The following is a 230,686-nucleotide window of genomic DNA, read 5'->3' as shown; positions in this document are numbered from 1 at the left end:
GCTCCAATAAGTAGGAATCCATATAGAAAATATTTTTTCTTATCTAAAAGATATGGGATAAGGACAAAATGATTTATCCATATAACTGTCATAATACTTATAGTATAACCAAGTCCCCATAAATAAAAGGAATAAAGCGAGTCATATTTATCTATGTGCATCCATCCACCCAATAGTTCAAGGGTGAGCACCAATACAAAGGCACCCAGGTTAATGAGGATGGTATTCTTCAAAGACTTTTGCAGCATAAACTCTTACGGTTAAGGACAAAAGTACCACGTTCAAACACAAACCATCATAATTTCTTGCAAAACGCTTATATCAATGATGAAGTGATTTCATCATTTAATCGCTAGGCTTGTCCTGTTTCCAATTTCCGACAAGGTTTATACGGTAGTTTTATCGTTCAGAAATAACAAATAAAACAATGAAAAGCATAACCAAAGGGCTACTTGCACTTCTTCTTTTACTAACAAACAATGCGCATACACAGGGAAATAGCGCAAAAGAAATCACACCCACCCTAACAGGGTCTTCGTTAGAATTACCCCAAGTTCGGGTAGTCCCCATAACAGACACAAAAACAGAACGAAACTATGAACTTTATATAGAGGTGCCAGAAGATTATGCTGAGAACCCTGGTAAAAAATATCCTGTCCTGTATTATACAGATGCCGTGTGGCATCTCGAGATGTTGTCCGGTGCCACAGAATACATGTTGGAAGATATTATCCTGGTTGGAATTTCCTGGCAACTGGATATCAATGAAGACCTGAAAAACGAAAGGGGAGCTCATGTGAGTAGGTTTCGTGATTACTCCATGAGCAAACACAGCGACCCTGAAATTCAAAACAAATATCAATTTGGCCAAGCCAATGAGCATCTGGAATTTATTCGCAAGGATGTCATTTCCTACGTTGATAAAACCTACCGCACTGACCCAAACAGTCGCACCTATTTTGGATACTCACTGAGCGGTGAATTTGGGGCCTATATACTACTAAGTCAACCTGACACCTTCAACAATTACATTATTGGTAGTCCAACGGTGAGAGGTGAACTGGATTACCTAAAGGAACTCAACACCAAATTTGGACCTTATGAGTCATCAAATAAAAACTCAAGTCTAAATGCCAATGTTTTTATTGCATACGGCTCCTTAGAAGAAGAGTCGGTGGTGGAACCTATTGATGCGTTCGTTACACTATTAAATGAAAGAAGGGATAGCGGGTTGTCCGTATATAAAGAAGTAATAGATGGTGACCATGGTACGGCCTTCCCTATGACGGCGGTTCGCAGTGTTGCCTGGTTGTCATCTGCAATGAACCATATTTCAAGGGATAGCAAGGAGATTTCATTCTGGTCCATTCCGCACCTAAATAATCCCTATATCACCCAAACTCCGGAGGATAGGGAAGATGGTATAGCGGTAGGGAAGTTGGACATTGCTGAAGCTGATAAAAATGCAATCCTAAAAGTATCTCAGGAGATTTTTAAGGGTACCTATGGGAATTACGATGCACTGCTTATTTCACATAAGAACAAACTGGTCTATGAATCCTATTACAAAAAGGGGCGGGTCAATTTGCCGCACGGGCAGGCTTCTGCGGTAAAAGGGTACACCAGTTTAGTGTTGGGAAGGGCCATTGAAATGGGATATTTAAGCATGGACGATATGGACAAACCCTTGATCCATTTCTTGAAAGACCTGGACCCAACAAAATTCACAGCAGGAGCTGACAAAATCACCCTTCATAAAGCGTTGACCATGCAGGGGGGACTCACCATTGAGGACGAGAAATGGAAAGAGGTAGAAAACGATTCCGTTCGTTTGAAAGGGCAGGGGCTGGTGCAGACACTTCTGGAACGTAGCGCGCCCATTACCAAGGAGACCCAGACCTATTTATATGGCAATTTTAACCCCATGATGGTCATGACCGTCATTGACGCCGTGGTGCCTGGAACAGCGGAGAACTTTATAAAGGAAGAATTTCTCGACAAACTCGGTATTACCGATTACCAATGGTCCAATCATGCCAGTGGTTTTCCACAAGCGGGATGGCAGGCCCGTATTATGCCCCGTGACATGCTCAAGTTTGGGCAATTGGTGCAAAACGGGGGTAAGTTGAATGGGGAGCAGTTCATATCTGCAGCCTATCTAGAAAAAGCTACCAGTGGAATTGTAAGGCCGGCCATAGATTGGATGCCCAAGAATTATCGTTATGGGTATTTTTGGTACTATACCCCAGTACAGGTGGGGAACAAAAGCTATGATATGACCTTGGCTTGGGGAGGCGGTGGCCAGCGTGTTATCGTTGTGGAAGAATTGGATTTGACCATGGTCATCTCAGGTTTTGACAGGGATGATGACAAAATTATGAAGCCTATTTTTGAAACTATTGTACCGGCATTTACCAAAAATTAAATTGTTTTTCTGTACATAAAGCATTGAAAGATTTTGACGACCCCAGACCTGTTCTGGGGTTGTTTTTTATTGGAGTTGTGCAACCAAAAGCAATTTACGCTCCCTGATTACCCTTTTCGGAAGTTAAATACACCTTTGTTACCGCTTCTTTAAGCTCCATAAGCACATGGCAAACGTTTTGCCGCTCCAAATCTGAAAAAGTATCCATAGGAACAAAGTGCAGCATAAAAATGGTCTTGCTCAAACTTTGGATCAGCGAAAGCAGATTACCCTCATGGCAATCTACAAGGTAGGCGAGTAGGGGGGATAGGTCAGTTGTTTTTAAGCTCATTTTGGGACGATTCTATTTGATTTTTACATAAAAATATTGGTAAAACCAGTATAAATATAGCTTTTAATTATAAAAATGAGAAAAATATTTATGTGTTTGTACGATGTTTATATCGTTTTAAACAATATTTATCATGTTTTTACCGATAGTTGTAAAAATGCTGTATTGCCAAAAGGCCTGATTATATCTAGCTTTAGGCTATGCCAGACCGAATAAATAGAATCAAGGAAGTACTTGTTATAAAAGGGATAAGCCAAAAGGAATTAGCGGTCAAAATAGACCGAAATCCAAACACGATTACTTCTATCTGCAATAACAAATCCCAACCACATCTTAAAGATCTTAAAAGAATTGCCCTGATTCTGGATGTGGATATCAGGGAGCTTTTGGTGTCTACGAAAGGGTAACGCCATTTTCATCGACCTCAACGGAAAAGATAACACTTAAAGGGCAATCATCGTGGAAATTATACACAACCTCAGAAAACACATTCCTTATTGGATTCTGGTGATGTCCAGCTATGGCATTTTCAGGTATTATGGTTTTGCTGACAGTCTTCAAATGCCAAAACCCGATATATCAGGGGAGACCCTTCCTTTTGTCCAAATATTGGGGATTTTTGCACTGCTTGGACTTGGATTGGGCGTTTTTTATGCCTGTGTCGATTTTTTCTTTGAAAAATATGTATCAAAAAGGTTGGGAATTGGAACTAGGCAGTTTTTAAGGGTTTTATCCTATTTCTTATCCACGGTGTTCATCATCTCCATGATAACTTTTGTGGCTTCCAATATATTAGACCTAGGAATTGATATTTACTTTGGATGGTGGGTTCGGGAAAAGCAATTCTGGGCCATAATGTACTACATTGTTTTGTGCTCCTTCGTCCTATATTTTATTAGCTCCACCACTGAACGATTCGGAAAGGGAAAGTATTTAAAAATGCTCTTTGGCAGGTATCGGTTTCCTAAGGAGGAAAGGGTGGTTTTCATGTTTTTGGATTTAAAGGATTCCACGACAATTGCAGAAAGCTTGGGTCATTACAAATACAGTGAACTATTGCAGGAATGTTTCTTTGATTTGAATGAGTTGGTTCCCCAGTACAATGCGCAGATCTGTCAATATGTAGGTGACGAAGCGGTGGTGTATTGGTCCTATGAAAAGGGTTTGGAGAACAATAATTGTGTAAGCCTATTTTTTGCTTTTGAAAATTTGAGAAAAGAAAAAAAAGAAAGCTACCTGAAAAAATATGGAATTCACCCCGCATTTAAGGCGGGAATCCACGGGGGCAAATTGATAGCTGTAGAAGTTGGACACGTTAAGAGAGAACTTGCCTACCATGGTGATGTGATCAATACAACCGCACGGATTCAGGCGGAATGCAATAAACAAAATGAATCCCTGCTCATTTCTGAGGAGCTGCTAATGGCTATGCATAAGGAATTTAGACCCGAATCCAAGTTTGTTGGGAATATTCTTTTGAAAGGCAAGAAACAAGGAGTCAATATACACTCAATTGATGGTTAGTATTGATTGGAAAATCTGGTGTTAGCTACAGAAACTAATTCAAGTTGTAATGCTTTTTACTCCAAGTAAAATGGGCCATGTATTTGACATTTCTGTTTCCAAATAATCAAGCTACAGAGCTGACGCACGGACAATTTTGATGTAAACCGGAAAAGAGAATATCATGGTAGAAGTTTTACTGCCAATATCAAAAAAAGCCACTTAATCAGGTGGCTTTTTTGTTGATTAATCCATCAATTATCTAAAGAAATAGTTTCTTAACTAGGCTTAATCCCTTTTCGTCTTAGTCCCGTAAAATCAACCTTTTATAAAACTAGGATCAAATTGTACTTTTTAAATTATCAACCTCATTTTTGATTGTTGTGTGTACTTTTTAAAATATCGTTGAATTCTCCATAACTTTTTGAATTTAATGTGGTTAAAAAGAAAAGTGATTTTCTAGGATTGTACATTTTAAATTACCACTTACACCCGTTTTACGGGGGCTTATAAACTGGCATTTGTACTATAATTAGTATTAATGTAAAATTGAAATGCCTGTTTATTAGTTTGTTAGGTTGATTTTGTTGGTATTTTCCTAAAAAATTGAAATGTTAATTTTTTGGAGGCCTTGGAATCACTATTTGTACTATAATTGACAGTATGTAAAAACTTAACAAACTAAAAATCAATACTTTATAGAAAATTTGGTGAGCTTTTCCTAAAATATGGATTTAATATACACGATGTATATGATATCCATGAAAAGTACGTTATTTAACCATTAAACATCAAAAATCACCAATGGACAAGTTAAGGTTTGAAATTAATTTCCATCGAAAAAGGTACAGCATCTACATTGACCGGACGGCGCACCATCGTTTCAAAAACAAGACACAGGCACAGAATTTTATAAAGAAGTTCCGGGAGGTCATACACGATAATGTTTTGGTACTTGGTAACATCTACGGACAACTACAGGTAATCAAACAACAGCATTACCAATTCTTTGATTCAAGGATGAAGGACAAGGTAAAGGGTACGTGCGATAGTTTTGAAAAAAGTTATCACTGGATTTACCGAAATTGGGCCGGGTCTGATGTACAGTTTACCCAAATCAACGTATCGTTTATGCATGTTCATGATTTTATCATGAGTTTGAAACGTTATGCGCAACGCAACAAACAACGTGTGTTGCTCGCAAATCTGTATGCGATTGAAAAGACCTATACGATTATATCAAGGTCTTACGATAGGGATATTCAAGGATTGACGGACGGGGTTTCATATAGAACGGAGGAAATTAAAATCAATCCGTTTAAAAATGGCACCACCGATAAAGAAAGTTTACGCAAATCCAGAGCATCATGACCTAAATAGGGCGTTTGTCCTTATAAAGCCGAGCAGACCACACTATGTACAGGGCGAGGATTACCAGATTAGGCAACCTTTCAAAGAAAAGATTCTTTCAAATGCCAAACTGGTGAAAAAGGAAACTTATGAAATCAAGGATATCCCGGAGGTTTACGCCTATATATGCCGGGATTTGAATATTGATACCTTGCGCCAAGTTCTAAGAAATCACCATACCGAAATCAAGTACGATGTACTTGTTTTTTCTTCCAATGCCTTTTACAATAAGTTCTATACTGATGAAACGGAAAAGGCCAAGCAGCAACAAAAAAAGATTTCTTATAACCCTGATTTATTTAGTTGATGGAATCAAAACTTGTAAAGGAAAATGCATGGCGCAACATGCATTTGGTGCTCCATGGAAATGGGGCAATCTTCAAAAGTATCGATAGTACCAAAAATGTTATCAAGAACGCTTGGCAAAGGGTTCAGGACGGTTTTTTGGATTTGGAGGGGGAGCCGCTGAGCAAAGGTCTTATCGATTGTATAAACTTCTACGGCGAATATAAAAGGCTGCTGGATGATTGATACTTTGAAGCTCCGCATTCACGGTATCAACGACCTAAAAAAAGACACTCTTAGCCAAATCCAAAGCAGCAACGGACTGACCACTATTTTTGCTGTTCCGGAGCATAACGACCTTTATAAGGCCATGTTGGCACATAAGGGGAAGGATTGGGCTATGACCACGGTAAAGTCAAAGGAGGTCTTTGAGCGTTCAGACCGGGAGCATGATGAATTTTTGGGTACGCAGACGGGGGTAAAGCTCAATGAGTTTTTCCAAACCCGTAACGTAATTCGCTTTGTAGAGGAAAACAAAGTAAAGGAGGTCAATATGAGCATACACGGTACCTACCGTGTGCCATCCTCTTTTAACGGGATTAGCTACCGTATCAATGAGAGTGCCGGGTATATCGACTTTGAATTTTCGGTACCGAAATACCTATACGGCCATTCATTGGCCGAGTTCATACCGCAAATAAACAGTACCAGATACATGAAAGCCTTTGTTGCGGCAAGGCAGTGGAGGTATCAACAAAAGGAGCTTTTTGAGAGGCTGCACGAGTTCATAGATATTTTCATAGATGATATCTGTAACCACTTTGGCCTAGAAGCTCTTTTGAACAAGCGTTATATTGAGATAGTACGCTTGGATTTGTGTTTTAACCAATGGTTTGGCAGCAAACACGATGCACTAAGGTATTTGGAGCATTTGCGCAAAATAAACTATAAGCGTTACCGGGACAACCAGAAAGCCCCGGTCGAGTACAACACCTCGATAACCTTCCAAAGCTCACAAGGGGCGTATTTCAAGGTTTACCACAAGGGCAGTGAGTACACTATGAGCCAACACGGTGATTATAAAAAGCACCTTGCGGAGAACAAAAAGCGCATGAACAAGGTTCTTAAAAGGATGTTGGAGAAGTCCAACGCAAAAAGCATAGAGCGTTTGCAAAGGACGTTGGAGAAAATGCGGGGCGGGGAACATGTAAAAGACCCCTTGCATGGGGCGAAGCTCATTAAATCAGAAATGATTGAGATCATGCAGGAAATGTCAAAGGGTACCTTTTGCAAGGACAATTACCCGCCCGAAGTGCTGCGCTTTGCAAAAAAGCTCTACGGCGCAATGCCCTATAAAATCGATTTTTTCAAAAATCAAATGGACAAGGTTCTCCGCTATGAACTTTCATTGCGGGGTTCATGGTTCACATATTGTTACAAAAACAGGATTTTCAGGGCCGAGGACGAAATACATTTGAACGCATACCACAAATTCAAAAAGACCAAGCAGGCACTAGAGAGAAAGGGCAATACAGAATTTCCCACGGGCAGGGAGTTGGCAAACTACAAGGCCATTAGTGCATATTTGGGGCGCAAGGCTCATTTGATGTTGGAGACCAATTTTTTTAACCAACGTCACGAATCCCACAGTATGGGGGATTTTAATAGTGCAAAACAATCTTACAGGGTTTCGGCCTTTGGGCTAAAGCACACCATTTTGCACGATAGGGACGTGGGTACTTTTTCCAATACTTTGCTAAAGTATGCGGTATACCACTTTAAGGGTCTTGTGGATGAGTATCAGGTAAAGGCCATTTCACCTGATGATGATTTGGAGCATAGGATAGTGACCTATAACAGCGAGGTCGAGGAAAATGTAAAACAGTACAATGAAAGGTACTACCATAAGATTTACGCTTCTAACGGAAAGCCCAGGATTAAGAACGGGCGCAAGGTCACGGAGGCGGTACAGCTTTTGACACAGGCACAAAAATCCAAGCTGAACCTAAAAAAAGTTCGCCCGGTGATTCTGTTGGCCATCAATGAGCAGATGAAAAAGGGCCGTTCCCTGCGTGAAATAAGAAAGGGCATGAAGGTTTCGAATTCGCAATGGTCACGCTACAAAAAGGATTTGGACAAATTCAATATTGATGAGCGGAGCCGTATAGACCCAAATCCGATAGCCACCAAGACCGATTGGTCTACTTTCTATGACCATGTGGGCAATCTTGATTTTTACCAAAAATTCTACGTAAGAAAAGCACATTCATATTATGAGTAGGGATTTGAAGCGGGTAAGCATTTCCGACACGGAAACTTTGGAGGCGTTTTTGCAAATCAAAGATTTGCTCGGTGAAAACACCGATTCGGGGGTGTTGCGTGTTATTGTTTCGGAATACAGGGGGTTAAAGGCGGTGAGCAAGAGGTACGAAGCTTTGGAGGCCATCCACAAGACCGCATTTCGTACGGAATCCCGAAACGCCTGAGCCGTGGCCTTTCTTTGCTGTCATACTTAGTGAAAAAATAATTTTTCAGATATGACTAAAGGAAAGAAAAAATCCATCTGGGGATGGGTATTGATGGGGGTTATTGCCCTTGTGGCCGCAATTTTTCGTGATGCATGGATTCCCCATGTTAAAAAGGTTCCCGGCCTTAAAGATGTGGTTGAAACCTTGGAGGAAAAGGCTGAGGCATAACATTAACTCACTTAATTATTAGAGATGAACAAGAAATTTGATTTTAACGTACTTGATTCAATGACCGTCAAAAGTGAAACTTTGAAAGGTCTTGCCGTCGAGTTCAATCCATTGCAGGCCGATGGCGTTACGCTGGCTGTGCTTTCCGACCTTAACAAGGTCTCAATTGATGTTTATTTGAAGCGTAACGGCGGTGATACCGAGTACATTTTTAACGGCTATTTGGAGGACTATCTTTTGGGTCTGTACAGCCAAACGCCCCTTTTGGAGCTTTATAAGACGGCCCGTGGCCTTACTTATAAAATGTTCTTGGATTTTGGCGGTATTCTTGCCTTGCGTGGCAATGACCAACTGGTTGTAAAAATGAGGGCGCAAAACACTGCATTTACCTCTTTGAGTACGGCGCAATCCTCGTTTAACGTGGAAACGGTTCCGGCCCTAGGGCCGGATACACCGCTAACTGTGGTAGAGGGTATGGGAATCCCGGCGGGAGAGACCAACGTCAATATGATTTTGGGCGATAACGTTTTTAGGGCCGTGGCGGTCACCGACCGTTCAAACGATTACTTTGCCTCCAATGCCGCCAAGTTTGACGGTGTGGAGATTAGCGGCGAGGATTTTGTGAAGAATGTTAGCAAATCCCTTTTGGAGATTGAGAACATTAGCTATTTGCGAAACAACCCTGAGACGGTAATCGAGGACTTGGTGCTTTATTGGGAAGATGAGCCATTAATGGGCGGAAGGCTTCAGGGCAAGCTTACCCAATCTGCCGACCCTGATTCAAAGGTGATGGTGGTAAGACGCCAATGGATGTAAGATAACCTTAAACCTGACAAATGACTTTATTTAGGATTCTTTTAAAGATACTGGGCCATTTTGGCCTAATCGATACGTCTGAAAAGCAGCAGATGGCTGCTGATATAGAGGCGTTTGAGAACAAGGCCACGCCTGATAGCAGTAATAAGATAATGGCAATATATGGCAGGGTTCACCAAGAACTTTTGGTGAAACTGCTATTGCCTTTCCTTTATTTCTTTGGCATCCGGTATTTGAACCAAATGATTAAGGAGGACGTTACAGACCCCTTTGACGATTAATAAAAATAGGTAAATGGCTTTATTACCCTACAAAGGGGGTTACAAACCTCCTTCATATATGGGGCCTACCTCGGTAGGTACCAAGGCCCCCACAAAACCGGGCGGCGGCTTCCTTGGTCTGGTTTCCCAAGTTTCCGGTGTTGCTAATATCCTAGGTAGTATTGTTGGTGCAAAGGTCATCAGCAAAACGATAGGGCAGGCTTTAAAGGATGGTTTTGATTGTTGGGGTTCCACTTGGACACCTACACGGGCCAAAAAAGAGCTTCCGGCGTGGATTTCCCACATAGGGGCCAAGTACAAAAAGTCCTTGGAGGTCTATCCAGACCAAATGGAGAGTTCCGTAAACCGATTCTTCCAGACCTTTTGGTCTTTGAACTCGGTGACGGGTACCAAATTGGAGGATTGGATAGGCTGGCGCTACACTTCTGCAAAGGATTGTACCAAACGTGGACTGATTGCCCTTGAAAAGGGTATAGTTGGCTATATGGACGAACTGGCGGCTAATGCTGTGGAGATTGGCCCAAAAATAGATAGAAAGGTAACGGTCTACAAGAAGACCATTACCCTTTATCGCAGGCAGCATGGAAAGGTGCAGCCCTATAAGATGTCGGTTCCGCAAATTAGGGTTGCAAAGGTCAAAGCGGCCCCTGCGCCCGTGACCAAGCCTAAAAGCGGCGACCCTGTTTTTGAAGATATTAAGACCAAGCAGCCACAGCAAGCGGGTGGCACCTTGATTGGGTTAGTTGCCCTTGGGCTGCTTTTGGGTAAAAAATTCATTAAATAAGAAACTATGTTTTACGATTTAGGTAGGCAATTCGCAGATACACTGGGCGTTAGTGGTTCCAAGAAAACAGGAAGAAAAAGAAGTTATAGGTATCGTGTTGTGGTCAGTACCCGTAACGGCCGTGGCCGTTACACCCAAAGAACCATTTCTAAGCACTATACCCTTAAGAACGCGAATAAAAAGGCTAGGGGGATACGTGGCGCACGTGTTGTCCCGATTGGGAAGCAAAGAAAATAAGTTGTTTTGTTTGGTTAATAAATGGTGATTTTGGACCCTCTCGTAAGAGGGGGTTTTTTTTAAAGTAAATGTTATGCAAAGTAATGGTAAATCCTTCACGTCCAAGCAAAAAACCGGCTTGTTGGTCTTATTGGCCTTTATACTCTTTTCCTTCAAAAAGAAGCCAAAAGGCGATGTAGAGGTAGGGGAGGGCGATTTTGGCGCACCGGGAACCGACGGGGAATTGCCCGCAGACACGGAAGCCGGGACGGAAGGGCCAAAGAAACCTGATCTAAAGACACCGGGCTACGTTCCGGCAAAATCAAAGATTCCATCGATGGGCAAGAATTATAATGACCATAACCTAAAGCATGGTGAACACATCACCAAGGGCGTAAAGCAAAAAAAATGGGGGCTGTGCATAAGTTCATAACCAAATATTGGATGGTCATTTTGGCCGGGGTGCTGCTTTCGACCTCGGGGCTTTTGGCTTTGTTGTGGCCGAAAAAAAAGGCTTCGGACAAGGTGCTTGACGATGTGGACGAAAACGACAGCGATTTGGAGAGCGTTGACGCAAGGGTCATAGCCGATGCGCTCTGGTTGGAATTTGACGGCCTAGGGGGGTCTAGCGGAAGCAAGATAAACAAGCTGTTGAAAGGGCTATCATTGGCCGATTTTAAAAAGGTGTCCGAGCAGTTTGGAACAAAGTACAGGGATGACATTTTGGGCGGTGAAGGCGGTTGGCTTTTTGGAAACAAAAAACGTGACCTTATTTACTGGCTTGGTGCCGAATTGAGCGATAGCGAAAAAATGGAGCTGCGCAAAATCAATCCCAATATTCCAATTTAAACACCAAAAAAAATGACTGACAATGCAACCAAAAAAACTGATTTTACTAGCGTGGGCGCTGCCCTTCGTTACTGTGATTATTGCGGTACTGCTGTTTTGTACTGCTCTTGCAAGTCCGGTAATCGGGGCCGTTCTTATCTATCGAAATTACACGGGGTTCCGAATGGAAAGAAAAAGGCTGTCGGAGAAAGTAAAAGCATTTAAAGAGGGGTACAAATGGTAACAAGTGATAACGGTATTTCGCTTATAAAAAAGCATGAGGGGCTAGAGCTTCAAGCGTATAAAGACCCTATTGGCATTTGGACAATCGGCTATGGCCATACCAAGGATGTTGCGCAGGGCCAAGCGGTCACCAAAGAGGAGGCTGAAAAATTCTTACGGGAAGATTTGGGCGTTGCCGAAGGTGCCGTTAAAAAATATGTTCTGGATAAGGGCATTCCGTTGCAGCAACACCAGTTTGATGCGCTTGTCTCGCTTGTTTTCAATGTTGGGCAGCATAACATCTTTACGAAAAAGTACAACAACGGTTTTGTTTCGGGCAGTACACTTTACAATAGGCTGCTGGTTTTTGATTTTGACGGTGCCGCAGATAGGTTTTTGGATTTCGTAAGGGCAGGCGGCAAAATATTTAACGGCCTAAAAAGAAGGAGAGCGGACGAAAAGTCGCTTTTCTTAAAAAAAAACTCCGCTTTGATTGATGCCGTTTTCGGCGCAATCTCCGGTACTCTGATTATGTGGGTTTTAGGAAAGGCGGCAAATGTTATTTAACCGATTGGAATATATAAAAGTCTATGGCGGTGCCTGTGTGGCGTCCGTTGTTAATTTGTTTGATTTTGGTGTGGACGAGCTTAACGTGTTTTTGCGTGTACTGGTGCAATTGTGCCAAGTGGTGCTAACGCTTTCCCTTATCTGGTTCACCGTAGTAAGAATTAAAAACCACCCTAGGAATGGCAAGGAAAAGGAAAAAGAGGTTGATTAAAAACCGATGGGTCAAGTTCACCCGTAACAAGGGGGAGTTCAAGAACTCCAACCCATTGGCCCGTTATAAGTACAAAACGGTTTTTGGCGGTAGGGTGAAGTATTACCTCAGTTATCGGGATTGGTCTTTGGACAAACCCCATAAAACCTATAAAGCGTAATGGACAAGGTTTTTAAGGTCATCAATAATGTTTTTGGCAAATCCGAGGTATCGGGCAAGCTGCTGGAACTGTTCAAGGGCCAGCGACAAAAGCAACGGGAATTTGAATTGGAGCTAAAGAAGCTTTTGCATGCTGAAATGACCAAGGAGTTTCAAGACCTTGCGGATGCAAGGGACATGCAAAAAGCGGCCTTGGCCCAAAATGATTTGTTTAGTAAGAGGTTCGTTTATTATTTGGCTGCCGGGCTTTTGCTGGCCACCACCTTGATAAGCCTACTTCCTTTTTTTGTGAATATCCCACAGGATAGCATGAACTTGGTAAATCGGGGCACCGATTTCTTTTACACCGTAAGCGGTGGTAGTATCATAGCTTTCTTTTTTGGGGCAAAAGTCGATAAATAATGCAGACATATAAACCGCCGGGAGGTGGTGATACATCCAATTTGGTCACCATAGATACGCCTCAGGTGATAACATCCGAAAAAACCTTTAGCGTTGCGCCCGATGTGGAGGATTCGGCCACCGATTACACGGCGTACGTACCTCAGAACGTGGCGCACGTTACGGGCGATATGTACACTAGTGGGATACTATCGGCCACAATGGCATATCGTGAAATAATGGGCGAGCTTCATTTTCATGGTATTTTTTCATGGATGAACGTTGCTGTAACCAATGGGGATGTTCTTCAAAGTACTTTTTTCATTGATTGGCCCGCTCAATTTACCAGAAAGGAAGGAGGGGCAATTTATACGGCTCCCTATATGTACCAGGGTACCGCTTGGATGAATTCCTGCGGCAATATTTATGGTCTGAATGGGGTTCGTATTCATATACAGTACAATGCCCAAGAAGATAGGGCGGCGGGAGGAAGGAGCCTTTATTATAGAGGTAGTGCGGTGTTGGACAAGAGTTAAAACCGTGTGGGCCTTGGCCCGCACTTAACATATACGCAATGCAGACATATAGGCAATCGGGAGGGGCCGAGCCGATAGGGCCGTACAACCAATTGGTCGATACTTTTAGTAGCGAGTCCGGGAACTTGGCGTCTGTTCCTCCACAATTCACTATGTACTGGAAGGAGCATTTGGGGCTGTTTTATGTTCATGTAGGTTTTACAATTGGTGTTTTCAATGCCAAAACTGGTGACCAATTTGCGCTTTTGACGTATTTAGGTCTTCCGTTTATAGCTGACTATGATGTTTCATCGGTACCTGTACTTCTTCCTGCTTACGTTTCAAATGCAAACGGTGGCCAAGGGGTCTTTTTACCTGAAACTTGTAAAATAGGCTCTGACGGTTCAATGGTTTTCAGGGTTTGCGGCGTTGATTTGGTCACTACAAACAACATGGACATAGAAGTCCATTCAACATTTGTTTTTAGGGGAAGTTTACAAAACTAAATTTTAGATAATTATGTGTACTAAGAATATTGAGGATTTAAACCAAGTGGTTTGCGCACTGGAGAGGCGTTACAAGGGGGAGAAAATTGAGGTTGAGCCGATAATGCTTGTTTCCGAAGAACTGTTGACGATGACCGAGGCTGTTCCGGGAACTTTCTTTTACGGCATTTTGACCGTTGGGGCGGACACGGTTTGCGATATTGAACTTGCGGACGGCAACCAAATGAATATTGCGGCCAACAGCCAGATCATTGAATTTATTGCAACTTTCCAAATTGATGGCAATAGTGAGGGCGCCGCATTTTTCAGGGGTTGGGAAATCAAAGTGCCTAACCAATCCACGGGTTATATGACCGTTTGATATAATAGGGTTTAAAGGCCCGGTTTTCTAAAGGTTGGTATCTAGGTATTGCCAACAATAAAAAAGCCCCGTAAGGGGCTTTATTTGTTTTTACACGTTGGGTAAATGTTTCACTGCATAAGTGGTGAGTATGTCCTGAATGAAATTTTTATAGTCCCGGTCGTGGTACGCTGCCAATATCTGTAGCCGTTTCTTTGTGCTGGATGATATATCGATGTTTTTTTTGTGCTGCTGCTCGTGCTTGAACTTGTCGCAACTTATCAGTTCATCGTTGTGGGTAATTTGAATCTTGTGTTTTGAATTTGTCATTTCTGAACGGAAATTTAATGGTTAATGTAAGTTTTGATTTTAGTTTTGTTAGGTTGTTCAGTTGTGGTATAAAATTATGCAAACATAATATAATGTTGCTAATATACACACTATCAAGTATATACAAAATATATTTCGTGCATACGCTGCTATTTGTCGGTAAAAAGACGCAACCGTTACACCTTCCGGCCGTCTTTTAAGATTTTTTATTTTTTTTTTCTTTAGCCGTTTTTATTGTCGGCGCACGTAGCGAAAACCGCAAGTTGAGCGTTTAACGGGCGTTGATAATCGGCGTTTGCAGGGTAGGATGTCGCACGATTTTCGGCCCAAGTACCAAACCGGCCGGCCCCCATATCTGCAAAACTTGCTTTTGCTTATGGGGGAGGTTTGGAAACTTTGCCGGAATAATCCGGGCGACAAATCCGCCGTTTTATATTCCCTCAACAATTTTTTTTTATCTGGACGCCACGCCCGAAGTAACACGTGGCATCTGGTTGCATTTGTGCAACCTTTTTTTTTCTAGTTGACTGATAATCAACCAAAAGACCCTAAATGTTAAAGGAACTGTTTTTTACGGTCTGGAAATCTCTGGGAACTCCAATGTTTACAGGGTATACGGGAGTTTTAGGGGCTAAGTTGTGATTTCCCAGATAGTTACGTGTAACTCATTGATTTTCAGAATATTTCCTAAAATGCTGATAATGAAGGTGTTAACATGTGTTGAAAAATATTTCTAGGATATGTAATATACATTCATTATGGAGGTAATATTTAACATATTATATTTTGGAAATAAATGTATACAAAGTATACTTGTTCCATAAAACAACACTTCTACGTTCTTTGAAATCCTGTCTAGTCCATTGGTGGAATTATTAATCCAAAAATTTCACTAATGAAAAATACATTAACCAAAATAGAAGAATACATTGAGATAAACCTTAAGGGTTTTGACAATAAAAATGCGGCAAGCTCTGGCTATCGTTGTGCCTTGCTCAATATCAAATCGATTATCGAGAACGATAAATTTGATAAAGAAGGATACATTGAGAAAAACCTTAGCGGTTTTGACAATGAGAATGAGCAAGGGAAAAGGCCAAAAGGCCCGGTGAACGCTCATATGTTCCCAATTCTGGATATGCTTTGCGAGGCTGCCGAGATAGCCCATGACATCAGGGACTTTGAAGTTGTTTTTGAAGAGGTTAAGGGTTGCGATAGGCCTTGTGGGCCAAGTGACTTTGAACCGGGCGGCAAATGTGATAAAAATGGCTTCTATCCCAATGATGTAAATGCCTATGGCTTTACCGATATCGAACATGAGGCCGTTTTGAAGTTGTTAAAACAGATGGAGAAGGCCGTTTGTGTCACTTATACGCTGGCCGATGGATTGGAGGGCATGCCCGACATCCAAATCGATAAGGTGCTATTTCTTGTAATAATGTCCGCTTTTGCCAAAAAGTGGGATAGAATCCATAGCAATGTCAAAGCAAGCTGAGAGCGGCGGCCTAATCAAGGTCATCGAGGGTAATTTGGTTTGGCTGCACTGGGGTTTTGACCCGTTCAACTGTTCGTTTCGAATTGCCTACCATGTACGGTGTACGAACATGTACACGGGCGTAACGACTTACGCCCGTAGTAGAAAGTACAAGACAAAGGCGGTGCGGGAGGCAATACAATCAAATTACATGGAATGTGCGATAAGGGGCTACAACAAGTGGTAGATGGTGAGTCTTACAGAAAGGCGAAAATTGCCGAGACCGAGAGATTGCTAACTACTTGTACAAGTGATAAAAAGTACTGGGCGTTGCTCGGGCAGCTTGAATTTTTGACCAAAGGGCAAGAATGATTATATTGTCCTTCAAAGTTCCTAAATTTTCGAAATGTTAAAATTCCCGTTTTACGGGGGCTTATAAACTGGCATTTGTACTATAATTTATATTATGTCAAATAAAATATTTAAGAATACATTTCAACCGCTATTATCCTACTTCAAATACCTCCCAAACCAAGCATACAATTCTTCAAAATATTCATCCCGCACTTCCTTTAATGAATGTGTACCGTTAACGTACTTGACCAATTTGTAGGGCACTTTATGCTTACTAAGCTTTTTAGCAAAATCCAAAGTATATTCTGGCGGTATCGATGCGTCATTTTCACCTTGCAAAATTAGAATGGGAACAGTTTTGGGCAGTTCATGCACCCAATATATGGGTGATCTTCTTTCCAGGACTGCCTTCTTGTTTACATTGTAATTGGGAATGAATTCGGACCACCATTCATCCAATTCTGGATCATCAATGGCCGTTCTTAAAATATCAGTTGAAGGACCACCAATGGCCATAGCTTTGAATTTGTCCGTTCGTTTTAAGGTCAAAAACGAAGTCATGCTTCCTCTGCTCCATCCAAACATCCCCAACCGGGAAACGTCTGCCTTAGGCTCAGCTGCCAATACGGGTATCAGGTTTAAAACATCATTAATATCACGGCCTCCATATTCCTCTTGCCCTTCGCTTCCACCATTACCTCTGTATTGACTTGCGGCGATAACATACCCTTCGTGGGCCAATCGAGCCAACTCTCCCAATCCTATGGACGAAACATAATGGGTAAGCGACCCAAATTCAAGACTTCCTCCCCGATTGTAAATAATTGCTGGATATTTTCCAGGCTTCTTGGGCTGCAACAAGAACCCCTTAACTCTTAAACTATCACTCCAATAGGTAATCCCTTGAACATCTACTTTGTCAAAATGCGCAAACCGACTTGTATCCAACTTTATACTGTCCCTTGCCCTTTCTTCCGTATTTTGGATATAGGTTAAAAGCTCCTCAAAATTCTTTAACTCGACCCGTTCAACAATACTTCCATCCGTTTGTGAAAATGCCCAAATGGATAGCAGCTGACAAGCAAGGATTTTTAAATTCCTCAACATATGAAACTGATTTTGCGGGGGGATTTACAATTTGAAAGCTTTAAATGTATCCCGATCAAGCATAACATACTTCCCAATTTGTGCCACTGGTAGCTATGGATGTATGAAAGGTAACTGGAAATAAACGGAAAGATTCTTCTCCGAACCTAAGGTTTCTCACTAATAGCGTGTTCTTCTATATACTCCTGTAACATTGAAGGCTCAGGGCCAATATAATGGAAGCGCTCTGCCCACTCCAGTTCATAGGGTTTGCCAATTTCCTTGTCCGAAGGTACACCCCGCATACGCTGCGAATCCTTGTCCAAAACAAAGTGCTTGATGTAATTCCGGTTGGCCGTTGCATCATCATTGCCCAAAATGGGCAGGGATTTTCCTTTTTCGGATAAACTTTTTTTAAGTCTTGCCCCTGCTTCGCCACCCGGGCCCTGGGTCACAATTACGGCATTGGCCTCTACTTTACGGTCTATAGTTTCGGTGATTTCCACAATCCTATTGACCAACTGCGGTCCTCTGGCAAAATAATAGCGCTCTGCGGCAACATGCGGTTTCAAGCCCGCTTCAAAATGCTCGGGATAATCAAGGCGTCCGCCAGACATCCACCGTGCCGATTCTACCGCCATTGCCGTGATATAGTGATCAGGGTTTTCTTCGTAGTGCCCCCAAGGATCATAAGTGATTATGGTATCCACTTTCAATAAGCGAAACAAAAAAATAAGTCTCCCTCGCAACTCTTGTATGCTGATATTGTCCATACGATGATTGCGGTATCCCAAATCATAAACTTTGGATATTCCAAGAGCCTTGGCCACACGTTCATTGTCTTTTTCATTGTTATAGATCACCTCTCCCACCGTAGCTCCCCTACCGGCATGGTCATCATTGCTGGTCCGAATCAAATAGCCAGTGTACCCCTCTTGAATGAGCTTGGCCACCGTTCCTCCCGCAAATAGGGAAATATCATCATTGTGGGGTTGAATGGCCGCCAAGACCTTGCCCTTATGTGGTTTTCCCGACACATGTTTTTCTATGACTACCTTGTCCGTATTGTTCAACTTTTGGGTGTATTCAAAAGATTTTGGGAAGGTGGGCAGCAATCCCATGGCAACACTTTTGCCTATAAATGATCTTCTTTCCATAATTGCTGATTTGTGGTTCTTTCAAATATACGTGATATAGTTTCCAGGATTATCTCTTGAGTTTAAAATAATCGACCTATCCTGCTGTAAAACAGGACTTTTCCGGATGGTTTGAACTATCTGGAAAGTGACAATGCCTAATTCGGAAAAAGTAAAAAGGATATAAATATCCTAAATCTGATAATTGTCATATTATTTGGAACCACCCCCCTCTAATTTTGTGCGCATGAAAAGCTGTGTGATTCTTTTCGTTGCTTTATCCATGCTGGTGAGACCGCTTTGGCCCATTGTGGAATATGTTGTCAACTACAACTATATCGCGACAGTGCTTTGTGAAAACAAGGAAAAACCACAGCTTCAATGCAATGGGAAATGTTACTTGGCCAAACAATTGGAAAAAAGCTCGGGTCAGGATGAACAAAATCCATTTGGGGAACATAACCCAAATACCGAGATTCAGCATCCCGTCTTTTTCCAGTCCTTATTAGAGACTGGACTAGCAATCCAATTTACCAGTAAATCAGATGAAAATTTTAATCATACTTCCCTCCTATTTCCCATGCTTTTTGCAGAGGATATAAGCCAGCCTCCTGAGATTTCCTAATGTTGCCCATTGTAGTTGTTTGTCCAAATAGGCCATGTCTTATGGATAGCTGCTACCCTTTCTTTTCGAAAATTTATAAACAATAATCAGGATGAAAATCAATAGTAATCTTGGGCGTTTTTCTTTAGGTGAAATTGCCCCTGGAAATAAAGTCTTGGTCCTCGCTTACCTCTGTCTTTTTCCATTATTTGGGCAGTTGTATGGACAAGAGTTCCAAATGGACTCCCTTACCCAAACCATTTTGCCGGTTAGTTTGGAGGAGGTCATTCTTATTTCTTCATATAAAAAATCCTTGGAGCACAATTCGCATCACAAACCGCTTTCCACTCTGGATGAATATTTGGAGTCTTCCAAAAAAGTAAACTTGATAAAACGTGGAGCCTATGCCTGGGAGCCCATATTAAATGACATGGGCACCGAACGTTTGGCAGTTACCATTGATGGGATGCGCATTTTTGGAGCCTGCACGGACCGTATGGATCCGATAACCTCCTACGTGGATGTTTCCAATCTGTCCGATGTTCATGTGACCGGCGGACAGCAGGGAGCCAAACAGGGTGCAACCATTGGGGGCGCCATAGACCTACGTTTGGAGAAGAGCAATTTTAGACCTCTGGATTGGACCGCATCCATTGAAACAGGGTTCGAAAGCAACAATATGGCCCAAATTGTGGGTGGGGAACTCAACTATTCCAATGAACAGTTTTATCTGGATACGGATATTATTTATCGCAAGGCAGATAATTATGTGGATGGTAATGGTGAGGAAATCGCCTATTCCCAATTTGAAAAGTATAATCTCTCTGCCAATGCCGGATATAAGGTTGCCGAAGGAAAACAGTTTTTGGCCAGTTTTATTTTTGATGAGGCCCGTGATGTTGGGTATCCGGCCTTGCCCATGGATGTTTCTTTGGCAAGGGCTTTAATCGGTTCGGTTAGCTGGGAGCAATCCAATTTTATCGGAGAGTTTGAGCAATGGGAAACCAAACTGTATGCCAATTCCATTACACATGTGATGGATGATAGCCAGCGTCCGGATGTTCCTATTCGAATGGATATGCCGGGATGGAGCGATACTTACGGATATTTTTCCCAGGCCCAATTAAAATTGGATGATCATACATTGCTACTCAAGCTGGATGGATTTTACAATCGCTCTTTAGCGGAGATGACCATGTATCCCAATGACCCCAATCAGCAAGAAATGTTTATGCTGACCTGGCCCGATGTTCGAACCCTGAATACCGGCTTTTATGGAGAGGACACTATTGGGCTGCAAGGAGGCACCTTAAAATTGTCCACTAGAGCTACATTTCAAGGGTTTAATGTTGCCGATTCTTTTGGGCTTAACAGTCTGCGCATCTTTTATCCAGAAATGGAACAACGTCAAACCCGATTTTTAAAAAGTGTGGCCGCGCAGTTTCACAAGAAGTTCAAGACCGTTCACTTTACGGGTGGCGTGTCCTACGGCGACAGGGCTCCCACGGTGTCTGAAGGCTTTGGATTTTATCTGTTCAACAGTTTTGACAATCATGACTACATTGGGAATCCAGACTTAAAGAACGAGAAAGCTCTTGAGGCCAAATTGAAACTTTCCGTGCCTTTGGAAAAACTCAGTCTTGGATTGGATGCCAATTATTTCCATACCATGGATTATATCATTGGAGAGATAAGCCCTAATCTAGATGTTATGACCATTGGTGCTGAAGGTGTCAAGGTCTATAATAACCTGGATTATGCAGCGCTATACAATCTTGGTTTAGATGCCGGCTATAAGTTTAGTCCTGCCCTTGACCTCAGTGGTACCGTTACCTACCATCGGGGTAAGGATCAAGATGATAGAAACCTCCCTTTTATAAGCCCGCTTTCGTATGCAGCACAATTGCAATACGGAAATGGAAGTTTTTCAGGTTCCTTTAGCATGCGTGGTGCAGCTGATCAGGTGAACTTCAATCCGGAGTTTGGAGAAGACCGAACAGCCGCATATACGGTATTCTCGGCGTCTTTGGGAAAGACCTTTTCCATTCAGAAAGACAAAATGCTTGTAAAAGCTGGAGTTGAGAATATGTTTGACACCTTCTACTCCACCTATACCGATTGGAACAATATTCCAAGAATGGGGCGGAATTTTTATATGACCGTTTCCTACGCCATTAATTAAATCATTAAAAACAGAAATACATCAACTATGAAAACAATAAGACCTTTTTTAATAGCACTAACACTGATATTGGGATTTTCGTCCTGTTCTGACAGTGAAGACGACCCTATAATAATTGATGATAACCCCCTATCGGATTATGTAATGCTGACCGCTATTGTATCCAATACCCATAGCGTGGAGATTTATTCAGAAGCCCAGCAAGCATTTACTGTTGGTTACAATGAACTCTTTCTTCGAATTAAAGATGAGTCAAGCGATACGTATATCTCCAATGCGGATATTTCCTGGAAGCCGATGATGCACATGACAGAAATGATGCATTCCTGCCCAACATCCAGCATATCAGTGACTGAGAATGCCTCGGTCTATAAAGGTTACGCGGTATTTCAAATGCCGGGCAACTCAGAGGAATATTGGGAAATGGAAGTGGAATTTACCATAGACGGGCAATCGTATTACGTATCCGAGCATATTGAAGTGACGGCACCTACTGACGGAAATCAACGGGTTTCCGTGTTTATGGGATCAGATGAAACACGTTATGTCCTGGCCATGATGCCTTTGGAGCCCGAAGTTGCGGTAAATGACATAGCAGCAATGCTGTTTAAAATGGAGAACATGATATCCTTCCCCATAGTGGAAAATTATAGGGTAAATATTGATCCCCGGATGCCGGGTATGGGCAACCATAGTTCACCCAACAATGAACCCCTTGTTTACGACGCCGAATCCAAAAGCTATCAAGGAAAGCTGTCCTTGACTATGACGGGATACTGGAAAATCAATATGATATTGAAAAATGAAAGTAGTGAAGTAATTAAGGGAGAGGAAGTTACAGACGATAACGAAAGTAGTAGTTTATATTTTGAATTGGAGTTTTAAGCGAATTCTTTAAGAATGAAAAAGACCACCTTTTACAGGTGGTCTTTTTCATGATGTAAATATCTTGTTTTAAAGTTTGATATCTTGGACGGTGCCGTCGGGATATGTTAAGGTTGCATCATCGTCGCATTCTCCATCGCCAAAATCAACTAAGATGGTCAAACCATTTTTGGCAACGTTCATACTTCCGCTGGTCAAGTATTCGCAACCCAAGGCACCCTGAAGGTCATTTACGGTGGTCACCGAATAGGTGTCGCCATCGGCCTCAACTTGCCAGGTTCCTGATAAACTAAATGTGCTGTTTTCCAAGGAATCACCAAAGGTAAAGCTAAAAGTTTTGGTTCCATTTTCAGAAACAATGCTTCCATCCTCCATCTCAATGGTCATATCACTCTCTACAGTAAATGAAATTGTATTCTGCTCTGAGTTGGCAGACAGCGCATAGATTCGTGTACCATTGATTTTGATGTCACCTACATAAAAGTCTTCATATACTGCTGTAAAGGCGGCAGTTTCATTTCCAACTTCATAGGTAACGGTCAATGTGCCATTAACGTTATCTGTACCATTCAGGACACAGTTATTAAAAGTGGCCACAAATCCAGTATCCGTGTACTCCGCAGAATAACAGTCGTTACTTCCCTTGGCCGATTTAGCCGTTGCGCTATTGGCAAACAATTCTGCCAAGGCGTTATCCGCAGTTCCGGCAATATCATCAGTGCTTAAAATAGTTTGAAGGTTTGCTTCCGTTAGTATTTGGTCACCCGTGGAGGTAGCATCCTCACTACAAGATTGAAAACCAGCTATTATCAACGAAAATAAGGCCAAGGCTTTCCAGGTTCTGTTCAGTCTGTCCATGTTACTATAGTTTATGTGTTGTTTGCACTAACGTAACAAGAAAGGGCTTTAGTGTCGCCAAAGGGGACAAATCGATAAAATGCGCTCTTCATTCCGAATATCAGTAAAAATCCAAGGATTTGTCTTATTTTACGGTATGCAATTATCCGTTTACAAAGAAATTTGTGCATTACATACGTTGAAAAAGGTGTTAACCCTGGTGCTTTGTTTTATAGTATCTCACCTAACAGCACAAGTAGGACCAGTTAAGGTAACAGAAACCAAAAGCAAGAACCGAATTGCCTTTTTTGCCGAGAACAGGACGTTTACTGACTATGACGTTTTGTTCGAAGTAAAGGGAACCAATTTTAGGCAGAGTGCTGCAAAGCCTAGATGGGTAAGGGTTCCTGCTGCTTCCAGGGTACATCTGAAGACCATTATCTTGTTACGGGACAAGCAACCGGTTTACACCAAAACGTTAAAGACCAACGACAGTTTGTCCAAGCGGGCATTGAAAAAGGAATTTGAGGTCCTGGACATTCCCCCTCCCAAAATCAAACCCAAAAAGCAAATTACCATTTACACTTCCTCTGGTTGTGCCAGCTGTGATAGCATTGTAAATCAATTAAATTCCAAAAATTACATTTTTAGAAGTGTTTCGTTGGATGAAAAACCGGAAGTAAAGGAACAATTGGGCAAGTTTTTGGCCAAATCCACCCAAGAAATGGATTCCTTGTCTAACCCTATAATCAGTCTAGGAGGAAAACTGTATAGCTGGATTACTTCTTTTGATCAAATGATAGAGGAAGTGGAGCGGGATTAAGGCTATTTTTGGGCAATGATTATCCACATTTGTTTGCTGTCATCACGTTCCCAGTCACCATGATCCCCGATTTCAGAAATTACGGTAAAGCCGGCTTGACGCAATTCCCTTCGAACATATTTAGGTCCCAAGGAATGGGCATTGACCTGATCTCTTCTGGATTTTCCCCGGACCCTGTCCTTCAATTTTTCCAACAGTATCACCTTGCCTCCCACTTTTAAAGCATCCTTGACATGTCTCAGGATTTTCTCATGGGAATCCATTTCATGATAGGTGTCTATTATGAATATGGCATCGAGTTCATCCTCTGGAAGTTTTGGGTCGTCATAATCCCCTCTAATGGTAATGATGTTTTTAAGGTTGCGGTCAGCCGCATTTTCCCTCAAAGTTTCCAGTCGGTCTGAGCGTACATCTACGGCATATACCCTACCCTCATCCTTAACCAGGCGTGCCAACCGAATGGACAAATAACCTTCGTGGCATCCTATATCCGCAACCTTATCACCACTTTCAATTCCAGAAAGTTGTAAGAGATACTCGGTCTTCATCCATAAATCACGCTCAGGCCAATCTTCCTCGGTGTATTGTGCCTCACAGACAACTAAACCCAGAAAGAAAAGCCAAAGCGTGGAATGGTATTTTTTCATCTTTGGAATCAATCCTCAATTAGGCCTTGCCCTTCTATCCAAGGTGCGCCAGCCGCTTTCAGTTCTGCCTCAATGGACGGAATGGTATTCTGTATTAGCGCGTTAAGTTCCTTTTTAACATCGCTCAATTGCTTGCTGGCCCTTTGAAGAGCTGCTTTGTGGTTACCCGTAGGCCCGTAGGTATTGCCCAATGCCACCTGCCCAATAAATGCTCCATCTGCCGGTGAAGGTGGGTTCTTCTCCCCTACCTCATTTCTGGATGGGCTACCACTCATTGTCTTTTTGATGGCCTGCAGTTGGGACCTAAGCTCATAAAGTTTGGTAGACAAGGCTGCAGTTGGATTTGAAGCTTGAGCAAAGGCACGCTTCATAGCATCAACCTTGGCTATGCTTCTATCCAAATTGGTATTGGTCGCGGTCATATTCTGCTGAAAAGCTTGGAACTGTTCCCTAAAGGCATCAATCTCGCTAGTAGGTTTCGCAGGTAACGCACCTTTTCTCAGCGGTTTCACTTCAAAATTTTGAGCTCCGGAAAGTTCTTTCAGTTCTCCATTAACCCGCTGGTAAAGGGTTACTGAATATTTGCCAGGTGTAGCTGTATATGGCGACCCTAAAAAGTCATCATCATCCCCTTTGGGTTTTTCAAGTTTGATACCGGTTCTGTCAGCATATTTTAGATTCCAGGACACTCTGTTGAATCCTTTTTTATTGGTTCCCATTACGGAATTGACCACATTTCCTCGAGCATCCCTAACCAAAAGTACCAACTCTGGTTTTTCCTGATTGTTTTCTTTATCCAAGGCCTCCCAACCTGGGAAAGCAATACTGGAGTTCTGCTTGTTCAATGTTTTCTCACGCTTGACCCTTGCTTCTTTCAGTGTTTTTAATTTCTCTGGAAGGAAATAGGTGAACACCGCTCCGTAAGATGGATTTTTTGCGGCATATTGCGTATTACCTTGACCGTAAACCTCATCTTTTTCGATGTACCAATAGGCTGGTTTTACTTTGTAAAGGGTAGCTTCTCCCATTTTGGAGGCATCAAAATCCCTCAAAGCCGAAATATCATCCAATACATAGAATCCACGTCCAAAGGAAGCACCGACCAAGTCATCTTCCCTTCTTTGAATGGTAATGTCACGGAAGGAGATTGTAGGTAATCCACCCTCCAACTGCATCCAAGTGGCCCCACCATTACTGGTGAAATATATGCCGAACTCAGTGGCAGCAAACAAAAGACCTTTTTTCTTATGGTCTTGAACAATCCTCCATGTAATCAATCGCTTTGGAAGGTTTCCATTGATGAAGGTCCAGCTGTTTCCCTTGTCCGAACTTTTTAAGATATAAGGTTTGAAGTCACCCTCCTTGTGATTGTCCAACACCAAATACACCGTATTGGCATCATAAAGATCAGCCCTTACATCGTTTACAAAAGCTCTGGAAGGAACTCCCTTAATAGTTCCCAAGTTGATTTTTCTCCAACTGCTACCTCCATTCTCAGTCACTTGAAGAATTCCATCATCCGTACCCGCATAGATCAATCCCTCTTGGATGGGTGATTCTGCCAATGACGTAATGGTATTGTAATTGGACATAGCCAGTACATCCCATGAGTTGTCCCAGCTTTGCTGACGACCCATGATTGGCAAGTTCAAGCGTTCTTCATTTCTTGTCAAATCACCCGAAATGGCTGTCCACTCATCTCCCCTATTCTCGGATTTCCAAACCCGGTAGGAAGCAAAGTACAATCGCGTAGGATTGTGCGGGCTAACCAAAATGGGAGCATCCCAATTAAATCTCTCATGGGGCTCTCCCGCTGCAGGCTGGGGTTGAATAAATACCGTTTCACCTGTAGTTTGATCTATTCGCCATAGCCAACCCTGCTGGAACTCACCATAAGTGATATCTGGGTTTCCAGGTTCGGTGGCAGATTGATGTCCGTCAGCCCCCAACGTAATCCACCAATCGGAATTTAAGATTCCTGCACTACTAGCCGTTCTGGATGGCCCACCATGGGAACCGTTGTCCTGTGTTCCCCCATAGATATTGTAAAATGGAGCAGAATCATCTACGGCAACCTTATAGTATTGGGTCAAGGGTAGATTTCCAAAATATCTCCAAGTCTTTGTCAAGTCGTATGATTCATATAGTCCACCGTCCGTTCCAAAAAGGACATAATTTGGGTCCGACTTCTTAAAAGCCATGGCATGACTGTCCACATGCTTTTTCTCTTCGTTCATGCTTGTAAAGGTCTTTCCATGATCATCTGACACTTGTACCACATTGTTCATGAGAAATAATTTCCCTTCATGATGGGGAGATGCGTATAATTCTTGATAGTAATGAGGACCTGTGGCTCCACCTACGGCATCTGATTGCTTTTTCCAGGAAGCCCCTCCATTTTTGGAAATGTAAACCCCACCTTTTCTTCTATCCAGCTCAATGGCAGCATACAGGGTTTCGTTATTAAAAGGTGATAGTGCAAAACCAATTTTCCCCATATTGGATTTGGGAAGGCCATTGCTCAATTTGGTCCAGGTATCGCCTCCATCTGTACTTTTATGTAGTCCGGAACCAGGGCCACCGCCCATAAGCGCAGCAACCGTTCTGTGTCTGTCCCAAGTGGCAGCATAGATCACATCCGGATTGGTTGGGTCCATGGCAATATCTGTAACACCGGTCCACTCATTGTTCCCCAATGTTTTACGCCAGGTCTTGCCACCATCTGTGGACTTATAGAATCCGCGTTGTCCGCCTTTGCTCCAAAGTGGACCTTGGGATGCTACCATAATAACATTGGAGTTATCTGGATGCACAATAATTTCTGAAAGATGCTCGGAAGATTTCAAGCCCATGTTTTTCCATGTCTTTCCTTCATCATGGCTTACATAGATTCCGTCTCCAAAACCAACGTGCCTACCTCCAACATTTTCACCGGTTCCCACCCAAATGGTGCTCGGGTTATTGGGGTCAATGGTAACACAGCCAATGGAATAGCTGGACTGTTTGTCAAAAATTGGTTTCCACGTAGTACCATTGTTAACGGTTTTCCATACGCCGCCAGAACCTACGGCCACATACCAAACACTTTCATTTTTTGGATGGATGGCAATGTCTGCAATTCGACCCGAAGTAAGGGCCGGACCTAGACTTCTAAACTCGAGTCCTTTGAAAGTTGTTGAATCTGTTTTTTGGGCGGTTAAGTGAAGGGAAAAAACAAAAAGAAATAGGATTGCTGAATAAATTCTCAAGCGGTGTTTCATTTTAAAAAATTAGATTGAATTAGTCGCTGAAAGATAAGTAAATACATCAGCCTTAAATCTAAAAAAAATGTGAAAAAATGAGTTTATCTATCTTTTAATCGATAAACAAATTTTAAGCCGCTCCAGTCCTCGTTCACAGCGGCTACTTTGGTGTCCACCAAACCAATAGCCAATAGATATTCCCTTATCGGGTCACGTTTTAGTTCTGTTGCTATTTTGGAACTTCCTTTAGGCCAACTTACCCATAACATGCCAGTTTTTTTTAAAGCAGGTTTATTGCTCTCAACAGCTGCTTCAAGTTCTGACCAGATTGTACAGAAAATATGAATGAAATCGATTGATTCCGGACGAGCCTCCTCGACAAATGAAATCTCAGATGGCAAATCAGAAAACAAATTCAGGTAATACTCAGGTTCATTGACCAGCAGGATGGCAAAACCTTCCTTTATCCCCAATTTCTTGGCCAGAGGAGTTCCTGAATATCCTGTGATTGTATTCAAAATACTGTTTTAGGGCTAAAATAAGTTATGATTCCTAGTTTTGGGTCTTTATAAATTGTAACAAGTTGTCAATAGCGCCACTGGCACTTTTCTGAACCGCCTTTTTTCCAATTAAGAACCCGAGAATCTTTTTAAGAAGGGATTTGGACTCCCAATAGAACTCAACTTTTAAGTGGCTGGTTCCATCCGATTTTGGTGAAAAAATATAGAATTGGTAAAAGTCGTCAAACAAAGGGTGGTTATGGGTCAATTCCCCATAAATTAAATTTCCTGGATTGGTCTCCTTGGAAATGGTGATAAAATCCAGATGCTTGCCATTGATCACACAGGTATGTTCACTTCCCAATCTGGTAACCTCATGTTCGTTGTATTCCAATTTGTCCACTCCCTGCTGCCAATTGTGTCTAAGCGCATAGTTGGTTATGTTTTCCATAACCTCCTCTGCCGGAACCGGAAAATCCTGTTGCACTACAACTTTGGGAGGTATATCAAATCTTAGCAACTTGGGTTGAACAAAACTTCGTAGTTTTAACTCATTGGGGTCTATGACGGAATAGATGTATTCCACTTCATTTTCATCATAAATGTCTGAGCCTTGCCTAAACCTAAACATCTTGCTGGAATAATATGGGGACAACATGATGTCCAGCGCCAATTTCCGACTTATCAGCGCATAGTTATCGCTGTCCACAGAATTCTTCAATAGTCTGTGGGCTTCTATCACTTGTTCCCCAAAAGGTTTTCGGGTGCCCTGCACCTCTATATGCTGCAGATGTCCGCTATGAGCAATGATCTTGAGCTGTAGATTGGGAGCTGTGGCACATGCATTGCATGGACAAACCCTATTTTTCTCCAACATCTTTAGGTGGCTGTAAAAAGCCGTGAACATAGATTCAATCTGCGCCAAGAGATTTTCTTGGGAGGGTACTTCATTCTCCTTATAAAAGAAAAGGGCATCACCTTCAATTTCTGCCAGTTTTAAATCTTGGGTGTTGGCATTAACCAGCACTTCCAATAATTCCGATATTACATGTTGGCTATGTTCTATTTCCGTTGTTTGAATAAACTTGGTATATCCAGAGATATCTGGAATGAACAAAAGGGATTTGGACATGTTTTTGATTGAGCGTTACACTAAATAGTCTGGTCTGGAAAAAGAAACTTACGTCACTTAAACCGTTTCGTTTACTCTTCCAACTCGGTCAACATTTGTTTGAATCCAAGGGCCGCTCCATTGGTCCAGCCAAAACCATCCTGGGTTTCATACTCCCCGCCTCCTGATAACAGGCTTAAATCCTCCACATTATACTTCTCCATCATTTTGCCGGTATTCTTATACACCTTTTCGTTGAGGGCCAACCACCGGTGCATAATTTCGATAGCTTCCTCTTTAAAACCATAGTTCAAGAGGCCTTTAACGGCAATCCACTGTAGCGGTGCCCAGCCATTTGGAGCGTCCCACTGCTGTCCGGAATGCTCCAAGGTAGTAAGCAAACCACCATCCTTCAAAAATTGGGTCATGATAACTTCCTTTACCAAGTTTGCCTGTTCTTGGGTAGCTATTTTAAAATAAAGCGGAAACATAGCCGCCAGAGTTGGGTTGGGTGTACTACCCTCCTTTTCAAAATTGTAGTCCAGATAGAATCCTTCTTCCTGATTCCAAAGGTATTCTTGAATCAATGTTTTCCTCTTTTCGGCTAACAGAGTATATTTTTCTTCCAGCTCAGGCTTGCCATCTAGATTTGCTCCTGTTGCAATTAGTTGCTCCAAATAATACATTAGGCAATTCAAGTCAATGGGTATAATGGCCGTGGTTTCAGTGGTTTCAAATTTCCCTTTTTCACCATACCATCGGGAACTAAAGTCCCAGCCAGAGGCTGCGGCCGACCTTAAGTTCTTGTATAAAGTTTGTTTGGATGAATCGGTTGACAATTCACTGGCCAAATGCAGGTCTTCCTTGTAAGCTTCTGGCCTAGGGGTTGTACCTTTATCCCAGTAACGATTCAAAAAGCCCGACTGCCCCATGGGAACTACATGTTGGACTGCAGCCTCAATTTTACCGTCGGCCGATCCTTGCATCCAAAACTCATATTCTTTGATGAGTTGTGGCAAGTATTTTACCGTTAACTCATGGTCCTTTCGGGCTATTGCCCCAACCATAAGGGCATAGAAAGGAGGTTGGGACCTAGTTCTATAATAATTACGCGTACCGTTTGGTATAAAACCTATGGAATCAATCAAAAAACTAAAATTGTCCACCATGTTGGTGGCAAGATCATCCCTGCCAGCCACTAAAAGCCCTTCCAACGTAAAATAACTGTCCCAATAGTAGATTTCTTGAAACCTTCCTCCGGGAACAACATACTTATAAGGCAGTGATATCCTAGAAGCATGCGGCACAGCGGTATCTGGTCCTCGCGTAAGTTTGTCCCACATCAACGCAATGTGTTCATACATGGTTTTGGTGGTGTCTGTTTCAAATTCCAATGCTTTCATGGATTGGTCTTCAAAGTTATTTGCAACAAAAACGGATAAATCAAACCCCTCCTCCTGTTTAGCAGTAAGGTACTCCCCTTCAAGTTTTAAAAAATGCTTTTGTGGTACTAAATCAACAAACGTTTTGGAATCCTTGAACAATCCAGAGAGCTGGACAGCTTTGAACAGTTCTGTTTGATATAAACTTTCGGGTGTAGCGGAATATTGCTGCCTGCAGCAAATGATAAGTAAACAAAGAAGAACAAATGCGATGAATCGTAGTTTCATTGGAAAGGGAATTGTATTGAAAAACAAAAAGGTTCAGAAAATTAGGGAATTAATCCCATTTTCTGAACCCCGTGGTGTGATTCTTCATTCAAGACAACTACAGTTCCGAGGAGAGAGACATTGGAATGCGGGTGTGGTAGTTATTGAATCAATTTTTGACCCCACTAGAATTTTGAATAGCGCTCAAACTATCTGCTACCATTTGTTCCCTAGCTTCCTCCTCATCCCTTGGAGGTTCGTAATCATCTGATTTACTACTACTGCAAGCCATCAGAAGCATAGTTCCGAACAGCATTAAAAAGAGCCCGTTTTTGATTGTATTTTTCATGACTAATCATTTTCTTCTTTACCGAATGTAGCATTTTTAAAGCCGTTGACCGATGTTTATGTATGAATCGTATACGATTCTGTATATTTAGACGTATGCAAACTTTGATACTCAGAAACCAAGTAAAATCCCATTTGCTTGGTCAAATCCAAAACGGAAAACTTCAAGTAGGCAGAACCATTAATCTTGCCTTACTATCGCGTCAATTAGGGGTGAGCGTAACGCCAATCCGTGAAGCGCTGAGCCAATTGGAACAATCCAGGGTAATTTGTGCAGTTCCCAACAGAGGATTTGTAGTGACCCAACTCAGTAAGAAGGAGGCAAAGAATATTTATGAGACCGTTGCCCAGTTGGAAATTATGGCTGTGGAAGGGTCCCAATATACCGATTCGGATATTGAGGCGTTGAGGAGACAGCAAATCAGGCTACAGCAGTCCCATACCCCATTAAAGAGGTTGGAGGCGCGGTTTGATTTCCATCATATTTTGGTTAGAAACTGTGCGAATACCGTATTGCTGCAAATTCTAGAGGATTTGAAAACCCGCTTGCTATTTTACGAGCAAGGATATGGGAATGATGCCAGTTTTTATGAAAACGTGGACAATCAAAATGAAGCAATCATTCACGCCATCGCAGAAAATAACGTCCCAACGGCGGCCTTGATTCTTAAAATGAACTGGATGGTTGTGTTGGAATATGTGGAGAAGCAGTTAACTACCTAGCTTTTAAATACTAAAAGTCTAGGGATAGCGTTAATCCATAAAAGTCTCACCTATGCAATTCTTAAATAAGGAAATTGAATCCCTGGTCAAACGCAAGACTTCCACTTCATTAATCAAAAAGCAAATTTCTTGTGGCATTTTCCAAGATTTGGGAAAACAAGAATTGGAAAGCGAGCAAACTCAGAAATCCAAGTAAATCTAATCCTTGAATAAAGAGCTATCCACTCCGGGAATCAACTTTACCGCATTTTTATAGTACACCTTTTTCAAGACTTCGTTTGGTAAGTCCAAGCCATACATGGCCCAGAATGCATGGTATTTTTTATAGTACGGAAAGTACTCATCCGCCGTTTCCAGAACTCTAAAATATGTTGGGAACTCGTCTGGTTTCCAACTATCCTTTCCAAATAAAATCCTGTCCTGATATGTAATGAAAAACTGTTTGGCCTGCCTGGGTTGACGCCCTAGCTCGGCTATGATGGCACCAATACCCACATACATGTTTGGCATTTCATCCATCAACTCCCCTAACCTGCCCAGATTATTGGCATACCAGCCCATATGGGCATTAATGAATTTAGTTTTAGGGTGATTTTTAAACATTCGATGTTGCTCATCAATGATTTGTTGCCAAGGGACGGGATTGGTAGCGGAACGCTTTCTTCTCGGTCGTGTTTTCAGCTCCAACCACCTCTCGTTGCTGCTATCCATAGGGTCCCAAAAAGATTTTGGGTCTGCGGCATGTATCAAAACAGGGATTGCCAATTCAGCGCACTTTTCCCAAATGGGATCTAATCTTGGGTCATCTATGGCCACCCGATTGCCTTCGTTATCCTTGTATCGCAACCCTAGGCTTTTATAGATTTTAAGACCTTTTGCACCACTTTTAACATCTAACTCCAATTGGGCTGCGGCCAGTTCTCCCCAGTTGGCAGTACCTACCCCACTAAAGTCCACGTTGGCGAAAACGACAAATCGGTTGGGATAATTTTCATTCACATTTTTAAGCTTTGCCCTTAGCCCAGCTCCCGAGCCACCACTCAGATTAACCATTACCCCCATGTTCATCTGATCCATATTCCTAATCAACTCGGACAAATCTTGGGATTCCATATTAAATTGATGGCTATGCACATCGATAAAAGTGAATTTTGCCCTCTTTACAGGATTTTCTGGTACAACCAAGGTTGATTTTGGGTTGTATTCCTCAAACCCCATTTCTTGACCAAAGGCAGTTCCAAAAACGATAATAAAGATTAAAGTAAAACTATATATTTTCATTATTAATATCCTGTTTTTCAATTATATAATTATATTCATCAATGGTGTCAATATCAATTGACTTATCCATGGATGGGATGGATATACAATCCTTTTTGTATTTGGCAATGATTTTTCTAGCTCCAAATTTTTGATCTAATCGGGACAACTCTTCAAACAGGGAAACATGAAAAATTGCAGGCACGCCAAGACCATTTTCGTACTCCGTAGCCACAATTTTATTGGTACCAGCGAAAAATTTTGTTTTTAGTGCGGTTAAGTACGAAGAATCTATCAACGGTTGGTCAGCGAGCATGAGCAAAACTGCCTGTGGGATTTCATCGGATTTCATAACCTCATTCATGCCAAAAGCAATGGAGCTTCCCATTCCCGTGTTCCAATCAGGGTTATGGACAACATTTGCCGTTATCTCCATAGATTCTGATATATGCTTGGCGTTTGCTCCCAGAACCACATAAACTTTGGAAGAAACTGGTTTGGCCTGTTCAATGGCATTCCCTAACAAAGTGGTCTTCCTCCAAGGTAAGAGCTGTTTGATAGTCCCTGGCATACGAGTGGATGCCCCAGCAGCCAATATAATCGTTGAAATTTGCTTGGTCATTATTTATGTGTGAATCCGACCCATTTTATGCTTCAACAGTGCAGGTTCTTTTCCCCTTACCACCGTGAGAATCTCCGAGACCACGGAAATGGCTATTTCCTGAGGGGTTTCAGCGCCAATATCAATTCCAGCCGGGCCATGGACACTTTCCAAAAATTCCTCGGAAACATCGGGACACCGCTCCATAAGCTCGTCAAAGAGTTTTTCCCTCCTTCTAAATGGGCCCAAAAGACCAATGTATATTCCCTTCTGCTCCCTTAATGCCATCAAGAATTGTAAATCCTTAACATAGCTATGGGTCATAACAACCACAGCAGTTTGATTATCCAAATTGGGTTGGTAGAGCTCTGGTTCCACGCTTATTAGTTGTTGAATTCCGGGAAAATCCTTTTCGGATTTTTCTTCTCTTGGATTGGCCACGACAGTAACCTCCCAGCCCGTGGTAGCAGCATATTTGCACAATTGCACAGCATCATGTTCGGCCCCTATAATCACCAGCTGAAAACAAGGATGCATCTCCTGTTCAAATTGCAGTAGACCTTTATTTTTTAAAGCTTCTGTGTTATTTATTGGATTTGTACCTTCATGAAAGTGGAACAAAGTACCGTAATTCGGATTTTCACCGGGTTCTTTGTCAAAATACGAACTAATGGAAAAGCTTCGACGTGTTTTGATGGTGTCCCAAAACTGTTCAAGGAACGCTGTTTCAGGGTCAAATTCTTCTAAAAGAAGATAAAGAATGCCTTCGCAACCCAACCTATACCTCCCGTCGTAAACCATGACTTTGCTAACTGCGGTGGTAAATACAGATTCTGCCTGCCTCAAAACTTCTTTCTCGACACATCCGCCACTTACAGCCCCTACCATGTCTCCATTTTCAAAGATCAGCATTCTAACCCCTGGCCTGCGGTACGATGAACCATCCAATGCGACTACGGTGGCCAAAACCGATTTCCTACCCAGTTTCCTTTTTTCTTCGAATTCCTGTACGATGTGCTTTAGTTCGTGCGTCATGAAATCCTATTTCTAGCTGGAATAAATGGAACCAATTGCTCTGCTCCAACCATTTCATCTGGCTTTAAGCAAATAAACCCATCTGCCTTTGAAAGAGCCATTAAATCTCCAGAACCTGTTGTTGATATCCTCTTGGCCATTAGTTTTCCGTTGACCCAATCTACCCCGACTCCAATAAAAAGGGTAAGATCCGTGGTATTTTCCGTTGGTTCTTTTAAAAATACATCAAATTGCGGGGAAGCCATTCCCAAAGTTTTGTTAAGCCAAGGTTTAAAATACACATGATAGCTTACGAAGGTGGAAACGGGGTTTCCAGGAAAGGAGAAAATGGTCGTATTGGACTTTTTATGTTGTCCAAACCAAAACGGTTTACCAGGGCGCTGACGAACCATATGAAATATTTTCTCCACCCCCAAGGCATCAAAAGTCTGGGGCAAGAAATCAAATTTGCCCTTGGACACCCCCCCACTCAACAACATCACGTCATAATTTTTTAAGATTTCGCCCAATTTATCTTTCAGGATGGATGGATCATCAATAAAGTGGAAACAATCTGATGGAATTTGTAGCCTTTTAAGCAACGCTTGAAGCGTATGTACGTTTGATTTTCGGATTTGATGGGGAGCTGGGGTCTCCTCTACATCCACCAACTCATTCCCCGTAGAAATCACTGCGACCTTGGGTAATTTTTTAACCTGGATTTTGGACTTCCCAACCGAAGCCAATACCCCTATCTCTGCTTCGCTTATTTGGACTCCTTCTTGAAGTAACACCTCACCTTGTGCTACATCACTTGCCTTATAATGAATGTTCTGTCCTTTTTTGACCGATTCCCGAAGTGAAAAACCGTTATCCTCCTCTTCTAAGTGTTCATACATGATTACGGTATCCGCATTTTTGGGGACCATGGCCCCGGTCATGACCTCAATGCATTGTGAGACGTCCAAAAGGTGTTGTTGGGGACTACCCGCTTGGGCCATTCCCGAAACCGGAAAGTTTTGGTTGGTTGACTGAATTCCGACAAAATTTATGGCAATACCGTCCTTGGTTGCTCTATCAAATGGAGGGAAATCCCGATCTGCATGAATTGGCTCTGCCAAAACTCTACCAAGGCAATCCGAAAGGTGAACCTCTTCGGAACCAAAATTAGAGGAAAGGTTCAATACCTCCTGTAATGCGTTTTCGTGTGAAATCATTATGGGTTGTGGCTTAGTGCCATCATTTGGTTCATCCCGCCTAAAATAGAGTAAAATTGGATGTTGGGATAATCGGATTGTAGTTGTTTTACCGCCTGAGCACTTCGTTTTCCAGACTGACAAATGACATAGATCATATCATTCAAAGTGAAATCCAACTGCTTTGGATCCAGTTGGTTCAGCGGTATATTTATGGCGTTGGACAAGTGGTTGGCTTCAAATTCGGCAACTGTTCTAACATCAATCAGTATATGTTCCGTTTCCAAATTTCGGAACTGCCAATACGCATTCGCTGAGATTTCCGGAATCACTTCACAATGTGGAGTCTCATAAAACTCTTGGAGCGCATTGATTTCTTTGTTGACGGGATTTGTCTTAAAGTTGAACGTGCTCATTTGCTGGCTTAAGCCATCGTATATCAGTAACTTTCCTGACAATACTTCTCCTATACCAGCAACCAGCTTAACTGCTTCCAAAGCTTGGAGCGTCCCTATTACTCCCGGAATCACCCCCAAGACTCCATTATCATTGCAATCAGGAATTTCTTCTGCGGTGGGCATGTTGGGATATAGGCAGCGATACGTAGGACCTCCTTGATAATTGAACACACTTACATGTCCTTCAAAACCGTGTAAAGCCCCATACACAAAAGGCTTGTTTAAAATAACGCAAGCATCATTAATGAGATAACGTGTGGGGAAGTTATCCGTAGCGTCTACCACTACATCGTATTCCGAAATAATTCCAAGTGCATTTTCCTTGGTCAAAAATGTATCGTAAATCTCGAAAATGGTCTGCGAATTCTGTGCTTGTAGTTTCTCATGGGCCACTTCTAATTTGGATTGTCCCAAATCCTTTTCTGAATATAATACTTGCCGTTGTAGATTATGAAGTTCCACCACATCTTGATCCATAAGACCCAGGGTTCCCACTCCCATCGCATTTAGATATTGCACTACAGGTAGACCCAATCCCCCCAAACCAACAACCAAAACCATGGCCTTGGTAAGCTTGTCCTGTCCATCAGGACCAAAATCTTTTAAACGGGTCTGTCTGTCGTACCTAAAGTCCATGCTATCCCAATTTGGATTTGGCAAATTCGTAATCAGATAATGAATTCGCATTGTACAATACTTCATCCTGATCGGGATGTATCAACTGGATATCTGAATTGATTAAATATTTCCGTGGACAGCTGCTATCCGTACTTTCCAAATGTTCAATTGATTTTTTAAGCGCTGCAGGCTCCCAAATAGTCACCAAGGGTTCCGGAAGACCACTTTCATGAGTAGCATATGAAGTGGCCAATTTATCTGGATTGCGCTGCATAACCAAATTTTTTATGGAGTCCAAGTCCAAAAGGGGAAGGTCGCAGGCCAAAACCATCCAAGCTACATTGGGATGCGCTTTATGGGCACTTAAAATTCCATTAAAGGGTCCACGATATTCGTTTTGATCCGAAATAACATTAAACTCATTTGAAATTGATGCTTGTTGCTCATCCCTCATACTGACATAAACTTCAGTACATACTTGTTCCAAAAGATGATATAAATATTCCTGCTGTGGACGACCATGGTAATCTATAAGCCCTTTATCAGAGCCCATACGAGTACTTTTGCCTCCTGCAAGTACCAAACCATATAATTGTGGAATTTCCTTTGACATAAATTGAATTAAATTTTTGAATTAACCGCCAATGGAGGTCATGGAATTATCGAACACCGTTCGGGAATGTTCTTTTTGTGCCTCAAATCCAGTTTTGGCTCTGGAACCAACGGCTTTTAGAATAGCGTTTTCAATTCCTTCCTTAGCAGCTTCCCCTCGGATAATATCCCTAATATTCGATTTTGGTTTCCCATAGAGACAGGTAATCACATCACCCGTGGCCGTAATTCTTAGTCGATTACAGCTTCCACAGAATGTACGGGTAAAGGAAGGGATGATCCCAAAAGTTCCAGCATGCCCTGGAATTTTGTAATTCACAGAGGTAGAGGTCTTGGGGGATTCCAACTTCTGAAAATTCGGATAGGCAAGGGTCACGTGTTCCAAAATGGCTTTGTGATCCCATTTAATACCATCAAAGTTTTTAGAGCCACCGTTAAAAGGCATTTCTTCCAAAAATCTAACCGAAACCTTATGATGTTTCATGACCTCCAAAATGGGGATAATGTCTTGTTCGTTCTGCCCTTCCAACACAATAAAATTGATTCTCACATTGAATCCTTCGGTAATCAAACGTATTAAGTTGTTGTGCACCGTATCAAACTGGTTCCTACGGGTAATCCGCTCAAAGGTTTCCCTGTTTATGGAATCCAGACTTACGTTGATGTTTTTAATCCCCAGTTCCTTTAACTCATCAATATGGGGGCCTATTACCGTAGCGTTGGTCGTTACAGAAATATCATTCAATCCAGACATTTTGGTCAAAGCCCTTAATAAGCGCATTAAATCCTTGCGCACAAAAGGTTCACCACCCGTAATCCGAATTTTATCTATCCCCTGCCCTACAAGGACCTCACTCACCTGGATGAGTTCATCTACTGTGAGGAGCTTATTGTTTTCTGCAAAATCAATTCCTTCTGAAGGCATGCAATAGTTGCATCGAAGATTACACCGATCCGTAACCGCAAGTCTTAAATAATTGATTTGTCTGTTATGATTGTCTATCAGCATAATTCAGCTTCTCTACCTAAGTGCAAGATACTACTTTGCCCACAGTTAACCTCCGCTGACTGGTGGGATAAGTGCAATTTCGTCATAAGCGTCTATGGATGTTTCATCTTGCGCGTAAGCATTGTTTACAGCAACAGCCAAGGAAGAAAGCTTATTGAGTTCCGGATAGGTTTCCCCCAGGAACTCTTTAAGCTCTTTGACTGTTTTTGGAATTTTTCTACCTGTAGCGCTAGCTGTGGGAACAGACAAAGTGGAGCTGCCCACTATGTCCTTGGTTATCCCGAACAACAGTATTGTCATAAAATCAACCTATTACTTCCTTTTCAGGTACTTTTAAAAGTTCTGGATTTTTGGTGAACGGTTGTTGATATAGCCTATTGCCCGTAGCTGCCTTGAATGCGTTGGCAATTGCCCCTCCAGCCGGCGGTAAAGTAGGTTCACCCAAACCTGTTGGAGAAAGTTCATTCTTGATGAAATGGGTTTCCACTTCTGGAACTTCACGCATTCGGATGAGTCTGTATTTATCAAAATTCTGGGCATGTCCTTTTCCGCCATCAAAGGTAAAATCACCGTACATGGAATGTCCTACCCCATCAATTACGCCACCTTCTGCCTGATTGGCTGCTCCCGTTGGATTTACCACAATTCCGCAGTCAACAACACAAGTTAATTTCTTGACCACAGGTTCACCATTTTCAATCTCAACATCGGCCACCTCCGCTACATGGGAGTTATGACAATAGTAGTTCACAAATCCTTGGTATACGTGGCTGGGTTTATTGCCCCATCCAGATTTTTCCACTGCAACCTTTATAACCTCTTTCATACGTTCTGGGGAATACTGGATGCGTTCATCTGCTTCTGCATCTACTTTGTCCAATAAATCCAAGCGCATCTGTATCTTGTCCACTTCCATTAGCTCTGCAAGCTCATCAAAGAAACTTTGCTCTGCGGATGCCAAGAAATTGGTATAAGGTGCCCTCCAGGCCCCGGTAGTAATGTTACTATCGTATGCCGCGGAGTCCACTTGGTAATTTTCAATGGCACCTGCAGGAAAGAAATTTGGAATCAATCCGTACATACCATCATTGATAGCAGCTTCCTTTAGGTGGTAAGCTGTGATTTTTCCATCTTTAACTCCAGCCTTGATTCGGTATTTTATCGCGGGGCGGTATACCCCAATTCCCATATCATCTTCTCGGGTGAAAACCACTTTTACCGGTTTTCTTATGGCATCGGATACTTCTGCGGCCTCAATAACGAAGTCCCCAAACAATCGCCTACCAAATCCTCCACCCATGCGGGTCATTTCCAGAAGGATGTCTTTTTCTTCCCTTCCCAACATTTTGGCAACTAAACCAGCCTTCCAAGCTGGGGTTTGAATGGGGCCTACAAGATGTACTTTTTCATCCGTTACATCGGCATAGAAATTCATGGGCTCCAGACAGTTGTGAGGTAAGAAGGGTGATTCATAGGTGCGTTCAAGAATCTCATCTGCTTCCGCAAAAGCTTTTTTCACATCCCCGTCTGAACGCATGGTATTGAACTCGTTTCCATCTAGTAAAGCTGTGAGTTTTTTATCATGGTCCTCAGTGCTTTCAACCGTAGTGTCATCCTCCCAAACCGCTTCAATAGCTTCTTTGGCCTTGAAGGCTTGCCAGGTTGTTTCAGCTATTACCGCTATTTTATCGCTGGAAGAAATCTTGCTTCCAAAACTGGGGTCTTCCGCCAATAGGCCTCTCACCTTTTCACCAATTTTGACAACATCAATCACTCCAGGCATACTTTTCGCCTTGCTATCATCATAGGAGACCAACTTCTTTCCAAAGGCAGGAGGTCTAACCAATGCAGCATAAACCATACCTTCAGCCTTATAGTCCAATCCAAAGAGCGGCTTGCCCGTTGTTATTTTGTCTATATCCACATTAGTGGCATTTTTTCCCATGATTTTGTAATCCTTGGGCTCCTTAAGAGCTACTTCTTCCGGGACTTCCAGCAATGCAGCCTCATTGACCACATCCCCATATCCCAAAGTTTCTCCAGCCGCGTTGGTAATGACACCTTCGCTTACGCTGCACTCGGCGGCATCCACACCCCAACGAGCTGCTGCGGCATTGACCAACATTTGTTTAGCGGTAGCTCCGGTTTGTCTTAGTGCATCCCAACCAAAACGAATGGATTGGCTACCACCCGCAACTTGTCGCTGATAATTTTCTGTATCCAATATACCTTGTTCCACGTAGACATCTTTCCAGGCCACATCCAGCTCTTCAGCTATGATCATGGGCATGGAGGTCTTAACGCCCTGTCCAATTTCAGGGTTTGGAGAATATATGGTTACGGCGCCATTATCCGCAATTTTGATAAAGGCATTAAAGTCGTTGTAGTTTAGAAGTGAGAGATCCACAGGCGGTTCCGCCTTGGGTTTGCACGCCTGGAAAAGATTAAAGCCGATCAGCATTCCGCCCCCAGCCAAGGAGGAAGTACGCATAAAAGCCCTTCTACTAAATGTTATTGTTGAGTTTGATGACATTTTAATGTTTTTAGAGGTGGTTTACGTTGTGTTGGAATCAGCCCATATTCTCAGCGGCAGTTAAAACCGCTTTCTTGATTCGGGTGTAAGAAGCACATCTACAAATGTTTCCGTGCATGGCATTTTTCACTTCCTCTTCCGTCGGATTCGGGTTGTTTTCCAAAAAGGCGGTAGCAGTCATAATCTGACCTGCTTGACAATAGCCACATTGTGGTACATCCACTTCCTTCCAGGCTTGCTGTACAGGATGTGACCCATCTTCGGATAGTCCTTCAATAGTAGTAATGGACTTTCCGTCCACTTGGGCAAGGGTCAAGGAACAACTTCGCATGGCGGTTCCATCCACATGAACTGTACATGCACCGCACTGCCCTATTCCACAACCATATTTTGTGCCCACAAGATCAAGATGATCCCTGAGCACCCACAATACTGGAGTGTCCTCAGCTACATCCACTGTTTTGGACGCTCCATTTACTTTAATTTGATACGTTGGCATACTTTAATTGTATTGATTGATTTTAGAAAGATTCAGTTGAAGTTACCAAAAAATGGTCGGATTGGTTTTTTTTTAACAAGAGGGCACTTTTTTTAACTTTTCTTTAATGGTTATGAGCAATCTGAAAATAATTTTCAAGCCTTTTATGCGTTAAGCAATCAGAACCTCAAACTTTTGAAAATGAAAATTCCTTTCAAGATTTTTCCTGTTTACCTTTTTGTTTTGTTGATCGCTTCTTGCGGAAATGCCGATGACGATGTCAGTTTTGACATCAATCATCAAGAATTGGGTCTTGGCAAGGAACCTGACAACTGCTTGGGTTTTGAGGACAATGAATTGCTGTTGTCCATCCAAGATCAGTTTACCACCTTGCCTGGTAAGGTCTCTATATTGTTTCGGGTATCCGATGTGCTTGGCAATCCTATTTCGGGATTGGAGGCCAACCAGTTTACCATCTATGAACAGGGGCGCAACGATGATTGTTTCAATACGATTTCCTCTTCCGAGTCTCAGGCTAGGATTTCCCCCAATTCCCAAGTATTCAGTAACAACACCTTGTTGATTCTGGATTTGAGCAACAGTGTGCTTGAAAATAGTTTGGATGAGCTTAAATCGGCATCAACGAGTTTTATAAATAATGTAATGCCAAGCCCCGAAACGGAATCCTTTAAAATGGGTATTTATTGGTTTGATGGGGAAGATGAATTGCATTTGCTTAACGACCTCACCTCTTCATCCACAGAATTGGTCAACGCCATTTCGGGCATAACCGCTGATATCAGCAATGATCCTTCAACCGATTTATATGGAGCGGTCATAAAAGCTACAGACAAAGCGGAAGAATTGATTCAAGCTAACAATCAACAAAGTGTGATTGGGGCTGCGTCCGTTGTCCTTTTCACGGATGGAACCGATCAGGCGTCCCGCTATACCGAGGAATCAGCCTTGAAGGCAGTCACTGATGCTGATCGGAATATTTCTTTCTTTACCATTGGTCTTGGAGCCGAAATTGACACGGAAGTTTTAACGGATATTGGACGTACAGCTAGTGTGTTTGCAGGCAACAAGGAGGAACTGGAAGCCACTTTCACCCAAATTTCGCAGCGCGTATCGGAACAAGCCAATAGTTTTTATCTTTTTGAATACTGTACCCCTAAGCGAGATGGAAGCGGAGACAATAATTTAGTGATTCAATTAACACATGCCGGTCTTCAAGGTGCTGTACAGACCAAGTTCAGTGCCACTGGGTTTACCGGAGGATGTGAATAGTTTTTTTGAAAGACTTCTCACTTACAGATTCTGATTTATCTGTATCTTTCGCATCACTAAAATTTTGTATCATGATTTCTACTTCTAAAAGATGGGCTGCCCTAAGTATTGCCCTCTTGCTTTCGTCACTTGCATTCACCCAAAAAGCAAACCCCTTGGAAGGAAGATGGGATTTGGAAGTGGAGTTCAAGGGTAAAACCGTTCCTTCTTGGTTGGAGATTAGAAAGTCGGGAGTCGCCACTTTGATAGGAAGGTATGTATCCTACAACGGAAGCGCTCGGCCTATTGCAGAAGTGGAATCCAAAGACAACGGATTTTCATTCGTGATTCCCCGCCAATGGGAACCTGAGGGACAAGACATGAAGATTGAAGGGAAATTGGATGGAAACGCTTTAAGTGGCACAATGACCTATACTGATGGCTCTGTGCATTCATGGAAGGGAGTTAAATCTCCAAAATTACCCCATAACACAAATCCTGAATGGGATGAACCCATAGGGTTGTTCAATGGTGAAAACTTGGATGGATGGCATACTGATGGTGAAAACCAATGGGTAATCAAAAATGGAATTCTTACCAGTCCACAAGCTGGCGCCAATTTGATAAGCGACCAGAAATTCGGCGATTTTAAATTACATGCTGAATTCCGTTTCCCTGAAGGAAGTAACAGTGGAATCTATCTTCGTGGCAGATACGAAGTACAAATTGCCGACAATGCCGGATTGGAGCCCTCCGATATCTATTTTGGCGGAATCTATGGATTTTTGGAGCCCAATGAAAATGCTGCCAAACCTGCCAATGAATGGCAGACCTATGACATAACCTTAATTGGTAGACGGGTGACCATTGTGGCCAATGGCAAAACTATTATTAGTGACCAAACGATTCCCGGCATAACAGGTGGAGCGTTGGATAGTCATGAATGGCAACCAGGCCCTATAATGATCCAGGGAGATCATGGCCCGGTTGAATTCCGCAGTTTTAAGGTGACCCCTGTTAAGACTTCAGATTACTAATTCTGAGATGTTACTTTAAAGGTTTAAGCTTAATATTTCTCCACTTTACTTTGATTCCCCCTCCGTCATGGATTTGAAGTGCCACGGCTCCTTCACCTTGACCAATTTTTTCGTCGGAGATATGAACCATTTCCACTCCGTTGAGCCAAGAAGTAATGTTTGGGCCGTTGGCAACTATCTTTAAGGTATTCCATTCCCCCATTTTTAAGGCCTTTTCCTTTTCGGCATCCGGCTTGATCAGCCAGCCACGACCATAAGATTCATAAATACCTCCGGTATGCTTGTTTGGGGGGGCTACTTCTACTTGCCAACCAGAAACTTTGGTTCCTTCAAACGTAGAACGAATAAAAACGCCGCTATTGCCGTCACTTTCTTGTTTGAACTCCAAGGTAAGCTCAAAATTCTTATAGTTTTTCTCTGTACTTAGATACCCATATTCAGCTTTTGGGCCACTTTCGCATACCATTAATCCATCCTCCACATACCATTTCTCTGATCCATGATTGATCCATCCATCCAGATTCTTACCATTAAACAGATTAATGGATTCCTGGGCACTTCCCAATTGAAATGCGGCTAGAAAAGCTAAAATCAAACTGTATTTTTTCATGTTTTCTTTTTTTTGGTCCTGTTTTTGAAGCTTTGAAGGTAGGAATTTAGACAGCTAAACAAACCCAGATAGTAGGGTTTTTAGACCAACAGTTGTTCTAATTATACAGACAACAACTAATTGCATCCCAATAACTAAGAAGAAGTTTAACTCAAACAAAATGTCATGGATGTAGTAAAAGAAATTATCAGAAACAGCGCTATAGGTCCATTCTCCAAGAGATTTCAAGGAATGGTGCTCTCCCTATTCGCCTCCATTGTTTGCACCCTGTTCATAATGTTGGTATTGTTACTACGTTATGGGTCCGAAACCAATATTCAATTTGGATACTAACGGTAAATCAAGGCATTTCCAAAATTCTGAAGGTCCAAATCCTGGGACAAATCCAGAAGGAATCCATTAATCACGGCATGAGAGATGACTCCCTCCTTTTCCAAAAAGAAAGTAGGGTTTTGTCCTACAGCCAATCTAAAACTAGGTAATTGATATCCCAATTGGATTTGGTTGATTGGTTCACTTGTGAAGTGATTGGAACTTAGTTTTTTGGACGACAGATAGCCTATCCCTTTCTTTAAAGTACCCAAGATGCCACCAAGATTTTTGGGTTCACCTTGAAAAACATTGGGCGGTACTATGGTATATCCGGAAGCGTCAAAAGTTTCATATCCATAAAAGGTTGAGAGATCCCCTTGATCTACAATGATACTTTTATTGTAGAAGTCTTGATGCCCTTCCAAGTCCACTTCCTGGCGATAGATTCCCAAATCCAAAATATAGTCCTTGCCCAATAGCTTATAGGTTACATTTTCCAGTTTTAAGTCAAACAGTTTACGGTCATTTCTTGGAATCCTCTCATAATCTTCCATGGGAATGTCCAAATAGCTTTCTTTGGCAATAGTGTACAATGCCGACAAAATGGAAACATAGTTTAGTTTTCGGATTTCCTGTTTTTCCACATCATTCCGATAACCTCCAGATTCAATCAAAATTAAGCTGGTGCCCCATTTAGCTATGTTGTCCCCAAATGCCCGTGGCTCAAAATCGTCACTATAGCGCCCTACCTGTCCTGGTGCATAGTTTTGTATGATGTTGTTCATATATACAATGACCCTCATGGCATTGGAACGAACTTCATTGATTTCTTTTTCATAATTATAGGCCGTCGCCAAATAGGAAATGGTAGCGGGCTTGTCCGTAAGCTCTGCATTATAATAGGTACTTTGATCATGCAAATTGAAGCCAAATTTGGCATCCAGGCTATCCCTGATTCGTTTTAAGGTTTGTCCTTCAGGAGATTGCAAACGCAATGCATCCCTGTTGATATCGATTCCCAACGCATTGCGTCTTTGATAGACCTCTGCCCCATCTGGATTGAGCATGGGTAAAAAATGAAGCTTTAATTTCGATAAAATCTCTTGTTTTTCATCTTTAAAATCAGGTGCATCCAAAAAATTCAAGATATCAAATATGGATTGGGTTGCCGTGGGTTCGTTACCGTGCATTTGAGACCACAAAAAAATGTTTTGATCACCGCTCCCTATACTTATGAGGTTCAAATCCCGCCCTTCAATGGACTCCCCTACTTTTTGAACCTCGAATTTTGGGTTGGCATCAAACCTTTGAATCAGTGGTTGCAGTTGGTTATACTTAATTCTCCTTTTGTCGAGACTGGGTTCTTTGTACGTTTCGTAGGTTTCGTAAAGTTTGGAGGTGATGGCTTCCTGAGACTGGCAGTTGACACCTAGAAACCAAATAAAGACAACAGCAATTATTCTAACCATATTATTGTTTTGTTGGAACCGGTTTAAAATTAAATCTTTTTGAGGCCTTCCGTACCTTTTCCATAAAATCTGTTCCGGGGTCGGTTTTTTCAGTACGATAGCCGTCATCCACTTCCAACCATAAGGGGTGATTTTCAAAAAGGGTGTATTCATAGTGACCAATGAGGTAATCGATGTTGTATTTACCCGCCAAATACGCAACTAAATAAATGTTGGATTTCAACTGTGCCTTGGTCAAAGGGGTTTCTGCTGTACCTCCCACATTTTCAACCCCAATGGCACAATGGTTAAGGCCAATGACGTGCCGTGCCATGGTGGTTTCATCCATCAACCTGTAAATGGTTCCATCCCGGTCAATCAAAAACTGAGTGGAGACATTCAACCCACTTACACCCTTAATATCGGGTCGCCAATTGGGTAAAGTAGGGTTCTCAAATGCCTCAAAGGAGCCCTGTAAAGTTGGGATGGCCGTCCAGTGCAGCACAATCATTTTCGGAACAATTTCAGGGATATCCTGCACCAAATTATAGCGCTGATTCAAATATTCTTTGGTCAGGGCTATTCGCTCCTCATTAAAAACAATCGGTTTATCCTTAATTTCTTTTGTGGTAGAGCATGCATTTAGTACCACCGCCAAAATAAATAGTCCAATTTTTTTGCCCATTTGGTTCAATTTTAATTTTGATTGGTTGAATCTATACTTAAGGCGTAGCATATATCTAAGTGTTGTTTCCCCCATTCTCTTGCTTTTCCAACATCGTTCCCCATGTAAATATCAATCCTGTTCTTCCACCTCCTATGCATTTTATCTTTTACATAAAATGTATCTGAAAAAGTATCTATCAATACCATGGTGTTATGCTTAAATCCGATTTTAATCAAATCCCTTGAAACGGCAATGCACTTCATACCAGGTTTTAAGGTGTCGCCCCATGCTGCAATATTGGGATTGCCTTCGGTTTGCCAAGACACAGAATTGTACGCGGAGACAACCACTTCATGACCATACCATTGATACCTATGGGTGCTCTTTTCCTCTTTTACAGGTTTGTTACATCCATAGCATCCAACGACCACTAAAATACCTAATATGTATTGGAACTTATTCAATCAATTTGTTTTCCAGGATAAGTAAGTCAACGTTGTCTTCCTCCCATTGCTTGGACAATGTTTCCGGTACTGGAGTGAAAACATAGGTAAAGCTACTCAAAACAATATCCTCATCACCATCTTGGTCTGTATCCAAGGCATCCATCAAGAACCAGCGTCCAATATTAGGGTTTTCAAGGATTTTTGTGGAAAAATCAAAACTGGCCGCATCCAAGTTGTCCAAATAAACAAAGGACAGTTCCGGAGCATTTTCATAATCCGGAAAGCTACTGATCAATCCAAAATCCAAATCCCCGTCCTGATCAAAGTCCCTGGCCAATAACCTGGTGGCCCCATACAGAGGATAAAAATAGGCTTCAGAAAATGAGTTTGTTCCATCATTTAGGTGGATTCGCATTCCGTGATAGGGCTTGTGTACATAGGACTTGTCCGCATTGTCTCCATTAACGGTGATAATATCATAATAGCCGTCCATATTGTAATCCACCAATTCGAACCAACTGCTACCGTATACCGGGCTAAACTCAAGCACCTTTTCGGCCCTAAACTTCAGGTTTTCCATTTGATATAGTACGGTAATACTTTCGTTTCCCTGGGAAGTAAGCGTTATGAGGTCCAACTTTCCGTCCTTGTCCATATCCTTGCTGAGGGTACGGATACAACCTGGCTGGTTGAGCAGGGTTTGTTTTTGGTATTCGCCCGGCGCATTTTGAATCAAGATGGACAACTGCCCCGTTTCATCACCGAATTCGCTAACAACCATCTCAACATTGCCATCACTGTTCAAATCTTCCATTAGGGTATGCACAGGTCTATGTAACGCATGATTGATGGGGTTTACATCTCCATTTCTTTTGGAAATGAGCTTGCCATGTTCCTGCTCAGAGGGGTCAAGTATCCCCACTTCAGTAATGATTTCCAAGGAATCGCTCTGGTTATACCAAGTTATGGGCGTATTTCCAATAAATATGGTATTCACATTTTTATTTTGAAAATCATAAACACTTAAGTTCCCTTGGATATCCCCATAGTAAATCTGCCCCCCATTCTCTAAAGCCTGCAAATAAGAAATCAACGCCCCATTTTGATTATCCAGGGCAAGAGTCCTTGGTTCGAACGAATCCAGAAACTCCGAAGTTGGAATTTTATTGGGCTCCAGCTCCTCGGGTGCCATATCTAAGATATAGTTTTCCAGCAAAAGCCAATCCGCCAGTTTGATTTTTGGTCGGAATCCTGACTGCACTTGGGTTGGGCCTCGATGCATTTCTTCAATTTCCATTCTTGAAAGCATATCGGGGAGGACACCATTTTTCCATATATCCTTGGGTAAATGCTCAATTTTGGGCAACATATGGCAACTGGCGCAATACTGTTGGTACAACACCACCTCCCTTTTCGGTTTTTCAGGGGCGCAGGAATGAAACATGAAACAAGCTGCAAATAAAGTAAGTGCAGATTGGAGCGTTTTTCGAATTCTGGTCATTGACTGTACTTGATTTGCATTTTAAAACCCGTGCTTGGGTAAGGGAACATAAGTATTGTCATTGGGCATCATGGGAAAAGTTTTATTGGCCCAAGCTGTTCTTGAGGCTTTGATTTTTTCTTTGCTAGAGGAAACAAAATTCCAATAGATATGTCTTTCCTCAGGAAAGGGCTGCCCTCCAAACAACAACAAATGCGAATTCGGAGCCACCAAAATATTACAGGTGTCTTCTACCTTACTGACCAAGATGTTTCCTTTCCCAACCTTTTCTTCACAGGCTTCGATGCTACCTTTATCAATGCAAATTCCGATTTCTCCTTTAAGTTTTCCGTTTACATTCAATTCAAATTCTTCTTTGGTCTTTATTTCAACCATAAACAAGGGTGAATAGGTCGGCACCGGTGACTTTTTATTGTAACCCTCTCCAGCAACGAGTGTGAATTCCGTGGAACCCTCTGCCCATTTAGGAAGTTCATTATTGGGAATATGGTGAAAAGCAGGGTCCATATCCTCCAAATGTTGGGGCAAAGCCACCCAAATTTGATATCCTTGGGCCAAAAAGGTGTTTCCGTTTCTAAGATGCGAAGGGGTACGTTCCGTGTGCGAGACTCCACTTCCTGCAGTCATCCAATTTACGGAACCGGGTTGGATCAACTGTTCTGTACCAATACTATCCCGATGCATGACTTCCCCATCAAAAAGATAGGTCAAAGTGGAAAGTCCTATATGTGGATGCTGGTCCACATCCATATATTTGGTTGGGCCAAGCGTTGTAGGCCCCATATGATCGATGAATATAAAGGGGCCGATCATTCTTTTCTTGCGGAACGGGATTAATCTCCCCACCAAAAAGTCCCCAATATCCCGACTTCTTTCCTCAATGATCATCCCTATGTTGGACATATGGTAAATGTTTATATTTAGTTCCAGAAATTTACGATAAATCTTAATCATGAAACTACTTAAGCGCATTTTGATACTGCTACTCCTGGTAATTGGTGTGGTTGTATACTTGAATTATCCCAAATTGACGATTATCTCTGGTTATGCATCCAAGAACATGGCGTCCAGTGTGTTTGTGGCCGAAAGGTCTGCAGCTTCCATTACCCAAAATGACAATAATGTCCCCCTGATCAAATTGGCCAATACGGAGGTGGACGTACAGGAAAAGTCGGCCAGTTCTTCGGTGTATGGTTTAATGGAGCGCAAGGCAGTGTACCGGGAAGGCTTAGGTACGGTCTTGGTAAACGATGAGTATGACCCAAACGCTACCAACTTCAAACCCAATAGATTCCAACAACAGGATACCATTCCTTATCCCCATGGGCAGGGGGTTCCGCTGGACTCAATTATTGTTGAAATTAATCAAGACCAACTCAACCAAGCTATTGCCATGGCTTTTGGTAACCAAGAGGTTCAAAAGACAAGAACGCTGCTAATTCTCTATAAAGGACATTTGATCGCCGAAAAGTATGTGGAGGGATTTACAAAGGACACTCCAATTTTGGGATGGTCCATGACCAAAAGTGTCTTGGCTACCTGTTATGGAGTTTTAGAACATCAAGGTAAGCTAGAGATGGGGTGGCCCGCTCCCATAACGGAATGGGAAAAAGACGACCGTAAAGAAATTACCTTGAACCACCTGATGCGTATGCAAAGTGGACTGGAATGGGACGAGGACTACTCCAAAATTTCAGATGTAACCCAAATGTTGTTCTTGGAAAGCGATATGACCTTGTCCCAACGAGAAAAAATGTTAGTTGCACGGCCTACGGAAGTTTGGAATTACTCTTCTGGGACGTCCAACCTACTCTCTGGAATTTTGCGCCAACAGTTTAGAAGTCATCAAGAATACCTGGACTTTCCCTATAAAGCTTTTATAGATAAAATTGGGATGCATTCTATGGTACTTGAAGCTGATATTGCCGGGAATTATGTCGGTTCTTCCTATTCCTGGGCCAATACCAGGGACTGGGGCCGATTTGGCCAATTATACTTGGACAGAGGTCATTGGAATGGTGAACAAATTTTTGATGAGGAATGGGTGGAGTACATTACCAAGCCTACTGTACATTCTGAAGATCAGTACGGAGCGCATTTTTGGTTGAATGCAGGAGGTAAGTATCCAGATGTGCCCAAGGATTTATTTTCCTGTAACGGATATCAGGGGCAATATGTGTTTATGATTCCATCCAAAGACCTGGTTGTTGTTCGCACAGGACTGGCAGAAGAGCCAGAGTTTGACGTCAATAGTTTTCTTTCCGCCGTAGTAAAAAGCGTGCAGTAAATCGAAGAAATGTGCTAAAAAGAAGGACTAACCACAACAAAAGGGCAGTTCACAACAATAATTTCTATTACGGGAACACTGGTGGTACATTTACCATGTAATAATTAAGTAAGTAAATTTTTTCATTTTCATATAGTGTTCTCGTAAAAGAGTCTTGACCCAAGTGGCAAGGCTCTTTTTAGTTTTATATACTGCTTGTCTAAACAACAGAATTTGCCCTACTGATAAGTTTTGCAAACAAAACCATTGGATCTTTAAAGAAATATCGAATAGGCGTATGATTCCAGATATGTCTAAATGCCAAAACAATCCAAGGTTTTTTCCGCATTTTAAACTTAAATCCCCGAAGATTATAATAATTCATTTCGCTGTAATGCTTTTCACCCAGTTCATTGCCCAAAGCCGACTGAATTGCAAGGCTTGGAAAGTTAACTCCTGCGCGTAAAGAAGCTAATAATGTAGACCAATAGCGTCCATTGACTTCTAAGACCAAGATTCTATCTTTTGCTATGTCATATATCAAGTCTACTTGGGCAACCCCATTCCAATCCAATGATTTCATTAAGCGTGCAACTATAGATAAAACTTCAGAGTCATGAATCATTTGTATCCCATTGACCGGTGCAAAGTTGCGCTTGTCTCCCAAAATATCTTTTTGAATGGTATGTGCTATAATTTCTCCCTTTTTGCATAGCACCCCACAGCCAATATCGTATCCAGCTATGTACTCTTGAAATAAAAACTCCCCATCTTTATTATTGGTTTCTTCGTTGCATATCTTTTGTAATTCTCCCTTTTCTTTTAAAAGCACAATACCCTTCCCCATCCCGGTTTCTGTTACCGCATGTGGTTTAAACAAGAGTGGAAAACGCAAATTCTCAATATTGGACAATTTACAATCTGAGGTCACATAAGAAAGAGGTCCAGATATGTTATTGTTCTCCAAATGTTTGGAAAACGCAATTTTATTGGTAACTGTACTTAAGGAGTTTGATGGAGGTAAATCAACGATTTTTACATTTTTGGGTAGCAGCTCTTTATTCGTTGATAAAAAGTGAATTAAACTTTCTTGTATAGGAAGAATGATATCAATTCCCAGTTTTTCGCAAAGGTCATTTATCTTTAGCTGAAGCTCTTCATTCGTTATTTCTAACGGACATATGGTTACAGTCTTTATAAAACGGGAATGCCTATAAAACTGTTTTTTTTCATTTACTATAACATGAATTTCTGTATCCTTGGATTGCGCTAGACAATACAAGATTCTATCAAAGACCCCAGCCCCGGCATCCGGAATTAAAACCACTGTCTTTTTCCTCATAAAGTTTTTGGGTAGTATGTCTAAGGAATCCAATTATTCTTACCAAAATTGGGCTTTCTTTTTTCCAAAAACGCATTTCTACCCTCTTTGGCCTCTTCGGTCATATAAGCTAAGCGAGTGGCTTCTCCGGCAAATACTTGCTGCCCTACCATGCCATCATCAGTTAGATTCATGGCAAATTTGAGCATTTTAATGGAGGTTGGGGACTTGGCCAATACCTCCTGGGCCCATTCATAGGCAGTGGATTCAAGCTCGTCATGTGGAACAACCGCATTTACCATTCCCATTTCATAAGCTTCCTGTGCAGAGTAGTTCCTACCTAAAAAGAAAATCTCACGGGCCTTTTTCTGACCTACCATTTTGGCCAAATAGGCCGAACCATAGCCTCCGTCAAAACTGGTCACATCGGCATCGGTTTGTTTAAAAATGGCATGTTCTTTACTGGCCAAGCTCATATCGCAGACCACATGAAGACTGTGTCCCCCCCCAACGGCCCAACCAGGTACAACGGCAATCACCACCTTGGGCATAAAACGGATTAGACGTTGGACTTCCAAAATGTTCAATCTGTGATATCCATCTTCTCCTACGTATCCTTGGTGTCCCCGTGCTTTTTGATCGCCTCCACTGCAAAATGCCCATTTCCCATCTTTCGTTGAAGGGCCTTCCCCAGAAAGCAACACAACTCCAATGGAGGTATCTTCTTGAGCATCATAAAATGCTTGGTATAGCTCACTTGTAGTCTTGGGTCTAAAAGCGTTCCTAACATTGGGGCGATTAATGGCAATCCGAGCGACGCCATCGCACTTTTTATAGGTTATATCTTCAAATTCCATGGCAGTCTGCCAATTCGGTGTATTCGTCATTCAATAAATATTTGCCCAAAGATAAATAGATTGAGCATATTGATAAGGCTCGTCGCATTTCATCGAGATCTTTGGATTCTTTAAAATATGAATTGATAGAATCCGTTGCTATAGGTAAAGAAACACTTATGAACACCCCAAAATCTTACTTCGCGTTTTCCCTTTTCTTAATGCTTTCAGTTTTAGTGATGTCCTGCAGTACAGAGGAAGTGATGCCCGATACGGAATCAGAAAATGAAATGACGGATACCACTGGTGAGGACAACGAAAACACAGACGATCCAGATGATCCGGATAACCCGGAAGAACCAGAGGCTCCATCCACTTTAACCTTGGAGGATGGTTTTACCATTGATGAAGCGTACCAATTAACCAATTTGATTCTTTCCGAAAGTGAATACAACAAATTCCTGGTGGATGAGGGCGATATGCGAGTGGTGACCAACAAGGTCTACGAATTTTTCAATGATGACTTTGATTTTATCATCATCCTAAACGTAGAGGACTCCCAACCCGATAATCTGTACTATGGTTTGTCAACGCCTGCGCAAAACGATATTGAGGGATTAGGCAGGGATATTTGGGATAACACAGCTGCCTTTGGGTCTTCAGGAAAATTAAAGACCGTCATCCATATGCCACGGGCAGAATATATCAGAAACGGCCCTTTCTTACATGAAATCCAACATTATTGGACCAATCATGGTATCATCCCCACTACAGCTGGAGGGCATTGGGGATACTCCAATGTGGGAGGCCAGTTAGGAGGTTTTGAAGAAATAGAGGATTTGGGCAGTGGAAGATATCGCGGAAGTGTTGGAGGCGAAGTGGGATTTGGAACGGTGGCCAATGGTGGAAATTCCGTGCCTTACGCCAATTTAGAACTCTATGCCATGGGGCTTATTGATCCCGACGAATTGGAGTCGGTTATCGTAGCAGAAAATCCAGCTTCAACTGGGGAATTTGGTGTTTTTACCGCTGATGCCCTGACCACGTATACGGCTGCCAATATTATTGCGGAACACGGTGCTCGCGTTCCCTCCTTTGGTAACGCCCAAACCGAATTTAAAGCGCTTGTGGTTGTACTTTCTGCCGGAGCAGTGCCGCAAGATACCTGGGACACCCTGAATTCCAATTTGGAGAATTTTGCCAAGCAAGGAGACCCTGATGGTACATGGGGCAGTCTTTATAATTTTTGGACCGCTACAGGAGGTAAAGCCTCCTTTAGTTTTGAGATAATTGGCGGCAATCTGAAATAAATCATGCTGAGCTTGTCATTGGTTTTTGAAATAGAGGCAAAATTTCTGATCTTCGTAACCAGTGAAAGCTATTGTTCAAACTTCTTATGGTCACCCTGAAAAAGTACTCCAACTACAGGAAGTGCAGACCCCACTACCCAAAGCAAATGAGGTTCAAATCAACATAAAAGTTACCACAATCAATGATTATGATTGGGCAGTGGCCACAGGCAAACCCCATTTGTACCGCCTGATGTTTGGCCTGTTCAAACCCAAAAAGAGCATTCCGGGAATGGAATTGGCCGGTGTGGTTTCCAACGTTGGGGAGCAAGTAAAAGATTTTAAGATTGGGGACAAGGTCTTTGGCGATATCTCCGAACATAATTTTGGGAGTTTTGCCGAATACATCTGCCTGTCTCCGGAGGCAATCAGGAAAATGCCAGCCAATATGGATTTTGGGCAAGCAGCTGCCATCCCCCATGCTGCTTTGTTGGCCCTGCAAGCTTTCGATAAGGTAAACCTAGAAGAGGGTCGGAAAGTCTTGATCAATGGCGGTGGCGGAGGGGTTGGCACCCATGGGCTTCAGCTGGCCAAACTTAAAAACTGTGAAGTTACGGGAGTGGATTCAGGCGAGAAATTAGAGGCTATGCTAAAACTAGGATTTGATCATGTTCTGGATTACCAAGAAGAGAATTTTACCAAAACCGGAATTCAATATGACATCATTCTGGACTGTAAAACAAACCAATCTGCATTCGCCTATAGAAGGGCACTAAACCCAAAAGGAAAATACATTTCCATTGGTGGTAAGCTAAACCGGTTGGTTCAACTACTGATTGTAGGAGGGATTTTATCCAAGCTAAGCCAAAGAAAATATCAGATATTGGCCCTTAAAGCGAATTTGGGATTGGAACGTATTGCAGAACTATATGTTCAAAACAAGCTAAAACCAACCATTGATGGCCCCTATTCCCTTGAGGACATCCCAAGGTTGGTCCAATATTTTGGTGAAGGAAAACATAAGGGTAAAATTGTAATCGATTTAGATGAGTCCCGACCATCTTGATGTTTGTTACGCCTAATTAAATTCAATGACTGAATTGACCATTACGACATACGAAGAACAGGATTATTCGGATTGGAGGGATATGGCCTTAAAACTCTTTAATGATTATCCTGCAGAAGAGATTGAAAGAGGATTGAAATCCATCCTTAAAAAATCTAGTCAACAAACTTTTATGGCCAAGGATGATGGAATCTCCGTGGGTTTTATAAGCACCTCCCTACGCGTAGACTATGTTGAAGGTTCTACAACCTCTCCTGTGGGTTATATAGACATGATTTATGTCAAGAATGCGCATAGAAAACATGGTTTAGCCCGACAGCTCTTTGAACAGGCCGAAGCTTGGGCCAGGAGAAAAGGCTGCACCGAAATGGGCTCCGATACATGGCTATGGAATACCGATGCCCAGCAATTTCACGAGAAAATCGGATTCCGGAAGGAAGACGTGCTGGTTCATTACATCAAAACCATTAAGGAATAGGTATTTCTGAATTTTTCCTTTTCCATTTCATTCCAAATAACACACGCGTCAACATGGTATTTCGGATGATATAGTGGTACAATACCCATATAACCCCTAAACAAATCACGATCAACAGCATTAACTTAACCGCTATAGGTAATTCCCATTGCAGTACATAATACCCGCTGGCAACGATCACGGCTTGGTGCATAATATAAAACGGATAGACCGCTGTATTCAAATAGCTCAAGTACTTGTTTTCAAAGTTCAAGTATTTCATGGTATAACCAATAGAAGCCAGAATAATGGTCCAGATATGAAACCCATTCATCAAGCCGAAGGTATAAATCTGTTCTTGTTCCTGAGGTTTATTATACTCCCAGTTCCAAAAATATTTCCACATAAGAACTAGGGCCAATACCAAGGCAATTCGCGCAAAAAACTTTCGGTGTTTTAAGCAGGTCTGCCAGAATGTTTCCAGATTCCCCAATACAAAACCAAACAGGTAAAACGTGATGGATGAAACAAACACATACCAATCGTCAATAAGGCTGCCCTGCTCTGGCCAATCGATATACAAGAGAAAAAAATACTGCACAAAAGGAAGGGCCAACGCCAAATGGGCTATAGGACTTCGAAAAATTGCATTGAAAAAAGGTTTCAGACGATCAAACCATTTCACCTTGGAGAAAGAAAAGACGGGAAGCAATAGAATAGTAAAGACAAATAGATAGGCAACAAACCACATATGGCTCCAGGTAAATGCCCCGTCTGGATAGGGAACTATATCATAGACGGTGGGATAGAAATCTAAAAACCCCTCCTGTATCCTCCCCTTTTGCAACCACTCAAAATAAACTTGAAAAGGAGTGATGAAAAAAATGGCGAAGGCCAGAGGAATGAACAATCGAACAAACCGTTCTCCAATAAAAGCTGGAATTGACCTTTTCCTTAAAGAGAACCGTACCCCAACCCCGGCTATGAAAAACAGCAATGGCAAACGCCATTGGTGCAGCCACCAAATAACACGGGTAATCCATGTGGAAGTCTCTTTGTTGTTGATTTCCCAGGTATAGTGTTCCACAAAAGGCACCGCACAATGAAAAAGGATGAGCGTACCAAATGCCATGACTCGTAGCCAGTCTATATAATGCAGTCTTTTGACCATGTTGATTGGTATTGGTTCTATCTTGAAGACTGAAAAAATTGAACTAAGGTTGCCTGATGGCCTCAATATTGAGATAGATATACGCTTCAAATAATTTCAATTAGATTTGAACATGGGAAAACTTAAAGTCATCACCCACCCTGATTTTGAAACCAGAATGCAGAATTATCCTTTAGGAATAAAAGAAAAAATGCAAGGGTTAAGAGGCTTGGTATTGGAAGCCGTTCGTGAGATGGATGGTATAACCCATTTGGAAGAAACCTTGAAGTGGGGCGAACCCAGTTTTGTGACCAAACAAGGAAGCACCCTTCGAATGGATTGGAAATCCAGGACTCCAGATCAATATGCGCTTTACTTTCAATGTACCAGCAAATTGGTGCATACTTTCCGATTGGTTTTTGCCAATGACTTCGCATTTGAGGGCAATCGAGCCATTTTGTTTCCCGTTAATTCCGAGTTACCTGCCGAAGAACTGAAGGCATGTATTCAGGCCACGCTTAACTATCATAAAGTAAAGCATTTACCAACTTTAGGTCTTTGATTATCCAAGTTAACTTACTAAATATTAGTGTTTTGTCTTCAAAATTTAGTATCTTAGTAAGCAATCCCTTACAGTTCCCCTAGTTTATAAATGTTTGGTCCGAAGGTCAAACGTGTTGCTGCCTCAGAGCACTAAAAAAGATGTCATGAGAACGTTATTAAATGGCATGGGAACTCCCTGGGTACTTTCAATATTGTTAGTGTCCCTAACCCTCTTTTGCCTGTCCTGTAAACCCGAGAAGAAAACATCTGCTGATTCTACTGAGATTGGAAAGGTGGTGGAAGTCGTCACGGAGAACATGGACTTTCAAATGTCAGATACCATAACTTCCGGGTGGAACACTTTTCGGTATAAAAATCTATCCACTGAAACACATTTTATCCTTGTGGACAAATACCCTCCAGGTAAAACTGCCGAGGACGCTGAAAAAGTGATAGGACCCATTTTTGATGCTGGAATGAAACTCATCAATGAAGGTAAAATGGATGAGGCCATGGAAGCCTTTGGCCAATTGCCGGAGTGGTTCAGTGAGGTGAAATTTCTTGGTGGAACAGGGTTGCTGTCCCCTGGTGAAACTGCCGAGACGACCCTATACCTAGAGCCGGGCAATTACATTTTGGAGTGTTATGTAAAAATGGGCAACGGCATTTTCCATACGTCCATGGGTATGACCAAGGATTTGGTGGTCTCGGAGCAAAAATCGGGGAACCAGGGATTAAAGGCCAATATTAACCTAAGTGTATCCAGCACCAATGGTATTTTTACCAAGGATTCCATTGTGGGCGGACTGCAGACTTTTTCTGTTCATTTTGTAGACCAGATTGTACACGAAAATTTTGTGGGCCACGATATCAATTTGGTAAAACTGGGCAAAGATGCCAATATGGAAGAACTGGAAGACTGGATGAACTGGGCCACCCCAACCGGACTCATGGAGCCAGCACCCGAAGGACTTACCTTTTTGGGCGGGGTAAACGACATGCCCGCCGGACGCACCGGCTATTTTACCGCCCAATTGGACCCCGGTAATTATGTGCTGATTTCTGAAGTTCCCAATCCTACGTCCAAAGGTTTGCTGCGAACTTTTACCATCAAGTAAGACCTATTTCTTACCGAGTACCGGATATAGTTTTTGCTTAAAATCTGATACTACAGCACCTGAGCCCGAACTTATTACATGTCCCCAATCCTGTTAATAGCATTTTTCCTATCCCTGTTTCAAATTCAAAGCACAAGTTTTTTTTTCGAATAGCATCTAATTATACCTAAACAGTATAATCGATTTATTATGAAAAAAGAAAATTTAAAATGGGCTATGGCATCAGCAAATGGAAATAGGATAACTGCAATAAAAACGATATTTAGAGTCTCATGGGTTCTATTTATGGGAATACTATTCTTTGCTTGTAGTGACGATGATAGCATAACATCTGCAGAAGAGGAGCAAGTAATAGATGATACTGAAGAGGTGGTGGATGATACGGATTTTGAAGCAACGGACTGGACCACTGAAACCCATAGTAATGATGTGGACCCAAATTTTGATGAAGTTTTTGAAGACCTTGCTGTTAAACGTATCGATATTGAAATAACGGAGGCTCGCTGGCAAAGTATGTTGGATGATATGACGGAAACCTATGGTACTTTTGGCTCTGGAGGTATTGGCGGTGGATTGATAGATACTGACGAAGACCCAATTTTTGTTCCCGCTGAGGTATATTACAATGGAGTTGAATGGTATAGAGTTGGTGTTCGTTTTAAGGGGAATTCAAGTTTGCAATCAACTTGGCAACAGGGAAACTTAAAATTATCGTTTAAGCTTGATTTTGATGAGTTTGAAGACGATTATCCTCAAATAGACAATCAACGTTTTTATGGATTCAAAAAATTGCATTTAAAGAATAATTTTGACGACAACTCAATGTTGAGGGAAAAAGTTGCAGGGGATGTGTTTATAAATGCTGGATTGGCAGGTTCGCATACCGCATTTTATACGGTTTACGTGGACTTTGGTGAAGGTCCAATATATTTTGGGGTATATACCATGGTAGAAGATGTAGAGGATACTGTTTTGGCAGCAAATTACTCTGATGATGATGGCAACCTTTATAAACCCGACGGGGATGCGGCCAGTTTTGCAGAAGGCACTTATGATGAAGATGAATACGTTAAGAAAAACAATGAAGATGAAGCCGATTTTTCAGATGTATCTGCATTACTTTCCATTTTGCATGACGATTCCAGAACAACAGATGCTGCAACTTGGCGGGAAAATCTGGATGCCATTTTTGATACCGATGTTTTCCTTAAATATCTAGCAGCAAACACGGTAATTCAGAACTGGGACACCTATGGACTCATGACCCATAATTACTACTTGTATAATAGCCCAGACACCTATAAATTGACATGGATACCCTGGGACAATAATGAGGCCTTGCAAACTGGCAAAATGGGTGGAGCGCTATCTTTGGATTTTTCAGGATTAAGTGCATCGGAATGGCCATTGATAGGTTACTTATATCAAGATGCTGTTTACAAAGAGAAATATGACACTTATGTCCAGGAAATAATCAATGACGCTTTTAGCGTTAGCAACATTCAGTCACAATATGCAACGTATTCTGCATTGATAGAGCCTTACGCCACATCAGAAATTGAAGGTTATACTTTTTTAAACAATAGCGCTGAATTTCAAGCGGCTGTTAGTGAGCTAAATTCGCATGTTACCGAACGTGTTACCGCAGCCAATGATTATTTGGATTGATTTGGATTCCTATTGAATCACAATGAAGTGACTTTAAGTGGTTTTCTTTTGGTGATTGGCGGCAACAATGAAGGTGTCAAATTTTGTATTCTGATAAATATGGGCTAATATCACGCCCATGAGATTGCGTGTACTTTTTTACCTGGTTTTTGCATGGATGGTTTGTTCTTGTATCCCAAATGAAAACCCTTCAACCTTACCCAATATCGTGTTGATCAACATAGACGATATGGGTTGGAAAGATTTGGGTTTTATGGGCTCAGAATTTTATGAGACCCCCAATTTGGATGCCTTGGCCAAACAGGGGATGGTTTTTACTAACGGCTATGCGGCTGCCGCCAATTGTGCCCCTAGCCGCGCCTGCTTAATGACCGGACAATGGACTCCTAAGCATGGTATTTATACCGTGGCCAGTTCTGAAAGAGGAAATGCCAGGCATCGAAAGCTTATCCCAACCAAAAACACAACAACCTTGGCACAAAAGCATAAGGTATTTCCGGAGGTTTTACAGCAACATGGTTATTCAACCTGCCATGCTGGTAAATGGCATTTAAGCGAAAATCCTTTGGACTTTGGTTTTGAAAAGAATATTGGCGGCGGGCATAACGGACATCCCAGTAGTTATTATCCACCCTACAAAAACGTAAAGATTGAAGCCGGGAAAAATGGGCATCTAACGGACCTGGTCATGGAACAAACGCTAGCGTTTGTGGATTCGGTTAGTGGCCCCTTCTTTTTATACTATTCTCCCTATGCGGTTCATACGCCCATACAGCCGATAACGACATTGCTGGACAAATACGAAAACAAGGCAGGAAGTCAAGGGCAGAACAATGCGGCCTACGCCACCATGGTTGAAAACTTGGATAGAAACATAGGTTTGCTCCTGTCTAAACTTAAAGAAAAAGGCCATTTTGAGCATACGCTTATAGTTTTTACCTCGGACAATGGAGGATTGTATGGAATAACCCAGCAAAAACCGCTTCGCGCTGGAAAAGGTAGTTACTACGAGGGAGGAATCCGGGAACCCTTCTTTTTTGTTTGGAAGGATAAAATCCAACCCAATACCATCAGTGAAGTTCCTATCACCAATTTGGACCTGTTCCCTACCCTTCTTGGTGCGGCGGGTATCGAATATGAGGAGGATCTTCTTGACGGGGGCAATCTATTGCCCCTTTTATCCGGTTCCAAAAATCAGCTGGAAAGGGCATTATACTGGCACTTTCCCATTTATTTGCAGGCTTATGATGAGAAAAATAATGAGAATAGAGATTCATTGTTTCGGACACGTCCGGGTTCAGTAATACGCGATGCGGATTGGAAGTTACATTACTATTTTGAAGATAAGGGAATGGAGCTGTACAACTTGAAAGACGATATTGGAGAAGGTCATAATCTGGTTTTGGAGCATCCTGAAAAAGCTATGGAACTTCTGGGTCAGCTTACATTGTGGTGGCAAGAAACCCAAGCTCCTATTCCCTCCGAACTAAATCCAGAATATCAAGAATAAACTAGGCAGATTTGGATTTTTAGAATTCCCTCATTTAGGTTTGTTCTTTTCCTCAATCCATTTTCCCATGTATTTGGTCGCGGCCAAACCTTGTTGATGAAGCATCTTACCTACAAGATTTTGGGTTCGATGAATTTCCAATTGGTTTCCAAGGTTTTCCAAGCACTCAATAAACTTATCTTGGAGTTTTCGTTTTGCATATAGGGAATTGATGATCATAATTCCATGGGTTTGAGCTTGACTCCATTTTTCTTGGTTTTGGTAAAGCTCAATTGCACATTGGGCAAAACCCTCCAGATTCGGGCAGATAAAACCTGGCCACTGGAAATTGTCATTCATTCCTTCGGCACCAACAGGTGTCGTTATCGAGGGCGTTCCGTTACTCATGGCATCAATCAACTTTCCCTTTATTCCTGCACCAAATTGAATTGGCGCTAATAGGAGTCTGGCATTTTGTAAGACGGCATCCAAATCTTCAACCCATCCTTTGACCTCAAAACCTTCTTTTGGGTTGTGCATTTCCAACACCTGTTGTGGAAGGTATGCGCCATAAACTAGAAGCCTTGTGTTAGGTAATGCCTTTTTTATTTGGGGCCAAATATTCTTTTTCAAGGTTTTTATGGCCTCCACATTTGGGGCATGCTTGCCATTACCCACACATACAAAGTCCTGACACTCGTTAAAGTTAGGCCATGATAGCACATCATCTGGATAAAGCTCATATGCCATCAGCGGTAAATACAGTAATATGTTATCCGGCACTTTGGCCTCTTGGGTCAAAAGCTGCATTTCATAGGACGAAACCATAAGCGATAAATCAGAACGATAAATGCTGGCCAATTCCCGAAGGGCCATGGGGTGGTTCTTCCAATGATTCACATTGAACCCTTCTCCTATTTTGTAGCAATCTTCTCGGGATTTACGCAAAGAGTGCAAATCTTCAGTGTTCAACACTCTAACTGCCTGAGGAGCACACTCAGCTACGCGCCATCCAAATTGCTCCTCGGTTATAAAGCGGTCAAAAACCACAATATGAGGTTTTAAGTCCTGAATAAATTTGTCAAAACTGGAATGGTTCATTTGCAAGCTTACTGACTCAACTTGCATAGCGTCCAAATCCAAGCTATATGGAGTAGGCGTTGCCGTGGAACCAAAAATTACTGTATAACCAAAATCCCTAAAGGTTTCCAAAAGCTGCATCATCCGCTGACCAGCTGCTGTAGTGGTAGGCTCTGGCCATACTTGCCCTATGATTAGGATTTTATTCACTTGTTCAGTTAACAATAATCAATTGGCAATGTACAATAACGGGCTGGTAAATCGAACCCTCAAGTGGACTATTAATGTGATAAGAGTTAAAGGTTATCGGTTACTTGGTTAATGGTAAAGGGTGGTAGGCTGTTGGATGCTTAAAATGGGAAAAAATCTAACATCTATTGTCTCAAGTCTAATATCTGGTATCTACATCAGTGCTGCAAACTTCTTGGAAATGCTGGAACGAAGTTTTCGTTCGTAATCTTCCTCCAGCCACTCTTTATAGTTCTTGGTATTGTTCATGATGCAATAAGAATATTGTCGTACCCTATACGAAATTTCTTCTTTGAGCTCCTTGGCCAGGATTCTGGCATCAAAGACATCCTCGCTGTTTTCCACACAGATTTTGGCGTGCTGTTCAATGCTCATTTCCAATACTTCTTTGGACTTTTTTCCTTGAGCAAAAACTTTTTTGTACTCTTCTTTAATATTGAAGGTTATTTCCTGGGATTTACTGAATTTGGCCTTAAGTTCATCGGGCATTTCATAAACAAACTCGCGCTCAATATCTTCATCATTCTTAATGTTCTCCAAATAGAAATCCGGGAAGTGGAATATTTCCTGCCAGTCCACAGGGGCATCCCATGGCCCAAAGCGTGCCAGGTTGTTTCCCAAATCTATTACCGAAAACTCATCCTTGTTTTCCAAGATTCGGGAACCTCTACCAATCATTTGGAAATATAGGGTTAGGGAACGGGTTGCCCTGTTTAGGATGATGGATTGCACCGAAGGCTCATCAAAACCAGTGGTCAAGATACTTACCGAGGTTAAAATGGCTTCCGGGGTGTTTGCAAACCAATCCAGAATTTCACGCCTTTCGTTAGCCGTGTTCTTGTTATCCAGATGTCGGATGTTGTAGCCTGCTTTTTTAAAAGTTTCGTATACGTAAAGGGATGTGCTAATTCCGTTATTGAAAATCAAGGTTTTGGTCCCTTTGGCCACATCCTCATAGGCTGTCAGCAGCTTGCCAAGCATACTATGATTGCCATAAAATTCATCAGAGGATTTCACAGTATAGTCCCCGTTAATGCCCAACTTTAATGTTCGAAGGCTTACATCATAATTATAGAGGTTGGCCTTGGCCAAAAACCTTTTTTCAATCAAAGATTTGATGGACTCTCCAATGATAAGGTGCTTGTAGTTGTCCTTCATGGGAAGTTTGATATTGGAGCTTAATGGCGTGGCCGTCACTCCCAAAATGGTGGACTCCTCAAAATACTTAAAAAGCTTTCTGAAGGAGTTGTAGTGCGCCTCATCAATAATCACCAACCCAATATTGTTCAGCTTTACCTTCTCTTCCTGAAGTCGATTGTTGAGCGTTTCCACCATGGCCACAAAGCACATATACTCATCTTGGTCGTAGAGCTCTTTTACTTCGCTATTGATAATTTTATTGGCCACACCAAAACCGTGTAGCATTTTGGAAGTTTGGCCGCTCAATTCGATTCGATGCGTAAGTACGATGACCTTTTTACCGGTTTCTTGGGTATATTTTCGGGTGATTTCCGAAAAAACCACAGTCTTCCCTCCTCCTGTAGGCAATTGGTACAAGATATTGGTGCCTTGAGGCAACTCATTAATGTGTTTGAAAATCTTTTTTAGATCTTCTTGCTGGTAATCGTATAAGTTTTTTTTGCTAACGGCTTTTTCTATCTCCAACGGAAAATATGGATTAAAGGTTCCAAAATATCAAACCTTACAAAATTAGCGGTTTTTTACACTCGGGTTGAGTAATGTTGTCGCATTTCTTTTAAAATACTATCAACAATCGCCTAGGTCGCTGATAATGAATAAGTTTCCTGCTTGCTAATAACATTTTAATAACAATAACATTTGGCACTTGGAAAATTGTGTTTTAAAGTGTATTATGAATGCTTAAATTCACTTCAATCCTAAACACACCAATGAGGCAGTTAAAAATTATAAAACAAGTAACCAACCGTGAATCAAAATCCCTTGACAAATATTTACAGGATATCAGTAAGATTGAACTGATTACTGCTCAAGAAGAGGTGGAATTGGCACAAAGGATTCGTGAGGGTGATCAAGCTGCTTTGGAAAAGTTGACCAACGCCAATCTAAGGTTTGTGGTTTCTGTAGCAAAACAATATCAAAATCAAGGATTGACCCTACCCGATTTGATCAATGAAGGGAATTTGGGATTAGTGAAAGCTGCACAACGGTTTGATGAGACCCGTGGGTTCAAATTTATCTCTTATGCTGTATGGTGGATTCGACAGTCCATTCTTCAGGCTCTGGCCGAACAGTCCCGGGTGGTAAGACTTCCATTGAACAAGATTGGGTCCATCAACAAAATCAAAAAGACTTTTTCCTATCTGGAACAGGCTCATGAAAGGCCCCCTTCTGCCGAAGAAATTGCCAAGGAACTGGATATGACCGTTTCCGAAGTGAAACAATCCTTAAAGAACACCGGAAGACACGTATCCATGGATGCTCCATTGAAGGAAGGAGAAACTTCCAGCCTTTACGATGTTCTAAATTCATCCGAATCTCCAAAGCCAGACAAGGATTTAATGCACCAATCCCTCTATACCGAAATCAACAGAGCATTGGAGACCCTATCACCCCGAGAAGCCGATGTTGTTCGCTTGTACTACGGTATTGGAGATCAGCAGTCCATGACCTTGGAGGAAATAGGAAGCACATTTGATTTGACAAGGGAGCGGGTGCGTCAAATAAGGGAAAAGGCCATTCGGAAACTAAGACATACTTCCAAGAGCAAGATTTTGAAGTCTTATCTTGGTTGAGAACCAATGCTACACTTAAAATGAAAAAAGGGTTGCGATGGCAACCCTTTTTTAATGCTTTATACCCAGGTCCAACTTATGGACGGCTTAATTGACTGATATTAAAATCTGTCAACATTTGATTTAAATCTTGGATAAAACTCAAATAAGCGGTGTTTTCCTGGTTTTGATTTTTCATGAACTAAGGTTTTGGGGTGTTTGTTCTATAAATAATCCAACTCTGCGAGTTCGTTTAAGCTCAGTATTTCATTTAATTCTTGAAGAAATGCCAAATATTCTTCACCGTAGGTATCGTATAACATAATTATTAAGTGGTTTTTTGTTTGGGGTTATACTTATAACGTGAACTTAACACAAAGATTATGAAAGGGCAATATTTTGTGGTAAAACAAGTGAATTTAGTGGTGAAGTCTGTTAATGGGATTTCTGGAAAATGGATTGTTAGACCTACAAAGTACGAAAACGGTAAGAAAACAAGAGCAGTGGGACTTGCGAACCATAATCAATGGTTCAAACTACTAGGAATCCAAGATATCCAAAGGAACGCCGAAGTCCATATCCAGATCGGGATCCACATCAGAAGGCTCTATATTGAACTCTTCGTAGATAAAGCACAAGTCCATGGGCAAACGTGTTTTTTCTGATGGATCGGCAATTCCCAATTTTTCCAGGAGTGCACACCTAATTTCAAATGCTCTGGTGCTGATCTTATGATTATCATGGGTTTCCAGTTCTTCCAGCAAGGCCAAATCCTTTTTGTCCCCAATCTCCAACATTTGGTCAATTAGCATGAGCTTACAGTCCACATCTGTGGCATGCTCCAATAAAGGAAAGAAGACACTTTGGTGATATTCCGGAAGGTTTTTGACCATATAGGTTTTTACATATTTCTGAGGACATCAATTTCAAAATCGACCAATTCCTCAACTTTTGGGTACTCTACCAAGAACTGTTGGTATAGGAAATTTAAGTATTTTATGTCATTATCCGTCTTGCAGACCGTACTCATTTGTTCGGTAATCTCCAGTAAACTAACGGTTTTCATCATTTTAAGACAGGCCTGTATCTTTTGACAGGCAAAATCTACCCCTCGGAAATTCTCAGTTTGAAGATGCACTTTGATCTTTCCAATAAACTCCAAGACATTCTGCTTATAAATTCGAACCAACTCCTCCAAAAGCTCCATTTGGCCCATGCATTCCTCCAAAACCGGTTTTAAATTGACCTTTGATGTGGTCATCAAGGATTCGAGGTTTTTCCCAATCAGTAATTGGTTATTCTGGACTGTGGTTTTGGATTGATCCGAGTCATCATTTTTTAACCGTTTTCCAACTTTATGCAATGCCCTTACAATCTCTCTTTGCCGTTGATCCAAGTTGGTCTTGTCCAAAAGCGCTATCAGGGTTAACAACTGAGTTATTGAATCGGCTTTGGTAAAGCTCTCATCAATAAGCGAAGAAGACGAAGCCTGGATCCCCACTTGCTCGTAGATCACATCCAACTGTTTCATTTCTGGAACACCAAAGACTTTGTCTTCCAGTCCAGTTCTAAAAATATCGAAAGAGCGCTTAAGTTTTCCTGCTTCTTCTGTTCCCAGTTCCTCATACGAGAAGCTGCTCAATCCAATTTCAAGTTTTTCCAAATATGTTAATAACTCCCTAGTTCCCAAACTATGTACAATTAATGGTTCTTATTAGCCTGAATATGTACATTCCACTTGGGAGCAACAACTAAATGTTCTCTACTGCTTCCAATTTGTTGTCAAAATGCGTTATTTGTAGGTGTAAATTTAATACCATGAGATATTTTCAAATTTTGTTCTGTTTTCCTTTGTTATTTTCATGCGCTGAAAAGAAATCCGAAAAAACAGAAAGCTTGGAAGAAAAGGCCCAAAAAATCCATCAAAAAGTCATTACCATAGATACCCATGACGACATCAATGTGAAGAATTTCACGGACAGTATAAACTATACCCAAAGACTGGAGACCCAGATAAATCTACCCAAAATGGAAGAAGGCGGATTGGATGTTGCCTGGTTGATCGTTTATACAGGTCAGGATTCTTTGAATGCCGAAGGATATGCAGCGGCCTCCGACAATGCGATTTCCAAATTTGAGGCGATCCATAGGTTATGCGAGGAATATGCGCCTGACCAAATTGAGCTGGCCTTTTCCTCCAAAGATGTAAGACGGATTACTGAAGCGGGCAAAAAAGTGGCCATGATCGGAGTGGAAAATGCATATCCGATTGGTGAGGATCTTTCCAAGTTTGAAGACTATCATAACCGAGGTGCGCGATATATTTCTCTATCCCATAACGGACACAGCCAGTTTTGTGATTCCAATACTGGTGAAGCGGACGATGAATGGCTGCATAATGGTTTAAGTGACTTGGGCAAACAGGCTGTAAAAGAGATGAATAGGCTAGGAATTATGATTGACATCTCCCATCCATCTGTTGAATCCATGAAACAGATGGTTCAACTTTCGGAAGCACCTATAATTGCTTCGCATTCTTCCGCAAGGGCGCTATGCGACCACAGTAGGAATTTGAGTGACGAACAGTTGCTGCTTCTTAAGGCAAATGGTGGCGTGGTCCAGACTGTTGCCTTTAGCTCCTACTTAAACACGGAAAAACATGAAGCTCGAGCGGCTTATATGAAGGAAGTGAACCTGAAGATTGCAGATTCACTTGAATTAAATTGGTACGATCGTTCCATGTTCTCCTCATTGACCAAGGAGCAGCAAAATGAGTTTATGGAGAACTACCCCAAAATATCCAAACTTGGGAATGAAAAGGCTGCCAAGGATTCCAATGCTCCAGAAGCCGTTGGCGTTTCCGATTTAGTGGATCACATAGACTATATGGTTAAACTTATTGGGATTGACCATGTAGGTATCAGCTCCGATTTTGACGGCGGAGGCGGTATAGCTGGGTGGTCTGATGCTTCAGAAACCTTTAACGTAACCTTGGAACTGGTCAAAAGAGGATATTCCGAAGAGGATATTGCCAAATTATGGGGGGAAAACTTGCTTCGGGTCTTGGATGAAGTTCAAAGCTTAGCTGAGGTTAAGAAATCTTAAGCATTTTCCAAGGCTTCTTTATCTTTTTTGGCCAACCTGTCTTTAACGTACTCTATTTTCGTTTTACCGTGAGGTGTAGGATTTCCATTTGCGTCAAGGTTTACCATAATTATGTTATCTACGGTAACGATGCTTTCATGGTTCATTTTGTTTCGTACTTCACAGTTCAATGAAATTGAAGTATGACCAAATTTGGTGACCTCCATTCCTATCTCCACAATATCACCTTCAACGGCTGTACTCATAAAATTGATTTCTGATATATATTTGGTCACCACTTTTTTACTTTCCAGCTGAATAATACTATATAATGCCGCTTCCTCATCTATCCATGCAAGTACTTTACCTCCGAACAGAGTTCCATTTGCATTAAGATCCTCGGGTTTTACCCATTTTCTGGTGTGAAATCTCATACTAAAAGGGATTTATTTGACTTGTTTTACAACAAAATTAGGTCAAAACGGAAATGCTCAATCCCAAAAGAATCTTAATGGCAATCGAATTATGAAATCAGGATAACTGAGGGTGGTAGATTTAGGAATTGGCAATTTTGGCTTTCAATAATTGCCAAATAAAAAACTATTTTTTCAAACTTGAAATTAACCAAATAGACTTTTGTCTCTATTGATCAAAGTCTGGGGAATGGTCAAATTGGAATTCAAATGAGCGTTCAATTTTTCAATAAAATGGGCGGACAGCAAGGGAGATTCCCTTTCTAAATTTTGATGCACAAAGAAATGGATGTTGGTCAAGTCTTTGTTCTTCCATTGCCCCAATCGCTGTACCCAATCCTCAAGTCTCTGGTAATCCGATTCATGATTGGCCCCAACATATCGTATAAATGCCTCGTTGTTGCTCAAACGCATATGCATCATGTCCCTGCGGCCGGCTGTATCCACTAAAACATTGGCAATATTGTTCTCTTTCAGCAGATGATAAAGCTCCTGTGCTACCTTTTCATCCGTAAACCAATCGGTATGCCTAAACTCCATGGCCAGCGGAAACTCTTTGGGCCAATATTCCACAAATTGCTGTACCCTGTCCCAATTTTTAGGGCCAAAATTGTTGTGCATCTGCAAAAAAATAGTCCCCAGTTTTTCCTTTAATTGGGATGTGACCGCCAAATACCTGTCCGCAATCTCATATACCTTATCGTTGAGCCTTCGTAAATGACTCACCTCATTGGTCATCTTAGGAAAGAATTTGAACCCTTCCGGAGTTTTGTCGTACCATTTTTGATATTGCTCTTCCGGGAAAATCCTGTAGAAAGTTGCATTCAGCTCTATACTATTGAACTGGGAGGCATAGTAAACCAGTTCGTCCTTGGTCCCTCGCGGATAGAAATTTTTAAGGTCTTGCCTATTCCATTTGGCGCAGCCCACATAAATTTTCGGGGCGTCATTATTTGTGGTGTTGGACAACACTACCTCTGTGTCTGGATGGTCATCGGGGATAGTGAAATCAACTAGTTCTGGATGGTCTACTTTACCAAATTTCATGCTTATGTAGATTATGGTGTAGCGAAGTTATGAATAAAAATATCCTGTTCATAACATCGTTAAAAACTATTGAGGCCACTAAAAATGTGCGGTTGCCGATTATGTAATTTTAATAAAACTTTCAACCATGGATTCAAGATCCGAACAACTTCTGGACATGCGTCCGGAAATTGGGCAAGGTAACTTCCATACTGATATGGGTTCCGATGAACGTTTTCAAAACCAAACTTTGCGCCCAATTATCAAGCTTCAAAACTACTTGATCATCGAAGTTTTTAAGAACTACATTAGAAAGCACAAAGGTGCTTTTTATGAGTTGACCTTGGAAAAAAGAATGGAATTTATTGAAAATTCCATCCAAAAGGATATCAAGTTCCGTAACTCGCTCAAGGGCATGATCATTGGTCACTTTACGGTTGAGGAATACCAAAACTACATTCTAAATTCTTCTTCCTTGAACAAGCGCATGATGAACATGGTCATCAGCAGGTTGAAAGACCAAGTGCAATTGTTGGAAAACCAGGTCTTAGTCTAACAGGGACTCGCCGTTAAGGTTGGTGGTAAGAATATCGCTCATTAAATCAAAATAAGGTCGTATTGCCTTGAAGGATTCATTCACCTCGTTGATGAAATTTTCGGAGAGTACTTCCTTATCCGAAAAATTCCGCACAAAAATGAACTGCTTCTTTTTAATCAAGTCAATGTCTGGATGCTCCTTGTCAAACCCCTTGGGCGCTGTTTTAACCCCATCTCCTTGTAATTCACCCCAAACCGATTTAAAACCTCTCCCATTGATTACTTTTCGGAATTCCGCAGCATCCATTTCCAATTCCTTTCGAATCCTGAAAAGATCTTCTTTATTGGGAGCCCAAAATCCGGTAGCTACAAAACTCCCGCCTGGTTTGATATGTAGGTAGTACCCCCCTCTTAATCTTGCACCCAAACGGGAAAACGAACCTGCCAAATGGGTTTTGTACGGAGTTTTATCCTTAGAAAAGCGAACATCCCGATAAATCCGGAACATTTTCATTTTTTCTATTTCATCATGGGTGTTTAGCAGATCTTGGAGCTGCTGGTAAAAGGATTTCACATCTGCCTCATGTTTCTTAAAGGTAGCTTTGTGTTCCGAAAACCACTCTTTATTATTGTTTTGGGCCAAATCTTTTAGAAAATAGAACGTTTCTTTAGTAATTAAGGAATTATTCACAGTAGTGGTATCAGATGTTATTTTTAAGCTAAAGTTAGCTATTTCTGCTACCGTGTGGTAATCAATTGGCTATTTTTAAACTTTATTTTAAAGCATGGACAAGCGAAAGATTATTGAAGAATTGAATAGGCACAAAAAGTTACCCTATTTAGACTATAGACTTAAAGAGGAAACTGAAAGTTTCACCAACCTTCTTTTTCATACGCTATTCGATGTAAACACCCCGGTAGCTGAAAATTTAGAGGTGTTGGAAAACCAATTCAGTAGACTTGTAGATTTGGCCTGCTGGGACTTGGAACGACCATGCGTCAAAGTTTGGGACAACTATGTACAGGCCTTGCCCAGTATTCTGGAGAAGCTGAATTTGGACGCCGAGGCCATTGTGAATGGGGATCCCGCTTCCCTATCACTTCAAGAGGTGTACATGGCCTATCCCGGGTTTTATGCCATAGCTATTTATCGTTTGGCCCATGAACTCTATCAACAAGGGTTTCCTTTGGTTCCCAGATTGATGACCGAGTATGCGCACAGACAAACTGGTGTGGATATTAACCCGGGAGCACAGATTGGTAAATCGTTTTTCATTGATCACGCCACGGGCGTGGTTATCGGTGAAACCGCCATCATCCATGATAATGTAAAAATCTATCAGGGTGTAACTCTGGGAGCGCTTTATGTAGCCAAGAATCTTCAGAAGACAAAAAGACATCCCACGATCATGTCCAATGTGACCATATATGCCAATGCTACTATCCTTGGAGGTAACACGGTGATTGGTGAAAATTCCGTGATTGGCGGAAATGCTTGGTTAACAGCTTCCGTACCTCCAAATTCAACGGTTTTTCATACTTCCGAAGTTAAAATTAAGACGGTTACGGATGTCTAATCACATTTTAGACCTGATTGGGAACACCCCCCTTGTTGAGTCCAAGGTATTAAACACTAACCCCAATGTTAAGCTCCTTTTTAAACTGGAGGGTCAAAATCCGGGTGGAAGTGTAAAGGATAGACCGGCCCTTAATATGATCAAGAGTGGTATGGAGCGCGGTGAGATTACCCATACGACCAAACTCATTGAGGCCACTAGTGGCAACACGGGCATAGCACTTGCCATGATTGCGGGAATATTTGGCCTGGATATTGAATTGGTCATGCCCGAAAACTCCACTAAAGAAAGGATGCAAACCATGAGAGCTTATGGCGCAAAAGTAACTTTGACGCCTTCAGATGTAGGTATTGAGGGTGCGAGGGATTATGCGGAAGCCAAGGTGAACAATGATGGCTACAAGATGCTCAACCAGTTTGCCAACAACGACAACTGGAAGGCTCATTATAAAACCACCGGACCTGAAATTTGGAGGGACACGCATGAAAAGATAACCCATTTTGTATCCAGTATGGGAACCACAGGAACCATCATGGGAACTTCTACCTTTCTTAAGGAACAAAATCCTGAAATCCAGATTGTGGGGGTCCAACCTACGGATGAATCAAGAATTCCGGGTATCCGAAAATGGCCTAAAGAATACCTTCCCAAAATCTTCAATCCCAAAAAAGTGGATACAATAATGGAGGTCAGTCAGAAAGAAGCAGAGTCCATGGCCAGATTATTGGCCGAGGAAGAGGGGATATTTGCCGGAGTCAGTAGTGGCGGTGCGGCGGCAGTGGCACTTCGCCTGGCCAATACAATGGAAACTGGAACCATTGTGTCCATTGTTTGCGACCGAGGGGACAGATATCTGTCTTCAGAACTATTTGATTAGTCCGTTAATTCCGATTTTAACCCGTTTTTATAGATTTCAAACCCTTCCAGGTCGTTGTGTCGCCCTCCGGGAATGGTGTACATCTTCTTGTCCGATTTTGGAATAGATTCAAACAATTTCTTTCCTGATTCATAAGGCACTACCCTATCCTCAGTACCATGAAAAATACGGATGGGAGCTTGAACCGATTTTAAATATTGAAAAGAAGGCAGTCTATATCGTAACATTTGACCAACGGGTAAAATGGGAAATCTACCTTTGGCCACATCCACAAGACTGTAGTATGGAGTTTCCAAGATCAACTTTTTGGGTGTGTTATTGGACGCAAGGTGAGATGCAATTCCAGTCCCTAGCGATCGTCCATACAAAACGATTTGGCTTTCGTCATAAATTCCCTTTACATGGTCGTAAAATAGTTGAGCATCTGCATACAGCACCGCTTCACTTCGTTCCCCGGAACTTTTTCCGTAACCCCGGTAATCCATTACCACTATCTCATACCCTAAATTCGTAAAGGTGGAACCTATACTTCCCCATCTGGATAAATCACCCGCATTACCATGAAAATATAGAACAAGCCCTTTTGGATTGTTTACCTTAAAATGAAGAGCATTCAATTGGGCACCATCCGGAGCTTCCAAAAAAAGTTCTTCAAATGGCTGATCAAAAGAATACGCATAATCACTGGGTAATTGGGTGGGTAAAAAAATCAGCTTTTCCTGAAATGTGTAGAACATAATCGTGATTAAAATAAACAGGGATGAAAGAACGAGAAGAACACGCTTAAGCTTTTGCATTGGCTTTTTTTGACGCGTGTTTGACATGAAAACTGGAGCCTTCCAAGTCCACTTTTTTGGGTTTCTGGGTTAAAATCTCGGTAAGCATCTTATGGTAAGACTCAAAATTGTTCAAATTTTTATGTCCTCCCCCTATTACCGTATAAAGTTTGGTCAAACTTGGTTTGATTTTGGAGAGCTTGACCCCGGTTTTATAGGGAATTAGCTTATCATCCGTTCCGTGGATGATATGAATGGGGCAATTTACATAACGTAACCATTTATAAGTGGGCATGGGAAACTTGATTAAAATGGAGAGCGGCATAAATGGAATGTATTTTTTGGCCACCTTGCTTAGACTGTAATAAGGTGCATCCAAAATCAACATTCTTGGATTGTTCATGGATGCCAATTTTGCTGCAAAACCGGAACCCATAGAACGACCATACAGGATAATGTACTTCTCTGGTACCTTGTCCTTGATTTTATTGTAGATAACCTGCATATCCCTTTTTACGGCCTTTTGGGTTCTTCTCCCGGTACTTTTTCCAAAACCCCGGTAATCTACCATGATCACGTCGTAACCGTGACGCGTAAAGTCAACCGCAAACTTGCCCCATCCCTTGATACTCTTGGAATTGCCTTTCAAGTAAAAAACGACTCCTTTGGGATTCTCGGTTTTAAAACGAAGCCCATTGATAACCGCTCCATCCCGAGTTTCTATGTTGTACTCGTCTGTTTCTTGGTTATTGTAGTAAAATTGGAAATCCTCGGGTAGTTTTTCGGGCTTAAATAGAAAATAGTCCTGTAAAAAATAAAGCAACACACTAACTAGTGCGTATAACCCAAGGACGATGCATAAAATTAAAACCCAGTTTTGCATGAATCAAAGCCTTTGACCCAAAATACAAAAAAAAGCTTTGGCACTACCCTAGCAATTTATAAATCAAATATTTAACTTCAAGTGTAACATTTTGGCAAATTTGCAGTCCAATCAACATCATCAATCATCCAAACCTCATGAAAACTGACTCCAATACCCCTTCCCAGGAACGTATTAAAATTGTGGATGCCCTTAGAGGCTTTGCCCTTGCCGGTATTGTAATCGTCCACATGGTAGAAAACTATATTGGTGCACCCTCACCAGCCAGTTTTAATGAAGCGGTACATCAGGGACCCATGGACTATGCCGTTGATGGATTTATCGGTCTATTGCTACGCGGGAAGTTCTTTGCCCTGTTCTCCTTTCTTTTTGGCTTAAGCTTTTTTATCCAAATGGATAAAGCGCATCAAAGGGGTGAGAGCTTTGCAGGACGATTTCTCTGGCGTCTGCTACTTTTGTTAGGAATTGGCTATGTTCATAGTTTGTTTTACGCAGGGGATATCCTTACCGTCTATGCCTTGCTTGGAATTTTTCTAATACCTTTTTATAAAATCAAGAACAATTGGATTTTAGGTTTTGTAGCTCTTCTTTTTCTAGGATTGGGACGGTATCTCGTGTTTTTCTATACGCAAGGCCAAAATATGTTTGGCACCATGGAAATGTCTCCAGAAAGTGCTTCGGTACTGGAGTACTACACCCTTTTGAAGGAAGGAAGCTTGAGTGATGTTTTTTCAGCAAACGCATACAATAGCCACTTAAACAAAATGGACTTCCAATTTGGAATTTTTGGTCGTGGTTACGTAACCTTTGGTTACTTTCTTTTGGGACTTTACATTGGCCGAACAGGATTCTTTAAAAAATACAGGGAACAGAAAAAATTGGTACAGCGAACCTGGATTTGGTCGTTGGTACTTTTTTTGGTGTCCGGGGGACTCATGGCAGTAACTTTTGGCAGCATGGGGGGAAATGTAACTTTTGACAATTGGACAGCCATGTTGGGTTTAACCGCGATGGACTTGAACAATGTGGCGGTTACCTTTATACTCATCAGTGTTTTTGTTATACTATATAAAAGAACGAAACCCCAAAAGTTTTTGGAAAAATTCATTCCCTATGGAAAAATGGCTTTGACCAATTACTTTGCGCAAAGTGTTATTGGGACATTTCTGCTGTTTGGCTGGGGGTTAGGCTATATTGGAGAACTAAGGAACCTCTATACCTTTGGAATTGCGTTCTTGGTCATTGCTTTTCAGATGATATTGAGCAAATGGTGGCTCTCCAAGTTCAAGTATGGCCCCTTGGAATGGCTATGGAGAAGCGCCACTTTTTTCAAGTTTTTTCCAATAAAAAGGTAGCCTGTAAGGTTCATTCACAACATATTTACCTACTTACCCAACATTGCAGGCGGTTCATCGATTTGTTGGAAATAAAACGATTCGTTATTCCGTTCTTTGAGTGAAGAATTGAGGATCCCAAATCTCAAAACAGTATGAATCTACTAGATAACATCCTTACGTGGCGCAGAACCAACATTCTGATTTTCATTGTTTTGGTAATTCTTGCAGTGTCCAATTTTTATGGACTGTATACCAATAAGTTCTACTTTTTTAAACTGGACAATTATATTTTTCCATTGCTTTCCATAGTACACTTTTTATACCTCTATGTACTTTGGTTTAAAATTACCGAAGGTGAATTGCCCGATCCAAAAATGAGAAATCTGGAATACGTGCTTTATGCCATCATGATTGTTTATGCATTCAAGATTTATGATACAGCGGACATCCTAACTTCCTATTCTGAATTGCAGAGTTATGTAGTGCCATCCACCTTTAAGCCAATAGGCATCACCACCTTGGTTTTGTATTGCCTATTACCTTTGCTAACGTTGTTTTCTTTCTGGCAACGAAAAAGGCATGTTGGCAGTTATAATTTTGAAAATTATAACGACAATTTGAACATCTGGATGTAATCTGTTACAATCCGCGGATATAACTTCCGTACAAGTCCTTAAATTGATATCCTTGGGTAAAACGATGTTTACTCAGCTTTTTGTGGGCTACCAATCCCCATAGCAACAATTCCTTCATAAAATAAGTATCCTCCTTGGCCAAAGAGGGTTGATATTCCTCCAGAAGTGCATTTAGGGGAGAAATCGAATCTAATTTATTCCGATATTCCTGATCATTGTCTTCATCCAAAAGATCAAAACCTTCCCCCTCAAAGAACCAATGAATCAGCTCATCATAGACTGATTCCGAATCCTTGCGCTCCAACTTGGCTATTTTAGGAAAATACGTAGGAAACAGGGATTTAATGGCGTCTTCAATTAATGTCTCAGCGACAGAACCAGCTCCCTCCTGCTCTCCTTCATAGACCAGTTCAATCTTTCCGGTTATGGACGGGATTATCCCCATAAAATCCATGAGCCTCAACGTTGTCTTTTCTTCTTTGGATCGTGCAATTCTGCGTTCCGAGGCACTCAATAAATTCTCAAATGCTGTGATGCTCATCCGTGCGCTCACGCCACTTTTGGCATCCACATATTCACTTTTCCGCGCTTCAAAACTGATTTGTTCCAGCACTTCCAAAGCCAATTCGGGCACGTGGATAATCTCCTTTTGCCGCTGATCCAATTGTGCTTCCTGAAGGGTAATTTTCTTGGCAATTTCCAAGTTTTCCGGATAGTGTGTTAGAATTTGTGACCCAATTCTATCCTTCAAAGGGGTAACAATGCTACCCCTATTGGTATAATCTTCTGGATTGGCAGTAAACACAAATTGAAGGTCCAATGATAAACGAAGTTTAAATCCTCGAATTTGAATATCACCTTCCTGCAAAATGTTAAACAACGCCACCTGAATTCTGGCCTGAAGATCCGGCAATTCATTTATAACAAAAATACTTCGATTGGCACGGGGTATCATCCCAAAATGGATTACCCGATCATCTGCATAGGACAATTTGAGGTTGGCAGCCTTAATAGGGTCAATATCCCCAATTAAATCGGCAACAGTGACATCTGGGGTGGCCAGTTTTTCATAAAATCGCTCATCCCGATGAATCCAAGCGATAGGGGTTTTATCCCCTTTATCTTTAATCAATTCCAAAGCATACCGTGAGATGGGTTCAAATGGGTCATCATTGATTTCGGAACCTTCCACCACAGGAATCCACTCGTCCAACAATTGAACCATCAAACGCGCCAAGCGGGTTTTTGCCTGCCCCCTAAGCCCCAATAAATTGATATTATGACGAGATAAAATGGCACGTTCCAGTTCGGGAATCACGGAATTTTCATAACCCCAAACCCCATGAAAAGTTTCTTCGCCATTACTTATCTTTTCTAGGAGATTATCCCGTAATTCATCTTTGATGCTCTTATAAGTGTACCCTGAGGTTTTTAGTTCACCAAGGGTTTTGATGTTCTCATGTTTTAATTTTGACATGGTATTCTGCTATCCTTTAATTCTTTTTCTTCTATTCTGTTCGTAATCCTCAAATATCATTTCACCCAACCCTTTTAGACCGGTATAGAACGCTTTACCCTTGTTGGCCTTGGTAAACTCCCTAACAAATTGCATCAAATAGGGATCTTCAGCAATCATAAAAGTGGTAATGGGAATATGGAGTTTACGTGCCTGTTGGGCCATATTATAGCATTTCTCAACAATATAATCATCAAGTCCCACACTGTTTTTATAGTAATCCCCATTGGGCAGTCTTAAACAGGATGGTTTACCATCTGTGATCATAAAGATTTGCTTATTGGTATTCCGTTTCCTTCGGAGCATGTCCATGGCTAACTGCAATCCAGCTACAGTATTGGTATGGTACGGTCCTACCTTCAGATATGGAAGTTCCTTAATGGCAATGGGCCAAGCATCGTTTCCAAATACAAGGATGTCTAGAGTGTCCTTGGGATATCTAGTGGTGATCAACTCCGCCAATGCCATGGCCACTTTTTTGGCGGGTGTAATACGGTCCTCCCCATACAAAATCATACTGTGACTGATGTCTATCATCAACACAGTACTCATCTGAGCTTTATACTGGGTATCCTCCACCACCAAATCTTCCTCGTTCAACAAAAAGTTGTCCAATCCGTGGTTGATTTGGGCATTTTTTAGACTCTCCGTCATGGAAATATGTTCCAAGGCATCCCCAAAACGGTACTCCCTGAATTCTCCAGTATGTTCATCGCCCCTGCCGGATTTCCCAGTTTTATGATTGCCGCTTCCGCTACGTTTCAGCTTTCCGAAAATTTGATCCAAGGCCCTCTGCCGAAGCATCCGCTCCAATTTAGCTGTTATTGAAAAACCGCCACCACCTTCTTCTCCTTCTTCTCCATCGCCCTGATTGCCATTGTCTTCGAATTCCTCTCGGATAAAACCCTTGGCTTTCAAATCTTCAATAAAGTCATCTATGGTATAATCGTCATCGGTAAGTTCATATTCTTTATCCAGTTCCCGGAGCCAATCCAAAGCTTCCTCCACATCACCGGAAGTATGCATGATGAGTTCTTGAAAAATCTCAAAAAGTTTTTCAAATGGAGTTTGATGGGGTGCTTCGTAGGTAGTAAACCGAAACCCCTTTCTAGTATTCATAGCCATTACATAAAAATAAGGTATTTCCATGTAATCCCTAAGGCTTTAGAGAAACCTTAACGCATTTGTTTACTCCTATTTATGGCGTTTCTGAAGGGTTTGTACAATATCATTCAAATGATAACCCTTGGCTTGCAGGAGTATCAAATAATGAAACAAGAGGTCAGCACTTTCGTCCAAAAATAGATCGTCGTCGTTATCCTTTGCCTCAATAACAGTTTCTACCGCTTCCTCACCAACCTTTTGTGCAATTTTATTGATTCCTTTTCGAAACAAGGAGGCCACGTAGCTATCTGGATTTTCCTTGTCATCCTTTCGTGAAGCAATTACCGCCTCCAGTTGTGAAAGAAAACCATAACTCTGCTCATTTTCTTCCCCCCAGCAGGTATCTGTTCCTTTGTGACAAGTGGGACCAACAGGATTGACCTGCACCAAGATGGTATCACGATCACAATCCAATTTCATACCTACCAACTCCAAAAAGTTTCCACTTTCCTCCCCTTTGGTCCAAAGCTGTTGTTTGGTCCGACTAAAAAAAGTGACTTTATTGGTCTTTTGGGTCTTCTCCAGAGCCTCTTGGTTCATATATCCCAACATCAACACATTTTTGGTCTTCGCATCCTGGATGATGGCTGGTATTAATCCATCTGGGTTTTTATTGAAATCTACTTCCATTTGTAAGAGATTGATATTGTTATAATCGTACAGGAATGCCTTCTTCCCTAAGTTCTGATTTTAATTCTTTAATACTTATTTCCTTAAAGTGAAAGATGCTAGCCGCTAAAGCTGCATCCGCTTTTCCCGCGGTGAAGGTATCCGTAAAATGGGAAATACTTCCTGCACCCCCTGAGGCAATCACCGGGATGTTAACCAATGCTGACAATTGGGCCAAGGCTTCATTGGCAAATCCATTCTTGGTGCCATCGTGATCCATAGAAGTGAACAGGATTTCTCCTGCACCACGCTGCTCCACCTCTTTGGCCCATTGGAACAGATCTATTTCAGTAGGCACCTTTCCTCCTACCAAGTGCACTTTCCACTGATCATCAATCTGTTTGGCATCTATGGCCACAACAATACATTGCGATCCAAATTTACTTACCAATTCATTGATCAGTTCTGGCCTTTTGACTGCTGAAGAATTTATGGAAACCTTATCCGCTCCATTTTTGAGCAATATGTCCACGTCTTCCACTGAGGAAATTCCACCCCCAACAGTGAACGGTATATTTACTTTCTCCCCCACGTGATACACCAATTCAGCCAAGGTTTTTCTTTTCTCCTCCGTTGCGGAAATATCCAGAAAAACCAGCTCGTCAGCGCCTTCTTGGGCATAAATTGCTGCCAATTCAACCGGGTCACCAGCATCCCTAAGATCCACAAAGTTTACGCCTTTCACGGTACGTCCGTCTTTAATATCAAGGCATGGAATGATTCGTTTTGTAAGCATATCTTTTCGTCACCTAAATTTCGTTCTTATTCCTCATTCTTTATATTCAAATCCACCCCATCATAGAATCTTAAATCTGCATTGTTCAACATCTTGGTCCACAGCGCAATCTGTCCAGTATGATATGAAAAGTGTTCCACTACATGAATGATATTCCCAACTCCTGAGAATTCAAATCCCTGAACGGAGCGCTTTCGTATCAACTCTTCCAAAGACACTTCTTGAAAAGCCTTTTTTGCACCTTCAACCGTATCCAAAAGCTTCTGGTATAATTCGGTTTTGTTATATCCTTCAAAAGCAGAGAATTCCGCATCCCTATTTCTATTGTCGTCCAATCCTCTCAAAGATGCGATGCCGTATTGTGTAATGTTTCCGCATAAATGCAGTATCAAATTACCAATGCTATTGGTTGATGTATTGGGTTTTTTCCAAATCACATCTTCTGAAAGCTTGTCCAAACAGATTTTGACCATGCGCAAACTTTCATCCATACGATACATTGCATTTTGAATCACTTCGTTTTGCAATTGATTAGTTGACTCCATGTTCCAAAATGTATTTTTCCAGTTGTTTTAAACTGATTTTATTTTCATATATAGCCTTACCAATAATGGTTCCCTCACAGCCAAGGGCCGCCAATTTTGGAAGTTCTTCATAAGCCGAAATACCTCCGCTCGCAATCAAATGAATTCCGGGAATCTCTATATCCTCCACCCCACTTCCACTGATTCTGGTCTCCACCTTTTTGGTTTTGTCCAAAATCTTTTGGTACAAATCAAAAGCTGGGCCTTCCAACATACCATCCTTGCTAATATCGGTGCAGATGACATACGCAATTCCTTTTTTCTGATACGATTGGATAAATGGTATCAAAGATTGGTCGGATTCTTCCTGCCAGCCAGATACCGCCACCTTCTCGTCCTTGGCATCGGCACCCAAAATAATTTTGGCCGAGCCGAATTTCTGTAACCAAGCTGTAAATACTTCTTTGTCTTTGACTGCTATACTTCCTCCAGTTATCTGGTTTGCTCCAGACTCAAAGGCAATATGTAAATCCTCGTCTGACTTTAGTCCTCCGCCAAAATCAATCTTTAAGTTGGTTTTTGAAGCGATAGTTTCCAAAACCTTGTGATTGACAATATGTTTGGATTTGGCGCCATCCAAGTCCACCAAATGCAAAAATTGAATTCCGTGATCTTCAAAAGCTTTGGCAACCTCCAAAGGATGTTCGTTATACACCTTTTTGGTGTCATAATCCCCTTTGGAGAGTCTAACGCACTTTCCGTCAATGATATCTATAGCTGGAATAAGTCTCATTTTCAATTGTATTTTGCCTTGTCCATGGCCATCCACATATCCGAATCCCCTACTTTCTGGAATCCAAAGGTATCATAGAGCTTATGGGCATCCTTTGTCTTTAGTGCCACTGTATGAACTTTGTTAATTTCCGGCTGGTCCAGTATATACTGAATCAACTTTTTACCCAATCCCTTACCCTGATAAGGCTCAAATATGATTACATCCATGATGTAAGCAAAAACCACATGGTCCGTCAATACCCGGGCAAAACCAAGCTGCCCCTCCATTTCGGAATACACTCCAAAGCACATGGATTGTTCTATGGTAGTCTTGGTCATTTCCATAGATCTGTAATTTCCCCAATAGGATGCCTTAATGGCCTGGTGCACTTTGTCTATGTCCAATCGCTGCTTATCCGATGATATATAATAGGTCATATCAGATGGTTTCTAAAAAATTTTCCAAGATCAAACTTCCAACATCACTGCTCTTTTCAGGGTGAAATTGCACTCCATAAAAATTATCTTTTTGCAGCGCAGCACTATAGTTCAAAGCATATTCACTGGATGCAATGGTATTAGCTCCCAGTGGGGCATAAAAACTATGCACCAAATAAATATGGGACTTTTCAGGAATTCCACTAAAGAGGTCAGATTTCAGACCTTCAATTTGATTCCATCCTATCTGTGGAACCTTGACCGAGTTTGGGAATCGTACCACATCCAAATCAAAAATGCCCAATCCGCCGGTGTCGCCTTCCTCGGAAGAATTACACATCAATTGCATTCCCAGACAAATTCCCAAAACGGGTTGTTTCAATCCTGGAATGATTTTATCCAATCCACTGGAACGCAATTTTTCCATTGCTGAACTGGCTTCTCCCACTCCAGGGAAAATTACCTTGTCCGCGGTTAGGATCTCATCTACCTTATCCGTTAAAATGGCGTCGTGGCCTAGGCGTCTAATAGCAAATTTTATGCTTTGGATATTTCCAGCTCCATAATCAAGTATGACAAGTTTCATTTTTTCTCTCTCAACTTCTTAATGGTTTGACACTAATTTCTCGACTTGGACGAATTCACTTTCCATAGAATTCCATGTGTTGACCATCCTTCCACAATCATCCAACCTATAGCATTCCCTTGGTTGACGGGAGCACCATTTTCTCCACATCTCTTTTTACAGCCATTTTTATAGCCTTGGCAAATGCTTTATAAATGGCCTCAATCTTATGGTGTTCGTTGGTTCCTTCAGCTTTAACATTCAAATTGGCCTTGGCACCGTCTGTAAACGATTTAAAGAAATGGTGGAACATTTCTGTGGGCATATCTCCCACTTTTTCGCGTTTAAACTCGGCTTCCCATACCAACCAATTTCGTCCTCCAAAATCAATGGCTACCTGGGCAAGGCAATCATCCATGGGTAAACAGAAACCATAGCGTTCTATACCCAGTTTATTGCCCAAGGCTTCGTAGAAGACTTCCCCCAGTGCAATCCCAGTATCTTCAATGGTGTGGTGTTCATCTACGTGCAGATCACCATCAACTTTGATATCCAAGTCCATTTGACCATGACGTGCCAATTGGTCCAACATATGATCAAAAAAGGAAAGTCCTGTAGCTATGTTACTTTTACCAGTTCCGTCCAAGTTTAGTTTTATCCTAATGTCCGTTTCATTCGTCTTTCGAGTTATTTCCGCGGTTCGATTGCTCAGTTTCAAAAACTCATAAATCTTCTCCCAATCATTGGTTTCCAAAGCAATGTAATCCTCAAGTTCTTCCTGTTTTACCGTAATTTCTGAAGTGCCCAATTGTGTATCGTCATTAACAAAAATTCCTTTAGCTCCCAGATTTTTAGCTAGTTCAACATCGGTCAAACGATCTCCAATAACAAAGGAATTACCCAAATCATAAGCATCGGAAAAATATGCTGTCAGTAAAGCAGTTCCAGGTTTTCTAGTATCTGCATTATCTTTGGGGAAAGTCCGGTCGATAAAAATTTCATCAAAGACTACTCCTTCGTTTTCAAAAGATTTCAGGATAAAATTGTGCACAGGCCAAAAGGTGTCCTCGGGAAATACTTCTGTCCCCAGCCCATCCTGATTGGTGATCATCACCAATTCATAGTCAAATTCTTTGGCAATTTTACCCAAAAAAGTAAACGCCTTGGGGTAGAATATCATTTTCTCAAAGGCATCAATCTGTTCGTCCACGGTCTCTTTGATGATGGTCCCGTCCCGATCTATAAATAGCACTTTCTTTCCCATTATTGTAACTGTTTTAAGGTGGCTATCAACTTTTTATTTTCCTCCGGGGTACCCACGGTCAACCGAAGCGTATTAGCACACAAGGGCTGATTGCTCCTATTGCGGACCACCACCCTATTTTGAATAAGCTCATCATATCTTTTATTGGCATCATCCACTTTTACCAATAGAAAATTAGCATTCGAAGGGTATATTTTTTGCACAAAGTCCAATTCCTCCAATGCATTTTCAAGAGCATCACGTTCTTTAAGAATCTGATTTACCTCATTCGCAACAACGGATGTGTCCGAAACCCTAGCAAAGGCTTTTTCCTGGGTCAATTGATTGACATTGTAAGGAGGTTTGATTTTGTTCAGAATGGTAATAATTTCTTCTGAAGCGTAGCAGACCCCTAGCCTAATACCCGCCATGCCATATGCCTTGGACAAGGTCTGGGTCACAATCAAATTGGGATATTGCTCAAGTTGCCCCAACCAACTTTTGGTTTTTGAAAAGTCGATATAGGCTTCGTCAATAACCACAATACCCCTAAAATTGTCAAGCAATTCTCGTATTGCTCCAGAATCAAATGCATTGCCTGTTGGATTATTGGGAGAGCAGATAAATATCAACTTGGTTTTGTCGTCCACAGCCCCCAATATTTGGTCAACAGCTGGTTGAAAATCCTCGGTCAAGAGTATCTCTCTATTTTCAACAGCATTGATGCCAGCCAATACTTTATACATTCCATAGGTTGGTGGTAGGGTAATAATGTTGTCTTGATTGGGTTCACAGAAGGCCCTAAAAATCAAATCCAGGACTTCATCACTACCATTTCCCAATAAGATGCCTTGTTCAGAAACTCCTTTTTGATCAGACAACAAGGCTTTTAGGCTTCTCTGCTGTGGGTCCGGATATCTGTTGACCCCATTGTCGAATGGATTTTCATTGGCATCCAGAAAAACCATAGCACTTCCGTCAGACACATATTCATCACGAGCGGAAGAATACGGTTTGAGGCCTTTCACGGATTTCCTTACCAAGTTTTCTATGTTGAAGATAGAGGTCATTCTAAACTGTTTAGCCTAAGTGTTACCGCATTTTTGTGTGCCTGAAGCCCTTCCGCTTCTGCCATCAACTCAATGGCACCACCAATCTGTTGGATTCCTTCCGCTGAGATTTTTTGAAACGTCATACTCTTCATAAAACTATCCAAATTTACCCCACTATATTGCTTGGCATAGCCATTGGTAGGTAACGTATGGTTGGTTCCGGAAGCATAATCGCCTGCGCTTTCCGGGGTATAATTGCCAATAAAAACCGAGCCGGCATTGGAAACATTCCGGGTATAAAACTCCTCATTTTCCATACAAACAATAAAATGTTCGGGCCCATACTCGTCAATCAGCTCCAATGCCTGCTCATCATTGCGCAACAAAATCAGTTTACTGTTGGCGATTGATTTCTGAGCAATGTCTTTTCTGGGCAATGCTTCCAGTTGTTCCTTGATTTCTGCAGAAACCTCGGTCAAGAGTCTGTCTGAAGTGGATACCAAAATTACCTGGCTATCCACACCATGCTCTGCTTGACTCAATAAGTCAGACGCCACAAAAGCTGCATTTGCCGAATCGTCTGCAACCACCAAAAGCTCACTGGGGCCTGCTGGCATATCAATAGCAACACCAAATTTGGTGGCCAATTGTTTGGCAACCGTGACATATTGGTTCCCGGGTCCAAATATTTTATACACTTTGGGGATTGATCCTGTTCCAAAGGTCATTCCGGCAATAGCCTGGATACCCCCAACCTTGAAAATTTTGGTGACTCCACATAATTGTGCTGAATAGAGAATGGCAGGGTTTATTTTTCCTTGCTTATCTGGCGGGGTACATAGTACAATTTCGTTGCAACCTGCCAGCTGCGCAGGAACAGCCAACATCAATATGGTGGAGAAAAGCGGAGCAGTTCCCCCAGGGATATAAAGTCCAATTTTTTGGATAGGTCTTTTTTCTTGCCAACACTTCACTCCCGGCATGGTTTCCATGCCAACTCTTTCCGTTTTTTGGGCCGCGTGAAATTTTTCAATATTGTTTTTGGCCAAGGAAATGGCATCTTGTAATTGTTTCGGAACTTCTTTTAAAGCGTCTTGGATTTCGTTTTGACCTACCAAAATCGATTCCAATTCCACTTGGTCAAATTTTTGGGTGTAGGCTTTAATGGCCTCATCTCCTCCTTCTTTGACTTCGCTAAAAATGGCATCTACCACACCTTCAATATCACTCACGGACTCGGTAGGTCGTTCCAAAATAAGCTTCCAACTTTCCTTGTTTGGATAATCGATGCGCTCCATTAGACTACCATTTTTTCAATTGGGCAAACCAAAATGCCTTCTGCTCCAGCAAGCTTTAGCTCATCAATAACTTCCCAGAAGGTGTCCCTGTTGATTACTGTATGTACCGAACTCCAACCTTCTTCAGCCAAGGGCAAAACTGTGGGGCTGCGCATTCCCGGCAAAATGGAAATGATTCTTTCCAACTTATCATTGGGAGCGTTTAAAAGGACATATTTGTTCTGACGGGCCTGTAAAACGGATTTTATCCGAAACTGTAGTCTTTCGAGTATCTCTTTCCGCTCTTCTGAAATCTCTGGTGAAACCGCAAGAACCGCCTCGCTTTTTAAAATAATCTCTACTTCTTTGAGATTGTTTTTGAAGAGTGTACTGCCACTGGAAACAATATCACAAATGCCATCAGCCAATCCAATGTTGGGAGCAATTTCCACGGAACCATTGATGATGTGCAAATCAGCTGAAACTCCTTTGGATTTAAAGAATTTTTTAACCGTGTTTGGATATGAAGTGGCGATTCGTTTCCCTTCAAAATCCTTGACGGTCTCGTAGTCCATTCGTTTTGGAACAGCCAGCGAGACCCTGCATTTAGAGAAATTCAATTTTTCAACTACTGCAATGTCCTCTCCTTTCTCGATTAGTACATTTTCTCCTATGATAGCAATGTCAACAACCCCATCCCTTAGGTATTGGGGAATGTCTCCGTTTCGGAGATAGAACACTTCCAAAGGAAAATTCCTGGCTGTGGCTTTTAGCTGATCTTTGCCGTTGTCTATGGCAATACCGCAATCTTTTAAAATCTTGAGGGAATCGTCATTCAGCCTTCCACTCTTTTGTACTGCGATTCTAATCTTTGTCATTCTTGCTTTTGTTTTGTTTGGAACCAAACAGGCTTAAAAACAAAACCCGTTTGATTTCTCAAACGGGTTAGAATATATTTTAAAAACAACAATACATCTCTATCTCGCTTGAGGGCAAGTATAAAAATGATGATGTGTGTTTCTGTTTCTCATTATGGGTTCAAAAGTAGTATATATTTTTTTATCAAAAAAGAGTGATTTAGTTATTTCCCAAAATCAAGGGCAAACCATCCCCACTGGATCCAACCACTACTACTTTGGAATTTGGGGATTCTGATAGTTTCAAGGTTGCCTCAATTCCTTTATCCTGTAAAATCTTATCGGTTAGTGAAGCACTCAGGATTCTGTTGGCATCTGCCTTACCTTGGGCTTCAATCCTCTGACGCTCTGCTTCCTTTTGAGCAGTTACCAACCTAAATTCATATTCCAAAGATTCTTGCTCTTGTTTCAATTTACGCTCAATTGCTTCCTTGATGGTTGGTGGTAAGGTTACATCCCTTACTAGAATATCATCCAAAAGAATATGCTGTGTTTCAACGATTTTTTTGGTTTCCTCAAATATTTCAGCTTGAATAGCGTCTCTTTTACTGGAATACAACTGTTCAGGTGTATACCGTCCAACCACACTACGGGCCGCAGATCTGATTGTGGGCAATATGATTCGTTGCAGGTAATTTTCACCAATTTCTTGGTGCAATTTTCCAAGCTCGTTATACTTTGGCTGATACCATGCCGATGCATCCAACTGGATATCCAACCCATTGGACGAGAGCACTTTCATTTTCTCAAATATCTCCTGTCTTCGTACTTCATAAATATAAACCCTGTTCCATGGTGCCACAAGGTGAAAACCTTCGCCCAATGGGGGTTTGTCCGTCACTACCCCATCACTAAAGGTTTTATATAATACCCCAGCCTCACCTGAGCCTATTGTAACAGCTGATTTAGAGATTATAATGATGACAAAAATGATGGCCGCCACAGCTGGCAGGGCAATCTTTGGTAATCTTTCCATTTCTAGTATTTATTTAAATTAATCCTTTGTATTTTCTGATGAACCATTCCAGAGCAAGTGTCAGGGCCATGATGCCTAAGAGCACTTTAAAATCTATTAAAGATACGACATTTTGGGTGCTCTTTTGGATTGGAGTGTATTGTTGGGAGTTGGAAAGTTCTTCGGCCAATTCATTCATTTGGTCGGGTAGATAGGCGTTTCCATTATTGTTTTGAGCCAAGCGTTGAAGCTTAGCAAAATTTGAAGAATATGTTTGTTTTTCCGGATTGAAATCAAGAATCTTAAAACTACCAGACCTTTTGAGGTTTTCACTTTCCTCAGTAACGGTAAAATCATATTCGCCCGCTTGGAGGTCACTCAGGTCTGTTTCGTAATAAGAGCCTTTAAGCAATAATGGAGCTTCACGTGAAAAATCATTTTCCTTGGCCTGTATGCTTATCTTCAAACTGGCCGCAGAATCAAAAGTATAGCTCTCATCATAATAAGAAGCCCTGACTTTGGCTAGACTCGCGTCATCAAAAACCCTGTCATAATCCAACTCTAACCTATTTCTTCCACTATTACTGGATAAATACACCATTAGCTTGCTTATCAAAGCATCGAAATCCTCAAAATTCTGATTGTTCCGATAGTTTTGAGCTCTCCATCTCCAAAGGTTTTCACCAAATAGAATAGCTTCCCGTTGCTTCCCTTCGGTAAGAATGGAAAACAATGGCGCATCCAAATCAACCCCACGAATGCGTTGAAACAAAAGAGTTTCGGATTCTTTTTTGAATTCGATGTCTCCCAATTGCCCTTCCAATGGGGGGTATCCCTGGACAGAAAAATTGCCCAATCCAAATAAGCTAAAGCCATTGTTCAATGCCGGGATTATCTCTTCGGTTTGATTTAGCCGTTCTTTAAAAAAACTACTCTGTATTTGATTTAAAAAAAGCCAATCTGTTTTACGTCCGGCAATAGTAAATTTGTTGGCCCCAATTTGATCTATACGCTCGTAAACATTTTTGAACCTACGGGTGGGTTGATACAAAATAAAAAGTCCCACATCATTGAATTTTTCAGCACTATCCGTAGGTTTCAATAACACCACCGTTCGCTGTTCGTTGGTTTCAATTGATTTTTTAAGCGCACCAATGTCCGGGTGCAGTACGTCCGAAACAATCCCTATTTTGGTTTTTTCATCAATAATTTCAATAGCTGTCTCCTTCATATTATTGAAGGAATTCCGCTCGTTTTGAAGTGGTTCCACATGTACGCGCAACGGCTTCACACCTACACTTTGAGCCTCAATTAAAGTATTAAGTGTTTGACTGCGTTTTGAACCTGAAAATTGTATGTTTTCTCGGTGAACTGTTTTTCCATCCATCAGCACCGACACGGATTTGGTAACTTCCCGGTTTCCCCTATATTCCAATTGTGCTTCCAAAGGAAACTTGTTTTTCAAAAAAGCATAGGTATTGGTATTGATCAACCTAACGGACAAATCTTCGTACTGGGTCGTATCTCCAATTACTACAGCGTGAACCGTACTATTGTTGTTTAAATCAAGGTATTCATAATCCCTACCCAATGTTTGATTGCCATCAGTAAATAACAGTATGGACTTGGGATGGTTCCCAAAAATTTCATTTATATCGGTAAGTGCCTTGTATATATCCGTATTGTTCTGATTAAATTGAACGGAGTCCAATGGATTTACCCCATTTCCGAAACCGTATTCGTGGATTTCAAACCTTGTTTGCACCGCGTCATTATGGGCCAAGACATTCAAATGTTCCTGAATACCAGCTTGATCTGTACGTGTATCCATGGACAATGATTCGTCCACTAATAGCACCAGCTTGCTTTTCTCAACAAAATAATCACGCTTAACAAATTGAGGGTTAATTAATAATAATAGGGCACAAAAAAGAGTCAAAAATCGCAAGGAGGCCAAAATAATTCTTTGAAATCCTTTCCTGGGATTTTTATGGAAGTATTGATAAAATACGATGGTAAGGGCGACAATGGCCGCTAGGAGTATCAGTAGTACCGTTCGTATTTCCATTCAATTTAGGTTAGCATCCCCCCATCCACATTGAGCACCTGACCGGTAACATAAGCTGATAAGTCCGAAGCTAAAAACAAACAGGCATTGGCGACATCTTCTGGATTACCCCCCCGTTTTAAAGGGATGGCATCTCTCCACTCTTGCACCATTTTTTCATCCAACTTGCCTGTCATTTCGGTTTCAATAAAACCTGGGGCTATAGCATTGCAGCGGATATTTCGAGATCCAAGCTCCAAAGCAACGGATTTTGTAAAACCAATCATTCCTGCTTTTGAAGCGGCGTAGTTTGCCTGTCCAGCGTTGCCTTTTACCCCAACAACGCTGCTCATATTGATGATGGAGCCTTGGCGTTGCTTAAGCATTGTGCGTTGCACCGCCTTAGTCATATTATACACCGATTTCAAATTGATCTCAATCACCGTATCAAAATCTTCTTCTCCCATTCGCATCAACAGCTTATCCTTAGTGATACCTGCATTGTTGATCAGCACATCGATTCCCCCAAAATCTTCCAAGACCTTAGCCACTAACTCTTGGGACTCCTCAAAACTAGCTGCATTACTTTTATAGGCCTTCGCCTTAACTCCCATGGCAGATAATTCCTTTTCCAGTTCCAACGCAGGAGCTTCACTGGAGCTATATGTAAAAGCTACATTGGCGCCAGCTTTGCCAAACACCTCAGCTATTCCTTTACCTATTCCTCTGCTTGCTCCGGTAATGATGACATTTTTGCCTTCCAATAGTTTCATAATATTCCAAGTTAGTTTGAATGGTTGATATTCAAATATAGTTTTTGTTTTAGGTTTTAGCGAAAAAAAATCCCGTTAGAAACGGGATTTACAATAGTTTTAACGGTTGGATTATCCAACAACTTCCTTGACCTTTACGCCAATCTCAGCCGGAGAATCCACAACATGGATTCCACATTCCCGCATTATTCTTTTCTTGGCCTGCGCAGTGTCATCACTACCTCCAACTATAGCACCAGCATGCCCCATGGTTCTACCAGCAGGAGCGGTTTCACCAGCAATGAAACCAACTATGGGTTTCGAGCTTCCGCTTTCCTTATACCATTGGGCAGCGTCAGCTTCCAACTGACCACCAATCTCCCCGATCATCACTACACATTCTGTATCTGGGTCATTGATCAAAAGCTCAACTGCTTCTTTGGTTGTGGTTCCGATAATGGGGTCTCCTCCAATACCAATGGCCGTAGTAATACCCAATCCTTGGCGAACTACCTGATCAGCAGCTTCATAGGTTAACGTACCGGACTTGGAAACAATTCCGACGTTTCCTTTTTTAAACACAAACCCGGGCATGATGCCAACTTTGGCTTCCTCAGGAGTGATAACTCCTGGGCAATTGGGCCCTACTAAAGTACAATCCAATTCTTTGATATAGTCATTGGCTTTTACCATATCTGCAACCGGGATGCCTTCTGTGATGGTAATAATCACCTTTATTCCGGCACTCGCAGCTTCCATGATCGCATCAGCAGCAAACGCTGGGGGTACAAATATGATGCTCGTGTCCGCTCCTACTTTCGTAACCGCATCTTCCACGGTATTGAAAACAGGTTTGCCCAAATGTTCCTGACCACCTTTTCCAGGGGTAACCCCTCCTACAACATTGGTTCCATACTCAATCATTTGACCTGCATGGAAGGTTCCTTCACTTCCTGTGAAGCCTTGGACAATAATTTTTGAATCTTTATTTACTAGGACACTCATATTTTATATTTGTTAGCCTCGACAAAAGTATGTCATTGGTGCTAAAAGTTAAAGTATTTTATTAGCTATTTCCTGTTATCTTTTTTAGCAGTGATGGAAGGTTTTTTAGCGTGGCTATTTCCTTCATTTTAGTTCGTGCTTCCTCAGCCGGACTACCAAAATAGGCCTTTCCACCCTCTAAACTTTTGGCCACTCCAGATTGTGCATATACCACAGCTCCTTTTCCAATGGTAATGGCACTAATAACACCAACTTGTCCCCAAAGAACTACTTCATCCTCGAGCACCACACAGCCAGCGATGCCCGTATGTGAAGCAATTTGACACTTTCTACCGATTATGGTATCATGCCCTATTTGTATTTGATTGTCCAACTTGGTCCATTCCTTAATAGTGGTATCTCCGGTAACTCCCCGGTCTATAGTGCAGGATGCGCCAATATCCACATTGTCTTCAACAACTACCCTTCCGCTGGATAACAACCGCTCAAACCCTTCTTCCCTCTTCTTGTAATAAAAAGCATCCGATCCCAAGACGGTACCACTATGTATGATTACATTATCTCCAATAAGGCAATTATCGTAAATGGAAACATTGGCGTGTATCAAACAGTTTTTACCAATTTTTACATTGTTCCCTACAAATACGTTGGGTTGAATTACGGTACCTTCTCCTATTTCGGCAGAATCAGCTATAGCAGAACTTGCTGCAATAAATGGCGAAAAATGTTGGGTAAGCTTGTTAAAATCACTGAACGGATTATCCGAAATTAAAAGGGCCTTACCTTCTGGACATTCCACCTCTTTATTGATCAAGACCACCGATGCTTTGCAAGCCAAAGCTTTGTCGTAGTACTTTGGGTGATCCACAAATACAATGTCACCTTCCTCCACCACGTGAATTTCATTCATGCCCAATACCGGAAAGTCTTCACTTCCCACAAATTTGGCATCAATTAATTCTGATATTTCCTTTAAGCTATAGGTTCTAGGAAATTTCATTCCGTATTACTCTTTTACCCGCTCTTGGTAGTTGCCTTTTTCTGTGTCCACTTTGATTTTATCCCCTTCGTTAATGAACAGGGGGACATTGATACGCGCTCCGGTTTCAACCGTGGCAGGCTTTGTGGCGTTGGTGGCGGTATTACCTTTTACTCCCGGTTCTGTGTGGGTCACTTCCAAAATAACACTGGCTGGCATTTCCACAGAAAGTGGCATGCTATCCTCCGTGTTGAACAGGATGGTTACCACTTCGCCTTCTTTCAACAAATCTGGAGCATCCAAGGAACTTTTCTCCAATGAAATCTGGTTGTAATCATCCGTATTCATAAAATGAAAAGTATCTCCCTCGGCATAAAGGTACTGATAGGAACGCGTCTCCACCCTAACGTCTTCTATTTTATGTCCTGCAGAAAACGTATTATCAATCACTTTGCCAGTTGTGACACTTTTGAGTTTTGTTCTCACGAAAGCGGGACCCTTTCCAGGTTTCACATGAAGAAATTCCACAATCTTGAAGATATCATGATTGTATTTTATGCACAGTCCTTTTCGTATATCGGATGTATTTGCCATAATCTTAATTTGAACTAAAGTATCCTTTCATAATTCCTCGTTGGGAATCTCTTATAAATTGAAGTATTTCATCCCGTTCAGGGGTGGCCACCATTTCAGCCTCTATGATTGAAGCGGCTTGAGTGTTGTTATAATTTTGCTGATAAAGAATCCTATATACATTCTGGATTTCCCTGATTTTATCCGATGTAAATCCGCGTCTGCGCAGCCCAATGGAATTTATACCCACATAGGATAAAGGTTCCCTCGCGGCTTTTACATAAGGTGGCACATCCTTTCTTACCAACGAACCACCAGTAACAAAAGCGTGGTTTCCTATGGAAACGAATTGATGTACGGCCACCATTCCGGCCAAAACTACATTGGTGCCTATGGTCACGTGACCGGCCAAAGTGGAATTGTTACTGAAAATGCAGTTATCCCCAATAAAACAATCGTGCGCAATATGACAATACGCCATGATTAGGCAATTGTTGCCAATGACCGTCTTCATTCGGTCTGCAGTACCTTTATTAATGGTAGCGCATTCCCTAATGGTTGTATTATCACCTATGTGAACTGTAGTTTCTTCCCCTTGATATTTTAAGTCTTGGGGAGTGGCAGAAATAACCGCTCCAGGAAAAATATTGCAGTTTTTACCAATACGTGCTCCTTCCATTATAGTCACGTTGGAACCGATCCAGGTTCCTTCGCCTATGGTTACATTATTATGTATAGTGGTGAAGGGTTCAATTACCACATTCTTGGCAATTTTAGCCCCCGGATGGACATAAGCCAGCGGTTGATTCATATTATTCTCCCTTTACTTTAGTGATTTGAGCCATTATTTCAGCTTCCGAAACCAACCTACCGTTGGCATAGGCCCTTCCTACCATCTGACAGATACCCCTTCGGATTGGAGATAAAAGGTCCAACTTAAAGATAAGCGTATCCCCTGGCACTACCTGATGTTTATATCGAACGTTATCGATTTTCAATAGATATGTAAGATAATTTTCCGGGTCAGGAACTGTACTCAGCACCAAAATACCTCCAGTTTGGGCCATGGCCTCAATCTGTAAAACTCCTGGCATTACCGGTGCTCCTGGAAAGTGCCCAACAAAAAAGGGCTCGTTCATAGTAACGTTCTTCAACCCAATCACATGCTCCTCGGATAATTCCAAAATCTTGTCAACCAGCAAAAACGGTGGCCTGTGTGGGAGCATATCCATAATCTGGTTCACATCCTTTACGGGAGGTGCACTCAAATCCACATCGGGGACATAATTTCGACGTTCCTGCTTTATTATTTTCTGAAGTTTTTTGGCAAATTGGGTATTTACAAAATGACCTGGTTTGTTGGCAATAACCTTACCTCTAATTCGAGTTCCGGCCAAAGCCAAATCCCCTACTACATCCAGCAGTTTATGTCTTGCTGCCTCGTTTGGGTGATGTAGGGTTAAATTATCAAGAATTCCATTGGGTTTAACCGAAAGTTTTTCTTTATTGAACGCCTTTTCCAATTTTTTCATGGTGGATTCAGAAATCTCCTTGTCCACATAAACAATGGCATTGTTCAAATCTCCACCCTTGATCAAACCATGCTCCAAGAGCATTTCAAGTTCGTGAAGAAAGCTAAAGGTACGGGCATCTGCAATTTCTTCCTTAAAATCGCAAATATGCTGCAAGGTGGCATTTTGGGTTCCCAATACTTTGGTTCCAAAATCTACCATAGTGGTAATTTTGTATTCCTCAGCCGGAATCACCGTAATCTCGCTTCCGGTTGCCTCATCCTTATAAGAAATTACATCTTTTACAACATACTCCTCACGATTCTGCTCCTGCTCTACAATACCAGCTTCTTCCAATGCCTCAACAAAGAATTTGGAAGAACCATCCATGATTGGGGGTTCTGGTGCATCCAGTTCTATTAGGATATTGTCAACGTCCAAACCAACCAAGGCGGCAAGCACATGTTCAGAAGTTTGGATCTTGACCCCATTTTTTTCCAAGTTGGTACCTCGCTGTGTGTTTACCACATAGTTGGCATCGGCCTCAATGATGGGCTCACCTTCGAGGTCAACGCGTTTAAAGGCAAATCCATGGTTTTCCTTGGCGGGAACGAAGGTCATTGTTACATCCTCCCCGGTATGCAAGCCTACACCTTTCAGGGTAACCTTGTCTTTTATAGTGCGCTGCTTTACGCTAGTCTTGCTCACTGTCAATTTTTTTTTCTAAGTTGGAGATTTGATTTACCAGTTTCGGCAAATTCTTAAAGTGTACATAAGATTTATTGTAATCGCCATAATTCAAGGCAGGGGATCCTTGGAGAACTTCGTCATCCTTGATGTTGCGTCCAATTCCAGATTGCGCTTGAATTTTTACGCGATCACCGATAGTGATGTGGCCCACAATTCCTACTTGCCCTCCAATAAGGCAGTTCTTTCCTATTTTAGTGGAACCGGCAACTCCCGTTTGGGCAGCAATTGCAGTGTTCTCACCAATTTCAACATTGTGTGCTATTTGTATTTGATTGTCCAACTTCACTCCTTTCCGAAGTATGGTTGAACCTAAAGTGGCTCGGTCTATGGTGGTACCAGCACCCACATCCACGTTATCCTCCAGAACAACATTTCCGGTCTGGGGAACCTTGCTGTATTCGCCATTGGAGTTAGGTGTAAACCCAAACCCATCCGCACCGATAATGGCCCCACTGTGGATTACACAATTGTCTCCAATAATGGATTCTGAATAAATCTTTGCCCCGGCAAAAACAAATACGTTGTCTCCCATGGTAACATTGTCGCCAATGTATACATTGGGGTATATTTTCACATCCTTGCCTATTTTTACGTTGTTTCCCAAATAGGAAAAGGCCCCAAAATAAAAACCTTCCCCATAGGAAGCAGACTCAGAAATAAAACAAGGGCTTTCAATCCCTACCTTGTTATTCTTTACCTGATTATAGTATTCCAACAGCTTCGAAAAGGATTTATAGGCATCATCCACCTTAATAAGAGTGGTTGATAAATCCTGCTCTGGGATAAAATCTTTATTTACAATGGTAATGGAAGCCTTGGTAGAGTATATATAGGAGGTGTACTTTGGATTGGCCAAGAAGGTCAAAGAACCCTTTTCCCCCTCTTCTATTTTAGATAATTTGTGGACAGCAATTTGAGGATTACCCTCAACTTCTCCCTCTAAAATTCCGGCAATTTGGGTGGCTGTAAATTTCATTTCTGCAAAAGTAACAAAATTTGTTAAACGGCTTGTTTGGGATAGCAGCAGTAATATTTGGTCACTGTCTTGGATAAGGCCTTTAAGCTAAGTTGGTCCGATTCCTTTAGCACATCGGTGACTTTGCCATTTTTCTTTAAGATGCTAATGGCTTGATGATTCCCACTATACGCCTTGTTTGATATCTCTCCTGTGAACACAAAACAGGTTGCATCTGATGCTGATAACCCCAATTCATTTCGTACCTGTTCCAATTTATCTCCCAGTTTCTCCGGAGCAATGGGCCGATTTTTGATTTTTACATTCAACAGATTTCTGTTCAATACCATTTGGCAAAGTTTGGACAGTACTACATCTGAATGTTGTTGCCACGATTTGATGGCTGATACCACGTCCACGTCATCCAGCTGGGCAAACTTGTTTAATGTCGTGGCTGGAATTGACGTTCCCGAAATACCTTTTAAGAAAAACAGAAAGGCTTCACTTCCCTCCAATACATTACCTTCATTGACCAACTTTCTGGCTCGCTGCATAATCCGAATCAACATTTGTTCCGCACAAAGTCCTGTTTTATGCAAGTACACCTGCCAATACATAAATCTTCGGGCCATAAGGAACTTCTCCACCGCATAGATCCCCTTTTCTTCAACCACCAAATTCCCATCCACCACGTTCAACATTGAGATTAAACGTTCGGAATTGATGTTGCCTTCGGTAACCCCGGAATAGAAACTGTCGCGTTTCAAATAGTCCAAACGATCCATATCCAACTGACTAGACACCAATTGATTTAAAAATGGCCTAGGATATTCTCCTTTGAATATAGAAATGCCCATATCCAATTGCCCATCAAATTCCTTGTTCAAAGCCGTCATGAATTTCAGGGACAGCTGTTCATGCTGGAGGCCGGGAACCACAAATCCCTCCAAAGCATGTGAAAATGGGCCATGTCCTATATCATGAAGCAAAATAGCACAGAGCAAACCCGTTTCCTCTTCCTTGCTGATTTCAATATTTTTCCAACGCAAGGTCTGAATGGCCTTGGTCATTAAATGCATACTCCCCAGGGCATGGTGAAATCGGGTATGGTGCGCACCAGGATAAACCAGATAGGACATCCCCATTTGGGAAATTCTACGCAATCGTTGAAAATATGGATGGGCGATCAGCTCAAAAATAAGTTCATTGGGAGTTCCAATAAAACCGTAAATTGGATCGTTAAATACTTTGAGCTTATTGGTCTGTACCAAGGGCTTTGTGTTTAATTCCGCAAAGATAACCACTATATGAACAAGATCACAATTCTATGGGTCGATGATGAAATTGACCTATTAAAACCCCATATCCTTTTTCTTGAAAACAAGGGCTACAAAGTAGTGACCAGCCAAAGCGGACAAGATGCGCTGGAGGAGATACGAAATACTTTTTTTGACATTGTTTTTCTGGACGAGAACATGCCAGGCATCTCTGGTCTGGAAACCCTGAACGAGATAAAAAAATACGACGCCTCCATCCCTGTGGTCATGATTACCAAAAGTGAAGAGGAGTATATTATGGATGAAGCCATTGGGTCAAAAATTGCAGATTATTTGATTAAGCCGGTTAATCCAAATCAAATTTTACTTTCACTTAAAAAGAGTTTGGACAACTCCAGACTGGTCTCTGAAAAAACCACAGCAAATTACCAGCAAGAATTTCGGAAAATTGCAATGGACTTGTCCATGGTGAACAGCTATGACGAATGGGTAGAACTGTACAAAAAACTCATTTATTGGGAACTTCAGTTAGAAGAAATTGAAGATTCAGGAATGTTTGAAATTTTGGAATCCCAAAAGGTAGAGGCCAATTCCCAATTCAGCAAGTTTGTGGACAAAAACTATCAGGATTGGTTCAAGGATGGAGATGGCCCAACCATGTCGCACACCTTGTTCAGAAAAAAGATTCAACCTGAGATTGAAAACCAGAAAACCCTTTTGGTTGTTATTGACAACCTTAGATATGATCAATGGCTGGCCTTTGAAGAAACCTTGGCCGTTCACTATAAGAAAAAACAAGAGAGCTCCTATTGCAGTATCTTGCCCACTGCCACGCAGTATGCCAGAAACGCCATCTTTTCGGGATTGATGCCCTTGGATATGGAAAAAAGACATCCGGATTGGTGGAAAAACGATACGGATGAAGGAGGCAAAAATTTGTTTGAAGCGGAGTTCCTTGGTGCCCAACTAAAAAGACTGGGTATGGATATCAAATGGGAATACCATAAAATCAGCAACCTGAGACAGGGGAAGCAATTGGCGCAGAATTTTAAATCCCAAAAAGACAATGACCTCACTGTACTGGTTTACAATTTTGTGGACATGCTTTCCCATTCCAAAACAGAAATGGAAGTGATTAAGGAACTGGCTGCCAACGACAAGGCCTACCGCTCGTTGACCTTGAGCTGGTTTAAAAATTCACCTTTGTTGGACATTGTGCAACAAGCGCAATCCCTAGGCATGAAGCTCATTTTGACCACCGATCACGGAACCATCAATGTAAAACAACCTTCCAAAGTTATTGGGGACAAAGCCACCAGTTTAAACCTCAGATACAAAACTGGAAGAAGTCTTACCTATAATAATAAGGAAGTCTTGGCTTCAAGAAATCCGCAAGACATACATCTTCCCAATATAAACTTGAGCAGCTGTTTCATTTTTGCCAAAAATGATATGTTCTTCGCATATCCCAATAACTACAACCACTATGTAAGTTATTACAGGAACACCTATCAACATGGGGGAGTTTCTTTGGAAGAAATGATCGTTCCTTTTGTAGTTTTGGATCCAAAATAACACAGTTTGAAACGTACCTTTCAGTTATCGGAAATTGATCAGGTGGCCCAAACCATTTTGGACACGGTTCCACATAAGACACTTCTTTTTTATGGTGAAATGGGAGCGGGTAAAACTACATTGATCAGGGCCTTGGTTAAAAATTTGGATGGGGTTGATGAGGCCAGTAGCCCAACTTTTGGTTTGGTAAACGAATACCATGATCTACAGGGTCTGCTATTGGGATACCATTTTGATTTTTACCGAATTGAAAATGAAGCAGAAGCGTTGGATCTGGGTCTGGAGGACTATCTGTCTTCGGAAGCTTGGCTATTTATGGAATGGCCTGAGAAAGTAAGCTCCTTGTTGCCTACCCAAGCTGTATCCATTTACTTACACTTTATCGATGAAAACACCCGTTCAATCGAGTTTAGTCTGGAGTAAACATTAATTCATCTACCTTATTTGAACATTTCGATAAACGGTATCGAATTCGGTAAAAAGTTCCCTTTTTTGGATTAAATGCAATTTTTATCGATGAAATGCATCGTGGGTAAGTAATTTTTCCTACATTTGTTATTGAAATGAATTCATTTATTAACCAAAAACTCTTTTACGATGAACACTAAAAGATTATTTTTTGGAGTGCTTGCAATTGCTTTCTTAGCAATGACTGCTGTTTCTACCAACGTTATTGACGTTGACCAAGATCAGACGGTTAATGTAGAAAAGAAAAAAATAGGCAAACATTAAGAAGTGTAAAATAAAAGTCATTTCTTTTAACCCCTCTTCGGAGGGGTTTTTTGTACAATAAAATCTAGCTTATTCAGTTATATGGGTATGCGCAATGACAAGAATGTACGGAAAAGATTGATTGTTGAGGGGCTTATTACACTTATTATAGCATTGTCCCCCGTTCTGTTTTATTCCTATAAATATTTACCTAACGATACTGATTCTTTGGATTTTCTTTTTTTTGAGATTACTTCCAATGGTTTTGCGGACGCACGAACCGCAGTTTGGTATTACCTATTAAAAACAATTCCTCTAATTTTATTGGTCATATGGTACAATGGTGGTACCATGCGATTTTGATTCCAATTTCCATGTACAGTTTTCAACTGTTCAGCGCTGTCAGTAACAATTCTGAAAGGGTTGATGAAAACGAGGTTTTCTATGTGATTGCTATTACAATGGTAGTTGTCCCTGTAGTTTATTTTATACGTATCAAATTAATTGACAAGCATGTTCACGGAATTGATTTGGATGCGATGGATACGGAACTTCAAATCTTGAAAGAGAAAGAAGAACTGCGCAAGGAACGCGAGAAACTGGAACAGCGGCAGCACACCCTTTCAAAAAAAATGTAAATTTGTTTTAAACCCGATGCGGTTCTTTCAGATTTACATTGTATGGACCAACCTTCCTCTCCTTTTAGTAAACAACAACTCTTACCCCAAGAAGAAACCCTAGAGATTCTCAAGCAGAAAGGTGAGCTCTTTATCGGTATTCCCAAAGAAAACCAATATCAGGAAAAACGTATTTGTCTTACGCCGGATGCAGTCAATGCCATATCTGCTCATGGACATAGGGTACTTATTGAGTCAGGAGCAGGGGAAGGTGCCAACTTTACGGATGCAGATTACACAGAAGCTGGTGCAGAAATTAGCCGGGACACCAAAAAGGTTTTTTCCTGTCCCATTATTCTCAAGGTGGAACCCCCCACCCTTTCGGAAATTGACTTGATCAATCCACAGACCATTGTTATTTCTGCTTTACAAATTAAGACACAATCCAAGGAATACTTTGAAACCTTGGCCAAGAAAAGATTGACTGCTATTGCATTTGAGTACATCCGGGATGAGGACGGGAAGTACCCAGCCGTTAGATCCCTTAGTGAGATTGCTGGAATTTCTTCCATCTTAATTGCATCCGAGTTGATGGCCACCACCAACAAGGGCAATGGACTCATGTTCGGAAATATTAGTGGTGTTCCCCCTGTGGAAGTCGTGATCATTGGCGCAGGAACGGTGGGTGAATTTGCGGCGCGGTCGGCCTTGGGTCTAGGAGCCAACATTAAGGTATTTGACAATTCCATCACCAAACTAAGGAATATACAGACCAATCTTAATCAAACAGTTTACACCTCCACCATCCAGCCCAAGAATTTATTAAAGGCATTGAAACGCTGTGATGTGGCCATCGGAGCGGCCCGGGGAAAGGACCGTTCCCCAATTGTGGTTTCAAGTTCTATGGTAGAGAACATGAAAAAGGGCGCTGTGATTATTGATGTCAGCATAGACATGGGCGGCTGTTTTGAAACCACGGAAGTGACCAGCCATGACAAACCCACTGTAGAAAAGTTTGACGTAATCCATTATGGGGTTCCCAATATCCCGTCCCGTTACCCAAGGACCTCCAGTATTTCCATAAGTAATATCTTTACACCCTATTTGCTGAAAATTGGTGAAGATGGTGGATTGGAAAACTCGTTACGATTTGACAAAGGTTTGCGAAATGGGTTGTACATGTATCATGGCATCCTAACCAATAAATCTGTAGGCGACTGGTTTGGCCTCACCTATAATGATATTAACTTTCTAATTTTTTAATACGGAATGGTATTTTTAAGGCGCTTGGGATGGTATCTAGTAGGACTGTCCATAGGGATTGTATTTCTTGTTTTCTTTCTCAAGAAAAAATCTGGGGAAAATGGGATTGATTTCTGCTATTTTCCCAACTGTAGAGTACTCAAGGACATGCGTTCCAAGCCATTGTCTTTTGGGGAACAGGTCCCAGAGCAATTCAGGGATACCCTGTTGATCCAATCCTTTTTACAGGATGGAGATATTGATTTTGGGAAAAGTGATACCAAGTCGGAGCCTTGTAAAACCTATCACATAGAAAAAGAACTTGATGACAAGTTATATGTAGGAATTCTTAGAAACTGTCAGAAGCAAGTCGTTTTGGAAAGTATTAGTGCCACATCTCAATAATGTTAAAGATTCCACGCAATAATTTGCCATGTATAAATCAGCCTGTGTAATTCTCTGCTTTTTGCTCAATTGTGTAGTTGCTTTTGCACAAGAATACGGAGAAAAACCACTGTTTGACCTTAATTACAATGAGCTTAGACAAAAATGGTCACAAGATGGGGAGACTTATAGAAATACATATTTCGATTATCATATTAGCAAGGCGAAAAGAGAAAAAGACACACTTCAATTGGCAATAGCCTATAGATTGAAATCTTGGGATTTAGATTATTCCGTAGGATTAAAAACACTGGATACGGCTTTCGCTATTATAAATGCCATTCAAAACAAGCAAGGGCAGGATTATTTCTACTTCAAGAGCATGGCATACTATACTCAAGCTCACCTATATTATAATGACCACCAGGACGCGCAAGCAGTTTATGCAATGATCAACTGCCTTTATTGGTCAAAAAAGGCCAAGAACCATAAAATAGTTGCTAGGAGTTCTTCTCATTTGGGTAACTTAAAAGCTGAGTTCGGGCAAGAAAGTGAGGGTATTGTTTTTTCAAAGAAAGCATTGAAATATCTTGATAAGTACAAGACTCATATAGATGATTATGACTATAACAAAACATTATGCCTGCATAATATGGCAAGGTGTTACGCATATGCACGAAAAACAGATTCTGCTCGATCGTACCTCAAGAAGGCCATTAAATCTGCCCTAACTATTAAGGATTCTTCGGAATTTGAAGATCTACAAGTTTTAAGAGCACAATTGGACTACTACGATGGTTTATATAATCGATCTCGTGACACACTTATCCTTTATATACAAGACGCACGCGGGACATCTAAAGCGGATAAATTTTATTATCTAGGTATGATTGAAGGGCAAATAGGAAAAAGTTATTTAAAAACAAGCTATTTTAAATCGTATGATAGTATTTTGAAAAACCTGGATTATCCCTTATTTGACAATGCCAATCAAGTCTATCAACATCTTCTTAAAGAGGCTATAAATCAAAATGACAATAAGGCCGAAAAGGAATACTTGCATCGTCTAGTTTATTATGATAGCCTGTTAACCGACACGCAGGAAAGAATACGTGAGATAACGTTGAACGAACTGGACCTGCCATTGGAAATGGAAGAAAAATCATCATTAAGTCAGGCTATCAATAGAAGGAATAAGCTTCTAATTGTGTTCTACACCGTGAGCGCCGTTCTGCTCATAGGCTGCACAGGCTATTATCTAAAATACCGCGGCACCAGGCAAAGATTGGCCAAGGTAATGTCCCAGCCCGTTCAGGTTGAAAAACGCCAAGCTAAAGGCATCCAAAATACCGATGACAAGCTGGACACACAAATGTTGTCCACTGTCTTGGACAGCTTAAACCTATGGGAAAAGGAACTTGGTTTTTTGGACGGGTCGGTTACCCAGCACGATTTGGCCAAGATGATAAAGACCAATAGTACTTATTTGTCCCAAACCATAAACCATTACAAAGGGCAAAACTTTTCCAGTTACCTAAAGGATATACGAATAACCTATGCCATAAATCATCTGAAAGAAAATCCAACTATGGCCAAGTCTATGTCAATGATTCAAATAGCAGAATATTATGGATTTAATTCCCTCCCAGTATTCACAAAATCCCTGAAGCGAAAAATTGCTGTGACACCTGGAGTATTCATTAAACAGCTTGTCAAAGAAATTTAAGTCAAGGTTATTTTCTAGTAGCAATCAGTTGCTTTAGATACCACCGTAGGTTTTCTATGTCGTACTCTAACTGATCATCTACCATAATCACAGGATACTGTACCCGTTCAACATTTGGTTCTTTTTGTCTTATAAGTTCAAACATAACCTTGGAATAATACTCGTTAGAAGAAGCGTCCAAATATGTAAAGGGTATTTTCTTTCGTTCCAACATTTCTTTTGCATATATAGAACGGGGACACCCTTCTCCATAAAAAACCACCAGGGTACTTTCATTCGCATTCAATGAATTTAGGAATTCTTGTTTGATGCGTTTCTTTTGTCTTATTAACTCCTCCTTTGTAGGAGCAGCCTTATAGGTATAGTTGGTTTCGTAAGACCAAGGTCCCTCTGGAATAGCAAGTACAATTATTTGTTCGGAACCATTGGCGGGAATCAATTTGGTAATTGGGCCTTGATAGCCAATTAGGTTTTTTACTATAATGTCCAGTGTAAATTGATTAGTTACATCAGAACTGTTTTTTGCAATAAATGTTAAACTGCTATCTGATTGCTGTGTTATTAGTTCTATCTCTTCGTTTTGGGAATGCAATAATTGCAGCGACAATAACGACATTAAAAAGAAATTATAGATTATGTTAGTTTGATTATTCTTTTGCGCTTTCATCATTATATAAAGTGTTTACAGACATGCATACTCCAATTTATCAAGAATATGTTTGGGACAATAATCAACCTAAGGAATCATTACCGGGATGAAATGGGGTAAATGATTGGAAAAGTATTACAATGACCATAAAATTTGAAAAGTAAGTAATTGGTAGCTGCTGGTAATCTAACAATTTTTATCACATCAATTTACTACTTATTTGGGGTAATCAAGGGTAACCATATCCAATTTTGTTTTGTTCTTGACCTTGAATTTACCTTCTGCAACAGTAAAGGTGACCGCAACACTTTCCCAACTGAAATGACCATTATGTCGGTAATAAAAAATGAAATAATTTTCTTCATCAATAGGTACAGCAGAGGAGATTTGATAATACCCTTGCCATTCAGGGACCTTCTCAAATATATCAATCCTTTTACTTATTAGTGCAGGATTGTGATTGTCATCAACTTGTAATCTTTCGATTATAGCCTGTGTCTGCATCGCTGATAGATGAAGATGTTTTTCTATAAAGTTGTGACCCTTCAAATCCTTAGCAAGGTATTCGCGTGCTATGAAATTGGCCTTTTTCTTAATGAGTACCAACCTTTTATCCCTGATGGCCCTATAGTATCTGATGCTATCGGTCTTTGTCATCTTGCCTTTTTTCACTAAAGACTTAACCTTTCGTTGATGCAAAACAGAGATTGCAGTGTCCTGAGATACAATAAAAGCGACCAATTTATTGTAGATTTCATCACTTAGCTTTTTTTGGACTGGATGTTCTGAATATACAGTCAAAGGAACCATAAAATTCCGATGTTGATTATTCGGCAGTTTATAGTGTAGTCGGAGGATTCCAGTTTTTTTTGTATAACATCCGGTACCCGTTGTATGGTATTCCAAAAACATTCCATAGGCTCTAGATGTTGTGGCATCCCAAGTAAAACCAATACAATTTTCCTGACCATGTTTATAATAATATTCGATACTCTCATTCCTATTCAAAGAAATAGGTCTTTTAAGCTTACCGCGTTCCATTATTGACACCCTATCAGGAGTTCCGAAATATTCCAATACATCACTCAAAACTTTAGACCCGTTATCACCAAATTCCAACATGGTCCAAAGGATATTGTTTTCATCCGACACCCCCAATGCGAAGTCGTTTATGGGATAACCCAAAAACCACAGTTTTTCGTTTCCAGTATAGAGGTAATTGAAATAGGGAATATCAAACTTTACGTTTAAATCCACATAACTCATCTCCGTAAACATATCCTTATAATCGGCTATGCTAGTATTCAGGAGACGAGCATATTTTTGATCATCTTGACCAATGGCCCGCATAATGACCAATATGAAAATCAAAATCATTGAAAGCCTTCTATTCCCCATGTTACATAAGTTTTATTATTATGTATAAACAATGATCAATCACATTTTGTTCCAATAGCAAGTGGACCAAAACCTGTGGTTTCAGACTCAATCAAGTTCTCAATCGATTCCTTTACCAAGGGATCCATTAAGGTCCATGCAATGGAATCAAAAAGACCAGTCCATGCCAATGCTTCTGCTTGGAATTCATCTATACCGTAATTTCTAGTGGTAGCAAAAGTTTGAATATAATCAGCCATAACATCAACCACACCCACCATAATTCGATGTTGAGCATAGGCCAGGTCATTAGGTGGCATTGGCCCATTTTGAATTTTGGCTACTTCAGCCGACCATTTATCCGCCAAAATAGACATGTCAAGATTCTCCGGGTTATCAAACACGATTCCCTTCTGATCTAATTGATAAAGCATAAGGGCATGGACATTTTCATGAAGGACAGTGGCAAAAATAGATACGTCAGTTGCTAAATTTAAATAGGTGGTATTTAGATAAATGGTCATATCACTAATTCTGCTATTAGCTAGTGTAACATGTGTCTCGCCTAAAGTTAGTCGACCTTCACGATCATCTTCCAAAACTTTGTGTTTATAGGTAATGTCAAAATCGCTGTGGTCATTACCAAAAGCATCCTTCATAGTGCCCCAAACATCGAGTTCAGCAGACAATGCCTTACCTATTATGCCCTCAGTACAAGGATATTCTTCTAATAGGTCTGGGGCAATGATTATCCTTTCGGGCTGCACGCGAGGCTTTGGTATAGAGCTTACTTGCCCACTACCATCAAGGGCTGCAAATCCCCAGCTGTTCTGGGAAGGGGGTAGCGATGTACCAGAGGGTACAAACACATATGTTCTGGTCTCTTGGGTAGTTGTATTATAATATTCATTGGCCTGTCCAACTCCGTCGCCATTTCTATCCAAGTACCAGTCAGTATAGCTGTATGAAATTTGCCATTCATAGTGGCCGCCACCGTATTTGCAACCACCAGTACCTGTCTGAGGTGGTGGACACCCATTTTGCACCGTGCACCTCGCAACAACCTTGGCGTCACATCTGGCTGCTTCCGGTTGAGGAAGATTCGTAGTATTTCCAATATCTTTAACACCTTGATATGCCTCTCCTTTGCGATAAAATCTAGCCATATCTACAGTACCTTCAATATCAAACAAATATACCATACCTGTGAAATTGCCTTCCTCTAGTTCAAAATAGGAATCAAAAGCCACGCCATTATGTGAATCCATTCGCACCAACCAATAAGCTGGGGACTCATCGAAAATAGTCACTAGCAGACTATAAGTGATATCGGTAATCTCACCCGCTTCGAGTTCTGGTTCTATAATTTCTTCAACATTATATTCATACCAGATCCTGTCCTCAATATTAATGGTTTTATACCCATTCCAAGAAATAATAATGTTTTCTGATTGTATACCCGAATACTCCCCAAAGTTCCCATGATTGAAATTGGACTTTATCATTCCTTGTTCTGTAAATTGAATATCCTCCACCATGGAATCCAAATCAAAAGTTTCTGTCTCACAACTTATAATCAACAAAGCTGCCATAATACCTAAAAAGAGATATAAATTAGTTCTTTTTTTCATACGATAATTGATATTTGAGTTTAACAATAATTGTCGCCATCATTTTTATTCGTGAAGAGCTTAGCGCGAAAACAATGAAATCGCCTATTAGCGCTATGACTTTCTAAAAATTGACGTGAAGTAAAATTGGAAGGAATTCAGGTATTGGGCAATTCAAATCCATTTCCATTTATAAATGCACCTATCCATTTATAAATTGAACTAAAAAACAGGGTGAAAATGACTTGAAAACAAAAGAATGAATGATACGATGACTCAATTAGAGTGTTATCCTCCTATCTAATTAAGTAGTTAAAAGATGTATTCTTTAAAACTGAATAGAACCACACGACCTATAAATCCAACTTCCTGCGCTTCTTTTCTTTTTGCAACAACCCCAATTCCCGGGTAGTCTGTCCAGCAACCGAGGTGTTTTCCTCTGCCCTTCGTATCAAATATGGCATCACATCTTTGACTGGGCCATATGGCACATATTTGGCCACGTTGTAACCTGCTTCCGATAAGTTGAATGAGATATGATCGCTCATCCCATATAATTGTCCAAACCAAACATTGGGATTGTTTTTTTCAAGGCCTCTTTGCTCCATTAGTTCCAAGAGCTTTAAAGAACTTGCTTCATTATGGGTGCCCGCAAAAATGGAAATGGTATCCAGATGATTCATAATAAAGCATACTGCATTATCAAAGTTTTCATCCGTGGCCTTTTTGGATTCGCAAATAGGGCTTTTATAGCCCAACTCCTTGGCGCGATCATTTTCCTTTTCCATGTAAGCTCCGCGTACTACCTTCAATCCAATTTTGAATCCTTCCTCTTCTGCTACTTGATTCAGCTGTTCCAAATATTCCATTCGGTCCCATCGATACATCTGCAGCGTATTAAAGACAACCGCCTTTTCCTTGTTGTATTTCCGCATCATGTCTAACGCAATATCATCCGCAGCTTGTTGCATCCAGCTCTCTTCGGCATCAATCAATAGGTTAACGTCCAAATCATGGGCTTTTTTGCACACTTGTTCGTAGCGATTCAACAGTCGTCCCCAAGCTTCCGTTTCTTGTATATCAAGTTTTTCTCCTGCACTTACTTTTTCATACAACTCAAACTTCCCAAAACCGGTAGGTTTAAAAACTGCAAAAGGAATGGCCTCCTTTTCTTTCACAAAATCCAATACCTCCAGTGTCTTGTGAAGTGCAAAATCGAATTGATCTTCTACCTCCTTGCCTTCCACAGAATAATCCAGGATAGAGCTTACTCCATTGGCATACATTTTATCAATTATGGGAATGCAATCTTCTTCGTTGACCCCACCACAGAAATGATCAAATACAGTGGCGCGTATCAACCCCTCAATTGGCAAATGCGCTTTGATTGCAAAATTGGTAACCGCCGTTCCAATTTTCACCAAAGGTTCGTTCGCAATAAGTTTAAAAAGAAAATAAGCACGTTCCAATTCGGAGTCTGTCTTCATTTGGAATGCTATTGCAGTATTCTCAAAATCTGGCTGCATTGTTGTGAATTTATTAAAGATTCAAATATAAGTAGCCACATTGGATCATTATCTATAAAAATAATCTTTATTTAGCGGTGCAATTAGAATTTATGAATTCCATTAAATCGCACTCTTACGAGGTATATCTGGAAGAATTGGCGGAAGCCTCTCTAAGACAACATGTTGCCAAAAGCAACTACTCCAAAATCTTTGTTTTGGTGGATGAAAACACCAAAAAATATTGTCTTCCCCTACTTCAGGAAAAAATGAGAGATGAGGTTCCCGTGCATGGAATTTTTGAAATCGAATCCGGGGAGGAAAACAAACACATCCAGACCTGCATGCTAGTGTGGGAATGGTTATCCGATCAAGGCGCCGACCGAAAAAGTCTGTTGATCAATCTTGGAGGTGGCGTACTTACTGATCTAGGGGGATTTGTAGCCTCTACTTTCAAACGGGGAATCGATTTTATAAACATCCCCACCACCCTCTTGTCCATGGTAGATGCTTCAGTAGGTGGTAAAACAGGCGTGGACTTGGGCGTACTTAAAAACCAGATTGGGGTCATTAACCAGCCACAGATGGTCCTGGTCATTCCTGAATTTTTGGCCACCTTGGACCAACGCCAACGTACCAGCGGATTTGCCGAAATGCTCAAACACGGCTTGATCAAAGATGAAGCATATTGGAAGTCCCTCAGGGAAATCGATGATTATGGGAACGCTGCCACCATTCAAAAATCCATCAGCATAAAAAATGAGGTGGTCACAGAGGATCCAACGGAACAGAACATTCGGAAAATTCTAAATTTTGGACATACCCTAGGTCATGCTATAGAATCCTACTTTCTGGAAAATTCAAACAAAAAGAGTTTGTTGCACGGAGAAGCCATTGCCGTGGGAATGATCTTGGAAGGTTACCTGTCTCACAAACTAACGGGGCTTTCAGGATTATCACTTCAAGAAATCAAAGAAACTTTTCTAAAGTATTTTCACAAAGTGGAATTTGACCAGGAGGACATTACCGCTATTGTGGAACTTTTAAAATATGATAAGAAAAACTCACATGGCGACATCAACTTTGTGTTGCTTCAAAGCATTGGGAGGGCGGTGACGGACATCAAGGTTCCAGAAAATTTATTTGCTGAATCCTTTGCTTACTACAAAGAATCTTAGGTACATATACTAAATATTGGCATTTACAACTCTTTAGCCCGGTCAGCTTCAAAAATTTATAGCTTAGGATAGGAAACCATAAACCTATCCATAATGAAACGTGTATTAATAGATTACAAAAAGCTGGATCGCAAAGTGGCGGCAGTTTTAATCGATTCTTATCCCTACGGTTATGGGGATGAAGATATCATTACCCTGAAAAAGCCCAACGGGGACATTATTGAATCCGTAGAAGTTAAAACAGAAGACACCATCTATCTGGTAAAAATCAGTAAAAGTCTCTCCAATTTCATTTCCAATTTTGAGGAGAACATGGAAAAAGAGTTGGGCAATACTGAAAAAACCGAAGCTGTTCTAGGTGAAGGTGAAGAATCCGTAAATCCTGAACTGGACCCAGATCAAGAACAAGAAAACGAAGGCTTATACTAAAAACTACTTTTTCCAACTAGTTCAAATACCGTTCGCGTATCACGGACATGTGATGGGCTTGGTGCCCACAAATGATAAAACCCATGGCTCTAGTACTCATAGCAGAACCGCTTGCCATACCCAGACGTGTTAGCGCTTGATCATCAAAGGAGCGGAAAAGTGCAATGGTCGAATCCCGAACCGTTTTGTATTCAATCATAATTTCTTCCTTGGATTTATTTTTGGTATTGGATTCCGGAACATAAATATCCTGATCAAATCCGGATAAGGGAGTGGAATCGTTCCGTGCAAACCTCAAGGCTCGGTATTGAAAGACTCTTTCGGCATCTATGATATGCATTAGTACTTCTGCCAAGGTCCATTTTTCAGGACCATAGGCAAACCCCAATTTGGCTGTAGGGATATCTTTGAGAAAAGAAAGAAATACGTCCCTTCCATCCACCAGTTGATCCAATAGTTTTACCTCTCCTCCCAACGCCTTAATATAGGTATGATAAAAAGGGTTGTATTCAGACGGGGAAAGTTCTGAACTTAGCATATCCGAAAAGTATTTAAGCTTATAGCTCGTTAAAGATGGTATGCATCAAACGTTTTTTGTCATTGATGCTCTCTTCCAAGGAAATCATGGTCTCCGTACGACTGATACCTTCAATATCATCAATTTTGAAGATAATATTCTTGGCATGTGTGGTGTCCCTGGCACGAATCTTACAGAAAATATTGAATTTTCCTGTGGTGATATGAGCAACAGTAACATATGGAATTTGATTCAAACGTTCCAGGACAAATTTTGTCTGGTGCGTCTTCTCCAGAAAAATTCCGACGTAGGCGATAAAAGAATATCCTAATTTGACGTAATCCAAGGTCAATGAGGATCCTTTGATGATTCCGGATTCTTCCATTTTTTTAACCCTGACATGAACAGTACCAGCAGAGATCAGCAGCTTTTTGGCAATATCCGTAAATGGCGTACGGGTATTGTCAATTAACATATCCAGTATCTGGTGGTCGATTTCGTCTAACTTAACTTTGCTCATAGTGTGAATATTTTGATCAAAATTAGTTAATTAAGAAATTATATTTAAAAAAAATGGCTTTTTTTTAAACAAAATGTAACAAATACCTGATAATACCGAGATTAACTCTTGATATCCCGTATTAACCAAAGAAGATTCTTACGCTCTATTTGCTCCATTTGACTTGAAATGGAACAATCCAAAGTGGTATGACCAAAGCTCCCAGAGAGCTCTCCTACCTTGGCCACTTCCGGAACAAAATCAATGGACTCATCTTTCAAAGTCTCTACAAATTGTATACCCACTTGCTGATTTGCCGACAAGGATTCATTGATAAGATGGGCATTCTTAATAAGGGTATCAAAAAAGAGTTTTTCATTTTCAGGAATGTCGAAATATTCCTGATGCGGAAATTCCGCTATCCTATTTTTTGAAATCACCTCTAAAACCTCCGTCAGAGCCATAAAAATGTATTTCCTGGTCTCCTCTCGTTGATAATCTTCTTTATAATGACCTGCCTCGAACAAGATAGTAGGTACACCCAACAGCTGAAAAGTATCTCCAATACAGTTCTCATTAAACCCATCATCATACCTTCCCACTTGCCCTGGAATGTGATTTTGCAGGGTACGGTTCATGGCAACAATGAGTTGCATGGCTATAGATCTGGTTTGATCTATTGTTCTTTCTGGATTGTTTGACGGAGACAGAAACGAAACCGTTGCTGGATTATTCTGGGTACCCGCACTGAATAGGGTACGTTGGTCATGTAGATTAAAGCAGAAATCGGGTTGAAACCGTTCAAATAGCTCACGTAAGACAATGGTTTCAGGCTGCGTTCTATTCTTCGCGTCACGGTTGAGGTCCACTTCATTGGCATTTACACGGGTATAGGCTTTCGCGCCATCAGGATTAAGAATAGGTACTATGCAAATGGTGCAGCCTTTCAAAATAGATTTACCAAATTCTTCGTCTGCAATTAGGTAATTAACCAAATCCAATACCGCTTTTGTTGTAGTAGATTCATTCCCGTGCATCTGGGACCACATAAGTACTTTCTTTGGCCCGCTCCCAAGTGTAACGCAAAAAATATCTTTCCCTTGAACCGAGCTGCCAATGGTTTCAACGAAAGAAGAATCCAAGGTGTTGAGCCATGTTTTTTGTAGCGAATCAAGAGTTACATAGCGCCCCTCCACAGACCTTTCCTTATACGTTTCAAAGTGAATCATGTTTGGTAATACTGAATTAAGTGTACAAAAGTAATTCAAACAAAATTTACAATTGTATACACTTTTATCAACTTATTTCACTTTTGTGACCATGTTATGGTTCCATGGAATACAATTGTAATCACAAAAATCAATTTTATTTATTAATGATTTTATGTTGTTTATTAACAGATACTTAGGGTCGTTTATATAAATCTAAAATTTACTTAAACAACAACTATTTTTTCTGATTTGTGTTGACATTGGCTATTCGTATGAGTAATTTAGCCATATAAATTTATTTTTGTGAACAACGATATTGCCATTCGAATTAAATCGGTAATTGACCATTTTGGACTCACGGTTTCTTCCTTTGCAGATTCCATTGGAGTGCAACGCTCGAGTATTTCCCATATTCTAAGTGGACGAAATAAACCCAGCTTGGATTTTGTGATGAAGGTGGTGAAGACCTATCCAGATGTCAACTTATATTGGCTTCTAATTGGAAAGGGGAAATTCCCAGCCCCCTCGGAAAAGGATGCCTCCCCTACCCAGCTGACTTCTGAGATTGGCAATGAGTCACCTACCAAAACCTCCGGGAAAACAAATTCCGATCCTGTTCGCATGGTGGTTTTCTATGCGGATGGCACCTTTGAATCTTTTGATGCAAAAAAAAACTGATAGGTTCAGGCACATTCGGTTCTTTGCATTTACTTTGCATGCATGTTACAAAAACTGTTACCCTTTTTCGCACTCTTCCTATTACTTTCATGCCAACAGCCTCCTGAGCGCAATTGCACCAACTTTAAGAACGGACGGTTTTCATTCACCACTGAAATTAATGGCAAAAACAAAACCACCACTTTCCTTAGAAAGGATAATTTGGAGGTCGATTATTTTGAAGGAAAACAAGATTCTTCATCCGTAAGATGGATCAATGATTGTGAATATGTCCTAAGAAACTTGAATCCGAAAAACAAGGCCGAGGAAAAATCTATTCACATAAAAATATTGACAACTTCGGATTCTTCTTATACATTTGAATACAACGCCATTGGCGATAAACGAAAATTTAAGGGAACCGCCCATAAAATACACTAACCATGTTTGAAATTTTTACAAGTCCTGATGCTTGGATGGCATTGCTTACCTTGACCTTTTTGGAAATCATCTTGGGAATTGACAACATCATCTTCATTTCCATAGCAGCTGGCAAACTTGAGCAAAAAGATCGCCGAAAAGCCACCAATATTGGACTGGTCTTGGCTATGGGAATGCGAATTCTGTTGTTGTTTGGAATTACCTGGCTGACCAAGATGAAAAAACCTTTTTGGGTCTTGGACGAATCCTGGATTACCGGCGGAATTAGTTGGCAGGCGTTAATCTTGTTCCTGGGAGGGCTCTTTTTACTCTACAAAAGTACTAAGGAAATCCACGAGAAAATTGAAGATCGCGGGCATGATGAAAGGGAAGTAAAAAAATCGCGTTCCTCTTCGTTGACCAATGCTATCGTTCAAATCACAGTAATCAATATCGTTTTTTCGTTTGATTCCATTCTAACTGCCATTGGAATGACGAACGGTATTTCCCCCAATCCAAACGATGCCTTGGTTTTAATGGTTACAGCCGTAGTGGTTTCGGTCTTGATTATGATGCTTTTTGCAAATCCGGTTGGAGAATTTGTGAACAGACACCCTTCTGTTCAGGTGTTGGGATTGTCTTTCCTGATTCTAATTGGATTTATGTTAATTGCAGAAGCGGCCCACCTTTCCCATTTAATTGTATTTGACAATGAGGTAGGTGCAATTCCAAAAGGTTACCTGTATTTCGCAATATCCTTTTCTCTAATGGTGGAGTTTTTTGATCTTCGGATGAAGAAAAACAAATCTAGAAATAAGGAAGTCACAGAATCGTAAAGGATTCTAGTTGGGCCGTTGATAGGCCAATTTCGGATTCAGTTTCTTGTACTCCTTGAACTTCGCCTGTTGTTGTTTCACGGTAAGTGTACTCCCATCGTGACTCCAACCGGGAGGTCCAAAGATGTACATTAACTTATGCGACAGCTTTTTGGATTTCTTCACATCGTTCCAAATGTCCTTATACTCATGGGTTAATATAACCACCGGATTATAAGATTCTGGAGAATGGATTACCCCATACTTAACATCAACATCATCATCCAGCGCTTTCCAAGTACCAAACAGCTTATCAAATATGTTTAAAAACCCACCGTGGTTCTTATCCAGGTATTCCACGTTTTGCGCATGATGCACCTGATGCATGGTATGGGTATTGAAAATTTTCTCCAAGAAACCGAGCTTGGGAACATAAACCGAATGCAACTGGAATTGCCACAGTGCTTCTATTCCCAAACAGACCACCACCATTTCAGGTGGGAAACCAATGGCTGGCATCCACATGTAAAACAGAGGTTTGTACACAATGGTAAACCAACCGTTTCTAACTGCAGTGCCTAAATTATAGTTGTCGGAGGAGTGATGTACAATATGCGCTGCCCATAGAAACCGAATTTCATGGTTTGCCCTGTGGAACCAATAATAAGTAAAGTCATCTGCCAACTGGCACAACAACCAAACATACCAAGCATAACCAAAAGATTGGTATCCTAAAATGTTCTGACGAATGCCATCTATTTCCGGATTACATAGTTCGTATACCGATTGGAAAAGTACAATAGCGAATGCTACCTTGAACAAAGGCCCCAATATTGCCGAGCCAACACCCATAAACCCACTGGCTGCCAAATCCTTCCAATTATAAAGCTCATGGTCCCCATGTGCTTTGCTGTAGGCCAGCTCTGCCAAAATAAAAACAATAAATACGGGTACACCGTATACTAACGGGTTGGTGAAATCCATAAGGGGAAATTAAACTGTAGGGTTAGGTGCGTGCACAAGGCCGCAAAATAGGCAGAATAATGCATTAAAACAAAGTGGTTTGTTCTGAACTGTCATCTTTTGCATCTTTATCCTCCTTGGCACCATCTACGGATTCTTCATCCACCACCTCTATTTCTTCGGGGATAGGGTCTTTGGGTTCTTCAAAAGGAAGTGACTCCAAGGTATTTATATTTTTCACTTTTTCCGTGGTCAATTGGTTGCCAATTGCTTTTATTCCCTTTACCGAAATGAAACTTTCAATATCTACCTGTTGGTTAGGCTTGACGTCCTTGCCCCTAGGCTTCACGAACTCAATCTCAATCACCGGTCTCCAATCCGTAGATACCAGCTCTAAAACGGATTTGGGATGTTCTGAAATCACCAGCTCTTCCTTGGAAGAATTTTCTATGAGGAACCTTTTGATGTAATAGCGCTCCTTTTCTCCTTCATAGTGCACTACGGAAATGGGCTTGTTGGGATTCCATTTTTCCAGCACGATCATATCGTCATTGAATCGTGTTAACAAATCGGGTGGAATGGTCTTTACCTTTCCTTTTTGGTCAATGATCAGAAGGAGGTCATCTCCTTTAAATTCTCCTAAAAGCTCTCCTCTCCCATCTACATTGAGACGGTTTACAATATCATCGAACCAAATTTTTCTGGGTTTTAAAGTCGAAACACCTTTTTCTTTAAGCTCGATACGTTTTACGGGATACTTGGTAACCAAATTCCCTTTGGATGCCCTTCCTTTGATGAGCAAGTCAGCAAAATCCAAATCCCATTTCAGCTTCTTTATACTTCCTGATTGACGTAATAAGACCGTGATTAATTCAGCCTCACCATTGGGGTTTGCAGAGAAATATAACACCTCAGCTGAAGCCTTGTCCCCGGCCAATTGATACATTTTGTCCCGGGTAACTCCAGTAACGTTGAACCTTTTGATGTAACTGGGTCCACCCCTACCAACCTTATAGATCATATTGTAGGTGGTACGCTTATCCTTTTTCTTGAAAACTGCTACATGAATGATTCCTTTGTCAATGAAGGTCTTGGAATCTACCTTGGTAACCATCATTTCCCCTTTTTTGGTTAAAACAATGATGTCATCAATATCGCTGCAGTCGGTTACGTATTCATCTTTTCTAAGAGAGGTGCCAATAAAGCCTTCTTCCCTATTTACATAGAGCTTGGTGTTTCTAATGACCACCTTTGCCGCTTCTATGTCATCAAAAATCTTGATTTCTGATTTGCGCTCACGGCCTTTGCCATATTTTTTCTTTAGCTCTTTGAAGTAATCAATGGCATAATCCACCAAATGCGCTAAATGGTGCTTGGTCTGGGCAATACGCTCATCCAAGCTCTCAATAAGCTGTTGTGCTTTTTCCAAATCAAACTTGGAAATCCGCTTAATCCGGATTTCGGTCAAGCGGACAATATCCTCTTCTGTTACAGCTCTTTTTAGATTTTTGGTATGTGGCTTTAGACCTTTGTCAATGGCCGCAATCACACCTTCCCAAGTTTCCTCTTCCTCTATATCTCGATAGATTCTGTTCTCGATAAAAATCCGTTCCAAGGAAGCAAAGTGCCATTGTTCCTCCAATTCCCCCAACTGGATTTCAAGTTCTGCTTTAAGCAGTTCCACTGTATAATCGGTAGATCGCTCCAGCATTTCCCTGACCCCGATAAACAAAGGTTTGTTGTCCTCGATGATACAACCCAGTGGTGAAATGGATGATTCACAGGCCGTAAAGGCGTAGAGTGCATCAATGGTCTTGTCCGGAGAAAGACCGCTAGGCAGATGCACGAGGATTTCAACCTCCGCTGCGGTGTTATCCTCAATTTTTTTAATCTTGATTTTACCCTTATCATTGGCTTTTAGGATGGAATCAATTAAAGAAGATGTGTTGGTGCCATAAGGTATTTCATTGATCACTAGGGTATTCTTGTCCAAGGTTGAAATCTTGGCCCGTACCCTTACTTTTCCACCACGCATTCCCTCATTGTAGTTGGTTACATCAATGATTCCAGCTGTTGGAAAATCAGGGAAAAGTTTAAAGCGCTGTCCTCTCAAATGTTTGAAGGACGCATCTATGAGTTCATTAAAATTATGTGGAAGGATCTTTGTTGACAAGCCAACAGCAATCCCTTCGGCTCCTTGGGCCAATAACAGAGGGAACTTGACTGGCAGGTTGACGGGTTCCTTTTTTCTTCCATCGTAGGACAACTGCCATTCCGTAATCTTTGGGCTATATACTACATCCAATGCAAATTTAGAAAGTCGAGCCTCAATATATCTTGATGCAGCTGCGCTGTCACCTGTAAGAATGTTTCCCCAGTTACCTTGGGTATCAATGAGCAAGTCTTTTTGACCAATTTGAACCATGGCATCTGCGATGCTGGCATCTCCGTGAGGATGGTACTGCATAGTGTGCCCTACCACATTGGCCACTTTATTGTAACGCCCATCGTCCAATTCCTTGAGGGCGTGCATAATCCTGCGCTGAACGGGTTTAAAGCCATCTTCAATGGCCGGTACCGCACGTTCCAGGATAACATAGGAGGCATAGTCCAAGAACCAGTCCTTGTACATGCCGGTTACACGGGTAAGACTGTCTTGGGGCTTTTCCTGGCTTTCTAAACCTTCATCATTCAGTTCTTCATTCTCTTCCATTTAGAAGGAGGTCATTTAATTGGTTTATAGTTGGTTTTCTTCTATTAAATCAAGTTCTACTTTAAGGTTGTTGATGATGAATTCCTGCCGATCGGGCGTATTCTTGCCCATATAAAATTTCAACAACGTATCTATGCTCATGGCCTTATCCAGCATTACCGGTTCCAGTCTAATATCGTCCCCAATAAAATGTTGGAACTCATCTGGAGAAATCTCGCCCAGCCCCTTGAAACGTGTAATTTCAGGTTTTCCGGTCAATTTTTGAATGGCATTCCGTTTTTCTTCCTCGCTGTAGCAATAAATGGTTTCCTTTTTATTTCGAACCCGGAACAATGGAGTTTGCAGAATGTATAAATGTCCTTCCTTGATCAGTTCCGGAAAAAATTGCAAAAAGAAGGTAATCAAGAGCAGTCGAATGTGCATCCCGTCCACATCGGCATCCGTGGCAATGACAATGTTATTGTACCGAAGGTCTTCCATGGACTCCTCAATATTCAATGCCGCTTGTAACAAATTGAATTCCTCATTCTCGTATACAATCTTTTTGGACATGCCATAGGAATTCAAGGGTTTTCCTCTAAGACTAAAGACCGCTTGAGTATTTACGTCCCTGGATTTGGTAATGGAACCAGAGGCAGAATCCCCCTCGGTAATAAAGAGGGTCGTCTCCAACCTACGATCTTTTTTCATATCCTGAAGGTGCACCCTGCAATCTCTCAATTTTTTGTTGTGCAAACTTGCCTTTTTGGCACGTTCCCTTGCCAATTTCCGAATACCGGAAAGTTCTTTACGTTCCTTTTCCGCCTGTACAATTTTTCGTTGCAGGGCCTCAGCCGTAGTTGGATTTTTATGCAGGTAGTTGTCCAAGTACTTTCCTATGAAATCATTTACATAAGTCCGAACGGTTGGCAGGTTCCCGCCCATATCTGTAGAACCCAGTTTGGTCTTGGTCTGACTTTCAAAAACCGGCTCCATAACTTTGATTGAAACCGCAGAGATAATGGACTTGCGAATGTCCGAAGCATCATAATTTTTGCCGTAGTAATCCCGAACTGTTTTAACAATAGCCTCCCGAAACGCAGCCTGATGGGTACCTCCTTGTGTGGTGTGCTGCCCATTTACGAAGGAGTGATACTCCTCGCTATATTGTGTTTTACTATGGGTAATGGCCACTTCTATGTCGTTCCCCTTGAGATGAATGATGGGGTATAAAAAATCATCTTGATTGTTATTGTCCTCCAAGAGATCTTTAAGTCCATTTTCGGAAAAGAATTTTTCGCCATTGAAGACAATGGTGAGACCAGGGTTTAGATAAACATAATTCTTGAGCATGCGTTCCACATACTCGTTGCGGTATTTGTAATTTTTGAAAATGGATTCGTCCGGGATAAAGCTTACTTTGGTCCCCCTTCTCCTGGAAGTTTCCTCCAGCATTTCCTCATTGATAAGGTTTCCCGTCTCAAATTCAGCCGTCTTGGATTTTCCATCCCTAGTGGATTCAACCTTGAAGGAAGCGGACAAAGCATTTACCGCCTTGGTTCCCACCCCGTTCAATCCCACGGATTTTTTAAAGGCGCGGGTGTCGTATTTTCCCCCAGTGTTCATTTTGGAAACCACGTCCACCACCTTGCCCAACGGGATGCCACGACCGTAATCGCGGACATGAACCGTGTTTTCCTTGATATTGATGTCAATGGTCTTCCCTGCCCCCATGACAAATTCGTCAATGCAGTTGTCTATGACCTCCTTAAGGAGTATGTAAATACCATCATCAGCGGAGGAGCCGTCACCAAGTTTACCAATATACATTCCGGGACGCATACGAATATGCTCCTTCCAATCCAGTGAACGAATGTTATCCTCTGTATACTGGGTCTGTGCCATAAACTAGGGTTAATCCTTGCTAATATAAAATTTAGGCACAAAAATACTAGGGCAGCAGCTAGAAAGTAATCAACAAGGACTGTTGATAGGCAATTTTATCTGGGTTTGACACGAATTCCACTAATTCGCACGAAGTTATTGGGACTCGTAGTTTTTTAGGATGGAGACCAACTTGGTTCTGGCAGGCAAGTTTCGGGAATTGACACAAAGGCACGGTTCCAGTCCCAGAGGTTTTACCCATTCAACAATTTTTGTGCTTTTTGGGCATGACTGCCTTCAGGGAAATGTTCGAGGTATTTTTTGATATCCGTTTTGTTCTGAGTGTTGTTGTACTGGGTTTCACAGGCTTCCCACACATTATCGTCCATCTTGGCTGCATGCATTCCCACTTGTTTGGCTTCCAAGTAATAGGCTATGGCTTTGTCAAACTCCGTTAGATAATAGTACCCGGCACCTACTTGGCTCAGGTAAAAACCCTTGTTCCATGGATATTTGATGGCCAATTCCAGATAACGTTGTACGGCTTCTTCAAATTCACCGCTTGTCATGGCGTTGGACGCGCACCACTCCAAGGATTCCTCCTCATCCATGTGTTTGGTAATGGACTGCGATCCTTGATTCCTTTTGTTGACAGTTTCCATGGCCATGATTATTTTCCTCCTGAACAGATTGCTGAAAAACCCTCTCATTTATATCACTTTTAACTTGTTACACTAAAATGGGGATTCTACAGCTAGGAATTATGGGACATTGGATGGATAGGGCATCTGACTTGACGAATGCGGAGTTTGGGTTGACAGAATAGTCCTTCCCCCTTGGTTCGACACGAACCTGCCTACCGTCAGGTCTCACGAATTAACTCGAATTATATTTTCGATGATATTAATACAAAGAAAAACACCGACCTAAAAAGCCGGTGTTGAATATCTTTAACCGAACAATTTTATATTGCTACAAGCTACAGGTCGCTTCTATAATTTCAGAACAATCTGGGTTATAATTATTATCGGTTATGGAGCAATTACCGCTCCAGCCACTTTCCATTAAATGGGTTAATCCGCAAAAGTCGGTAAGGGATGTATTTGAATGTATATAAATGCTTCCTCCCAGGATACTTAAATTCTCAAAAGTCTTCAGACTTTCCAAAGAACCATTATTGCCAATGGTTAAATCTTCACCTATTTCATTCAGCAAATCGAACCCGCTTAATTGGGTTAATTCATCATTCCGCGCAATGACCACATCCCCATTCACAATTTCCAAAGCTGCAAAACCCATTGTGGAAATTAATTTTGCATTCCATGAGATTGATAAACTGGCCTCAATCTTTTCCAGATTTGGTAACGAAATAGTTTCTAAAGAACTATTCCAGGATATATTAAGATGTCCGTTGATCAATGTCAGGTTTTGCAAGGCGTCAAATTCTATCAAGCTAACATTGTTTTCAATATCAATGGATCCTATATCTTGTTGTGTGCTGGTTAAATTGTTAAACCCAACAATAGCATTTAAAGCTGGGTTATCTGTAATCCGGATTGGCCCTATGCTAGATAAATTCTCAAAACTATTTAGTCTTAATAAATTATCATTTCCGGAAATTGTCATTTGAAGACAACTTTTTAAGTTTTCAAACCCGGTTACTTCCAAAAGTGCAGCATTCTTTTCAACAAATAGCACCCCGTTTAATGATTCTATGTTATTAAATGCATCGATTGCAAGCAAACTAGGATTGGATTGTATAATTATTCCTCCTTCTATTTCCTCCAAGGAATTTAATTGATCGATATCTTCAAGCTTGGAATTATTAAGCACTACAATAGATCCAACTTTTATTAGACTTCTGAGTGCATCAAGATTTGTGATTTCTGGGTTGTTTAAAACCTGAAGTGATTCACCAACTTCTTGTAGGTTGTCCAACCCGTTTAAACTTGTCAATGATTGATTTGTTGCAATCCAGAGGTTTTCACGCACAATCTGCAAGCTTGCCTATGTGGACAAATCATCAATGCCTGATGAGGCATTGGCAGTATTTATGGTTAGCGACCCATTGATTTCCGTATAACCCTGATTTCCGAAACTCTCAACCTCATTTTGGGAATTGAGCACTATATCTCCCTCATGGATCTTTTGTGTAGGTTCGACTTCAAGCGTTGTAAATTGTTGTTGAATCCCATATGCAGTACCTTCGCTGTTAATAGCATAGGCCCGAACAAAATAAGTGGTATTTGAGCCCAGCTCCGTTAGTTCAATTGAAAATTGGCCTGTTCCTGGTTGGGCTTTTTTTTGATTGTCAGCTATAGTAGGGTTTTGACTTTGCCCCCATACTACACCTTTTTCATTAATGTTGGAACCTCCATCAGAAGTAACATTCCCATCTACGGTTGCGGAATTTTCGGAAATATTTTTTACTGTTCCAGTTGACACTGTTGGCAAATCAAACATCGTTTGCTCATTGTCATCAGTCCCTGATGAAGAACAAGAAATAAACAATAGAACCAGTAATAGCGTTGATAGGTTTTTAATCATTGTTTGGAATTAAGTCCCAAAAATAAAACTAGGATTTGGATGAACTTGGAAGTAATCGACAAAGTGAACTTAAATCAGCTTAAACATTAAACCTAAAATGCATCACATCCCCATCCTGTACTACGTACTCCTTACCTTCCACGCGCATCCGGCCCGCTTCTTTTACCTTGGCTTCGCTGCCGTATTGTACGTAATCGGAATAGGAAATGACTTCGGCACGGATAAATCCCTTTTCAAAATCGGTATGGATTACCCCAGCAGCTTGCGGAGCAGTTGCGCCAACAGGAATGGTCCATGCCCGGACTTCTTTTTCTCCAGCGGTAAAATAGGTTTCTAAATCAAGTAATCGGTATGCCCCTCTAATGAGTTTTGCGGAACCAGGCTCTGTAAGTCCCAAATCTTCCAAGAACATCTGGCGTTCTTCATAGGTTTCCAATTCGGTGATATCAGCTTCGGTTCCAACGGCAAGGAATATCACCTCCGCGTTTTCGTTTGCAACAGCTTCTTTGACTTTTTTCACATATTCATTTCCATCCACCGCAGCACCTTCATCCACATTGCATACATACATAACAGGTTTGTCCGTGATCAATTGTAAAGGTTTTACATAATCCCAGTGATCGTCATCGGAAATGGAAATGGCCCTCACCGAGGTGCCAGCTTCCAAAGCTTCCTTCAATTGGTTTAGTATGTCAGCTTCTTTTTGAGCGTCTTTATTACCGGTTTTGGCAGCACGCTTTACCTTGTCCAACTTCTTTTCTACACTTTCCAAATCCCGGAGTTGCAGTTCCATATCAATGGTTTCCTTATCTCGGATGGGATCAATAGAACCGTCCACATGGACAATATTATCGTTGTCAAAACATCTAAGTACGTGCAAAATAGCATCGGTCTCCCTGATATTGCCCAAAAACTGATTACCCAAACCTTCTCCCTTGCTGGCTCCTTTTACCAATCCCGCGATATCCACAATTTCCACTGTCGCAGGAATCACTTTTTCCGGATTCACCATTTCCTCAAGTTTTTCCAATCTTTGGTCTGGTACATTGACCACCCCGATATTGGGTTCAATGGTACAAAACGGGAAATTGGCACTTTGGGCCTTGGCATTGGACAAGCAGTTGAACAAGGTTGATTTTCCTACGTTGGGTAATCCTACAATTCCGGCTTTCATCAGGTAGAAATTAGATTTTAGACGTTAGATTTAAGACAAATGACCATTGCTAATTGTGCATTGCAAATTGTCAATTGATTTAAGCGTGCAAATATAGTTTGAAGTTTTGGAAGGAATGCAATCTCTAAATAGATTAGAAGCCTTTTGCAAAAAGATAGATGCCAAGACCAAGAACCGTGAGCATTCCTAGAATTACAATCACAGAGAGGATACATCCAAACTGCTTCCAAAACCCATTATAATCCTCTTTCTTTTCCCGCATGTTTATCTTCCTTTTATTCCAGCAAAAATAGCAAGAAATGCTTTTGATAAAACCCATCCAATGTTACTACCTTTAATCCATGACTCAGATTGCACTGCAAGGAATATTATTTGATAAAAAATCCTCCTTTCTTAAGGGTCCGGCCTTGGCTCCACCACTCATTCGGAAAGCATACCATAGCCATTCTGCCAACTATTATGCTGAAGACGGTAAAAACATTGCTCCCGAGTTGTTTGATGACAAAGGGGATTTTGAAATTGAAAGCTACTTTGATATTGAAAAGACAACCGCCAAGAACCTAAAAAAAGGAACTCCGTTGCTGACCTTTGGGGGTGATCATTCCATTACCTTTCCACTGATCAAGGCATTTCATTCCGTTTATGGCAAGCTGGATGTCCTCCATATTGATGCCCATGGTGATTTGTATTCCAACTTTGAAGGGGATAAGTACTCGCATGCTAGTCCGTTCTACAATATCATGGAAAGTGGTTTGGCAGAAAGCTTGGTTCAAGTAGGGATTCGCACGTTAAATGAGGAACAAAGGGAGAATGCTAAACAGTTTGGGGTCAACATCAATGAAATGAAGGATTTTGGCTCATTTAAAATGTCTCAATTTACAAATCCCCTTTACCTTTCCTTGGATATGGATGCTTTGGACCCTGCATTTGCTCCAGGGGTATCGCACCATGAGCCAGGAGGGTTAAGCACGCGCCAGGTCATCCAGTTGATTCAGGATATCCCAGTGCCTTTGGTGGGTGCGGACATTGTGGAATACAACCCTACCAGGGATATCAATGATATGACCGCCATGGTCTGCGCTAAACTTTTTAAGGAGATTGTAGCTAAAATGATGTAGCCTACCCGTCTGGGTGCATAAATTTCTGCTTGCCCAATAGAACATCTTCAGACTCAACCCGGTCTTCATCCGGAACACAGCAGTCCACTGGGCATACGGCAGCACATTGGGGTTCCTCGTGAAAGCCCATGCACTCGGTACATTTATCAGGAGCTATATAGTAGATTTCGTCACTAACAGGTTCCTGTACTTCATCCGCATTTACCGCCTTCCCATCAGGTAATACCACATCGCCGGTCAACGAAGTACCGTCACTATAGCGCCATTCATCAGCACCCTCATAAATTGCGGTGTTTGGGCATTCTGGCTCACAAGCCCCGCAGTTGATACATTCGTCTGTTATAATAATCGCCATAATTTTCTTTTTCCTATATGCTGAGTTTATTTCAGCATGCGTACTTTTGCGCAAAAATAAACCCTACCAATTTAGTGTACAAATATAATGACGGCCCATAACCCAATAGTGCAAGCTTTTGTTAAACTTGGAGGTTTTATCCAGGATTTTTGTGAATCCCACAATTCTGGAGCCAATACTACTAACGCTAATTTTAAAGAAGTATTGGCACGAGCCGAACAACAAAATGGATGGTTTACGCAAGAAAACGTACTGCACAGCCTTGGACAATGGGCCCATCTGTTAACGGAGGATAATATGGCCACTTGGTTGTCCCAATATGCATTTGAAAAAGGAAAAAATGTAAAAGTTGTTGGGATTGTCATGGCCGGAAATATTCCCTTGGTGGGTTTTCACGATTTTATTTGCGTGCTGCTCTCCGGAAATAAGGTTCAGGCTAAACTATCTTCCAATGACACGGTGCTCCTACCCTATCTTGCGGAGCAACTGATTCGGTTTGAAGCTTCTCTGAAGGACTCCATTCAATTTGTTGAAGGAAAGTTTGATCATTATGATGCGGTGATCGCTACGGGAAGCAACAATACCAGCCGTTATTTTGAGTATTATTTCGGTAAAAAGCCTAACATCATCAGAAAAAACCGGAATGCGGTTGCAGTGCTTACGGGCAAGGAAACTAAAGAGGAACTAATAGCACTAGGGGAAGACATTTTTAGATATTATGGTTTAGGTTGCCGAAATGTCTCCAAAATCTATGTGCCAAAGGATTACGATTTTGATTTACTTTTCAAAACCTTATTTGAATATAAAGACATTGTCAATCAACATAAATATGCCAACAATTACGATTATAATAAAGCGGTGTATTTAATGAGTGAGTTCAAAATATTGGACAATGGGTTCTTGGTGTTGAAGGAAGATGAAAGTTTTGCTTCTCCCATCGCTTCTCTGTTTTATGAGCACTATAATTCCCTGGATGAAATAAAAGGTGAACTGCAAGAGCGTCAAGAAGATATACAGTGTATAGTTTCCAAAGGTTTAATGGCTAGCGAAATATCTTTTGGACAAACGCAAAAACCACAATTGCAGGACTATGCCGACGGAGTGGATACCATGAAATTTTTACTACAGCTATAGTTGATAAAGGCCTGTTTTAAGATCCAAGTTTTTTTAAGACCTTTGACGCTTAATTAATCGGATTGGAACTAACCTCTATCAAATGAAAAAGCACAATTTTAGCGCAGGCCCATGTATTTTGCCACAGGAAGTAATGCAGAAAGCGGCAGAAGCCGTTGTGGAATTGGATGGCATTGGGTTGTCCCTCATCGAAATTTCCCATAGGAGCAAGGAATTTGTGGCCATTATGGAAAAGGCCCGCTCCCTGGCTTTGGAGTTGTTAGGGTTGGAAGGCAAAGGATATCAGGCACTTTTTTTGCAAGGCGGGGCCAGTACTCAATTTTTAATGACCGCGTATAACCTTCTGGATAAAAAAGCAGGCTACGTTAATACGGGAACATGGAGTTTAAAAGCCATTAAGGAAGCCCGCCTAATGGGTGAAATCGTAGAAGTTGCCTCTTCACAAGATCAAAACTTCAATTACATCCCAAAGGGTTACAACATCCCTAAAGACCTGGATTATTTACACCTTACTTCAAACAATACCATTTTCGGCACCCAGATCAAGGAGTTTCCCAAAACAGATGTTCCCTTGGTTTGCGATATGAGTTCGGATATATTCTCGCGTCAAATGGATTTTTCCAAATTTGATTTAATCTATGCCGGGGCACAAAAGAATATGGGGCCGGCCGGAACTACTTTGGTCGTTGTTAAAGAAGATATTTTGGGCAAGGTATCCCGAAAAATTCCTTCAATGTTGGATTATGCCGTGCATGCCAGTAAGGACAGTATGTTCAACACACCTCCGGTTTTTGCGGTTTATGTTTCCATGCTTACCCTGCAATGGCTCAAGGATTTGGGAGGAATTGCTGCCATTGAGGAAATCAATGAGCGCAAGGCCAATCTAATTTATTCAGAAATAGAATTGAATCCCGTTTTTTCAGGGTTTGCGGCCAAGGAGGATCGTTCCATCATGAACGCCACTTTCAATATCACCGATGAAACTCTAAAGGAAATATTTGACGAAAAATGCAAAGAAGCTGGTATTAGCGGAATCAACGGTCACCGTTCCGTAGGTGGATACCGCGCTTCCATGTATAATGCCATGCCCCTGGAAAGTGTTGGCATTTTGGTAGATATCATGAGTGATTTGGAAAAAAGAGGATAATAAAGTTAACAGTTATCAGCTGTAAGCAAAGAGCTGTGTGCTCTTAACTGATCAACATATGAAAACAGTATTGGCAAACGACGGACTTTCCCAGTCCGGAATAGATTACTTGGAAAAAGAAGGCTTTAAAGTCCTAACAACCAAAGTAGCACAGGAACAACTATCCAATTTTATCAACAACAACCAGGTACAAGTATTATTGGTGCGAAGTGCCACCCAGGTTGACAAATCCTTGATTGATGCTTGCCCCAATTTGGAGCTGGTAGGTCGTGGAGGTGTTGGTATGGACAATATCGATATTCCTTATGCCAAATCAAAGGGAATCCATGTAATCAACACACCAGCGGCATCATCAGCCTCTGTTGCCGAACTTGTTTTTGCCCATTTGTTCAGCGGAGCAAGATTTTTGCACGATTCCAACAGAAATATGCCCTTGGAAGGGGATAGCAAATTCAAGCAATTGAAAAAAAGCTACACCAACGGAATGGAGCTCAGGGGAAAGACCTTGGGCATCATCGGATTTGGAAGAATTGGACAAGCTACTGCCCGTATTGGGCTTGCCATGGGCATGAAGGTACTCTATGCAGACCATAATGTGGAGGACTGCACTTTGAGCGTATCTTTCTTTGATGGACAGTCCCTTACCTTTTCCATGAAAGCAAATTCCTTTGAAGAAGTATTGCAAGAATCCGATTTCATTACGATTCATGTACCTGCACAAAATGGGTACATCCTCGGAAAAAAAGAGTTTGAAATGATGAAAACGGGTGCTGGGGTTGTGAATGCTGCCCGTGGAGGTGTCCTGGATGAAGTCGCCCTCATTGATGCTCTGGAAAATGAGAAACTTTCCTTTGCCGGTTTGGATGTTTTTGAATCTGAGCCCTCTCCTGAAATCAAGATCCTGATGCATCCCAAAATTTCCTTGACGCCTCATATTGGTGCTTCTACAAAGGCCGCCCAAGACCGGATAGGATTGGAATTGGCCAATCAGGTGATTAGTTTACTGGGCTAAGTTTTTTTATCCAAACCCAGAATCGATACCTTCAATTTTGTACATTGTGGGCCTTAACTAAACACTAAAGGAATGTCAGGATTATTAGATTTATTAAACAGCCCAATGGGCAAACAATTAATTAGCGGTGTTGCCGGTCAAACCGGTCAGCCAGAAAATAAGACCGCAGATGTGCTCAGTATGGCAATGCCCTTGCTAATGGGGGCCATGAAAAGAAATGCCTCTACCCAAAGCGGTGCTGAAGGATTGATGAACGCGCTTTCGTCCAAGCATGATGGAAGTATTTTGGATGATCTCGGTGGACTCTTTGGCGGTGGTGTGGACCAAAGTGTAATGAATGATGGAGCAGGAATTTTGGGTCATATTTTTGGAGCCAAGCAACCTCAGGTAGAAAGCGCCTTGAGCAGTAAGTCAGGCATGGATGCAGGATCTATCGCTCAAATTTTAAAAATAGCAGCGCCCATTCTTTTAGGATTTTTGGGCAAACAGACCCGTCAGCAAAACGTAAACCGACCAGATGCACTTGGTGGCCTGTTGGGCGGTCTTATGGGAGGAGGAAGCTCTGCTACCAAACAACAATCCCTTATTGAGACCTTCCTGGATTCGGATGGTGATGGCAGCGTCATTGACGATTTGGCCGGAATGGTGCTTAGCGGAGGCAACCAAAAGAAGAGTGGACTTGGAGGGCTTCTGGGAGGCCTCTTCGGGAAATAATCCAAGAATTAACGTTATTTAACAAGGCCATTTGAAATTTCAAATGGCTTTTTCGTACCTTAATACTATGAAAAAGAACATATTACAAGGGCTAGTATTGGCGGTGTTACTAGTAGGGTTGTTGGTCTCCTGCACCGCGCAAAAGGAAGCGTTGGCCATTACCGACGAGGAAAAAGCATTGTTTGAATCTGAAGAGGGCGAACAAGTGGAAATTTCCAATGAGGAAACGGAATATGAAATCATCATCATTGATCCTGGTTTTTTTAACTGGCTAAATAGCATAGCTAGACCAGAGGGATATTACTCCCAACATTTTTTGGAAAACAGGAATCAACTCTTGGTCATCAATTGGAACCAAAGGGTTTTGCAACCACAACAGTTCGATTCCAATCTCTACATGCTTCAAATCGATTATGACCCAAACATCGATTACGGCTACGAGGTCAACTATAAGTTGTACAATTATTTCATTTACTTTCAACGAAAGTACAACCAAAGGCTAGGCCCCTTTATTCCAAGAATTTAAAATGCTATTTTTGCCGTCGAAATTTATTCGATGAAAAAAATAAAGGAGCGTTGGGATATTACCCAAAACTGGCAATACCTTTTTCCTTTCTTGGGCGTGGCATTGCTATTACTTACCGCCTATATGATTGCGAGGAGGTTTTTGCACCTCTTTGAATTGAACAACAGTATCTGGGAATGGCCTTTTACGCTTGGGATTTCAGTCCTTTTGTATTACGTAATGCTTCGCTTTTTTTTATGGTGCTTCAAGAAATTATCCAACAAATGGATCGTGGGACAGCGCTGGGAAATGATAGCCATATTTATCGTTTTTGCCGTCACTGGTAGCCTATCTGGTAAATTGGCAGGACCCCTGACAGAAATTATTGGATTGAAGAGGGATGTGGTCAGCGGTTGGCTGTATTGGACCGCTAGAATCTTGCTTATTTTTCCCATATATCAGGTACTTTTGGTTTGCTTTGGATGGCTTTTTGGCCAGTTTAAGTTCTTTTGGGACTTTGAAAAGAAAATGCTCAAGCGCATGGGTTTGGGGTTCTTGATCCCCTAGTTTAAGGTTTTGTTAACATATTACTTCAATTCAAATACCTTAGATTTGTAAGTTGATGGCGAAGGCTAAAAATATCATAGCATTTATTCTTTTTGGTGCCTTAATGTTGATTAAGGTATCTGCCTTGCATGTATACACCCATCAAGGATCCGATGCGGATGGTATGGATCATTGTTATTTGTGCGAAATGGCCATTGAAGCTCAACAAGCAGATTTGGATTTTGCCCAAAATGATTTTGCGCCAATGCTATTGGATGAACCAACGCGGGTAGTAACAACAACTTATTCGCAACCTACAACCGTTACCACGGTTCCCAACTCCCTATTTTCCCGGCCCCCTCCCCGTTCCTTGTCTTAATACCCGGAACACTTTTAACAGGCAGTATAACGTCTGTAAATCAATTTAATACATACTGATTTTTGAATGAAAGCAAAGCTTTTCATTACACTGATGATAGTATTCCCATTTTGGGGCCTATCGCAGAATTGCGACAATACCATTACCGGTAAAGTAACGGATTACCATAGCAAATTACCCTTGGAAAATGCAACCCTCTTGATTGTTGGAACTACACATACGGTAGAAACCGATGCTGGTGGGAGTTTTCTAATTTCTTCCATTTGCGTTGGGAATTATGAATTGGAGGTATCCCATCCAGAGTGCAATACTATTTTGATGAATATAGTTGTCCAAGAGGATACCACAATTGACATCAAACTGGAACACCATTTGGAAGAATTGGATGAAGTGGATGTGGTTGGGGAAGCCATTAACGACAAGACCAACTCAGCATCCGAGGAAAAATTGAAACTTCCGACCTTGGAACTGTACAGTTCTGGAACCTTAGGTGACGCCTTAAGGGAATTAGGAGGTGTTTCCTCCTTGAATACAGGCGCCAACATTGTAAAACCTTCTATTCACGGTTTAAACGGTAGTCGTGTTTTAATACTTAATGATGGCGTACGCATGCAAGATATGGAATGGGGAGATGAGCATGCACCCAATATCGATATAAATACAGCTGGAGCTGTTTCCGTTATAAAGGGAGCTTCTGCCCTTCAGTATGGCGGTGACGCCATTGGAGGTACAATTGTCTTGGAGCAAGCCAAAATTCCAGTAAAAGACACCATTTTTGGCAAAACCCTGATTAGTGGCAACACCAACGGTAGAGGAGGCACATTAACCTCCGAATTGACAAAAGCTTTTGGATCAGGGTGGTTCGCCAAGGTTCAAGGCTCCTACAAACGACTTGGGGATTTGGAGGCTCCAGATTATATCCTCTCCAATACTGGAATACAGGAATTGGGCACCTCACTTAGGTTTGGAAAACGGTTGTTTACTTGGGGGTGGGATGTAAGATATGCCTATTTTTCTTCCGAAATTGCAGTTTTACGGGCCTCTCATATTGGAAACGTAGATGACCTGATTCGTAGCATAAATAACGGACAACCAGAGATTATCCGTTCGTTTACCTATGACCTGCAAAACCCAAGACAAGAAGTAAAACATCATTTAGCCAAGTTGCATTTTTACAAGCGTTTTGAAGGACTTGGTAAATGGAATTTTCAATATGATTTTCAAAGCAATCGAAGATTCGAATTTGATGTTCGGCGGGGAGAGCTGGACGGCCGGGCTTCCATAGATTTGGAATTGACCACCCATACCCTATCCACTGATTTTAAATGGGACGCCAAGGAAGATCATCAAATGCATGTAGGGCTGTTGGGTCGTTATCAGGAAAATTTCCCGAATCCTGCCACCGGGGTTCGTAGGTTAATTCCAGATTACGAGAAGTTTGATCTAGGAGCTTTTGCCCTAGGAGAAATCCAAATCACAGATCAATTATTGCTGGAAGGTGGAGTTCGTTACGATTTCACCAGAATAGACGCCCAAAAGTTTTATCAAACCTCCAGATGGAACGAACGAGGATATGACACCGAGTTTCAAGATTTAATTGTAGAGGATTTAGGAACCTCAATATTGGTCAATCCGGTATTTGACTATCATAACATTTCGGCCACCGTCGGTGGAAAATATCAATGGGAGGGTGAAGAGACGTTAAAATTCAATTATGCCTTGGCCCAAAGAGCGCCCAATCCTTCGGAGTTATTCAGTGACGGCCTACATCATTCCGCTGCTCGAATTGAGCTGGGGGATTTAAGGGTAGATAGCGAGACCTCACACAAGTTCACTGCTTCCTTTGAGCAGGATTTTAACCATTGGGGATATTCCGTGGAACCCTTTGCCAATTGGGTACAAAACTTCTTACTTCTGGAACCATCTGGTGTGGAGTTCACCATAAGAGGTGCTTTTCCTGTTTGGGAATACCGCCAGACCGATGCCAGGCTCCTTGGACTGGATTTCTCGGCTTACGCCAATTGGACGAAATACTGGAAAACAGACCATCAATTCTCTTTGGTCAAAGGGCAAGAAACGGACAACAATTCAGCTTTGATCAATATTCCAGCAGCCAATTTTCGCAATCAAATCACATACAGCGTACCTCAATGGAAAAATTTCAGTGTTTCCCTGGAAAGTCAATATGTTTTTAGACAAAATGAGACACCAGACAACATTATGGTCTTTTCCCCGGAGCAACAACAAGAAGTATTGCTCGAAATAAACACGGCCCCAGATGCCTATCACCTACTGGGCTTGCGCTCACAAATGGAATTTCCATGGGCTGGAAATAAAAAAATAACTACCTCTTTGGTGGTCAATAACCTATTGAATACCAATTATAGAGACTATCTAAATCGCCAAAGGTTTTTCGCAGACGATTTAGGGAGAAACATTTTGATTCAATTAAAATTTAATTATTAAATCCTTTATTACATGAAAACAATCAAATTTTTATCAATGGCAATCCTAGCTGGAAGTTTTTTAGCATCATGCTCAAGTGATGATAACTCTCCAGAGGAAATCAACGAAGAGGAAACCATCACTACCATGACGGTAACCCTTACCCCAGATGGTGGTGGTACTGCAATAGAACTAAAATCCCAGGATTTGGATGGCGATGGTCCAAACGCACCCGTAATCACGATTTCAGGAAACTTGGCAGCAAGCACTACCTACAATGGTTCTATTGAACTTTTGAATGAAACCGAAACTCCGGCTGAAGATATCACCGAAGAAGTGGCGGAGGAAGACGATGAGCATCAATTTTTCTTTGTAACCACAGGTAGCATTGACACAGTGACATATTCGGATGAAGACGGGGACGGCAACCCTGTTGGGATTGAATTTTCCCTAACAACAGGAGCTGCAGGTTCGGCAACCTTGGCCGTGACTTTGCGACACGAGCCTAAAAAACCAAATAACGGTACTTTGTCTGATGCTGGTGGAGAAACCGATATTACGCAAACCTTTAGTTTAACAGTAGAATAAGGTATTGCCCCAAATTTAAAGCACAAACCGAACTTTTCATTTCATGTATAAAAGATTCAGACATAAGGTAATTTGCACTTTAATGGTTGCTGTACTGTGCGTACAGCAACTGTTTGGTGTTTACCATATGTTGATTATGCATGCGAGTGAAAATGCCCTGGACCATCTTGATGGTAATGAATGGATTGTTAGCGAAAACGATCCATGCGACCTATGCGCTAAATTAACCACACAACCCGCAGTTCAGCTTGCTGAATTCCACTGCTCCAACCCTGCTCCTGTTTTCTTTTTGATACAGGAATCCGAGGAGCAACTCACTTCAATTGTTGGGTATAATATCCACTATAGACGAGGTCCTCCCTCCCAATTCTCCTCAGTTATATAAATACACCAATCCCTTAAGGGATTTGGCCATACTCCTTTACACTTCAAAATCAATAAGGATTTTAAGGGTGTGACTGCATATACACTTCAAATCAAAAAACAACTCAAAATGATTACGACCAACAATCTCTCCAAGGTTTATGGTGATATTACTGTACTGGACAGTCTCAACTTAAATATCAAAGCTGGTGATCTATATTGTTTACTGGGAGCCAACGGTGCTGGAAAAACTACCACAATCAACTTGCTACTAGGTTTTATTAAACCTACTTCGGGCAGCTCATTTATCAATGGTCTTGCGATTTCAGAAAACCCAAAAAAGACTAAAAAACATCTTGCCTACATTCCTGAAAACCTAATGCTATACCCCAACCTATCAGCAGTTGAAAATCTGGATTACTTTTCCGGTATTGGAGGAAACCAATTGAATAAAGCCCAATTGGAGGGTTTTTTGGAAGAGGCCGGGCTTCAAACAAGTGCCTTCCACCAACGAATTTCAACCTTTTCCAAAGGAATGCGACAAAAGGTGGGTATAGCCTTGGCTTTAGCGAAAGATGCCAGTGTACTGTTATTGGATGAACCCACTTCAGGTTTAGACCCCAAGGCAAGTAACGAATTTGGTTTGTTACTCCAAAAATTACGAAATAAGGGCGTAGCCATTCTTATGGCCACCCATGACCTTTTTAGGGCAAAGGAAATTGCTACCCATATTGGTATCATGAAAAACGGTCAATTGAAACAAGAATTTGTTGCCGATGAGATTTCCTTAGGCGATTTGGAACACGCCTACTTGAAAACGATGGAGTATAAAGAGGCAGTGCTATGATACACAGTACATTTATAAAGGAACTTAAAGAATTGTCCCGGGATGGAAGGGTCAGAATTAGCTTTTTAATTGTAGTGTTATTGATGGCGGTAGCCACTTGGATTAGCAAGAGTCAGTACACAACGATCAATGAACAATATCAAGAAGCGGAAACCGCAGAGCGCCACATTTGGGAAGCTCAGGGAGAAAAAAACCCGCATTCCGCGGCCCACTATGGTACCTATGCCTTTAAGCCCAAATATCCACTTTCCCTTGTGGATCATGGAGTTGATAAATTTACCGGAACCTCAATTTTTCTCGAGGCCCATAAACGAAACGAAGCCCAGTTTAGCAAAGCCGCAGATCAAACCGGACTGGCCCGATTTGGAGACTTGACGCCCGATTTTGTGCTCCTGTTCATTCTTCCTTTGTTGATTGTATTTCTTGGATACAACGCCTTCACCAAAGAAAAGGAAATGGGTACGTTGGTGCTTTTGAAAAGTCAGGGGACTCCGGTCGGGAAACTGATTTTTGGCAAGTGGTTGGGCATATTCACTCCTATTTTCATCACTGTAGCACTACTTTTTATTGTTGCCGGAATTGTCCTGTCCAATCTTAATGACTTTGGTGTGTTTAGTTGGACATCTTTGGGGGTTATGTTCCTTGTTTACTTAGCTTATTATATAATCTTCATCAATTTGGTATTGTTCATTTCCTCCAAAATGAAGAAATCGGGAATCTCGCTTGTACTGTCTCTAGGTGCTTGGATTTTAGCTTGTTTGGCAGTTCCAAAAGCTGCGAGCAATATGGCAGAATCCCAATATCCCTATCCTACCCGACAGGAATTTGCTGCGAGCATAACCAAGGATCAAAAAAGTGGAATTGACGGCCATGATCCGTGGAACAAACAAGCCAAAATGCTGGAAAATGAAGTATTAAAGCAGCATAATGTGGATAGCTTGGAACAACTTCCATTCAATTTTGATGCCTATCGAATGCAGAAAGGAGAGGAACATACCGCTGAAATCTATTTTAAGCATTACAAACATCTAAAAACGCAATTTGAGCAACAGTCCAAATTGTATCGCAACCTTGCCGTGCTATCTCCTTTTTTACCTACTCGATTCATGAGCATGGCTGTGGCAAATACGGATTACAGCACCCACTGGGATTTCGCTGATGCGGCAGAAACCTATCGGGTAGACCTGCAGGCCTTCCTCAACGGCAATTTTGCCGAAAATTCTTCCTATGGGGAATGGAGCTACAGAGCAGATGAATCCACTTGGAAAGAAATGCCTGCATTTGATTATGACCCTCCTGAGCTGTCCGAAATCCTTTCAAGGAATTCTTCCAACTCCGCCATTTTATCCGCTTGGATATTAGGTTCATTTTCCCTTCTATTTTTCACCACAAAAAAATTATAGCTATGTACAAGTTTAACTTTATATATGAGCTAAAAGGGCTTCTTCGAAATGGTTGGATCCAATTGCTTAGCCTACTCCTTTTTGCGCTGTTCTTTTTTGCTTTTTACAACGGGCACGAAAAGGTGAATAAAAGAAAATCGGATATTCTGGCGGCCCATCAAGAAGTACAGGAATCTGATCAGGTCATGCTAAAACAGTTGGATTCCGTTGAACGCGGTATGGAGGTCACTGCCTCTCCTTGGACTATTCCATCCAAACCTATGGCAGTAGGAAACTATCATCCACGTGTTGCTGCCATGGATCCTTCCAATTTGGCTTTTATCTCTACAGGGCAAAGTGATTTGTTTACACACTACGTAAAACCAAAAACCTCTGGGGATGATCTAGCCCTTAATTTCACTGAAATTACCAATCCGGTTCAACAGTTGTTTGGCAGTTTTGATCCGGCATTTGTCATTATTTTCTTGTTGCCCTTGATTATCATTGCATTTACCTATAATGTCTTGTCCTCAGAACGGGAAAGTGGTACATTGAGATTACTCGCTTCCCAGCCCATTTCGCTGGCATCCTGGGTACTGCAAAAAATGGTCATACGCCTATTTTGGATTCTTGTAATGATTAGTGTTATTCTCACAATCGTTTTCTATATCAATGGCAGTGATCGTAGTATAGCAAGTCTTTTGCCCGTGTTCGGTGTTACCGCGGGGTACATTTTGTTTTGGTTTGCTTTGGCATTCATAGTCAACCTTTGGGTAGGAAGTTCCGCAAAAAATGCCATTGCCCTCATTGGGTTATGGCTGCTATTTGTCCTACTGATTCCATCCACGCTGAATCAGATGGGCAGTACCCTTTATCCTATGCCCTCCCGTACCCTGATGATCAATCAATTGAGAAATGCCAAAGCGGAAGCCACAAAGAAACAAGATGAAATCTTGGATAACTTTTTAAGGGATCATCCAGAATATGCCATCAACGATCCCAATCAGGGCCGAAGTTTCTATCATCGATATATGGCATCCCAGCAATTGGTGCGGGAAGAGTTACAACCCGTTATTCAAAAGTTTGAGGGTCAATTACAGAATCAGCAGCAATGGATTTCACAGCTCAAATGGTTGTCCCCGGCCATTATTGTGCAACAGGAACTCAACGCATTGGCAGGAACTTCAACAAGGGATTATGAAAGTTATAGAAAGCAAGTAACGGCCTTTGCAGAAACTTGGCGACAGCATTTACTGCCGTTCCTCTACAACAATCAACCCTTTTCCAGTCAAGATTACAAGAATCTCCCCGTATTTGAATATGTATCATTGGAATCCGACAGTACTGCAAAAAGCACACTGGTTCTAGCAATGATTGCATTGGGCTTGGTTGGACTGGGGTTTGTGAAAGGAATGGCATATCAGTCCAGCAGAAACATAATTACCCCATAGTATGAGAGCACATATTATTTTGATTTTTTCTTGGCTCCTCTGTGTACATGGTATCCAAGCTCAGGAAGAAAACGCAGAGAACTTTCCTCCCCCCGAAGAACCCATTGAAATATCGGTTTCCAAAGCCCTATCCCCTATTCAAGTTGACGGTCAGTTGGATGAACCGGATTGGGAAAATGCAAAACTGACGGATGATTTTTTCCGCATTGAACCCAGGCAAGGGGGTAAAGTCACCTATAAAACCCTAGTGAGATTCCTCTATGATGACAAAAATCTTTATGTATCTGCATTCTGTAAGGATTCCTTGGGAATACCAGGAATCCGGATTCAGGATTTACGTAGGGATTTTAGCTGGGGTGAGAACGATCTTTTTGGCGTTGCCTTGGATCCCCAAAACCTGAAACAATATGCCCAAGGTTTTCAGACAACACCTTATGGGAATCAACGGGATTTCCAGAATTTCAATGGAAACAATTTTGATACGGGATGGAATACCCTTTGGCGGGTACGCACCCAACGTTCAGATCAAGGATTTACGGTGGAAATGGCGATTCCGTTTAAATCGCTTCGATACAATCTTCCGGAAAATGGGAATACCATCGAATTGGGAATGACCATGGTTCGTTATGCCCGCAGGGAAGTAGAAGTGTCCACATTTCCGGCTATCCCACAGTCATTTACCCCCTACAGAATGACCTATGCCGCTAAACTGACGGATATTGAGGTTCCTCCCCCCTCAGCCAACATTCGGGTGGAGCCCTATACCTTGTACCAGTATGATGAGAACAAAGAGGGAGATGTTCTAACCTCCAAAACCAGCGATCCCAAGCTGGGCTTTGATGTCAAATGGGCCATGAACCCCAAGACGGTATTGGATTTAACCGTGAATACCGATTTTGCCCAAGCCGATGTGGACAGAGCCGTAAACAACTTGGAACGTTTCAATATTTTCTTCCCGGAGCGACGCCAGTTCTTTTTGGAAAATTCAGGGATTTGGGCCGGTGGATTGCAACAATCCATAAGGCCTTTTTTTAGTAGACGTATTGGACTTCAGGGTAACTTTAATGCCATCCCAGCGCCAATTGACGTTGGTGCACGCTTTACCCAACGCACCGAAAAAAATGCCGTGGCCGGCTTGTTTGTTCGTCAAAGGGAAACGGATGGTTCTGCAGGGGCAAATTTTGGCGTATTCCGTTATCTCAGGAATTATGGCAGGGAAAACAATGTTGGGGTCATGGTCACGCATCGCTTGGACAATGAACATGATGACCTGAATTTGGAAAGCAATAACAATACCACCATCACGCTGGATGGACAAATACGTCCCACCAGTCAATGGGATATTCAGTATATCCTGACCACTTCCATAGACGAGGCAACTGGGGAAACTGGCTTTGCAGGGCGTTTTTTTGCAGGCAACGACTCCAATAAATTCTACTATGGATGGGTAACAGAATACACCGATGCCAACTATAATCCAAGAATGGGTTTTGTTCGCCAAACCAATGTGATTCGACATAATCCAGGTGGATATTATATCTTCAGGCCTAAAAAAATGGATTGGATAAGAAGGTGGGATCCCGGGATGTTTGTCAATTATTTGCATGATGCCACAGATCCGACACAATTTCAACAGGCCAGTTTGTATATATTCCCAATATTTACTTGGTTCAAGGACAATAGTTTTTTTGAGGTTTCCACCACTCCAACTTGGCAAAACATCAACTTTGACTTTGCGCCATTGGGTTTGCAAATTGAACAGGACAACTATTACTATACCCGTTATTTGGTGCAATACAATACCGACCAATCCAAAAAATGGTCAGGTGATCTCGGTTATAGTTTTGGAAGCTTTTACAATGGAACGCGGAACACTATCAATGCTGCGGCCAGATTTGCTCCCATTCCTCATGCCGCACTAGCACTGGAATACGAGCATAATACGATCAAGGAGGTGGGGGTTGGTGACTCCAATCTAAGCACCAATTTGTATTCCGCTAATTTACGGTTGGCATTAAATCCAAGAGTACAGCTCTCCACCTTTTACCAGTATAATAGTTTTAACGAACAGGGAAGGTGGAATGCACGATTAAGTTGGAAATATATGCCACTTTCCTTTGTGTATCTCGTGTTCAACGACACGCAAACGGACATTTTTGATCCGATGCAAAGCACTAGACAATTTATCGGGAAGATAACTTTGCTAAAACAGTTTTAACAGGAAGTGTGAAAGCCGTTAAAGCGGCTTTTATTTTTTGATCTTGGAGATAAGATAGGTGTAAATCCACATCAGCGTGAAGGAAGGAACAATGTCCAAACCAGGCACCAATTCCTCAACAAAGGTAACTACCCCTGCCACTTGTCCTATTCTTCCCTTGTACATTCGGGTCATGAGCCAACCTGCCACAGGAGCCCAAATAACATCTGAAAACTCCCCAATGCCAGGAATAGCAAAGGACAGCATTCCAATGCCGTCAAACAATAATCCCAAAAGTAAATGCTGATATTTTTGGTCTTCCACCTTTGCCATTGCGGAAAAATAGCAATTCCAAATGAATTGGGGAAATCCCCTAGGACAAATCCGAGCTGATGAGTTTTAAGAACTCATTACGGGTCTCAATCTTTTCAAACTGCCCTCGAAATCCAGAAGTTGTGGTCACAGAATTTTGTTTTTGAACCCCTCGCATCATCATACACATATGCGCTGCCTCTATGACCACGGCTACACCCTTAGGTTTGAGCGTGTCGTTTAGACACTCTAAAATATCGTGGGTCAACCGTTCTTGAACCTGCAATCTACGGGCAAAGACATCTACTACTCTTGGTATTTTGCTCAATCCAACGATATGCCCGTTAGGAATGTAGGCCACATGGGCTTTTCCAAAGAAAGGAAGCATATGATGTTCGCAAAGCGAATACACCTCAATATCCTTGATAATCACCATATCGTCATAATCCTCCTCAAACATTGCACTACGCAAGATTTCTGCGGCATCTTGGCCATAGCCCTGGGTCAAAAAAAGCATGGCCTTGGCAGCACGTTCAGGAGTTTTCTGGAGACCATCGCGTTGCACATCTTCCCCAATCTCATCAATGATTTTGGCAAAACGATCCTTGACCTCATTGGTAATTTCGATATTGTATTCTTCCAGATTCTGATAGGGCGCCATAGGCTATGTAGCGGTATTTAACTTGTTAGAAAAATGTTTGTTCAATTTCTTGATTTTTGGATCAATGATAAACTGACAATACGGTTGATTGGAGTGATCATTGTAATAATTCTGATGCTCCTGTTCCGCAATATAAAAAGGTTTTGCTTCTGAAACAGCCGTTACAATAGGATTTGTAAACACTTTTTCTCTTTCCAACAAGGCAATAAACTCCTCGGCTTCCCTTTTTTGATCAAGGGAAGTATAGAAAATTTCACTTCGGTATTGGTCGCCCAAATCATTCCCTTGTCTATTTAAGGTTGTGGGATCGTGGGTGGCAAAGAACACCTCCAACAGCTCTACAAAGGAGACTTTGGTTGCATCATATTTAATTTGAATAGCCTCCGCATGCCCTGTTCTACCCGTACAAATTTCCCGATAGGCCGGGTTCTTGATAGCCCCACCGGTGTAACCTGAGATTACCTCAACTACGCCATTCAATCGTTGAAACACCGCTTCCGTGCACCAAAAACAACCCCCAGCAAAAATTGCCGATTCCAAATTTCTATTTTCTTGATTGTCCATATTTATCATACCTTAAAATAAACTTATCCATTCCAACCTTCATCACCAAATAGATGCGCACCTAATTGTCGTAAATCCTAAGAAAAACTTTATTTAAAACTCCAATTTTTGTTCGCTCATCTGTAATTGTTACTTTCACTCCCCGAAGCGAGGATATTATGATCATAGCCACAAACATTAGAAAATCTTTTGGGCACTTGGAAGTTTTAAAGGGTGTTGACCTAACCATTAATAAAGGTGAAGTGGTTTCGATTGTGGGAGCTTCCGGGGCTGGTAAAACTACCCTTTTGCAAATATTGGGGACTTTGGATGAACCTTCAAACAAAACCGATAGCACTTTACTGATCAATGACACCCTGGTGAATCAGTTGAACGATAAAGGACTGGCCCGATTTAGGAATGAACATATTGGGTTCATATTCCAATTTCATCAACTTTTACCCGAGTTTACAGCCTTGGAAAACGTATGCATTCCTGCCTTTATCAAAAAAACGCCCAGGGCGGAGGCGGAAAACAGGGCCAAGGAACTTCTGGATTTCCTAGGGCTTTCTGACCGTTACGACCATAAACCCAATGCGCTTTCGGGGGGTGAACAGCAAAGGGTGGCGGTTGCGCGTTCACTCATCAACAATCCATCTGTAATCCTCGCCGATGAACCAAGCGGAAACCTGGATTCAGAAAGTGCGGACAACCTCCATCAGTTGTTTTTTAAACTCCGGGACGAGTTTGGACAGACCTTTGTTTTGGTAACCCACAACACCGAATTGGCCAATATGGCCGATAGAAAACTGACTATGGTGGATGGTGTGATTGTCTCAAGATAGCATGACAAAGGCCGAGCTAAAGGAATTCTTGGACGCCAAAGTGGAGCAGTACAATCATCCCAGTTTTTTGGAGGATGACCCCCTACAAATCCCCCATCGATTTACCAATAAAGAGGATATTGAAATCAGCGGGTTTTTAACAGCTACCATCGCTTGGGGCAATCGGAAGAGCATCATTAAAAATGCTTCCTCCCTTATGGAATTGATGGGTCAATCTCCCTATGCTTTTGTTTGCAACCATTCTGAAGTAGAGTTGGAACACCTAGGCTCATTTGTACATCGTACGTTCAACGCTTTGGATTTGAATTATTTTATCAAAAGTCTACAAAACATCTACACCAAACATGGGGGATTGGAAGCTGTGTTTACCCAATTTCAACAAAAGGAAACCCTACAACCCGCCATATCTGAATTCAAAAAAGTGTTTTTTGAATTGCCCCATCAACAACGTACCACCAAACATGTTTCCGACCCAGCAAAGGGTTCGGCTGCCAAACGAATTAATATGTTTTTACGCTGGATGGTTCGTGATAATGACACCGGAGTGGATTTTGGCCTCTGGAAGCACCTAAAACCATCACAACTTTCTTGCCCCTTGGATGTACATTCCGGAAATGTGGCCCGAAAGCTAAAACTGCTAAAACGAAAACAAAATGATGCCAAAGCCCTTGCCGAATTGGACAGCAATTTAAGGAAGTTGGATGCATCGGATCCTGTTAAATATGATTTTGCGCTTTTTGGTTTAGGCGTTTTTGAAAACTTTTAGCACTATTTTGTTAGGTGATTGTATGTTATTTTTGGGTTAAACGTCTAACACCAAAATCCAAACAACCAATGAGCATAAATGACAGCTTTGGCATACCCACCTATGTCGCTTCCGAATCCCGGTACGAGAAGATGAAATACCGCAGATGCGGAAACAGTGGACTCCTTTTGCCCATGATTTCCCTGGGTCTTTGGCATAACTTTGGTCATACAGACGATTTTAACAAAGCACGACAGATTTTGCGAACAGCCTTTGATTATGGGATCACTCATTTTGATTTGGCCAATAACTATGGCCCACCCTATGGAGCTGCCGAGGACAACTTTGGACGTATATTCAAAAAAGATTTCAAAGCCTATCGGGATGAGTTGATCATATCCAGCAAAGCCGGATGGGATATGTGGCCTGGACCTTATGGAAATTTTGGCTCCAGAAAATATCTGATTGCAAGTTTAGATCAAAGCCTAAAACGTATGGGTCTGGATTATGTTGATATATTCTACCACCACAGGCCCGATCCGGATACCCCATTGGAAGAAACCATGGGTGCCCTGCATCATATGGTGCAACAAGGAAAAGCACTTTACGTTGGGATTTCCCAATACAATGCTGAGGACACGGCCAGAGCATACGATATACTTAAAGAACTGGGAACTCCCTTGCTTATCCATCAGCCGAGATACAATATGTTTGATCGATGGATAGAGGATGGCCTTTTGGATGTTTTGGGTCAAAAGGGAATCGGTTCCATTGCTTTTTCCCCTTTGGAACAGGGCATACTAACCAACAAATACCTTAAAGGACTTCCTGAGGATTCCAGAGCGGTTAAGGATGCTCGTTATTTGAAGTCCGATCAGATTACACCAGAGGTTTTGGACAAGGTCGCAAAGCTTAATGCCATTGCCGAAAGTAGAAATCAAAGTCTGGCCCAAATGGCCTTAGCCTGGGTGCTGCGTGACGAGAAAATTACAACTGTTCTGGTCGGGGTTAGTAGGGCGAGTCAACTTTTGGATAATATCCAAGCTTTGGACAACGTGGATTTCAATGCTGATGAATTGCAACAGATTGAAACCATTTTAAAAGCGTAAACCGGCTACTCCTATCATAGACCATAGCCTACTGGTATATTAAGCTGGATTTTCTGACCACCCAGGGCAATGGATTTGTAAATGGCCTCCACTATGATCATGTCACGGCGTCCCATTTCACCTGGGGCCACATTGGGTTCACCAAGCAATATATGCTTGGCAAAGTCATCCATTTGCAATTTTTGCTGACTTTCCTGAGGAAAGTTTAAATCCCCTCGAGAAGTTCGTCCAGCCAAAGGAATATAGGTGCTGGCGGGATCCAATTCGTACCACCCCTGATCACATGAGGCGAACAAACGATTGGCCCTAATGTTATGGGAAGTCATGATATTTCCAACTGTGCCACTTTCGAATTCAAATTGGGCAGTAATGGTTTCATCCGTATCCTTGAAATAGTCGGGTTGCGTGCTGTATTCCTGGGCCGATACGGATACGGGATTCTCTCCGGTTCCATAGATCACACTTTGAATAGCATAGACTCCCATATTCATTAAGGCTCCTCCACCAGATAAAGCTTTATTCAACCGCCATTGCTCTGGGTTGGATCTGGAACGGTACCCCGCATCTGCTGTTATGTAATGTACATTCCCAAAGGTTTTCTCTCGAACATATTTTTTGATTTCTTGGGTATAGGGTTCTGAATGAAGCCGATATCCCATACCAAGCTTAACCCCGGCATCCTTGCAAGCCTTAATTATGGCGTCGCACTCTGTTACAGATACTGCCATGGGTTTTTCACAGATTACATGTTTACCTGCTTTTGCAGCTCTTATACAAAAGTCGGCATGCATGCTATTGGGCAGGACCACATATACCACATCTATGGCAGGGTTGTTTTTGATAGAATCAAAATTTTGGTAATTGTATATATTCTCTTTGGGGATTCCATATTTAGATGCCCACACTCCTTCTTTTTCAGGAGTTCCCGTAACAATTCCCGCTAAATAACAGTGTTCAGTGTCCAATAGTGCAGGCGCCAATTGGTAAGTGCTATAGCTTCCCAATCCTACTAGGGCAATGCCTAATTTCTTCTTGTTTTGTGATGTCGCATTGGCAACGATAAAAGCTGACGAGCCCAACAACGTGGCAGCTCCTATACCCTTGCCCAAGGTAGAATTAAATGTTCTTCTGGAAATGGTTTTCATAACTCCTAGTTTTGAGTTCTTTAAAGTTAGAAATAAACAAGAAGAAAAATGGCTGGTTTGTGTTAATCTATGTGAACTTAATTCTTTCAATTCCACTCAAAATCCCTACTTTTAGAACTAGACTAATTTTAACACAAAATGAAACTAAACTTCCTAGTTCTTTGCACAATTCTGTGCACCGTCTTAACCTTTGCCCAAAATCGGAAATTACCCATTGACACTACCATCACAACGCAGCATAGTGTTACCATTAACGGGGCCAATATTAGTTATACGGCCACTACCGGTACACAACCAGTATGGGATGAAATGGGAGAACCCGTTGCTTCTCTACACTATACATATTACACTAGAAACAATGTGCGTGACCGTGCTGCACGACCCTTATTGATTTCCTTCAACGGAGGACCGGGGTCTGGATCTGTTTGGATGCACTTAGCCTATACCGGACCTAGGGTACTTAAGATTGATGATGAGGGATACCCTGTGCAGCCCTATGGGGTAAAACAAAACCCTTTTTCGGTTTTGGACGTTACCGATATTGTTTACGTAAATCCTGCCAATACGGGCTATTCCCGTACTATTCCGGAAACCGGGGATGATGTAGATCGGGATAAGTTTTTTGGAATAAACGCGGACGTTACATATTTGGCTGAATGGTTGAACACTTTTGTAACCCGAAATAATAGGTGGCGTTCCCCAAAATATATCATTGGCGAAAGTTATGGGGGAACCCGCGTTATGGGATTGTCCTTGGCCTTGCAAAACCAGCAATGGATGTATCTCAATGGGGTAATCATGGTTTCCCCAGCGGATTATAAAGTCATCAGGGTTGGCGGGCCAGTTTCGAGCGCTTTGAACCTCCCCTATTATACAGCTGCTGCCTGGCATCATAAGGCGTTGCCATCAGAACTTCAAAATAAAGACTTGCTGGAGGTGCTCCCAGAGGCAGAAAACTACACCGTCAACACATTGATTCCGGCCATTGCCAAAGGTGGATTTATTTCCGACTCGGAACGAAATGCCGTTGCCAAAAAAATGGCCTTTTATTCAGGCTTAAATGAAAAGGACATCCTAGATCACAATTTGGATGTGCCTACCCAATTCTTTTGGAAAAATCTATTGAAAGAGAATGGTGGTTACAACGTTGGTCGGCTGGATAGTCGCTATTTAGGGATTGATCGACAACTTTTTGGAGAAGGACCTGATTATTCCGCCGAGCTTACCTCTTGGCTCCATAGCTTTACCCCGGCAATCAACTATTATCTTCAGGAAGAACTTAAATTCAAAACGGATATCAAGTATAATATGTTTGGTCCCGTACATCCTTGGAACAATGAAGATGACAATACAAGAGATAATCTGAGACAGGCCATGGCCCAGAATCCGTATTTGAATGTATTGGTCCAATCGGGTTACTATGATGGCGCTACCACCTATTTCAATGCCAAATACACCATGTGGCAGGTGGATCCAAGTGGGCGGATGAAGGATAGGTTCGAATTTAAAGGGTATCGCTCCGGACATATGATGTATCTTAGAAGAGAAGATCTGAAAAAGGCCAATGATGACCTTAGAAATTTTATTGTAAGAACGGCGGCCAATGGAAAAAGTGCTAAATACTAAGATATCATGAATAAAATTACAATGTTAGTCCTGCTTTTGTGGCTCACCACCCAATGTACCATTTCACAGGATGTACCTCCAAAGGAATGGCAAATTAAAACAGCTTTAATGGCAGTACCGGCCGACTACAAAGATGGGGCCAAGGTATATGGCTATGATTCGTCAGGAAAATTTGTTGCCCTAAAAGAGGGCACAAATGACTATATCGCCTTGGCAGCTGACCCCAAAAAGGAGAAGTTTTCCACCGCAGCTTACCACAAGGAACTGGAGCCATTTATGGCCCGAGGAAGGGAACTTAAGGCCCAAGGAAAAGATGGGAAGGAAATCTTTGACATTAGAGAGGAGGAAGTAAAGTCTGGTAAATTAAAAATGCCGGACAAGACCACTTTATGTGTCTTTACCGGGGACGTAAATCCGGAGACGCAGGAAATTGAAAACCCATATGTTCGTTACGTGTTTTACATTCCATTTGCCACCGGAGAATCCACAGGGTTGCCCACAACTCCAACACCTCCCGGACATGCCTGGATTATGAACCCAGGAACCCACAGGGCTCACGTTATGATTTCACCTCCAAAGGAATAAGGTACTTGAATGAAGAAAATTGTCTTTGACAATCAACATCGGAAAAAGCATTTTGCTTTTTTCAATCACATGAACCATCCGCATTTCAACATTACTGCCAATGTAAACCTTAGTTCATTTCTACCTTACGTGAAGTCAATGGAATTACCATTGACCTATAGTTTAGTTTATTTACTGTCCAAAGCGGCCAATGATATCAATGAATTTCGATGGAGAATTAGAGAAAATGAAGTGGTAGAGCATGAGCGTGTACACCCATCATTTACGGTTCCCACCGACGAAGCGGAGGTTTTTAGTTTTTGCACTGTTCCATTTAAGACCAGCGCCCAAGATTTTATAACCGATGCCAAGCAGATTAATGAGGATATGAAGACAAATCCTTCCATCGAAGATGAACCGGGAAGGGACGACTATCTGTTCATGTCAGCCATTCCCTGGATAAGTTTCACCAGTATTCAGCATGCCATGCATTATCATCCCCATGATTCGGTGCCCAGAATAAGTTGGGGGAAATTCTTCGTTCAAAACAACACCAACTTAATGCCTTTGTCCGTTCAAGCCCATCACGCTTTGGTTGATGGCAGACATATGGGACGGTATTTCGAGAATGTTCAGGAATTACTCGACAATCCTGAATTATTATCAGTTTAAATACTTTTTTAATAAAAATATTGTAACAAATCCACGATTTTACCTACTTATAATGAAAATACATCATTATGGGTTTCAGTTCGCATGCCAGCAAAGTAGTTAAAATCAATAGGGCCTTATTAAAGAAAAGAAAAATTAGGACCAAAGCGGATGTTTATGGCAATCCAGTTGAAACTGCTTTGGAATTTAAACCAGAATCACCACATTCAAGGCGCCGAGTAAAAGAAATGATCCAGGACAATAGGAAAACTAATTTGGCTGCGGGTTTAATGGCATTCCTAATTGTACTGCTCTTTTTGATTTCGATAGTCCTTTACCTAAAATAAGCTAACAATTTTTATGAGAGAATTTGTTTATTTTTAGCAAACACCTTCAATCATGTCAAAACACAGAATCCTTGTTATTGCCTTGCTATCCTTTCTTTCATTTTTTAAAAATACCCATGCCCAGGATTGGCCTAATCTAGCTAAATATCAAGATGCAAACCAAAAGTTATTAACCGCTCCAATGGATGAGAATCGAGTGGTGTTCATGGGCAATTCCATTACTGAGGGGTGGACCAATGGTATGCCTTCTTTCTTTGAAAATACGTCCTATATTAATCGTGGGATTAGTGGGCAAACCACATCCCAAATGCTATTGCGATTTAGGCAGGATGTCATTGATCTAAACCCCAAAGTGGTTCTTATTTTGGCAGGCACCAACGATATTGCAGGGAATACTGGACCTATGACCCTGGAGCAAATTAGGGATAACATTCAATCCATGGTAGAATTGGCTCAGGTCAGTAACATTACACCCGTAATCTGTTCAGCACTCCCTGCTTTTGACTACCCCTGGAAACCCAAAATGAACCCGAACATAAAAATTCCCCAATTGAACAATATGCTGCAGCGACTGGCCCGAGATAAAAATATATTTTATCTCGACTATTTTTCAGCCATGTCAGATAGCAGGAATGGACTTCCCAAGGAATTGGCAGATGACGGAGTTCACCCAACTTCCGCAGGGTATAAAATCATGGCGGAGCTTGCCAACAAAACCATTCAAATGGCTCTTAAGAATTAAATATGAAACTTTGTGTTCTGCTTTTAGGGGTATTGTCCGGATTGTACGTGAGTGCCCAAAACAACATTCAAGTTCAACCGGTTCTGGAACACTTACCCATGTTTGATAAAATCAGGGATTTTACCATGGATGCAAACGGGAAAGAATCTTATTTCACTGTTCAATCCCCTAACGAGGAGGTGTCCGTAATCGTCAAATCCATTTTTGGAAAAAATGGCTGGGATAGGCCAACAATTGCCTCTTTTTCTGGAAAATATAAAGACTTGGAACCATTTCTGTCCCCAGATGGGTTGCGCCTATATTTTGTGTCCAATAGACCAATGGACAATACTTCAACAACTCCCAAGGATTTTGATATTTGGTATGTGGAAAGGGCTTCTAAGATATCTGAATGGTCTGCACCCATTAATATCGAGGCACCAATCAATACCGAACACAATGAATTTTATCCTGCTGTTGCCCAAAATGGGAATTTATATTATACCTGTGATTGTCCTGGAGCGCTTGGAAGGGATGATATTTTTTTCAGTTCGTATAAGAATGGAGGTTATGCTGAACCCATTTCCTTGAGCGGAAACATCAACTCGGAGGGCTTTGAATATAATAGTTACATTTCCCCTGATGATTCTTACTTGATTTTTGGAGGATACAATCGTGAGGATGGCCAAGGAAGTGGTGATTTGTACGTCAGTTTCAAAGATGATTCCGGAAATTGGACCAAAGCCATACCCCTACCCACTCCCATTAATTCGAAATACATGGATTACTGCCCATTTGTGGACCTAAAAAACAATGTTTTGTACTTCACCAGTCGTAGAAGTCAAGAGCCTGGTGCCACCATGGTTTCCATGGATGATCTCTTGGATTATCTCAACAGTTATGAAAATGGCGGTAGCCGCTTGTACAAAGCTCAATTTGACATATTATCACTGAAATGATTCAGTAATTTTTGGCAGTTTTATGCAAAATCCAACCGTTAGTCTCTTTATCCCCTTTAAAAATACCCAAGAATACCTGCCAGCTTGTTTGGATTCCATTCTAACGCAGACCTATTCGTATTGGGAAGTGTTGGCGGTTGATGATCATTCTGAAGATCAAAGTCGGGAAATTCTGGAGGCTTACGCAAAGAAAGATAACCGGATAAAAGTTTATTCCAATTCCGGAAGTGGAATTATTCCAGCGTTACGAACAGCCTATACCCAGAGTTCAGGTGAATTGGTGTCCCGCATGGATTCTGACGATATCATGAAACCCAATCGCGTGGAAGTCCTGGCAGAATTGTTGGGTTACCATGGTAAAGGTCATGTGGCTGTAGGGCAAGTTCAGTATTTTTCCCATAGAGGAATCAGTGACGGGTATGCAAGATATGAAACATGGTTAAATGCACTGACCGCCAACGGGAACAACTATACTGAAATCTATAAGGAATGTGTAATACCTTCTCCTTGCTGGATGTTACATAGGGATGATTTTGAATTGAGCGGTGCTTTCAACCCCAATCGGTATCCCGAGGACTACGACCTTACCTTTCGATTTTATGAAAATCAATTGAAAATCATACCCTGTAATGATGTCCTTCACTTATGGAGGGATTACGATACCCGGACGTCAAGAACCCACGAACATTATGCGCAAAATTATTTTTTGGATATCAAGCTTCATTACTTTTTAAAACTGGACCGTGACCCTATTCGACCATTGGTAGTTTGGGGAGCAGGTTTCAAGGGCAAGTCCATTGCAAAAAGTTTGGTAAAGCAAGGTTTGGATTTTGTCTGGTTATGCGACAATCCGGCAAAAATCGGCAAAAAGATATACGGACAGGAATTGGAGCATTTTGAATCACTGAAAAAACTGAAAAACCCCCAGAGTGTGGTCACAGTGGCCAATGGGACTGCCCAGATGGAAATCCGTGAATTCTTCTCCACCTTAGGGCAACAGGCCAAGAAAGACTATTTTTTCTTTTGCTAGATTTTACAATGAGCAATAAAAATGAAAAATTGAAAATTGAAAATTGCTTCGCTGAAGTTCAAGTTCAAGTCCAGAGTTATGAGTTTTGAATTCTCAGGTCTGAAATCTGAGTTCTGAGATATCCATAAATAGAACCATCGAACTTTACAATATTCTAAACACAAGCTCAAGAATCAAGTTCAAAAGGATATGTGATAAAATTGCTGTAAACCGTTTACTGTTAATTGAAGACTGTTTGCTGAAAACTGATAACTGTTTACTGATAACTGAATCTAACAAACCCTTAACACCGCCATTAGCTAAGTATCACCTATATTTGTTTAATCAAAGTTGGGAATGCAGTTTAAACATCCGGAAATCCTTTGGGCCCTATTACTTCTCCTGATTCCCATATTTATCCATCTTTTTCAATTACGCAGGTTTAAAAGAACCCCGTTTACCAATGTAGCCATGCTACAAAAGGTAGTTTCGGAATCCAGAAAAAGTAACCAGCTCAAAAAATGGTTGCTCCTCATCGCAAGATTGTTGTTGATTGCTGCTCTGGTAATCGCCTTTGCCCAGCCCTTTATCGCCTCCCAAACTGCAACCAAAACCAAGGAAACGGTTATTTACTTGGATAATTCCTTCAGCATGCAGGCCAAAGACAATGGACTTTCCATTTTGGAACAGGCCGTTCAGGATTTGATCAAAAATGTTGGGGAGGATAAGGTGTTTACCCTGTTTACCAATGGAAATACCTTCAGAAAGGTCACTGTGAATGAAATCAAAAACGAACTGTTATCCCTGCCGTATACTCATAAGCAACTCGACGTTGATGCCATTTCGTTGCGTGCCAACAGTCTGTTCTCAAATTCCGAAGACGTTATAAAACAACTGGTGTTGATTTCGGATTTTCAACAAAGCATGGATTTAGGAAATGGAATGCAAGACGGCACGCTTCAAACCTATTTGGTTCCTCTACGGTCTTCGTTAAACAGAAATGTTTCCATAGATTCCATAAGCTTGGAAGAACATCCTGTGGATCAATCAAAACTTACGGTGCTGCTTTCAGGAGGAATCAATGAGGAAAGCCTGCCGATATCCTTGCATAATGGAGAGCAGTTGATAGCTAAAACTTCTGCAAACTTCTCTTCAAACGGAAATGCAAAAGTGGAACTTTCCATTCCCGTGGACACCGAAATTCTTGGGACGATAAGTATTCAGGACAACGGACTTTCTTTCGATAATCAGTTTTACTTCAATATTGATGAAAAGGAGAAAATAAAAGTGCTTGCGGTCAGCGAATCTGACAACAACTATCTGCAACGTCTATTTCCGCAAGAAGAATTTCAACTTCAGCTATTTGGGCTAAACCAGTTGGATTACAGTGCTTTAGGTGACCAGAATGTGGTAGTTCTCAACGAATTGAAAACAATTCCCAACGGATTGCAGCAGGTACTTCGAAATTTTAAAGAAAATGGCGGAACAGTGATACTGGTGCCCTCTGTAGATTGTGATTTGAGTACCTACAACCCATTGTTTTCCAATTTCTTCGCAACCAAATTTCTTGAATCACAGGTTTTGGAAAAAAACATCACCGGTATTTCGTTTGACCATCCCGTGTACCAAAACGTTTTCAATAAACGGGTACAAAACTTTCAATATCCCAAGGTAAACCAGTCCTACAAGCTGGTGACCCAAGCTCCAAGTTTGTTGACCTTTGAAGGAGGGGAGCCGTTCTTATGTGGGATTGATGGGTTCTATTTCTTTACAGCAGCCCTGAATTTGGAAAATTCCAATTTTAAAAACTCTCCATTAATTGTGCCTACCTTTTACAATATGGCAGCTTTCAGCTTACAGGCGCCTGCCATCCAGCACATGCTGGGGCAACCAACACGGATAGACATTACAACTGAACTAGGAAACGACAACATACTGAAAGTTGTCAAAATGGATTATGAATTCATTCCAAGGCAGCAATCATTTACCAACAGGGTACGTTTGGATTTCGATGAAAACCCATCAGAGGATGGTATTTATAAGATTCAGAAATCCGAAGAAATAATCAACCGCATCAGTTTTAACTATCCCAGAACGGAAAGTTTGTTACGCTTCACGGAAGTGGAAGGAACAGAGCACGTTAGCGTCCAAGATTCCGTAGCTGGACTTTTTGAACATCTGAAAGCCTCAAATACCATAACTGCTTATTGGAAATGGTTTGTTATTTTAGCACTGTTTTTGGCACTCTTGGAAGTCCTCATTCAAAAATTTATTAGATGAACATTCTGCTGAAGTCCGCAAAGATCGTATGCCCACAAAACAAGGCACTTCATTTAAAAAAGCGGGATATTCTCATTAAGAAAGGAGTAATCGAAAAAATTGCGGCTTCCATTCCTTCTTCCTCCAGCATCAAGGAATTTACCGCCAAAAATCTTCATGTATCCCTAGGTTGGTTTGATAGCAGTGTGAGCTTTGGCGAACCTGGTTATGAAGAACGCGAAACCATTTCCAACGGATTGATGGTGGCAGCAGCCAGCGGATTTACCGATATTTTATTGAATCCCAACACCAGACCAGTACCGGATACTAGTTCGGATATTGTTTTCTTGAAGGAACGAGCTAATGGTTCAGCCACCAATCTCTATCCTTTAGGAAGTTTAACAGCCAATGCGGAGGGCAAGGATCTAGCGGAACTGTTTGATATGAAAAACGCTGGTGCGATTGCTTTTTATGATTTTAAAAGGCAACTATCCAATCCCAATCTCTTGAAAATTGCCCTACTCTACGCCCAAAATTTTGATGGATTGATTATGTCCTTTCCCCAAGATGGACAAATTAAAGGGAAAGGCATAGTGCACGAAGGTGAGATTTCTACATCTCTTGGGCTTAAAGGAATTCCAGCTTTGGCGGAAGAACTCCAGATTTCCAGAGATCTCTTTATTCTGGAATATACAGGAGGTAAATTGCATATTCCAACCATTTCAACAGCCAATTCCGTTAAGCTTATTGCCAATGCCAAGCGAAAAGGTTTGGATGTCAGCTGTAGCGTGGCAGTTCATAATCTGGTTTTTACAGATGATTCGCTAACTGAATTTGATACCAACTTCAAAGTTTCACCTCCCCTGCGTGAAAAATCGGATTGTAAAGCCTTGATCAAAGGAGTCAAAGACGGACTTATAGATTTTGTGACTTCAGATCATTTGCCCTTGGATATTGAAGAAAAAAGAGTAGAGTTTGACAATGCGACCAACGGAAGTATTGGATTGGAAACGGCTTTTGGAACATTGAACCCTATGTTTGAATTGGAGGAGACTATCTCAATCTTAACCCAGGGACGTGAACGCTTTGGGCTTCAAAGCCCGAGACTGAAGGAAGGAGAAAACGCATGCCTAACGCTTTTTGACCCCAGTATGGAATGGGAGTTCAAAGAAGAAGTTAGTCAATCCACCTCCAAAAACAGTATGTTTTTAGGTACCCGATTGAAGGGTAAGGCTTTAGGGATTATCAATAACAACAAATGCACCGTTTAATATTTTGAGCAGTTCCAAGCCAGGCAGATCTACTGCTATCATAAGCTATATAACCATCGTTGGCTGTTTGATTGCCATTACCATGAATATGGAACCCAAGCATGCTTTTACCAGAATGCATGCTCGACAAGCTTTCGGAATACACTTAATCTACCATGCCTTCGCGACGTATCTAAATATGACCAATATGGACAACATTATGGTTTGGAGTGTTCTTTGGGTAGTATATCTTGGGGCAATCCTGTATGGTTTCATTGGAGCCATCAACAACAATGAACGTTTACTTCCAGGGCTGGGCGCAAATTTTCAAAAATGGTTTACCTTTATTCCTTAAACTAAGTTCATGTCCCCCACCGCACTTTCCCTTGAGTACCTACTCAGGCCTTCGAGCCTAACAACTGGAAAAATTCCTGCAATTTTCATGTTCCATGGTTATGGTAGTAATGAAGAAGACCTTTTCTCCTTTGCCTCCGAGTTACCGGACGAACCCTTGGTAATTTCAGTACAGGCACCCTATTCGCTGGAACCCTTTGGCCATGCTTGGTATGCCATAAATTTTGATGCTGAATACGGAAAATGGAGTGATGATGAACAGGCTATATCCAGTCGGGATAAAATTGTTGCCTTTATTGATGAAGCCTGCGAAGCCTACAACTTGGATACAGAAAACATTACGCTTTTAGGATTCAGTCAAGGTACCATTCTCAGTTATTCCGTTGCTTTGTCCTATCCGGAGAAAATTAAAAATGTGGTGGCCCTTAGCGGTTATATCAACGAAAATATTCTGTTGGAAGGGTATGCCGATAAAGATCACAGCCAATTGAACATTTATGCATCCCATGGTCAGGTAGATCAGGTTATACCGTTGGAATGGGCGCAAAAAACTCCAGAATTTCTAGCCCAAATGGGCATTACCCATGTTTACGAGGAGTTTCCCGTAGGGCATGGGGTAAGTCAACAGAATTTTTATTCCTTTCGGGAATGGTTGACCAAGCATCTCTAGTGGCTACGCGTATAGAGCAAGTGATCCAATAAAGTGAAATCCACAGAGAGGTCATCCTTAAGTTCATATTTGATCACCAAATCTCCCCAATATTTACCATCAGAAAAATCAGCCAATAACCATTTATGGTTAAGCACCTTGATTTTATTGATTTTGAAATCGCTTTCCATACCATCATAGGGAACGAGAGGATTATTTCCCTTCCTTTCGTTGGTCTCCAAAAGTTTATCCTCTATGTACCTCACCGGATTCTTCAAATCAAGGTGTTCATAATAGGCCAAAGCGTCATCATTGTTTTCCAGTGAGAAATACTGAATTTCCAAAATTTTGAGCTGGGATTTTTGCAAGGAATCCTGCAAATCTGCAATTTCACTTTGTAATCCGTCTATATCCGAATTCATCGCCTTTTGAAAATTGTTGGCACTTACAAATTGGTAAAGGACAATCAATGCGGCAAAAACAAATAGGTATAAGAAAATTTTACTCTTCATGGTATTTAAATCTTCAATTTTAAATTATCGTAGGCCAAATGTACGTGCTTTGGCAGTTTTTTTTCCACTTCATCATGAAAGCCCAGCATATGGCTTATATGGGTGAGATAGGTTTCTTCTGCCCCTACTTCCTCGGCAAATTCCAGGGCCTCTTCCAGATTAAAATGGGAATGGTGGGCCTCCTCCCTTAAGGCATTGACCACCAAAACCTTTGCTCCTTTCATTTTATTTACTTCGTTTGGCTCCACCCGCTTAACATCCGTCAAGTACACAAAATCCCCAAAGCGATAGCCGTACACCTCCAACCTGTTATGAAAGGCACGAATTGGAATAACCTCAATACCACCCAAAGGTATCAGTTGACCACTTTTAACCTCGGTCACACTCACTGCCGGAGCACCAGGGTATCTATTTTCATCCGCAAATATATAATCGAACCTTGTTTTTAGGGATTCCACCACCCTTTTGTGTGCATAAATGGGAATATCCCCTTGTCTAAAGAAAAATGGGCGAATATCATCAATTCCGGCGGTATGGTCAGCATGCTCATGGGTAAACAGAATGCCATCCAGCTTGGTCACAGAATGTGTGAGCATTTGCTGCCTAAAATCCGGGCCACAATCCACTACATAATTGAAATTGTTCCAAGAAACCAATACAGAAACCCTTAATCTCTTGTCCTTTGGATTTGGACTTAGGCATACTGGATGATTGCTGCCAATAACTGGAATGCCTTGGGAGGTTCCAGTGCCCAAAAAAGTAATGGTCATCGCATCATCCATTAAATTCAAAATTATAACTTATTTATTTAATAGATTTGGGGAAGAGTGTAACTTTGTTTTCCATAAACCATCGGTTATGTCCACTGTCAAGACTTCTATGAACGCCTTTGAAAATATCCCTTCGATCAAGGCGAAAACATTACGAATCAATTTGAATCCCAACATTTATGGAACCTTTGCTGAAATTGGTGCGGGTCAGGAAACGGCGCGGCAGTTTTTCCGGGCAGGAGGAGCCTCAGGAACCATAGCAAAAGCCATGAGTGCTTATGATAAAGCATTTAGTGATGCCATTTACGGCGTGGAAAACGATGGGCGGTACGTTACCCAATCCCGTTTAAAGCGGATGTTGGAACACGAAATGCGATTGGTGGAAGAGCGAATCAGTCGTGAGAACAATCCTGATTATTTGTTCTTTTCTTTTGCAAACACCGTTGCAACCATTGATTTTTCCAAACGTTATAAGGGACACGGATGGGTAGGTATCCGATTTCAATTGGATCCAAAGCAAAAAGAATACGATGAGATTGTGTTGCACATACGTTTTCAGCAAAATGAAGCGAGACTGCAGCAAGAAACACTGGGTACTCTTGGGGTTAATCTTATTTATGGTGCCTTCTTTAAATACCACAAGCCCAAAAAATTACTCAAGTACCTCTATGATCATATAGATAGAGATACTATAGAAATTGACATGGTCAATTTCACTGGGCCACACTTTAAGGATGTGGATAACCGCTTGATGAGTCTTCAGCTAATCCGAAACGACATGACTGATGCGGTCATGTTTGGTCCTGATGGGAATAACCTGCTGCCTGCGGCCGTGCTATACAAAAAGAGCATATTGGCCCTTCGTGGAAGTTTTAGGCCGGTGACCAAGGTTAATATGGACATGTTCCAGAAATCCTATGATATTTTCATTCGTGAACAGACCGTGGAATATGAAAATACCATTGTTGTCTTCGAGATTACCCTTTCCAACCTGAAAGCATCCGGAGAAATTGATGAACAGGATTTTATGGATCGGGCGGAATTGCTTTGTTCCCTGGGGCATACCGTGTTGATTTCCAATTTTAAGGAATACTACAAACTGGTTGAATACTTTAATAATTACACCAAAGCTAAAATTGGTATCACCATGGGTGTCAACAACTTGGTGGACGTATTTGACGAAAAATATTACCGTCATTTAAGTGGTGGTATCTTGGAAGCCTTTGGAAAGCTGTTCTTCAAAGATTTGAAGGTGTATCTGTATCCAATGAAAGATCCCGAAACGGGACAGATTATGACCAGCAACAATGTGAAGGTGCACCCTCGTATGAAGGAACTTTACAAATTCTTCAAGTATAATGGTAAGGTGATGGATATTATTGACTATGATCCAGACATCATGCATATCTTCTCCCGAGAAGTTCTACGTCGAATTACCAGTGGGGAAGATGGCTGGGAGGATATGCTACCTGAGGGTATTGCAGAAGTAATCCAGGAAAAACAACTTTTTACCAGAAAGCTGATAGCTGAGGACAAAAGCTCTTAAGCCTTCAGGGTTTATCGTTTTTTAAGCTTAAGAAATTGCCAAGCAGTAATTATGGCTGCTAGTGCTATAGCGGCATAAATCCAGAAGGAGGTTTTGTTTTCGGGATTTTCCATGATTAAAATGGAAGTGTTCGCTTTTTGGTTGGTGAGTTCTTGTTTTTTACCGCCAGCCCATGTCACCACAATCCTTTCAACCGTGTTGGCCGTTCCCAGACCAAAATGGGCTATTGTGGAATTTTGGGACATATGGCTGGAATTACCCCCGTCAATTTCCCGAATCATGTGTTTCCCATCCGCGAATATCTCTACCCTAGCACCAATGCCATTGGCTTCGGATGCTGTACCCTTAAGGGCAACTTTAAACCAGTTCCCTTTTGCCCCATCATTTCGGAACAATTTGGTAACGGAAGGTACTCGGTAGTTTTCATGAATGGGCTTTTGGTTGACTACCAATATATCCAAATCCCCATCGTTGTCCATATCAAATACCACAGAACCCCTGCCCACTCCCGGGTCATTGATTCCCTTTAAACTGGCATTTTCAATAAAACTTCCATCCTGATTGTCGTAATAAAAATTGGCCATAGGATTACAATTGGGATTTAAATCCCCATTGGACACGTAAATGTCCAAATCAGTGTCATGGTCAAAATCGGCAAAATTCGCTCCCCAACTAATGGCAAAACTGTAGGCGCCCGTTTCTTTGGCCACATTCACAAAGGGTTTGTTGCCACCGTGGTTTTGCATTAAATAGTTGAACTTGATGTTGGTCACAAAATAATCCAGCAGGCCATCTTCATTATAATCGCCTACCGCCGCCCCCATGGCATTGATCTTAAGATCCATTTCTTTTTCTTCGCTTACATCCTTGAAACCCTTCCAAGGTGACCTATTTCTGTATAGAAAGTTGGGAACAGCCTTATACCCAAAATCGTTATGGACAAAAATGTCCTGGTCGCCATCATTATCATAATCCGTAAAAACACTTCCAAAACCAAAGCCTTTATGGCCAAGATCGTACTCCTCATACTGGTTTTCAAAATGCTTTCCTTCTTTATTGATGAACAGATAGTCCTTTGATGTCTGATGGGCACTGGCGATGGTGGCATCCTTAAGTATGCCCAATTTTCCTGTGAACTCCACAAAATAATTTCCCACGTACAAATCTGGATAGCCATCCGCATTTACATCCCCAAATGAAGCGCCCGTACTAAAGGAGTTAAACTCCTCTAAACCATAGGAAGTGGTAGCATCCCTGAAAGTGCCATCCCCATTATTGATAAAAAGTAGATTTTTTGCCCTTGGAATTACGGTAGTATTATCCTCGGAATTTATGGTGGTTATAAAAAGGTCCCGCCATCCATCTTTATTTACATCTGCACTGGCCACACCTTGGGTAACATAATCCGAAGTCAATTCCAAACCAGATTCCTCAAATACGTTTTTGAACTTCCCCTCCCCTTGATTCAGATATAATACATCCGATGCTGTACCGCCTGTAATGTAGAGATCCTCTAGTCCATCGTTATTTATATCGAAAGCTACAGCACCACCTCCAAAGGTTCCCTCATAAACCAAAAACTGGTGTTCAATTCCGGCATCCTCGGTGACATCCGTGAACATTTTCTGTGCTGGAAGAAGGAAAGGACATAAAAGGACCAAATGAATGGCTAGGGAAAATTTGTGCATAATCAGTCTGATTTCCTCCAGTTTAAGTTGATTACATTTTGAGCTATTTTCATCCCTTCATCCAAGCCCACCCTATTGTCCTGTGGTGTGTGAATACCACCATAAAACCTAGAATCCGCTGTTTCCTGGGCCGCTTCCCAAAAGGAGTTGAAGGATCGTACCACAAAATCTGTATCCCTAACTTCGTCCCGCTCCCTTCCTTCATGGGCCCTGTCCGTAATCTGGACTTCTTTTCCAAACTCATGCTCCAAAACTGTAGCCATAGCGCCGGCGTTGATAGCGTGACCCGATGGAAAAGCTGGAAATGGAGGGTCGGGCCAAAAAGACTCCCATTCCTGGTCAATAAATTTGGGGATAAAGGTATTGGGCCGCTCAGAGAAAAAGTGATACTTCCATTCCCAACAGTTGATAAAGGCATCTGCCACAGCAATGCTTGTTTTGGCATAGGCTTCGGCTGCCTCAATCATACTGGGAAGTTTCTTTTCTACAGCCAATGTTACATAATAATAGGAGTGACCCGGGGGGGTAAATGATACATCAGGGTCATCTCCCCACCAAATGGCGGCTTCTTTTTCCTCTTGGGTGAGTGCCAAATCCTTTTTATAGACTTCCATATATTCCTCATAGTATGGAGAGCCTGGTATGGTATCGTACGGAATCATATATGGCACTTCCAATGCTGCATTTTCCTTTAAAAACCTTCGGTTTTCACCCCAATGCGGATGCAAGGGATAATGACTGAATGACTGAGCAAACAATGGAGGTTTCCAGGAACCTGGTCGCTCTGGGTGAATCATTTCTTTATCAAAATTATAAAGATACCCACGGTGCCCTCCATCAGATTTTGACCATTCAAAAATGGCATTCGCTACTTCCTTTCCGTAGGAAACGGATCGTTCCACAATTTCCAAATCGTTGATCTTGTCTGAATAACTACGGTATATTTCCTGTTCCAACGAATCTATACGGGCCTTGTTCTCATCTGAAGTTTGCAGATAAATCTGCCGTAAAATTTGGGCTTGTCCAGCGTTCAGGGATAGTTCCCAATTATAGGTTTTATCCTTTTCCGGTTGTGGTAGTTGATCCAAACCATTGAGTTGGCCTTGCATTGAATTATTGCTTTCAAAACCAGGTACCACAGACTCATACATGGTCAGCCCAATGTAACCAAACCCACGGGAAGCAAAAGTTGGGGAATTTGCCGGGGTAAATTGGGTAATATACGTGGCCATTTTTGCCCATTCCAGGACTACATCCTGTTCTGTGTATTCTTTACGTTCACTACAGGCATTTATGAAGACTGCAACCGCAACAATCCAGTATGATTTTGAAATCACTTTTTTCATGCACGACAGTTAATTGGCTTCAAATTGATAGGCTTTCAGGGAATCACCCTGTATACCCAGTAGCAATAGGTCATTCAAAATCACGGCACTTTCCACAACCCCATCTATGCGCAATCCGGACGTGGTCTGTTCTGCATACGAAAAGTTCCCATTCCCATCTCCCAATAATAATGTTCCGTAGTTCGCATCAAATTTTCCCAATCGTAATTTAAAACGATGATTGTTGCCCAGCAACAAGAGGTCTAGATGTCCGTCCTGATCAAAATCCATAGAAATAATCTCATTTACTGGAGAAAATTCGGTTTGTCTGGGAAGCTCTATTTCTTCGAACGTTCCATCTTGTGTTCCCATAAACAAAGTTGTTTTCATGTGATTCACAGATAGCTTTTTACCTTTTGCAGTAGTCTCTTCGCCAAAAATTTCTGATAAGTTGGCGTCAGCATAGCTGCTATAGCTATTGAATTTGGGTCTTAAATGAGTCAATTGTCCAAGCAGTTCATCCCTGGTTATGAAGGGATAACTTTTTCCTTGAATGTAAAAGCAGAATATGGGGTCTACCGCACCATTTTGATCAAAATCATCATAATAGAGTTCCAGCGGTTCCGTTGCCGAGGCCTGAAACTGGGTATTTGTCCCCATATTGCCCACAACAATGTCCGGTGTCCCATCTTTGTTCAAATCCTCAATATGTATAGTGTTCCACCATCCCTGATAGGAATTTCCAAAAAAATGTTCTGTTGATTCCACTAGTTTACCCTGATCCAAAGAAAAAACGGTAATGGGCATCCACTCCCCTACTACAACCAGTTCATGTTTTCCATTAGCATCCAAATCTGCCCATACAGCATCTGTAACCATTCCCAACTTGGAAATTTTAGGTGCCAATTGTGTGGTCTGATCCTTAAAATTGCCCTTCCCGTCATTCATTAGAATAAAACTTTCCGGAGTTTCCGGGTACCGACCGGGAACCACCCTTCCTCCAACAAACAAATCTGGGTATCCGTCTCCGTTAATATCCTTGAATGCCATACAACCTGAGCTAACATGCATTGCGGGGAGTGCATCTTCTTTTTTGGAGAAATTTCCTTTTCCATCACCTAAATACAAGCGATCTTGCAAAAGTTCGTCATTAGGATCCAAATGGTGATAACCTCCGCTGGCCACATAAAGGTCCGGATTACCATCAGCATTAACATCCAAAAAAGACGCTTCGGAATCGTGAAATTCCTTGTCAGTATCAAAATCTGGAATATTCAGTCTTTGAAAACGACCGGTGTCATCTTGCACAAATAGCGCAGCTGATTGGTTTTGGGCTCCGCCAATAAAAACATCTTCCCTCCCATCATTGTTAACATCACCTTTGCTAAGGCACGGGCCGTTATGGGAAAACTCTTCGAGCAGTAGTGATTGTCGCTTAAAATCATTGATCTGCACTTGTTGGTTGGCATAATCAATTGGTGCGGTAACTTCTTTAAAGAACTGCCCTGAACTTTGCGTGATTTTATCCGCTGAAGGAACCGCGTTGGACTCTTCCAGTTGTAACACTTGATTGGGCGAAACATGGGTCAACATCTGCACTTGACCACTACTCCATCTTATTTTTAGTGAATCCACGGAAGACACATCACCTAGACCAAAATGCATAACATCTGAAACGGACGATAGATAGCCCCTGGTGGTCATTTGTTCTTGGATTTGGATTCCATCTTGGGAATACAAGCTTACTTTTGCGCCCAAACCACGTAGATTCCCAGGCTTCCCTTTCAATTTTACTTGAAGGTAATTATACTTTTTATTGGACTCATTTTGATAAATAAATGCAGGCTTGTTGATGTTGTTCACGATCAAGTCCAAATCGCCATCATTGTCCAAATCCGCATAAGCGGCGCCATTGCTGTTGGACACCTGACCAAACCCCAAGGCTTGGGTTTTGTTCTCAAATTCCAATCCGCCTTTATTGATGAACATATAGTTTAACAAATCCGTTGAGGGCATTTGTTTGATAATCTCCAATACGTCTTCCCTAACCAATCTCCCTTTGGACTGGACATAATCTTCCATATAATTGATGAAATCCAGGTTGGTATAGTCCCTAAAATATCCATTGGTAACATAGAGATCTTTCCAACCGTCATTGTCAAAATCGGCCAACAAAGCAGACCAGCTCCAATCTGTATTGGAAACTCCGGCCAACTGCCCTATCTCACTGTAGGTGCCATTTCCATTGTTGCGTTGCAACATATTACGCATGTATTGGTAATGGAATCCGCTACGTATATTTAAATCAAACTTTTCATAATTGTCCGGGGAAAGTAGTAGTTTTTGTCTGCGGTTATCCTCCGGTAGCATATCCAAGGTATAGATGTCCATCCACCCATCGTTGTCAATATCCGCAATGTTATTTCCCATGGAAAAATGGCTGGTATGGCCCATGCTGGTTTTCAACTGGTCTGTAAAAGTGCCGTCGCCATTGTTTATATAGAGATAGTCGGGGATGGTATAATCATTGGACACGTAAAAATCTTCCCAACCGTCATTGTTGACATCGCTAATACACAATCCCAACCCATAGCTCAAGGCCGAACCACTTACCCCAGAATTTGGGGTTACATCTTGAAAAAAACCATTCGTTTGTTTGAACAGACGAAGACCGCGATGCGGATCATCAATTTTCAATTGGTTCTTGGTACTGGTCTCATTTAATACAGGTAAGGATTTTGGGTTGTGGTTGAGCATCAACACATCCAAGTCTCCGTCGTGGTCATAGTCAAAAAAATGAGCTTGATTGCTAAAGGCCGCGGTATCCAATCCATACTGCTTGGCACTTTCCTCAAAAATGGGTATTCCATTTTCATTGTTCCCTTTATTGATGAACAATTGATTCTTTCGCTTCACGTCCGGTAAGGCGCCAGAATAACAAAGGTAAATGTCCAACTTGCCATCACTATTGATGTCCACAGAACTTACCCCAGTTTTCCAAGGTCCTTTTCTTCCAGTAGTCCCAGAAGCCAAGGTGACATCTTCAAACCGCATGTCCCCTCTATTTAGGTACAATCGGTTGTCACCCAAATTAGCAGAAAAATAGATGTCGATATTCCCATCCCCATTATAATCACCAACGGCAACCCCACCGCCGTTATAGAGATATTCATACATCAAAACATTGATGTTGAGATTCTCTTGCAGCTGATTTTGAAAATGGATATTGGTTTGTTCAGGGGAAAGCAGGGTAAACAACCTCTCCTCAACTTGGTACTCTTTGGGATTTACTGATTCATTGGATTCTTCTTTGCATCCAAAAAGTAACAGTAGGCAAAGTGCCCAAGCTGAAGTAATATTTCTGAGGTTATGTATCATATCTGGAATGGAAAAAATCCATCCTAATGAAAGGACGGATTTTCCACTAACTCAAACGAAATTAACTAATAAACCTAAACTTAATATTCAAATTAGTATCCGGGGTTTTGTACCAATAATTCGTTACGATTGATTTCATCCCTACTAATTACCCTGTAATACATTTTGTCATCCCAAATACGGGTTTCATTGTCTGTATTATCAATGGGTACATATAGATAATCATAAACATCCTTATCATGTCGGTACGGTATATGTGCTGTTTGACCGCCTTTAACGGTTGCCGAAGTCTGCATTACCTGTATTCCCCTTCCAATGGTTTCCTCCGGAATCATCCAACGTCTTGCATCAAAATATCGGTGCTCCTCGTAGGCCAACTCAATCCGTCTTTCATTTCTGTAACGGTCTCTTAATGCATCTCCGGTATCAGCAACGGCAGGCATTCCAACCCTGTAACGGATTCTGTTCAGCCACGCAATCGCTTCAGCTTCGTCTCCAGTTTCAATGCAGGCTTCCACATAATTCAAGGCCACTTCTGTGTACCTTATGAACGGCCATGGAACCACTTGCGCATTGGAACGGTTATCCACTAATCCTGGATCCGGGTCAATAAACTTTCTTACATAATAACCGGTTCTACTTCCATTCCAATCCTCAATTGGGGACTGTCTTGTATCTACCCCTGGGATTGTTCCTCCAGCGCCATCATCATAAGAACCTGTCTGGATTTGGTCCACTGGATCTATACTCACTACGTCGGATGGGCGGGGTTTCCAATCGGAACCATCGTATAGCACGGTGGCATAAAAACGTGGATCCCTATTGGCAAATGGGTCTGCGGCATGAGTAGGGTTATTCCAATCAAACTGGGAACCATCCATCATTTCGTAGTCATCCACCAATTGCTGAATGGGGGTATTTCCGGCCCAGTTGTGATAACCATTAGGGCCATTGTTCACCCCAACATTGATACCACCCAAGGGCCAATCGTTTTCTTCGGTATACAAACCTGTATGGGTTCGCTCCCAAATCAATTCAACAGCTGCAGCGGCATCACCAACGCTACTTCCACCTCCCATGGAAAGGGACACATAGTTGGCTTCACCTTCTTCGGCGGATACCGGGGCATTTAAATCCAATTTATATCCTGATGACATGTCCAAAACAGTTTTAGCCGCAGTTTTGGCCGCTTGCCAGCGAGAGGCTTGATCGCCGGAAGTATAGGCTACCAATTCCAAATTGGAAAAGGAACTTAATGTTCCGGAATTACCAGAGGCTGTTGGCCCATGGTGCAAATCACTCGCCGCATATAACAATACGCGGGCCTTTAAGGCCAAGGCAGCCAATTGACTTGCCCTTCCTTTTGTGATGTCCTTGCTGGCCAACATACCTGCAGCCGTATCCAAATCACTGATAATAAAGTCAACAGTTTCCGCATAGGTGTTTCTAGCGATGCTGAAATCGTCTCCGAGGTTATACGCCACATCAATAATTGGCACACCTCCAAAGTGTCTTAACAATTGATGATAATAATAAGCCCTTAAAAAATGGCTCTCTCCCATCAGTCTTTCCTTCAGGTCAGCATCGTCAAAGGTTGCTTCTGGTAACTCCGTTAGTGCAATGTTGGCATTACGGATGGCACCATATAATTCTTCCCAAGTTGGTAGAATTCTCTCGTTACCAAGGTTGGACGGCGTTGAAGTTCCCTCCATAAGAACATCAATTCCCCTTCCTGAGTGTGTAAACATTGCTTCATCCGTCAAAGCTGAAAGTCCTTCTTCTTCAAATCCTGCATTTCCTAGTGCAGAATAAATTCCAAAAACAAAAGCTTGTGACAAAGCGGCATCTCCCCAAGTGGCATCCGAAGATACACTATCCTTGGGCTCTGTGTTCAAAAAGTCGTCGTTGCACGAAATAAACAGCGCGAAGGCCATCAAAACAAATGCAACCCATTTTTTCATAATTTTCATAACCAATTTTATTAAAAAGTTAAACTAAATCCTGCATTAATTACCCTAGATTGTGGATAAGCCCTTCCGTTACCGGCATTGGATTCCGGATCGAAAATCTTGTTTTCGGCAAAGGTTGCCAAGTTCAGACCACTTAAGTACACCCTTGCGGCTGATAGCCCAAATGGTGCAATAACATCAGTTGGGAAATTGTAGCCCACGCTCACGTTCTTAATTCTAAGGTAATCCTTGCTGAACAATAGATAAGAGTTTTGACCAAAGGATCCACCTGTATAATAGGTATCTCCCCTACTGGCCAACCTTGGATGTACACTGCTAGGATTGTCTATACTCCATCGGTTATCATAGCTATACTTTAAATAGTTACCTATGTCACCGGATTCAGTGAAGATACGAAGGGAAGCACCTGTTGCTCCCTGCAATAACACTGAAAGATCAAAATTCTTATAGGATGCATTGAATGTTGCACCAAAGTTAAAGGTAGGGGTATCATTTTCATCCAAACGAACTTGATCGTCCCCATCAATTACGCCATCATTGTTGATATCCTTAAATTTCATGTCGCCAGGTCTAAGCTGGGAAGTAACCCCACTATAGTCTAAGGTATTGGCGGCTATTTCGGCCTCATCCAAAAACGCTCCATCAGATTGGAACACAAAGTGGCTTCTAATCGGTTTGCCCTCCATTCTTTGATATGATGGCGCTCCTGGAACTTCATCCATAAAATCCACGGTGTTCTTTGCAACACCACCATTGATTCCGGCATCCCAGCTAAATCCATCGGGGTCTCCGCCAAAATAGTTCAAGGCAAACTCAAATCCTTTGTTGGTCACTTCTCCAGCATTTACAGGAGGTAACCTATCAGCAATACCTGAAGAACCAGGAGTGGAACCGGTTTGCTGAATCAGGATTTGATCCCGCTTGTTCAAGAAATACTCCAACACAAAGGCAATCTTGTTGTCCATGAGCCTACCATCCAAACCAATGTTGAAGTTGTTGGCGCGCTCCCATGTAAAGTTGTTATTGGCCAACAGCGGTTCTAATATAGTGGTCTGTACCGCTCCGTTGATTGGATATCTATTAAAATCGTATATGGAAAGGTATGCATATTCCCTAAGCTCATCATCGGAAATTAGACCGTCACCATCATCATCAAAGGCCACTTGATCATTACCCATTTGTCCGTATGAAGCTCTGATTTTTAAGTTGTTGACAAAATCAACATTGAAGAATTCCTCGTTGGAAATATTCCAACCTACCAAGAATCCTGGGAAGAACCCAAATCTATCATTTTCAGGGAATATATAGGAACCATCATATCGCCAGATAAACTCTGCCAAATATTTTTCCTTAAAGTTGTATTGAACCCTTCCGTAATAACCTAATCTATTTCTATTGAAGGCTACACCATCTGCGACTTGCCCATCTTCACCACCTACGGTTAGCTGGTCAATGGCATCAGAAAGGAAGTTTAATCTACTACCAAAAAGTTCTTCAATATTAATGGTCTCTCGAGTTACCCCGGCCAACGCACCAATTGTGTGGTCTCCAAAAGATTTCTCATAATTCAAAAGTGCCGTAAGGTTCACATTCAACTGATTTCTGGACCATTGCTGTAATTGTGGGGCCGTAAATGAGGAACGTTGTGCTCCATTGAGAATTACTTCACCCGTATTTACATAGGTATCCCTGTCCAAGAAATAGAGGTCCCAAGGGGTTTCCCATAATTTTCTTTGATCAAATCTTTGGTCAACTCCAGCCAACAAGGTCAATTTTAGACCATCAATCCAAGGGTTGGTGATATCCACCGATCCTGTAAATTGAAGATAATCCCTTTTCTCTCGATCATATCCTGTTTCGTTGGTGGCGATTACCACTGGTTGCTGCCCATTTTCAATATCTGGACCCGGAAGTCCGCCCGGCCAAACGGCAACATCGGTAGGCTTACCTCTCATCAACATTCTAAAAATGGCATCAGAACTTTCAGTAGGAAGTGATCTATCCTCTTTTCTGTACGCCATGCCCATCTTTGCAGTAACATAGTCGTTTATAGTTGCCGTGGTGTTTAACCTAAAATTGTATTGTTGATATCGGGTACTTGAATTCTCATAAATACCATCTTGATCGGAATACCCCAAGGAGGAGAAATACTTTATTTTCTCAGAACCTCCTGAAATGGACAGGTTATGTCTGCTTTGGCTTGTCCAATCTTTAAAAGTTGCATCAAACCAATCACTATCCGGATAGAGATAAGGGTCAGATTGGTTCAGATAACCCTGCACATCCGCAGGACTAAATACGGCATTAACAACTCCAGTTCCAGGATCTAACGGCGTATAACTTCCGTTAGTACGGATGGCTTGAGACGCAGCAGTCCACTCACTGGCCGGTAAGTTGTAAATAGGTAACTCATTTCTTATATCGGCATACTCAACAGCATTTGACATTTCGGGCACAAAAGTGGGTTGGCTCAATCCGAAATCTGCGGTATAGGTAATCGTTGGCTTTCCTGTTTGCCCTTGCTTTGTTGTTACAATGATCGCACCATTTGCCGCTCTTGCACCATAAATAGCTGCAGAAGCATCTTTTAGTACTGATATATTTTCAATGTCATTTGGGTTTAGACGTCCAATTCCACCATCTCTATCTGGAATTCCATCAATAACCACCAAAGGCTGATTGTTACCCAAAGTATTTGTACCTCTAATGGTGATGTTTGATTCATCGTTACCAGGCTCACCGCTGGTTTGGATGATTACCACACCGGGTAATCGACCAGCTAGGGAGTTGGAAACACTAATGGCCGGGGAAGATTCCAGTACAGCACCCTTTACTGCTGTAACGGCTCCCGTTACCGTAGCTTTCCTTTGTGTACCATATCCCACAACCACTACTTCATCCAACTGCGAAGCATCTTCTTGCATTTGAATGGTCAGGTTGGTTTGTCCATTTACAGGCACCTCCATGGTTCTATACCCCAAATAGCTCACAATCAAAACGGCATCTGGCGCGGCTTCTAAGGTAAACAGGCCATCAAAATCGGTGGCCGTTCCATTGTTTGTGTTCTTTACAACCACCGAAGCTCCTGGTACAGCAATATTTGTTGCTGCGTCCACAACGGTTCCGGTAATGGTGTTCTGAAGGTGGTCAATTAAGACCTCGTTAATTTTTTCCGGGCTGATACTTGCGCTAACCTTTTGCTCGTTCTCGCGTAAAAGGTTCTCGATTTTTTCTTTGATCTCCGGCTGGTTTTTGGGAAAAAGGATGATTTGGTTCCTTACATAACTGTAATCAATCTCGGTTTCCAAAAACAGTACACTCAACGCGTCATCAATAACGGTATTGTTGACACTCAGCGACCGTTTTTTATCAACATTGACAATGCTACTGTTGTAAAAAAAGCTGTAATCGCTCTTTTTCTCAATTTCTTTAAGAATCGTTTTGAGTTTGGCATTTTTCATGTTTAGGGTAATGTTTTGAGCGTAAAGGTCTGATGCCAAGACTTTTACCATACTAAAACATACCAACAGAAAGTAAATCTTCATAATCCGAATAAAGGGGATTGACGAAAAAAAAAGTCTCTTTTTTTTCATAATTTTGAATGGTTTTAGTTACTTAATTAGCTACAATTGGGTAATTAGTCAAAGGGGGTGTTTGCGAGACGCCCTCTTTTTACTTTTATTCTTTCGGTTTTATTTTTGTTTTTCCAGTATTACATAGTTTTGTTTTAGGGTACACTTTATGGGTGATGATAATTCAAACAGGCTCAACACCTGATCTATACTTAGATTATCAAACACACCTTTAAATTTATATTCCAGCAGTTCTTCGGAATTAACCAAAAAAGTCACATCGTACTCCCGCTCCAAATCTTTTATTACATCCGTTAATGGAGCTTCGTCATAAATCAACTTGCCATCTTTCCAAGAAATCAAAGGTTCGGTCTGAACCTTATCGATAATCAAACGATCATCAGATTTGTTATAGGTTGCCCGTTGCGAAGGGTAAAGCAAAACAGTCTTATTGTCCTTTCGCTCCACAACTTGAACCTTACCACTTACCAGGGTGGTCTCTACTTTTTTGTCTTCCGGATAGGACTTTACATTGAAAACGGTTCCCAAAACCTTGATATCCATACCTTCATTGGTATTGACAATAAATGGTTTTTCCTTGTTTTCAGTTACTTCAAAAAAGGCTTCGCCTTTTAGCATTACCTCTCTGGTGTTTCCGGTGAAATTTGCAGGATAGGACAAAACGCTATTGGCATTTACGATTACCTTGGTTCCATCAGATAGCACTACTTCTTCTTTTTCCCCAATGGAAGTAGCAATCATTACCATGGCGTTTTCGGTCTCAACAGCAGTGCTGTCTACCGAATAGTTAAAATAGAACGCAAGCCCAAACAGCACAACAAGCACGGCGGCATACTTAAGCAATGCCCTAGTTTTTCTTGGATGCACTGGTTTTGCCGCTCCGGTGTCTTCCCGTAAAGACAGGGCCACCTGTTCAGCCTTGGCTATATGGTACTTTTTTTGAGCTCTCTTGTTTTTAAGTAGCCATTCTATTACTTGCTTCTTTTTGTGAAAACCAAGTCGTTCTTCAATAAGATCGTAAATGTGCTTATTCCTCATTGCAGCGTGTGCCTTTTATAATAATGACGTATAAAAGACTACCTATCCCCTACTTGAGGTTCATTTTTTTTTATTCGAAAGTGAAGTGATCCCTTAAATGGGTCTTTAAAAGCCTGATCGCCTTGGAGATATGGTTTTCAACAGTTTTGGTGGAAATGTTGAGATCCTTGGCAATTTCTTTGTGTTTCAAGCCTTCTTTCCTGCTTTTGACAAATACTTGTCTGCATTTTTTTGGAAGCCTGTCAATGGCTTTGTCAACTTGTTTATGCAATTCATCCTCGATTATGGAGGAGGCACTTTCGTTGGAAAGTGCATGGAAGTTCAGCAAATTCTGGCGCTGCTCGAGATTGGTCTCTATGGCCAGTACGTTCTTTTTGCTTCTTAAAAAGTCCAGGCATGCGTTACGGGTCATTCGAAACAGGTACCCCGTCAGATTGTCTATGCTATGATTTTCTTCCTGCTTTTTCCACAATTTCACAAAAACATCCTGTACAATTTCCTCGGCATCCTGTTTGGAAGAAATGTATCCTCGGGCAATTAGAAAAAGTTTGTTGAAATATAAATCATGTATGACCTCAAAACTCTCATTACTATCATGAGAGACTGCTACAGGAGTCTGTATGAACAAATTTTCAGAGGCCATTGTTAGAGTTAGTTGAGTTGATTCCAATCAATAAAAATTGTAAATCAATAGTAATATTACCTCAATTATTTAAATAATCAAAAGAATGGCCTTATTTTTTGAAGAAATCACAAAATTCTAGAATTGTCTTAAAATTTCAAATTCTTACTCTAGAATCTGCGCAGCATGATTTTTGGCTTTTACTTTATCTATGACTTTTGTAATTATTCCATCTTCATCCAAGACAAAAGTGATGCGATGAATACCATCAAAAACACGCCCCATAAACTTTTTTGGTCCCCAGACACCAAAGGTGTCAATGACGGTATGCTCTGTATCAGCAAGCAAGGGATATGGAAAATTAAACTTGTTTCTAAAATTGGTTTGCTTCCGTTCAGAATCTTCGCTAACCCCCAAGATTTCGTAGCCATTGTCTTTAAGCTCGGCATAGTGGTCACTCAAATTGCACGCCTCAACCGTACAAGTTGGGGTATTGGCCCTTGGATAAAAAAAGACTGCCAATTTTTTACCCTTGTAGTCGCTCAATTTAATTATGTTCCCATCTTGGTCTTTTGCTGAAAATTCTGGTACTTTATCCCCTACTTTTAATGTATTCATATGTATTTGCCTTTAAATCAATTGTTTAATTTATTTTATTCAAAGTTAAACAAAAATGACTAAACAAGAAAAAGTGAATTTTACCGTCAAAACCCTGGATGAGCTATACCCAACTATTCCTATTCCGCTAGATCATAAGGATCCTTATACGCTGCTGATTGCTGTATTGATGTCTGCCCAAAGTACGGATGTCAGGGTCAATCAGATTACACCCTTGCTATTTGCAAAGGCAGACAATCCGCATGATATGGTTAAATTGTCTGTGGATGAAATTCGGGAAATCATTAAACCCGTAGGGTTATCTCCTATGAAGTCAAAAGGAATTCACGGACTCTCTCAAATCTTGATTGAAAAGTATAATGGAAAAGTACCAAGGGACATCGCTCTTTTGGAGGAATTACCAGCCGTGGGGCACAAAACGGCAAGCGTAGTAGTTTCCCAAGCTTTTGGTATTCCTGCCTTTCCTGTGGATACCCATATCCATAGATTAATGTACCGATGGGGATTTAGCACTGGTAAAAATGTGGTGCAAACGGAACGGGACGCCAAGCGGCTTTTCTCCAAAGAAATCTGGAATCGGTTGCATTTGCAGATCATTTGGTACGGAAGGGAGTACTCCCCTGCACGGGGTTGGGACTTGGAAAAAGATGTAATTACCAAAACAATAGGAAGAAAATCCGTTTTGGACGAATACCAAAAAACCAAAAAGAGCCGCTAATTGCGGCTCTTTTTGCGTTTTCTTTAAATTACTTAGTTCAAAGTAACTTCAAACTTGTGATTTTTGTAATCAACTACTTTAATTGATTTTGAATAGCTCAATAAGAAATCAATGGTTTCTCGTCTAGCTTTTACCGATTTTACGGTTTCTTGTTCTTCAGAGTAAACGTTTTCCATATTCTAGCATTAATGTTACAATTAGATAACGCCGCTAGAATTGAAATATTGTCGTCTTCGATGGAATGCAGATTAATTCGTTAAAACGATATTGTTTCGTTCTACAATTTTTCTGAGATTAATCAGTGCATATCGCATCCTACCAAGAGCGGTATTGATGCTTACACCAGTGTTTTCAGAGATTTCCTTAAAGCTCATGTCCTTATAGATACGCATCATCAAAACCTCTTTTTGATCTTCTGGCAATTCCTCGATCAAAAGGGTAAGGTCACTATCTATCTGATCTTTGATAATTTGTTTTTCAGCATTGAGCTTCTCATCCTTGATAACAGAAAAGATGTTGAAATCATCACTCCCCTCAAACTTGGGCATTCTTTTGTTCTTTCTAAAGTGGTCTATGATCAGGTTATGGGCAATACGCATCACCCAGGGTAAAAATTTACCTTCCTCACTATAGGAACCTCTTTTAAGGGTCTTGATTACTTTAATAAAAGTATCCTGAAAGATGTCCTCTGCAACATCCCTATCCAATACTTTAGAATAAATAAAACTGGAAATTCTTTGGTTATGCCTGTTGATCAAGGTCTCAAGGGCCTTTTCGTTTCCGGCAATGTAATCCTTGACTAATATCGAGTCATCAATCTGTAGTTCCATACAAATTACTTTTTTGGTTATAATCGCCAGCCTTCCTTTTCCTAAGAAGGGCTGAGAGTTATTAGCTTAAGTTTAAAAAAGTAATTATTTCTGTATAGGCCTATCAGCGTTTTAATTACATACCAAATATAGAAAAACAGTATGCTCGCGAAAAAACAATGTTGTGATTTGGGCTTTTTCCGATGTTAACTCATGCAATATACGTATTAAGTGCCTTGTACCGTATCTTTGGGTCTCAAATTTTAACATATGACCTCGGTTGACCATATTGATCCCAAGAAGAATATCATCATAAAAGGTGCCAAACTCCACAACCTTAAGAATATAGATGTTGTTATTCCCAGAAACAAACTGGTGGTCATCACGGGACTATCAGGTTCTGGAAAGTCCAGTCTGGCCTTTGATACGCTGTATGCTGAAGGCCAAAGACGCTATGTGGAAAGCTTATCGTCCTATGCCAGGCAATTTTTGGGCAAATTGGACAAACCGAAAGTGGATTATATAAAAGGTATAGCTCCGGCCATTGCTATTGAACAAAAAGTGAATTCCACCAATCCAAGATCTACGGTGGGCACCACTACAGAAATCTATGATTATCTAAAACTACTATTTGCTCGTATCGGTAAGACCATGTCCCCTATTTCTGGCAAAGAAGTCAAGAAAAATACGGTAACGGACGTTATTGATTATATAAAGCCATTGGCAGAAGGAACTAAACTCTTATTGTTAGCACCTATAACCATTAAGGAAGATAGGGAACCTTTAAAATCCCTGGAGCTTTTTTCCAAACAAGGCTATGCAAGAATAAAATATAAAGGACAAGTACTTCGGATTGACCAAGTTCCTGAAGATATAGGTCGGGAATTTGATTTGGTCGTGGATCGGGTCATTGTTAAGGATGATGAAGATTTTTACAACCGTTTGGCCAACGCGGTGGACAATGCCTATTTTGAAGGCAAGGGACAATGTGCCATAGAAAATTTGGAAAGCGGAGAAACCAAGATGTTCAGCAATCAATTTGAGTTGGATGGCATGAAGTTCCTAGAGCCCAATGTGCATTTGTTCAGTTTCAACAATCCCTATGGTGCGTGCCCTAAATGTGAAGGCTATGGAGACGTTATTGGTATTGATGCCGATTTGGTGATTCCCAATACCGCCCTATCCGTTTACGAAAATGCCATTTTTCCGTGGCGGGGCGAAAGTATGTCCTGGTACAGAGATCAGCTGGTGAATTCCGCTTACAAGTTCGATTTCCCTATTCACAAGCCTTGGTTTGAACTTTCCGAAGAACAAAAACAGCTGGTGTGGGACGGGAACGAGCACTTCACCGGACTGCATGGTTTTTTCCAACTATTGGAGGAGAAAAGCTATAAAATCCAGAACAGAGTAATGCTGTCCCGATATCGGGGTAAAACCAAATGTTCTGTTTGTAAGGGCAAAAGGCTGCGGAAAGAGGCGGATTATGTCAAAGTGGGTGGGCATTCCATTTCAGATTTGATAGAACAGCCCATCAAAAAACTGGCGCCGTTTTTTGAGCAATTGCAACTTTCTGAACATGACAACACCATTGCCAAGCGATTATTAAAAGAAATCACCACGCGACTGGACTTTCTAGGTAAGGTGGGCTTGAGTTATCTCACGCTGAACAGAAAATCCAATAGCTTGTCCGGTGGAGAAAGTCAGCGCATTAATTTGGCAACCTCCCTGGGCAGTAGTTTGGTGGGTTCCATGTATATTTTGGACGAACCCAGTATTGGCCTGCATCCCAAAGACACTGAAAATCTGATAGAAGTTCTCCTTTCCCTTCGGGATTTGGGGAATACGGTGATAGTGGTTGAACATGATGAGGACATTATGAAAGCCGCCGACGAGGTTATCGATATTGGCCCAGAAGCTGGAACCTTGGGAGGTGAAGTAGTAGCCACCGGAAGTTTAGACCATATTCTAAAGGCCAATTCCCTAACCGCTGATTATTTGAATGGCACCAAAGAAATTGAAGTGCCCGGTGAACGAAGAAATTCAAAAAATTACATTCAAATTGTTGGAGCCAGGGAAAACAACCTCAAAAATATAGATGTTACTTTTCCTTTGAACATGCTTACCGTGGTCACTGGGGTTTCTGGGAGCGGAAAAAGTACCTTGGTAAAGAAAATTCTGTACCCCTCTATATTAAAGGAGGTGGGTGGTTATGGTGAAAAAGCAGGGCAGTTCACCAAAATCGAAGGAAAGTATTCGCACGTCAAGCATGTGGAATTTGTAGATCAAAATCCAATCGGGCGTTCCTCCAGATCCAATCCGGTAACCTATATAAAGGCATATGATGATATCCGAAGTCTCTTTGCTTCACAAAAGCTGAGCAAACTTAGAGGATACCAAGCCAAACATTTTTCTTTTAATGTGGATGGTGGTCGATGTGAAAAATGCAAGGGAGAGGGCGAAATCACCGTAGAGATGCAATTCATGGCCGATGTGCATTTGGAATGCGATGTGTGTGGTGGTAAACGATTCAAAAAAGAGATTCTGGAAGTCCAGTTTGAGGGAAAGAGCATTCATGATATCCTGAGTCTCACCATAGATGAGGCCATAGACCATTTTAAAGCATTCAAACAAGATAAAATTGTAAGCAAACTGCAGCCGTTGCAGGATGTGGGATTGGGATATGTAACGTTGGGGCAGTCCTCTTCTACACTATCCGGGGGCGAAGCGCAGCGTATTAAACTGGCATCCTTTCTTGTAAAAGGGAATACCAAGGAAAAGGCATTGTTCATCTTTGATGAACCAACCACCGGACTCCATTTCCACGACATTAAAAAACTCCTGAAATCTTTTGATGAGCTCATTGGTAAAGGTCACTCCGTATTGGTTATTGAACACAACATTGAAATGATTAAATGTGCCGACTATATTATAGACCTCGGCCCAGAAGGTGGGGAAAATGGTGGTAACTTGGTTGCCGAGGGCACTCCCGAGGAATTGGCACAAAATCAAGATTCTGTTACTGCGAAGTATTTGAGGGAGAAAGTCTGACCATAATAAGCATAAGTTCAAGTTCAAGCTCAAGACATCTGGATTTTGAATTTTCAATTTTGAATTCTTAATTCAATTTCCATTCAACATTTAGAATGTACCATTTAACATTGACTCCCGATAACGGTTCACTGACAACTGTTAACTGTTAACTGCCTCCCCAACCAAATCCATCGCATAAAAACCCCCATCCGTCAATTCAAAACGGGCATTCATCAATTCAGGCACATTTTGAGAAACCGGCTACCATACTTTTAAGTTGTGGATACTAGTATCCCAAATCTTTTAGAAACACTTAAAATATGCTTATGAGAAAAATTACTTTTTTGACGCTATTACTTGCTTGCAAATTATCATTCGCCAATGGGAACAAAGTTGGTCTTGAAAATGATATAGAAGTTGTTCAGATTCTCGATGAAACTCTTACCCATATAAATTATAAAAATTTGGTTTATGAAAATCCAACTCGATTAGTGTTCCCAAATTTAAAGTACGTTGACAATGATATATATATAGAGTTTGCTACGAATCTAGTTGAAATTGATTTCCCGGTTTTGGACAGCATCTCTGGCAGTCTATTTATTTGGGAAAATCAAGCTCTTCAAAAATTTAAGGCACCAAGTTTAGAAAAAAATTCTGGTGCAATTTCATTCCACTCCAATCCAAAATTAGAAGAAGTCAATCTTACTAATTTAAAAATAACAGATAGAGATATCCATTTTGTTTTGAACCCAGAATTGATAGTTTTTAACACTCCTGTTCTTGAATCTACTGGCGATAATTTTTATTTTCATTCGAATACCAATTTGATTGAAATTAATGCTCCATTGTTAAAATCGGTAGCCAAGCTTCTATTTATTCATGGCCATCAGAAATTACAAAAACTAAACCTTTGCAGTTTAGAATTTGCGCTTTATACAGATATCTCCGGTAATAATCCAGTTGTAGACGAGCCTCCCTATTGTCCAGATTTGTTGGATGAGAATGAGGAACAACAAGAGGAAGAGGAGGAACAAGAAGATGACTTTGAAAATTTGGAAGATGAGGAAGATTCCGAAGATGATCCAACTGTTGAGGATGAACCAACAAGAGTTTCTCTTTACCCCAACCCTACGAGAGGAGTCTTTCGGATTGATTCTGAAATTGAGTTCGTTAAAATAGAAATCTATGAGGCTACCGGAAACCTGGTTACCACCTTTAGAACTCCCCAAGAGGAATATGATATTGGTCTTTTCCCTTCCGGTTTGTATTATGTAGTGTGCCATCACACAGACGGGGTGCATGCTACCGTCAAAAAATTAATGGTGCAATAGCTTTGTACATTAAGGCTTATAATCATTTAAGATGCAGACGAATTAAAATAAATTTTTATACACTTAATTTTCAGTTAGTTACGTCAATCTAATTTTTTTTGGCACGCTGTTTGGTTCATGCTATACAGAATGTAAATAGTTGCATTCAGAATCTAAAACCCTATAGTATGAAAAAGTTAGTACTCATTATCGCAGCAGTGCTTTTGGGTGTTCCAAATATCCAAGCAGCCAAAGAGGATACCGCCTTTATCACAAATGCGTATCGTTACGGGAACTCATTCATCTTTGTCGAAAATGGGGTGACTTTTTCAGTTTACCCAGATGGCGAGTTCGATTTCTATATCGACAATCAAGTTAATGTGGGTGTTGGTGCCCGTATTGGAAATGTGGGCGTAACCTTCAATTCCGGATATAACTATAATCCATTTGTTCAATATGACGATTATGGTGCCGTAGTTCAAGTAGAGAACATCCCCATTTATTACGACTATTACGGTCGTGTTTCACAAATTGGTGGTGTTGACGTATGGTACAGAAATGGGCGTGTCCGCAGACTTGGTGGATTGAATATCTTTTACAACGGAGGAGTGTTCAGTCACTACACTGGATATATCAATATCTATAACAGACACTATGTATATAGACCTTTCCACAGGTATTTTGCTAGACCGGCTGTAACGTTTTGTAATGTTTACACAAGGCCGTACAGAAGGTATTATAGACCTATTAGGTATACTTACTACAGACCTTACAGACATAACTATAGAAGAAGTTATGCCCATAGAGGAAAGGTATATAGATACGACCGATACAATGACAGAAACTATAAAAGAGGTAATATCTATAGAAATGACAAGCGGGTTACCAGACGTAACCATGTACGAAGAGATGGCGCGGACTATGGTAGAAGCAACCGATATACCGAAAGAAACGACTTTAGGAACAACGATTACAGAAAAAACAATACGGTAAGTCGTTCCAACAGAAGCGTTAAAAGAGGTACTGGTGTTGATCGATCCGTAAAGCAAGGCAATTATAGAAATAGTAATAGTGTTAAGAGAAACAATGAAGGAAGAACTGTAACCCAAAGACAGGTGACCAAAAGGCCCAACAGCCGTACCGTCACTCAGAGACAGGTCACTTCTACCCCAAAAAGTAGAACGGTTACACGAAGTACAAGCACTACCTACAGGAAACCCCAGACCAGAAATAATAACAGGTCGGTAACCAGTAGGAACAATGTTCAAAAGAGAACGGTTTCTCGTAGCACAAATAATAGCTATAGAAAGCCCCAGGCTAGAAAAAGTACTAGCAGGTCAGTGACTAGCAGAAGCAGTGCTCCCAAAAGAACTGTTAGCAGAGGTACTAAAACAACGGTACGCAAAAGTTCAGGGAATACCACTTCAAGAAGAAGTAACAATACAGGCACTAGGACAAGAAGCTCCAGAAGAGTGCAATAAAGATAGTTTTTAGGTTGGTTAGTTGTTACCCCGTAGTTGGATTTATCCGCTACGGGGTTTTTCGTTTCAGCCACTTGGCCAAAACCCCGGACACATCCTCAGATATGTTAAAACGAAAAAGAATTCCCAAGTACATGGCAATAACCAAAGCCGATTTCAACCCAATATTGACCAATGGATGAAATGGGAACTGAAGCACGCCAAACAATGCTCCAATCAACATAAGAGTGGCAAACACCTTAAAGGTGGCAGCCGTCATCGGTAGCATCCCAAATTTGAGTTTTACAAAAATCAACTTGGAGAGATTAAAAAGGAAAATAGCAATGAAACTTGCCATTGCTGCACCTTCAATGCCGTATATGGGAATCAACCACAAATTGAGGAGGATAGTCGCCAATGCAAAACAAATCCCCACAGTCAATACCCATTTATAGTATTCTGAGTAATAAAGTATAGCGGTGATATTACCCAATAAGGAATCAAAAACCTTGGCCATACCGATAAGAAACACAATGAAAAATCCATCTCGATATTCCTCGGGAATCATTAGGTACAAATCGTTTAGGTTGAGAACAATCAAAACAAAAAGAATCCCAGAAGCAATAAAGGAAGTCAAAGAAGTTTTTTTATAAAGATTCTCCAACTCAAAATAATTCCCATTGTTCAAATAATTGGCGGTCATGGGATACGTTATTTGATGCATGGCCCTAGTAGGGACAATAATGCTTGTGGCAATATAAATGGCAACTCCGTAATATGCCACCTGATCCAATGTTCTAAACTGATTGATCATGACCTTATCAATCTCAAGCAGAATTAGGGCCACAGATCCACCAAGAACCATTAAGAGACCATAGCCTAGAATTTGTTTGGTCTCCTTTGGAAAATTAAGGTTGAGAACAGGACGCTGCAAGGAATATGCATACAGTTTCATCAAAAGAGTGCGTAACAAATAGACTCCAACAAGGGCTTGGTAAAAAAAGTCGAGGGAGATAATTTCCAGATATAACAACACCAACAATACGCTTGCGCAAACCCTGGCAAACACTTCCTTTAAGAAATTTCCAAAAACCGATTTTAGATGAACCTTACCCCAAGCATAAAATACTTCAAAATAAGCCAGTGATAGTCCTACCAAAAACAAATACCAGATATAATCCTTGACCAAGGAATTCTGAATGGAAAGAAAATTACCAATGTCGTTATAAAATAGCCAGACCACTAGCGTCAAGGGCAAAATGATCATTAAGGGGGCCAAAAGGATTAATGTCAGAAATCCATTTTTGTCTTTGTCGTCCTGAGCACTATAAAATTTGACCATGGAATTATGCGCCCCGGCAGACATTATAGGCATTAGAATAGCGCCCGAGGCCAAAATAAAAGTAACCAACCCGTAGTAAGAAGGTTCAAGAATATTGGTATAAAGAAAAAGGGTGTTTAAAGCCCCAAACCCAAACCCAACAAAGGTTGTGATGGTATTTGTAAGAGTCTGTTTTAAGACGATTCCCATGTAATAAAATTTACCAGCTCCTTGGTCAATTCCCTGCGGTGGAATTTTTCAATTCCTATAGAATTGGCGCTCAATGCACCTTTTTCAAATTGTTCAAACCAATCCAAAAGTACATTTTTTAACGCTTGAGCATCAGCAACGGATAAAGAGATTCCGGCTTTTGTTTCCTGTACCATCCTTCCAGCTTCCCAATCCTTTGGCCCCAATGCCAAAATAGGTCTTCTTGCGTTCAGGTATTCAAATAATTTTCCCGGAATAATTCCTTTGGTTTCTTCGGAAGCAATTTCCAATAATAATAGTATCTGCGACTTTTGCTGTAATTCTACCACCTGTTTATGGGGTAGATATCCCAATTGATGAGTATAAGGTTGCAAGCCATGTTGGCCAATGGACTCCCAAACTTCCTCCCCTACTACACCCGCCAATTGAATTATCAAATGTTTTGCAAACTCTGGCCGTTCGTTGACCAGTTCCCTGAGAACTTTCCAAAGAGCAATAGGGTTTCTTCCTGTTAATAGTGAGCCTAAATGTGAGATGGTGAACTTGGAGTCCAATTCCAGAGGGCTTAGCACTTCATCAAACCCGTTGGTGATTACCTTGATAGGTCGATTGGTCAGGGATTCAAACTCCAATTGTGTAGTCTTACTGGTGACAACAATCTTGTCAGAGTTTGTCAACACCTTTTTTTCCAAGTCTCTATGCTTCTTCTGAGATATACTGGTCAACCGAAGCTTCTTATGATATCCAATGGTCGTCCATGGATCACGGAAATCCGATATCCATTGCACATCCATCTTTGTTTTCAGTTCTAATCCAATCAAATGAAGACTGTGCGGGGGACCAGTAGTGATTATTGTTTTAATTCCTTCTTTTTGGATAATCCCTGCAAGAAATTTGACAGAGGGTTTTACCCAGTACTTGCGTGCATCAGGAATAAATAGATTCCCCCTAACCCAAAGCAAGATTTTTTCAAGGGATGATGGCTTTTTCTCTGGGATTATTCCAGAACTAATGGTTCTAGTTTTCTTTTTGGACAATAGGGATGCCCACCCATAAGGTTCCTTGATCGGTCTCTTTAGAATCTGGACATTCTTTGGCACTTCCGAAAGTAAATTTTCATCCACCAAAGGATAATGCGGATTTTCCGGAACATAGACTACAGGTACAACATTAAAATCGCGCAGGTACTTCACAAATTTCAGCCAACGCTGTACCCCCGGTCCACCAGCAGGTGGCCAATAGTACGCTATGACCAACACTTTGCGCATTATTCTTTTTTGGATTTTTTAGGTCGAAATGAAAACCCAAGTCCGCCAATGATGATCAAGCCCAATAAAATATTGCTGGCCAATGCGACTTGGCTTCCTGTCTGAACAACTGTCGGCTCAAACTTAAACTCTATGGTGTGTTCCCCAGCAGGAACTTTCATTCCCCTTAGCGCATAATTTACTTTATAGTGAGGTTCAGATTTTCCATCAACAAAAGCATTCCAGCCCTGAGGATAGTACATTTCTGAAAAAACCACAAATCCATCGTTCGCGTTACTTGTTTGATACTTGATCACATTGGGACGATAGTCCACCAGAGATACTGAGGCCAACGAATCCAACTCAAAATTTAGTTTGGTAACTGTGGGATAGGTGTTAGTATTTACAATGGCCTCCTCCTTGGAAACAAAATCTGTCAACCCCTGAATCTCTTCATTGGCCGAACCTACCGGCTTTATTTTATTAACAAACCAAGCATTGCCGTTGGCATCATAGTTTATGGCCGGAAAACTACCCCCTTCTTCATCCTGCTGAATGATGTACTTTACATTCAGCATGTTCAACACCTGCAGGTTGTTCTGGTACAGATGGTGTTCAAACAAGTCCTGTAATTGTCTGGGCTTGGCAGCGTGGTATCCCCCAATGGATTTATGGAAATAGGATGTTCTGGCGCCATTTAACCCTTCCTGGGGATCAAACACCCTATAGATGGAATCGTCCTGTTGGATCATTTGGTCAATCTGGCTGGCTTGGAACGGGGTTGCCACACGGCGTTGGCGTACAAAATCGCCCTCGTTGACATACCTTAAGTCCACCCCTATCAAATCAAATAAGATCAAGGCACCTAAAGCAATTGCCATCAAATTCTTTCCTACTTTATCTTTGATAAAGAACCACAACACGGTAGCCGCCAACAACACGTAAATTAATGAACGAATGGTATCACTGATATAAACAGCTTGGCGATCACTTTCAAGTACATATAAAAAGGTGTCACCAAAGTTCTGTCTATAAGTCTCATCCCGGAGTCCTTCAAAATCAAAAAAGCCCATAGATATAAAGACCAAAACTATAACACCTAGGACAACCAATACGCTTTGCTTAAGCTTTTTAAGAAGTTCTTTCCTTTTTAACTTTTCTGAAAAAATATCTCTTAGTGCCAACAATCCCAATACCGGAGCACATAATTCCAACACCACTTGAATGGAGGAGACGGCCCTAAATTTGTTATATAATGGGAAGTAATCGACCATGAATTTAGTCAGAACTGGGAAATATCGCCCCCAAGACAAGAACAATGAAAGAACAAATCCAACTAAAAGCCACCATTTGTATTTACCCTTAACAATAAACAGGCCCAAAATAAACAAGAACAATATAATTGCTCCTACATAGGCAGGGCCTGCCTCAATTATCTTCTCTCCCCAATAAAGCGGAAGCGATGTGGAAAATTCCAAGGCTTGTTGCCGAGGTACTCCCTGATCCACCCAAAACTGGTAAACCTCGGAATCTTGTCCCAAATCCTCGTAGGTAGCACCTCCGTAAAATCTTGGAATAAAAATGTTCATGGACTCTGCAATCCCAGTACTATATTGTGTGATATAATCGTAATCCAATCCAGAGGTTGCTACCTTGGGACTCCCATCAGGGTTAATGGTCAATTCCGATTTACCCCGGGTACTCCAATCCGCATATTCCTTGGTAGCCAAAAGTCCTGTGGCATTGGTGGCAATGGAAAGAACGACGGCTCCAATCAAAATCCCAACGGAGGCAAAGAAATGTTTTAGTTTTTTATCCTTAATGGCATAAATAAGCTGTACCAAGCCCAAAATCAATACCAACAACATAAAATAATAGGTCATCTGATAATGATTGGCATTTATCTCCAAGGCCATTGCCAGTGCCGTTAAAATAAAGCCCAATAAATACTTCTTTCGAAATACGAGCGCTATCCCTCCCAAAACCATGGGAATATACCCAAGGGCATGCGCTTTCGCATTGTGCCCAACCCCAAGAATGATAATCAAATAGGTAGAAAAACCAAATGCCAGTGCACCCAATATGGCCAATCGATACTCAACTTTAAGACAGAGCATCAAAATATAGAATCCAAAAAGATAAAGAAACAAATAGTCAGCAGGTCTAGGAAGAAAGCGGATCAGCCGATCTAATTTCTTAATGTAATCATGCGGATAGTTCGCTCCCAGCTGATAAGTGGGCATGCCTCCAAAAGCGCTGTTGGTCCAGTAGGATTCCTCACCAGTCAACGCTTTGTAATCATTACGTTCCTTGGCCATGCCGTTATATTGGGCAATATCTGACTGGAAAATAGCCTTGCCCTGAAGCACCGGATAAAAATAGACCAGGGATGCAAGGATAAAGAATGCTATGACACAAATATGGGTGCTTAGCGCTTTGACGGAAAGGTTCATGGATTGATTTTGAAAAGACAAATATTAGTCAATTTCTTCAAAATCTATGTATTCTCCAACTTTTTTTGAGGGATTGGATTTTGGGTTGGGCTGCTTGTAAATACTTGTTTCTCCTTCTTTCTCCTTTGGGTCGCTAAAATCCTGATAGGTACCATATTGTTGTCCAAAACGCTCTTCAGTTTTGCGTACTGCATAATTTAGCAATCGGGGTGCCAGCCATTTTAGCAGCAATTTGACCGCATAATATACTAATACAACCAGTAAAATCGTTTGTAATAAAACCATATAACAATAGCTATTGCATCAAAATTACATTGTTAGTACCGCAAACGTACTTAAAGTTTCATAAAATAGTATTAAAATCAGTTATATGGATTCCCCTTGTTTGAGAAAAATCTCTTTGCTTTTCTATTTGGTTCCCTTTATTTCCTTGGCCCAATACACGGATGTCATCAATTCTAACAGGCCCGGTAGAGCCGTCAGTGCCTATGCTGTAGGAAGAAATGTGGTACAGTTGGAAATGGGTTTGGTTTACGAGCAACAAGACGATGCCTCCCTTAACACCGATTCTAACATTTTTGGAACGGACCTTGCCCTTAGATACGGCCTTCTGTTTGAAACTTTGGAACTGGTTTATGAAGGATCCTTTATTTCCCAGAATATCACCTTTACCGATTTGGGAACGATGGAAAGGCGCACAGATTTCTCTAGAAATAGGTTGGGACTCAAATTTTTGATTTACGACCCTTTTAAAAACCCGGAAAACAACAAGCCCAATCTCTATAGCTGGAGGGCCAACAACGTTTTCCAATGGAAGAACCTGATTCCGGCAATCTCTATCTATGGAGGAGCTACTTTTACCCTAGGAGACAATCCATTTTATCCAGGTGACGATGTTGCTACACCCCGGGTTGGGATAAACACCCAAAGTAGATTATCCCCTAGATTTGTTCTTATTTCCAATGTGGCATACGACCGCATAGGAACGGATTTTCCAGAATGGAGTTATGCGATGTCCATTTCCCATTCATTTAGAGATCCCAAATGGAGTGTGTTCCTGGAGGGTCAAGGGTTTAGTGGTGACAGGTATTCTGATATTCTGTTGCGTACCGGAGTGGCCTATTTGATCAGCCCTAATTTCCAGGCAGATTTTCATCTGGGTTCCGGTTTTAAGAACGATCCATCCCGAATTTTTACGGTTCTGGGATTTTCCTATAGACTGGATTTTCATAAAGACAAGCTCGTTTCTGTAAGCAGTAAAGGTGGTCAAGGCGGTAAGATCAAAAAGAACGCAGTTAAGAAAAAGCGTAAAAAAAGTAAAAAGAAGAAGAAAGATAAGTTGGATTTCTAAGATTTATGGATATCATTTTTCTTCTGCGAGATTATTCCTAATATTGACCCTACAAACTACTTTGTATGGTTCAAGTAAAACAGGTACAGTCCAAGTCTGAATTAAAGAAATTTGTAAAATTCCCCTTTTCCATTTATAAAGATTCTCCCTATTGGGTTCCGCCCATCATTAACGATGAAATGGAAACTTTCAATACGGATAAAAACCCTGTGTTTCAAAATGCCGAGGCCTCCTTCTTTCTAGCTTACAAGGATGGGAAGATTGTAGGAAGGGTGGCTGCGATCATCAATTGGCTGGAAGTCAAAGAGCAAAATCTGAAGAAGATGCGCTTTGGCTGGTTTGATTTTACGGATGATTTGGAGGTTTCCGCTGCCTTGTTGGAAAAGGTGGCTGAAATTGGACAAGAACATCAACTGGCCTATATGGAAGGGCCTGTTGGCTTTTCCAATCTGGACAAAGTAGGAGTGCTCATTGACGGTTTTGACCATATCGGAACCATGATTACCTGGTACAACCATCCCTACTACCAAAAACACTACGAGCACCATGGTTTTGTGAAGGAAAAGGAATATCTGGAGAATAAATTTTTGTTTGCCAATGCGGATCCAAAGGTTTTTGAAAAGGCCAATCTCCTAATCAAGAAGCGGTATTCGCTTCGCGAACTCAACTTTGGTAATAGCAAGGAAATCATGCCCTGGGTAGACAAAATGTTCGATTTGTTCAACAACAGTTATTCCAGTCTGTCTTCCTTTGTAAAGATTACCGATGTACAGAAAGAGTACTTTAAAAAGAAGTACATCAGCTTTATAAATCCTGAGTACATCAAATTTATTGTCGATTCCGATGATCAGTTGGTCGCCTTTGCCATTGTGATGCCATCTTTTTCCCAAGCCCTGCAAAAGGCCAATGGTAAACTTTTCCCAACCGGAGTGTTCCATTTATTGAAAGCCAAGAAGCACAGTAAGGATGTCATCTTTTATTTGATTGGAATCCATCCGGATTACCAGAATAAGGGTGTTACCGCGATTATTTTTAATGAATACTACAAAACCTTCAAAAAACGCGGGGTGGTCAACTGCATCCGTACCCCGGAACTGGAGGAAAACGTGGCAATCCGGCAAATGTGGAAGCATTTTGACCCGGTAACCCATAAACGAAGAAGAACGTATAAAAAGTCCCTAAGTTAGTTGGTTGACTTGATGGCTTTCAGAGTAAAGTACAGCTGAATTTGGGAATTACAATTTTAGCTGGCTTTAGCCGTTTTGTAGACTAAAAACAACCTTAAAACCTCAGCATGAAATTTTCACTTCCCACCAAAAAATATGCAATCCTATTAATTTGTCTAATTGGTTTATCAGCCAATGCCCAAAATAAGACCTCCAATTATGAACAGGCGCTAGGGGAGCTATTTGCTGCCAACGGATCCCATGAAACTTTTGTAACCGTAATAGATCAAATGTTTAATATGATCAAACAAAACTATAGCTCGGTGGATACCAGTACCTGGGATGAACTTCAGGCAGAATTCAAAAAAACTTCGGTTGATGAATTGGTGCAATTGCTGACACCTGTTTATCAAAAATACTTGACGGAAGAAGATTTATCCCAACTAGTTGCCTTCTACTCCACCCCTGTTGGGAAAAAATTTGCTAAAAACACCCCTCAAATCACGGCGGAATCCATGAGCGTTGGACAACAATGGGGGTTGAAGATTAGCGAAAAAATGATAAAAAGACTGGAAGAAAAAGGATATTAGTCCAAAAAAGGTTCACCTATTCTCCCATGGCAGCAGCCACGGCAGCAGAAAGCCTTTTATAGGTTCCATTTTGCAATCTCTCCCGAATGCCAGAGAAAGCTTCCAAAGTTTCTTTGATATCTTCCAAGGTATGGGTTGCCGTCGGAATCAATCTCAATAGAATCAAGCCCTTCGGAATCACCGGATAAACCACAATAGAACAGAAAATTCCATAGTTTTCCCTAAGGTCTTTTACCAAAGCCATAGCTTCAGGAATACTCCCATTCAGGTATACCGGGGTTACACAACTGGATGTGGTTCCAATATCAAATCCCCGTTCCTTTAGGCCATTTTGAAGCGCATTTACATTTTCCCAAAGTTTGGCCTTTAATTCCGGTCTTGTGCGCAACATATCCAGACGCTTTAAGGCTCCCTTGACATAAACCATGGGTAGGGACTTGGCGAACATTTGGGAACGAAGGTTATATTTTAGGTATTCTATGATTTCCTTATCAGCAGCCACAAAAGCTCCTATGCCTGCCATAGATTTGGCAAATGTGGCCAAATACACGTCAATTTCGTTTTGAACACCTTGCTCCTCACCTGCTCCTGCTCCCGTTTTACCAAGCGTTCCGAAACCGTGGGCATCATCTACCAACAATCGGAACTTATATTTCTTTTTAAGGTCAACAATCTCTTTTAGGATTCCCTGCTCTCCCCGCATACCAAACACACCCTCGGAAATCACCAAAATACCACCACCAGTTTCTGTGGCCAGTTTGGTGGCACGTTCCAAGTTTTTTTCCAAACTTCCGGCATCATTGTGCTTAAACGTGAAACGTTTACCCATATGCAATCGAACCCCATCAATAATACAGGCATGGCAGTCCACATCGTAGACAATAATATCGTCCTTGGCAACCAAAGCGTCAATTACAGACATGAATCCTTGATAGCCAAAATTTAATAGGTAGGAAGCTTCTTTATTCACAAAAGCTGCCAATTCCTGCTCCAATTGCTCGTGATAATCGGTGTGTCCGCTCATCATACGGGCACCCATGGGATAGGCAGAACCGTGCTCATAAGCTGCATCCCCATCCACTTTCTTAATTTCAGGTAAGTTGGCCAATCCCAAATAGTCATTAATACTCCACGTAATAACATCTTTTCCTTGGAATTTCATCCGGTTAGAGATAGGACCTTCCAATTTTGGGAATACAAAATATCCTTCTGCCTGCGATGCCCATTTTCCCAAAGGCCCTTTATTTTCAATAATCCTGTCAAATAAATCTCTCATCTACCCTAAAATTAATTCAAATGCAAAAATATATATTTTTGGCAAGCCCTCACAATGAAATGGACACATAAAAAAACGGCAATGAAAACCATTGCCGCTCTATATTTTTAAAAGTCTCTGTATTTATTTGATATACTCCACTTTTTCAGGAGATTCAGAATTCTGAATATCGAAGAACCCTTGGTTTTCCATCCATTCATTGCTGTACACTTTGCTCATATATCTTGAACCATGGTCAGGGAATATTACAACAACATTACTATCTTCTGAAAACTCCCCTTCAGTGTTCAACTGAAACAAGGCCTGCATGGCTGCTCCACTGGTGTATCCAACAAACATTCCTTCGGAATGAGCAATTTTTCTAGCCATATGGGCGCTTTCCCCATCAGTTACCTTGATATATCGGTCAATACAGTTAAAGTCAGTGGCTGCAGGAATCAAATTTTTACCCAATCCCTCTATTCGATATGGGTATACCTCATTATGGTCAAATTCTCCGGTTTCATGGAATTTTTGCAATACCGAACCATAAGCGTCAACCCCCAATACCTTTACATCAGGGTTCTGCTCTTTTAAATATCTGGCAATTCCGGAAATAGTACCTCCCGTTCCACTACAAGCCACCAAATGGGTGATTGAACAGTTGGTCTGGTTCCAAATTTCAGGACCTGTGGTGTTGTAATGGGCCTCTATGTTCAGTTCGTTGAAATATTGGTTGATATAAATGGAATTCTTGGTCTCGCTGTGCAATCTTTTGGCCACCTCATAATATGATCTTGGATCATCCGCACTAACGTGGGCTGGGCATACATAAACCTTGGCACCCATAGACCTCAACATATCTATTTTATCAGGCGATGATTTGGAACTAACTGCCAATACGCATTTATAACCTTTAACAATGCTCACCATGGCCAAACTAAATCCTGTATTTCCAGAGGTAGTTTCAATAATGGTGCTTCCAGGTTTCAAAATACCCTTGCGCTCCGCTTCCTCAATAATATAGGCTGCAATTCTGTCTTTGGAAGAATGGCCTGGATTAAAGGCCTCCACCTTAGCATAGAAATTACCGGTAAGGGGTTCTGCGATTTTGTTTAGCTTAACAAGTGGGGTATTTCCAATTAAATCAAGAATACTGCTACACGCACTTATCTGTTTTTTCATAACTGGGTTTAGGTAAGGGGCAATTGCCGAACATGCCAGCAATTAATCCGGGACAAAAATAGTATTTTTTATTTTAAATGGCATTTTGTCCAAGAATTACCCCCTTACACCGGATTTACCCAAATTAGTCCAATGGCAAGGCCTTATCCAACTTTTCTTTGGATTCCGTGATCGGAGGCATACTATGGTTAATCCTTTTGGATTTTGACAGTATTGGTCGTATCACAAAACCATAATAATATTCCTTGGATGGCAAGCGAAACTCTTCATGTGGTCTTGCGTTGATGGTCCAACTATCATCTCCTCCCACGCCCATTTGTCGGTAATCCACATTCAGGGTAATAATATCCCTATCCGGAAGTTCCACAATATGTCCCTTTGGGTCAGAAAGGTCCTCCATGGTATACGGCCATGCACTAACACTTAAAGGAACACTGCCCAAAATTTCAAGCCCCTTGCCTGATTTATCGGTAAGCCTTGTCCAATCTACCCCAGTATAATTATTACTTTCCTGTGGCCGCACATAATGGAAAAAGTCATTTTTAACCGATTTGCTGTACAAGCCATAAGCTGAAGAGGTAGCTCTATCCACATAATTCTCATGGGGGCCTTTCCCAAGCCACTCCATGGCTTCAAAATCGTCATCCAAGACCAATTGCATGCCAAATCGTGGTAGGTTAGGAAGGTCGCCTACTGGCGTAAAAGTGCTTTCCACAGCAATTTCCCCATTGCCAAACACGGTATAATTGAGTACAATTGTGGATTTTTCTTCATTACTTCCCTCTGGCAAAGGAAGGTCATAAATTGCCTGCAAAACTATATTCTTGGGTTCTTTTAGCAGGGTACGGAACGAACGCAAGGTTTTGGACTTAGCCGCATTTTCCCAATAGTTTTGTCTTTGGGGCATTTTGGAACCTACGTCATTATCGGTTGGAGGCCTCCAAAAATTAGGCTGTATTGCTCCCTTGAGCAATTCTGTTCCCTGTACATTTATGGAAGTGAGGGCACCGGTCTTTTTGTCAAAACGAATTTTGCCGGTTTTGGTAACAACAGTCACGGCATCCCCGGTTTCTTCCGTTGTCAATTCCCTGCTGTCTTTTAACTTTTGCTCTGCAGCCACCTCAAAAAATGGCAATTCAAACTGTTGCCAAGAGGTTTCATGACCTGCCTTTGCCCAATTGTAATCCCTATTCAGTCTTAGACTCAAGGTAATATAATAGCCAACGCCCGGTTTCACCTTGGGTTGTTTGTAATTGATTTGAATCGTTCCCGTGGTTTGGGCTTTTACATCTGGTACCTCAAATGTGCCTTCTTGCACGGTTTGGCCATCCGCTTCCAATTTCCAAAAGCCATCGTATTGGGACAAAGAGGTAAAATGATGTCTGTTTTTAAGCTTGAATATTCCATTGATCAAATCATCTGAGGATATTTCAACAGGCTGTTGCACCTTTTTGGCTTCCCAAGTGGCCGGTTTGGGGGTTTGGTCCGGGCTAATAACCCCATTGTTGTTGAAGTTTCCACTATGAATGGTTTCTCCGTAGTCGCCCCCGTAAGCCCACATCTCTTTGCCATTGTCCAATTTTTTAATGAGTGCACCATCTGTCCAATCCCAGATAAAAGCACCTATAAACCTCTTATTGGCCTTGATGGCATCCCAGAACTTGGTAAAATTCCCCAAAGAGTTACCCATAGCATGCGCATACTCACAATAGATTACCGCACGGGGATCTTTTGGGGCATTGGCAAGATCTACCATATATTCTATGGAATTATACATTCTGCTCCGGATGTCCACATAAGGTGGATCGGTCAACCCGCTATCCCAACTTCGGTACTGGGCTCCCTCATAATGAATAAAACGGGTAGGGTCGTAATCCTTGATCCAACCCGACATTGCAGCATGATTTGGTCCCATTCCACTCTCATTTCCCAAAGACCAAAAAATAATGGAGGGGTGGTTTTTATCCCTTTCCACCATCCGTTTCGCTCGATCTACATGGGCATGGGCCCAATCTGGGTTGTTGGTCAAGATTCCTGTTATGCCGTGGGTTTCAAGGTTGGTTTCATCTATAACGTACAATCCATATTCGTCACATAGTTCATACCAAAATGGGTTGTTGGGATAGTGCGAAGTTCTCACAGCATTAAAGTTGAACTGCTTCATGAGCAGCGCGTCCTTGCGCATGATCTCTTTGGATACCACTTTGCCGGTATGCTGGCTATGGTCATGCCTGTTAACACCATATAGCAGAACAGGTTGGCCATTCACAAAAAACTCCCCATCCCTGATTTCAATAGACCTAAATCCAACCTTACTGCTCCTTGTTTCTGCAATGGCTCCATTAGCATCTTTTAAATACAGTACCAAGGTGTACAAATTTGGATGTTCTGCCGACCATTTTTTAGGGTTATCGACTTCTGCTTCCAGAAATGCAAAATCGATTGTGGCCCTTTGAGGATAATGTTCCTTTAAGAGCTCCGAAACGGGTCTTGCCACCGCTTTGTCCAAAACTGGAGCATTGTTACCGTCAAACAGCTGCATGGACAGTTCCCAGTTGGAAACATCTACCCCCTCTTCCAGTTGAAGTTTGGGTCGAACACTTAGTTTCCCATTTTCAAAGGCATCATCCAATGAAGCACGTACAAAGAAATCGTAGATATGTGTTTTAGGTAAAGCTTCCAGATAAACGTCCCTATGAATGCCGCTCAAACGCCAATGGTCCTGGTCTTCCAAATATGAGCCATCACTCCATCTAAAAACTTGGGCTGCCAGAACGTTCTCCCCTTTTTGCAGGTAATCAGTGATATCAAATTCTGCTGGCAATCGACTCCCCTGGCTATAGCCTACTTTTTTTCCATTGATCCACAGATAAAATGCAGAAGTGACACCTCCAAAATGGATAATGATTTTGTTGTTATCCCAATTGGCGGGAATCGTAAAATTGGTTCGATAGAATCCAACGGGACTATCATCTTTTGGGACATAAGGTGGGTCCACAGGCACAAACGGATAGGTCACATTGGTGTAAATGGCCCGTCCATAACCATGAAGTTCCCAATTGGCTGGAACAGGAATGCCATTCCATCCTGACACATCAAATGTCATTTGATAGAAGTCCTCATGGGTCTTTCCTTGCTCCACTGTCGGGGCAAAATTGAACTTCCAAGTACCGTTAAGGCTCTGATAACGGGGACTGGCTTTTCGGTCTCCCTTAAGGGCCATGACTTCATCAGGAAACGAAACGGAAGTTGCGCGCGCAGGAAGTTTGTTAATACTGGTCACCAACGGATTTTCCCAATCGTTGGGAGATTGCGAGAGTGCGGTCCAGGTTGCGAGAAGACACAAGACCGCCATGAAATAGTTTTTCATTTTGAGGTTTTGGTTTTAGATATGCTACAATTAAGTAGCCTCTAAATTACGCAATCAACGATGGATTACATCATCCAAAACCACTTTTGTCAAATCGCTTTAAGGGCAAGTAGGCTATTCGGTTTTTCCCTCCAAATCCAGAATAAAAGCATATTCCTTGGCGGTTTCCTTCAAGGACGAAAATCTGCCCGAAGCCCCGCCATGACCTGCATCCATATTGGTATCCAAGAATAAAAGATTGTCATCGGTCTTCAACTCCCGCAATTTGGCAACCCATTTGGCCGGTTCCCAATATTGTACCTGGGAGTCGTGCAATCCAGTGGAAACATAAAGATTGGGATATTTCTTGGCTTCGACATTGTCATAGGGGGAATAGGATTTCATATAATCATAATATTCTTTCTCATTCGGATTCCCCCATTCATCATACTCTCCGGTGGTCAATGGAATGGAATCGTCCAGCATAGTGGTAACCACATCAACGAAGGGTACCGCAGCGATAACACCATGGTACAACTCAGGAGCCATATTAATTACCGCCGCCATCAAAAGTCCACCAGCAGAGCCACCACTGGCATATAAATGTCCAGGACTGGTATAGTTTTCAGCAATCAAGAATTTGGAGCAATCCACAAAATCGGTAAAGGTGTTCTTCTTATGAAGTAATTTCCCATTATCGTACCATCCTCGTCCCAAATACTCTCCTCCTCTAACGTGCGCAATGGCAAAAACAACCCCACGGTCCAATAAACTCAATCGAATGGAAGAAAAATAGGGGTCTATTGTACTTCCGTAGGACCCATAGGCATATTGCAACAGCGGGCTGCTACCGTCAAATTTGACATCCTTTTGGTAAACCATGGAAATTGGAATTTGGACTCCATCCCTAGCCGTGGCCCAAACCCGTTTTGTTCGGTAGTTGGACTTGTCAAACTTACCTCCCAATACCTCCTGCTCCTTTAAGATTGTTTTGGATTGGGTCTCCATATCAAAATCGATAATGGCATAGGGTGCGCCCATTTCATTGTAATAGTATCGGAACATCTTGGAATCAAATTCCACATTGATAGAAGCTCCCGCAACATAAGTCTCACTGTCAAAGGGCAAATAGTAGGATGCTGCATTGTCCCATCGATTAACTTTTAATTTATTAAGACCATTTTCCCTTTCGGAAAGCACATAATAATCCTTGAATATCTCCACATCTTCCAACAACACCTCTTCTCTGTGCAGAATAAACTCCTGCCAGTGTTCCGAAGAAGTTTTGGCATCCGTGGTCTTCATTAGTTTAAAATTCGTGGCCCCATCCTTATTGGTCAGGATAAAAAAGTTGCCGTTGTAGTGCGAAATACCGTATTCCACTCCCCGTTCCCGAGGAGAAAATATGGTAAATTCCCCTACTGGATCATTGGCATCCAAAATTTGATATTCCGAAGTCAGTGTACTTACCGACCCTATGACCAGATATTTCCTTGATTTGGTTTTATATACAAAGGTGTTGTAGGTAGAATCCTTTTCGTGGAAAACCAGCACATCTTCTGCTTCTGAAGTACCCAATGTATGTCTATAAATCTTATCGGCACGAAGTGTTATTGGGTCCTTTTTGGTGTAAAACAGCGTTTTTCCATCATTGGCCCAAACGGAACTTCCTGTGGTGTTTTCAATTTTGTCATCAAATATTTGTCCTGATTGCAAATCCTTGATTTGAATAGTGTATTGTCTTCGCGAAACGGTATCGGTGGCAAATGAGGCCAATGTATTATCTGGACTTACCGTAACGCCTCTCAGATTGAAGAATTCGTGTTCTTTGGCCATTTCATTGCAATTGAACAAGAGCTCATCTGGCGCGTCCATTACCTCTTTCTTCCTAAAATACATGGGATATTCCCCTCCTTTTTGATACCGAGTTATATACCAATAACCATTGTACTTATAGGGAACCGAATTGTCATCTTCTTTGATGCGGGATTTCATCTCTTGGAACAGTTCCTCTTGAAAATCCTTGGTATGCTTGCTCATTTCAGCATAGTAGGCATTCTCTGCATTGAGGTAATCCAAAACCTCTTGATTCTCCCTATCGTTCATCCAATAGTAATCATCAATTCTAAGGTCCCCATGTTTTTCCAGCTTCTTGGGATATTTTTTAGCTATTGGCGGAGTAATGCTCATGCGATCTTCATTTTTATTTTTACAAGCGGCTGCAAAAATAAGGCATATCAAACAACCTAAGTAGGTATAAAGTGATAGTTTCATCGCGACAGATTTTGCCCAAATTATTACTTTTGACCTGAATTTACACTATACTATATCATGTTTGGAGATTTTATGGGAATGATGGGTAAACTCAAGGAGACCCAAGAAAAAGTTAAGCAAACCAAAGAACGTTTGAATACCGTGTTGATTGACGAGGAATCCTCAGATGGATTGCTAAAAATCACCATTACGGCCAATAGGGAACTAAAATCAATTGCTATTGATGAAAGCCTACTGCAGGACAAAGAGCAATTGGAAGATTATTTGGTGCTTACACTGAATAAAGCCATAGAACAGGCCACCAAGGTCAACGAGACGGAATTGGCCGCTGTAGCCAAAGAGGGCATGCCCAATATCCCTGGAATGGACTCCCTTTTTAAATAGGCAATATCAACCAATAGTTTTTAGGGTTTTTAAAAAGTGATCGTGCATTGTCTGGGTGTAATCCAGATGTGTAACTATCCGCAATTTCCCTTGCCCCATTCCTATGATGGAAATCTGGTTTTCGGTCAGTTTTTCCAAAAAGGCATCAGAGGTCATTTTAGATTCATCCAATTCAAAAATAATGATGTTGGTTTCAATGGGTTCTACCTTTTGAACGAAATCCAAATTGTTTAGTACCTCCGCAATTTCCATGGCCTTTACATGATCTTCGGATAAGCGATCAATATGGTGATCCATGGCATAAATGGCGGCTGCCGCCAAAAAACCAGATTGGCGCATTCCTCCTCCAAGAATTTTACGAACGCGAAGCGCTTTGTCCATGGCTTCCCTTGATCCAACCAAGACAGAACCTACTGGGCAACCTAGCCCCTTGCTAAAACACACACTTATAGTTTCGAAGAGGTCGCCGTAGTCTTTGGGGTCCTCATTTTTGGCTACTAGGGCATTCCAAAGTCGAGCTCCATCCAAATGGTAATGCAACTGGTTTTCATCACAAACCTGCTTTATTTTTTTTAACTCTTCAAAGTCCCAACAAGCCCCGCCTCCTTTGTTGGTAGTATTTTCTATACAAACCAATGTTGATAGTGGGCTGTGATAAAAGTCGGGCGGATTTATAGATTCTTCGACTTGATTTGCAGTCATCATTCCTCGATTTCCATCCACCAATCTACAGGATACCCCACTATTAAAACTTGCCCCTCCCCCTTCATAATTGAATACATGTGCATATTTATCACAAATGAGCTGTTCCCCAGGCTGGGTATGCAATTTAATCGCAGTTTGATTTGCCATGGAACCACTGGGAAAAAACAGGGATGCCTCCATCCCAAAATATTCCGCAACCTTTTCTTCCAAAGCGTTCACGGTGGGGTCATTTTTAAATACATCATCCCCTACTTTGGCGGTCATCATGGCGTCCAACATCCCGGGAGTTGGAAGGGTGACTGTATCACTTATAAGGTTTATTTCCATTTGTTGATTGGATTATTGGATTGTTAGATGATTGGAATTTGACAAACTCTAATGAAAACAATCCATCCCAATAGGCGAACCATCCGGAATTTTGGGAACAGCAATCAGTTTGAACTTGGCCGGAGCGTTCAGAAAGGCATCAATACGCCTCACGGTTTCAGCAGCAATAGTGCCTTTTTCCTTGCTCAACAAGGAAGACCTTAAACTCCTAAGCGTTTCATTGGCAATGGCATTAACTTGCGGATGCACCTCTTTGTTGGCGGCCAAATTCATGATATGGTACAATACCCTAAAGTTGATGGTTTGTTGTACCTCCTGCAGATAAGGGTCACGATGCGACTCATCAAAGGTCTTTTGAATAGTGTTTTCCAATACGGTATTCAAACCCAATTGATCTTTATCAAGACTTTTTTGTTGGATGAGACGCGAAGCCCTTTCAGGATGCAATACCAATCCCAATGTCATATCTGCAGCAGTTTCAGCGGCGGATAGGGCATCAAAAGCCACTCCGCTTCTTCCCTTGAAGGATTCCCTAGTTTTTCCATACCCAATAGCCCTGGGAGGGAACAATTCAAGTTTGTCCTTTGGTAAGGCTATGTTCGCAGCATTCAAGGTAGTGAGGATGGTTTCCAAGGCATTCTCTTGTCTGGCAGCGCTAATAGTGCGAACGGTGTGTTGCCCATCTCCTTTGGTGGCATAATTATAATCCAATCCTCCAATCAGCTTGGAAACAGCTTCGGTTTGATATCTATGGAAGAAATATAAGGGAGCAAAGACATCTTCCAGAACTGAATTGGGTTCTCCGGTTCGAATATTGTCCATAGAAAAATTGGAAATGGCCTTTTTTCGGATTTCCATGACCCGTTCCAACTCCTGGGCAGCATTTTTGCCATTGTCCCAAAGATGTGCCAAGGCATGTGACCCACCCCTAGGACGAGCATCTTGATCGGATATGTAGCGCAGCCCATCATCTTGAGCCTTTTTCAAAATAGCATTAAGTCCTTCGTGTTCATCTGTACCACTTGGGAAATCGGAATAGGAATAAGCTACGGTTACCTTATCCCAATCCCCCATTCCAGTATCGTAAGCGTTGGAAAAATCGATAGTTCCATCCTTCAGCTCAAATTGAGGATGGGGATAATCCATTACCGAAGCCCTGTTATTGGTGCTGGCGGCAAAATTATGGGCAAATCCCAGGGTATGTCCAATTTCATGTGCAGATAGCTGACGAATCCTGGCCAAAGCCATTTCCAGCATGGGCTGATAATTATCGTCCCGTTCTGCAAAGGGTTTGTTCACCAAGGCCTGGGCAATTAAGAAATCTTGACGAATCCGTAGACTACCCAAACTAACGTGCCCTTTAATAATTTCTCCAGTTCTGGGGTCGGTAATACTACTACCATAACTCCAACCCCTTGTAGATCGGTGAACCCACTGAATCACATTGTATCTCACGTCCATTGGGTCCGCATCATCCGGTAAAATTTTGAGTTGAAAAGCATCTTTATACCCTATGGCCTCAAAGGCTTGGTTCCACCAACGGCCCCCATCCAAAAGCGCAGAACGAACCGGTTCTGGGGTTCCATTGTCCAGATAATATACAATGGGTTCAACAGCTTCGCTCTCCTCCGCATTTGGGTTTTTCTTATGCAATCGATGACGGGTAACAAACCGTTTTAAAATAGGCTCCTGGACAGGAGTGGCATAGTCATAATAGGAAAAGGGATAAGAACCACTTCTAGGGTCAAATACCCTTTGTTGGTAGTTGTCATCCGGCAATTCAATTAAGGAATGGTGCTGGGCCACGGTAACCAGGGAAGGATTTGGCGCTACAGATTGTATCCAATCCCCCTGCGCATTTCCCTTAAATGTAAGGGTGACGTCAAACTCTACATTTTTTGGGAAGGCCTTCGTGCGCTCAAAAGCTAAAGCACTTTTTGATGCATCCAAGCTATAGGAACCTTGTTTGGTATTTTTCAATCTTCCAGAAACTCCATGGGCATCACGCATCAAAAAATCCGTCATATCTATTAAATAGCTCCCTTTGGATTCTTCCTCTATTTTAAACCCATGCAGCACAGATTTGGCAAAGGCCTGTTCCACAGATTTGCGCTCCAGTTCATTCTCCGTGATGGCCCTAAAGGTTAAATTGGGTTGAATCAGCAACAGCTTGTTTCCCGCTTTTTTAAAAAAGACCACCTGCTCATTTCCCAATTGTCCCCTATCCAGACCTATATCATTACTTCCTATTCCACTACTCAGGGAATACACATAGAGAAATTCCTTTTCAAGCTCATCCACTTGAAGAAAAATCTTGTCGGTAGCATCATCGTAATAAAAATTGAAATACCCATTGAACTTTTGATAATCCTTGGTTTTTTCAAAACTTTGGGCAACTGAAAATTGAGTGAAAACGGCAATAGCGAAGAGGGCAAAAATGTAATTTTTCATATCTGAATTAGTTCTAGCTAAATTTATATAAATTTCGTTGCCTGACTGCATTGAAACCTTATTTTTGCCTGAAATAAATTCTATGATTACCACAGATCAGCAAAAAGATCTTATTGAACGCCTTGGCGCGTTAAGGAGGTATCTTTGACATTGATGCCAAACTCATCGAAATAGAAAACGAAGAGGAGAAAACCGCGGCTCCCGGATTCTGGGACAATCCCCAAGAGGCACAGCTACAAATGCAAGTGTTAAAATCCAAGAAAAAATGGGTGGAGGATTACAATTCCGCCACATCTTTGGTAGGAGATTTGGAAGTCTTGATGGAATTTCAACAGGCTGGGGAGGTTGAAGAGTCCGAAGTATCCAAGCAATACGACCAAGCCCTACTTTCCATAGAAAACCTGGAATTTAAAAACATGCTTTCTGAGGAGGGCGATGAACTTACCGCAGTACTTCAGATTACGGCAGGTGCAGGTGGCACCGAAAGTTGCGATTGGGCATCCATGCTAATGCGAATGTATTTAATGTGGAGCGAAAAAAATGGGTATAAGGTTAAGGAACTTAACTACCAAGAAGGGGATGTTGCCGGAATCAAAACTGTAACACTCCAAATTGAGGGAGAATTTGCCTTTGGTTGGTTGAAGGGTGAAAATGGGGTGCACCGTTTGGTGCGTATTTCTCCTTTTGACAGTAATGCCAAACGGCATACTTCCTTTGCCTCGGTATATGTGTATCCCCTGGTTGATGATACCATTGAAATTGATGTTAACCCTGCCGATATTGAAATCACCACAGCACGATCCAGTGGAGCCGGTGGGCAAAATGTAAACAAGGTGGAAACCAAAGTGCAACTGGTTCATAAACCCACGGGAATCCAAATTTCTTGTTCTGACTCCAGATCACAGCACGATAACCGGGCCACAGCCATGAAAATGTTGAAATCCCAGTTGTACGAAATTGAACTGCGTAAGAAGCAGGAAGCCAGGGCGGAAATCGAATCATCCAAAATGAAGATTGAGTGGGGATCGCAAATCCGGAATTATGTGATGCACCCCTATAAACTGGTCAAGGATGTACGTACTTCCGAGGAAACCGGAAATGTGGATGCGGTAATGNTTTGGTGTTTGGTGTTTGGTGTTTGGTGTTTGGTGTTTGGTGTTTGGTGTTTGGTGTTTGGTGTTAAGAATTAAAAACTATTTTGATAATTGTACATTGTTAATCGTTAATTGCGAAATGAGATGATAAAAATATATCACAACCCCAGGTGCAGAAAGTCACGTGAAGGGCTTGAGTATTTGGAAAATTCGGGAGAATCCTTTGAAGTGGTACGGTATTTGGATGAAGTTCCTTCGAGAGAAGAATTGGAAACCCTGATTGGTTATTTGGGTATTTCGCCAGAGGCATTGATTCGTAAAAATGAGGCCGTTTGGAAAGAACAATTCAAGGGCAAGAATCTCACGGATTCTGAAATTATTGATGCTATGGTACAACATCCAAAATTGATTGAGCGACCTATTATTGTAAAAGATAATAAGGCTGTTATAGGAAGACCTGCGGATAAAATTAGTATCTTGTTGAGCTAGTTAACCCATTGAAAAACAACGATAAAACAATTCTGTTTTTGATTATGAAAAAAACACGAACGTTATATATTTTGGCAACACTATTGGGCTTGTTCTGCGTGAATGATTTGGTAGCGCAATATGGCTACGGTAGTCCTTATGGTTATGGCTACGGCAATAGATACGGAAGACAACGTAGTACCATTCCGCAAGCAGCGGATCCACCAAAAAAAGCAGATCCACTTACAGCAGAAGAAATTGTGGATGGTGAAATGCCTAAAATTACCGAGGAACTTGGATTAGATGCTTTCGAAGTAGCTGTAGTTCGAACTACTTTAGTGAAGTCGGTTCAGCAAAGGATTGAGTTGCAAATTTTGGAACTGGAGCCGGAAAAAATGAAGGAAGAGGTGGAAAAGATAAAGGAGCGTCAAGATGCCGAAATGAAGGCGGGTCTTCCCGAGGAAAAATACTTGGCTTATTTGGAATTACAGAAAAACAAGTTCAAAGCCAAAAAGAAGAAAAAGAAGAAGAGGGATAAAAAGAAATCCAAAGCATAAAAAAAGCCCCCGAAATTTTCGGGGGCTTTTTTATCTATTCGTTTCGTTTGGCACGCTTGGCCTCACGTCTTTCTTGATACATTTCCTTAAGATTGCCAAACAACCAGTAAGGTACTACAAAAGTCAATAAGAAAATCATCAACCAAAAACCGATGGTCAAGATGGTTAAAAATGCCAGAAATCCTAAATATTGGTCAAATTCGAACATGTGGTTTGCTTTTGTTTAGCAAAGATACCTTCATTTCGTCAAAAAAAACAAATCTGTATTCAAAAAATGTTGATTTGGGCGTAAGTCATGTAAAATAAATGACTGAACCCCTAAATTTGCATATCCTTAAAAAAGCAAAAATGAGTTTCAGAATTGAAAAAGATACGATGGGCGAAGTAAAAGTGCCATCTGACAAATATTGGGGAGCCCAAACGGAACGTTCCCGTAACAATTTTAAAATCGGCGCCCCCGCTTCCATGCCGTTGGAAGTGGTATATGGCTTTGCGTATTTGAAAAAAGCCGCTGCCTATGCCAATCATGAATTGGGAGTTCTTTCTGAATCCAAAAGGGATTTGATTGGTCAAGTTTGCGATGAGATCCTTACCGGGCAGCACGATGGGCAATTCCCCTTGGTAATTTGGCAGACTGGTTCTGGAACGCAAAGTAACATGAATGTGAACGAGGTGATTGCCAACCGGGCACACGAGCTGGCTGGTAAGAAAATTGGAGAAGGTGAGAAAACCATTCAGCCGAATGATGATGTTAATAAAAGTCAATCTTCCAACGACACCTTCCCTACTGGAATGCACATTGCCGCCTATAAAAAAATTGTAGAGGTTACCATCCCTGGTGTTGAACAATTAAGGAATACTTTGGATAAAAAATCCAAGGAGTTCAAAGATGTGGTTAAAATTGGGCGTACCCACTTGATGGATGCTACTCCCCTAACCTTGGGACAGGAATTTTCTGGCTATGTTTCGCAATTGGATCACGGCCTGAAAGCTTTAAAGAATACACTGGAACATCTGAGTGAGCTTGCTTTGGGAGGAACAGCTGTTGGAACCGGATTGAATACTCCTAAAGGATATGATGTGCTGGTGGCCAAATATATAGCTGAATTTACCGGACAACCTTTCAAAACGGCAGAGAACAAATTTGAGGCCTTGGCTGCCCATGATGCTATTGTAGAGAGTCATGGTGCGCTAAAACAGTTGGCTGTTTCCCTGAACAAAATTGCCAATGATATTCGAATGATGGCTTCTGGACCTAGGTCGGGTATTGGGGAAATCATCATTCCGGCCAATGAACCAGGGAGTTCCATCATGCCCGGAAAGGTCAACCCAACCCAATGTGAAGCTTTGACCATGGTATGTGCTCAAGTCATGGGGAACGATGTTGCGGTTACTGTGGGTGGTACACAAGGACATTATGAGTTAAATGTTTTTAAGCCAATGATGGCCGCCAACATTTTACAATCCGCCCAGCTTATTGGCGATGGTTGTGTTAGTTTTGATGAAAACTGTGCTTCAGGCATAGAACCCAATCACGAAGTAATCAAAACCTTGCTGAACAATTCGTTGATGTTGGTAACAGCTTTGAACACCAAAATTGGATATTATAAAGCGGCAGAAATTGCCAATACTGCCCATAAAAATGGCACTACCTTAAGGGAAGAGGCCATTAACCTTGGATACGTTACCCCTGAAGAATACGATGCTTGGGTAAAACCCGAGGATATGGTGGGTAGTTTAAAATAAGCTTCTCCAAAACCCATAAAAAAAAGCCCGATCCATAACAGATCGGGCTTTTTTGTGAAATGTGGATAGTGTATACTATTTTAGAGCGAATTTGGAAGTTCCCAATAACTTCAATCCACCGTCATAAACATTTACCATGTAATTTCCTTTTTGGAAATCCGAAGCAGGCTTGTTGATGTAATCACATACATCCAAAGAGCTGTTCTCATAGTAAAAATTAGTTCCCTTGCTATATGTTATGGAAGCACCTTCTTCGCTAGATTTAGAGAAGCTGTCTCCCAGGACATTTCCTTGAGGATCCAATACTTCAATAAAGAACTCGCGATCACCAGCCTCAGCAATTACGTTGTCAGCAACAGTAAAACATACTTTAAACTTGTCAGTAGCTTTTGCTCTGGAAGTAGAAACCAATTTACCACTGTTTCTTTCCCTAACTGCATCTACAGTAAAGGTAGAAAGGCTAAGTGCAGATCCTCTTTCAACGGCATCAGCCAATTGGGTGTTCTGTACTACCAAAGAATCGTTAAATACAGTTTGCTTTTCCAATTCTACAAAAGTACTGTCGCGTTGCATGGCCAATAAAGTGTTGGAAGTTGTCAAAGAATCAACTTGCTTCAACAATTTTTCTCTTTCAGCTTTAAGCACGCTTACTTGTCTTCTGTATCTGGATAGGGAAGCGATATCAGCTTTCATTCCTTGTACAGAATCAATGTACTTAGCAATGTTGTCACGAGCGGCAACCAATTCCTCGTTGGTAGCGTTGCTCTCCAAAATTGCTTTGTCGTATTCAGATTTAAGGTTGTTCAAATCCTCAACAACCAATTCTTTCTCCTGCGTTAATGCAGTGGTAGTTTTTTTCTTATCCTGGTAAAGGCTAACCGTGTAGATAATGGTACCTAAAAGAACCACGCCCAACAAACCTGCGATTACCTTTAATCCGTTGTTACTTTTTGTTTCAGTCATAACTTTTAAATTAATTGATTCTTGCTATTAAGTGTTTCGATCAATTGTGTTCTGAGTTATATACGCTATAGTTTTTGATTTGGATCATTCGGATTTAAATTATGTTAAAAAAATGTGGACTAATCGGTTGTATGCACTAATTTTAAAAGGCTCGATTAATTTCTGACTCATGAAAAATTTATTAACACCCTTCGTACTTTTCCTTTTTTTAAGCCTGATTTGCGCCAGTTCATTTGGGCAAAGTGTTATGATTGTGGAAAAACCCAAATCCAACGAAATTAAAATCACTCCCATTGAACATGCCACAGCGGTTTTGGAATGGAACGAAATCACTATCTATATTGATCCTGTTGGCGGAGCTCAAGCTTTCGCAAATCAAAAGCTACCCGACCTTATTCTTGTTACAGATATTCACGGAGACCATTTTAGTTTGGAGACTATACAGGAATTGGACACACACAAGGCCAAAATCATGGTACCCCAGGCGGTAGCTGATAAAATGCCCCAAGAATTCACTCCTCAAATTGATGTGCTGCACAATGGGGACTCAAAAGAACGCTACGGAATAACGGTAGAGGCGGTTCCCATGTACAATCTTCGTAAAGAAGCCCTTAAATTCCATACCAAAGGGAGGGGTAATGGTTATGTCCTCGATATTGATGGACAACGGCTCTATTTTTCGGGGGATACAGAAGATATACCTGAAATGAGGGCATTAAAAAATATAGACAAGGCCTTTGTATGCATGAACTTACCTTATACAATGAACGTTTACAGCGCAGCGGATGCCGTTTTAGAATTCCAACCCAAAGAGATCTATCCGTATCACTACCGAGGCAGGCCCAATGTTAGCGATGTTAAGATGTTTAAAACCATTGTTAACAATGGAAATCCCAATATTAAGGTGGTACAACTGGACTGGTACCCCAATGACGATTTTTAACCCTATAAAATATTAAAGCCCAAATTTCGTTAACGTAGAAGTACCAACCCAAATCAGTACTTAACCATGATCAACAAACACTTTACTTTGTTTGCGTTCGTATGCCTCTTTATGGCAAACTTTTCCTTTTCCAATCAGTGTGATAATTTCTATGCCAAAATCACCTATGGCTTAAGCCATACCAAAAAGGCCATGGGCGCAACCAACTTTGAACATCAAATGTATTATGCCGAAAGAGCTTTGATCGCTTTGGAGAAATCCGAGAGTTTTATGGCGGAATGCGCTTGTGCCAAATCCGAAGATAAAAGACTGGACGCCATGGAAGCTCTCAACAAGGCCATTGAGCCTGTGGACTGGGATGCCGGACGTTTTTTTTCCAAGAAATCAATGGGATTGATCAATGAACTAATCACCATTTTGGACGAATGTACCTTAGGGATTGTTCCAGAAACCGTAGTGGAAGATAGTGCGGATACCACATTGGAACATGAGGCCTATGCCGATTCCGAAGAAGATAAAGATTCCATGGAGCAAGAAATGCTCAAGGTTTTTGATAAACATGCCAAGGATAAATTGACCCGAGCAGAGAAGGCAATTTTGGATTTAGTCCAATTCACCAATAGTTTCCAGCAAAATTCACCTGAAAAGGAAAACGATCCCAATAGTTTGGAACATCATCAGAAAGCCTATTTGGAAGATGCTAAAAACTTGCTTCAACGAGCGCTTAAGAGCCTTGAGGCAGAAAAATAAATCCGTTGGTTGATTCTAACGAATCAACTTTTTGTATTTGATACGCTTGGGCATGATATCCGCGCCCAAGCGTTTCTTTTTATTCTCTTCATAATCTGAAAAAGATCCTTCAAAGAAATACACCTGCGAATCTCCTTCAAAAGCAAGGATATGCGTGCAAATCCTATCCAAGAACCATCTATCGTGGGAAATAATCACCGCACAGCCCGCAAAATTTTCCAACCCTTCTTCCAAAGCCCTTAGTGTGTTTACGTCCAAATCGTTGGTAGGCTCATCCAGTAACAACACATTTCCCTCTTCCTTAAGGGTCATCGCCAAATGGAGTCGGTTCCGTTCCCCGCCAGAAAGCATGTTGACTTTTTTGTTCTGCTCGCTCCCTGAAAAATTAAATCGGCTTAAATAGGCCCTGGAATTGACTTGCTTCCCTCCCATCATCACCAATTCTTGCCCATCACTGAAATTTTCCCAAATGGTTTTGTTAGGGTCAATATTGGAATGACTTTGGTCCACATAAGCTAGTTTAGCGGTGTCACCTACGGTAAATTCGCCCTTATCTGGATTTTCCTCCCCCATAATCATCCTAAAAATGGTAGTCTTACCCGCACCATTGGGACCAATAATACCCACAATTCCAGCCTGGGGCAAATTGAAATTCAAATCTTCATATAGCAGTTTGTCCTCATAGGCCTTACTTACTCCTTTGGCCTCAATTACATTCGTTCCCAACCTAGGTCCATTGGGAATATAGATTTCTAACTTCTCCTCGAGTTGCTTTTGATCTTGGCTTAAAAGTTTGTCATAGTTTTTTAAACGGGCTTTTTGTTTGGTTTGTCTTCCCTTGGCCCCTTGGCGCACCCAATCAAGCTCACGTTCCAAGGTTTTTTGTCGTTTTGATGCTTGTTTACTCTCTTGGGCCAAACGCTTGGCCTTTTGATCCAACCACCCTGAATAGTTACCTTTCCACGGGATACCTTCTCCCCTGTCCAATTCCAAAATCCAGCCGGCGACATTATCCAAGAAATAACGGTCGTGGGTCACCGCTATAACGGTTCCCTTGTATTGTGCCAGATGGTGTTCCAACCAATGTACGGATTCCGCATCCAAGTGGTTGGTGGGCTCATCCAATAACAATACGTCCGGTTCTTGCAGCAATAGTCTGCAAAGGGCCACTCTTCTGCGCTCCCCACCAGAGAGTACCCCAATCTTTTTGTCTGAATCCGGAGTACGCAACGCGTCCATGGCTATTTCCAATTTGGTGTCCAATTCCCAAGCATTGGAAGCATCAATTTTATCTTGCAGCGCGGCCTGCTTGTCCATCAACTTTTGCATCTTTTCCGCATCTTCGTAGACTTCTGGCAACGCAAACATATCGTTGATCTGGTTGTACTCGTCCAATATGGCAACCGTCTCGGCCACGCCCTCTTTTACTACATCAAGAACGGTCTTTTCCTCATCCAGTTGTGGTTCTTGTTCCAAGTATCCTACCGTATAACCCGGAGAGAAAACCACATCGCCTTGATAGTTCTTGTCCACTCCAGCTATGATTTTCAGCAAAGTGGATTTTCCCGAACCGTTAAGTCCCAGGATTCCAATCTTGGCGCCGTAAAAAAAACTGAGATATATATTCTTTAAAACTGGGGTGTTGGCCGTTTTAAAGGTCTTGGTTACCCCGGACATTGAAAAAATAACCTTCTTATCGTCTGACATTAGGTTGTTATTAGAATTACGTAAAAAAGGAAACTAAACTCGGCCCTTGAGCGCGTTAAAGACCCATGCAATGGCAAAGAATCCAATGCCAACGGAAGCAAATCCGTAACCTGCTACCTCATCATATTTAAAAGCCCCAAGTGCAATCATACCCAAACCTACCAAAATCATAATCCAAGTTGCCCAGGCCAGCACCGTATTTTTGTTCATTCCCATATTGTTAGTTCAGTAGAAAATCAAATATCGTAAAAAATGTAAGAACCCAAAATGACAGTTGCAAGTTTAAGCTTCAAAAGGAAATTTAATCCCCGCTTTTTGTCTGATGGTATCCATAAGCTCCACCAAGTCCAAACTATGTTGGTGCGACCATAAAGGACTCTCCGATAACTGTTTGCGCAGACAATCATGTACGTGCTCAATTTCATAAACAAATCCAATGCCCTTAATAGGAAGATCTACGGTCTCCTGGGCTCCATTTTTCTCAATAATGTAGGTCGAAGCCTTATGCCACCTCGGTTGAAGAAACAAGGTACCATTACTTCCAGATATCTCCGCCTCCATTTTGGAATTGCTGCTAATTCCACTGTACAACACAGCTTGACTCTGAGGATATTGAAAAATCATCGAAGTCTGTACTTCGGTTCCATTTTGATGAAAGTTGGAGGTAGCCAAAATCTCATCCGGTTTGCCCATCAAGAGATAAGCTAAAAAAATGGGATAAATTCCAATATCCAATAAGGAACCGGATGCCAAGTTTGGGTTCAATACCCGAGAATCAGCATCACGATCCAAACCGTAAAACGCAAAATCTGCATGCAGATAGCCTAGTTCCCCAATCCTACCTTCATCAACGAGTTGTTTTACCTTTTGGATGGAAGGGTTAAAACGTGACCACAATCCTTCCATGAAAAATACCCGGTTCTCCTGTGCCACTTCTATCATTTCCTGAACCTCTCCTTGATTGATTCCAGCAGGCTTTTCGCAAAGCACAGCCAAGTCATGACGCATAGCTTGAATGGACAAATCTTTGTGGAAATTATGGGGCGTGGCTATATAAACAATGTCCACAGTTTTGGAGGAAAAAAGTGCTTCGTAACTGCCAAATACGTGTTCCGTATTAAATTCATTTGCAAATTTCTCTGCCTTTTCATGGCTTCTCGAAGCTACTGCGCATATCTCAGCATCTTCAACCAAAAGTAAATCCGAAGCGAATTTTCTAGCAATGTTCCCGGGGCCAATAATGCCCCACTTGATCTTTGAATTCATAGAGACCAAAAGTAATGATTATAACTCCTTATCTTTAGCGGGACGATGAAATCATATTGAAATTATGGATATAAACTTCAATAAAAACGAAGATCACAATAAGCTTAAACTTTCCGAACTCCGTAACAAATTGGCGCAAATAAAGCTCGGTGGTGGCAAGAAAAGAATTGAAAAACACCATGCCAAAGGAAAAATGACGGCCCGTGAACGTATTGACTATCTGTTGGATGCTAATTCCGAACGGATTGAAATAGGAGCGTTTGCCGGAGAGGGTATGTACGAGGAGCATGGTGGATGCCCCAGTGCCGGTGTGGTGGTCAAAATTGGGTATATCCAAGGAAAACAATGCGTGGTGGTGGCCAACGATGCAACGGTAAAAGCAGGAGCTTGGTTCCCCATAACAGGAAAGAAAAATCTCAGGGCCCAAGAGATTTCCATCGAAAACAAATTACCTATCATTTACTTGGTGGATAGTGCTGGGGTGTATTTGCCCATGCAAGATGAAATATTCCCAGATAAGGAGCATTTTGGACGGATTTTTAGAAATAATGCGGTCATGAGCAGTATGGGAATTACCCAAATCTCTGCTGTTATGGGAAGTTGCGTGGCTGGTGGGGCATACCTGCCTATTATGAGCGATGAAGCCATGATCGTAGACAAAACCGGAAGTATTTTCCTTGCTGGAAGTTATTTAGTAAAGGCTGCTATTGGCGAAAGTATAGACAATGAGACCTTAGGTGGTGCCACTACCCATTCAGAAATTAGTGGTGTGACGGATTACAAAGCCAAGGATGACAAGGATGCCTTGAACAAAATCAGGAATATAGTAGGCAAGATTGGCACGTTTGAAAAAGCAGGCTATAATCGGGTTGAGGCTCAAAATCCTACAGAAAAGGAGGAGGACATTTATGGCATCCTTCCCAAATCCCGAAGTGACCAATATGATATGCTTGAAATCATCAAGCGCTTGGTGGACAATTCTGAATTTGAGCAATACAAGGAAGGCTATGGTAAAACCTTGCTTACCGGTTATGCCCGGATAGATGGCTGGGCTGTCGGAATTGTGGCCAACCAACGGAAAGTGGTCAAAACCAAAAAAGGTGAAATGCAATTTGGTGGGGTTATCTATTCCGATTCGGCTGATAAGGCTACCCGATTCATTGCCAATTGCAATCAAAAGAAAATCCCATTGGTCTTTTTACAAGATGTCACGGGATTTATGGTGGGGAGTAAAAGTGAACATGGCGGCATCATCAAGGATGGTGCAAAAATGGTGAATGCAGTTAGCAATTCTGTCGTTCCCAAATTTACGGTGGTCATTGGCAATAGCTACGGAGCCGGGAATTATGCTATGTGTGGGAAGGCTTATGACCCAAGACTGATTTTGGCATGGCCCAGTGCAGAACTAGCGGTGATGAGCGGGAATTCCGCTGCCAAAGTGCTTTTACAGATAGAAAAGGCTTCATTGGAGAAAAATGGGGAAACCTTGGATGCCAAAAAGGAAAAAGCATTGTTCGACAACATTAAAAAACGCTATGACCACCAAATATCACCCTACTATGCCGCGGCCAGGTTATGGACCGATGCCATTATTAATCCTTTGGAGACCAGAAAATGGATTTCAATGGGAATTGAGGCTTCCAATCACAGCCCTTCGGATAAAAAATTTAATATGGGGGTTTTGCAGGTCTAATTATTGCACAGCGAATTTGGCCAATTGCTGCTCATCCCCATTATCCTGAAGTCGTACAAGGAATTCCTCACTGTATTGATTGGCTTTGCCAAAATTATATTGCACGGTACACTTTAAAAAGGTAGGTATCTTGTTTCCGGAAGTTCTATTACCCAGATAGGTGACATTCAAAATCCAATCTCCCACGGTTTCAGGGCCCACAATTTCAAATTGTTCGCTGCCAAAACCATGTTGAATCTCATCCATGATCCGTTTTCTATCAGAGGCCACGGTATGTTCCCAGTTAAAAAAGCGTTTTTGCGGGTTTACAAATTGCACCACAAATTCAGCATCAGTATTGTTCCATTCCAATACCAGTCGGGCATTGTAGGTAAGATTGTTTTGATATGCCGAGGACACCTTGGATATGTCCAAGTGTTTCCGTTCCTGATTGACCAAGTTCCTCAAATCCGTTCCTACTAGTTTTTCCAATCCCAAAAAGTTTACTTTAGGATTGGCACTTCCATCCAGAATGGCATGGTAAAGGTTGGAGGCCAATTGATGGTTCCCAATCTTCTCTTGGGCTTTGGCCACATCTAGATAGGGTTGAATCTTATTTGGGAAATCCGTAATCATCTTGTTGGCTGCCACTAGGGCCAATTCAGGATTCCCAACTTCCATGGACTTTAAATAGGTTCCCCGTAACTCCTCATACCCGGGTGTCGGTTTTTCTAAAGTGTTTGATAAAATGCGGTTGCCCAAGCCCTTATCGGAACTATAAAAAAACGAAGCAACGTCCACAAGATATTCAGGGGTATCCCAATATTTTGCTCTTTGATTTAAATATAAATCATACGCTTCCTGTACACTTTTTCCATTTTTCAATTCCTTAAGATAAGGCGTTACCAAGCTCTTTTTGTTCACCTTTAACTTACTGTCGTATACGTTGTTGGTCAATCGGGCCAAATCTTTTTTCTGTCCTCTTGGGCCATCCACTATTGCCGTTTTTGTGGTGATCATAAGTACCCCATTGGCTCCCATACTGCCATATCGATTGGTGGCTGCCAATCCCTTCAAAACAGTAACCTCTGCAATATTTCGAGGATCAATAAAACCAGTGCCAGCGATTTCTCCAGTAAAAGAATTGGAGCGTTCCATGGGTACCCCATCAACAACTATCAGGCTGTAATTATTTCCCAAGATGGAATTGCTGGGTCTCATTTTAGTTTGGCTCAAATCATCATTCTGCCCCAGACTAACCCCTGAAAACTTACCTTGCACGGCAGTATTGGCAGTAGTGGCAGCATCTGGAATTTGGTCTTCCCCTATGGACTGCACTGCATAACCAATTTTATCCTTGTTTTCTTTGCCATAAGCGGTAGTAATTTCTTCCGGTTGTTCTTCTCCAACTTCTGTCACCACTACCTCCTGAAGTTGAATTTCCCCATCGCTAATGGAAAAATCCAAGTTTTTGACCTCATCCAAAACATGCTCTGTGATTCGGTTCCCATAGGCTATGACCAGTGTACTTCCTTGTGGTGCATCTATTTGGAATGAACCTTGGTTATCCGTGCTCACCTTATTATCGGGATCTTCCTTAACAAACACATCCACTGCAGCCAAACCTGCGGCTCCACCATAAATAGTTCCAGAATAAGTTACCTCATGCGCATCTGAATTCGTATTGGTCTTTTTTTCGGTTAGATTTATCAAGTTTCCATTATTCACAATGGATAGCAGATTAAGGCTGGCCCTATCAAAATCTTTTTTGCTATTGATGATATAAAGTTCACCTTCAAAACTGGGTGAAGAGGAATCAAGATTCTGCTTTCCATCTGTAAATAACAAGACTGCTCCACTTCCCGCATAATCTCCCAAGGAGGTATACGAAGTCGCTCCATCATACTGAAACGTTTGGAGTTTACTTTTCACCGCCGACCAGTCTGCATTTTTGACTGTAAATTGATCTTTGGAAACAATTTCATTGCTAAACGGCAACAAGGTAACAGCTGCATTCTGAACGGTTTTGAAATAAGCATCCAAAAAATAAAACTCCTTTTCCAAATCCCTGTCATGCATGGAATGGGACACATCCCAGCATATGGTCACCTTTTTCTGTTCTTGGGCCATTAGACCCATTGTAATTACTAAACAAAGTAAGAAGGTCCAAATCAGTTTAGTCTTCATAATGGATACGGGAATTTTAATTAAGCGCAAATAATTGCTGATTAACATCCCTTGCGCGTAACTTAAAAACTTTGATTTCCTTGCTTTGGTTTTCCGTGTTGAAATTATGATACACCGTGGTTTTCAAATAGGCCGGAGTAAGTTGTTTGTTGCCCAAATATTTGATATTCACTTTCCAAGTCCCGTTAAGAGGTTTGTAAATAAGGTATTCCTCACTGGAAAAGCCTACTTGTTTCTCCTTGGTAATTCGGTTTGGATCTGCGTCCAGGGAGTGGGCCCAGGTAAAGTACTGCCCATTGGGATCTACAAACTGAATTTCGAATTCCGCTTCCCCATCATTCCATTCAAAAACCAATCGGGTGCCATCAAAATCGCCAGAGTCACCAATGCCCTTCCCGGCCAACTTGGATAATTTTGCCCCGTTGAGGACCAGCAGATTACTGAAATCCTTATCCATGACCGATTCAAATTCCTCAGATTCGCCCAAAATATCCGCTCCAATCAAGTAATTATATCTAGCGTATAAGGCCGCGGATTTTTCCACTTCGCCAATGCTCTTAAAGCTATAGGCCAAATTTTTATAAGACTGCACGTAACCCGGTCGAAGTTTAAAAACCTTTATGTAGATTTCATGGGCTTTTTGATGCATTCCCTGAGCTTCCAGCTTATAGGCCAGGGCCTTTAGCACCGTGGGGTCGGTACCAAATCGATTTTCCAACGTCTTTACCATTCGAAGCGCAAATTTATCATCCCCCCTTTGCTCGGAAAAAAGGGTAAAACAATCCAGGTAGAAATAGGGGGAGTTGGCATACATTTTTTCCATATTTTCATAGATGTCCCTTGCCTGTTTTTGATTGTTGGCCTCAGCAATCTTCTCTAAATAAATTGGAGTTTCCAGGCTGGATTCCAGCACCACATCCTTGTCCTCAAAATAATTGTCCCGAAGCAAAGCTGGGTTCAGAGGCTCTCTCTCTGGAGTTGTTTTGGGGCTGAAGTTACCCGTTTTGGTATTGATTATGACTACACCTCCTGCTCCCAGTGTACCATATTTTGCAAGACCGGTCAAGGATTCCAATACGGCGATTCGTTCTATTTCCGAAGTATGTAAAAAAGTAGGTGGAACGGTAGTCACAACTCCGTCAATTTCGTATAGGGCTGGAAGGGGCTTGGGGTGCCTCAGCGCCCGCGGTAAGTACAAAACTGGAGCTGTAAGGTCCGTAGGCCTTCCTTGCTTTCTAAGTTGAGTCAAAGACCCTTGAGCTGCAATGCGGAACGCACTCGGCCTAAAAACCACTGAAGCAGGTATCCAAGATTCCAGGGCATCCACAAAATCCTGACCTGCAGGACTAAGGTCGTCCCCATCAACAATTTTTAAGGAATGACCCAAACTCTCTTTATCCAATATACCAAAAGAGGTCTTTATTAAGTCTTTATTGGTATTGTATTCCTTGAATAGTTCTTGCTGTGATTTTTTCCTACGTTTTGAAACCACTACTTCATCCAGCTCTTCAACCCAGCTTTTAAGGGAAACGTTCAAGAATTCGGTTACATCCTCCACCACAATTTCAACCGTTTTCATTCCCATAAAACTAAAGGTTAGGGTTTCTCCTTCTTGTACTTCAATCTGATATTTCCCCTGCCCATCGGTTTTTAAACCGATATCGGTATCCTTAATATTGACGTTGACATTTTCAAGAGGTTCTTTGCCATTGGTTACGGTGCCCTGAACATTTTTTACTTGACCCAAAGATACTTGTGCGAACACCAGGCTAATTGCGAGTACAACTATTTTCATTTTTACCATTTTGTAGTTCTTTATGATTGACGCTATACAAATTAGCAATTTTATTGCTTCAATGCCAGTTGCATGACCAAATGACCTGCACCAACGGCCAATTCGCAGCTTAATTTCCTTGATGTTCCTTCACACGGGGAATCAGCAGCAACTCTGTTTGCCTACCATTTACATACCTGAATCCATCCTCTCCATAAAATCCAGCTTCCTCCAGCATCACCCGAATATCCCTTTTCCATTCTGGGATGTTTACAGTAGTATTTAACTCAATGGCGTAAACCGTGTTTGGATTAAGGGGATAATTTTCCCCGTCATCCTTCATGACCCCACCTTGGGCATCCCACATTCCAATGGTGGTTCCCGCAGAATGTCCATAAGACCCAAGAGGATGGGTATAAATAGCAGGACGCAATCCAGTAGCTTTGGCATCGCTTAAAGCTTTGGCCAAGATTTCATTGCCCGTCCTACCCTTGATCATGTTTTCTGTGAGAAAATCTTGTACACGGTTTCCATCATAAAGTGCATTCACCAAGAAAGAAGGAGCTGAGGTCTCGTTGGGTTTGAGCACATAGGCCAGTTCCTGGCAATCGGTATTCAGCCGCAAATAGGTAATCCCAAAATCACAATGCAATAAATCCCCAGGCTGGATGACCAAATCATCGGGTCGTCCAGAAAAGGAATACAGATGACTTACCAATTCTTCGCTGGTTCGCTGTACGTCAACTGTGGGATGGAACCAAGTTTCTAGCCCCAAATCGGTTACTTTTTGGCGCATCCACCACTCTACCTCGGTTGTAGTTGTTATTCCAAGGGTAATCACTTTTTCTGAAAATGCCTCTGCAATAATATCATGAGTGATATCCACCAATTGATCATAGATGACCATTTCCCATGGGGTCCGTGTTTCAATCCATCTAACCGCCAACTGTTCTGCCGATGTAACCCGAGAATGAAACTTTTTGGGGAGGTTTGCCATGAATTCATCATAGTCGGTCTTGTCCAAGCCATCGGCTATATTGTGGTCCTTTGAAAAATTTAGCCCAATACTATTCGGGTTGCGCTCCTCAATCAGTTGAATCAAACGCTTCCACTGGTTGGGTTCCTTTTCCTTGTCCCAAGCGGATTGAATACTCTTGCCCACATTGTATCGTGCCACTGCAAGTTTTTCTATGGTGTCAGTTGCTTTGTCTCTATAAAATAGCAAGATGGTTCTCCTTCTAGCATTGAGCCAAGTGGCGGGCAACATGGTTTTAAGCACAGGGTCTTCATTATACTCCCGGGAAATCAGAATCCACATATCCAGCCCTGTTTGATCCATTAAGGTGGGAAGCAAGGTATTGAAACGCTCTTCCAGAATTTCGTCCACTACCCTTGCTCTTTCCTGTTCGGGAAGGATTTGCTGGGAACTTAGCGTGAAGGGCAAAAAAAGGGGTAAAAGGTAGAAGAGGCAGACAAGTTTTTGCATGTTGGAAATATTTCCCTTAAAATACACCATTTCAAAAACATAAAAAAAGTGCCCGAAGGCACTTTGCTTACATACTGTCGGAATACGATTTAACCAATCGGATAAATTCAGCGCGATATCCTTCCGAGTCGTTGACCATTCCCCTTCTGGCCAAGCTCACTACATCTTCCAAGGAAGCACCATTTGTAAATTGGGATTTGCGTAAATACATTCCAAAAAGGGCTACGGAAGCGGTAAAATTGAAGTCTGGAGAAACTTCGGAGTTCTTGTTTTCCAACACTTGCGTAATTTCCGTACTCACATCACCATCAGGTTTTTTATACCTGAATTTAACCGTTATCAGTTCATTGGAAGCAGTTGCCTCCGATTTTTGAGTATACTTCAAGTCATGCACTGGTTTTAGATAATCACTTTTGGGGTCTTTGGGTATTACTTCATACAAAGCGGTTACCGTATGCCCACTTCCCAGTTCTCCAGCATCTTTGGTATCATCAATGAAATCCTCATCCGCCAACAATCTGTTTTCGTATCCAATGAGTCGATAGGCCTTCACAATCCCGGGATTAAATTCAACCTGAATCTTTACATCCTTTGCAATGGTGTACAAAGTTCCGCCAAACTCTTTACCAAAGACTTTTTGGGCCTCTTGCATGGTATCTATATAGGCATGGTTGCCATTGCCTTTGTCGGCCAGTTTTTCCATTTTGGAATCTTTGTAATTACCCATTCCAAAACCCAATACGGATAAAAACACTCCCGTTTTTCTTTTTTCTTCGATGAGTTTGACCATGTCCTTATCGCTTGAAGGCCCTACGTTGAAATCTCCGTCCGTAGCCAAGATGACCCGGTTGTTCCCATTCTTGATGAAGTTTTTCTGTGCCAATTTATAGGCCAGTTTTATTCCTGCACCTCCGGCTGTGGATCCTCCTGCCTCCAAATTCTCAATAGCATTCCTAATTTTTTCTTTTTGGTTTCCTCTCGTTGGAGGCAGAACCTCACCTGCTGCCCCAGCATATACCACAATGGACACCTTATCTTTTTCCCTTAGCTGGTTTACCAACAACTTGAAAGCAGACTTAAGAAGGGGTAATTTGTTCTGGCTCGACATAGACCCGGAAACATCAATCAGGAAAGTTAGATTGGAAGGGGGTAGTTCTTCATCCGTATACGATTTACCTTGAAGCCCAATACGAACCAGCTTGGTGTCCTTGTTCCAAGGGGTGCTGGCCACCTCCGTTGTAATGGAAAAAGGATGTTCTTTAGGTTGGGGATAGCTGTAGTTGAAGTAATTCACCATTTCCTCTACTTTTACGGCATCCACCGGAATTTGCTGACCATTGTTGATCATCCGCCTCACATTGCTATAGGAAGCCTTATCCACGTCGATGGAAAATGTTGATAAAGGGTTTAGGGACACCCTTTCGAATTGGTTCTCATGAATTTGGGCATATTTTTCATCATTTTCAATTTGGTAGTTTCCTTTTTTGGTGGTGATCACCACACAACCATTTTTGGCCGAGGAACCAAAGAGTTTTTTTGCTTTGGCACCATTGTACACATTCACCTTGTCAATATCCTTTGAATCCATTTGGGACACTACAGGGATATTCTCCTTTCTGATAGGCACTCCATCCACAATATAAAGTGGGTCTTTGGCCCTTTTTATGGAACTCATTCCCCTTATCACTATCCGAGGACTATTACCAGCATTTCCCGAAGATCTTGAGATGTTTACTCCAGTGACTTTTCCGCTAAGTGTTTGAGATATGGAGCTATGGTAATCCTTTCTTTTTTGTCTTTTTATTTGGGCTGGGGAAGGCGGACGGTAAGGAACAGTTTGTGAGCCATACCCTACAACAATTACTTCTTCCAATCTGCTTACATCTTCCTCAAGACTTACATGAATCTGATTGCTTGCACCAATGTTTACTTTTTTGGTTACAAAACCGATATAGCTGAAGACTAAGGTCTGACCTTGTTGGGCTTCAATAGAATAATTTCCATCAAAATCGGTTTGGGTTCCTATGGAAGTTCCCTCAAGGGTTACTATGACACCTGGTAACGGTAAATTTTGGGCATCGGTGACAACACCTGTAATTGTTTTGGCACTTACTCCAAAACTGCAAAGTAACGCCATGAGTAGAAATGTAATTTGATTTTTCATAATTGACACAGTTTTTAGGATTTGTATCAAACCTATGGTCAATTACTATAGAAGGAAATCGGGAATGAGTCAGTAGGTTAAAATTAAAAGTGAAGGGTTAGTTTGGGTTAGACTAGCCTAAAATACGACCTTGTGTCTTGAGTCTGTCTACTTTTCCGCTCGTCGTTTCAAAAAATGTAGATGAATAGAGGATGTCTTTAGGTACTTCATACTTTTCCAAATCCTTTAGCGATTTTATTTGTTGAAGCAATTCGGAGCTGTCCGTTTCTTCCCCTTCGATTACCAAAACAAGCTTTTGACCCAGTGTTTCATCGGGGATTCCGACTACAAAAAAGCGGGCGGCTACTAAAGGAGCTATTTTCTGTTCTATTTGCTCAGGGATAAGCTTTACTCCCCCGGAATTAATAACAGAATCAAATCTACCCAACCACTGGAATTCCGTTTCACTGTGGAGTGCCACGATGTCATTTGTGACTACTGGCTTATCGGAGATTTTGGGGGCGTCAATAACCAGGCAGCCACGGTTGTCTTGGGAGAAAGTGATGTTTGGGAGGGCTGAGAAGTTGGATTGTTGGATTGTTCGACCGTTGGATTGTTCGACTTTTGGATTCTCGGAATTTTCAATTTTCAATTTTGAATTTTGAATTGCCTTTACAGCAACATGGGTTATGGTTTCCGTCATACCATACGTCTCGTAGCATTGGGCGGGGATCGTTTTAAGCTTTTCCCTTAGTTCCAATGAAACAGAAGCGCCTCCAATAATCAAGGTCTTGATTTGGTCAAATTGGGTCAACGACTTTTCCACTTGTAATGGCACCATGGCCGAAAAATCATAGTTCTTTCCGATTCCGGATAAAGGAGTGGATGAGGGTTCCACATAATCCAATTCCAGTCCCAAAACTAAGGCTCTAATCAACATCATTTTCCCGGCAATACTTGAGCAGGGTAAACATAAGAGAGCGGTATCTCCAGGCTGAAGGTTAAAATACGAACCAGTGGACAGGGCCGAGTTGACCATATGCTCCTTTGTCAAACTAATGTCCTTGGGTGTACCAGTGGAACCAGAGGTTTGGACCATCACCACAGGTGTATCCATCCCCCACTCCACCAAAAAATCCCCTATGGATTTCTCAAATGGGATGCCTTCCTTGATTAAACTATAGCCTACCTCCAGCAGTTCATCAAAAGGATAATGAATGCCATTAAGCTTAAAACTAGGATGTATTTTATGCCATGAGAGATTCCGCATCATTCGAAGCTACTAATTCTTCCTTGGTCAACACACGACCAAACAATTTGTCCTTCCAGTTGGTCCATTTGTACTTCTTGCCAAAGAACCACAACAATAGCGGAAAGACCACAAAAATGGGAACCAACACATCATATCCCATAACCGGGTCCGAAATATCCTTGTATATGGAATTGGTTTGGAACGCCGTCCAATCTGCGGTTACCAAAAGCGCGGTAATCAAATTGTTTGCGGCATGGAACCCCAAGGCCAATTCCAAGCCTTCATCCATCAGGGTTAAAATACCAAGGAAAAGTCCCGTTCCAATGTAATACACCATAATCCCCATTCCCAATTTCTCCACCTCGGGATTGGCCATGTGCATCACTCCAAACAACGCCGAGGTAACCACCAACGGAATCCACCGTCTTCCTGTGGCAATCCCTAAACCCTGCATCATATGCCCTCTAAACAAATACTCCTCAAAACTGGTCTGCAACGGAATCAATACAATGGCAATTGCTGCCAAGGAGAGGAATTTAGCTATGTCAAAATTCAAGACATAATGATCTGGAGAAAAATAAATATCAATGGCCGTAATTAATATCGTCACACTCCCCCATAATCCAAAGGCAAAAAAGATACGTTTCCAATCTATTTTTTTTCGAGAAGTGGTCAAGGAGGTAATGGACTGTTGGTGTATCAATATGGTCCATCCGAGTACAACAAAAAAGCCCACAGCCAATGGAACCAAGGCTAAAATCAATACCAAATTGGAACCCCATTCGTTGATCATTTGCTGCATAGCATCCTCCACACTGATGGGAGAATTAATGGTCATTACATAGTTAACTGCCATTAATCCAATAAATCCTAAGGGTAAAAACAAGTACTTCCAAAGTCCTATATCTCCTTTATATCCCTGTGCTATGTACATAAATTGTCAATTAAGTTCATATTCCATTTTTTGTCCGACCGGTAAACCAATTTTCCATCGGAAACTTCCAGTGGACTTTCCACATTGTTGGTGAACAAGCCACCTGTCCCCAAACCTTGGGGCATTTTGGCTCCCAACGTATAGGTCCACTGCGCTATAGCGTTAAGTCCAATGTTGCTTTCCAATGCGCTGGTGATCCACCATCCTATGTCATGTTTATCCGCCATTTTAATCCATTCCTGTCCACCTCCAAAACCGCCTATTAAACTGGGTTTAAGAATTATAAATTGTGGTTGAATTGTTTGTAGCATTTTTGCCTTTTCCGTTACATCAAAAACTCCTATCAGTTCCTCATCTAGGGCAATGGGTATAGGTGTTGCTTCACAAAGTTTCGCCATCTCCTCCCATTGTTTGGGCTTAATCGGCTGTTCAATGGAATGCAAGTGATATTCTGACAAACGCTTGAGTTTTTCTAACGATTCAGCCGCCTCAAATGCGCCATTGGCATCTACACGAAGTTCAATCTCCTGAGGTCCAAAAATTTTTCGGATGGATTTTAATAGCGTCAATTCCTTATTGAAATCTATCGCTCCAATCTTCATTTTGATGCAATGAAAGCCAGCTCTCAATTTCTCCTCCATTTGGGAAAGCATAAAATTCTCATCGCCCATCCAAATTAAACCATTGATGGAAATAGGGGATTCTTTCTGAACAAAATCCGAGGTGAAGAGTTCCAATGGCTGACTCGATTTCAATGACAAATAGGCTTGTTCCAAACCAAATTGGATGGACGGAAATTCCAATAGTTCTGCCAATAGCGTGTTTTTGCCCAGATGAATATTATCGCAGACCCAAGCCAATTTTTGCTCGAAATGCGGTACATCATCCACGCTTAGCCCTCTAAAGATTCCGCATTCCCCAATTCCTTTTTTAGCACCTTCCTGTAGGCAAAGAAACCAAGTTTCCTTTTCGGTCATCACCCCACGTGATGTCCCGCTGGCCGTTTTAAACTGTAGAATGTACTTGGAATAGCTTGCTTTCATCCGTTGGCTTCAAATTTAACCAATTTAGGATGCAATGAAAGGAAATTGTTTAGCTGAAGTTGAACCAAAAACGGACTCCCTCGGTGGCCTTGTCAATATTGAGTTTAGACTGGAGTTGGTTCACCAATCTGTTCATCAAGCGGATTCCCATGGAGGAATGGGCGCGTTCATCCGCATCTTCCGGCAGACCTATTCCGTTGTCGGTATATTCAAAATAGCCTTGGTCACCATTTTTTCGAAGGTGGATGTAGATTTTTCCATTTTCGTCATTTTCCGGGAAAGCATATTTAAAAGAGTTGGAAACAAGTTCGTTCAGAATCAACCCAAATGGAATGGCCCTGTCTATATCCAATTCGGTACCCTCCGCGTCTATGGTAATACTGATGTTATGACCACCTTTTTTATAAACAGACTGCACGCTATTGATCAAGCTTTCGATATAGCCCTGCATTTCAATGACTGATAAATCATCATTTTGATAGAGCTTTTGATGGATCAAGGCCATGGCCTTTACCCTACTCTTTCCTTCTTCCAAGGCCTCAATCGCAGATTTGCTTCTGGTGTTTTTGGTCTGAAGGCTCAATAGACTGGAAACCATCTGAAGATTGTTCTTTACCCTATGATGAATTTCTTTCAATAAGGAATCCTTCTCCACCAAGGCATTTTCAATGATGTGCTTTTGTTCCGCAATCAGTCGCTGGTTTTTAATACTTTTTAGATACGCATACACCAATCCTGCAAAACCAAGCAGCGTGAAAATCAAGGAGATAAACACCAAATTGATTCGCTCGTCCTTGGCCTTCATCTCGCTTCGGGCCAATTCATTGATACGCTTTTGCTCATCTATCAAACGTTGGGAATTTTCCAAATCCTCATTGGCCACTATGGTCACCAATTGTTGTTTGATAATGGATGATTGTTTTTGGGTCAGGGAATCCTTAATGCGTTCGTTACGCTTATAATACAAAGCCGCACTTCTGAAGTTCTCCACTTTGTCATAAAAAGCGGCCAGCAAACTGTTGCGCTTAATATTTTGTAGTATACTAATGTTTTCAAATTGAATATCCAGACTACGCTTGGCGGCAACATACCTTTCCAAATGTAAATTTGCATCGGCAAGGTTTAGGGTGTTCTCAATTACCTCGCTTTTATGATCGTTGCTGGAAGAGGTGTTCAACACTTCAATGCTATTTTCCAATAGCGGAATGGCTTCTTCGTATTCGCTGAGCAACACATGGCATTTCCCTATGTTACCTTCAATTTCTGCCTTGAGCAATTCGCTTTCAAAAAGCTGTTCCTCGGTCTTTTCCTTGGAGATATCGTTCAGAAACACATCCAAATAAGCCTTTGCTTTTTTCAACTCGCTCAGGGCCGTTGGCGCCGAATTGTCCAATCTGAGATAGTTACCCACTTTGCTGTGATACTTGGCCAGACCATAGGAATCATTGTCGGCAATGGTGGGCTTAACCTCCATAATATATTGGTTCCTAGCTTTTCGGTGCAGACCAAGGTTGCTGTAGATATCATAGAAAGCCACATTGTCAGTATAACCAAACTCACGTTTTTGCTTTCGGATTTCAATCTGCTTGTCGTACAGTTGAAGATTTGCGTAGTTGTTGTCCAATACATCCAAAATTACCTTTCTGGAACCGGCGTCCATGGTATCTTTTGCTGCATAGAGTTCCATGGCTAATGCTATACTTTTATCGTACTCCCCTAAATCATTGTACAATTGCGCCTGCATTACCTTATACAACTGTGTAGCTAGGCTATCATTTATTTTTTGGGCATTGGAAAGGTAGACTTTAACGGTATCCAACCAATCATAGGCAGAGTTAACGTTGTATCGATTGACTACGGTAAAGAAAACATCAAACCTGTCCTGGGAGCCATTCGTGTTCTGGAATTCCGTCAAAGCACTGATTTCTTCGCTTTCTACGGATTGTGCGGAGACATTCAACAGCAGTACAAAGAAAAGGACTGAAAATAATGGTTTGAGGTTATGCATCATTAATCTTACGGGTAGTGCTTAAGAAGATTTTAGTTTGTACGTTCAGTTTTTTGTTGTTTCCTAGGTCAGTGTCTCATCATTCCTGCTTCCAATTCAATGGTGTCCTCCTTAATTTAACGTAGGATTTGAAACAAAATTAAATGCATTCGAAAAGACTTATTGGGTATTGTTGTGAAAGTGTCCATTTCTGTTGTGAAACCATCTCTGTTGTATGCAAAAATGTATTTTGTCGGTGTTTTATGCATTTCGCGGAACGATTGGTCACCAAAATATTTGTAAAACCAAAAAAGGTCCTGCCAATTACGACAAGACCCTTTTACGAGAACACTATATGAAAATGAAAAAATTACTTTTCTGAATTAATAACACTGCTAAAGTATGGGCGTTCCGCTAGACGACGAAACTAATGTTGTGAACCATCCAAATCCTGTGGTAATTCCTACAATTGAGTGTGTGATATAAAAAAAGGTGCCAAAAGGCACCCTTAAATATTCTTATTCCTCTAATCGCGTTAGCTGTTCATAGAAGAAATGATAAATTCCTTGAAATCTTTGGAAATTGGAATGAGGTTGTTGTTGATCATGATGTCCTTGGAGTTTATGGCGTCAATATGATCAACATTTACAATGTAGGATTTATGCGCCCTATAGAATTTATTCTTTGGAAGTTTTTCCAAATAATCTTTCAAGGGTGATCTTACCAAGAATTTCTTATCCACCGTATTTACTTCCAAATAAACATTGTCCGCTTTGATGAACTGAATGTCGCTAAATTGAATTCTGTAATACAGGTGTTGTTTTTTTACAAAAATGGAATCCTTCAATACAGAGTTGGAGGTAAAAGTATCTCCTTCATTCCCGGCAATCTCTTTGCTCTTCTCTTTTCTTGCATAATCGAAATTGGAAAGTGCAATTTCTATGGAGGTATAAAGGTCTTGTTGCTCGAATGGTTTTACCAAGTAGCCATCGGGTTTAACCGTCTTGGCATTTTCAACAGTAGCTCTGTCCGAGTTGGAGGTAACAAAGATGAAAGGAATGTTGTACACATCCCTTATATGTTTTCCAAGATCTATTCCTGTTTTGTCCGAAGCCAGTATGATATCAATCAGTACTAAATCCACATGGTTGTTCTTCAGTACCTCCACAGCCTGCTCGTACACTATTACATTGTCAACAATCTCATAGCCGATTTCCTCCAGCATGGATTGCATATCATCTGCAATAATTACGTTGTCCTCTACAATCAATATTTTAATGGCGTGTTCCAAATTGTCTAATGTTTAGTGGGTTGCTGACCAAAATTACAAAAAAAACTTTACTGCCATGAAGAACAAAAGAGACAGCAAAAATGTACTTAGCGCTAATTTTTTGAGTTCCCCATCCAGCAAAATGGGCTCCTTGGTACGTACCACTTTAGTCAAGTGAACAAAAATGGGAATAAAGGCCAATAGATAAAACCAATATTGAAATTCCTTGATTCTTAAAATAGAATAGGTCAAAAAACAGAAAAAAGACAATACAATCAAGAACATATGGTAGTGCTTGCCATTTTCAAAACCCATTTTGACCACTAAGGTGTTTTTGCCGTGTTTTTTATCCGAAACCACATCCCTCAAATTGTTCAAATTAAGAACGCCCACACACAACAGTCCTATGGAAATTGCAGGAAGTGTAGAAATCCAATCCAAAGACTTGGTATATAAAAACATACTCCCCAATACACCCAACAAGCCAAAGAACAGGAAAACAAAGACATCTCCCAATCCCAAATAACCATAGGGATTATCGCCCATTGTATACCGAATCGCAGCCCAAATACTTAAAATGCCCAGTACTGAAAATATGAGGATATATTTCAGGTTTTCTTTACCAAATGAGATATAAACCAAAGTTAAAGCCAATATCAAACTTAGGAGGATGGCTATGATGATGCCATTTTTCAAAGCCTTTCGCGATAAGATTCCGCTCTGAAGTGCTCTTGCAGGCCCAATGCGATCTTCATTATCGGTCCCCTTTACACCATCCCCATAATCATTGGCAAAATTGGACGTGACTTGAAATCCTATAGTGGTCAACAGAGCCAGGGTAAAAATGGTGCCGTTGAATTGTCCTTGGGAAACAGCCAATGCTGTTCCAACTATGATACCTGATAAGGATAGTGGTAATGTGCGTAATCTAGCAGCTTGGATCCAAGCCTTAAAACTCCCCAAGATTAATACGGATCTTCAATTTTAACTCGCTTCCCATCTTGATAAGAAGCTACAAAGGCATCCTTGAATCCCATATTGACCAGCTGCTTCCTAAAGGATTGTGCCTCATCCAAAGTTTCAAAGTTACCCAAGGAATAGGCATAGAAGGGATTGGTCTTTACAAAAAGGGTATTGGTCAATGCTTCGGAAGCCAAGGTGACATTATTGTCCACAAAGGATTTTACCTGAACTGAATAGATGGTTTCCTTTTCCAAAAAGGCCTTGGCCAAATAAAATTCCCGTACCAAACTTAATTCTTCATTTTGAAGTTTTAAGTTATCAATTCGGGCTTTGATAACGTCCAAACTGTCTATGGAAACCAAAAGGCTGTTCTGATTCTCAAACGAATTTTTACTGCTCAATCCAGCTGTAAAAGAAGTTATGGCCAAGGTGCCTACAACAAAAAGTGCAGTGAACCCCAGTAGGATATTGCGCTGTAGCTTGATTTTGCGCAAATCCTTGTTTTTATATTTTATCTGGTCTAAAAGTCTTTCATTGATAATTTGGGCTTTATCAATGTCCTTATGCAGATCCAGTAAATCACTTTCTTCAATAAATGGCATATTAGGTAAGTCTAGTTTTCCTGTCGGTACCCTAATCAGATAGCTGTCAAGGAGTTAATATACACTTATACAAATGTATAATTTTTGGGGAAAGAAAAAAACGGATTGGTATCAAATCCGTTAACAATTTCTAAACTATTTAAAGGAATTCTACCTATAGTAAATAGATACCATCGTCCTTGATTGCGATCTTTCGCTCTTTATACAAGGTACCTATGGCCTTCTTAAAGGCCTTTTTACTTAAGTGTAATTCCGTCTTGATCTCTTCCGGGCTTGACTTGTCATGCAGCTGCAGAAATCCCTGGTTTTCCTTTAATTTATCCAGTATCAGATTGGCAGTTGGTTCCAACATCTTGGCTCCAAGGGGTTGCAGGGAAACATCTATCTTATTATCCGGCCTTACACTTTTGATGTATCCCTTGAGCCTATCACCAATGGCAATGGGCTTAAAGACATCACTTTCAAAAACAAGCCCTTTGTATTTGTCTTCAATGACTACCTCCCAACCCAAGGGTGTTTTTCTACTTACAAGAAGACTCACTTTGGTGTTGGGTTTAAGGTCAAAACCTTCATTGGACAGAAATTTATTAAGCCTACCGGAGCCGGTCAATCGGAAGGTAACCTCATCCAAATAGCAGTGAACAATGTAGCTTTTACCTTCCTCCATTCGAACCGCCTGTTCCCTAAAGGGAACCAGTAAATGTTTTTCCAGGCCCCAATCCAAAAATGCTCCGTATGAGCCCACCTGTACCACTTTCAAATAGGCAAATCCGTCGCGAATAATATAAGGCTCCAAGGTAGTGGCAATTGGCCTTTCCGAACTGTCGAGATAGCAGAAGACCTTCAATTCCATATCAATCTCAAAATCTTCCGGAACATATTTGTTGGGCAACAAGACTTCTGTCCCCTCCTCATCTCCCAAGAAAAGACCGATTCTCGTACTGCGTAAAACTTTAAGTGTGTTGTAATTCCCCAATGCTATCATTTGGCAAAGGTAGATTGAAATTATGGGTATAAAAAAAGCCGGTCTCCCAAGAAACCAGCTATATTACAATTTTTTATTGCCGTCTAGTTATAGACAGACTCTTTTCCAAACTGCTTACAGAGCATATAGTAGATTACCGCCCTGTATTTATTCTTGTCAGCACGGCCATACTTATCAATTATGTCGTTCACAGCCTGCATAAGCTCGTCGCTGTCAGCGAGCCCAAGTTTGTTGATGAGGTAATTGTTTTTCACGGTGTCCAGTTCTTTCTCATCAGACC

At 41.5% G+C, this 230,686-nt stretch carries 225 protein-coding genes (2 of these 225 cut by a window edge); 105 read left to right on the top strand and 120 right to left on the bottom strand.

Annotation, left to right across the window (positions count from 1 at the left end):
• Positions 1 to 161 carry the 5' end (the start) of a sensor histidine kinase gene (locus tag FGG15_RS02825; protein WP_161991905.1) on the bottom strand. 745 nt of this gene lie to the left of the window's left edge, so 161 of the gene's 906 nt are visible here — the first part of the coding sequence; its start codon is at positions 159 to 161; its stop codon lies beyond the left edge, outside the window.
• A 266-nt stretch (positions 162 to 427) separates the two neighbouring features.
• Between FGG15_RS02825 and FGG15_RS02820 the strand changes: the two genes are divergently transcribed.
• The gene (locus FGG15_RS02820) at positions 428 to 2,425 is read left to right on the top strand and encodes a serine hydrolase (protein ID WP_138832994.1); all 1,998 of its coding nucleotides are present in this window, start codon (positions 428 to 430) and stop codon (positions 2,423 to 2,425) included.
• Between the two features lie 94 nt (positions 2,426 to 2,519).
• Here FGG15_RS02820 and FGG15_RS02815 read toward each other — a convergent pair whose 3' ends face one another.
• The gene (locus FGG15_RS02815) at positions 2,520 to 2,756 is read right to left on the bottom strand and encodes a hypothetical protein (RefSeq protein WP_138832992.1); all 237 of its coding nucleotides are present in this window, start codon (positions 2,754 to 2,756) and stop codon (positions 2,520 to 2,522) included.
• Positions 2,757 to 2,956: 200 nt separating this feature from the next.
• Between FGG15_RS02815 and FGG15_RS02810 the strand changes: the two genes are divergently transcribed.
• From FGG15_RS02810 to FGG15_RS02715, 21 genes are all read left to right on the top strand, one after another.
• On the top strand, positions 2,957 to 3,163 hold the full coding sequence (locus tag FGG15_RS02810) for a helix-turn-helix transcriptional regulator (protein WP_138832990.1): 207 nt from the start codon (positions 2,957 to 2,959) through the stop codon (positions 3,161 to 3,163).
• Positions 3,164 to 3,215: 52 nt separating this feature from the next.
• A complete protein-coding gene (locus tag FGG15_RS02805) occupies positions 3,216 to 4,280 on the top strand; it encodes an adenylate/guanylate cyclase domain-containing protein (protein ID WP_138832988.1) in 1,065 nt (354 codons plus the stop codon).
• Positions 4,281 to 5,063: 783 nt separating this feature from the next.
• Positions 5,064 to 5,630: a hypothetical protein gene (locus FGG15_RS02800; RefSeq protein ID WP_138832986.1), complete on the top strand. Its 567-nt coding sequence runs from the start codon at positions 5,064 to 5,066 to the stop codon at positions 5,628 to 5,630.
• Entirely contained in the window at positions 5,584 to 5,976 is a 393-nt protein-coding gene (locus tag FGG15_RS02795) for a hypothetical protein (RefSeq protein ID WP_138832984.1), read from the top strand. Before FGG15_RS02800 ends, FGG15_RS02795 begins: the two co-directional genes overlap by 47 nt.
• Positions 5,976 to 6,200 carry a hypothetical protein gene (locus tag FGG15_RS02790; protein WP_138832982.1) on the top strand — a complete coding sequence of 75 codons (225 nt, stop codon included), beginning with the start codon at positions 5,976 to 5,978 and terminating at the stop codon, positions 6,198 to 6,200. Before FGG15_RS02795 ends, FGG15_RS02790 begins: the two co-directional genes overlap by 1 nt.
• The gene (locus tag FGG15_RS02785) at positions 6,193 to 8,235 is read left to right on the top strand and encodes a phage/plasmid replication protein (RefSeq protein WP_138832980.1); all 2,043 of its coding nucleotides are present in this window, start codon (positions 6,193 to 6,195) and stop codon (positions 8,233 to 8,235) included. The genes FGG15_RS02790 and FGG15_RS02785 overlap by 8 nt, the downstream gene beginning before the upstream one ends.
• Positions 8,228 to 8,440, top strand: coding sequence for a hypothetical protein (locus FGG15_RS02780; protein WP_138832978.1), 213 nt, complete (start codon positions 8,228 to 8,230; stop codon positions 8,438 to 8,440). The genes FGG15_RS02785 and FGG15_RS02780 overlap by 8 nt, the downstream gene beginning before the upstream one ends.
• Positions 8,441 to 8,491: 51 nt before the next feature.
• Complete coding sequence (locus FGG15_RS20050; RefSeq protein WP_161991904.1) at positions 8,492 to 8,650, top strand: hypothetical protein; 159 nt, start codon at positions 8,492 to 8,494, stop codon at positions 8,648 to 8,650.
• A 24-nt stretch (positions 8,651 to 8,674) separates the two neighbouring features.
• On the top strand, positions 8,675 to 9,466 hold the full coding sequence (locus tag FGG15_RS02775; protein WP_138832976.1) for a hypothetical protein: 792 nt from the start codon (positions 8,675 to 8,677) through the stop codon (positions 9,464 to 9,466).
• A gap of 20 nt (positions 9,467 to 9,486) precedes the next feature.
• Entirely contained in the window at positions 9,487 to 9,747 is a 261-nt protein-coding gene (locus tag FGG15_RS02770; RefSeq protein WP_138832974.1) for a hypothetical protein, read from the top strand.
• Positions 9,748 to 9,760: 13 nt separating this feature from the next.
• On the top strand, positions 9,761 to 10,531 hold the full coding sequence (locus tag FGG15_RS02765; RefSeq protein ID WP_138832971.1) for a hypothetical protein: 771 nt from the start codon (positions 9,761 to 9,763) through the stop codon (positions 10,529 to 10,531).
• A gap of 6 nt (positions 10,532 to 10,537) precedes the next feature.
• A complete protein-coding gene (locus FGG15_RS02760) occupies positions 10,538 to 10,768 on the top strand; it encodes a hypothetical protein (RefSeq protein ID WP_138832969.1) in 231 nt (76 codons plus the stop codon).
• 73 nt (positions 10,769 to 10,841) lie between these two features.
• A complete protein-coding gene (locus tag FGG15_RS02755; protein WP_138832967.1) occupies positions 10,842 to 11,180 on the top strand; it encodes a hypothetical protein in 339 nt (112 codons plus the stop codon).
• Positions 11,165 to 11,596, top strand: coding sequence for a hypothetical protein (locus FGG15_RS02750; RefSeq protein WP_138832965.1), 432 nt, complete (start codon positions 11,165 to 11,167; stop codon positions 11,594 to 11,596). Before FGG15_RS02755 ends, FGG15_RS02750 begins: the two co-directional genes overlap by 16 nt.
• Before the next feature lie 216 nt (positions 11,597 to 11,812).
• Positions 11,813 to 12,364 (top strand): lysozyme, encoded by a 552-nt coding sequence (locus FGG15_RS02745; protein WP_138832963.1) that lies wholly within the window; start codon positions 11,813 to 11,815, stop codon positions 12,362 to 12,364.
• The gene (locus FGG15_RS02740; protein WP_161991903.1) at positions 12,354 to 12,575 is read left to right on the top strand and encodes a hypothetical protein; all 222 of its coding nucleotides are present in this window, start codon (positions 12,354 to 12,356) and stop codon (positions 12,573 to 12,575) included. The genes FGG15_RS02745 and FGG15_RS02740 overlap by 11 nt, the downstream gene beginning before the upstream one ends.
• Entirely contained in the window at positions 12,544 to 12,735 is a 192-nt protein-coding gene (locus tag FGG15_RS02735) for a hypothetical protein (protein WP_138832959.1), read from the top strand. The genes FGG15_RS02740 and FGG15_RS02735 overlap by 32 nt, the downstream gene beginning before the upstream one ends.
• Entirely contained in the window at positions 12,735 to 13,136 is a 402-nt protein-coding gene (locus FGG15_RS20170) for a hypothetical protein (protein WP_138832957.1), read from the top strand. The genes FGG15_RS02735 and FGG15_RS20170 overlap by 1 nt, the downstream gene beginning before the upstream one ends.
• Complete coding sequence (locus FGG15_RS02725; protein ID WP_138832955.1) at positions 13,136 to 13,651, top strand: hypothetical protein; 516 nt, start codon at positions 13,136 to 13,138, stop codon at positions 13,649 to 13,651. Before FGG15_RS20170 ends, FGG15_RS02725 begins: the two co-directional genes overlap by 1 nt.
• Before the next feature lie 38 nt (positions 13,652 to 13,689).
• Positions 13,690 to 14,136 carry a hypothetical protein gene (locus FGG15_RS02720; protein ID WP_138832953.1) on the top strand — a complete coding sequence of 149 codons (447 nt, stop codon included), beginning with the start codon at positions 13,690 to 13,692 and terminating at the stop codon, positions 14,134 to 14,136.
• A 13-nt stretch (positions 14,137 to 14,149) separates the two neighbouring features.
• Complete coding sequence (locus tag FGG15_RS02715; RefSeq protein ID WP_138832951.1) at positions 14,150 to 14,497, top strand: hypothetical protein; 348 nt, start codon at positions 14,150 to 14,152, stop codon at positions 14,495 to 14,497.
• 90 nt (positions 14,498 to 14,587) lie between these two features.
• On the opposite strand, the gene FGG15_RS02710 is transcribed toward FGG15_RS02715, so the two are convergent.
• On the bottom strand, positions 14,588 to 14,806 hold the full coding sequence (locus FGG15_RS02710) for a hypothetical protein (protein ID WP_138832949.1): 219 nt from the start codon (positions 14,804 to 14,806) through the stop codon (positions 14,588 to 14,590).
• 895 nt (positions 14,807 to 15,701) lie between these two features.
• Between FGG15_RS02710 and FGG15_RS02705 the strand changes: the two genes are divergently transcribed.
• Both FGG15_RS02705 and FGG15_RS20045 read left to right on the top strand, forming a co-directional pair.
• Positions 15,702 to 16,301, top strand: a complete 600-nt coding sequence (locus FGG15_RS02705; RefSeq protein ID WP_138832947.1) for a hypothetical protein — start codon at positions 15,702 to 15,704, stop codon at positions 16,299 to 16,301.
• A gap of 195 nt (positions 16,302 to 16,496) precedes the next feature.
• Complete coding sequence (locus FGG15_RS20045) at positions 16,497 to 16,652, top strand: hypothetical protein (RefSeq protein ID WP_161991902.1); 156 nt, start codon at positions 16,497 to 16,499, stop codon at positions 16,650 to 16,652.
• A 138-nt stretch (positions 16,653 to 16,790) separates the two neighbouring features.
• Here FGG15_RS20045 and FGG15_RS02700 read toward each other — a convergent pair whose 3' ends face one another.
• Together FGG15_RS02700 and FGG15_RS02695 are read right to left on the bottom strand one after the other, a co-directional pair.
• Positions 16,791 to 17,741, bottom strand: a complete 951-nt coding sequence (locus tag FGG15_RS02700) for an alpha/beta hydrolase family protein (protein WP_138832945.1) — start codon at positions 17,739 to 17,741, stop codon at positions 16,791 to 16,793.
• A gap of 146 nt (positions 17,742 to 17,887) precedes the next feature.
• Positions 17,888 to 18,877: a PIG-L deacetylase family protein gene (locus FGG15_RS02695; RefSeq protein ID WP_138832943.1), complete on the bottom strand. Its 990-nt coding sequence runs from the start codon at positions 18,875 to 18,877 to the stop codon at positions 17,888 to 17,890.
• A 226-nt stretch (positions 18,878 to 19,103) separates the two neighbouring features.
• Between FGG15_RS02695 and FGG15_RS02690 the strand changes: the two genes are divergently transcribed.
• The 3 genes from FGG15_RS02690 (at position 19,104) to FGG15_RS02680 (ending at position 22,527) form a co-directional block, all read left to right on the top strand.
• Positions 19,104 to 19,481, top strand: coding sequence for a hypothetical protein (locus FGG15_RS02690; protein ID WP_138832941.1), 378 nt, complete (start codon positions 19,104 to 19,106; stop codon positions 19,479 to 19,481).
• A gap of 91 nt (positions 19,482 to 19,572) precedes the next feature.
• Positions 19,573 to 21,642 carry a TonB-dependent receptor gene (locus tag FGG15_RS02685; RefSeq protein ID WP_138832939.1) on the top strand — a complete coding sequence of 690 codons (2,070 nt, stop codon included), beginning with the start codon at positions 19,573 to 19,575 and terminating at the stop codon, positions 21,640 to 21,642.
• Between the two features lie 27 nt (positions 21,643 to 21,669).
• Positions 21,670 to 22,527 carry a hypothetical protein gene (locus FGG15_RS02680; protein WP_138832937.1) on the top strand — a complete coding sequence of 286 codons (858 nt, stop codon included), beginning with the start codon at positions 21,670 to 21,672 and terminating at the stop codon, positions 22,525 to 22,527.
• Positions 22,528 to 22,596: 69 nt separating this feature from the next.
• Here FGG15_RS02680 and FGG15_RS02675 read toward each other — a convergent pair whose 3' ends face one another.
• On the bottom strand, positions 22,597 to 23,385 hold the full coding sequence (locus FGG15_RS02675) for a hypothetical protein (RefSeq protein ID WP_138832935.1): 789 nt from the start codon (positions 23,383 to 23,385) through the stop codon (positions 22,597 to 22,599).
• 79 nt (positions 23,386 to 23,464) lie between these two features.
• Between FGG15_RS02675 and FGG15_RS02670 the strand changes: the two genes are divergently transcribed.
• On the top strand, positions 23,465 to 24,187 hold the full coding sequence (locus tag FGG15_RS02670; protein ID WP_138832933.1) for a glutaredoxin domain-containing protein: 723 nt from the start codon (positions 23,465 to 23,467) through the stop codon (positions 24,185 to 24,187).
• A 2-nt stretch (positions 24,188 to 24,189) separates the two neighbouring features.
• On the opposite strand, the gene FGG15_RS02665 is transcribed toward FGG15_RS02670, so the two are convergent.
• The 6 genes from FGG15_RS02665 to FGG15_RS02640 form a co-directional block, all read right to left on the bottom strand.
• Positions 24,190 to 24,834 (bottom strand): class I SAM-dependent methyltransferase, encoded by a 645-nt coding sequence (locus FGG15_RS02665; protein ID WP_138832931.1) that lies wholly within the window; start codon positions 24,832 to 24,834, stop codon positions 24,190 to 24,192.
• An 8-nt stretch (positions 24,835 to 24,842) separates the two neighbouring features.
• Complete coding sequence (locus FGG15_RS02660) at positions 24,843 to 28,094, bottom strand: sialidase family protein (protein WP_237561732.1); 3,252 nt, start codon at positions 28,092 to 28,094, stop codon at positions 24,843 to 24,845.
• Between the two features lie 83 nt (positions 28,095 to 28,177).
• A complete protein-coding gene (locus FGG15_RS02655) occupies positions 28,178 to 28,594 on the bottom strand; it encodes a DUF3052 domain-containing protein (protein ID WP_237561731.1) in 417 nt (138 codons plus the stop codon).
• Between the two features lie 34 nt (positions 28,595 to 28,628).
• A complete protein-coding gene (locus FGG15_RS02650) occupies positions 28,629 to 29,708 on the bottom strand; it encodes a DUF2652 domain-containing protein (protein WP_138832929.1) in 1,080 nt (359 codons plus the stop codon).
• 71 nt (positions 29,709 to 29,779) lie between these two features.
• A complete protein-coding gene (gene treF, locus FGG15_RS02645) occupies positions 29,780 to 31,357 on the bottom strand; it encodes an alpha,alpha-trehalase TreF (protein WP_138832927.1) in 1,578 nt (525 codons plus the stop codon).
• Positions 31,358 to 31,505: 148 nt separating this feature from the next.
• Positions 31,506 to 31,685, bottom strand: a complete 180-nt coding sequence (locus tag FGG15_RS02640) for a hypothetical protein (RefSeq protein ID WP_138832924.1) — start codon at positions 31,683 to 31,685, stop codon at positions 31,506 to 31,508.
• Between the two features lie 95 nt (positions 31,686 to 31,780).
• On the opposite strand from FGG15_RS02640, the gene FGG15_RS02635 reads away from it, so the two are divergent.
• A complete protein-coding gene (locus tag FGG15_RS02635) occupies positions 31,781 to 32,407 on the top strand; it encodes a GntR family transcriptional regulator (RefSeq protein ID WP_138832922.1) in 627 nt (208 codons plus the stop codon).
• Between the two features lie 52 nt (positions 32,408 to 32,459).
• Positions 32,460 to 32,603: a hypothetical protein gene (locus FGG15_RS20165; protein WP_202619522.1), complete on the top strand. Its 144-nt coding sequence runs from the start codon at positions 32,460 to 32,462 to the stop codon at positions 32,601 to 32,603.
• Between the two features lie 2 nt (positions 32,604 to 32,605).
• On the opposite strand, the gene FGG15_RS02630 is transcribed toward FGG15_RS20165, so the two are convergent.
• The 10 genes from FGG15_RS02630 to FGG15_RS02585 are packed head-to-tail and all read right to left on the bottom strand — an operon-like array spanning position 32,606 to position 42,207.
• The gene (locus FGG15_RS02630; RefSeq protein WP_138832920.1) at positions 32,606 to 33,688 is read right to left on the bottom strand and encodes an amidohydrolase family protein; all 1,083 of its coding nucleotides are present in this window, start codon (positions 33,686 to 33,688) and stop codon (positions 32,606 to 32,608) included.
• The gene (locus FGG15_RS02625; RefSeq protein WP_138832918.1) at positions 33,675 to 34,289 is read right to left on the bottom strand and encodes a nucleotidyltransferase family protein; all 615 of its coding nucleotides are present in this window, start codon (positions 34,287 to 34,289) and stop codon (positions 33,675 to 33,677) included. The genes FGG15_RS02630 and FGG15_RS02625 overlap by 14 nt, the downstream gene beginning before the upstream one ends.
• Before the next feature lie 3 nt (positions 34,290 to 34,292).
• On the bottom strand, positions 34,293 to 35,303 hold the full coding sequence (locus FGG15_RS02620; RefSeq protein ID WP_138832916.1) for an XdhC family protein: 1,011 nt from the start codon (positions 35,301 to 35,303) through the stop codon (positions 34,293 to 34,295).
• Positions 35,300 to 36,499 carry a molybdopterin molybdotransferase MoeA gene (locus FGG15_RS02615; protein ID WP_138832914.1) on the bottom strand — a complete coding sequence of 400 codons (1,200 nt, stop codon included), beginning with the start codon at positions 36,497 to 36,499 and terminating at the stop codon, positions 35,300 to 35,302. Before FGG15_RS02615 ends, FGG15_RS02620 begins: the two co-directional genes overlap by 4 nt.
• The gene (locus FGG15_RS02610) at positions 36,499 to 37,572 is read right to left on the bottom strand and encodes a HesA/MoeB/ThiF family protein (RefSeq protein ID WP_138832912.1); all 1,074 of its coding nucleotides are present in this window, start codon (positions 37,570 to 37,572) and stop codon (positions 36,499 to 36,501) included. Before FGG15_RS02610 ends, FGG15_RS02615 begins: the two co-directional genes overlap by 1 nt.
• A gap of 1 nt (position 37,573) precedes the next feature.
• Positions 37,574 to 38,167, bottom strand: coding sequence for an NTP transferase domain-containing protein (locus FGG15_RS02605; protein ID WP_138832910.1), 594 nt, complete (start codon positions 38,165 to 38,167; stop codon positions 37,574 to 37,576).
• 21 nt (positions 38,168 to 38,188) lie between these two features.
• The gene (gene moaA, locus FGG15_RS02600) at positions 38,189 to 39,175 is read right to left on the bottom strand and encodes a GTP 3',8-cyclase MoaA (RefSeq protein ID WP_138832908.1); all 987 of its coding nucleotides are present in this window, start codon (positions 39,173 to 39,175) and stop codon (positions 38,189 to 38,191) included.
• A 45-nt stretch (positions 39,176 to 39,220) separates the two neighbouring features.
• A complete protein-coding gene (locus FGG15_RS02595) occupies positions 39,221 to 39,475 on the bottom strand; it encodes a MoaD/ThiS family protein (protein WP_138832906.1) in 255 nt (84 codons plus the stop codon).
• A 4-nt stretch (positions 39,476 to 39,479) separates the two neighbouring features.
• Entirely contained in the window at positions 39,480 to 41,708 is a 2,229-nt protein-coding gene (locus FGG15_RS02590) for a xanthine dehydrogenase family protein molybdopterin-binding subunit (protein WP_237561730.1), read from the bottom strand.
• A gap of 37 nt (positions 41,709 to 41,745) precedes the next feature.
• Positions 41,746 to 42,207, bottom strand: coding sequence for a (2Fe-2S)-binding protein (locus tag FGG15_RS02585; RefSeq protein WP_138832904.1), 462 nt, complete (start codon positions 42,205 to 42,207; stop codon positions 41,746 to 41,748).
• A 180-nt stretch (positions 42,208 to 42,387) separates the two neighbouring features.
• Between FGG15_RS02585 and FGG15_RS02580 the strand changes: the two genes are divergently transcribed.
• A complete protein-coding gene (locus FGG15_RS02580) occupies positions 42,388 to 43,476 on the top strand; it encodes a vWA domain-containing protein (protein ID WP_138832902.1) in 1,089 nt (362 codons plus the stop codon).
• A gap of 71 nt (positions 43,477 to 43,547) precedes the next feature.
• Positions 43,548 to 44,492, top strand: coding sequence for a 3-keto-disaccharide hydrolase (locus FGG15_RS02575; protein ID WP_138832900.1), 945 nt, complete (start codon positions 43,548 to 43,550; stop codon positions 44,490 to 44,492).
• A 10-nt stretch (positions 44,493 to 44,502) separates the two neighbouring features.
• Here FGG15_RS02575 and FGG15_RS02570 read toward each other — a convergent pair whose 3' ends face one another.
• Positions 44,503 to 45,102 (bottom strand): 3-keto-disaccharide hydrolase, encoded by a 600-nt coding sequence (locus FGG15_RS02570; RefSeq protein ID WP_138832898.1) that lies wholly within the window; start codon positions 45,100 to 45,102, stop codon positions 44,503 to 44,505.
• 165 nt (positions 45,103 to 45,267) lie between these two features.
• Here FGG15_RS02570 and FGG15_RS20040 point away from each other — a divergent pair, with 165 nt between their 5' ends.
• A complete protein-coding gene (locus tag FGG15_RS20040; RefSeq protein WP_161991901.1) occupies positions 45,268 to 45,435 on the top strand; it encodes a hypothetical protein in 168 nt (55 codons plus the stop codon).
• On the opposite strand, the gene FGG15_RS02565 is transcribed toward FGG15_RS20040, so the two are convergent.
• Genes FGG15_RS02565 through FGG15_RS02545 form a run of 5 tightly spaced genes read right to left on the bottom strand, consistent with a single transcriptional unit; the run spans position 45,432 to position 50,379 of the window.
• A complete protein-coding gene (locus FGG15_RS02565; RefSeq protein WP_138832896.1) occupies positions 45,432 to 46,883 on the bottom strand; it encodes a M14 family zinc carboxypeptidase in 1,452 nt (483 codons plus the stop codon). The two genes, FGG15_RS20040 and FGG15_RS02565, sit on opposite strands and share 4 nt — an antisense overlap.
• Before the next feature lies 1 nt (position 46,884).
• The gene (locus FGG15_RS02560) at positions 46,885 to 47,547 is read right to left on the bottom strand and encodes a peptidoglycan recognition protein family protein (protein ID WP_138832894.1); all 663 of its coding nucleotides are present in this window, start codon (positions 47,545 to 47,547) and stop codon (positions 46,885 to 46,887) included.
• Positions 47,548 to 47,558: 11 nt separating this feature from the next.
• The gene (locus tag FGG15_RS02555; RefSeq protein WP_237561729.1) at positions 47,559 to 47,993 is read right to left on the bottom strand and encodes a 3D domain-containing protein; all 435 of its coding nucleotides are present in this window, start codon (positions 47,991 to 47,993) and stop codon (positions 47,559 to 47,561) included.
• Complete coding sequence (locus FGG15_RS02550; RefSeq protein WP_138832892.1) at positions 47,986 to 49,476, bottom strand: FG-GAP repeat domain-containing protein; 1,491 nt, start codon at positions 49,474 to 49,476, stop codon at positions 47,986 to 47,988. The genes FGG15_RS02555 and FGG15_RS02550 overlap by 8 nt, the downstream gene beginning before the upstream one ends.
• 21 nt (positions 49,477 to 49,497) lie before the next feature.
• Positions 49,498 to 50,379 carry a pirin family protein gene (locus FGG15_RS02545; RefSeq protein WP_138832890.1) on the bottom strand — a complete coding sequence of 294 codons (882 nt, stop codon included), beginning with the start codon at positions 50,377 to 50,379 and terminating at the stop codon, positions 49,498 to 49,500.
• A 49-nt stretch (positions 50,380 to 50,428) separates the two neighbouring features.
• Between FGG15_RS02545 and FGG15_RS02540 the strand changes: the two genes are divergently transcribed.
• A complete protein-coding gene (locus tag FGG15_RS02540) occupies positions 50,429 to 51,763 on the top strand; it encodes a serine hydrolase domain-containing protein (protein WP_138832888.1) in 1,335 nt (444 codons plus the stop codon).
• 199 nt (positions 51,764 to 51,962) lie between these two features.
• Here FGG15_RS02540 and FGG15_RS02535 read toward each other — a convergent pair whose 3' ends face one another.
• Together FGG15_RS02535 and FGG15_RS02530 are read right to left on the bottom strand one after the other, a co-directional pair.
• A complete protein-coding gene (locus tag FGG15_RS02535; RefSeq protein WP_161991900.1) occupies positions 51,963 to 53,069 on the bottom strand; it encodes an ATP-grasp domain-containing protein in 1,107 nt (368 codons plus the stop codon).
• A gap of 35 nt (positions 53,070 to 53,104) precedes the next feature.
• Positions 53,105 to 53,950, bottom strand: coding sequence for a 1,4-dihydroxy-2-naphthoyl-CoA synthase (locus tag FGG15_RS02530; protein WP_138832884.1), 846 nt, complete (start codon positions 53,948 to 53,950; stop codon positions 53,105 to 53,107).
• 128 nt (positions 53,951 to 54,078) lie between these two features.
• Between FGG15_RS02530 and FGG15_RS02525 the strand changes: the two genes are divergently transcribed.
• From FGG15_RS02525 to aac(6'), 3 genes are all read left to right on the top strand, one after another.
• Positions 54,079 to 55,209: a hypothetical protein gene (locus FGG15_RS02525; RefSeq protein ID WP_138832882.1), complete on the top strand. Its 1,131-nt coding sequence runs from the start codon at positions 54,079 to 54,081 to the stop codon at positions 55,207 to 55,209.
• Between the two features lie 61 nt (positions 55,210 to 55,270).
• On the top strand, positions 55,271 to 56,254 hold the full coding sequence (locus FGG15_RS02520; RefSeq protein ID WP_138832879.1) for an NAD(P)-dependent alcohol dehydrogenase: 984 nt from the start codon (positions 55,271 to 55,273) through the stop codon (positions 56,252 to 56,254).
• 25 nt (positions 56,255 to 56,279) lie between these two features.
• Entirely contained in the window at positions 56,280 to 56,732 is a 453-nt protein-coding gene (gene aac(6'), locus FGG15_RS02515) for an aminoglycoside 6'-N-acetyltransferase (protein WP_138832877.1), read from the top strand.
• Here the strand turns inward: aac(6') and FGG15_RS02510 are convergent.
• Complete coding sequence (locus tag FGG15_RS02510; RefSeq protein ID WP_202619521.1) at positions 56,722 to 57,882, bottom strand: acyltransferase family protein; 1,161 nt, start codon at positions 57,880 to 57,882, stop codon at positions 56,722 to 56,724. The two genes, aac(6') and FGG15_RS02510, sit on opposite strands and share 11 nt — an antisense overlap.
• A gap of 112 nt (positions 57,883 to 57,994) precedes the next feature.
• Here FGG15_RS02510 and FGG15_RS02505 point away from each other — a divergent pair, with 112 nt between their 5' ends.
• The 4 genes from FGG15_RS02505 (at position 57,995) to FGG15_RS02490 (ending at position 62,700) form a co-directional block, all read left to right on the top strand.
• Positions 57,995 to 58,423 (top strand): DUF1801 domain-containing protein, encoded by a 429-nt coding sequence (locus tag FGG15_RS02505; protein ID WP_138832875.1) that lies wholly within the window; start codon positions 57,995 to 57,997, stop codon positions 58,421 to 58,423.
• A 145-nt stretch (positions 58,424 to 58,568) separates the two neighbouring features.
• On the top strand, positions 58,569 to 59,522 hold the full coding sequence (locus FGG15_RS02500; protein ID WP_138832873.1) for a hypothetical protein: 954 nt from the start codon (positions 58,569 to 58,571) through the stop codon (positions 59,520 to 59,522).
• 189 nt (positions 59,523 to 59,711) lie between these two features.
• Entirely contained in the window at positions 59,712 to 61,190 is a 1,479-nt protein-coding gene (locus FGG15_RS02495; RefSeq protein WP_237561728.1) for a CotH kinase family protein, read from the top strand.
• Between the two features lie 118 nt (positions 61,191 to 61,308).
• On the top strand, positions 61,309 to 62,700 hold the full coding sequence (locus tag FGG15_RS02490) for a sulfatase (RefSeq protein WP_138832871.1): 1,392 nt from the start codon (positions 61,309 to 61,311) through the stop codon (positions 62,698 to 62,700).
• 30 nt (positions 62,701 to 62,730) lie between these two features.
• Here the strand turns inward: FGG15_RS02490 and FGG15_RS02485 are convergent, their stop codons facing one another.
• Entirely contained in the window at positions 62,731 to 63,969 is a 1,239-nt protein-coding gene (locus FGG15_RS02485; protein WP_237561727.1) for a glycosyltransferase, read from the bottom strand.
• Between the two features lie 192 nt (positions 63,970 to 64,161).
• Entirely contained in the window at positions 64,162 to 65,673 is a 1,512-nt protein-coding gene (locus FGG15_RS02480; protein ID WP_138832869.1) for a DEAD/DEAH box helicase, read from the bottom strand.
• Positions 65,674 to 65,918: 245 nt separating this feature from the next.
• Between FGG15_RS02480 and FGG15_RS02475 the strand changes: the two genes are divergently transcribed.
• Positions 65,919 to 66,782: a sigma-70 family RNA polymerase sigma factor gene (locus tag FGG15_RS02475; protein ID WP_138832867.1), complete on the top strand. Its 864-nt coding sequence runs from the start codon at positions 65,919 to 65,921 to the stop codon at positions 66,780 to 66,782.
• Positions 66,783 to 67,300: 518 nt separating this feature from the next.
• Here the strand turns inward: FGG15_RS02475 and FGG15_RS02470 are convergent.
• Positions 67,301 to 67,654: a hypothetical protein gene (locus FGG15_RS02470; protein ID WP_138832865.1), complete on the bottom strand. Its 354-nt coding sequence runs from the start codon at positions 67,652 to 67,654 to the stop codon at positions 67,301 to 67,303.
• 8 nt (positions 67,655 to 67,662) lie between these two features.
• Positions 67,663 to 68,424: a hypothetical protein gene (locus tag FGG15_RS02465; protein ID WP_138832863.1), complete on the bottom strand. Its 762-nt coding sequence runs from the start codon at positions 68,422 to 68,424 to the stop codon at positions 67,663 to 67,665.
• 155 nt (positions 68,425 to 68,579) lie between these two features.
• Between FGG15_RS02465 and FGG15_RS02460 the strand changes: the two genes are divergently transcribed.
• Positions 68,580 to 69,866 carry a dipeptidase gene (locus tag FGG15_RS02460; RefSeq protein WP_138832861.1) on the top strand — a complete coding sequence of 429 codons (1,287 nt, stop codon included), beginning with the start codon at positions 68,580 to 68,582 and terminating at the stop codon, positions 69,864 to 69,866.
• Here the strand turns inward: FGG15_RS02460 and FGG15_RS02455 are convergent.
• Positions 69,863 to 70,279, bottom strand: a complete 417-nt coding sequence (locus tag FGG15_RS02455) for an acyl-CoA thioesterase (protein WP_138832859.1) — start codon at positions 70,277 to 70,279, stop codon at positions 69,863 to 69,865. The two genes, FGG15_RS02460 and FGG15_RS02455, sit on opposite strands and share 4 nt — an antisense overlap.
• A 186-nt stretch (positions 70,280 to 70,465) precedes the next feature.
• Positions 70,466 to 71,365: a DUF72 domain-containing protein gene (locus tag FGG15_RS02450; protein ID WP_138832857.1), complete on the bottom strand. Its 900-nt coding sequence runs from the start codon at positions 71,363 to 71,365 to the stop codon at positions 70,466 to 70,468.
• A gap of 127 nt (positions 71,366 to 71,492) precedes the next feature.
• Between FGG15_RS02450 and FGG15_RS02445 the strand changes: the two genes are divergently transcribed.
• Entirely contained in the window at positions 71,493 to 71,900 is a 408-nt protein-coding gene (locus FGG15_RS02445; RefSeq protein WP_138832855.1) for a glyoxalase, read from the top strand.
• Here FGG15_RS02445 and FGG15_RS02440 read toward each other — a convergent pair.
• Positions 71,892 to 72,572, bottom strand: a complete 681-nt coding sequence (locus FGG15_RS02440; protein WP_138832853.1) for a DUF2461 domain-containing protein — start codon at positions 72,570 to 72,572, stop codon at positions 71,892 to 71,894. The two genes, FGG15_RS02445 and FGG15_RS02440, sit on opposite strands and share 9 nt — an antisense overlap.
• Before the next feature lie 94 nt (positions 72,573 to 72,666).
• Here FGG15_RS02440 and epsC point away from each other — a divergent pair, with 94 nt between their 5' ends.
• Both epsC and cysM read left to right on the top strand, forming a co-directional pair.
• The gene (gene epsC / locus FGG15_RS02435; RefSeq protein ID WP_138832851.1) at positions 72,667 to 73,458 is read left to right on the top strand and encodes a serine O-acetyltransferase EpsC; all 792 of its coding nucleotides are present in this window, start codon (positions 72,667 to 72,669) and stop codon (positions 73,456 to 73,458) included.
• Entirely contained in the window at positions 73,451 to 74,335 is an 885-nt protein-coding gene (gene cysM / locus FGG15_RS02430) for a cysteine synthase CysM (protein ID WP_138832849.1), read from the top strand. The genes epsC and cysM overlap by 8 nt, the downstream gene beginning before the upstream one ends.
• Here cysM and FGG15_RS02425 read toward each other — a convergent pair.
• Both FGG15_RS02425 and FGG15_RS02420 read right to left on the bottom strand, forming a co-directional pair.
• Positions 74,332 to 75,072: an alpha/beta hydrolase gene (locus tag FGG15_RS02425; protein ID WP_237561726.1), complete on the bottom strand. Its 741-nt coding sequence runs from the start codon at positions 75,070 to 75,072 to the stop codon at positions 74,332 to 74,334. The genes cysM and FGG15_RS02425 overlap by 4 nt on opposite strands.
• Positions 75,073 to 75,118: 46 nt before the next feature.
• The gene (locus tag FGG15_RS02420) at positions 75,119 to 75,994 is read right to left on the bottom strand and encodes an alpha/beta hydrolase (RefSeq protein WP_138832845.1); all 876 of its coding nucleotides are present in this window, start codon (positions 75,992 to 75,994) and stop codon (positions 75,119 to 75,121) included.
• Between the two features lie 137 nt (positions 75,995 to 76,131).
• Here FGG15_RS02420 and FGG15_RS02415 point away from each other — a divergent pair, with 137 nt between their 5' ends.
• The gene (locus FGG15_RS02415; RefSeq protein WP_138832843.1) at positions 76,132 to 77,349 is read left to right on the top strand and encodes a DUF418 domain-containing protein; all 1,218 of its coding nucleotides are present in this window, start codon (positions 76,132 to 76,134) and stop codon (positions 77,347 to 77,349) included.
• Positions 77,350 to 77,483: 134 nt separating this feature from the next.
• Positions 77,484 to 77,966 (top strand): hypothetical protein, encoded by a 483-nt coding sequence (locus FGG15_RS02410; protein WP_138832841.1) that lies wholly within the window; start codon positions 77,484 to 77,486, stop codon positions 77,964 to 77,966.
• 4 nt (positions 77,967 to 77,970) lie between these two features.
• Here the strand turns inward: FGG15_RS02410 and FGG15_RS02405 are convergent, their stop codons facing one another.
• From FGG15_RS02405 to FGG15_RS02300, 22 genes are all read right to left on the bottom strand, one after another.
• Positions 77,971 to 79,443 (bottom strand): magnesium chelatase, encoded by a 1,473-nt coding sequence (locus FGG15_RS02405; RefSeq protein ID WP_138832839.1) that lies wholly within the window; start codon positions 79,441 to 79,443, stop codon positions 77,971 to 77,973.
• 9 nt (positions 79,444 to 79,452) lie between these two features.
• Positions 79,453 to 80,607, bottom strand: coding sequence for a vWA domain-containing protein (locus FGG15_RS02400; RefSeq protein WP_138835355.1), 1,155 nt, complete (start codon positions 80,605 to 80,607; stop codon positions 79,453 to 79,455).
• A gap of 69 nt (positions 80,608 to 80,676) precedes the next feature.
• Positions 80,677 to 81,276: a bifunctional phosphoribosyl-AMP cyclohydrolase/phosphoribosyl-ATP diphosphatase HisIE gene (gene hisIE / locus FGG15_RS02395; protein ID WP_138832837.1), complete on the bottom strand. Its 600-nt coding sequence runs from the start codon at positions 81,274 to 81,276 to the stop codon at positions 80,677 to 80,679.
• 19 nt (positions 81,277 to 81,295) lie between these two features.
• The gene (gene hisF, locus FGG15_RS02390) at positions 81,296 to 82,051 is read right to left on the bottom strand and encodes an imidazole glycerol phosphate synthase subunit HisF (RefSeq protein ID WP_138832834.1); all 756 of its coding nucleotides are present in this window, start codon (positions 82,049 to 82,051) and stop codon (positions 81,296 to 81,298) included.
• 26 nt (positions 82,052 to 82,077) lie between these two features.
• Positions 82,078 to 82,596, bottom strand: a complete 519-nt coding sequence (locus tag FGG15_RS02385; protein WP_138832832.1) for a DinB family protein — start codon at positions 82,594 to 82,596, stop codon at positions 82,078 to 82,080.
• A complete protein-coding gene (locus FGG15_RS02380) occupies positions 82,583 to 83,368 on the bottom strand; it encodes a 1-(5-phosphoribosyl)-5-[(5-phosphoribosylamino)methylideneamino]imidazole-4-carboxamide isomerase (protein ID WP_138832830.1) in 786 nt (261 codons plus the stop codon). The genes FGG15_RS02385 and FGG15_RS02380 overlap by 14 nt, the downstream gene beginning before the upstream one ends.
• Positions 83,369 to 83,370: 2 nt before the next feature.
• Entirely contained in the window at positions 83,371 to 83,787 is a 417-nt protein-coding gene (locus FGG15_RS02375; protein ID WP_138832828.1) for a GNAT family N-acetyltransferase, read from the bottom strand.
• Position 83,788: 1 nt separating this feature from the next.
• Positions 83,789 to 84,373, bottom strand: a complete 585-nt coding sequence (gene hisH / locus FGG15_RS02370; RefSeq protein ID WP_138832826.1) for an imidazole glycerol phosphate synthase subunit HisH — start codon at positions 84,371 to 84,373, stop codon at positions 83,789 to 83,791.
• Between the two features lie 106 nt (positions 84,374 to 84,479).
• Entirely contained in the window at positions 84,480 to 85,616 is a 1,137-nt protein-coding gene (gene hisB / locus FGG15_RS02365; protein WP_138832824.1) for a bifunctional histidinol-phosphatase/imidazoleglycerol-phosphate dehydratase HisB, read from the bottom strand.
• Positions 85,616 to 86,665, bottom strand: coding sequence for a histidinol-phosphate transaminase (gene hisC / locus FGG15_RS02360; protein WP_138832822.1), 1,050 nt, complete (start codon positions 86,663 to 86,665; stop codon positions 85,616 to 85,618). Before hisC ends, hisB begins: the two co-directional genes overlap by 1 nt.
• Positions 86,662 to 87,945, bottom strand: a complete 1,284-nt coding sequence (gene hisD / locus FGG15_RS02355) for a histidinol dehydrogenase (RefSeq protein ID WP_138832820.1) — start codon at positions 87,943 to 87,945, stop codon at positions 86,662 to 86,664. The genes hisC and hisD overlap by 4 nt, the downstream gene beginning before the upstream one ends.
• A complete protein-coding gene (gene hisG, locus FGG15_RS02350) occupies positions 87,945 to 88,802 on the bottom strand; it encodes an ATP phosphoribosyltransferase (RefSeq protein ID WP_138832818.1) in 858 nt (285 codons plus the stop codon). Before hisG ends, hisD begins: the two co-directional genes overlap by 1 nt.
• A 199-nt stretch (positions 88,803 to 89,001) precedes the next feature.
• Complete coding sequence (locus tag FGG15_RS02345) at positions 89,002 to 89,817, bottom strand: prohibitin family protein (RefSeq protein WP_138832816.1); 816 nt, start codon at positions 89,815 to 89,817, stop codon at positions 89,002 to 89,004.
• A 13-nt stretch (positions 89,818 to 89,830) separates the two neighbouring features.
• Positions 89,831 to 91,864, bottom strand: coding sequence for a VWA domain-containing protein (locus FGG15_RS02340; protein WP_138832814.1), 2,034 nt, complete (start codon positions 91,862 to 91,864; stop codon positions 89,831 to 89,833).
• 5 nt (positions 91,865 to 91,869) lie between these two features.
• Entirely contained in the window at positions 91,870 to 92,616 is a 747-nt protein-coding gene (gene fabG, locus FGG15_RS02335) for a 3-oxoacyl-[acyl-carrier-protein] reductase (protein WP_138832812.1), read from the bottom strand.
• 111 nt (positions 92,617 to 92,727) lie between these two features.
• Positions 92,728 to 93,600: a succinate--CoA ligase subunit alpha gene (gene sucD, locus FGG15_RS02330; RefSeq protein ID WP_138832810.1), complete on the bottom strand. Its 873-nt coding sequence runs from the start codon at positions 93,598 to 93,600 to the stop codon at positions 92,728 to 92,730.
• Between the two features lie 61 nt (positions 93,601 to 93,661).
• Entirely contained in the window at positions 93,662 to 94,600 is a 939-nt protein-coding gene (locus tag FGG15_RS02325) for a UDP-3-O-(3-hydroxymyristoyl)glucosamine N-acyltransferase (RefSeq protein WP_138832808.1), read from the bottom strand.
• A gap of 6 nt (positions 94,601 to 94,606) precedes the next feature.
• Positions 94,607 to 95,173, bottom strand: coding sequence for an elongation factor P (gene efp / locus FGG15_RS02320; protein WP_138832806.1), 567 nt, complete (start codon positions 95,171 to 95,173; stop codon positions 94,607 to 94,609).
• 4 nt (positions 95,174 to 95,177) lie between these two features.
• Positions 95,178 to 95,963 carry an acyl-ACP--UDP-N-acetylglucosamine O-acyltransferase gene (lpxA, locus tag FGG15_RS02315; RefSeq protein WP_138832804.1) on the bottom strand — a complete coding sequence of 262 codons (786 nt, stop codon included), beginning with the start codon at positions 95,961 to 95,963 and terminating at the stop codon, positions 95,178 to 95,180.
• A 1-nt stretch (position 95,964) separates the two neighbouring features.
• Complete coding sequence (locus FGG15_RS02310; RefSeq protein ID WP_138832802.1) at positions 95,965 to 97,371, bottom strand: bifunctional UDP-3-O-[3-hydroxymyristoyl] N-acetylglucosamine deacetylase/3-hydroxyacyl-ACP dehydratase; 1,407 nt, start codon at positions 97,369 to 97,371, stop codon at positions 95,965 to 95,967.
• Entirely contained in the window at positions 97,358 to 98,389 is a 1,032-nt protein-coding gene (gene lpxD, locus FGG15_RS02305; protein ID WP_138832800.1) for a UDP-3-O-(3-hydroxymyristoyl)glucosamine N-acyltransferase, read from the bottom strand. Before lpxD ends, FGG15_RS02310 begins: the two co-directional genes overlap by 14 nt.
• 23 nt (positions 98,390 to 98,412) lie before the next feature.
• Positions 98,413 to 99,639, bottom strand: a complete 1,227-nt coding sequence (locus FGG15_RS02300; protein WP_138832798.1) for an HD domain-containing protein — start codon at positions 99,637 to 99,639, stop codon at positions 98,413 to 98,415.
• 36 nt (positions 99,640 to 99,675) lie between these two features.
• On the opposite strand from FGG15_RS02300, the gene porX reads away from it, so the two are divergent.
• From porX to FGG15_RS02270, 8 genes are all read left to right on the top strand, one after another.
• Positions 99,676 to 101,220: a T9SS response regulator signal transducer PorX gene (porX, locus tag FGG15_RS02295; RefSeq protein ID WP_138832796.1), complete on the top strand. Its 1,545-nt coding sequence runs from the start codon at positions 99,676 to 99,678 to the stop codon at positions 101,218 to 101,220.
• A gap of 6 nt (positions 101,221 to 101,226) precedes the next feature.
• Positions 101,227 to 101,643, top strand: a complete 417-nt coding sequence (gene tsaE, locus FGG15_RS02290; RefSeq protein ID WP_138832794.1) for a tRNA (adenosine(37)-N6)-threonylcarbamoyltransferase complex ATPase subunit type 1 TsaE — start codon at positions 101,227 to 101,229, stop codon at positions 101,641 to 101,643.
• A gap of 174 nt (positions 101,644 to 101,817) precedes the next feature.
• Positions 101,818 to 101,952 carry a hypothetical protein gene (locus FGG15_RS20360; RefSeq protein ID WP_262710822.1) on the top strand — a complete coding sequence of 45 codons (135 nt, stop codon included), beginning with the start codon at positions 101,818 to 101,820 and terminating at the stop codon, positions 101,950 to 101,952.
• 87 nt (positions 101,953 to 102,039) lie between these two features.
• Entirely contained in the window at positions 102,040 to 102,294 is a 255-nt protein-coding gene (locus FGG15_RS20270) for a hypothetical protein (RefSeq protein WP_237561725.1), read from the top strand.
• Positions 102,295 to 102,305: 11 nt separating this feature from the next.
• Positions 102,306 to 102,569, top strand: coding sequence for a hypothetical protein (locus FGG15_RS20265; protein ID WP_237561724.1), 264 nt, complete (start codon positions 102,306 to 102,308; stop codon positions 102,567 to 102,569).
• A 42-nt stretch (positions 102,570 to 102,611) separates the two neighbouring features.
• Entirely contained in the window at positions 102,612 to 103,811 is a 1,200-nt protein-coding gene (locus FGG15_RS02280; RefSeq protein WP_138832792.1) for an alanine dehydrogenase, read from the top strand.
• Between the two features lie 6 nt (positions 103,812 to 103,817).
• Positions 103,818 to 104,195: a DUF4258 domain-containing protein gene (locus FGG15_RS02275; RefSeq protein WP_138832789.1), complete on the top strand. Its 378-nt coding sequence runs from the start codon at positions 103,818 to 103,820 to the stop codon at positions 104,193 to 104,195.
• Between the two features lie 28 nt (positions 104,196 to 104,223).
• A complete protein-coding gene (locus FGG15_RS02270; protein WP_138832787.1) occupies positions 104,224 to 105,900 on the top strand; it encodes a helix-turn-helix domain-containing protein in 1,677 nt (558 codons plus the stop codon).
• 7 nt (positions 105,901 to 105,907) lie between these two features.
• On the opposite strand, the gene FGG15_RS02265 is transcribed toward FGG15_RS02270, so the two are convergent.
• From FGG15_RS02265 to FGG15_RS02250, 4 genes are all read right to left on the bottom strand, one after another.
• Entirely contained in the window at positions 105,908 to 106,516 is a 609-nt protein-coding gene (locus FGG15_RS02265) for a glutaredoxin family protein (protein WP_161991899.1), read from the bottom strand.
• A gap of 249 nt (positions 106,517 to 106,765) precedes the next feature.
• Complete coding sequence (locus FGG15_RS02260) at positions 106,766 to 107,947, bottom strand: hypothetical protein (RefSeq protein WP_138832783.1); 1,182 nt, start codon at positions 107,945 to 107,947, stop codon at positions 106,766 to 106,768.
• Between the two features lie 35 nt (positions 107,948 to 107,982).
• Complete coding sequence (locus FGG15_RS02255) at positions 107,983 to 109,557, bottom strand: hypothetical protein (RefSeq protein ID WP_138832781.1); 1,575 nt, start codon at positions 109,555 to 109,557, stop codon at positions 107,983 to 107,985.
• 332 nt (positions 109,558 to 109,889) lie between these two features.
• A complete protein-coding gene (locus FGG15_RS02250) occupies positions 109,890 to 111,062 on the bottom strand; it encodes a proline dehydrogenase family protein (RefSeq protein ID WP_138832779.1) in 1,173 nt (390 codons plus the stop codon).
• Positions 111,063 to 111,154: 92 nt separating this feature from the next.
• Between FGG15_RS02250 and aroB the strand changes: the two genes are divergently transcribed.
• Together aroB and FGG15_RS02240 are read left to right on the top strand one after the other, a co-directional pair.
• The gene (gene aroB, locus FGG15_RS02245; RefSeq protein ID WP_138832777.1) at positions 111,155 to 112,219 is read left to right on the top strand and encodes a 3-dehydroquinate synthase; all 1,065 of its coding nucleotides are present in this window, start codon (positions 111,155 to 111,157) and stop codon (positions 112,217 to 112,219) included.
• Between the two features lie 93 nt (positions 112,220 to 112,312).
• Entirely contained in the window at positions 112,313 to 112,648 is a 336-nt protein-coding gene (locus FGG15_RS02240; protein ID WP_138832775.1) for a hypothetical protein, read from the top strand.
• A 16-nt stretch (positions 112,649 to 112,664) separates the two neighbouring features.
• Here FGG15_RS02240 and FGG15_RS02235 read toward each other — a convergent pair whose 3' ends face one another.
• From FGG15_RS02235 to FGG15_RS02225, 3 genes are all read right to left on the bottom strand, one after another.
• Positions 112,665 to 113,186: a DinB family protein gene (locus FGG15_RS02235; protein WP_138832773.1), complete on the bottom strand. Its 522-nt coding sequence runs from the start codon at positions 113,184 to 113,186 to the stop codon at positions 112,665 to 112,667.
• Positions 113,187 to 113,205: 19 nt separating this feature from the next.
• On the bottom strand, positions 113,206 to 113,685 hold the full coding sequence (locus FGG15_RS02230; protein ID WP_138832771.1) for an Lrp/AsnC family transcriptional regulator: 480 nt from the start codon (positions 113,683 to 113,685) through the stop codon (positions 113,206 to 113,208).
• A gap of 101 nt (positions 113,686 to 113,786) precedes the next feature.
• Complete coding sequence (locus tag FGG15_RS02225) at positions 113,787 to 114,893, bottom strand: M14 family zinc carboxypeptidase (RefSeq protein WP_138832768.1); 1,107 nt, start codon at positions 114,891 to 114,893, stop codon at positions 113,787 to 113,789.
• A 285-nt stretch (positions 114,894 to 115,178) separates the two neighbouring features.
• Here FGG15_RS02225 and FGG15_RS02220 point away from each other — a divergent pair, with 285 nt between their 5' ends.
• From FGG15_RS02220 to FGG15_RS02210, 3 genes are read left to right on the top strand one after another with little or no spacing between them, the layout of a single operon-like run.
• Positions 115,179 to 115,553 carry a helix-turn-helix transcriptional regulator gene (locus FGG15_RS02220; RefSeq protein ID WP_237561723.1) on the top strand — a complete coding sequence of 125 codons (375 nt, stop codon included), beginning with the start codon at positions 115,179 to 115,181 and terminating at the stop codon, positions 115,551 to 115,553.
• 42 nt (positions 115,554 to 115,595) lie between these two features.
• Positions 115,596 to 115,973 (top strand): DNA topoisomerase IV, encoded by a 378-nt coding sequence (locus FGG15_RS02215; RefSeq protein ID WP_138832764.1) that lies wholly within the window; start codon positions 115,596 to 115,598, stop codon positions 115,971 to 115,973.
• Positions 115,974 to 115,975: 2 nt separating this feature from the next.
• Positions 115,976 to 116,788: a TerC family protein gene (locus FGG15_RS02210; protein WP_138832762.1), complete on the top strand. Its 813-nt coding sequence runs from the start codon at positions 115,976 to 115,978 to the stop codon at positions 116,786 to 116,788.
• Between the two features lie 6 nt (positions 116,789 to 116,794).
• Here the strand turns inward: FGG15_RS02210 and FGG15_RS02205 are convergent, their stop codons facing one another.
• The 7 genes from FGG15_RS02205 to ychF all read right to left on the bottom strand — a co-directional run bounded on the left by FGG15_RS02205 (position 116,795) and on the right by ychF (position 126,027).
• On the bottom strand, positions 116,795 to 117,751 hold the full coding sequence (locus tag FGG15_RS02205) for a sterol desaturase family protein (RefSeq protein WP_138832760.1): 957 nt from the start codon (positions 117,749 to 117,751) through the stop codon (positions 116,795 to 116,797).
• Between the two features lie 64 nt (positions 117,752 to 117,815).
• Complete coding sequence (locus tag FGG15_RS02200; protein WP_138832758.1) at positions 117,816 to 120,443, bottom strand: DNA gyrase/topoisomerase IV subunit A; 2,628 nt, start codon at positions 120,441 to 120,443, stop codon at positions 117,816 to 117,818.
• Positions 120,444 to 120,467: 24 nt separating this feature from the next.
• Positions 120,468 to 122,327 carry a DNA topoisomerase IV subunit B gene (locus FGG15_RS02195; protein ID WP_138832756.1) on the bottom strand — a complete coding sequence of 620 codons (1,860 nt, stop codon included), beginning with the start codon at positions 122,325 to 122,327 and terminating at the stop codon, positions 120,468 to 120,470.
• Positions 122,328 to 122,560: 233 nt separating this feature from the next.
• A complete protein-coding gene (locus FGG15_RS02190) occupies positions 122,561 to 123,016 on the bottom strand; it encodes a tetratricopeptide repeat protein (RefSeq protein WP_138832754.1) in 456 nt (151 codons plus the stop codon).
• Between the two features lie 262 nt (positions 123,017 to 123,278).
• Positions 123,279 to 124,298, bottom strand: a complete 1,020-nt coding sequence (locus tag FGG15_RS02185; protein WP_262710821.1) for a hypothetical protein — start codon at positions 124,296 to 124,298, stop codon at positions 123,279 to 123,281.
• A 15-nt stretch (positions 124,299 to 124,313) separates the two neighbouring features.
• Positions 124,314 to 124,853, bottom strand: coding sequence for a hypothetical protein (locus FGG15_RS02180; protein WP_138832749.1), 540 nt, complete (start codon positions 124,851 to 124,853; stop codon positions 124,314 to 124,316).
• 79 nt (positions 124,854 to 124,932) lie between these two features.
• Positions 124,933 to 126,027 (bottom strand): redox-regulated ATPase YchF, encoded by a 1,095-nt coding sequence (gene ychF / locus FGG15_RS02175; protein ID WP_138832747.1) that lies wholly within the window; start codon positions 126,025 to 126,027, stop codon positions 124,933 to 124,935.
• 341 nt (positions 126,028 to 126,368) lie between these two features.
• Here ychF and speB point away from each other — a divergent pair, with 341 nt between their 5' ends.
• Positions 126,369 to 127,145 carry an agmatinase gene (speB, locus tag FGG15_RS02170; protein WP_138832745.1) on the top strand — a complete coding sequence of 259 codons (777 nt, stop codon included), beginning with the start codon at positions 126,369 to 126,371 and terminating at the stop codon, positions 127,143 to 127,145.
• A 1-nt stretch (position 127,146) separates the two neighbouring features.
• On the opposite strand, the gene FGG15_RS02165 is transcribed toward speB, so the two are convergent.
• A complete protein-coding gene (locus FGG15_RS02165) occupies positions 127,147 to 127,500 on the bottom strand; it encodes a 4Fe-4S dicluster domain-containing protein (protein ID WP_138832743.1) in 354 nt (117 codons plus the stop codon).
• A gap of 108 nt (positions 127,501 to 127,608) precedes the next feature.
• On the opposite strand from FGG15_RS02165, the gene FGG15_RS02160 reads away from it, so the two are divergent.
• The 14 genes from FGG15_RS02160 to FGG15_RS02095 all read left to right on the top strand — a co-directional run bounded on the left by FGG15_RS02160 (position 127,609) and on the right by FGG15_RS02095 (position 142,231).
• Positions 127,609 to 128,634 carry an acyl-CoA reductase gene (locus FGG15_RS02160; protein WP_237561722.1) on the top strand — a complete coding sequence of 342 codons (1,026 nt, stop codon included), beginning with the start codon at positions 127,609 to 127,611 and terminating at the stop codon, positions 128,632 to 128,634.
• Positions 128,635 to 128,716: 82 nt separating this feature from the next.
• A complete protein-coding gene (serC, locus tag FGG15_RS02155) occupies positions 128,717 to 129,781 on the top strand; it encodes a 3-phosphoserine/phosphohydroxythreonine transaminase (RefSeq protein ID WP_138832738.1) in 1,065 nt (354 codons plus the stop codon).
• Positions 129,782 to 129,839: 58 nt separating this feature from the next.
• Positions 129,840 to 130,793 carry a D-2-hydroxyacid dehydrogenase gene (locus FGG15_RS02150; protein WP_138832736.1) on the top strand — a complete coding sequence of 318 codons (954 nt, stop codon included), beginning with the start codon at positions 129,840 to 129,842 and terminating at the stop codon, positions 130,791 to 130,793.
• Positions 130,794 to 130,865: 72 nt separating this feature from the next.
• On the top strand, positions 130,866 to 131,507 hold the full coding sequence (locus FGG15_RS02145) for a DUF937 domain-containing protein (protein ID WP_138832734.1): 642 nt from the start codon (positions 130,866 to 130,868) through the stop codon (positions 131,505 to 131,507).
• Positions 131,508 to 131,574: 67 nt separating this feature from the next.
• A complete protein-coding gene (locus FGG15_RS02140; RefSeq protein ID WP_138832731.1) occupies positions 131,575 to 132,033 on the top strand; it encodes a DUF6146 family protein in 459 nt (152 codons plus the stop codon).
• Positions 132,034 to 132,063: 30 nt separating this feature from the next.
• Positions 132,064 to 132,579 carry a DUF6787 family protein gene (locus tag FGG15_RS02135; RefSeq protein WP_138832729.1) on the top strand — a complete coding sequence of 172 codons (516 nt, stop codon included), beginning with the start codon at positions 132,064 to 132,066 and terminating at the stop codon, positions 132,577 to 132,579.
• A gap of 55 nt (positions 132,580 to 132,634) precedes the next feature.
• A complete protein-coding gene (locus FGG15_RS02130) occupies positions 132,635 to 132,937 on the top strand; it encodes a hypothetical protein (protein WP_138832727.1) in 303 nt (100 codons plus the stop codon).
• Between the two features lie 66 nt (positions 132,938 to 133,003).
• Entirely contained in the window at positions 133,004 to 135,403 is a 2,400-nt protein-coding gene (locus tag FGG15_RS02125) for a TonB-dependent receptor (RefSeq protein WP_138832725.1), read from the top strand.
• Between the two features lie 12 nt (positions 135,404 to 135,415).
• A complete protein-coding gene (locus tag FGG15_RS02120; protein WP_138832723.1) occupies positions 135,416 to 135,970 on the top strand; it encodes a type 1 periplasmic binding fold superfamily protein in 555 nt (184 codons plus the stop codon).
• Between the two features lie 43 nt (positions 135,971 to 136,013).
• Positions 136,014 to 136,355, top strand: a complete 342-nt coding sequence (locus tag FGG15_RS02115; protein ID WP_138832721.1) for a hypothetical protein — start codon at positions 136,014 to 136,016, stop codon at positions 136,353 to 136,355.
• A 108-nt stretch (positions 136,356 to 136,463) separates the two neighbouring features.
• Positions 136,464 to 137,180: an ABC transporter ATP-binding protein gene (locus FGG15_RS02110; RefSeq protein WP_138832719.1), complete on the top strand. Its 717-nt coding sequence runs from the start codon at positions 136,464 to 136,466 to the stop codon at positions 137,178 to 137,180.
• Positions 137,177 to 138,583, top strand: a complete 1,407-nt coding sequence (locus FGG15_RS02105; protein WP_138832717.1) for an ABC transporter permease — start codon at positions 137,177 to 137,179, stop codon at positions 138,581 to 138,583. The genes FGG15_RS02110 and FGG15_RS02105 overlap by 4 nt, the downstream gene beginning before the upstream one ends.
• Positions 138,584 to 138,585: 2 nt before the next feature.
• A complete protein-coding gene (locus tag FGG15_RS02100) occupies positions 138,586 to 140,013 on the top strand; it encodes a DUF3526 domain-containing protein (protein ID WP_138832715.1) in 1,428 nt (475 codons plus the stop codon).
• A gap of 1 nt (position 140,014) precedes the next feature.
• Positions 140,015 to 142,231, top strand: coding sequence for a DUF5916 domain-containing protein (locus FGG15_RS02095; protein ID WP_138832713.1), 2,217 nt, complete (start codon positions 140,015 to 140,017; stop codon positions 142,229 to 142,231).
• 30 nt (positions 142,232 to 142,261) lie between these two features.
• Here the strand turns inward: FGG15_RS02095 and FGG15_RS02090 are convergent, their stop codons facing one another.
• Genes FGG15_RS02090 through msrA form a run of 3 tightly spaced genes read right to left on the bottom strand, consistent with a single transcriptional unit; the run spans position 142,262 to position 143,747 of the window.
• Entirely contained in the window at positions 142,262 to 142,543 is a 282-nt protein-coding gene (locus FGG15_RS02090) for a hypothetical protein (protein ID WP_138832711.1), read from the bottom strand.
• 40 nt (positions 142,544 to 142,583) lie between these two features.
• Positions 142,584 to 143,183, bottom strand: coding sequence for a GTP cyclohydrolase I FolE (gene folE / locus FGG15_RS02085; RefSeq protein ID WP_138832709.1), 600 nt, complete (start codon positions 143,181 to 143,183; stop codon positions 142,584 to 142,586).
• A 3-nt stretch (positions 143,184 to 143,186) separates the two neighbouring features.
• Entirely contained in the window at positions 143,187 to 143,747 is a 561-nt protein-coding gene (gene msrA / locus FGG15_RS02080) for a peptide-methionine (S)-S-oxide reductase MsrA (protein WP_138832707.1), read from the bottom strand.
• Between the two features lie 158 nt (positions 143,748 to 143,905).
• On the opposite strand from msrA, the gene FGG15_RS02075 reads away from it, so the two are divergent.
• From FGG15_RS02075 to mgrA, 3 genes are all read left to right on the top strand, one after another.
• Positions 143,906 to 144,571, top strand: coding sequence for an ABC transporter ATP-binding protein (locus tag FGG15_RS02075; RefSeq protein WP_138832705.1), 666 nt, complete (start codon positions 143,906 to 143,908; stop codon positions 144,569 to 144,571).
• A 1-nt stretch (position 144,572) separates the two neighbouring features.
• Positions 144,573 to 145,337 carry a TIGR02757 family protein gene (locus tag FGG15_RS02070; RefSeq protein WP_138832703.1) on the top strand — a complete coding sequence of 255 codons (765 nt, stop codon included), beginning with the start codon at positions 144,573 to 144,575 and terminating at the stop codon, positions 145,335 to 145,337.
• A 68-nt stretch (positions 145,338 to 145,405) separates the two neighbouring features.
• Positions 145,406 to 146,425: an L-glyceraldehyde 3-phosphate reductase gene (gene mgrA / locus FGG15_RS02065; RefSeq protein ID WP_138832701.1), complete on the top strand. Its 1,020-nt coding sequence runs from the start codon at positions 145,406 to 145,408 to the stop codon at positions 146,423 to 146,425.
• Between the two features lie 14 nt (positions 146,426 to 146,439).
• Here mgrA and FGG15_RS02060 read toward each other — a convergent pair whose 3' ends face one another.
• The gene (locus tag FGG15_RS02060; RefSeq protein WP_138832699.1) at positions 146,440 to 147,570 is read right to left on the bottom strand and encodes a Gfo/Idh/MocA family protein; all 1,131 of its coding nucleotides are present in this window, start codon (positions 147,568 to 147,570) and stop codon (positions 146,440 to 146,442) included.
• 138 nt (positions 147,571 to 147,708) lie between these two features.
• On the opposite strand from FGG15_RS02060, the gene FGG15_RS02055 reads away from it, so the two are divergent.
• The 10 genes from FGG15_RS02055 to FGG15_RS02010 all read left to right on the top strand — a co-directional run bounded on the left by FGG15_RS02055 (position 147,709) and on the right by FGG15_RS02010 (position 157,980).
• Positions 147,709 to 149,196, top strand: a complete 1,488-nt coding sequence (locus tag FGG15_RS02055) for a S10 family peptidase (protein ID WP_138832697.1) — start codon at positions 147,709 to 147,711, stop codon at positions 149,194 to 149,196.
• Positions 149,197 to 149,202: 6 nt separating this feature from the next.
• Positions 149,203 to 149,781 carry a hypothetical protein gene (locus FGG15_RS02050; protein WP_202619520.1) on the top strand — a complete coding sequence of 193 codons (579 nt, stop codon included), beginning with the start codon at positions 149,203 to 149,205 and terminating at the stop codon, positions 149,779 to 149,781.
• A gap of 9 nt (positions 149,782 to 149,790) precedes the next feature.
• The gene (locus FGG15_RS02045; protein WP_138832695.1) at positions 149,791 to 150,432 is read left to right on the top strand and encodes a chloramphenicol acetyltransferase; all 642 of its coding nucleotides are present in this window, start codon (positions 149,791 to 149,793) and stop codon (positions 150,430 to 150,432) included.
• Positions 150,433 to 150,810: 378 nt separating this feature from the next.
• Positions 150,811 to 151,500, top strand: coding sequence for an SGNH/GDSL hydrolase family protein (locus FGG15_RS02040; RefSeq protein WP_138832692.1), 690 nt, complete (start codon positions 150,811 to 150,813; stop codon positions 151,498 to 151,500).
• A gap of 2 nt (positions 151,501 to 151,502) precedes the next feature.
• A complete protein-coding gene (locus tag FGG15_RS02035; protein ID WP_138832690.1) occupies positions 151,503 to 152,438 on the top strand; it encodes a TolB-like translocation protein in 936 nt (311 codons plus the stop codon).
• Between the two features lie 22 nt (positions 152,439 to 152,460).
• Positions 152,461 to 153,468 carry a glycosyltransferase family 2 protein gene (locus FGG15_RS02030; RefSeq protein ID WP_138832688.1) on the top strand — a complete coding sequence of 336 codons (1,008 nt, stop codon included), beginning with the start codon at positions 152,461 to 152,463 and terminating at the stop codon, positions 153,466 to 153,468.
• Positions 153,469 to 153,804: 336 nt separating this feature from the next.
• Entirely contained in the window at positions 153,805 to 155,727 is a 1,923-nt protein-coding gene (locus FGG15_RS02025) for a vWA domain-containing protein (RefSeq protein ID WP_138832686.1), read from the top strand.
• On the top strand, positions 155,724 to 156,977 hold the full coding sequence (locus FGG15_RS02020) for a dihydroorotase (RefSeq protein WP_138832684.1): 1,254 nt from the start codon (positions 155,724 to 155,726) through the stop codon (positions 156,975 to 156,977). Before FGG15_RS02025 ends, FGG15_RS02020 begins: the two co-directional genes overlap by 4 nt.
• Before the next feature lie 4 nt (positions 156,978 to 156,981).
• Positions 156,982 to 157,311 carry a hypothetical protein gene (locus FGG15_RS02015; RefSeq protein ID WP_237561721.1) on the top strand — a complete coding sequence of 110 codons (330 nt, stop codon included), beginning with the start codon at positions 156,982 to 156,984 and terminating at the stop codon, positions 157,309 to 157,311.
• Positions 157,312 to 157,320: 9 nt separating this feature from the next.
• On the top strand, positions 157,321 to 157,980 hold the full coding sequence (locus FGG15_RS02010; RefSeq protein ID WP_138832680.1) for an alpha/beta hydrolase: 660 nt from the start codon (positions 157,321 to 157,323) through the stop codon (positions 157,978 to 157,980).
• On the opposite strand, the gene FGG15_RS02005 is transcribed toward FGG15_RS02010, so the two are convergent.
• Together FGG15_RS02005 and FGG15_RS02000 are read right to left on the bottom strand one after the other, a co-directional pair.
• Entirely contained in the window at positions 157,977 to 158,471 is a 495-nt protein-coding gene (locus tag FGG15_RS02005; RefSeq protein WP_138832678.1) for a hydrolase, read from the bottom strand. The genes FGG15_RS02010 and FGG15_RS02005 overlap by 4 nt on opposite strands.
• Before the next feature lie 5 nt (positions 158,472 to 158,476).
• Complete coding sequence (locus FGG15_RS02000; RefSeq protein WP_138835352.1) at positions 158,477 to 159,241, bottom strand: MBL fold metallo-hydrolase; 765 nt, start codon at positions 159,239 to 159,241, stop codon at positions 158,477 to 158,479.
• An 88-nt stretch (positions 159,242 to 159,329) separates the two neighbouring features.
• Here FGG15_RS02000 and FGG15_RS01995 point away from each other — a divergent pair, with 88 nt between their 5' ends.
• Positions 159,330 to 160,787: a TonB-dependent receptor gene (locus tag FGG15_RS01995; RefSeq protein WP_138832676.1), complete on the top strand. Its 1,458-nt coding sequence runs from the start codon at positions 159,330 to 159,332 to the stop codon at positions 160,785 to 160,787.
• 11 nt (positions 160,788 to 160,798) lie between these two features.
• Here the strand turns inward: FGG15_RS01995 and FGG15_RS01990 are convergent, their stop codons facing one another.
• The 8 genes from FGG15_RS01990 to bcp form a co-directional block, all read right to left on the bottom strand.
• Entirely contained in the window at positions 160,799 to 162,475 is a 1,677-nt protein-coding gene (locus FGG15_RS01990; RefSeq protein WP_138832674.1) for a CRTAC1 family protein, read from the bottom strand.
• 2 nt (positions 162,476 to 162,477) lie between these two features.
• Entirely contained in the window at positions 162,478 to 163,821 is a 1,344-nt protein-coding gene (locus FGG15_RS01985; protein WP_138832672.1) for a vanadium-dependent haloperoxidase, read from the bottom strand.
• 9 nt (positions 163,822 to 163,830) lie between these two features.
• On the bottom strand, positions 163,831 to 167,178 hold the full coding sequence (locus FGG15_RS01980; RefSeq protein ID WP_138832670.1) for a VCBS repeat-containing protein: 3,348 nt from the start codon (positions 167,176 to 167,178) through the stop codon (positions 163,831 to 163,833).
• A gap of 92 nt (positions 167,179 to 167,270) precedes the next feature.
• Positions 167,271 to 169,139, bottom strand: a complete 1,869-nt coding sequence (locus FGG15_RS01975) for a RagB/SusD family nutrient uptake outer membrane protein (protein ID WP_237561720.1) — start codon at positions 169,137 to 169,139, stop codon at positions 167,271 to 167,273.
• 20 nt (positions 169,140 to 169,159) lie between these two features.
• Positions 169,160 to 172,693, bottom strand: coding sequence for a TonB-dependent receptor (locus FGG15_RS01970; protein WP_161991897.1), 3,534 nt, complete (start codon positions 172,691 to 172,693; stop codon positions 169,160 to 169,162).
• Between the two features lie 147 nt (positions 172,694 to 172,840).
• Positions 172,841 to 173,779 (bottom strand): FecR family protein, encoded by a 939-nt coding sequence (locus FGG15_RS01965; protein ID WP_138832664.1) that lies wholly within the window; start codon positions 173,777 to 173,779, stop codon positions 172,841 to 172,843.
• Between the two features lie 70 nt (positions 173,780 to 173,849).
• Entirely contained in the window at positions 173,850 to 174,422 is a 573-nt protein-coding gene (locus tag FGG15_RS01960; protein ID WP_138832662.1) for an RNA polymerase sigma-70 factor, read from the bottom strand.
• Positions 174,423 to 174,566: 144 nt separating this feature from the next.
• Positions 174,567 to 175,019 carry a thioredoxin-dependent thiol peroxidase gene (bcp, locus tag FGG15_RS01955; RefSeq protein ID WP_138832660.1) on the bottom strand — a complete coding sequence of 151 codons (453 nt, stop codon included), beginning with the start codon at positions 175,017 to 175,019 and terminating at the stop codon, positions 174,567 to 174,569.
• Positions 175,020 to 175,074: 55 nt separating this feature from the next.
• On the opposite strand from bcp, the gene FGG15_RS01950 reads away from it, so the two are divergent.
• On the top strand, positions 175,075 to 175,737 hold the full coding sequence (locus FGG15_RS01950) for an endonuclease III domain-containing protein (protein WP_138832658.1): 663 nt from the start codon (positions 175,075 to 175,077) through the stop codon (positions 175,735 to 175,737).
• 248 nt (positions 175,738 to 175,985) lie between these two features.
• On the opposite strand, the gene FGG15_RS01945 is transcribed toward FGG15_RS01950, so the two are convergent.
• Positions 175,986 to 176,567, bottom strand: coding sequence for an RNA polymerase sigma factor (locus FGG15_RS01945; protein ID WP_138832656.1), 582 nt, complete (start codon positions 176,565 to 176,567; stop codon positions 175,986 to 175,988).
• Positions 176,568 to 176,816: 249 nt separating this feature from the next.
• On the opposite strand from FGG15_RS01945, the gene uvrA reads away from it, so the two are divergent.
• The 3 genes from uvrA to FGG15_RS01930 all read left to right on the top strand — a co-directional run bounded on the left by uvrA (position 176,817) and on the right by FGG15_RS01930 (position 182,367).
• Positions 176,817 to 179,594 carry an excinuclease ABC subunit UvrA gene (gene uvrA, locus FGG15_RS01940; RefSeq protein WP_138832654.1) on the top strand — a complete coding sequence of 926 codons (2,778 nt, stop codon included), beginning with the start codon at positions 176,817 to 176,819 and terminating at the stop codon, positions 179,592 to 179,594.
• A gap of 308 nt (positions 179,595 to 179,902) precedes the next feature.
• Positions 179,903 to 180,907: a T9SS type A sorting domain-containing protein gene (locus tag FGG15_RS01935; protein ID WP_161991896.1), complete on the top strand. Its 1,005-nt coding sequence runs from the start codon at positions 179,903 to 179,905 to the stop codon at positions 180,905 to 180,907.
• Positions 180,908 to 181,074: 167 nt separating this feature from the next.
• Positions 181,075 to 182,367: a hypothetical protein gene (locus FGG15_RS01930; protein WP_138832650.1), complete on the top strand. Its 1,293-nt coding sequence runs from the start codon at positions 181,075 to 181,077 to the stop codon at positions 182,365 to 182,367.
• Between the two features lie 49 nt (positions 182,368 to 182,416).
• Here FGG15_RS01930 and FGG15_RS01925 read toward each other — a convergent pair whose 3' ends face one another.
• The 4 genes from FGG15_RS01925 to FGG15_RS01910 are packed head-to-tail and all read right to left on the bottom strand — an operon-like array spanning position 182,417 to position 187,862.
• A complete protein-coding gene (locus FGG15_RS01925; RefSeq protein WP_138832648.1) occupies positions 182,417 to 183,877 on the bottom strand; it encodes a lipopolysaccharide biosynthesis protein in 1,461 nt (486 codons plus the stop codon).
• Complete coding sequence (locus FGG15_RS01920; RefSeq protein ID WP_138832646.1) at positions 183,862 to 185,145, bottom strand: glycosyltransferase family protein; 1,284 nt, start codon at positions 185,143 to 185,145, stop codon at positions 183,862 to 183,864. The genes FGG15_RS01925 and FGG15_RS01920 overlap by 16 nt, the downstream gene beginning before the upstream one ends.
• Positions 185,145 to 187,577, bottom strand: a complete 2,433-nt coding sequence (locus tag FGG15_RS01915) for a YfhO family protein (RefSeq protein ID WP_138832644.1) — start codon at positions 187,575 to 187,577, stop codon at positions 185,145 to 185,147. Before FGG15_RS01915 ends, FGG15_RS01920 begins: the two co-directional genes overlap by 1 nt.
• Before the next feature lie 24 nt (positions 187,578 to 187,601).
• The gene (locus FGG15_RS01910; protein WP_138832642.1) at positions 187,602 to 187,862 is read right to left on the bottom strand and encodes a DUF4834 family protein; all 261 of its coding nucleotides are present in this window, start codon (positions 187,860 to 187,862) and stop codon (positions 187,602 to 187,604) included.
• 85 nt (positions 187,863 to 187,947) lie between these two features.
• On the opposite strand from FGG15_RS01910, the gene FGG15_RS01905 reads away from it, so the two are divergent.
• The 3 genes from FGG15_RS01905 (at position 187,948) to FGG15_RS01895 (ending at position 190,684) form a co-directional block, all read left to right on the top strand.
• Positions 187,948 to 188,928 carry a transporter gene (locus FGG15_RS01905; protein WP_138832640.1) on the top strand — a complete coding sequence of 327 codons (981 nt, stop codon included), beginning with the start codon at positions 187,948 to 187,950 and terminating at the stop codon, positions 188,926 to 188,928.
• Between the two features lie 65 nt (positions 188,929 to 188,993).
• Positions 188,994 to 190,115: a GTP cyclohydrolase gene (locus FGG15_RS01900; protein ID WP_138832638.1), complete on the top strand. Its 1,122-nt coding sequence runs from the start codon at positions 188,994 to 188,996 to the stop codon at positions 190,113 to 190,115.
• A gap of 107 nt (positions 190,116 to 190,222) precedes the next feature.
• The gene (locus FGG15_RS01895) at positions 190,223 to 190,684 is read left to right on the top strand and encodes a DUF2059 domain-containing protein (RefSeq protein WP_138832636.1); all 462 of its coding nucleotides are present in this window, start codon (positions 190,223 to 190,225) and stop codon (positions 190,682 to 190,684) included.
• 16 nt (positions 190,685 to 190,700) lie between these two features.
• On the opposite strand, the gene FGG15_RS01890 is transcribed toward FGG15_RS01895, so the two are convergent.
• The 4 genes from FGG15_RS01890 to FGG15_RS01875 all read right to left on the bottom strand — a co-directional run bounded on the left by FGG15_RS01890 (position 190,701) and on the right by FGG15_RS01875 (position 198,747).
• Complete coding sequence (locus FGG15_RS01890; protein WP_138832634.1) at positions 190,701 to 191,960, bottom strand: cysteate-C-fatty acyltransferase; 1,260 nt, start codon at positions 191,958 to 191,960, stop codon at positions 190,701 to 190,703.
• A gap of 123 nt (positions 191,961 to 192,083) precedes the next feature.
• Positions 192,084 to 193,124, bottom strand: a complete 1,041-nt coding sequence (locus tag FGG15_RS01885) for a cysteate synthase (RefSeq protein WP_138832632.1) — start codon at positions 193,122 to 193,124, stop codon at positions 192,084 to 192,086.
• Positions 193,125 to 193,248: 124 nt separating this feature from the next.
• Positions 193,249 to 196,494, bottom strand: a complete 3,246-nt coding sequence (gene lacZ, locus FGG15_RS01880) for a beta-galactosidase, LacZ type (protein ID WP_138832630.1) — start codon at positions 196,492 to 196,494, stop codon at positions 193,249 to 193,251.
• Positions 196,495 to 196,608: 114 nt separating this feature from the next.
• The gene (locus tag FGG15_RS01875; RefSeq protein WP_138832628.1) at positions 196,609 to 198,747 is read right to left on the bottom strand and encodes a S9 family peptidase; all 2,139 of its coding nucleotides are present in this window, start codon (positions 198,745 to 198,747) and stop codon (positions 196,609 to 196,611) included.
• 57 nt (positions 198,748 to 198,804) lie between these two features.
• Here FGG15_RS01875 and FGG15_RS01870 point away from each other — a divergent pair, with 57 nt between their 5' ends.
• Positions 198,805 to 199,131 carry a YbaB/EbfC family nucleoid-associated protein gene (locus FGG15_RS01870; RefSeq protein ID WP_138832626.1) on the top strand — a complete coding sequence of 109 codons (327 nt, stop codon included), beginning with the start codon at positions 198,805 to 198,807 and terminating at the stop codon, positions 199,129 to 199,131.
• Positions 199,132 to 199,137: 6 nt separating this feature from the next.
• Here FGG15_RS01870 and FGG15_RS01865 read toward each other — a convergent pair whose 3' ends face one another.
• A complete protein-coding gene (locus FGG15_RS01865; protein WP_138832624.1) occupies positions 199,138 to 200,163 on the bottom strand; it encodes a threonine aldolase family protein in 1,026 nt (341 codons plus the stop codon).
• Between the two features lie 48 nt (positions 200,164 to 200,211).
• Entirely contained in the window at positions 200,212 to 202,614 is a 2,403-nt protein-coding gene (locus FGG15_RS01860; RefSeq protein WP_138832622.1) for a zinc-dependent metalloprotease, read from the bottom strand.
• 82 nt (positions 202,615 to 202,696) lie between these two features.
• Between FGG15_RS01860 and prfB the strand changes: the two genes are divergently transcribed.
• The 3 genes from prfB (at position 202,697) to FGG15_RS01840 (ending at position 204,733) form a co-directional block, all read left to right on the top strand.
• Positions 202,697 to 203,804, top strand: a protein-coding gene (gene prfB, locus FGG15_RS01855) for a peptide chain release factor 2 (RefSeq protein ID WP_237561719.1) whose coding sequence is annotated in 2 segments (ribosomal slippage) — positions 202,697 to 202,759 and positions 202,761 to 203,804 — 1,107 coding nt in all. Because the reading frame shifts where the segments join, the coding sequence is not laid out codon by codon here.
• Between the two features lie 48 nt (positions 203,805 to 203,852).
• The gene (gene arsC / locus FGG15_RS01845; RefSeq protein WP_138832620.1) at positions 203,853 to 204,197 is read left to right on the top strand and encodes an arsenate reductase (glutaredoxin); all 345 of its coding nucleotides are present in this window, start codon (positions 203,853 to 203,855) and stop codon (positions 204,195 to 204,197) included.
• A gap of 44 nt (positions 204,198 to 204,241) precedes the next feature.
• Positions 204,242 to 204,733 carry a hypothetical protein gene (locus tag FGG15_RS01840; RefSeq protein ID WP_138832618.1) on the top strand — a complete coding sequence of 164 codons (492 nt, stop codon included), beginning with the start codon at positions 204,242 to 204,244 and terminating at the stop codon, positions 204,731 to 204,733.
• A 34-nt stretch (positions 204,734 to 204,767) separates the two neighbouring features.
• Here FGG15_RS01840 and FGG15_RS20155 read toward each other — a convergent pair whose 3' ends face one another.
• Entirely contained in the window at positions 204,768 to 204,941 is a 174-nt protein-coding gene (locus FGG15_RS20155) for a hypothetical protein (protein ID WP_202619518.1), read from the bottom strand.
• 140 nt (positions 204,942 to 205,081) lie between these two features.
• On the opposite strand from FGG15_RS20155, the gene fumC reads away from it, so the two are divergent.
• Positions 205,082 to 206,479 (top strand): class II fumarate hydratase, encoded by a 1,398-nt coding sequence (gene fumC / locus FGG15_RS01835; RefSeq protein ID WP_138832616.1) that lies wholly within the window; start codon positions 205,082 to 205,084, stop codon positions 206,477 to 206,479.
• A gap of 75 nt (positions 206,480 to 206,554) precedes the next feature.
• Here fumC and FGG15_RS01830 read toward each other — a convergent pair whose 3' ends face one another.
• Positions 206,555 to 207,442 (bottom strand): hypothetical protein, encoded by an 888-nt coding sequence (locus FGG15_RS01830; RefSeq protein WP_138832614.1) that lies wholly within the window; start codon positions 207,440 to 207,442, stop codon positions 206,555 to 206,557.
• Between the two features lie 169 nt (positions 207,443 to 207,611).
• Here FGG15_RS01830 and FGG15_RS01825 point away from each other — a divergent pair, with 169 nt between their 5' ends.
• Entirely contained in the window at positions 207,612 to 208,385 is a 774-nt protein-coding gene (locus tag FGG15_RS01825; protein ID WP_138832612.1) for an MBL fold metallo-hydrolase, read from the top strand.
• Positions 208,386 to 208,451: 66 nt separating this feature from the next.
• A complete protein-coding gene (locus FGG15_RS01820) occupies positions 208,452 to 209,135 on the top strand; it encodes a hypothetical protein (RefSeq protein WP_138832610.1) in 684 nt (227 codons plus the stop codon).
• 15 nt (positions 209,136 to 209,150) lie between these two features.
• Here the strand turns inward: FGG15_RS01820 and ettA are convergent, their stop codons facing one another.
• From ettA to FGG15_RS01810, 3 genes are all read right to left on the bottom strand, one after another.
• Complete coding sequence (ettA, locus tag FGG15_RS01815; protein ID WP_138832608.1) at positions 209,151 to 210,842, bottom strand: energy-dependent translational throttle protein EttA; 1,692 nt, start codon at positions 210,840 to 210,842, stop codon at positions 209,151 to 209,153.
• A 33-nt stretch (positions 210,843 to 210,875) separates the two neighbouring features.
• Positions 210,876 to 211,052: a CAL67264 family membrane protein gene (locus FGG15_RS20150; protein ID WP_202619517.1), complete on the bottom strand. Its 177-nt coding sequence runs from the start codon at positions 211,050 to 211,052 to the stop codon at positions 210,876 to 210,878.
• 72 nt (positions 211,053 to 211,124) lie between these two features.
• On the bottom strand, positions 211,125 to 212,108 hold the full coding sequence (locus FGG15_RS01810; protein WP_138832606.1) for a Gfo/Idh/MocA family protein: 984 nt from the start codon (positions 212,106 to 212,108) through the stop codon (positions 211,125 to 211,127).
• Positions 212,109 to 212,172: 64 nt separating this feature from the next.
• Here FGG15_RS01810 and FGG15_RS01805 point away from each other — a divergent pair, with 64 nt between their 5' ends.
• Complete coding sequence (locus FGG15_RS01805; protein ID WP_138832604.1) at positions 212,173 to 213,801, top strand: acyl-CoA carboxylase subunit beta; 1,629 nt, start codon at positions 212,173 to 212,175, stop codon at positions 213,799 to 213,801.
• On the opposite strand, the gene FGG15_RS01800 is transcribed toward FGG15_RS01805, so the two are convergent.
• The 13 genes from FGG15_RS01800 to FGG15_RS01740 all read right to left on the bottom strand — a co-directional run.
• Positions 213,802 to 215,967 (bottom strand): YfaP family protein, encoded by a 2,166-nt coding sequence (locus FGG15_RS01800; protein ID WP_161991895.1) that lies wholly within the window; start codon positions 215,965 to 215,967, stop codon positions 213,802 to 213,804.
• Between the two features lie 16 nt (positions 215,968 to 215,983).
• Positions 215,984 to 217,762, bottom strand: a complete 1,779-nt coding sequence (locus FGG15_RS01795) for a carboxypeptidase-like regulatory domain-containing protein (RefSeq protein ID WP_161991894.1) — start codon at positions 217,760 to 217,762, stop codon at positions 215,984 to 215,986.
• A 109-nt stretch (positions 217,763 to 217,871) separates the two neighbouring features.
• Entirely contained in the window at positions 217,872 to 219,227 is a 1,356-nt protein-coding gene (locus FGG15_RS01790) for a M24 family metallopeptidase (protein WP_138832598.1), read from the bottom strand.
• Positions 219,228 to 219,294: 67 nt separating this feature from the next.
• The gene (locus tag FGG15_RS01785; RefSeq protein ID WP_138832596.1) at positions 219,295 to 221,391 is read right to left on the bottom strand and encodes a VWA domain-containing protein; all 2,097 of its coding nucleotides are present in this window, start codon (positions 221,389 to 221,391) and stop codon (positions 219,295 to 219,297) included.
• 112 nt (positions 221,392 to 221,503) lie between these two features.
• Positions 221,504 to 222,643: an AMP-binding protein gene (locus FGG15_RS01780; protein ID WP_313790977.1), complete on the bottom strand. Its 1,140-nt coding sequence runs from the start codon at positions 222,641 to 222,643 to the stop codon at positions 221,504 to 221,506.
• Entirely contained in the window at positions 222,618 to 223,556 is a 939-nt protein-coding gene (locus FGG15_RS01775) for a CPBP family intramembrane glutamic endopeptidase (RefSeq protein ID WP_138832594.1), read from the bottom strand. Before FGG15_RS01775 ends, FGG15_RS01780 begins: the two co-directional genes overlap by 26 nt.
• Positions 223,547 to 224,599 (bottom strand): o-succinylbenzoate synthase, encoded by a 1,053-nt coding sequence (locus FGG15_RS01770; RefSeq protein WP_138832592.1) that lies wholly within the window; start codon positions 224,597 to 224,599, stop codon positions 223,547 to 223,549. Before FGG15_RS01770 ends, FGG15_RS01775 begins: the two co-directional genes overlap by 10 nt.
• Positions 224,600 to 224,648: 49 nt before the next feature.
• The gene (locus FGG15_RS01765; protein ID WP_138832590.1) at positions 224,649 to 226,610 is read right to left on the bottom strand and encodes a sensor histidine kinase; all 1,962 of its coding nucleotides are present in this window, start codon (positions 226,608 to 226,610) and stop codon (positions 224,649 to 224,651) included.
• A 511-nt stretch (positions 226,611 to 227,121) separates the two neighbouring features.
• Positions 227,122 to 227,877, bottom strand: coding sequence for a LytR/AlgR family response regulator transcription factor (locus FGG15_RS01760; protein ID WP_138832588.1), 756 nt, complete (start codon positions 227,875 to 227,877; stop codon positions 227,122 to 227,124).
• A gap of 33 nt (positions 227,878 to 227,910) precedes the next feature.
• A complete protein-coding gene (locus FGG15_RS01755) occupies positions 227,911 to 228,819 on the bottom strand; it encodes a 1,4-dihydroxy-2-naphthoate polyprenyltransferase (RefSeq protein ID WP_138832586.1) in 909 nt (302 codons plus the stop codon).
• A gap of 2 nt (positions 228,820 to 228,821) precedes the next feature.
• Positions 228,822 to 229,421, bottom strand: coding sequence for an SPOR domain-containing protein (locus FGG15_RS01750; RefSeq protein ID WP_138832584.1), 600 nt, complete (start codon positions 229,419 to 229,421; stop codon positions 228,822 to 228,824).
• A gap of 154 nt (positions 229,422 to 229,575) precedes the next feature.
• Positions 229,576 to 230,406: a CvfB family protein gene (locus FGG15_RS01745; protein WP_138832582.1), complete on the bottom strand. Its 831-nt coding sequence runs from the start codon at positions 230,404 to 230,406 to the stop codon at positions 229,576 to 229,578.
• A gap of 83 nt (positions 230,407 to 230,489) precedes the next feature.
• Positions 230,490 to 230,686, bottom strand: partial view of a DUF2853 family protein gene (locus FGG15_RS01740; RefSeq protein WP_138832580.1) — the 3' portion only. It continues 145 nt past the right edge of the window; the window shows 197 of its 342 coding nt (coding positions 146–342); its start codon lies off the right edge, out of view; its stop codon occupies positions 230,490 to 230,492.

Source organism: Flagellimonas algicola (assembly GCF_005937185.1).
Classification (GTDB): Bacteria; Bacteroidota; Bacteroidia; order Flavobacteriales; family Flavobacteriaceae; genus Flagellimonas; species Flagellimonas algicola.
Note: the sequence above shows the minus strand (reverse complement) of the source record. Positions and strands in the feature narration are given on the sequence as shown.

What these genes read in the sequence shown, in the direction of transcription:
- FGG15_RS02100 (WP_138832715.1), top strand. Translation starts at nt 138,586, where the DNA reads ATGTACAAGTTTAACTTTATATATGAGCTAAAAGGGCTTCTTCGAAAT.
- porX (WP_138832796.1), top strand. Translation starts at nt 99,676, where the DNA reads ATGAACAAGATCACAATTCTATGGGTCGATGATGAAATTGACCTATTA.
- FGG15_RS01915 (WP_138832644.1), bottom strand. Translation starts at nt 187,577, where the DNA reads ATGAACCTTTCCGTCAAAGCGCTAAGCACCCATATTTGTGTCATAGCA.
- FGG15_RS02050 (WP_202619520.1), top strand. Translation starts at nt 149,203, where the DNA reads ATGAATAAAATTACAATGTTAGTCCTGCTTTTGTGGCTCACCACCCAA.
- FGG15_RS20050 (WP_161991904.1), top strand. Translation starts at nt 8,492, where the DNA reads ATGACTAAAGGAAAGAAAAAATCCATCTGGGGATGGGTATTGATGGGG.
- FGG15_RS02765 (WP_138832971.1), top strand. Translation starts at nt 9,761, where the DNA reads ATGGCTTTATTACCCTACAAAGGGGGTTACAAACCTCCTTCATATATG.
- FGG15_RS01825 (WP_138832612.1), top strand. Translation starts at nt 207,612, where the DNA reads ATGAAAAATTTATTAACACCCTTCGTACTTTTCCTTTTTTTAAGCCTG.
- FGG15_RS02210 (WP_138832762.1), top strand. Translation starts at nt 115,976, where the DNA reads ATGTTTGAAATTTTTACAAGTCCTGATGCTTGGATGGCATTGCTTACC.
- FGG15_RS02070 (WP_138832703.1), top strand. Translation starts at nt 144,573, where the DNA reads ATGACAAAGGCCGAGCTAAAGGAATTCTTGGACGCCAAAGTGGAGCAG.
- FGG15_RS01920 (WP_138832646.1), bottom strand. Translation starts at nt 185,145, where the DNA reads ATGCGCAAAGTGTTGGTCATAGCGTACTATTGGCCACCTGCTGGTGGA.
- FGG15_RS02030 (WP_138832688.1), top strand. Translation starts at nt 152,461, where the DNA reads ATGCAAAATCCAACCGTTAGTCTCTTTATCCCCTTTAAAAATACCCAA.
- aroB (WP_138832777.1), top strand. Translation starts at nt 111,155, where the DNA reads ATGAATTCCATTAAATCGCACTCTTACGAGGTATATCTGGAAGAATTG.
- FGG15_RS02265 (WP_161991899.1), bottom strand. Translation starts at nt 106,516, where the DNA reads ATGTCGTTATTGTCGCTGCAATTATTGCATTCCCAAAACGAAGAGATA.
- folE (WP_138832709.1), bottom strand. Translation starts at nt 143,183, where the DNA reads ATGGCGCCCTATCAGAATCTGGAAGAATACAATATCGAAATTACCAAT.
- FGG15_RS01970 (WP_161991897.1), bottom strand. Translation starts at nt 172,693, where the DNA reads ATGAAGATTTACTTTCTGTTGGTATGTTTTAGTATGGTAAAAGTCTTG.
- FGG15_RS02760 (WP_138832969.1), top strand. Translation starts at nt 10,538, where the DNA reads ATGTTTTACGATTTAGGTAGGCAATTCGCAGATACACTGGGCGTTAGT.
- FGG15_RS02445 (WP_138832855.1), top strand. Translation starts at nt 71,493, where the DNA reads ATGGATTCAAGATCCGAACAACTTCTGGACATGCGTCCGGAAATTGGG.
- FGG15_RS01790 (WP_138832598.1), bottom strand. Translation starts at nt 219,227, where the DNA reads ATGCAAAAACTTGTCTGCCTCTTCTACCTTTTACCCCTTTTTTTGCCC.
- FGG15_RS02260 (WP_138832783.1), bottom strand. Translation starts at nt 107,947, where the DNA reads ATGGGGAATAGAAGGCTTTCAATGATTTTGATTTTCATATTGGTCATT.
- efp (WP_138832806.1), bottom strand. Translation starts at nt 95,173, where the DNA reads ATGGCAAATACATCCGATATACGAAAAGGACTGTGCATAAAATACAAT.
- serC (WP_138832738.1), top strand. Translation starts at nt 128,717, where the DNA reads ATGAAAAAGCACAATTTTAGCGCAGGCCCATGTATTTTGCCACAGGAA.
- FGG15_RS02385 (WP_138832832.1), bottom strand. Translation starts at nt 82,596, where the DNA reads ATGGAGTCAACTAATCAATTGCAAAACGAAGTGATTCAAAATGCAATG.
- FGG15_RS02695 (WP_138832943.1), bottom strand. Translation starts at nt 18,877, where the DNA reads ATGGAAAGAAGATCATTTATAGGCAAAAGTGTTGCCATGGGATTGCTG.
- FGG15_RS02790 (WP_138832982.1), top strand. Translation starts at nt 5,976, where the DNA reads ATGGAATCAAAACTTGTAAAGGAAAATGCATGGCGCAACATGCATTTG.
- ettA (WP_138832608.1), bottom strand. Translation starts at nt 210,842, where the DNA reads ATGTCAGACGATAAGAAGGTTATTTTTTCAATGTCCGGGGTAACCAAG.
- FGG15_RS02595 (WP_138832906.1), bottom strand. Translation starts at nt 39,475, where the DNA reads ATGACAATACTGTTGTTCGGGATAACCAAGGACATAGTGGGCAGCTCC.
- FGG15_RS02140 (WP_138832731.1), top strand. Translation starts at nt 131,575, where the DNA reads ATGAAAAAGAACATATTACAAGGGCTAGTATTGGCGGTGTTACTAGTA.
- cysM (WP_138832849.1), top strand. Translation starts at nt 73,451, where the DNA reads ATGTCTAATCACATTTTAGACCTGATTGGGAACACCCCCCTTGTTGAG.
- sucD (WP_138832810.1), bottom strand. Translation starts at nt 93,600, where the DNA reads ATGAGTGTCCTAGTAAATAAAGATTCAAAAATTATTGTCCAAGGCTTC.
- FGG15_RS02040 (WP_138832692.1), top strand. Translation starts at nt 150,811, where the DNA reads ATGTCAAAACACAGAATCCTTGTTATTGCCTTGCTATCCTTTCTTTCA.
- FGG15_RS02205 (WP_138832760.1), bottom strand. Translation starts at nt 117,751, where the DNA reads ATGGATTTCACCAACCCGTTAGTATACGGTGTACCCGTATTTATTGTT.
- FGG15_RS01995 (WP_138832676.1), top strand. Translation starts at nt 159,330, where the DNA reads ATGTCCACTGTCAAGACTTCTATGAACGCCTTTGAAAATATCCCTTCG.
- FGG15_RS02420 (WP_138832845.1), bottom strand. Translation starts at nt 75,994, where the DNA reads ATGCAAAACTGGGTTTTAATTTTATGCATCGTCCTTGGGTTATACGCA.
- FGG15_RS02340 (WP_138832814.1), bottom strand. Translation starts at nt 91,864, where the DNA reads ATGGAAATACGAACGGTACTACTGATACTCCTAGCGGCCATTGTCGCC.
- FGG15_RS02025 (WP_138832686.1), top strand. Translation starts at nt 153,805, where the DNA reads ATGCAGTTTAAACATCCGGAAATCCTTTGGGCCCTATTACTTCTCCTG.
- FGG15_RS01765 (WP_138832590.1), bottom strand. Translation starts at nt 226,610, where the DNA reads ATGATGCATAACCTCAAACCATTATTTTCAGTCCTTTTCTTTGTACTG.
- FGG15_RS02415 (WP_138832843.1), top strand. Translation starts at nt 76,132, where the DNA reads ATGAAAACTGACTCCAATACCCCTTCCCAGGAACGTATTAAAATTGTG.
- hisIE (WP_138832837.1), bottom strand. Translation starts at nt 81,276, where the DNA reads ATGGAAGTAGATTTCAATAAAAACCCAGATGGATTAATACCAGCCATC.
- FGG15_RS01875 (WP_138832628.1), bottom strand. Translation starts at nt 198,747, where the DNA reads ATGAAACTATCACTTTATACCTACTTAGGTTGTTTGATATGCCTTATT.
- FGG15_RS20155 (WP_202619518.1), bottom strand. Translation starts at nt 204,941, where the DNA reads ATGTTCGAATTTGACCAATATTTAGGATTTCTGGCATTTTTAACCATC.
- FGG15_RS02720 (WP_138832953.1), top strand. Translation starts at nt 13,690, where the DNA reads ATGCAGACATATAGGCAATCGGGAGGGGCCGAGCCGATAGGGCCGTAC.
- FGG15_RS02605 (WP_138832910.1), bottom strand. Translation starts at nt 38,167, where the DNA reads ATGTCAAAGGAAATTCCACAATTATATGGTTTGGTACTTGCAGGAGGC.
- FGG15_RS01965 (WP_138832664.1), bottom strand. Translation starts at nt 173,779, where the DNA reads ATGAGGAATAAGCACATTTACGATCTTATTGAAGAACGACTTGGTTTT.
- FGG15_RS01935 (WP_161991896.1), top strand. Translation starts at nt 179,903, where the DNA reads ATGAGAAAAATTACTTTTTTGACGCTATTACTTGCTTGCAAATTATCA.
- msrA (WP_138832707.1), bottom strand. Translation starts at nt 143,747, where the DNA reads ATGGACAATCAAGAAAATAGAAATTTGGAATCGGCAATTTTTGCTGGG.
- FGG15_RS02495 (WP_237561728.1), top strand. Translation starts at nt 59,712, where the DNA reads ATGAAAAAAGAAAATTTAAAATGGGCTATGGCATCAGCAAATGGAAAT.
- FGG15_RS02375 (WP_138832828.1), bottom strand. Translation starts at nt 83,787, where the DNA reads ATGACCTATTATATATCATCGGATAAGCAGCGATTGGACATAGACAAA.
- FGG15_RS02530 (WP_138832884.1), bottom strand. Translation starts at nt 53,950, where the DNA reads ATGACGAATACACCGAATTGGCAGACTGCCATGGAATTTGAAGATATA.
- FGG15_RS02450 (WP_138832857.1), bottom strand. Translation starts at nt 71,365, where the DNA reads ATGAAATTTGGTAAAGTAGACCATCCAGAACTAGTTGATTTCACTATC.
- FGG15_RS01950 (WP_138832658.1), top strand. Translation starts at nt 175,075, where the DNA reads ATGACTAAACAAGAAAAAGTGAATTTTACCGTCAAAACCCTGGATGAG.
- FGG15_RS02735 (WP_138832959.1), top strand. Translation starts at nt 12,544, where the DNA reads ATGGCAAGGAAAAGGAAAAAGAGGTTGATTAAAAACCGATGGGTCAAG.
- bcp (WP_138832660.1), bottom strand. Translation starts at nt 175,019, where the DNA reads ATGAATACATTAAAAGTAGGGGATAAAGTACCAGAATTTTCAGCAAAA.
- FGG15_RS02095 (WP_138832713.1), top strand. Translation starts at nt 140,015, where the DNA reads ATGAGAGCACATATTATTTTGATTTTTTCTTGGCTCCTCTGTGTACAT.
- FGG15_RS01840 (WP_138832618.1), top strand. Translation starts at nt 204,242, where the DNA reads ATGAAAAAAACACGAACGTTATATATTTTGGCAACACTATTGGGCTTG.
- FGG15_RS02060 (WP_138832699.1), bottom strand. Translation starts at nt 147,570, where the DNA reads ATGAAAACCATTTCCAGAAGAACATTTAATTCTACCTTGGGCAAGGGT.
- FGG15_RS02725 (WP_138832955.1), top strand. Translation starts at nt 13,136, where the DNA reads ATGCAGACATATAAACCGCCGGGAGGTGGTGATACATCCAATTTGGTC.
- FGG15_RS02255 (WP_138832781.1), bottom strand. Translation starts at nt 109,557, where the DNA reads ATGAAAAAAAGAACTAATTTATATCTCTTTTTAGGTATTATGGCAGCT.
- FGG15_RS02460 (WP_138832861.1), top strand. Translation starts at nt 68,580, where the DNA reads ATGAGATATTTTCAAATTTTGTTCTGTTTTCCTTTGTTATTTTCATGC.
- FGG15_RS02625 (WP_138832918.1), bottom strand. Translation starts at nt 34,289, where the DNA reads ATGACCAAGCAAATTTCAACGATTATATTGGCTGCTGGGGCATCCACT.
- FGG15_RS02650 (WP_138832929.1), bottom strand. Translation starts at nt 29,708, where the DNA reads ATGTCCAAATCCCTTTTGTTCATTCCAGATATCTCTGGATATACCAAG.
- FGG15_RS02130 (WP_138832727.1), top strand. Translation starts at nt 132,635, where the DNA reads ATGGCGAAGGCTAAAAATATCATAGCATTTATTCTTTTTGGTGCCTTA.
- FGG15_RS01990 (WP_138832674.1), bottom strand. Translation starts at nt 162,475, where the DNA reads ATGCACAAATTTTCCCTAGCCATTCATTTGGTCCTTTTATGTCCTTTC.
- FGG15_RS02745 (WP_138832963.1), top strand. Translation starts at nt 11,813, where the DNA reads ATGGTAACAAGTGATAACGGTATTTCGCTTATAAAAAAGCATGAGGGG.
- mgrA (WP_138832701.1), top strand. Translation starts at nt 145,406, where the DNA reads ATGAGCATAAATGACAGCTTTGGCATACCCACCTATGTCGCTTCCGAA.
- FGG15_RS02075 (WP_138832705.1), top strand. Translation starts at nt 143,906, where the DNA reads ATGATCATAGCCACAAACATTAGAAAATCTTTTGGGCACTTGGAAGTT.
- FGG15_RS02690 (WP_138832941.1), top strand. Translation starts at nt 19,104, where the DNA reads ATGAAAAGCTGTGTGATTCTTTTCGTTGCTTTATCCATGCTGGTGAGA.
- FGG15_RS02545 (WP_138832890.1), bottom strand. Translation starts at nt 50,379, where the DNA reads ATGTCCAACATAGGGATGATCATTGAGGAAAGAAGTCGGGATATTGGG.
- FGG15_RS02680 (WP_138832937.1), top strand. Translation starts at nt 21,670, where the DNA reads ATGAAAACAATAAGACCTTTTTTAATAGCACTAACACTGATATTGGGA.
- FGG15_RS01770 (WP_138832592.1), bottom strand. Translation starts at nt 224,599, where the DNA reads ATGAAAGCAAGCTATTCCAAGTACATTCTACAGTTTAAAACGGCCAGC.
- arsC (WP_138832620.1), top strand. Translation starts at nt 203,853, where the DNA reads ATGATAAAAATATATCACAACCCCAGGTGCAGAAAGTCACGTGAAGGG.
- FGG15_RS02525 (WP_138832882.1), top strand. Translation starts at nt 54,079, where the DNA reads ATGAACACCCCAAAATCTTACTTCGCGTTTTCCCTTTTCTTAATGCTT.
- FGG15_RS02755 (WP_138832967.1), top strand. Translation starts at nt 10,842, where the DNA reads ATGCAAAGTAATGGTAAATCCTTCACGTCCAAGCAAAAAACCGGCTTG.
- FGG15_RS20360 (WP_262710822.1), top strand. Translation starts at nt 101,818, where the DNA reads ATGAACACTAAAAGATTATTTTTTGGAGTGCTTGCAATTGCTTTCTTA.
- FGG15_RS02195 (WP_138832756.1), bottom strand. Translation starts at nt 122,327, where the DNA reads ATGGCACAGACCCAGTATACAGAGGATAACATTCGTTCACTGGATTGG.
- FGG15_RS02550 (WP_138832892.1), bottom strand. Translation starts at nt 49,476, where the DNA reads ATGACCAGAATTCGAAAAACGCTCCAATCTGCACTTACTTTATTTGCA.
- speB (WP_138832745.1), top strand. Translation starts at nt 126,369, where the DNA reads ATGACTCAGATTGCACTGCAAGGAATATTATTTGATAAAAAATCCTCC.
- FGG15_RS02490 (WP_138832871.1), top strand. Translation starts at nt 61,309, where the DNA reads ATGAGATTGCGTGTACTTTTTTACCTGGTTTTTGCATGGATGGTTTGT.
- fumC (WP_138832616.1), top strand. Translation starts at nt 205,082, where the DNA reads ATGAGTTTCAGAATTGAAAAAGATACGATGGGCGAAGTAAAAGTGCCA.
- FGG15_RS02455 (WP_138832859.1), bottom strand. Translation starts at nt 70,279, where the DNA reads ATGAGATTTCACACCAGAAAATGGGTAAAACCCGAGGATCTTAATGCA.
- FGG15_RS02740 (WP_161991903.1), top strand. Translation starts at nt 12,354, where the DNA reads ATGTTATTTAACCGATTGGAATATATAAAAGTCTATGGCGGTGCCTGT.
- FGG15_RS02225 (WP_138832768.1), bottom strand. Translation starts at nt 114,893, where the DNA reads ATGATTCACTTTGAAACGTATAAGGAAAGGTCTGTGGAGGGGCGCTAT.
- FGG15_RS01785 (WP_138832596.1), bottom strand. Translation starts at nt 221,391, where the DNA reads ATGAAAAATCAAATTACATTTCTACTCATGGCGTTACTTTGCAGTTTT.
- FGG15_RS02820 (WP_138832994.1), top strand. Translation starts at nt 428, where the DNA reads ATGAAAAGCATAACCAAAGGGCTACTTGCACTTCTTCTTTTACTAACA.
- FGG15_RS02125 (WP_138832725.1), top strand. Translation starts at nt 133,004, where the DNA reads ATGAAAGCAAAGCTTTTCATTACACTGATGATAGTATTCCCATTTTGG.
- FGG15_RS01930 (WP_138832650.1), top strand. Translation starts at nt 181,075, where the DNA reads ATGAAAAAGTTAGTACTCATTATCGCAGCAGTGCTTTTGGGTGTTCCA.
- FGG15_RS20265 (WP_237561724.1), top strand. Translation starts at nt 102,306, where the DNA reads ATGTACAGTTTTCAACTGTTCAGCGCTGTCAGTAACAATTCTGAAAGG.
- FGG15_RS02035 (WP_138832690.1), top strand. Translation starts at nt 151,503, where the DNA reads ATGAAACTTTGTGTTCTGCTTTTAGGGGTATTGTCCGGATTGTACGTG.
- FGG15_RS01805 (WP_138832604.1), top strand. Translation starts at nt 212,173, where the DNA reads ATGGATATAAACTTCAATAAAAACGAAGATCACAATAAGCTTAAACTT.
- hisG (WP_138832818.1), bottom strand. Translation starts at nt 88,802, where the DNA reads ATGACAAAGATTAGAATCGCAGTACAAAAGAGTGGAAGGCTGAATGAC.
- FGG15_RS02510 (WP_202619521.1), bottom strand. Translation starts at nt 57,882, where the DNA reads ATGGTCAAAAGACTGCATTATATAGACTGGCTACGAGTCATGGCATTT.
- FGG15_RS01800 (WP_161991895.1), bottom strand. Translation starts at nt 215,967, where the DNA reads ATGAAGACTAAACTGATTTGGACCTTCTTACTTTGTTTAGTAATTACA.
- FGG15_RS02505 (WP_138832875.1), top strand. Translation starts at nt 57,995, where the DNA reads ATGGGAAAACTTAAAGTCATCACCCACCCTGATTTTGAAACCAGAATG.
- FGG15_RS02135 (WP_138832729.1), top strand. Translation starts at nt 132,064, where the DNA reads ATGAAAAAAATAAAGGAGCGTTGGGATATTACCCAAAACTGGCAATAC.
- FGG15_RS02110 (WP_138832719.1), top strand. Translation starts at nt 136,464, where the DNA reads ATGATTACGACCAACAATCTCTCCAAGGTTTATGGTGATATTACTGTA.
- FGG15_RS02560 (WP_138832894.1), bottom strand. Translation starts at nt 47,547, where the DNA reads ATGGGCAAAAAAATTGGACTATTTATTTTGGCGGTGGTACTAAATGCA.
- FGG15_RS02800 (WP_138832986.1), top strand. Translation starts at nt 5,064, where the DNA reads ATGGACAAGTTAAGGTTTGAAATTAATTTCCATCGAAAAAGGTACAGC.
- FGG15_RS02410 (WP_138832841.1), top strand. Translation starts at nt 77,484, where the DNA reads ATGAATCTACTAGATAACATCCTTACGTGGCGCAGAACCAACATTCTG.
- FGG15_RS02240 (WP_138832775.1), top strand. Translation starts at nt 112,313, where the DNA reads ATGAAACGTGTATTAATAGATTACAAAAAGCTGGATCGCAAAGTGGCG.
- FGG15_RS02785 (WP_138832980.1), top strand. Translation starts at nt 6,193, where the DNA reads ATGATTGATACTTTGAAGCTCCGCATTCACGGTATCAACGACCTAAAA.
- FGG15_RS01985 (WP_138832672.1), bottom strand. Translation starts at nt 163,821, where the DNA reads ATGAAAAAAGTGATTTCAAAATCATACTGGATTGTTGCGGTTGCAGTC.
- FGG15_RS01895 (WP_138832636.1), top strand. Translation starts at nt 190,223, where the DNA reads ATGAAATTTTCACTTCCCACCAAAAAATATGCAATCCTATTAATTTGT.
- FGG15_RS01820 (WP_138832610.1), top strand. Translation starts at nt 208,452, where the DNA reads ATGATCAACAAACACTTTACTTTGTTTGCGTTCGTATGCCTCTTTATG.
- lpxA (WP_138832804.1), bottom strand. Translation starts at nt 95,963, where the DNA reads ATGAATCAACCGCTGGCTTATGTCCATCCGGGGGCTAAAATTGCCAAG.
- FGG15_RS02780 (WP_138832978.1), top strand. Translation starts at nt 8,228, where the DNA reads ATGAGTAGGGATTTGAAGCGGGTAAGCATTTCCGACACGGAAACTTTG.
- FGG15_RS02670 (WP_138832933.1), top strand. Translation starts at nt 23,465, where the DNA reads ATGCGCTCTTCATTCCGAATATCAGTAAAAATCCAAGGATTTGTCTTA.
- FGG15_RS01795 (WP_161991894.1), bottom strand. Translation starts at nt 217,762, where the DNA reads ATGAAAATAGTTGTACTCGCAATTAGCCTGGTGTTCGCACAAGTATCT.
- FGG15_RS02115 (WP_138832721.1), top strand. Translation starts at nt 136,014, where the DNA reads ATGTATAAAAGATTCAGACATAAGGTAATTTGCACTTTAATGGTTGCT.
- FGG15_RS01900 (WP_138832638.1), top strand. Translation starts at nt 188,994, where the DNA reads ATGGTTCAAGTAAAACAGGTACAGTCCAAGTCTGAATTAAAGAAATTT.
- FGG15_RS02585 (WP_138832904.1), bottom strand. Translation starts at nt 42,207, where the DNA reads ATGCCAACGTATCAAATTAAAGTAAATGGAGCGTCCAAAACAGTGGAT.
- FGG15_RS02475 (WP_138832867.1), top strand. Translation starts at nt 65,919, where the DNA reads ATGAGGCAGTTAAAAATTATAAAACAAGTAACCAACCGTGAATCAAAA.
- uvrA (WP_138832654.1), top strand. Translation starts at nt 176,817, where the DNA reads ATGACCTCGGTTGACCATATTGATCCCAAGAAGAATATCATCATAAAA.
- FGG15_RS02165 (WP_138832743.1), bottom strand. Translation starts at nt 127,500, where the DNA reads ATGGCGATTATTATAACAGACGAATGTATCAACTGCGGGGCTTGTGAG.
- FGG15_RS01780 (WP_313790977.1), bottom strand. Translation starts at nt 222,643, where the DNA reads ATGATGCGGAATCTCTCATGGCATAAAATACATCCTAGTTTTAAGCTT.
- FGG15_RS02665 (WP_138832931.1), bottom strand. Translation starts at nt 24,834, where the DNA reads ATGAAAAAATACCATTCCACGCTTTGGCTTTTCTTTCTGGGTTTAGTT.
- FGG15_RS02715 (WP_138832951.1), top strand. Translation starts at nt 14,150, where the DNA reads ATGTGTACTAAGAATATTGAGGATTTAAACCAAGTGGTTTGCGCACTG.
- FGG15_RS20040 (WP_161991901.1), top strand. Translation starts at nt 45,268, where the DNA reads ATGGATGTAGTAAAAGAAATTATCAGAAACAGCGCTATAGGTCCATTC.
- FGG15_RS02270 (WP_138832787.1), top strand. Translation starts at nt 104,224, where the DNA reads ATGTATAAATCAGCCTGTGTAATTCTCTGCTTTTTGCTCAATTGTGTA.
- FGG15_RS02540 (WP_138832888.1), top strand. Translation starts at nt 50,429, where the DNA reads ATGAAACTACTTAAGCGCATTTTGATACTGCTACTCCTGGTAATTGGT.
- fabG (WP_138832812.1), bottom strand. Translation starts at nt 92,616, where the DNA reads ATGAAACTATTGGAAGGCAAAAATGTCATCATTACCGGAGCAAGCAGA.
- FGG15_RS02235 (WP_138832773.1), bottom strand. Translation starts at nt 113,186, where the DNA reads ATGCTAAGTTCAGAACTTTCCCCGTCTGAATACAACCCTTTTTATCAT.
- FGG15_RS20150 (WP_202619517.1), bottom strand. Translation starts at nt 211,052, where the DNA reads ATGAACAAAAATACGGTGCTGGCCTGGGCAACTTGGATTATGATTTTG.
- FGG15_RS01925 (WP_138832648.1), bottom strand. Translation starts at nt 183,877, where the DNA reads ATGGGAATCGTCTTAAAACAGACTCTTACAAATACCATCACAACCTTT.
- FGG15_RS02770 (WP_138832974.1), top strand. Translation starts at nt 9,487, where the DNA reads ATGACTTTATTTAGGATTCTTTTAAAGATACTGGGCCATTTTGGCCTA.
- FGG15_RS02325 (WP_138832808.1), bottom strand. Translation starts at nt 94,600, where the DNA reads ATGAAATTTCCTAGAACCTATAGCTTAAAGGAAATATCAGAATTAATT.
- hisB (WP_138832824.1), bottom strand. Translation starts at nt 85,616, where the DNA reads ATGGGAAAGAAAGTGCTATTTATAGATCGGGACGGGACCATCATCAAA.
- FGG15_RS20170 (WP_138832957.1), top strand. Translation starts at nt 12,735, where the DNA reads ATGGACAAGGTTTTTAAGGTCATCAATAATGTTTTTGGCAAATCCGAG.
- FGG15_RS02590 (WP_237561730.1), bottom strand. Translation starts at nt 41,708, where the DNA reads ATGTCATCAAACTCAACAATAACATTTAGTAGAAGGGCTTTTATGCGT.
- FGG15_RS02470 (WP_138832865.1), bottom strand. Translation starts at nt 67,654, where the DNA reads ATGGTCAAAAACCTTCCGGAATATCACCAAAGTGTCTTCTTTCCTTTA.
- FGG15_RS02815 (WP_138832992.1), bottom strand. Translation starts at nt 2,756, where the DNA reads ATGAGCTTAAAAACAACTGACCTATCCCCCCTACTCGCCTACCTTGTA.
- ychF (WP_138832747.1), bottom strand. Translation starts at nt 126,027, where the DNA reads ATGAAAGCCGGAATTGTAGGATTACCCAACGTAGGAAAATCAACCTTG.
- FGG15_RS02500 (WP_138832873.1), top strand. Translation starts at nt 58,569, where the DNA reads ATGAGAACGTTATTAAATGGCATGGGAACTCCCTGGGTACTTTCAATA.
- lpxD (WP_138832800.1), bottom strand. Translation starts at nt 98,389, where the DNA reads ATGAAATTTACAGCCACCCAAATTGCCGGAATTTTAGAGGGAGAAGTT.
- FGG15_RS02700 (WP_138832945.1), bottom strand. Translation starts at nt 17,741, where the DNA reads ATGTTGAGGAATTTAAAAATCCTTGCTTGTCAGCTGCTATCCATTTGG.
- FGG15_RS02215 (WP_138832764.1), top strand. Translation starts at nt 115,596, where the DNA reads ATGTTACAAAAACTGTTACCCTTTTTCGCACTCTTCCTATTACTTTCA.
- FGG15_RS20045 (WP_161991902.1), top strand. Translation starts at nt 16,497, where the DNA reads ATGTGCGATAAGGGGCTACAACAAGTGGTAGATGGTGAGTCTTACAGA.
- FGG15_RS01810 (WP_138832606.1), bottom strand. Translation starts at nt 212,108, where the DNA reads ATGAATTCAAAGATCAAGTGGGGCATTATTGGCCCCGGGAACATTGCT.
- FGG15_RS01865 (WP_138832624.1), bottom strand. Translation starts at nt 200,163, where the DNA reads ATGGAAATAAACCTTATAAGTGATACAGTCACCCTTCCAACTCCCGGG.
- FGG15_RS02230 (WP_138832771.1), bottom strand. Translation starts at nt 113,685, where the DNA reads ATGAGCAAAGTTAAGTTAGACGAAATCGACCACCAGATACTGGATATG.
- FGG15_RS02810 (WP_138832990.1), top strand. Translation starts at nt 2,957, where the DNA reads ATGCCAGACCGAATAAATAGAATCAAGGAAGTACTTGTTATAAAAGGG.
- FGG15_RS02200 (WP_138832758.1), bottom strand. Translation starts at nt 120,443, where the DNA reads ATGGAAGAGAATGAAGAACTGAATGATGAAGGTTTAGAAAGCCAGGAA.
- FGG15_RS02795 (WP_138832984.1), top strand. Translation starts at nt 5,584, where the DNA reads ATGGCACCACCGATAAAGAAAGTTTACGCAAATCCAGAGCATCATGAC.
- FGG15_RS01910 (WP_138832642.1), bottom strand. Translation starts at nt 187,862, where the DNA reads ATGGTTTTATTACAAACGATTTTACTGGTTGTATTAGTATATTATGCG.
- FGG15_RS02000 (WP_138835352.1), bottom strand. Translation starts at nt 159,241, where the DNA reads ATGACCATTACTTTTTTGGGCACTGGAACCTCCCAAGGCATTCCAGTT.
- treF (WP_138832927.1), bottom strand. Translation starts at nt 31,357, where the DNA reads ATGAAACTACGATTCATCGCATTTGTTCTTCTTTGTTTACTTATCATT.
- FGG15_RS02400 (WP_138835355.1), bottom strand. Translation starts at nt 80,607, where the DNA reads ATGGCTATGAATACTAGAAAGGGGTTTCGGTTTACTACCTACGAAGCA.
- FGG15_RS02055 (WP_138832697.1), top strand. Translation starts at nt 147,709, where the DNA reads ATGAAACTAAACTTCCTAGTTCTTTGCACAATTCTGTGCACCGTCTTA.
- FGG15_RS01860 (WP_138832622.1), bottom strand. Translation starts at nt 202,614, where the DNA reads ATGAAAAATTACATTTTTGCCCTCTTCGCTATTGCCGTTTTCACTCAA.
- FGG15_RS02705 (WP_138832947.1), top strand. Translation starts at nt 15,702, where the DNA reads ATGAAAAATACATTAACCAAAATAGAAGAATACATTGAGATAAACCTT.
- FGG15_RS02120 (WP_138832723.1), top strand. Translation starts at nt 135,416, where the DNA reads ATGAAAACAATCAAATTTTTATCAATGGCAATCCTAGCTGGAAGTTTT.
- FGG15_RS02710 (WP_138832949.1), bottom strand. Translation starts at nt 14,806, where the DNA reads ATGACAAATTCAAAACACAAGATTCAAATTACCCACAACGATGAACTG.
- FGG15_RS02090 (WP_138832711.1), bottom strand. Translation starts at nt 142,543, where the DNA reads ATGGCAAAGGTGGAAGACCAAAAATATCAGCATTTACTTTTGGGATTA.
- FGG15_RS02425 (WP_237561726.1), bottom strand. Translation starts at nt 75,072, where the DNA reads ATGTTCTACACATTTCAGGAAAAGCTGATTTTTTTACCCACCCAATTA.
- FGG15_RS02020 (WP_138832684.1), top strand. Translation starts at nt 155,724, where the DNA reads ATGAACATTCTGCTGAAGTCCGCAAAGATCGTATGCCCACAAAACAAG.
- FGG15_RS02190 (WP_138832754.1), bottom strand. Translation starts at nt 123,016, where the DNA reads ATGAGAGGGTTTTTCAGCAATCTGTTCAGGAGGAAAATAATCATGGCC.
- FGG15_RS02280 (WP_138832792.1), top strand. Translation starts at nt 102,612, where the DNA reads ATGGACCAACCTTCCTCTCCTTTTAGTAAACAACAACTCTTACCCCAA.
- moaA (WP_138832908.1), bottom strand. Translation starts at nt 39,175, where the DNA reads ATGCTGATAGACAATCATAACAGACAAATCAATTATTTAAGACTTGCG.
- FGG15_RS02380 (WP_138832830.1), bottom strand. Translation starts at nt 83,368, where the DNA reads ATGAGACTTATTCCAGCTATAGATATCATTGACGGAAAGTGCGTTAGA.
- hisF (WP_138832834.1), bottom strand. Translation starts at nt 82,051, where the DNA reads ATGCTTACAAAACGAATCATTCCATGCCTTGATATTAAAGACGGACGT.
- FGG15_RS02575 (WP_138832900.1), top strand. Translation starts at nt 43,548, where the DNA reads ATGATTTCTACTTCTAAAAGATGGGCTGCCCTAAGTATTGCCCTCTTG.
- FGG15_RS02775 (WP_138832976.1), top strand. Translation starts at nt 8,675, where the DNA reads ATGAACAAGAAATTTGATTTTAACGTACTTGATTCAATGACCGTCAAA.
- FGG15_RS20270 (WP_237561725.1), top strand. Translation starts at nt 102,040, where the DNA reads ATGCGCAATGACAAGAATGTACGGAAAAGATTGATTGTTGAGGGGCTT.
- FGG15_RS02405 (WP_138832839.1), bottom strand. Translation starts at nt 79,443, where the DNA reads ATGTCAAAATTAAAACATGAGAACATCAAAACCCTTGGTGAACTAAAA.
- FGG15_RS01745 (WP_138832582.1), bottom strand. Translation starts at nt 230,406, where the DNA reads ATGATAGCATTGGGGAATTACAACACACTTAAAGTTTTACGCAGTACG.
- FGG15_RS02045 (WP_138832695.1), top strand. Translation starts at nt 149,791, where the DNA reads ATGAAGAAAATTGTCTTTGACAATCAACATCGGAAAAAGCATTTTGCT.
- FGG15_RS02570 (WP_138832898.1), bottom strand. Translation starts at nt 45,102, where the DNA reads ATGAAAAAATACAGTTTGATTTTAGCTTTTCTAGCCGCATTTCAATTG.
- FGG15_RS01775 (WP_138832594.1), bottom strand. Translation starts at nt 223,556, where the DNA reads ATGTACATAGCACAGGGATATAAAGGAGATATAGGACTTTGGAAGTAC.
- FGG15_RS01960 (WP_138832662.1), bottom strand. Translation starts at nt 174,422, where the DNA reads ATGGCCTCTGAAAATTTGTTCATACAGACTCCTGTAGCAGTCTCTCAT.
- FGG15_RS01750 (WP_138832584.1), bottom strand. Translation starts at nt 229,421, where the DNA reads ATGCCATTTATTGAAGAAAGTGATTTACTGGATCTGCATAAGGACATT.
- FGG15_RS01870 (WP_138832626.1), top strand. Translation starts at nt 198,805, where the DNA reads ATGTTTGGAGATTTTATGGGAATGATGGGTAAACTCAAGGAGACCCAA.
- FGG15_RS02640 (WP_138832924.1), bottom strand. Translation starts at nt 31,685, where the DNA reads ATGAAAAATACAATCAAAAACGGGCTCTTTTTAATGCTGTTCGGAACT.
- FGG15_RS02105 (WP_138832717.1), top strand. Translation starts at nt 137,177, where the DNA reads ATGATACACAGTACATTTATAAAGGAACTTAAAGAATTGTCCCGGGAT.
- FGG15_RS20165 (WP_202619522.1), top strand. Translation starts at nt 32,460, where the DNA reads ATGCAATTCTTAAATAAGGAAATTGAATCCCTGGTCAAACGCAAGACT.
- FGG15_RS02250 (WP_138832779.1), bottom strand. Translation starts at nt 111,062, where the DNA reads ATGCAGCCAGATTTTGAGAATACTGCAATAGCATTCCAAATGAAGACA.
- FGG15_RS02150 (WP_138832736.1), top strand. Translation starts at nt 129,840, where the DNA reads ATGAAAACAGTATTGGCAAACGACGGACTTTCCCAGTCCGGAATAGAT.
- FGG15_RS01980 (WP_138832670.1), bottom strand. Translation starts at nt 167,178, where the DNA reads ATGATACATAACCTCAGAAATATTACTTCAGCTTGGGCACTTTGCCTA.
- FGG15_RS02685 (WP_138832939.1), top strand. Translation starts at nt 19,573, where the DNA reads ATGAAAATCAATAGTAATCTTGGGCGTTTTTCTTTAGGTGAAATTGCC.
- FGG15_RS01975 (WP_237561720.1), bottom strand. Translation starts at nt 169,139, where the DNA reads ATGAAAAAATGGGTTGCATTTGTTTTGATGGCCTTCGCGCTGTTTATT.
- FGG15_RS01830 (WP_138832614.1), bottom strand. Translation starts at nt 207,442, where the DNA reads ATGACTGAAACAAAAAGTAACAACGGATTAAAGGTAATCGCAGGTTTG.
- FGG15_RS02635 (WP_138832922.1), top strand. Translation starts at nt 31,781, where the DNA reads ATGCAAACTTTGATACTCAGAAACCAAGTAAAATCCCATTTGCTTGGT.
- FGG15_RS02010 (WP_138832680.1), top strand. Translation starts at nt 157,321, where the DNA reads ATGTCCCCCACCGCACTTTCCCTTGAGTACCTACTCAGGCCTTCGAGC.
- FGG15_RS02615 (WP_138832914.1), bottom strand. Translation starts at nt 36,499, where the DNA reads ATGATTTCACACGAAAACGCATTACAGGAGGTATTGAACCTTTCCTCT.
- epsC (WP_138832851.1), top strand. Translation starts at nt 72,667, where the DNA reads ATGGACAAGCGAAAGATTATTGAAGAATTGAATAGGCACAAAAAGTTA.
- FGG15_RS02145 (WP_138832734.1), top strand. Translation starts at nt 130,866, where the DNA reads ATGTCAGGATTATTAGATTTATTAAACAGCCCAATGGGCAAACAATTA.
- FGG15_RS02660 (WP_237561732.1), bottom strand. Translation starts at nt 28,094, where the DNA reads ATGAAACACCGCTTGAGAATTTATTCAGCAATCCTATTTCTTTTTGTT.
- FGG15_RS02565 (WP_138832896.1), bottom strand. Translation starts at nt 46,883, where the DNA reads ATGGTTAGAATAATTGCTGTTGTCTTTATTTGGTTTCTAGGTGTCAAC.
- FGG15_RS01890 (WP_138832634.1), bottom strand. Translation starts at nt 191,960, where the DNA reads ATGAGAGATTTATTTGACAGGATTATTGAAAATAAAGGGCCTTTGGGA.
- FGG15_RS02610 (WP_138832912.1), bottom strand. Translation starts at nt 37,572, where the DNA reads ATGGACTTTAGGTACGACAGACAGACCCGTTTAAAAGATTTTGGTCCT.
- FGG15_RS02345 (WP_138832816.1), bottom strand. Translation starts at nt 89,817, where the DNA reads ATGGAAAGATTACCAAAGATTGCCCTGCCAGCTGTGGCGGCCATCATT.
- FGG15_RS02630 (WP_138832920.1), bottom strand. Translation starts at nt 33,688, where the DNA reads ATGAAAATATATAGTTTTACTTTAATCTTTATTATCGTTTTTGGAACT.
- FGG15_RS02180 (WP_138832749.1), bottom strand. Translation starts at nt 124,853, where the DNA reads ATGATTAAAAACCTATCAACGCTATTACTGGTTCTATTGTTTATTTCT.
- lacZ (WP_138832630.1), bottom strand. Translation starts at nt 196,494, where the DNA reads ATGAAAAACTATTTCATGGCGGTCTTGTGTCTTCTCGCAACCTGGACC.
- FGG15_RS02675 (WP_138832935.1), bottom strand. Translation starts at nt 23,385, where the DNA reads ATGGACAGACTGAACAGAACCTGGAAAGCCTTGGCCTTATTTTCGTTG.
- FGG15_RS02580 (WP_138832902.1), top strand. Translation starts at nt 42,388, where the DNA reads ATGAAAATTCCTTTCAAGATTTTTCCTGTTTACCTTTTTGTTTTGTTG.
- FGG15_RS01945 (WP_138832656.1), bottom strand. Translation starts at nt 176,567, where the DNA reads ATGGAACTACAGATTGATGACTCGATATTAGTCAAGGATTACATTGCC.
- FGG15_RS02275 (WP_138832789.1), top strand. Translation starts at nt 103,818, where the DNA reads ATGGTATTTTTAAGGCGCTTGGGATGGTATCTAGTAGGACTGTCCATA.
- hisC (WP_138832822.1), bottom strand. Translation starts at nt 86,665, where the DNA reads ATGACCTCTATCTTCAACATAGAAAACTTGGTAAGGAAATCCGTGAAA.
- FGG15_RS01885 (WP_138832632.1), bottom strand. Translation starts at nt 193,124, where the DNA reads ATGAAAAAACAGATAAGTGCGTGTAGCAGTATTCTTGATTTAATTGGA.
- FGG15_RS02005 (WP_138832678.1), bottom strand. Translation starts at nt 158,471, where the DNA reads ATGAAGAGTAAAATTTTCTTATACCTATTTGTTTTTGCCGCATTGATT.
- hisH (WP_138832826.1), bottom strand. Translation starts at nt 84,373, where the DNA reads ATGAAACTTGTCATACTTGATTATGGAGCTGGAAATATCCAAAGCATA.
- FGG15_RS02620 (WP_138832916.1), bottom strand. Translation starts at nt 35,303, where the DNA reads ATGACGCACGAACTAAAGCACATCGTACAGGAATTCGAAGAAAAAAGG.
- hisD (WP_138832820.1), bottom strand. Translation starts at nt 87,945, where the DNA reads ATGGAGCGCATCGATTATCCAAACAAGGAAAGTTGGAAGCTTATTTTG.
- FGG15_RS01905 (WP_138832640.1), top strand. Translation starts at nt 187,948, where the DNA reads ATGGATTCCCCTTGTTTGAGAAAAATCTCTTTGCTTTTCTATTTGGTT.